The 225,710-nt window shown below is 70.8% G+C and carries 214 protein-coding genes, 2 tRNA genes, 2 pseudogenes and 1 riboswitch (1 of these 219 cut by a window edge); of the genes and pseudogenes, 117 read left to right on the forward strand and 101 right to left on the reverse strand.

The genetic code is table 11. The features are described 5' to 3' along the window. Window positions 1–5 precede the first annotated feature (5 nt). Entirely contained in the window at window positions 6–356 is a 351-nt protein-coding gene (locus ACPPVT_RS10740; RefSeq protein WP_426566976.1) for an RNA polymerase-binding protein RbpA, read from the forward strand. A gap of 10 nt (window positions 357–366) precedes the next feature. Here the strand turns inward: ACPPVT_RS10740 and pgl are convergent, their stop codons facing one another. The 6 genes from pgl to tkt all read right to left on the reverse strand — a co-directional run bounded on the left by pgl (window position 367) and on the right by tkt (window position 8,824). Further along, window positions 367–1,158 carry a 6-phosphogluconolactonase gene (gene pgl / locus ACPPVT_RS10745; RefSeq protein ID WP_426566977.1) on the reverse strand — a complete coding sequence of 264 codons (792 nt, stop codon included), beginning with the start codon at window positions 1,156–1,158 and terminating at the stop codon, window positions 367–369. After that, a complete protein-coding gene (opcA, locus tag ACPPVT_RS10750; RefSeq protein WP_426566978.1) occupies window positions 1,155–2,267 on the reverse strand; it encodes a glucose-6-phosphate dehydrogenase assembly protein OpcA in 1,113 nt (370 codons plus the stop codon). The genes pgl and opcA overlap by 4 nt, the downstream gene beginning before the upstream one ends. Further along, window positions 2,264–3,805, reverse strand: coding sequence for a glucose-6-phosphate dehydrogenase (gene zwf, locus ACPPVT_RS10755; RefSeq protein WP_426566979.1), 1,542 nt, complete (start codon window positions 3,803–3,805; stop codon window positions 2,264–2,266). Before zwf ends, opcA begins: the two co-directional genes overlap by 4 nt. Further along, complete coding sequence (locus ACPPVT_RS10760) at window positions 3,802–5,442, reverse strand: glucose-6-phosphate isomerase (RefSeq protein WP_426567121.1); 1,641 nt, start codon at window positions 5,440–5,442, stop codon at window positions 3,802–3,804. The genes zwf and ACPPVT_RS10760 overlap by 4 nt, the downstream gene beginning before the upstream one ends. A gap of 77 nt (window positions 5,443–5,519) precedes the next feature. Beyond that, complete coding sequence (gene tal, locus ACPPVT_RS10765; protein ID WP_426566980.1) at window positions 5,520–6,653, reverse strand: transaldolase; 1,134 nt, start codon at window positions 6,651–6,653, stop codon at window positions 5,520–5,522. Window positions 6,654–6,688: 35 nt separating this feature from the next. Then, window positions 6,689–8,824, reverse strand: coding sequence for a transketolase (tkt, locus tag ACPPVT_RS10770; RefSeq protein ID WP_426566981.1), 2,136 nt, complete (start codon window positions 8,822–8,824; stop codon window positions 6,689–6,691). 207 nt (window positions 8,825–9,031) lie between these two features. Between tkt and ACPPVT_RS10775 the strand changes: the two genes are divergently transcribed. Then, entirely contained in the window at window positions 9,032–9,970 is a 939-nt protein-coding gene (locus ACPPVT_RS10775; RefSeq protein ID WP_426566982.1) for a heme o synthase, read from the forward strand. 266 nt (window positions 9,971–10,236) lie between these two features. On the opposite strand, the gene ACPPVT_RS10780 is transcribed toward ACPPVT_RS10775, so the two are convergent. From ACPPVT_RS10780 to ACPPVT_RS10795, 4 genes are read right to left on the reverse strand one after another with little or no spacing between them, the layout of a single operon-like run. Then, entirely contained in the window at window positions 10,237–11,187 is a 951-nt protein-coding gene (locus ACPPVT_RS10780; protein WP_426566983.1) for a COX15/CtaA family protein, read from the reverse strand. Beyond that, entirely contained in the window at window positions 11,184–11,609 is a 426-nt protein-coding gene (locus ACPPVT_RS10785) for a hypothetical protein (protein WP_426566984.1), read from the reverse strand. The genes ACPPVT_RS10780 and ACPPVT_RS10785 overlap by 4 nt, the downstream gene beginning before the upstream one ends. Continuing rightward, window positions 11,600–12,370, reverse strand: a complete 771-nt coding sequence (locus ACPPVT_RS10790) for an ABC transporter permease (protein WP_426566985.1) — start codon at window positions 12,368–12,370, stop codon at window positions 11,600–11,602. The genes ACPPVT_RS10785 and ACPPVT_RS10790 overlap by 10 nt, the downstream gene beginning before the upstream one ends. Then, window positions 12,367–13,296 (reverse strand): ABC transporter ATP-binding protein, encoded by a 930-nt coding sequence (locus ACPPVT_RS10795; RefSeq protein WP_426566986.1) that lies wholly within the window; start codon window positions 13,294–13,296, stop codon window positions 12,367–12,369. Before ACPPVT_RS10795 ends, ACPPVT_RS10790 begins: the two co-directional genes overlap by 4 nt. Window positions 13,297–13,470: 174 nt before the next feature. On the opposite strand from ACPPVT_RS10795, the gene ACPPVT_RS10800 reads away from it, so the two are divergent. The 15 genes from ACPPVT_RS10800 (at window position 13,471) to ACPPVT_RS10870 (ending at window position 25,248) form a co-directional block, all read left to right on the forward strand. Next, on the forward strand, window positions 13,471–14,163 hold the full coding sequence (locus tag ACPPVT_RS10800; RefSeq protein WP_426566987.1) for a helix-turn-helix transcriptional regulator: 693 nt from the start codon (window positions 13,471–13,473) through the stop codon (window positions 14,161–14,163). Further along, window positions 14,160–15,614: a Fe-S cluster assembly protein SufB gene (gene sufB / locus ACPPVT_RS10805; RefSeq protein WP_426566988.1), complete on the forward strand. Its 1,455-nt coding sequence runs from the start codon at window positions 14,160–14,162 to the stop codon at window positions 15,612–15,614. The genes ACPPVT_RS10800 and sufB overlap by 4 nt, the downstream gene beginning before the upstream one ends. Window positions 15,615–15,669: 55 nt before the next feature. After that, window positions 15,670–16,920, forward strand: coding sequence for a Fe-S cluster assembly protein SufD (sufD, locus tag ACPPVT_RS10810; RefSeq protein WP_426566989.1), 1,251 nt, complete (start codon window positions 15,670–15,672; stop codon window positions 16,918–16,920). After that, window positions 16,917–17,285 carry a non-heme iron oxygenase ferredoxin subunit gene (locus ACPPVT_RS10815; RefSeq protein ID WP_426566990.1) on the forward strand — a complete coding sequence of 123 codons (369 nt, stop codon included), beginning with the start codon at window positions 16,917–16,919 and terminating at the stop codon, window positions 17,283–17,285. Before sufD ends, ACPPVT_RS10815 begins: the two co-directional genes overlap by 4 nt. A 3-nt stretch (window positions 17,286–17,288) precedes the next feature. After that, window positions 17,289–18,047: a Fe-S cluster assembly ATPase SufC gene (sufC, locus tag ACPPVT_RS10820; RefSeq protein ID WP_426566991.1), complete on the forward strand. Its 759-nt coding sequence runs from the start codon at window positions 17,289–17,291 to the stop codon at window positions 18,045–18,047. A gap of 35 nt (window positions 18,048–18,082) precedes the next feature. Then, window positions 18,083–19,384, forward strand: coding sequence for a SufS family cysteine desulfurase (locus ACPPVT_RS10825; RefSeq protein ID WP_426567122.1), 1,302 nt, complete (start codon window positions 18,083–18,085; stop codon window positions 19,382–19,384). Further along, on the forward strand, window positions 19,385–19,885 hold the full coding sequence (sufU, locus tag ACPPVT_RS10830) for a Fe-S cluster assembly sulfur transfer protein SufU (protein ID WP_426566992.1): 501 nt from the start codon (window positions 19,385–19,387) through the stop codon (window positions 19,883–19,885). It abuts the gene before it with no gap. Beyond that, window positions 19,882–20,229, forward strand: a complete 348-nt coding sequence (locus tag ACPPVT_RS10835; RefSeq protein ID WP_426566993.1) for a metal-sulfur cluster assembly factor — start codon at window positions 19,882–19,884, stop codon at window positions 20,227–20,229. Before sufU ends, ACPPVT_RS10835 begins: the two co-directional genes overlap by 4 nt. Before the next feature lie 35 nt (window positions 20,230–20,264). Continuing rightward, the gene (locus ACPPVT_RS10840) at window positions 20,265–20,885 is read left to right on the forward strand and encodes an acVLRF1 family peptidyl-tRNA hydrolase (RefSeq protein WP_426566994.1); all 621 of its coding nucleotides are present in this window, start codon (window positions 20,265–20,267) and stop codon (window positions 20,883–20,885) included. Between the two features lie 22 nt (window positions 20,886–20,907). Next, window positions 20,908–21,420 (forward strand): nitroreductase family deazaflavin-dependent oxidoreductase, encoded by a 513-nt coding sequence (locus ACPPVT_RS10845; protein WP_426566995.1) that lies wholly within the window; start codon window positions 20,908–20,910, stop codon window positions 21,418–21,420. Window positions 21,421–21,481: 61 nt separating this feature from the next. Further along, a complete protein-coding gene (locus ACPPVT_RS10850) occupies window positions 21,482–21,931 on the forward strand; it encodes a DUF6325 family protein (protein WP_426566996.1) in 450 nt (149 codons plus the stop codon). A gap of 1 nt (window position 21,932) precedes the next feature. Continuing rightward, on the forward strand, window positions 21,933–22,286 hold the full coding sequence (locus tag ACPPVT_RS10855) for an SHOCT domain-containing protein (RefSeq protein WP_426566997.1): 354 nt from the start codon (window positions 21,933–21,935) through the stop codon (window positions 22,284–22,286). 58 nt (window positions 22,287–22,344) lie between these two features. Then, on the forward strand, window positions 22,345–23,496 hold the full coding sequence (locus ACPPVT_RS10860) for a LolA family protein (protein WP_426566998.1): 1,152 nt from the start codon (window positions 22,345–22,347) through the stop codon (window positions 23,494–23,496). Then, entirely contained in the window at window positions 23,469–24,422 is a 954-nt protein-coding gene (locus ACPPVT_RS10865; RefSeq protein WP_426567123.1) for an ABC transporter ATP-binding protein, read from the forward strand. Before ACPPVT_RS10860 ends, ACPPVT_RS10865 begins: the two co-directional genes overlap by 28 nt. Further along, entirely contained in the window at window positions 24,409–25,248 is an 840-nt protein-coding gene (locus ACPPVT_RS10870; protein ID WP_426566999.1) for an ABC transporter permease, read from the forward strand. The genes ACPPVT_RS10865 and ACPPVT_RS10870 overlap by 14 nt, the downstream gene beginning before the upstream one ends. An 8-nt stretch (window positions 25,249–25,256) precedes the next feature. Here the strand turns inward: ACPPVT_RS10870 and ACPPVT_RS10875 are convergent, their stop codons facing one another. Genes ACPPVT_RS10875 through ACPPVT_RS10895 form a run of 5 tightly spaced genes read right to left on the reverse strand, consistent with a single transcriptional unit; the run spans window position 25,257 to window position 29,496 of the window. After that, window positions 25,257–25,853 (reverse strand): energy-coupling factor transporter transmembrane component T family protein, encoded by a 597-nt coding sequence (locus ACPPVT_RS10875; RefSeq protein ID WP_426567000.1) that lies wholly within the window; start codon window positions 25,851–25,853, stop codon window positions 25,257–25,259. Then, window positions 25,850–26,557: an energy-coupling factor ABC transporter ATP-binding protein gene (locus tag ACPPVT_RS10880; RefSeq protein ID WP_426567001.1), complete on the reverse strand. Its 708-nt coding sequence runs from the start codon at window positions 26,555–26,557 to the stop codon at window positions 25,850–25,852. The genes ACPPVT_RS10875 and ACPPVT_RS10880 overlap by 4 nt, the downstream gene beginning before the upstream one ends. Further along, entirely contained in the window at window positions 26,554–27,750 is a 1,197-nt protein-coding gene (locus tag ACPPVT_RS10885; RefSeq protein WP_426567002.1) for a thiolase family protein, read from the reverse strand. The genes ACPPVT_RS10880 and ACPPVT_RS10885 overlap by 4 nt, the downstream gene beginning before the upstream one ends. Window positions 27,751–27,756: 6 nt before the next feature. After that, a complete protein-coding gene (locus tag ACPPVT_RS10890) occupies window positions 27,757–28,875 on the reverse strand; it encodes an AMP-binding protein (protein ID WP_426567003.1) in 1,119 nt (372 codons plus the stop codon). A 21-nt stretch (window positions 28,876–28,896) separates the two neighbouring features. Continuing rightward, entirely contained in the window at window positions 28,897–29,496 is a 600-nt protein-coding gene (locus tag ACPPVT_RS10895) for a biotin transporter BioY (protein WP_426567004.1), read from the reverse strand. Between the two features lie 269 nt (window positions 29,497–29,765). On the opposite strand from ACPPVT_RS10895, the gene ACPPVT_RS10900 reads away from it, so the two are divergent. Genes ACPPVT_RS10900 through ACPPVT_RS10910 form a run of 3 tightly spaced genes read left to right on the forward strand, consistent with a single transcriptional unit; the run spans window position 29,766 to window position 33,634 of the window. Further along, on the forward strand, window positions 29,766–30,431 hold the full coding sequence (locus tag ACPPVT_RS10900) for an RNA polymerase sigma factor (RefSeq protein ID WP_426567005.1): 666 nt from the start codon (window positions 29,766–29,768) through the stop codon (window positions 30,429–30,431). Next, complete coding sequence (locus ACPPVT_RS10905; RefSeq protein WP_426567006.1) at window positions 30,431–30,877, forward strand: hypothetical protein; 447 nt, start codon at window positions 30,431–30,433, stop codon at window positions 30,875–30,877. The genes ACPPVT_RS10900 and ACPPVT_RS10905 overlap by 1 nt, the downstream gene beginning before the upstream one ends. 27 nt (window positions 30,878–30,904) lie before the next feature. Further along, window positions 30,905–33,634 (forward strand): CHAT domain-containing protein, encoded by a 2,730-nt coding sequence (locus ACPPVT_RS10910; RefSeq protein ID WP_426567007.1) that lies wholly within the window; start codon window positions 30,905–30,907, stop codon window positions 33,632–33,634. A 31-nt stretch (window positions 33,635–33,665) separates the two neighbouring features. On the opposite strand, the gene ACPPVT_RS10915 is transcribed toward ACPPVT_RS10910, so the two are convergent. Continuing rightward, window positions 33,666–34,895 carry a S8 family serine peptidase gene (locus tag ACPPVT_RS10915; protein WP_426567008.1) on the reverse strand — a complete coding sequence of 410 codons (1,230 nt, stop codon included), beginning with the start codon at window positions 34,893–34,895 and terminating at the stop codon, window positions 33,666–33,668. A 413-nt stretch (window positions 34,896–35,308) separates the two neighbouring features. Between ACPPVT_RS10915 and ACPPVT_RS10920 the strand changes: the two genes are divergently transcribed. From ACPPVT_RS10920 to ACPPVT_RS10940, 5 genes are all read left to right on the forward strand, one after another. Then, window positions 35,309–36,892, forward strand: coding sequence for a pentapeptide repeat-containing protein (locus ACPPVT_RS10920; RefSeq protein WP_426567009.1), 1,584 nt, complete (start codon window positions 35,309–35,311; stop codon window positions 36,890–36,892). A 146-nt stretch (window positions 36,893–37,038) separates the two neighbouring features. Continuing rightward, window positions 37,039–38,637: an ABC-F family ATP-binding cassette domain-containing protein gene (locus ACPPVT_RS10925; RefSeq protein WP_426567010.1), complete on the forward strand. Its 1,599-nt coding sequence runs from the start codon at window positions 37,039–37,041 to the stop codon at window positions 38,635–38,637. 65 nt (window positions 38,638–38,702) lie between these two features. Further along, window positions 38,703–38,912 (forward strand): helix-turn-helix domain-containing protein, encoded by a 210-nt coding sequence (locus ACPPVT_RS10930; protein WP_426567011.1) that lies wholly within the window; start codon window positions 38,703–38,705, stop codon window positions 38,910–38,912. Between the two features lie 48 nt (window positions 38,913–38,960). Then, window positions 38,961–39,770 (forward strand): enoyl-CoA hydratase/isomerase family protein, encoded by an 810-nt coding sequence (locus ACPPVT_RS10935; RefSeq protein WP_426567012.1) that lies wholly within the window; start codon window positions 38,961–38,963, stop codon window positions 39,768–39,770. A gap of 126 nt (window positions 39,771–39,896) precedes the next feature. After that, window positions 39,897–41,867: an ABC transporter ATP-binding protein gene (locus ACPPVT_RS10940; RefSeq protein WP_426567124.1), complete on the forward strand. Its 1,971-nt coding sequence runs from the start codon at window positions 39,897–39,899 to the stop codon at window positions 41,865–41,867. Between the two features lie 12 nt (window positions 41,868–41,879). Here the strand turns inward: ACPPVT_RS10940 and ACPPVT_RS10945 are convergent, their stop codons facing one another. Together ACPPVT_RS10945 and ACPPVT_RS10950 are read right to left on the reverse strand one after the other, a co-directional pair. Further along, the gene (locus ACPPVT_RS10945; protein ID WP_426567013.1) at window positions 41,880–42,641 is read right to left on the reverse strand and encodes an SDR family oxidoreductase; all 762 of its coding nucleotides are present in this window, start codon (window positions 42,639–42,641) and stop codon (window positions 41,880–41,882) included. Window positions 42,642–42,671: 30 nt separating this feature from the next. Beyond that, window positions 42,672–43,571, reverse strand: coding sequence for an SURF1 family protein (locus tag ACPPVT_RS10950; protein ID WP_426567014.1), 900 nt, complete (start codon window positions 43,569–43,571; stop codon window positions 42,672–42,674). Window positions 43,572–43,629: 58 nt separating this feature from the next. Here ACPPVT_RS10950 and moaA point away from each other — a divergent pair, with 58 nt between their 5' ends. Continuing rightward, window positions 43,630–44,649: a GTP 3',8-cyclase MoaA gene (gene moaA / locus ACPPVT_RS10955; RefSeq protein ID WP_426567015.1), complete on the forward strand. Its 1,020-nt coding sequence runs from the start codon at window positions 43,630–43,632 to the stop codon at window positions 44,647–44,649. Between the two features lie 4 nt (window positions 44,650–44,653). Here the strand turns inward: moaA and ACPPVT_RS10960 are convergent, their stop codons facing one another. The 4 genes from ACPPVT_RS10960 to ACPPVT_RS10975 all read right to left on the reverse strand — a co-directional run bounded on the left by ACPPVT_RS10960 (window position 44,654) and on the right by ACPPVT_RS10975 (window position 48,142). Further along, on the reverse strand, window positions 44,654–44,839 hold the full coding sequence (locus tag ACPPVT_RS10960; protein ID WP_426567125.1) for a hypothetical protein: 186 nt from the start codon (window positions 44,837–44,839) through the stop codon (window positions 44,654–44,656). Window positions 44,840–44,886: 47 nt separating this feature from the next. Next, window positions 44,887–45,192 carry a DUF3099 domain-containing protein gene (locus ACPPVT_RS10965; RefSeq protein ID WP_426567016.1) on the reverse strand — a complete coding sequence of 102 codons (306 nt, stop codon included), beginning with the start codon at window positions 45,190–45,192 and terminating at the stop codon, window positions 44,887–44,889. A gap of 68 nt (window positions 45,193–45,260) precedes the next feature. After that, complete coding sequence (locus ACPPVT_RS10970; protein WP_426567017.1) at window positions 45,261–46,634, reverse strand: metallopeptidase TldD-related protein; 1,374 nt, start codon at window positions 46,632–46,634, stop codon at window positions 45,261–45,263. After that, window positions 46,631–48,142: a TldD/PmbA family protein gene (locus ACPPVT_RS10975; protein WP_426567018.1), complete on the reverse strand. Its 1,512-nt coding sequence runs from the start codon at window positions 48,140–48,142 to the stop codon at window positions 46,631–46,633. Before ACPPVT_RS10975 ends, ACPPVT_RS10970 begins: the two co-directional genes overlap by 4 nt. Window positions 48,143–48,218: 76 nt before the next feature. Between ACPPVT_RS10975 and fabG the strand changes: the two genes are divergently transcribed. After that, window positions 48,219–48,971: a 3-oxoacyl-[acyl-carrier-protein] reductase gene (gene fabG / locus ACPPVT_RS10980; RefSeq protein WP_426567019.1), complete on the forward strand. Its 753-nt coding sequence runs from the start codon at window positions 48,219–48,221 to the stop codon at window positions 48,969–48,971. Here fabG and ACPPVT_RS10985 read toward each other — a convergent pair. Continuing rightward, complete coding sequence (locus tag ACPPVT_RS10985) at window positions 48,968–52,558, reverse strand: ATP-binding protein (RefSeq protein WP_426567020.1); 3,591 nt, start codon at window positions 52,556–52,558, stop codon at window positions 48,968–48,970. The two genes, fabG and ACPPVT_RS10985, sit on opposite strands and share 4 nt — an antisense overlap. Before the next feature lie 125 nt (window positions 52,559–52,683). On the opposite strand from ACPPVT_RS10985, the gene ACPPVT_RS10990 reads away from it, so the two are divergent. Together ACPPVT_RS10990 and ACPPVT_RS10995 are read left to right on the forward strand one after the other, a co-directional pair. Further along, window positions 52,684–53,709 (forward strand): cyclic nucleotide-binding domain-containing protein, encoded by a 1,026-nt coding sequence (locus ACPPVT_RS10990; protein ID WP_426567021.1) that lies wholly within the window; start codon window positions 52,684–52,686, stop codon window positions 53,707–53,709. 9 nt (window positions 53,710–53,718) lie between these two features. Then, window positions 53,719–55,950: a tetratricopeptide repeat protein gene (locus ACPPVT_RS10995; RefSeq protein WP_426567022.1), complete on the forward strand. Its 2,232-nt coding sequence runs from the start codon at window positions 53,719–53,721 to the stop codon at window positions 55,948–55,950. On the opposite strand, the gene cphA is transcribed toward ACPPVT_RS10995, so the two are convergent. Both cphA and ACPPVT_RS11005 read right to left on the reverse strand, forming a co-directional pair. Continuing rightward, the gene (gene cphA / locus ACPPVT_RS11000) at window positions 55,947–58,733 is read right to left on the reverse strand and encodes a cyanophycin synthetase (RefSeq protein WP_426560159.1); all 2,787 of its coding nucleotides are present in this window, start codon (window positions 58,731–58,733) and stop codon (window positions 55,947–55,949) included. The two genes, ACPPVT_RS10995 and cphA, sit on opposite strands and share 4 nt — an antisense overlap. Before the next feature lie 51 nt (window positions 58,734–58,784). Beyond that, window positions 58,785–59,645 (reverse strand): cyanophycinase, encoded by an 861-nt coding sequence (locus tag ACPPVT_RS11005; protein ID WP_426560161.1) that lies wholly within the window; start codon window positions 59,643–59,645, stop codon window positions 58,785–58,787. A gap of 162 nt (window positions 59,646–59,807) precedes the next feature. On the opposite strand from ACPPVT_RS11005, the gene ACPPVT_RS11010 reads away from it, so the two are divergent. Next, entirely contained in the window at window positions 59,808–60,320 is a 513-nt protein-coding gene (locus ACPPVT_RS11010; protein WP_426560163.1) for a SixA phosphatase family protein, read from the forward strand. Here the strand turns inward: ACPPVT_RS11010 and serB are convergent. From serB to glgC, 3 genes are read right to left on the reverse strand one after another with little or no spacing between them, the layout of a single operon-like run. Next, window positions 60,317–61,534, reverse strand: a complete 1,218-nt coding sequence (gene serB / locus ACPPVT_RS11015; RefSeq protein WP_426560165.1) for a phosphoserine phosphatase SerB — start codon at window positions 61,532–61,534, stop codon at window positions 60,317–60,319. The two genes, ACPPVT_RS11010 and serB, sit on opposite strands and share 4 nt — an antisense overlap. A gap of 28 nt (window positions 61,535–61,562) precedes the next feature. Then, the gene (locus ACPPVT_RS11020) at window positions 61,563–62,372 is read right to left on the reverse strand and encodes an LLM class F420-dependent oxidoreductase (RefSeq protein WP_426560167.1); all 810 of its coding nucleotides are present in this window, start codon (window positions 62,370–62,372) and stop codon (window positions 61,563–61,565) included. Continuing rightward, entirely contained in the window at window positions 62,369–63,622 is a 1,254-nt protein-coding gene (gene glgC, locus ACPPVT_RS11025) for a glucose-1-phosphate adenylyltransferase (RefSeq protein ID WP_426560169.1), read from the reverse strand. Before glgC ends, ACPPVT_RS11020 begins: the two co-directional genes overlap by 4 nt. A gap of 73 nt (window positions 63,623–63,695) precedes the next feature. On the opposite strand from glgC, the gene glgA reads away from it, so the two are divergent. From glgA to ACPPVT_RS11040, 3 genes are read left to right on the forward strand one after another with little or no spacing between them, the layout of a single operon-like run. Beyond that, the gene (glgA, locus tag ACPPVT_RS11030; protein WP_426560171.1) at window positions 63,696–64,892 is read left to right on the forward strand and encodes a glycogen synthase; all 1,197 of its coding nucleotides are present in this window, start codon (window positions 63,696–63,698) and stop codon (window positions 64,890–64,892) included. After that, entirely contained in the window at window positions 64,889–65,824 is a 936-nt protein-coding gene (locus ACPPVT_RS11035) for an ATP-binding cassette domain-containing protein (protein WP_426560173.1), read from the forward strand. Before glgA ends, ACPPVT_RS11035 begins: the two co-directional genes overlap by 4 nt. Next, window positions 65,824–66,633 carry an ABC transporter permease gene (locus ACPPVT_RS11040; RefSeq protein ID WP_426560175.1) on the forward strand — a complete coding sequence of 270 codons (810 nt, stop codon included), beginning with the start codon at window positions 65,824–65,826 and terminating at the stop codon, window positions 66,631–66,633. Before ACPPVT_RS11035 ends, ACPPVT_RS11040 begins: the two co-directional genes overlap by 1 nt. 19 nt (window positions 66,634–66,652) lie before the next feature. Here ACPPVT_RS11040 and ACPPVT_RS11045 read toward each other — a convergent pair whose 3' ends face one another. Continuing rightward, window positions 66,653–67,435, reverse strand: a complete 783-nt coding sequence (locus tag ACPPVT_RS11045) for a hypothetical protein (RefSeq protein ID WP_426560177.1) — start codon at window positions 67,433–67,435, stop codon at window positions 66,653–66,655. Window positions 67,436–67,503: 68 nt separating this feature from the next. Here ACPPVT_RS11045 and ACPPVT_RS11050 point away from each other — a divergent pair, with 68 nt between their 5' ends. Together ACPPVT_RS11050 and ACPPVT_RS11055 are read left to right on the forward strand one after the other, a co-directional pair. After that, entirely contained in the window at window positions 67,504–68,286 is a 783-nt protein-coding gene (locus ACPPVT_RS11050; RefSeq protein WP_426560179.1) for an ABC transporter ATP-binding protein, read from the forward strand. Between the two features lie 40 nt (window positions 68,287–68,326). Then, window positions 68,327–69,217 (forward strand): GTP-binding protein LepA, encoded by an 891-nt coding sequence (locus ACPPVT_RS11055; RefSeq protein WP_426560181.1) that lies wholly within the window; start codon window positions 68,327–68,329, stop codon window positions 69,215–69,217. Between the two features lie 13 nt (window positions 69,218–69,230). Here the strand turns inward: ACPPVT_RS11055 and ACPPVT_RS11060 are convergent, their stop codons facing one another. Beyond that, complete coding sequence (locus ACPPVT_RS11060) at window positions 69,231–70,328, reverse strand: lytic murein transglycosylase (protein WP_426560183.1); 1,098 nt, start codon at window positions 70,326–70,328, stop codon at window positions 69,231–69,233. A 138-nt stretch (window positions 70,329–70,466) separates the two neighbouring features. Here ACPPVT_RS11060 and ACPPVT_RS11065 point away from each other — a divergent pair, with 138 nt between their 5' ends. Genes ACPPVT_RS11065 through ACPPVT_RS11080 form a run of 4 tightly spaced genes read left to right on the forward strand, consistent with a single transcriptional unit; the run spans window position 70,467 to window position 73,756 of the window. Continuing rightward, window positions 70,467–70,940: an NfeD family protein gene (locus ACPPVT_RS11065; protein ID WP_426560185.1), complete on the forward strand. Its 474-nt coding sequence runs from the start codon at window positions 70,467–70,469 to the stop codon at window positions 70,938–70,940. Next, window positions 70,937–72,142 (forward strand): SPFH domain-containing protein, encoded by a 1,206-nt coding sequence (locus tag ACPPVT_RS11070; RefSeq protein ID WP_426560187.1) that lies wholly within the window; start codon window positions 70,937–70,939, stop codon window positions 72,140–72,142. The genes ACPPVT_RS11065 and ACPPVT_RS11070 overlap by 4 nt, the downstream gene beginning before the upstream one ends. A 40-nt stretch (window positions 72,143–72,182) precedes the next feature. Beyond that, window positions 72,183–72,944 carry a sulfite exporter TauE/SafE family protein gene (locus tag ACPPVT_RS11075; protein WP_426567126.1) on the forward strand — a complete coding sequence of 254 codons (762 nt, stop codon included), beginning with the start codon at window positions 72,183–72,185 and terminating at the stop codon, window positions 72,942–72,944. Then, window positions 72,941–73,756 (forward strand): TrmH family RNA methyltransferase, encoded by an 816-nt coding sequence (locus tag ACPPVT_RS11080; protein ID WP_426560189.1) that lies wholly within the window; start codon window positions 72,941–72,943, stop codon window positions 73,754–73,756. The genes ACPPVT_RS11075 and ACPPVT_RS11080 overlap by 4 nt, the downstream gene beginning before the upstream one ends. On the opposite strand, the gene ACPPVT_RS11085 is transcribed toward ACPPVT_RS11080, so the two are convergent. Then, complete coding sequence (locus ACPPVT_RS11085; RefSeq protein ID WP_426560191.1) at window positions 73,753–74,289, reverse strand: YbaK/EbsC family protein; 537 nt, start codon at window positions 74,287–74,289, stop codon at window positions 73,753–73,755. The genes ACPPVT_RS11080 and ACPPVT_RS11085 overlap by 4 nt on opposite strands. 116 nt (window positions 74,290–74,405) lie before the next feature. Here ACPPVT_RS11085 and ACPPVT_RS11090 point away from each other — a divergent pair, with 116 nt between their 5' ends. Genes ACPPVT_RS11090 through ACPPVT_RS11100 form a run of 3 tightly spaced genes read left to right on the forward strand, consistent with a single transcriptional unit; the run spans window position 74,406 to window position 80,103 of the window. Further along, window positions 74,406–76,655, forward strand: coding sequence for a HelD family protein (locus ACPPVT_RS11090; RefSeq protein WP_426560193.1), 2,250 nt, complete (start codon window positions 74,406–74,408; stop codon window positions 76,653–76,655). Window positions 76,656–76,695: 40 nt separating this feature from the next. Further along, complete coding sequence (locus ACPPVT_RS11095; protein WP_426560195.1) at window positions 76,696–78,105, forward strand: sigma 54-interacting transcriptional regulator; 1,410 nt, start codon at window positions 76,696–76,698, stop codon at window positions 78,103–78,105. A gap of 6 nt (window positions 78,106–78,111) precedes the next feature. Then, window positions 78,112–80,103 (forward strand): vWA domain-containing protein, encoded by a 1,992-nt coding sequence (locus ACPPVT_RS11100; RefSeq protein WP_426560197.1) that lies wholly within the window; start codon window positions 78,112–78,114, stop codon window positions 80,101–80,103. Here the strand turns inward: ACPPVT_RS11100 and ACPPVT_RS11105 are convergent. The 6 genes and pseudogenes from ACPPVT_RS11105 to ACPPVT_RS11130 all read right to left on the reverse strand — a co-directional run bounded on the left by ACPPVT_RS11105 (window position 80,021) and on the right by ACPPVT_RS11130 (window position 86,334). Continuing rightward, window positions 80,021–80,884 (reverse strand): NAD-dependent protein deacetylase, encoded by an 864-nt coding sequence (locus tag ACPPVT_RS11105; protein ID WP_426560199.1) that lies wholly within the window; start codon window positions 80,882–80,884, stop codon window positions 80,021–80,023. The genes ACPPVT_RS11100 and ACPPVT_RS11105 overlap by 83 nt on opposite strands. Before the next feature lie 9 nt (window positions 80,885–80,893). Then, window positions 80,894–81,286: a VOC family protein gene (locus tag ACPPVT_RS11110; RefSeq protein WP_426560200.1), complete on the reverse strand. Its 393-nt coding sequence runs from the start codon at window positions 81,284–81,286 to the stop codon at window positions 80,894–80,896. A gap of 204 nt (window positions 81,287–81,490) precedes the next feature. After that, entirely contained in the window at window positions 81,491–83,011 is a 1,521-nt protein-coding gene (locus ACPPVT_RS11115; protein WP_426560202.1) for an MFS transporter, read from the reverse strand. Window positions 83,012–83,061: 50 nt separating this feature from the next. Beyond that, the gene (locus tag ACPPVT_RS11120; RefSeq protein WP_426560204.1) at window positions 83,062–84,306 is read right to left on the reverse strand and encodes an acetyl-CoA hydrolase/transferase family protein; all 1,245 of its coding nucleotides are present in this window, start codon (window positions 84,304–84,306) and stop codon (window positions 83,062–83,064) included. 250 nt (window positions 84,307–84,556) lie between these two features. Further along, entirely contained in the window at window positions 84,557–85,249 is a 693-nt protein-coding gene (locus tag ACPPVT_RS11125; RefSeq protein ID WP_426560206.1) for a DUF5995 family protein, read from the reverse strand. Between the two features lie 74 nt (window positions 85,250–85,323). Continuing rightward, window positions 85,324–86,334, reverse strand: a pseudogene (locus ACPPVT_RS11130) (YhjD/YihY/BrkB family envelope integrity protein). A 127-nt stretch (window positions 86,335–86,461) separates the two neighbouring features. Between ACPPVT_RS11130 and ACPPVT_RS11135 the strand changes: the two are divergent. After that, entirely contained in the window at window positions 86,462–87,208 is a 747-nt protein-coding gene (locus tag ACPPVT_RS11135; RefSeq protein ID WP_426560208.1) for a 3-keto-5-aminohexanoate cleavage protein, read from the forward strand. 130 nt (window positions 87,209–87,338) lie between these two features. Beyond that, complete coding sequence (locus ACPPVT_RS11140; protein WP_426560210.1) at window positions 87,339–87,779, forward strand: ANTAR domain-containing protein; 441 nt, start codon at window positions 87,339–87,341, stop codon at window positions 87,777–87,779. Window positions 87,780–88,016: 237 nt separating this feature from the next. Here the strand turns inward: ACPPVT_RS11140 and ACPPVT_RS11145 are convergent, their stop codons facing one another. The 3 genes from ACPPVT_RS11145 to ACPPVT_RS11155 all read right to left on the reverse strand — a co-directional run bounded on the left by ACPPVT_RS11145 (window position 88,017) and on the right by ACPPVT_RS11155 (window position 88,715). Beyond that, a complete protein-coding gene (locus ACPPVT_RS11145) occupies window positions 88,017–88,187 on the reverse strand; it encodes a CsbD family protein (RefSeq protein WP_426560212.1) in 171 nt (56 codons plus the stop codon). A 77-nt stretch (window positions 88,188–88,264) separates the two neighbouring features. Further along, a complete protein-coding gene (locus ACPPVT_RS11150; protein ID WP_426560214.1) occupies window positions 88,265–88,420 on the reverse strand; it encodes a hypothetical protein in 156 nt (51 codons plus the stop codon). A gap of 166 nt (window positions 88,421–88,586) precedes the next feature. Next, window positions 88,587–88,715 carry a hypothetical protein gene (locus ACPPVT_RS11155; protein ID WP_426560216.1) on the reverse strand — a complete coding sequence of 43 codons (129 nt, stop codon included), beginning with the start codon at window positions 88,713–88,715 and terminating at the stop codon, window positions 88,587–88,589. Between the two features lie 228 nt (window positions 88,716–88,943). Here ACPPVT_RS11155 and ACPPVT_RS11160 point away from each other — a divergent pair, with 228 nt between their 5' ends. The 5 genes from ACPPVT_RS11160 to ACPPVT_RS11180 all read left to right on the forward strand — a co-directional run bounded on the left by ACPPVT_RS11160 (window position 88,944) and on the right by ACPPVT_RS11180 (window position 93,331). After that, window positions 88,944–90,032 (forward strand): YihY/virulence factor BrkB family protein, encoded by a 1,089-nt coding sequence (locus ACPPVT_RS11160; protein WP_426560218.1) that lies wholly within the window; start codon window positions 88,944–88,946, stop codon window positions 90,030–90,032. Between the two features lie 83 nt (window positions 90,033–90,115). Continuing rightward, complete coding sequence (locus ACPPVT_RS11165; RefSeq protein ID WP_426560220.1) at window positions 90,116–90,961, forward strand: hypothetical protein; 846 nt, start codon at window positions 90,116–90,118, stop codon at window positions 90,959–90,961. Between the two features lie 35 nt (window positions 90,962–90,996). Then, window positions 90,997–91,404: a phage holin family protein gene (locus ACPPVT_RS11170; protein ID WP_426567127.1), complete on the forward strand. Its 408-nt coding sequence runs from the start codon at window positions 90,997–90,999 to the stop codon at window positions 91,402–91,404. Then, the gene (locus ACPPVT_RS11175; protein WP_426560222.1) at window positions 91,401–92,033 is read left to right on the forward strand and encodes a DUF3618 domain-containing protein; all 633 of its coding nucleotides are present in this window, start codon (window positions 91,401–91,403) and stop codon (window positions 92,031–92,033) included. Before ACPPVT_RS11170 ends, ACPPVT_RS11175 begins: the two co-directional genes overlap by 4 nt. Before the next feature lie 116 nt (window positions 92,034–92,149). Beyond that, window positions 92,150–93,331, forward strand: coding sequence for a zinc-dependent alcohol dehydrogenase (locus tag ACPPVT_RS11180; protein ID WP_426560224.1), 1,182 nt, complete (start codon window positions 92,150–92,152; stop codon window positions 93,329–93,331). A 10-nt stretch (window positions 93,332–93,341) separates the two neighbouring features. Here ACPPVT_RS11180 and ACPPVT_RS11185 read toward each other — a convergent pair whose 3' ends face one another. Continuing rightward, the gene (locus ACPPVT_RS11185) at window positions 93,342–93,653 is read right to left on the reverse strand and encodes a hypothetical protein (protein ID WP_426560226.1); all 312 of its coding nucleotides are present in this window, start codon (window positions 93,651–93,653) and stop codon (window positions 93,342–93,344) included. 318 nt (window positions 93,654–93,971) lie between these two features. Here ACPPVT_RS11185 and ACPPVT_RS11190 point away from each other — a divergent pair, with 318 nt between their 5' ends. From ACPPVT_RS11190 to ACPPVT_RS11200, 3 genes are all read left to right on the forward strand, one after another. After that, complete coding sequence (locus ACPPVT_RS11190; protein ID WP_426560228.1) at window positions 93,972–96,089, forward strand: catalase; 2,118 nt, start codon at window positions 93,972–93,974, stop codon at window positions 96,087–96,089. A gap of 34 nt (window positions 96,090–96,123) precedes the next feature. Beyond that, window positions 96,124–96,624 (forward strand): hemerythrin domain-containing protein, encoded by a 501-nt coding sequence (locus ACPPVT_RS11195; RefSeq protein WP_426560230.1) that lies wholly within the window; start codon window positions 96,124–96,126, stop codon window positions 96,622–96,624. A 668-nt stretch (window positions 96,625–97,292) separates the two neighbouring features. Continuing rightward, complete coding sequence (locus ACPPVT_RS11200; RefSeq protein ID WP_426560232.1) at window positions 97,293–100,184, forward strand: hypothetical protein; 2,892 nt, start codon at window positions 97,293–97,295, stop codon at window positions 100,182–100,184. 155 nt (window positions 100,185–100,339) lie between these two features. Here the strand turns inward: ACPPVT_RS11200 and ACPPVT_RS11205 are convergent. Next, window positions 100,340–100,422, reverse strand: a tRNA-Leu gene (locus tag ACPPVT_RS11205). A 123-nt stretch (window positions 100,423–100,545) separates the two neighbouring features. Between ACPPVT_RS11205 and ACPPVT_RS11210 the strand changes: the two genes are divergently transcribed. Further along, window positions 100,546–101,904: a M20/M25/M40 family metallo-hydrolase gene (locus ACPPVT_RS11210; protein ID WP_426560234.1), complete on the forward strand. Its 1,359-nt coding sequence runs from the start codon at window positions 100,546–100,548 to the stop codon at window positions 101,902–101,904. 31 nt (window positions 101,905–101,935) lie between these two features. Here ACPPVT_RS11210 and ACPPVT_RS11215 read toward each other — a convergent pair whose 3' ends face one another. Continuing rightward, window positions 101,936–103,453: an amino acid permease gene (locus ACPPVT_RS11215; protein WP_426560236.1), complete on the reverse strand. Its 1,518-nt coding sequence runs from the start codon at window positions 103,451–103,453 to the stop codon at window positions 101,936–101,938. 99 nt (window positions 103,454–103,552) lie between these two features. Continuing rightward, window positions 103,553–103,738, reverse strand: a complete 186-nt coding sequence (locus ACPPVT_RS11220) for a DUF5703 family protein (RefSeq protein WP_426560238.1) — start codon at window positions 103,736–103,738, stop codon at window positions 103,553–103,555. Window positions 103,739–103,828: 90 nt separating this feature from the next. Here ACPPVT_RS11220 and ACPPVT_RS11225 point away from each other — a divergent pair, with 90 nt between their 5' ends. Beyond that, window positions 103,829–104,149 (forward strand): hypothetical protein, encoded by a 321-nt coding sequence (locus tag ACPPVT_RS11225; RefSeq protein ID WP_426560240.1) that lies wholly within the window; start codon window positions 103,829–103,831, stop codon window positions 104,147–104,149. Here ACPPVT_RS11225 and ACPPVT_RS11230 read toward each other — a convergent pair. After that, window positions 104,146–105,087, reverse strand: coding sequence for an aldo/keto reductase (locus ACPPVT_RS11230; RefSeq protein ID WP_426560242.1), 942 nt, complete (start codon window positions 105,085–105,087; stop codon window positions 104,146–104,148). The genes ACPPVT_RS11225 and ACPPVT_RS11230 overlap by 4 nt on opposite strands. A 143-nt stretch (window positions 105,088–105,230) precedes the next feature. Between ACPPVT_RS11230 and ACPPVT_RS11235 the strand changes: the two genes are divergently transcribed. Genes ACPPVT_RS11235 through ACPPVT_RS11245 form a run of 3 tightly spaced genes read left to right on the forward strand, consistent with a single transcriptional unit; the run spans window position 105,231 to window position 107,570 of the window. Beyond that, the gene (locus ACPPVT_RS11235; protein WP_426567128.1) at window positions 105,231–106,298 is read left to right on the forward strand and encodes an LLM class F420-dependent oxidoreductase; all 1,068 of its coding nucleotides are present in this window, start codon (window positions 105,231–105,233) and stop codon (window positions 106,296–106,298) included. Window positions 106,299–106,303: 5 nt separating this feature from the next. Further along, window positions 106,304–107,140 (forward strand): undecaprenyl-diphosphate phosphatase, encoded by an 837-nt coding sequence (locus tag ACPPVT_RS11240; RefSeq protein WP_426560244.1) that lies wholly within the window; start codon window positions 106,304–106,306, stop codon window positions 107,138–107,140. Window positions 107,141–107,150: 10 nt separating this feature from the next. After that, window positions 107,151–107,570, forward strand: a complete 420-nt coding sequence (locus tag ACPPVT_RS11245; protein ID WP_426560246.1) for a GNAT family N-acetyltransferase — start codon at window positions 107,151–107,153, stop codon at window positions 107,568–107,570. A 22-nt stretch (window positions 107,571–107,592) separates the two neighbouring features. Here ACPPVT_RS11245 and ACPPVT_RS11250 read toward each other — a convergent pair whose 3' ends face one another. Continuing rightward, complete coding sequence (locus tag ACPPVT_RS11250; RefSeq protein WP_426560248.1) at window positions 107,593–108,624, reverse strand: magnesium and cobalt transport protein CorA; 1,032 nt, start codon at window positions 108,622–108,624, stop codon at window positions 107,593–107,595. A gap of 29 nt (window positions 108,625–108,653) precedes the next feature. Here ACPPVT_RS11250 and ACPPVT_RS11255 point away from each other — a divergent pair, with 29 nt between their 5' ends. The 4 genes from ACPPVT_RS11255 (at window position 108,654) to mshC (ending at window position 112,121) form a co-directional block, all read left to right on the forward strand. After that, window positions 108,654–109,394: a histidine phosphatase family protein gene (locus ACPPVT_RS11255; RefSeq protein WP_426560249.1), complete on the forward strand. Its 741-nt coding sequence runs from the start codon at window positions 108,654–108,656 to the stop codon at window positions 109,392–109,394. Between the two features lie 27 nt (window positions 109,395–109,421). After that, window positions 109,422–109,970 (forward strand): DUF3090 domain-containing protein, encoded by a 549-nt coding sequence (locus tag ACPPVT_RS11260; RefSeq protein WP_426560251.1) that lies wholly within the window; start codon window positions 109,422–109,424, stop codon window positions 109,968–109,970. Between the two features lie 95 nt (window positions 109,971–110,065). Next, window positions 110,066–110,800: an SCO1664 family protein gene (locus ACPPVT_RS11265; protein ID WP_426567129.1), complete on the forward strand. Its 735-nt coding sequence runs from the start codon at window positions 110,066–110,068 to the stop codon at window positions 110,798–110,800. Window positions 110,801–110,858: 58 nt separating this feature from the next. Beyond that, window positions 110,859–112,121 (forward strand): cysteine--1-D-myo-inosityl 2-amino-2-deoxy-alpha-D-glucopyranoside ligase, encoded by a 1,263-nt coding sequence (mshC, locus tag ACPPVT_RS11270; RefSeq protein WP_426560253.1) that lies wholly within the window; start codon window positions 110,859–110,861, stop codon window positions 112,119–112,121. Between the two features lie 114 nt (window positions 112,122–112,235). Here mshC and ACPPVT_RS11275 read toward each other — a convergent pair whose 3' ends face one another. Continuing rightward, window positions 112,236–113,093, reverse strand: a complete 858-nt coding sequence (locus ACPPVT_RS11275; protein ID WP_426560255.1) for a PAC2 family protein — start codon at window positions 113,091–113,093, stop codon at window positions 112,236–112,238. Window positions 113,094–113,269: 176 nt separating this feature from the next. Between ACPPVT_RS11275 and metH the strand changes: the two genes are divergently transcribed. The 3 genes from metH to ACPPVT_RS11290 all read left to right on the forward strand — a co-directional run bounded on the left by metH (window position 113,270) and on the right by ACPPVT_RS11290 (window position 118,824). After that, window positions 113,270–116,809, forward strand: coding sequence for a methionine synthase (metH, locus tag ACPPVT_RS11280; protein ID WP_426560257.1), 3,540 nt, complete (start codon window positions 113,270–113,272; stop codon window positions 116,807–116,809). 123 nt (window positions 116,810–116,932) lie between these two features. Beyond that, window positions 116,933–117,802: an alpha/beta fold hydrolase gene (locus tag ACPPVT_RS11285; protein WP_426560258.1), complete on the forward strand. Its 870-nt coding sequence runs from the start codon at window positions 116,933–116,935 to the stop codon at window positions 117,800–117,802. A gap of 377 nt (window positions 117,803–118,179) precedes the next feature. Further along, window positions 118,180–118,824, forward strand: coding sequence for an HAD family hydrolase (locus tag ACPPVT_RS11290; protein ID WP_426560260.1), 645 nt, complete (start codon window positions 118,180–118,182; stop codon window positions 118,822–118,824). Window positions 118,825–118,869: 45 nt separating this feature from the next. Here ACPPVT_RS11290 and ACPPVT_RS11295 read toward each other — a convergent pair whose 3' ends face one another. From ACPPVT_RS11295 to ACPPVT_RS11305, 3 genes are all read right to left on the reverse strand, one after another. Then, a complete protein-coding gene (locus ACPPVT_RS11295) occupies window positions 118,870–121,401 on the reverse strand; it encodes an ABC transporter permease (protein ID WP_426560262.1) in 2,532 nt (843 codons plus the stop codon). Next, window positions 121,401–122,174 carry an ABC transporter ATP-binding protein gene (locus tag ACPPVT_RS11300; RefSeq protein ID WP_426567130.1) on the reverse strand — a complete coding sequence of 258 codons (774 nt, stop codon included), beginning with the start codon at window positions 122,172–122,174 and terminating at the stop codon, window positions 121,401–121,403. The genes ACPPVT_RS11295 and ACPPVT_RS11300 overlap by 1 nt, the downstream gene beginning before the upstream one ends. A gap of 194 nt (window positions 122,175–122,368) precedes the next feature. Next, window positions 122,369–123,250 (reverse strand): RecB family exonuclease, encoded by an 882-nt coding sequence (locus tag ACPPVT_RS11305; protein ID WP_426560265.1) that lies wholly within the window; start codon window positions 123,248–123,250, stop codon window positions 122,369–122,371. 88 nt (window positions 123,251–123,338) lie between these two features. Here ACPPVT_RS11305 and ACPPVT_RS11310 point away from each other — a divergent pair, with 88 nt between their 5' ends. The 5 genes from ACPPVT_RS11310 to ACPPVT_RS11330 all read left to right on the forward strand — a co-directional run bounded on the left by ACPPVT_RS11310 (window position 123,339) and on the right by ACPPVT_RS11330 (window position 128,458). Next, window positions 123,339–124,445, forward strand: coding sequence for a site-2 protease family protein (locus tag ACPPVT_RS11310; protein ID WP_426560267.1), 1,107 nt, complete (start codon window positions 123,339–123,341; stop codon window positions 124,443–124,445). Between the two features lie 11 nt (window positions 124,446–124,456). Then, window positions 124,457–125,440, forward strand: a complete 984-nt coding sequence (locus ACPPVT_RS11315; protein ID WP_426560269.1) for a tRNA (adenine-N1)-methyltransferase — start codon at window positions 124,457–124,459, stop codon at window positions 125,438–125,440. A 36-nt stretch (window positions 125,441–125,476) separates the two neighbouring features. After that, on the forward strand, window positions 125,477–127,219 hold the full coding sequence (gene arc / locus ACPPVT_RS11320) for a proteasome ATPase (RefSeq protein WP_426560271.1): 1,743 nt from the start codon (window positions 125,477–125,479) through the stop codon (window positions 127,217–127,219). 70 nt (window positions 127,220–127,289) lie between these two features. After that, window positions 127,290–128,069: an SDR family NAD(P)-dependent oxidoreductase gene (locus ACPPVT_RS11325; RefSeq protein ID WP_426560273.1), complete on the forward strand. Its 780-nt coding sequence runs from the start codon at window positions 127,290–127,292 to the stop codon at window positions 128,067–128,069. Further along, window positions 128,066–128,458 (forward strand): RidA family protein, encoded by a 393-nt coding sequence (locus ACPPVT_RS11330; RefSeq protein ID WP_426560275.1) that lies wholly within the window; start codon window positions 128,066–128,068, stop codon window positions 128,456–128,458. The genes ACPPVT_RS11325 and ACPPVT_RS11330 overlap by 4 nt, the downstream gene beginning before the upstream one ends. Before the next feature lie 17 nt (window positions 128,459–128,475). On the opposite strand, the gene ACPPVT_RS11335 is transcribed toward ACPPVT_RS11330, so the two are convergent. Next, window positions 128,476–129,330: a PaaX family transcriptional regulator gene (locus ACPPVT_RS11335; RefSeq protein WP_426560277.1), complete on the reverse strand. Its 855-nt coding sequence runs from the start codon at window positions 129,328–129,330 to the stop codon at window positions 128,476–128,478. 85 nt (window positions 129,331–129,415) lie between these two features. Between ACPPVT_RS11335 and ACPPVT_RS11340 the strand changes: the two genes are divergently transcribed. Next, entirely contained in the window at window positions 129,416–131,068 is a 1,653-nt protein-coding gene (locus tag ACPPVT_RS11340) for an AMP-binding protein (protein WP_426560279.1), read from the forward strand. 11 nt (window positions 131,069–131,079) lie between these two features. Here ACPPVT_RS11340 and ACPPVT_RS11345 read toward each other — a convergent pair whose 3' ends face one another. After that, window positions 131,080–132,252 (reverse strand): acyl-CoA dehydrogenase family protein, encoded by a 1,173-nt coding sequence (locus ACPPVT_RS11345; RefSeq protein ID WP_426560280.1) that lies wholly within the window; start codon window positions 132,250–132,252, stop codon window positions 131,080–131,082. Between the two features lie 3 nt (window positions 132,253–132,255). After that, complete coding sequence (locus ACPPVT_RS11350; RefSeq protein WP_426560282.1) at window positions 132,256–133,083, reverse strand: enoyl-CoA hydratase family protein; 828 nt, start codon at window positions 133,081–133,083, stop codon at window positions 132,256–132,258. Window positions 133,084–133,178: 95 nt separating this feature from the next. On the opposite strand from ACPPVT_RS11350, the gene ACPPVT_RS11355 reads away from it, so the two are divergent. Continuing rightward, window positions 133,179–135,545: a bifunctional salicylyl-CoA 5-hydroxylase/oxidoreductase gene (locus tag ACPPVT_RS11355; protein ID WP_426567131.1), complete on the forward strand. Its 2,367-nt coding sequence runs from the start codon at window positions 133,179–133,181 to the stop codon at window positions 135,543–135,545. Here ACPPVT_RS11355 and ACPPVT_RS11360 read toward each other — a convergent pair. Genes ACPPVT_RS11360 through ACPPVT_RS11375 form a run of 4 tightly spaced genes read right to left on the reverse strand, consistent with a single transcriptional unit; the run spans window position 135,536 to window position 138,349 of the window. Next, window positions 135,536–136,498 (reverse strand): GNAT family N-acetyltransferase, encoded by a 963-nt coding sequence (locus ACPPVT_RS11360; protein WP_426560284.1) that lies wholly within the window; start codon window positions 136,496–136,498, stop codon window positions 135,536–135,538. The two genes, ACPPVT_RS11355 and ACPPVT_RS11360, sit on opposite strands and share 10 nt — an antisense overlap. Continuing rightward, window positions 136,495–136,854 (reverse strand): DUF3054 domain-containing protein, encoded by a 360-nt coding sequence (locus tag ACPPVT_RS11365; protein WP_426560285.1) that lies wholly within the window; start codon window positions 136,852–136,854, stop codon window positions 136,495–136,497. Before ACPPVT_RS11365 ends, ACPPVT_RS11360 begins: the two co-directional genes overlap by 4 nt. Beyond that, window positions 136,851–137,795, reverse strand: a complete 945-nt coding sequence (locus tag ACPPVT_RS11370; RefSeq protein WP_426560287.1) for an alpha/beta hydrolase — start codon at window positions 137,793–137,795, stop codon at window positions 136,851–136,853. Before ACPPVT_RS11370 ends, ACPPVT_RS11365 begins: the two co-directional genes overlap by 4 nt. After that, a complete protein-coding gene (locus ACPPVT_RS11375) occupies window positions 137,792–138,349 on the reverse strand; it encodes an NUDIX hydrolase (protein WP_426560289.1) in 558 nt (185 codons plus the stop codon). Before ACPPVT_RS11375 ends, ACPPVT_RS11370 begins: the two co-directional genes overlap by 4 nt. Before the next feature lie 60 nt (window positions 138,350–138,409). Between ACPPVT_RS11375 and dop the strand changes: the two genes are divergently transcribed. Continuing rightward, window positions 138,410–139,927 carry a depupylase/deamidase Dop gene (gene dop, locus ACPPVT_RS11380; protein ID WP_426560291.1) on the forward strand — a complete coding sequence of 506 codons (1,518 nt, stop codon included), beginning with the start codon at window positions 138,410–138,412 and terminating at the stop codon, window positions 139,925–139,927. On the opposite strand, the gene ACPPVT_RS11385 is transcribed toward dop, so the two are convergent. Continuing rightward, a complete protein-coding gene (locus ACPPVT_RS11385) occupies window positions 139,902–141,128 on the reverse strand; it encodes an MFS transporter (protein WP_426560293.1) in 1,227 nt (408 codons plus the stop codon). The two genes, dop and ACPPVT_RS11385, sit on opposite strands and share 26 nt — an antisense overlap. A gap of 163 nt (window positions 141,129–141,291) precedes the next feature. Here ACPPVT_RS11385 and ACPPVT_RS11390 point away from each other — a divergent pair, with 163 nt between their 5' ends. From ACPPVT_RS11390 to prcA, 4 genes are all read left to right on the forward strand, one after another. Beyond that, entirely contained in the window at window positions 141,292–141,489 is a 198-nt protein-coding gene (locus ACPPVT_RS11390; protein WP_426560295.1) for a ubiquitin-like protein Pup, read from the forward strand. Between the two features lie 400 nt (window positions 141,490–141,889). After that, window positions 141,890–142,045, forward strand: coding sequence for an endonuclease domain-containing protein (locus tag ACPPVT_RS11395; protein WP_426560297.1), 156 nt, complete (start codon window positions 141,890–141,892; stop codon window positions 142,043–142,045). A gap of 10 nt (window positions 142,046–142,055) precedes the next feature. Next, on the forward strand, window positions 142,056–142,943 hold the full coding sequence (gene prcB, locus ACPPVT_RS11400; protein WP_426560299.1) for a proteasome subunit beta: 888 nt from the start codon (window positions 142,056–142,058) through the stop codon (window positions 142,941–142,943). Then, window positions 142,940–143,695, forward strand: a complete 756-nt coding sequence (gene prcA, locus ACPPVT_RS11405; protein ID WP_426560301.1) for a proteasome subunit alpha — start codon at window positions 142,940–142,942, stop codon at window positions 143,693–143,695. Before prcB ends, prcA begins: the two co-directional genes overlap by 4 nt. Before the next feature lie 53 nt (window positions 143,696–143,748). Here prcA and ACPPVT_RS11410 read toward each other — a convergent pair whose 3' ends face one another. Further along, window positions 143,749–144,744: an NAD-dependent epimerase/dehydratase family protein gene (locus ACPPVT_RS11410; protein ID WP_426560302.1), complete on the reverse strand. Its 996-nt coding sequence runs from the start codon at window positions 144,742–144,744 to the stop codon at window positions 143,749–143,751. A 222-nt stretch (window positions 144,745–144,966) separates the two neighbouring features. Here ACPPVT_RS11410 and pafA point away from each other — a divergent pair, with 222 nt between their 5' ends. The 3 genes from pafA (at window position 144,967) to ACPPVT_RS11425 (ending at window position 147,800) form a co-directional block, all read left to right on the forward strand. Beyond that, window positions 144,967–146,328 carry a Pup--protein ligase gene (pafA, locus tag ACPPVT_RS11415; RefSeq protein WP_426560303.1) on the forward strand — a complete coding sequence of 454 codons (1,362 nt, stop codon included), beginning with the start codon at window positions 144,967–144,969 and terminating at the stop codon, window positions 146,326–146,328. Between the two features lie 98 nt (window positions 146,329–146,426). Beyond that, a complete protein-coding gene (locus ACPPVT_RS11420) occupies window positions 146,427–147,398 on the forward strand; it encodes an FKBP-type peptidyl-prolyl cis-trans isomerase (protein ID WP_426560305.1) in 972 nt (323 codons plus the stop codon). Between the two features lie 21 nt (window positions 147,399–147,419). After that, a complete protein-coding gene (locus tag ACPPVT_RS11425; RefSeq protein ID WP_426560307.1) occupies window positions 147,420–147,800 on the forward strand; it encodes an FKBP-type peptidyl-prolyl cis-trans isomerase in 381 nt (126 codons plus the stop codon). On the opposite strand, the gene ACPPVT_RS11430 is transcribed toward ACPPVT_RS11425, so the two are convergent. Then, window positions 147,801–148,907, reverse strand: a complete 1,107-nt coding sequence (locus tag ACPPVT_RS11430; protein ID WP_426567132.1) for a DUF3866 family protein — start codon at window positions 148,905–148,907, stop codon at window positions 147,801–147,803. It lies immediately after the preceding gene. A 64-nt stretch (window positions 148,908–148,971) separates the two neighbouring features. Here ACPPVT_RS11430 and ACPPVT_RS11435 point away from each other — a divergent pair, with 64 nt between their 5' ends. The 8 genes from ACPPVT_RS11435 to ACPPVT_RS11470 all read left to right on the forward strand — a co-directional run bounded on the left by ACPPVT_RS11435 (window position 148,972) and on the right by ACPPVT_RS11470 (window position 156,542). Then, complete coding sequence (locus ACPPVT_RS11435; protein ID WP_426560308.1) at window positions 148,972–149,937, forward strand: helix-turn-helix transcriptional regulator; 966 nt, start codon at window positions 148,972–148,974, stop codon at window positions 149,935–149,937. Continuing rightward, on the forward strand, window positions 149,934–150,902 hold the full coding sequence (locus ACPPVT_RS11440; RefSeq protein WP_426560311.1) for a helix-turn-helix transcriptional regulator: 969 nt from the start codon (window positions 149,934–149,936) through the stop codon (window positions 150,900–150,902). Before ACPPVT_RS11435 ends, ACPPVT_RS11440 begins: the two co-directional genes overlap by 4 nt. Before the next feature lie 122 nt (window positions 150,903–151,024). Beyond that, window positions 151,025–151,378, forward strand: a complete 354-nt coding sequence (locus tag ACPPVT_RS11445; RefSeq protein ID WP_426560312.1) for a hypothetical protein — start codon at window positions 151,025–151,027, stop codon at window positions 151,376–151,378. Between the two features lie 47 nt (window positions 151,379–151,425). Next, complete coding sequence (locus tag ACPPVT_RS11450) at window positions 151,426–151,683, forward strand: hypothetical protein (RefSeq protein ID WP_426560314.1); 258 nt, start codon at window positions 151,426–151,428, stop codon at window positions 151,681–151,683. Between the two features lie 42 nt (window positions 151,684–151,725). Further along, window positions 151,726–151,995 carry a Sec-independent protein translocase subunit TatA gene (tatA, locus tag ACPPVT_RS11455; RefSeq protein WP_426560316.1) on the forward strand — a complete coding sequence of 90 codons (270 nt, stop codon included), beginning with the start codon at window positions 151,726–151,728 and terminating at the stop codon, window positions 151,993–151,995. Between the two features lie 21 nt (window positions 151,996–152,016). Beyond that, window positions 152,017–152,847: a twin-arginine translocase subunit TatC gene (gene tatC, locus ACPPVT_RS11460; protein WP_426560318.1), complete on the forward strand. Its 831-nt coding sequence runs from the start codon at window positions 152,017–152,019 to the stop codon at window positions 152,845–152,847. After that, the gene (locus ACPPVT_RS11465; protein ID WP_426560320.1) at window positions 152,844–153,782 is read left to right on the forward strand and encodes a diacylglycerol/lipid kinase family protein; all 939 of its coding nucleotides are present in this window, start codon (window positions 152,844–152,846) and stop codon (window positions 153,780–153,782) included. Before tatC ends, ACPPVT_RS11465 begins: the two co-directional genes overlap by 4 nt. 9 nt (window positions 153,783–153,791) lie before the next feature. Further along, window positions 153,792–156,542, forward strand: coding sequence for a DEAD/DEAH box helicase (locus ACPPVT_RS11470; protein WP_426560322.1), 2,751 nt, complete (start codon window positions 153,792–153,794; stop codon window positions 156,540–156,542). Between the two features lie 3 nt (window positions 156,543–156,545). On the opposite strand, the gene ACPPVT_RS11475 is transcribed toward ACPPVT_RS11470, so the two are convergent. Beyond that, window positions 156,546–157,511: a 5'-3' exonuclease gene (locus ACPPVT_RS11475; protein ID WP_426560324.1), complete on the reverse strand. Its 966-nt coding sequence runs from the start codon at window positions 157,509–157,511 to the stop codon at window positions 156,546–156,548. A gap of 156 nt (window positions 157,512–157,667) precedes the next feature. On the opposite strand from ACPPVT_RS11475, the gene ACPPVT_RS11480 reads away from it, so the two are divergent. Together ACPPVT_RS11480 and ACPPVT_RS11485 are read left to right on the forward strand one after the other, a co-directional pair. Further along, entirely contained in the window at window positions 157,668–158,822 is a 1,155-nt protein-coding gene (locus ACPPVT_RS11480; RefSeq protein ID WP_426560326.1) for an acyl-CoA dehydrogenase family protein, read from the forward strand. A gap of 31 nt (window positions 158,823–158,853) precedes the next feature. Beyond that, window positions 158,854–159,294, forward strand: a complete 441-nt coding sequence (locus tag ACPPVT_RS11485) for an Lrp/AsnC family transcriptional regulator (RefSeq protein ID WP_426560327.1) — start codon at window positions 158,854–158,856, stop codon at window positions 159,292–159,294. Between the two features lie 98 nt (window positions 159,295–159,392). On the opposite strand, the gene ACPPVT_RS11490 is transcribed toward ACPPVT_RS11485, so the two are convergent. Further along, window positions 159,393–160,877 (reverse strand): KamA family radical SAM protein, encoded by a 1,485-nt coding sequence (locus ACPPVT_RS11490; protein ID WP_426560328.1) that lies wholly within the window; start codon window positions 160,875–160,877, stop codon window positions 159,393–159,395. 97 nt (window positions 160,878–160,974) lie between these two features. On the opposite strand from ACPPVT_RS11490, the gene ACPPVT_RS11495 reads away from it, so the two are divergent. Both ACPPVT_RS11495 and ACPPVT_RS11500 read left to right on the forward strand, forming a co-directional pair. Then, window positions 160,975–162,054 (forward strand): L-erythro-3,5-diaminohexanoate dehydrogenase, encoded by a 1,080-nt coding sequence (locus ACPPVT_RS11495; protein WP_426567133.1) that lies wholly within the window; start codon window positions 160,975–160,977, stop codon window positions 162,052–162,054. Beyond that, complete coding sequence (locus ACPPVT_RS11500) at window positions 162,051–163,697, forward strand: amidohydrolase (RefSeq protein ID WP_426567134.1); 1,647 nt, start codon at window positions 162,051–162,053, stop codon at window positions 163,695–163,697. The genes ACPPVT_RS11495 and ACPPVT_RS11500 overlap by 4 nt, the downstream gene beginning before the upstream one ends. Window positions 163,698–163,704: 7 nt before the next feature. Here the strand turns inward: ACPPVT_RS11500 and ACPPVT_RS11505 are convergent, their stop codons facing one another. After that, window positions 163,705–164,127, reverse strand: a complete 423-nt coding sequence (locus ACPPVT_RS11505; protein ID WP_426560330.1) for a hypothetical protein — start codon at window positions 164,125–164,127, stop codon at window positions 163,705–163,707. A gap of 126 nt (window positions 164,128–164,253) precedes the next feature. On the opposite strand from ACPPVT_RS11505, the gene ACPPVT_RS11510 reads away from it, so the two are divergent. From ACPPVT_RS11510 to ACPPVT_RS11535, 6 genes are all read left to right on the forward strand, one after another. Further along, window positions 164,254–165,831, forward strand: coding sequence for a lysine 5,6-aminomutase subunit alpha (locus tag ACPPVT_RS11510; RefSeq protein WP_426560331.1), 1,578 nt, complete (start codon window positions 164,254–164,256; stop codon window positions 165,829–165,831). Continuing rightward, window positions 165,828–166,595 (forward strand): OAM dimerization domain-containing protein, encoded by a 768-nt coding sequence (locus ACPPVT_RS11515; RefSeq protein WP_426560333.1) that lies wholly within the window; start codon window positions 165,828–165,830, stop codon window positions 166,593–166,595. The genes ACPPVT_RS11510 and ACPPVT_RS11515 overlap by 4 nt, the downstream gene beginning before the upstream one ends. Continuing rightward, window positions 166,592–166,990, forward strand: a complete 399-nt coding sequence (locus ACPPVT_RS11520; protein WP_426560335.1) for a hotdog domain-containing protein — start codon at window positions 166,592–166,594, stop codon at window positions 166,988–166,990. Before ACPPVT_RS11515 ends, ACPPVT_RS11520 begins: the two co-directional genes overlap by 4 nt. 497 nt (window positions 166,991–167,487) lie before the next feature. Next, a complete protein-coding gene (gene lnt / locus ACPPVT_RS11525; protein WP_426560337.1) occupies window positions 167,488–169,116 on the forward strand; it encodes an apolipoprotein N-acyltransferase in 1,629 nt (542 codons plus the stop codon). Continuing rightward, entirely contained in the window at window positions 169,113–169,883 is a 771-nt protein-coding gene (locus ACPPVT_RS11530; protein WP_426560339.1) for a polyprenol monophosphomannose synthase, read from the forward strand. Before lnt ends, ACPPVT_RS11530 begins: the two co-directional genes overlap by 4 nt. Then, a complete protein-coding gene (locus tag ACPPVT_RS11535) occupies window positions 169,880–170,518 on the forward strand; it encodes an FxsA family protein (RefSeq protein ID WP_426560341.1) in 639 nt (212 codons plus the stop codon). The genes ACPPVT_RS11530 and ACPPVT_RS11535 overlap by 4 nt, the downstream gene beginning before the upstream one ends. A gap of 91 nt (window positions 170,519–170,609) precedes the next feature. Here ACPPVT_RS11535 and ACPPVT_RS11540 read toward each other — a convergent pair whose 3' ends face one another. The 4 genes from ACPPVT_RS11540 to ACPPVT_RS11555 all read right to left on the reverse strand — a co-directional run bounded on the left by ACPPVT_RS11540 (window position 170,610) and on the right by ACPPVT_RS11555 (window position 174,755). Continuing rightward, window positions 170,610–170,966 carry an RNA polymerase-binding protein RbpA gene (locus tag ACPPVT_RS11540; protein ID WP_426560343.1) on the reverse strand — a complete coding sequence of 119 codons (357 nt, stop codon included), beginning with the start codon at window positions 170,964–170,966 and terminating at the stop codon, window positions 170,610–170,612. 146 nt (window positions 170,967–171,112) lie between these two features. Then, window positions 171,113–172,498, reverse strand: a complete 1,386-nt coding sequence (locus ACPPVT_RS11545; RefSeq protein ID WP_426560345.1) for an MFS transporter — start codon at window positions 172,496–172,498, stop codon at window positions 171,113–171,115. A gap of 7 nt (window positions 172,499–172,505) precedes the next feature. Continuing rightward, a complete protein-coding gene (locus tag ACPPVT_RS11550) occupies window positions 172,506–173,246 on the reverse strand; it encodes a glycerophosphodiester phosphodiesterase (protein WP_426567135.1) in 741 nt (246 codons plus the stop codon). Window positions 173,247–173,315: 69 nt separating this feature from the next. Then, on the reverse strand, window positions 173,316–174,755 hold the full coding sequence (locus ACPPVT_RS11555; RefSeq protein ID WP_426560347.1) for a M15 family metallopeptidase: 1,440 nt from the start codon (window positions 174,753–174,755) through the stop codon (window positions 173,316–173,318). 204 nt (window positions 174,756–174,959) lie between these two features. On the opposite strand from ACPPVT_RS11555, the gene ACPPVT_RS11560 reads away from it, so the two are divergent. From ACPPVT_RS11560 to ACPPVT_RS11570, 3 genes are all read left to right on the forward strand, one after another. Further along, window positions 174,960–175,496 (forward strand): fluoride efflux transporter FluC, encoded by a 537-nt coding sequence (locus ACPPVT_RS11560; protein WP_426560349.1) that lies wholly within the window; start codon window positions 174,960–174,962, stop codon window positions 175,494–175,496. Continuing rightward, the gene (crcB, locus tag ACPPVT_RS11565; protein WP_426560351.1) at window positions 175,493–175,870 is read left to right on the forward strand and encodes a fluoride efflux transporter CrcB; all 378 of its coding nucleotides are present in this window, start codon (window positions 175,493–175,495) and stop codon (window positions 175,868–175,870) included. Before ACPPVT_RS11560 ends, crcB begins: the two co-directional genes overlap by 4 nt. Before the next feature lie 101 nt (window positions 175,871–175,971). Beyond that, complete coding sequence (locus tag ACPPVT_RS11570; protein ID WP_426560353.1) at window positions 175,972–176,973, forward strand: IS481 family transposase; 1,002 nt, start codon at window positions 175,972–175,974, stop codon at window positions 176,971–176,973. 1 nt (window position 176,974) lies between these two features. On the opposite strand, the gene ACPPVT_RS11575 is transcribed toward ACPPVT_RS11570, so the two are convergent. The 4 genes from ACPPVT_RS11575 to ACPPVT_RS11590 all read right to left on the reverse strand — a co-directional run bounded on the left by ACPPVT_RS11575 (window position 176,975) and on the right by ACPPVT_RS11590 (window position 179,984). Next, entirely contained in the window at window positions 176,975–177,958 is a 984-nt protein-coding gene (locus tag ACPPVT_RS11575; protein ID WP_426560355.1) for a pirin family protein, read from the reverse strand. A gap of 125 nt (window positions 177,959–178,083) precedes the next feature. After that, window positions 178,084–178,563 carry an N-acetyltransferase family protein gene (locus tag ACPPVT_RS11580; protein WP_426560357.1) on the reverse strand — a complete coding sequence of 160 codons (480 nt, stop codon included), beginning with the start codon at window positions 178,561–178,563 and terminating at the stop codon, window positions 178,084–178,086. Further along, window positions 178,553–179,587, reverse strand: coding sequence for a PHP domain-containing protein (locus ACPPVT_RS11585; RefSeq protein ID WP_426560359.1), 1,035 nt, complete (start codon window positions 179,585–179,587; stop codon window positions 178,553–178,555). The genes ACPPVT_RS11580 and ACPPVT_RS11585 overlap by 11 nt, the downstream gene beginning before the upstream one ends. Window positions 179,588–179,594: 7 nt before the next feature. Beyond that, entirely contained in the window at window positions 179,595–179,984 is a 390-nt protein-coding gene (locus ACPPVT_RS11590; protein ID WP_426560361.1) for a VOC family protein, read from the reverse strand. A gap of 38 nt (window positions 179,985–180,022) precedes the next feature. Between ACPPVT_RS11590 and ACPPVT_RS11595 the strand changes: the two genes are divergently transcribed. Genes ACPPVT_RS11595 through ACPPVT_RS11605 form a run of 3 tightly spaced genes read left to right on the forward strand, consistent with a single transcriptional unit; the run spans window position 180,023 to window position 183,257 of the window. Further along, the gene (locus tag ACPPVT_RS11595; RefSeq protein WP_426560363.1) at window positions 180,023–180,472 is read left to right on the forward strand and encodes a helix-turn-helix transcriptional regulator; all 450 of its coding nucleotides are present in this window, start codon (window positions 180,023–180,025) and stop codon (window positions 180,470–180,472) included. 5 nt (window positions 180,473–180,477) lie between these two features. Beyond that, entirely contained in the window at window positions 180,478–180,888 is a 411-nt protein-coding gene (locus ACPPVT_RS11600) for a VOC family protein (RefSeq protein WP_426560365.1), read from the forward strand. 41 nt (window positions 180,889–180,929) lie between these two features. After that, the gene (locus ACPPVT_RS11605; RefSeq protein WP_426567136.1) at window positions 180,930–183,257 is read left to right on the forward strand and encodes an ATP-binding cassette domain-containing protein; all 2,328 of its coding nucleotides are present in this window, start codon (window positions 180,930–180,932) and stop codon (window positions 183,255–183,257) included. A 79-nt stretch (window positions 183,258–183,336) separates the two neighbouring features. Here ACPPVT_RS11605 and ACPPVT_RS11610 read toward each other — a convergent pair whose 3' ends face one another. The 4 genes from ACPPVT_RS11610 to ACPPVT_RS11625 form a co-directional block, all read right to left on the reverse strand. Further along, window positions 183,337–183,780: an SRPBCC family protein gene (locus tag ACPPVT_RS11610; RefSeq protein ID WP_426560367.1), complete on the reverse strand. Its 444-nt coding sequence runs from the start codon at window positions 183,778–183,780 to the stop codon at window positions 183,337–183,339. A 15-nt stretch (window positions 183,781–183,795) separates the two neighbouring features. Continuing rightward, a complete protein-coding gene (locus tag ACPPVT_RS11615) occupies window positions 183,796–184,149 on the reverse strand; it encodes an ArsR/SmtB family transcription factor (RefSeq protein WP_426560369.1) in 354 nt (117 codons plus the stop codon). Next, window positions 184,146–184,610: an SRPBCC domain-containing protein gene (locus ACPPVT_RS11620; protein ID WP_426560371.1), complete on the reverse strand. Its 465-nt coding sequence runs from the start codon at window positions 184,608–184,610 to the stop codon at window positions 184,146–184,148. Before ACPPVT_RS11620 ends, ACPPVT_RS11615 begins: the two co-directional genes overlap by 4 nt. 117 nt (window positions 184,611–184,727) lie before the next feature. Further along, the gene (locus tag ACPPVT_RS11625) at window positions 184,728–186,905 is read right to left on the reverse strand and encodes an MMPL family transporter (RefSeq protein WP_426560374.1); all 2,178 of its coding nucleotides are present in this window, start codon (window positions 186,903–186,905) and stop codon (window positions 184,728–184,730) included. A gap of 75 nt (window positions 186,906–186,980) precedes the next feature. On the opposite strand from ACPPVT_RS11625, the gene ACPPVT_RS11630 reads away from it, so the two are divergent. Further along, a complete protein-coding gene (locus tag ACPPVT_RS11630; RefSeq protein WP_426560376.1) occupies window positions 186,981–187,655 on the forward strand; it encodes a DNA alkylation repair protein in 675 nt (224 codons plus the stop codon). Here ACPPVT_RS11630 and ACPPVT_RS11635 read toward each other — a convergent pair. Both ACPPVT_RS11635 and ACPPVT_RS11640 read right to left on the reverse strand, forming a co-directional pair. Further along, window positions 187,615–188,229, reverse strand: a complete 615-nt coding sequence (locus tag ACPPVT_RS11635; RefSeq protein WP_426560378.1) for a GNAT family N-acetyltransferase — start codon at window positions 188,227–188,229, stop codon at window positions 187,615–187,617. The genes ACPPVT_RS11630 and ACPPVT_RS11635 overlap by 41 nt on opposite strands. Continuing rightward, window positions 188,226–189,125, reverse strand: coding sequence for an SMP-30/gluconolactonase/LRE family protein (locus tag ACPPVT_RS11640; RefSeq protein ID WP_426560380.1), 900 nt, complete (start codon window positions 189,123–189,125; stop codon window positions 188,226–188,228). Before ACPPVT_RS11640 ends, ACPPVT_RS11635 begins: the two co-directional genes overlap by 4 nt. A gap of 146 nt (window positions 189,126–189,271) precedes the next feature. On the opposite strand from ACPPVT_RS11640, the gene ACPPVT_RS11645 reads away from it, so the two are divergent. Then, window positions 189,272–189,877 carry a histidine phosphatase family protein gene (locus tag ACPPVT_RS11645; RefSeq protein WP_426560382.1) on the forward strand — a complete coding sequence of 202 codons (606 nt, stop codon included), beginning with the start codon at window positions 189,272–189,274 and terminating at the stop codon, window positions 189,875–189,877. 87 nt (window positions 189,878–189,964) lie between these two features. Continuing rightward, a complete protein-coding gene (locus tag ACPPVT_RS11650) occupies window positions 189,965–191,173 on the forward strand; it encodes a hypothetical protein (protein WP_426560384.1) in 1,209 nt (402 codons plus the stop codon). Window positions 191,174–191,194: 21 nt separating this feature from the next. Here the strand turns inward: ACPPVT_RS11650 and ACPPVT_RS11655 are convergent, their stop codons facing one another. From ACPPVT_RS11655 to ACPPVT_RS11665, 3 genes are all read right to left on the reverse strand, one after another. After that, the gene (locus ACPPVT_RS11655; RefSeq protein WP_426560386.1) at window positions 191,195–191,854 is read right to left on the reverse strand and encodes an RES domain-containing protein; all 660 of its coding nucleotides are present in this window, start codon (window positions 191,852–191,854) and stop codon (window positions 191,195–191,197) included. Beyond that, window positions 191,851–192,417 (reverse strand): hypothetical protein, encoded by a 567-nt coding sequence (locus ACPPVT_RS11660; RefSeq protein WP_426560388.1) that lies wholly within the window; start codon window positions 192,415–192,417, stop codon window positions 191,851–191,853. Before ACPPVT_RS11660 ends, ACPPVT_RS11655 begins: the two co-directional genes overlap by 4 nt. A gap of 98 nt (window positions 192,418–192,515) precedes the next feature. Continuing rightward, on the reverse strand, window positions 192,516–194,006 hold the full coding sequence (locus tag ACPPVT_RS11665; protein ID WP_426560389.1) for a glutamate--cysteine ligase: 1,491 nt from the start codon (window positions 194,004–194,006) through the stop codon (window positions 192,516–192,518). A 109-nt stretch (window positions 194,007–194,115) separates the two neighbouring features. Here ACPPVT_RS11665 and ACPPVT_RS11670 point away from each other — a divergent pair, with 109 nt between their 5' ends. The 9 genes and pseudogenes from ACPPVT_RS11670 to ACPPVT_RS11710 form a co-directional block, all read left to right on the forward strand. Beyond that, window positions 194,116–195,294 carry an exonuclease SbcCD subunit D gene (locus ACPPVT_RS11670; protein WP_426560391.1) on the forward strand — a complete coding sequence of 393 codons (1,179 nt, stop codon included), beginning with the start codon at window positions 194,116–194,118 and terminating at the stop codon, window positions 195,292–195,294. Continuing rightward, on the forward strand, window positions 195,291–198,299 hold the full coding sequence (locus tag ACPPVT_RS11675; protein ID WP_426560393.1) for an AAA family ATPase: 3,009 nt from the start codon (window positions 195,291–195,293) through the stop codon (window positions 198,297–198,299). The genes ACPPVT_RS11670 and ACPPVT_RS11675 overlap by 4 nt, the downstream gene beginning before the upstream one ends. Window positions 198,300–198,328: 29 nt before the next feature. Beyond that, window positions 198,329–198,613, forward strand: coding sequence for a snapalysin family zinc-dependent metalloprotease (locus tag ACPPVT_RS11680; protein WP_426560395.1), 285 nt, complete (start codon window positions 198,329–198,331; stop codon window positions 198,611–198,613). 567 nt (window positions 198,614–199,180) lie between these two features. Continuing rightward, window positions 199,181–199,783 carry a hypothetical protein gene (locus ACPPVT_RS11685; protein WP_426560397.1) on the forward strand — a complete coding sequence of 201 codons (603 nt, stop codon included), beginning with the start codon at window positions 199,181–199,183 and terminating at the stop codon, window positions 199,781–199,783. Continuing rightward, on the forward strand, window positions 199,719–200,300 hold the full coding sequence (locus ACPPVT_RS11690) for a hypothetical protein (RefSeq protein WP_426560399.1): 582 nt from the start codon (window positions 199,719–199,721) through the stop codon (window positions 200,298–200,300). The genes ACPPVT_RS11685 and ACPPVT_RS11690 overlap by 65 nt, the downstream gene beginning before the upstream one ends. A gap of 181 nt (window positions 200,301–200,481) precedes the next feature. Then, on the forward strand, window positions 200,482–200,871 hold the full coding sequence (locus ACPPVT_RS11695; RefSeq protein WP_426560401.1) for a helix-turn-helix domain-containing protein: 390 nt from the start codon (window positions 200,482–200,484) through the stop codon (window positions 200,869–200,871). Further along, the gene (locus tag ACPPVT_RS11700; RefSeq protein WP_426560403.1) at window positions 200,868–201,830 is read left to right on the forward strand and encodes an ImmA/IrrE family metallo-endopeptidase; all 963 of its coding nucleotides are present in this window, start codon (window positions 200,868–200,870) and stop codon (window positions 201,828–201,830) included. Before ACPPVT_RS11695 ends, ACPPVT_RS11700 begins: the two co-directional genes overlap by 4 nt. Next, complete coding sequence (locus tag ACPPVT_RS11705) at window positions 201,827–202,411, forward strand: hypothetical protein (RefSeq protein ID WP_426560405.1); 585 nt, start codon at window positions 201,827–201,829, stop codon at window positions 202,409–202,411. The genes ACPPVT_RS11700 and ACPPVT_RS11705 overlap by 4 nt, the downstream gene beginning before the upstream one ends. A gap of 515 nt (window positions 202,412–202,926) precedes the next feature. Next, a pseudogene (locus ACPPVT_RS11710) lies at window positions 202,927–203,234 on the forward strand (snapalysin family zinc-dependent metalloprotease); the annotation flags it as partial. Window positions 203,235–203,338: 104 nt separating this feature from the next. On the opposite strand, the gene gcvP reads toward ACPPVT_RS11710, so the two are convergent. The 10 genes from gcvP to ACPPVT_RS11760 all read right to left on the reverse strand — a co-directional run bounded on the left by gcvP (window position 203,339) and on the right by ACPPVT_RS11760 (window position 212,456). Then, window positions 203,339–206,227 (reverse strand): aminomethyl-transferring glycine dehydrogenase, encoded by a 2,889-nt coding sequence (gene gcvP, locus ACPPVT_RS11715; RefSeq protein WP_426560407.1) that lies wholly within the window; start codon window positions 206,225–206,227, stop codon window positions 203,339–203,341. Window positions 206,228–206,316: 89 nt separating this feature from the next. After that, window positions 206,317–206,413, reverse strand: a riboswitch (glycine riboswitch). A 109-nt stretch (window positions 206,414–206,522) separates the two neighbouring features. Then, window positions 206,523–207,113, reverse strand: coding sequence for a MerR family transcriptional regulator (locus ACPPVT_RS11720; RefSeq protein WP_426560409.1), 591 nt, complete (start codon window positions 207,111–207,113; stop codon window positions 206,523–206,525). Between the two features lie 218 nt (window positions 207,114–207,331). Continuing rightward, window positions 207,332–207,829 (reverse strand): bifunctional nuclease family protein, encoded by a 498-nt coding sequence (locus tag ACPPVT_RS11725; protein ID WP_426567137.1) that lies wholly within the window; start codon window positions 207,827–207,829, stop codon window positions 207,332–207,334. 82 nt (window positions 207,830–207,911) lie between these two features. Next, a complete protein-coding gene (locus ACPPVT_RS11730) occupies window positions 207,912–208,655 on the reverse strand; it encodes a MerR family transcriptional regulator (protein ID WP_426560411.1) in 744 nt (247 codons plus the stop codon). Further along, entirely contained in the window at window positions 208,652–209,131 is a 480-nt protein-coding gene (locus tag ACPPVT_RS11735) for an FHA domain-containing protein (RefSeq protein WP_426560413.1), read from the reverse strand. The genes ACPPVT_RS11730 and ACPPVT_RS11735 overlap by 4 nt, the downstream gene beginning before the upstream one ends. 151 nt (window positions 209,132–209,282) lie before the next feature. Beyond that, the gene (gene gcvH, locus ACPPVT_RS11740) at window positions 209,283–209,672 is read right to left on the reverse strand and encodes a glycine cleavage system protein GcvH (RefSeq protein ID WP_426560415.1); all 390 of its coding nucleotides are present in this window, start codon (window positions 209,670–209,672) and stop codon (window positions 209,283–209,285) included. 33 nt (window positions 209,673–209,705) lie between these two features. After that, window positions 209,706–210,533, reverse strand: a complete 828-nt coding sequence (locus ACPPVT_RS11745; protein ID WP_426560417.1) for a DUF881 domain-containing protein — start codon at window positions 210,531–210,533, stop codon at window positions 209,706–209,708. Beyond that, window positions 210,530–210,862 carry a small basic family protein gene (locus ACPPVT_RS11750; protein ID WP_426560419.1) on the reverse strand — a complete coding sequence of 111 codons (333 nt, stop codon included), beginning with the start codon at window positions 210,860–210,862 and terminating at the stop codon, window positions 210,530–210,532. Before ACPPVT_RS11750 ends, ACPPVT_RS11745 begins: the two co-directional genes overlap by 4 nt. Continuing rightward, entirely contained in the window at window positions 210,859–211,839 is a 981-nt protein-coding gene (locus ACPPVT_RS11755; RefSeq protein ID WP_426560420.1) for a DUF881 domain-containing protein, read from the reverse strand. Before ACPPVT_RS11755 ends, ACPPVT_RS11750 begins: the two co-directional genes overlap by 4 nt. Then, complete coding sequence (locus tag ACPPVT_RS11760; protein WP_426560422.1) at window positions 211,836–212,456, reverse strand: CDP-alcohol phosphatidyltransferase family protein; 621 nt, start codon at window positions 212,454–212,456, stop codon at window positions 211,836–211,838. Before ACPPVT_RS11760 ends, ACPPVT_RS11755 begins: the two co-directional genes overlap by 4 nt. A gap of 122 nt (window positions 212,457–212,578) precedes the next feature. Here ACPPVT_RS11760 and ACPPVT_RS11765 point away from each other — a divergent pair. Further along, window positions 212,579–212,652, forward strand: a tRNA-Pro gene (locus ACPPVT_RS11765). Between the two features lie 61 nt (window positions 212,653–212,713). Here ACPPVT_RS11765 and ACPPVT_RS11770 read toward each other — a convergent pair. Next, window positions 212,714–213,943 (reverse strand): IS481 family transposase, encoded by a 1,230-nt coding sequence (locus ACPPVT_RS11770; RefSeq protein ID WP_426560424.1) that lies wholly within the window; start codon window positions 213,941–213,943, stop codon window positions 212,714–212,716. A 365-nt stretch (window positions 213,944–214,308) separates the two neighbouring features. Here ACPPVT_RS11770 and ACPPVT_RS11775 point away from each other — a divergent pair, with 365 nt between their 5' ends. Then, window positions 214,309–215,325 (forward strand): terpene synthase family protein, encoded by a 1,017-nt coding sequence (locus ACPPVT_RS11775; RefSeq protein WP_426560426.1) that lies wholly within the window; start codon window positions 214,309–214,311, stop codon window positions 215,323–215,325. Window positions 215,326–215,376: 51 nt separating this feature from the next. Here the strand turns inward: ACPPVT_RS11775 and ispG are convergent, their stop codons facing one another. From ispG to ACPPVT_RS11825, 10 genes are all read right to left on the reverse strand, one after another. Next, window positions 215,377–216,540: a flavodoxin-dependent (E)-4-hydroxy-3-methylbut-2-enyl-diphosphate synthase gene (gene ispG / locus ACPPVT_RS11780; protein ID WP_426567138.1), complete on the reverse strand. Its 1,164-nt coding sequence runs from the start codon at window positions 216,538–216,540 to the stop codon at window positions 215,377–215,379. Window positions 216,541–216,604: 64 nt separating this feature from the next. Beyond that, on the reverse strand, window positions 216,605–218,521 hold the full coding sequence (locus tag ACPPVT_RS11785; protein ID WP_426560428.1) for a 1-deoxy-D-xylulose-5-phosphate synthase: 1,917 nt from the start codon (window positions 218,519–218,521) through the stop codon (window positions 216,605–216,607). Further along, window positions 218,518–219,480 (reverse strand): 4-hydroxy-3-methylbut-2-enyl diphosphate reductase, encoded by a 963-nt coding sequence (gene ispH / locus ACPPVT_RS11790; RefSeq protein WP_426560430.1) that lies wholly within the window; start codon window positions 219,478–219,480, stop codon window positions 218,518–218,520. Before ispH ends, ACPPVT_RS11785 begins: the two co-directional genes overlap by 4 nt. Next, window positions 219,480–220,508 (reverse strand): polyprenyl synthetase family protein, encoded by a 1,029-nt coding sequence (locus ACPPVT_RS11795; protein WP_426560432.1) that lies wholly within the window; start codon window positions 220,506–220,508, stop codon window positions 219,480–219,482. The genes ispH and ACPPVT_RS11795 overlap by 1 nt, the downstream gene beginning before the upstream one ends. A 180-nt stretch (window positions 220,509–220,688) precedes the next feature. Continuing rightward, window positions 220,689–222,170, reverse strand: coding sequence for a ribosome biogenesis GTPase Der (der, locus tag ACPPVT_RS11800; RefSeq protein WP_426560434.1), 1,482 nt, complete (start codon window positions 222,168–222,170; stop codon window positions 220,689–220,691). Next, window positions 222,167–222,886, reverse strand: a complete 720-nt coding sequence (locus ACPPVT_RS11805) for a lysophospholipid acyltransferase family protein (RefSeq protein WP_426560436.1) — start codon at window positions 222,884–222,886, stop codon at window positions 222,167–222,169. The genes der and ACPPVT_RS11805 overlap by 4 nt, the downstream gene beginning before the upstream one ends. Then, a complete protein-coding gene (cmk, locus tag ACPPVT_RS11810) occupies window positions 222,883–223,611 on the reverse strand; it encodes a (d)CMP kinase (RefSeq protein ID WP_426560438.1) in 729 nt (242 codons plus the stop codon). Before cmk ends, ACPPVT_RS11805 begins: the two co-directional genes overlap by 4 nt. Window positions 223,612–223,642: 31 nt before the next feature. Continuing rightward, window positions 223,643–224,737, reverse strand: a complete 1,095-nt coding sequence (locus ACPPVT_RS11815; RefSeq protein WP_426560440.1) for a prephenate dehydrogenase — start codon at window positions 224,735–224,737, stop codon at window positions 223,643–223,645. Continuing rightward, window positions 224,734–225,096: a chorismate mutase gene (gene aroH, locus ACPPVT_RS11820; RefSeq protein WP_426560442.1), complete on the reverse strand. Its 363-nt coding sequence runs from the start codon at window positions 225,094–225,096 to the stop codon at window positions 224,734–224,736. The genes ACPPVT_RS11815 and aroH overlap by 4 nt, the downstream gene beginning before the upstream one ends. Before the next feature lie 2 nt (window positions 225,097–225,098). Next, window positions 225,099–225,710, reverse strand: partial view of a pseudouridine synthase gene (locus tag ACPPVT_RS11825; RefSeq protein WP_426560444.1) — the 3' portion only. The gene runs 399 nt beyond the window's last position; the window shows 612 of its 1,011 coding nt (coding positions 400–1,011); its start codon lies beyond the right edge, outside the window; it ends in the stop codon at window positions 225,099–225,101.

Raw genomic sequence — 225,710 nt, forward strand, 5'->3', positions numbered from 1 at the left:
CGTGCATGGCAGGCGGTAACGCAATCCGGGGCAGCCGGGTAGGCGCAGGTCCGATGGGTGAGGCGGAGCGTGGCGACGCGGCCCCCCGGATCGTCCAGTCGTACTGGTGCGCCAACGGGCACGAGACTCGCCCGAGCTTCGCGGACGAGCAGGGCGTGTCCGCTCCGGAGACCTGGGACTGCCCGCGCTGCGGCTTCCCTGCCGGTCAGGACCAGGCGAACCCGCCGGCCCCGCCGAAGGTCGAGCCGTACAAGACGCACCTGGCCTACGTGAAGGAGCGCCGAAGCGACACCGACGGGCAGGCGATCCTGGACGAGGCTCTGCAGCAGCTGCGCGACCGGGGTCTCATCCGCTGAGCCCCGGCCCTTAGGGGCTGGAGACGCGGATCAATGCCGGCGGCACCCGCGTCGCAGCCGGCCGATCCAACAGCCAGACGGTGGCGCGTTGACCGCTCACCGCACCGGCCGGTGCCTGGACCGGTCCCGCTCCGCTGAGGGCGAGGCCGATGGCGGTGGCCTTCTCTTCGCCGGCTGCCACCAACCAGACCTCCTGCGCGCGGTTGATCGCCGGCAGGGTCAACGAGACACGCTGCGGCGGGGGCTTCGGGGAGCCGTGCACCCCGACGACGGTGCGGTCCGTCTCGTACACCCCAGCCATCTCGGGGAACAGCGACGCGATGTGCGCGTCCGGCCCGACCCCCAGCAGCAGGACGTCGAACGCCGGGACCGCGTCGCGGCCCGTGCCCTCCGCCCGTGCCACCCGGGCGAGCTCGTCCGCGTAGCGTTCGGCCGCCGCGTCGACGTCCGAGCCGGCCGGGTCATCGCTGGCGGCCATCGGGTGCACGTTGTCCGACGGCAGCGGCAGCGAGTCGAGCAGCACCTGCCGCGCCTGGGTCTCGTTCCGGTCGGGGTCGCCCGCCGGGAGGTACCGTTCGTCGCCCCACCACACGTGCACGTGCGGCCAGGAGACCGCGTCGCGCGCCGGCGACTGAGCCAGCGCGGCCAGCACGGCAGTGCCCACCGTGCCGCCGGTGAGCACGACGTGCGCCGTCCCGTGGGCCGCCTGCGCGTCCACCAGCCGGGTGACCAGCCGGGCGGCGACCGACGCGGCCAGCACCTGCGCGTCGCGGTGCACCACCACGAGCGGGGAGACGCTCACGACCTGTCCTGCACAGTGCTCTCCTTCGCCGCCGGGCGCTTCGCCGCGGCCTTCTTGCTGCTGGGCGACGCCTCGCGGATCGCCTTGGCCGTCGCGGCCTCGCGACGCTCTGCCCGGTCGGAGCGGCGCTTGGCGGCTGCGGGAGACATCGCCTCGCCGTCGGCCGCCGCCTGGGACGCCGTGACGGACCGGCCCGCCTCGAGGCGGGTCAGGCCACGCTGCAGGGTGGCGGCGTAGACCTCGTCCTGGTCCAGTCGGCGAAGCTCCTCCGCCAGGCACTCCGCGAGCTCTCGGCGGGGCAGCGCGATCCGCCGGTCCGGCTGACCGGGCTGGGTCAGCGTCGCGATCGCGCCGTCCGCCCGGACCAGGTCGACCGGCCCACTGCGCCGCTCCATCCGCACGCTGGACATTCCGGTGCCGGCCTTGGTGCGTGCACGCGTCACGGTGCAGCGCAGGGCCTCCGCCAGCCACGCGGCGAGCAGGTCGGTGCTCGGGCTGTCCGAGGCACCGCTGACCGTGACGTGCTCAACCGACTGGTACGGCGGCTGGTCGAGGGCCGCGGCCAGCAGCCCGCGCCACTTGGTGACCCGGGTCCAGGCCAGGTCGGTGTCGCCCACCGCGAACGTGTCCCGGCGGCGCAGCAGCTCCCTGTGCGGGTTGGCCGACGCCGCTGAGTCGGTGATCCGGCGGTGGGCCATCCGGCCGATCGGGTCCTTGGATGGTTCCTTGGGAGCCTGGCCGGGCCACCAGGCCACCAGCGGCGAGTCCGGCAGCAGCAGGGGAGTGACCACGCTGTCGGGGTGCGCAGTGAGCTGCCCGTACAGCCGCAGCACGATGACCTCGCTGGCGCCGGCGTCCCCGCCGACCCGGACCTGAGCGTCCATCCGCTCCGCGCCGCGCTTGTTGCTCTGCACGATGACGATGACCCGGCAGGGGTGCTCGCGGCTCGCGTCGTTCGCGGCCGCGATGGTCTCCTCGGACTCGGCCTCGTCCGTCACGATCACCAGGGTCAGCACGCGACCCAGCGCGATGGCGCCACCGGAGTCACGCAGGTCGACGAGCTTGCGGTTCACCGCTGCGGTCGTGGTGCTGGGTAGGTCGATGATCACGGGAGCCTCCACACCCGGCCGTCGCGGGCCATCATGTCGTCCGCCGTCTGGGGGCCCCAGGTACCCGACGGGTAGGAGTCGGGCTGGGCGGACTTCGCCCAGTGCCGCTCGATCGGGTCAAGGATCTTCCAGGACAGCTCGACCTCTTCATGCCGCGGGAACAGTGGAGGCTCGCCGAGCAGCACGTCCAGGATCAGCCGCTCGTAGGCCTCCGGCGAGGACTCGGTGAAGGCGTGGCCGTAGCCGAAGTCCATCGTGACGTCGCGGACCTCCATGGCCGTGCCCGGCACCTTGGAGCCGAACCGCAGCGTGACGCCCTCGTCCGGCTGGACCCGGATGACCAGGGCGTTGTGGCCGAGCTCCTCGGTCGCCGTCGTCTCGAACGGCAGGTGCGGTGCCTGCTTGAACACGACCGCGATCTCGCTGACCCGTCGGCCCAGCCGCTTGCCGGTGCGCAGGTAGAACGGGACACCCGCCCACCGTCTGGTGTCGATCTCGAGCTTGATGGCCGCGTACGTCTCCGTCGTGGAGCGACGGCTGATGCCGTCCTCCTCGAGGTAGCCGATGACCTTCTGGCCACCCTGCCAGCCCGCCGCGTACTGCCCGCGCGCCGTTGAGGACCCGAGGTCCTTCGGCAGGCGGACGGCGGACAGGACCTTCTCCTTCTCGGCGCGCAGGTCCTGCGCCTCGAACGAGACAGGCTCCTCCATCGCGGTGAGCGCGAGCAGCTGCAGCAGATGGTTCTGGATGACGTCCCGTGCCGCGCCGATGCCGTCGTAATAGCCGGCCCGGCCGCCGATACCGATGTCCTCGGCCATGGTGATCTGCACGTGGTCGACGTAGTGCGCGTTCCAGATCGGCTCGAACAGCTGGTTGGCGAACCGCAGCGCCAGGATGTTCTGGACCGTCTCCTTGCCCAGGTAGTGGTCGATCCGGAACACCGCGTCCGCGGGGAACACCTGGGAGACAACGTGGTTGAGTTCGCGCGCCGACGCCAGGTCGTGGCCGAACGGCTTCTCGATGACCACCCGGCGCCAGGTGTCCCGCTCGGGGGTCGAGAGACCGGAGCGGGCCAGCTGCTCGCAGACCTGGGAGAAGAACTTGGGCGGGATCGAGAGGTAGAAGGCGTGGTTGCCGCCGGTGCCCCGCTCGGTGTCCAGCGCGGCCACGACCTCGGCCAGGTGGTCGAACGCCTTGGCGTCGTCGAAGTCACCCGGTACGAACCGGAAACCCTCGGCCAGATGCTTCCAGACGTTCTCCCGGAACGGCGTCCGGGCGTGCTGCTTGACCGCCTCGTAGACGATCTGGCCGAAGTCCTGGTCCGCCCAGTCCCGGCGGGCGAAGCCGACCAGCGAGAAGCCCGGCGGCAGCAGGCCACGGTTGGCCAGGTCGTACACGGCGGGCATCAGCTTCTTGCGGGCCAGGTCGCCGGTGACCCCGAAGATCACCAGGCTGCACGGCCCGGCGATCTTCTGCAGCCGCTTGTCCCGAGGGTCGCGAAGCGGGTTCTGTCCAGGCCCCACCCGGGCTGGGCTCACTGCAGGACCTCCAGGAGTCGGGCCACGCCGGCGGCCCGGTCGGTGAGATGGACGCGGAGCACGGGCCGGCCGTGGTCGGCGAGCACCTGTGCGTCGCCGGCGGCCTGCGCTGCGATGAGACCGCCGAAGGTGAACGGCTGACCGGGTACGTCCAGGTCGGCCGCAGGATCGCCCGTGACCTGCAGGTACACACCGGTGGCCGGGCCACCCTTGTGGTACTGCCCGGTCGAGTGCAGGAACCGGGGGCCCCAGCCGAAGGTCGTCGGCCGCTCGGTACGCAGCGCGAGCGGTGCTCGGACCCCGGCCAGCGAGGCCTGTGCCGATCGGTCGAGGTAGGCCATCACCGCGAGGTAGCCACGTCCCGGCTCGAGCCGAGCGAGCAGCGCAGCAACGGCGCCGGGCAGGTCGTTGACGCCGTCCAACAGCCCTGGGGTGCCTCGCAGCTCGATGCCGGCGTCGACCAGGTCCGGCGCGGTTGCGACCGGTGCTCCCTCGAGCATCCCGCGCGCCGCCTTCTTGGCGCTCTCCACGTCCGGCTGGTCGAACGGGTTGATGCTGAGCAACCGCCCGGCCACCGCGGTCGCGGCCTCCCACAGCAGCATCAGGGCGCCCAGCGAGCCACCGACGCTGACGCCGGTCTGCGCGCCCGCCCCGCCCTCGCCCTCACCGGGCTCCGCGTCGGGCTCGCCGCCGGCTGCGACCAGCAGCAGCGGCAGCACGTCGGACGCCGGCCAGCGCACCTCCGGTGCCTGCGGACCCTCCACCACCACGGGTAGCAGGCCGGTTCCCTGCTTGCCGGTGCTCTCCGCCACCAGCTGCTCGGCCCAGTCCGCGAAACCCACCACTGAGGTGCCATCCGCGGCCAGCGCGAGCTTGTCCCGGCGTCCCGCCTGGTCGGCCGGCGCGAGGCCGGCCAGGGCGGCGCCGAGCACCAGCGCAGGGTTGCCTTCGCCGTCCTCGGCGAGCAGGTCGGTGACCGCCTGCGCCTCGTCCAGCAACGCGCCGACGTCCACGCCCGCGAGCGCGCTGGGCACCAGACCGAAGGCGGTCAGCGCCGAGTACCGTCCGCCGACGTTCGGGTCGGCCAGGACGACGTGGTGACCGTCCGCGCGGGCACTGGCCTCCAGCGGCGAACCCGGGTCGGTGACCACCACGATGCGGCCCGCCGGGTCGATCCCGGCAGCGGTGAACGCGGCACTGTAGGCACGCCGCTGGCTGTCGGTCTCGACGGTCCCGCCGGACTTGCTGGAGACCACCACGACGGTGCGCTCGAGCCGGTCGGCCAGGGCAGCGCGCACGTAGTCGGGGTCGCTCGAGTCAAGCACGGTCAGTGGCACCCCGGCCGTGGCGCAGATGACCTCCGGCGCAAGTGACGAGCCGCCCATGCCGGCGAGTACGACGTGGTCCACCTCGGCGGGCAACGCCGCCCGGATCGCGGCCACCTCGTCGACCAGCGGGCGCGAGCTCGTCGCCAGACCGACCCACGAGAGCCGGATCGCCGACTCGGCCTCGGCCTCCGGGCCCCACAGCGTGGCGTCCTGGGCGAACAGCCGTGAGGCGAACCGCTCGTCGACCAGCCCGGGCACGCGGACCCGGACGGCGTCCGCCGCGGCGCCGGTGGCGGTGACCTCGACCAGGCCGCCGCCCTCGCCCCTGGCCCAGGCCAGGACGGCCCCGGCGGAGCCGACGTCGGATGCCCCGCCGTCGTCCGAGGTCACTGGCCGCCCTCCTCGCCGGCGCCGGTGGGCTGGTGGGCCAGCTCGTCGCGCACGGTTCGCTGCAGCTCGTCCCAGCTCTTCTCGAACTTCTCCACACCTTCGCGCTCAAGCACCGCGGTGACGTCGCCGTAGGAGATGCCCAGTCGCTCCAACGCGTCCAGCACCTTGCGGGCGTCCTCGTACTGCCCGCGCACGGTGTCGCCGTGCACCTCGCCGTGGTCGGCGACGGCGTCCATGGTCGCGCTCGGCATCGTGTTGACCGTGCCGTCGGTGACCAGCTCGGTGACGTACAGCGTGTCCGGGTAGGCCTGGTTCTTCACCCCGGTGGAGGCCCACAGCGGGCGTTGGGGGTGGGCGCCGTCCTCGGCCAGCACCTGCCAGCGCGGCGTGGAGAAGACCTCCTCGAATGCCTGGAAGGCCAGCCGCGCGTTGGCGAGCGCAGCCTTGCCGCGCAGGGCCTTGGCCTCGTCCGAGCCGATCGCGTCCAGCCGCGGATCCACCTCGGTGTCCACCCGCGAGACGAAGAACGAGGCGACGGAACGGATCGTGGACAGGTCGATGCCGGCCTCGCGGGCCTGCTCGAGACCCGTCAGGAAGGCCTGCATGACGCCGCGGTAGCGGTCCAGCGCGAAGATCAGCGTCACGTTGACGCTGATCCCGGCGGCGATGGTCTGCGAGATGGCCGGCAACCCCTCGACCGTCGCCGGGATCTTGATCAGCGCGTTGGGCCGGTCCACTGCCGCCCAGAGCCTCTTGGCCATCTCCACCGTCGCGGCGGTGTCGTGCGCCATGCTGGGATCGACCTCGATCGAGACCCGGCCGTCCTGCCCGCCGGTGGCGTCGTACACGGGGCGCATCACGTCGCAGGCGCGCCGCACGTCGTCCGTGGTCGCCTCGAACAGCGCGGCCTGCACGTCCTTGCCCGCGGCGGCGAGCGCCCGCAGCTGTTCGTCGTAGGCGTCGCCCTTGGACAGTGCGGCGGCGAAGATCGTCGGGTTCGTTGTCACCCCGACGACGTGCTTGTCCTGGATGAGCCGCTCGAGGCTCCCGTCGTTCAACAGCTCGCGCGAGAGGTCGTCGAGCCAGACGGAGACGCCCGCCTCGGAGAGCGTGGCGAGTGCGTCGGTCATGGGGTCCTCCTGGAGGTGGTGGTGCGGGGTGGGTCCTAGGACGCTGCGGCGATGCTCTCGCGTGCGGCGGCGGCGACGTTCTCGGCGGTGATGCCGAACTCGCGGAAGATGGTCTGGTAGTCGGCCGAGGCACCGAAGTGCTCCAGCGAGATGATGCGGCCGGCGTCACCGACGACCTCGCGCCAGCCCTGGGCGACCGCGGCCTCGACACTGACCCGCGCGCGCAGGGCCGGCGGCAGCACCTCGTCGCGGTACGCCTGGGGCTGGGCGTCGAACCACTCGCGGCAGGGCATGGAGACCACCCGGGTCGGAGTGCCCTCGGCCTGCAGCTGCTCGCGGGCCGCGACGGCCAGCTGGACCTCGGAGCCGGTGGCTACCAGGACGACGCCGGCCGGGCCGTCCTCGGCCTCGGCCAGCACGTAGCCGCCGCGGGCCACCCCCTCGGCGGAGCCGAAGGCGCCTTCGCCGCGCTCCACCACGGGCAGGTTCTGCCGGCTGAGCACCAGGCCGGCCGGGCGGTCGGTGTGCTCCAGGATGGTCCGCCAAGCCCAGACCGTCTCGTTGGCGTCAGCCGGCCGGACGACGTCCAGTCCGGGGATCGCGCGCAGCGCCGCCAGATGCTCGACGGGCTGATGGGTCGGGCCGTCCTCGCCGAGGCCGATGGAGTCGTGCGTCCAGACATAGGTCACCGGCAGCTTCATCAGCGCGGCCAGGCGAACCGCCGGGCGCATGTAGTCGCTGAACACCAGGAAGGTGCCGCCGTAGGGGCGGGTCAGGCTCTGCAGCGCCATGCCGTTCAGGATCGAACCCATGGCGTGCTCGCGGATGCCGAAGTGCAGCGTTCGCCCGTAGGGGCCGCCCTGCCAGTCCTTCGTCTGCCGGTTCGCCGGGATGAACGAGGGCTGGCCGCCCATGGTGGTGTTGTTGCTCTCCGCCAGGTCGGCGGAGCCACCCCACAGCTCGGGCAGGACGTCGGCCAGCGCGGTCAGCACCTTGCCCGAGGCGGCGCGAGTGGCGATGCCCTTGGGATCGGGGTCGAACGTCGGGAGCTGGTCGGTCCAGCCGTCGGGCAGCCGCTCCGCGCTGAGCCGGTCGAGCAAGGCCGCGTTGTCGGCGTTGGCAGCGCGCCAGGACTCGTATCCGCCCTGCCACTTCTCGTGCGCAGCCCGGCCGCGGTCGCCGACCCGGCGGGCGTGCGCGAGGACGTCGTCGTCCACCTGGAAGGTCCGCTCGGGGTCGAAGCCGAGCAGCTCCTTGGTGGCGGCGACCTCGGCGTCGCCGAGCGCGGAGCCGTGGGCCTTGCCGGTGTTCTGCTTGGTCGGCGCCGGCCAGCCGATAATGGTGCGCAGCGAGATGAAGGACGGGCGGTTGGTCTCTGCCTTTGCTGCCTCGATGGCGGCCAGCAGGGCGTCGACGTCCTCGACGTAGGCGCCGCCGCTGCTCCAGTCCACCGACTGGACGTGCCAGCCGTAGGCCTCGTAGCGCGCCGCGACGTCCTCGCTGAACGAGACGTCGGTGTCGTCCTCGATCGAGATGTGGTTCTTGTCGTAGATGACGACGAGGTTGCCGAGCTCTTGGTGGCCGGCCAGCGAGCTCGCCTCGCTGGTCACCCCCTCCATGATGTCGCCGTCGGAGCAGAGCACGAAGATGTGGTGGTCGAAGGGGGACTCCCCGGGCGCGGCGTCGGGGTCGAGCAAGCCGCGCTCACGGCGTGCCGCCATCGCCATGCCGACCGCACCGGCCAGCCCCTGGCCGAGCGGACCCGTGGTGATCTCGACACCTCGGGTGTGCCGGTGCTCGGGGTGGCCGGGCGTCTGCGAACCCCAGGTGCGCAGCGCCTGCAGGTCGGACAGCTGCAGGCCGTAGCCGGACAGGTACAGCTGGATGTACAGGGTCAGGCTGGAGTGGCCGCAGGACAGCACGAAGCGGTCCCGGCCTAGCCAGTGGTCGTCCGCCGGGTCGTGCCGCATGACCTTCTGGAACAGCAGGTACGCGACCGGTGCGAGGCTCATTGCCGTACCGGGGTGGCCGTTGCCGACCTTCTGCACAGCGTCCGCGGCCAGCACGCGCACCGTGTCCACCGCGCGCAGGTCGGCGTCGGTCCAGCCTGCCCGCGAGGCAGTCGGCGGGGCGAGCTCGCTCGATCGCCCTGGCGTGGTCAGCTCGCTCACGTGAGGTTCCTCTCCTGGCGGGGTGGACGCGCCTGGTGAGCGCCCGCTCCGAGCCTAGACCCGGCTCGCCGCGCCGCATCCGCTGCCCTGGGCACGCTGACGCGGCGGTACGATGGACGACGTCGAGCGCGCCGTCCGGGCTCGTCGAAGCCTTGCTGTCCAGCGCATTCCGAGGACCTCGTGACCGCGACCGACCCCAGTGCACCGATGCGACCTGCGTCGGCGTTGGCGCCACCGACCGGCGCGCCGGGTCGGCGTTCGGTCGGGCGGACGGTCCGGGCGTACGTCGCGCTGACCAAGCCGCGGATCATCGAGACCCTGCTCGTCACGACGGTGCCGACGATGTTCCTGGCCGCGCAGGGGCTCCCTCCAGCCTGGCTCGTCCTGGCCACCCTGGTCGGCGGCACGCTCGCGGCGGGCAGCGCGAACACCCTCAACTGCTACCTGGACCGCGACATCGACCAGCTGATGCACCGCACCCGGCAGCGGCCGCTGGCGACCGGGGAGGTCTCCCCGCGGGAGGCCCTCGTCTTCGGGGTGCTGCTCGGGATCGTGTCCGTGCTGTGGCTCGGCCTGGTGGTGAACTGGTTGGCCGCCGGGCTCGCACTGACCGCCAACCTGTTCTACGTCTTCGTGTACACGATGCTGCTCAAACGCCGCACGCCGCAGAACATCGTCTGGGGTGGTGCGGCTGGCTGCATGCAGGTGCTGATCGGCTGGGCCGCGGTCACCGGTTCGCTGGCCTGGGCGCCGTTCGTGCTTTTCGGCGTGATCTTCCTCTGGACGCCGCCGCACTACTGGCCGCTGTCCATGCGCTTCGAAGACGACTACGCGAACGCCGGCGTGCCGATGCTGCCGGTCGTCGCCTCGGAGCTCACCGTGGCCCGCCAGGTCGTCGCCTACTCCTGGGCGATGGTCCTCTGCTCCCTGCTGCTGGTGCCCGTCGCACCGACCGGCTGGTTCTACGCAGTGGCTGCCGTCGTCCTCGGTGCGGTCTTCCTGGTCGAGGCGCACCGCCTGCTCGGGCGCGCCAAGCGCGGCGTCGTCGGTGCCGCGCTCAAGCCGATGCGGCTGTTCCACTACTCGATCACGTACATCAGCCTGCTCTTCGTGGCGGTCGCGGTCGACCCCTTCCTGCGGTTCTGACCCTCCCCCTCCGCCTGACCTCGCCGTCCCTCGTCGCGGCGCAACGCCACTACGAACCTATTGGAGTAGCGGCACGCCGTGACGGGTAAGGGGGCGGGCGAGGCGGCACCAGGGTTCGTTGCGGCGCAACGCCACTACGAACCTATTGGAGTGGCGGCACGCCGTGACGGCTGGTGGTGGGCGAGTAGCGCACGGCGTGACGGCTGGTGGCGGCGGGTGTGCAGGGCTGGCTCGGGTGCACATGTACGGGACGGCGGCGCAGCGGGTCAGGTGCGGATGACGGATCGCTCACGAAGGCTGAGCAGCAGCCGCGTCACCGCGACCACCAGCAGGCTGGCCCCGAGCATGTGCAGCCCGACCGCGACGACGGGCAGCCCCGTCAGGTACTGCACGTAGCCGATCACTCCCTGGGCCGCACCGACGGTCAGCGTCACCCAAGCCTCGCGCCGCGGACGCGCCCCGGCCGCGGTGAGCCGCAAAGCGATGATCAGCATGCCGAGCACGCCGAACCAGACCAGCACCGCGTCCGAGTGCAGCCAGCTCACCGATCGCGGATCCAGCCCGAACCTCGCCGGTGCGTCAGCGTCGCCGGAGTGCGGCCCCGAACCGGTCACCACGGTGCCCAGCACCAGCACGAGGACGGTGACCGCCGCCAGCGCCCGAGCCAGCCACACCAGCTCGGAGCGGACGACGGGCTCGGCCGGTCCGTCCGGCTCACCCACCCGCCACAGCAGGTACGTCGAGACGCAGACGAGCCCCATCGAGACCAGGAAGTGCGCGGCCACCGTGGCCGGGTTGAGGTGGGTCAGCACGGTGATCCCGCCGAGCACAGCCTGGACGACGACGCCGACCAGAGGCAGCGACGCGATCGCGACGAGGGACCGGGGACGACCGCGGCGGCGCACTTCGAGCAGTACGCCGATGAACGCGGCCAGCGCCACCACGCCGACCACCGAGGTGAGCGTCCGGTTGCCGAACTCGATGTACTTGTGCACGCCCTGGGGCTGGTGCACGACCGGTGTGTACGAGCCGGGCACGCACTCGGGCCAGCTGGGGCAGCCGAGTCCGGAGCCGGTCAGCCGGACGAGCCCGCCGGTGACCACGATGCCGATCTGGACGACCACGTTGATCACCAGAACCACGTGTACCCAGCGGGTCAGCGGGTCGGCGCGGTGCTCAGTGGCCGTCGCGGCGGCGGGAGTGGTGGCAGCGCTCACGGGGACCAGGGTAGGTGGCCGCTGAGCCCGGCTACGGCGAGGGCAGCCACCGCGGCGGCTACCACGATCACCAGCAGCAGGTAGCGCCAGGTCCGCCGGGACTGCAGCCGCTGGGCCCGCTTCTGGGATCGGGACGGCGCGTCGTTGGTCCCGGCCGAAGCCGGCGGCGGATCGACCAGGACCCCGGGTCGCCCGCCCGTGGCGATGGTGGCGCACCAGATCACCAGCCCGGGTGCCGCGACGCCCCAGGGCGGGCCCTCACCGATGAACCAGAAGACCGTCGCCGTGACGACGGCGAGCCCGGCGGTCCACAGCACCGGCAGGCTCCACCGTCCGGTTCGACGTCGGTCGGAGACCACCAGGACGAGGACGCCCGAGACGGTCAGCAGGCCCGCAGAGACCGAGCCGGCGCTCAGCTCCATCGGAACAGCCTGCGCGACGCGGCTGCGGCTGCGACGGTCCAGACGCACAGCACAGCGAGGCTGCGCAGGTCGAGCGAGCCGTCGACCAGGGCTGCTCGCAAGCCCTCACCCAGGGCACCGCTGGGCAGCCAGCCGGCGACGTGCTCCAGGCCGGCGGGCAGGGTCGAGGCCGGCACGAGCACCGCGCCGCCCGCCACCAGCAGCAACCAGAGGAGGTTCGCGAAGGCCAGCACGGCCTCGGCGCGAAGCGTTCCGGCGACGAGCATGGCCAGCGCGACGAAGGACGCGGTGCCGACCAGCCCGACCAGGATCGCGGCCGGCACGCCGCTCCAGGCGGGTGACCAGCCCAGGGCGAGCCCGAGGCCGCCGAGCGCCCCGACCTGGACGACGAGGATGGCCAGCACGCCGACCGACTTGCCGGCCAGCAGACCACCGCGCCCTAGTGGTGTGGTGCCGAGCATCCGCAGTACCCCGTAGCGACGGTCGAAGCCGGTCTGGATCGCCTGGCCCGTGAACGCGGAGGAGATCACCGCCAGGGCGAGCACGCCGGGCACCACGATGTCGATCCGCGGTCCGGCGCCCAGGTCCGGGACGGAGGCCTTGGTCAGTCCGACCAGCGCAAGGGCCGGCAGTACCAGCGACACCAGCAGCTGCTCGCCGTTGCGCAGCAGGATCCCGGCCTCGAACCGGGCCTGGGCCACGACCCGCCGCGCCGGTGCGGCCGGGGTCGGCTGCGGGTTCTCGTCGCTGAGCAGGGTCATCGCAGCTGCCTGCCGGTCAGCTCCAGGAAGACGTCCTCGAGGGAGCGGCGGCCGACGGTCAGGCCGTCCGGCATCACCCCTTGCGACACGCACCACGAGGTGAGGGTGGCCAGAACCTGGGGGCCGATCTTGCCCTCGAGCAGGTACTGGCCGGGCTGGTGCTCGACCACGCTGACGGCGGGGTCGAGGGCGCGGCGCAGGGTGTCCAGGTCGAGCGCCGGTCGTGCGCTGAAACGGGCCACGTCGGCAGAGGTCCCGGAGGTGAGCTCGGCGGGGGAGCCGTGCGCGACGACCCGTCCGCCGTCCACCACGAAGACGACGTCGGCGAGCCGCTCGGCCTCCTCCATGTAGTGCGTGGTTAGGACGACGGCGGTGCCAGCGGAACGGACGTCGGCCAGCACCGACCAGACGGCCTGCCGGGCCTGCGGGTCGAGGCCGGCGCTCGGTTCGTCCAGGAACAGGACCTCCGGGCGGCCGACGAGCGCGCAAGCCAGGGCCAGACGCTGGCGCTGGCCGCCGGAGAGCCGGCGGACCGTCGTCCGGGCGAAGGCGTCGATGCCCAGCTCGGCGCACAGGGTGGCGGGGTCGACCGGGTGGGCGTGCATCCGTGACACGTGGCGCACCAGGCCAGCCGCGTGCGCGCCGGTCGGCAGGCCGCCGTCCTGCAGCATCACCCCGACCCGGGCCCGGTGCCCCGGACCCGCCAGGTGCGGGTCGGCCCCGAGCACCCGGACCGTGCCGGAGTCCGCTCGGCGCAGGCCCTCGCAGCACTCCAACGTGGTCGTCTTCCCGGCTCCGTTCGGGCCGAGCACCGCCGTGACCTCGCCGCGTCGGGCGAGAAGGTCGAGCCCGTCCACGGCGCGAACCGGCCCGTAGCTGCGGACCAATCCGCGCACGACGACGGCGTCGTCGTCAGGTCCAGGCATGCTGCGGAGTCTAGGTCTGTGACCGATGTGGCGCGGCGCACACCCCCTGGGTTTGAGCCGCGGCGCTAATTAGGTCACAATGGTCTTGTGCAATTCGCTCAGACTGGTTCGACGCAGCCCCGCGTCAGCGACAGCGGGTCGACCGAACACACCCGGGACCGGGTCGCTCGGGCGGTGCTTGAGCACGGTCCGGTGACTGCGGCGGACATCGCGTGCACCCTGGGCCTGACTCCCGCCGCAGTGCGCCGCCACCTGGACGCGCTCGAGGACGCCGGTCTGGTGCGCACCCGCGAGCCGCTGCGCACCGCCGGCCGCGGGCCCGGCCGCCCGGCCAGGGCCTACGTGCTGACCGACGCCGGACACGCCTCCATGACCACGGCGTACGACGACCTCGCGGCGTCCGCGATGGCCTACCTCGCCGAGCAGCTCGGCCCGGGCGCGATCGAGGGTTTCGCGGCCCGTCGGGTCGCCGACCTCGAGCAGCGGTACGCCCCTCTGGTGGAAGCGGTCGGCGACGACCTCGGCCAGCGCACCCAGGCGTTGGCCGGCGCACTCGCGCAGGACGGCTACGCGGCCAGCGCGCGGCCGGTGACCACCCCCGCCGGGGACATCGGCATCCAGCTGTGCCAGGGTCATTGCCCGGTGCAGCACGTAGCCGAGCGCTACCCGCAGCTCTGCGAGGCGGAGACCGAGGTCTTCTCGCGGCTGCTCGGCGTGCATGTGCAGCGGCTGGCCACGCTGGCCGGTGGCGCCCACGTGTGCACCACGCACGTCCCGTCGACGAAGCAGTCCGTCGCGGCCAAGAACCCGATCGACCTCACCCTGACCCAGACCCCAGCAGCTGCCGAGGGAAGGACCACTCGATGACCACCACCCCGACTACAGGCCCGTCGACCGGATCGGCGGTACCCGAGGCGACCCAGCGCGAGATCGATGGTCTCGGTCGGTACGCGTTCGGCTGGGCGGACTCCGACTCCGCCGGCGCGACCGCGAAGCGCGGCCTGTCCGAGGAGGTCGTCCGCGACATCTCCGGCCGCAAGAACGAGCCCGAGTGGATGCTCAAGCTTCGCTTGAAGGGCCTGCGCCTGTTCGACAAGAAGCCCATGCCGAACTGGGGCAGCGACCTGTCCGGCATCGATTTCGACAACATCAAGTACTTCGTGAAGTCGACGGAGAAGCAGGCGACGAGCTGGGACGAGCTGCCCGAGGACATCAAGAACACCTACGACCGGCTCGGTATCCCCGAGGCCGAGAAGCAGCGCCTGGTCGCCGGCGTCGCGGCTCAGTACGAGTCGGAGGTCGTCTACCACCAGATCCGTGAGGACCTGGAGGAGAAGGGCGTCATCTTCGTCGACACCGACACCGGCCTGCGCGAGCACGAGGACCTGTTCCGCGAGTACTTCGGCTCGGTCATCCCGGTGGGCGACAACAAGTTCGCGTCCCTGAACACCTCGGTGTGGTCGGGCGGATCGTTCATCTACGTGCCGCCGGGTGTGCAGGTCGACATCCCGCTGCAGGCCTACTTCCGGATCAACACCGAGAACATGGGCCAGTTCGAGCGCACGCTGATCATCGCTGACGAGGGCTCGTACGTGCACTACGTCGAGGGATGCACGGCGCCGATCTACTCCAGCGACTCGCTGCACAGCGCAGTCGTCGAGATCATCGTGAAGAAGAACGCCCGGGTCCGGTACACGACGATCCAGAACTGGTCGAACAACGTGTACAACCTGGTCACCAAGCGGGCCACCGCCGCCGAGGGCGCCACCATGGAGTGGGTCGACGGCAACATCGGCTCGAAGGTCACCATGAAGTACCCGGCGATCTACCTGATGGGCGAGCACGCCAAGGGCGAGACGCTGTCCATCGCGTTCTCCGGTGAGGGCCAGCACCAGGACGCCGGCGCCAAGATGGTGCACGCCGCCCCGTACACGTCGTCCTCGATCATCAGCAAGTCGGTCGCCCGCGGCGGCGGCCGGACGTCGTACCGCGGGCTCGTGCAGGTGCTGGAAGGCGCGCACCACAGCGCGTCCACCGTGCGCTGCGACGCGCTGCTCGTCGACACGATCAGCCGGTCGGACACCTACCCGTACGTCGACGTCCGCGAGGACGACGTGTCGATGGGCCACGAGGCCACCGTGTCCAAGGTCAGCGAGGACCAGCTCTTCTACCTGATGTCCCGCGGCATGGCCGAGGACGAGGCGATGGCGATGATCGTCCGCGGCTTCGTCGAGCCGATCGCCCGCGAGCTGCCGATGGAGTACGCGCTGGAGCTGAACCGGCTCATCGAGCTGCAGATGGAGGGCGCGGTCGGCTGATGCCGCACCCCGCCCCGACCGGACCCGAACGAAGAAGCGGAGCACGAGCACTCGTATGACCGATACCACCCAGCAGACGAGCGTCCCGGCGCCGGTGCTGCTCGACCCGTCCGCACCCGCCCAGCACGGGCTGAAGGCCCACTCGCACGGCGGCGGTCCCGGCGTGCCCGAGCAGTCCCGCGCCGAGCGCCGTCGCTCGTTCCAGGTGGCCGACTTCCCGATGCCGACCGGCCGCGAGGAGGAGTGGCGGTTCACGCCGATGGACCTGCTGCGCGGGGTCCTCGAGGAGCGCCCGAGCCAGGACGGCGCGGCCACCTGGGCCGTGCAGGCGCCGGCCGAGGTCTCCGTGGCGAACCTCGAGCCCGGCCAGTCGCCTCGGGGCAGGGCTCTCGTACCGGCGGACCGTGCGGCCGTCATCGCCTCCGCCGGCACGCCGGAGTCGCTGTACGTGAAGGTGCCGGCCGAGGCCGAGCTGCACGAGCCGATCCGCGTCGCGCTCACTGGCGCGGCGGACCTGCGCAGCAACGGGCACACCGTCATCGAGGCCGGCCGGTTCAGCAAGGCCACCGTGGTGATCGACCACATCGGGTCCGGCCAGCACACCGGCAACGTCGAGATCGTGGTCGGCGACGGCGCGGAGCTGACTGTCGTCAGCCTGCAGCGCTGGGACGACGACGCGATCCACCTGGGCCAGCACGACGCGCGGGTCGGGCGGGACGCGCGCTTCAAGCACGTCGCGGTGTCTCTCGGCGGCAAGGTCGTCCGGATCAACGCCAACGTCGAGTTCGCCGGCCCCGGCGGTGACGCCAAGTTGTTCGGGATCTACTTCGCGGACGCCGGGCAGCACCTCGAGCACCGTTCCTTCGTGGACCACAGCGCGCCGCACTGCTCGAGCCACGTGACCTACAAGGGCGCGCTGCAGGGCGAGGGGGCGCACACCGTGTGGGTCGGGGACGTGCTGATCCGCGCCAGTGCGCAGGGCACCGATACCTACGAGCTGAACCGCAACCTCGTGCTGACCGACGGCGCCCGCGCCGACTCGGTGCCGAACCTCGAGATCGAGACCGGTGAGATCACCGGTGCGGGCCACGCCAGCGCGACCGGCCGCTTCGACGACGAGCAGCTCTTCTACCTGCAGGCCCGCGGGATCACCGAGGCCGAGGCCCGCCGCCTCGTCGTGCGCGGGTTCTTCGCCGACATCCTCGCCCAGATCGGCGTGCCGGACATCCAGCAGCTGCTCAAGGACGCGCTCGAGACCGAGCTCGAGGGTTCGATGCCGCACGCCCCGGCACAGGTGAGCGGATGACCTTCCAGCCCGCAGTCCACCTGGACGACTTGCCCGACGTGGGCGCGGTCCAGGTACTGCTCGACGGCCAGCGCGTCGCGGTCGTCCGCGCCGAGGACGGCAGCCTGCACGCGGTGGACGACACCTGCTCGCACGCTGAGGTCTCGCTGTCCGAGGGTGAGATCGACGACTGCACGATCGAGTGCTGGCTGCACGGGTCGCGCTTCGACCTGCGCACCGGCGCCCCGACCGGCCTGCCCGCCACCCGCCCGATCGACGTCTACCCGGTCACCGTCCAGGACGACGTCGTCCTGGTCGACGTGGCCGCCCCCAACACTTCCGGCGCCGGCACCTCCGGCCCGATCACCAGCAGCAAGGAGCACTGACGCATGGCCATCCTCGAGATCCGCGACCTGCACGTGAGCGTCGACACCGAGCAGGGCACCAAGGAGATCCTGCGCGGGGTCGACCTGACCGTCCGGTCCGGCGAGACCCACGCGCTCATGGGCCCGAACGGCTCCGGCAAGTCGACCCTGGCGTACTCCATCGCCGGTCACCCGAAGTACAAGGTGACCGGCGGCACGGTGACCCTGGACGGCGAGGATGTCCTGGCGATGACGGTCGACCAGCGCGCCCGCGCCGGGATGTTCCTGGCCATGCAGTACCCGGTCGAGGTTCCCGGCGTCACGGTGTCGAACTTCCTGCGCACCGCCAAGACCGCGATCGACGGCCAGGCGCCCGCGCTGCGCACCTGGACGAAGGACGTCAAGGCGGCCATGGCCGACCTGCGGATGGACCCGACCTTCGCTGAGCGCAACGTCAACGAGGGCTTCTCCGGCGGCGAGAAGAAGCGCCACGAGATCCTCCAGATGGAGCTGCTCAACCCCACCATCGCAGTGCTCGACGAGACCGACTCCGGCTTGGACGTCGACGCGCTCAAGGTGGTCAGCGAGGGCGTCAACCGGGTACGCGAGGGTGGCGAGGTCGGCGTGCTGCTGATCACCCACTACACGCGGATCCTGCGCTACATCAAGCCCGACTTCGTGCACGTCTTCGTCGACGGCCGGATCGCCGAGGAGGGCGGCTCCGAGCTGGCCGACCGCCTCGAGAACGAGGGCTACGACCGGTACGTCACGGCCAAGGCCTGACCGTGAGCACCGTCGCCGACCGGGACGCCGCCTCCGTGGCGACGGCGCTCCCGTTCGGCGACGCCGAGCTCGCCGCCCTGCGCGCCGACTTCCCGATCCTGGGTCGCACGGTTCGCGACGGTCGCCAGCTGGTCTACCTCGACTCGGGTGCCACCTCGCAGAAGCCGCGCCAGGTGATGGACGCCGAGCGGGCGTTCTACGAGCAGCACAACGCGGCAGTGCACCGAGGCGCACACCAGCTCGCAGAAGAGGCGACCGACGACTTCGAGGCCGCTCGCGCCTCGGTCGCGGACTTCGTCGGCGTCGCGGCCGACGAGGTGGTGTTCACCAAGAACGCCACCGAGGGCATCAACCTGGTCGCCTACGCGATGAGCAACGCCGCGACCGCCGGGCTCGAGGCCGCGCGCTTCGTGCTCGGCCCCGGCGACGAGATCGTGGTCACCGAGATGGAGCACCACGCCAACCTGGTGCCTTGGCAGGAGCTGTGCCGCCGCACCGGCGCCAGCCTGCGCTGGCTCGAGGTGGACGACGACGGCCGGCTCGACCTGGCCGGGCTGGACACCGTGGTCGGCGAGCGCACCAAGGTGGTCGCCTTCACGCACTCCTCGAACGTGCTGGGCACGATGCCGCCCGTGGCGCCGATCGTGGCCCGGGCGCATGCGGTCGGCGCTCTCGTGCTGCTCGACGCGTGCCAGTCGGTACCGCACCTGCCCGTCGACCTGACGGCGCTCGGCGTGGACTTCGCGGTCTTCTCCGGGCACAAGATGCTCGGTCCCTCGGGCGTCGGCGTTCTGTGGGGCCGCCGTGAGCTGCTCGCGGCGATGCCGCCGTTCCTGACCGGCGGCTCGATGATCGAGGTCGTCCGGATGGAGGGCTCGACGTACGCGGCCCCGCCACAGCGCTTCGAGGCCGGCGTCCCGATGGCCGCCCAGGCCGTCGGCCTGCACGCCGCCACGGACTACCTGCGTGCACTGGCTCCGGACGGCGCGGGCATGGCCCGCGTGCAGGCGCACGAGCGGATGCTCACCGGCGCTCTGCTTGACGCCCTCGCCGAGCGGGCCTGGGTGCGGGTGATCGGGCCCACGAGCACCGAGCAGCGCGGGGGAGCGGTGTCCTTCGTGGTGGACGACGTGCACTCGCACGACGTCGGTCAGGTGCTGGACGACCTGGGCGTCGCCGTCCGGGTCGGCCACCACTGCGCGTGGCCGCTGCACCGCAGGTTCGGCATCACCGCCACCACCCGCGCATCCTTCGGCCCGTACAACGGGCTGGACGACGTCCGCACGCTGGTCGCCGGGCTGGACCGGGTGTGCGACGTGTTCGGTGTGGGGGCCTGAGTGGATCTCTACAAGGAGCTCATCCTCGAGCACTCGAAGTCCCCGCATGGGGCGGGCCTGCGCGACCCGTTCGCGGCGCAGGTGCACCACGTCAACACCACCTGCGGCGACGAGGTGACGCTGCGGGTGAGGCTGGCCGAGGCCGATGGTGAGACCGTGCTGCAGGACGTCTCGTACGAGGCGATCGGTTGCGCGATCAGCATGGCCTCCACCTCGATGCTGCACGACCTGGTCAGCGGCCGGCCACTCGACGAGGCCCAGGACGCGTTCGAGTCGATGCGTGCGATGCTCACCAGCCGCGGCGACGACGTCGGCGACGAGGACACCCTCGGCGACGGCGTGGCGCTGAGCGGCGTCTCGCGCTACCCGGCGCGCGTGAAGTGCGCGTTGCTGGGATGGATGGCCCTGCAGGACGCGTTGACCCAGGCGGTCGACGCCCAGAACGACGGCGACCGCCACGAAACCGGCGACCGCCACGAAACCAAGGAGAATGCTCGATGACCGACACCACGACCGACAGTCCGGCAGGCGCGACGCCGCCGACGGTGGCGGACGTCGAGGAGGCCCTGCACGACGTCGTCGACCCCGAGCTCGGCATCAACGTCGTTGACCTCGGCCTGGTCTACGGGGTGACCGTCGACCAGCATGCGAACGCGATCATCGACATGACGCTGACCAGCGCCGCGTGCCCACTGACTGACGTGATCGAGGACCAGACCGCCCAGGCGCTGGAGGGTCTCACCACCGGCCACCGGATCAACTGGGTCTGGATGCCGCCGTGGGGCCCGGACAAGATCACCGACGACGGTCGCGAGCAGCTGCGCGCGCTGGGGTTCAACCTCTGAGCCAGCACCCGCCGACCGGTGACCGTCTCGTCGAGGTGTCGCCGGCCCGTCTGGCCAGGTGGATCGCGGGCTTCGAGGAGAGCCACGGTCACGCGTCGTTCTCCGTCGTGGACGGAGCACTCGACCTGCTCGGTATGGACGGCTCCACGGCCCGGTGCACGCCGCTGGTGCCGTTCGCGGCGACGTCCGGCGAGCTGCCGGGCAGCTTCGTCGAGCATGCGCTGCCTGACCGCACCGTGGTCCTGCTACTGCTGCGCCGCGGCGGGTACGGCGTCGGGGTGCTGCAGGGTGGCGCCCTGACCGCCTCCAAGGTCGGGACCCGCTACGTGCAGTCGCGCACGGCTGCCGGCGGCTGGTCCCAGCACCGGTTCGCTCGCCGGCGGGACAACCAGGCAGCGGGTCTGATCGACACCGCCGCCGCGACGGCAGTGCGGGTGGTGCTCGGCGAGGACGGCCGTGAGCCGCCCGCCGGCGCCCTGCTGGTGACCGGCGGTGACCGCGTCATGGTCGACCGGTTGCTTGAGGACCGCAGGTTGGCCCAGCTCAGTGCTCTGCCGCGGCCGCGGCACCTCGACGTCCCGGACCCCCGCGACGACGTGTTGCGCCAGGCCGCGCACCGGGCTGTGGCGGTACAGATCCAGGTGCACAACGCCTGAGGCCTGCTGACACACTCGAGGCGTGCAGGACTACCGCCACACGTCGCCGTTCTACCGGGTCACCCGGCGCATCGCGGCTCTCGCGCCGCTGAGCTGGGTGCTCGCCCGCACGATCCACCACGTCGACCCGCACGTCGGGCGGCTGACCCGTGGCCGGCACACGCTGACCAGCCTGGTCACCGGCATGGACGTCGCCGAGCTGACCACCCGGGGGGCGCGTAGCGGACTACCGCGGACGGTTCCGCTGTGCGGCTTCCCCACGCCCGAAGGCTTCGTCGTGGTGGCCTCGAACTTCGCCCAGCACTCCCATCCCTCCTGGTACCACAACCTCCTCGCCCACCCGCAGGCCGAGCTCGAGGTGGGCGGGCAGACCCGTCCGGTCCTCGCACGTCTCACCACGGGGCCCGAGCGGGCTCTGCTGTGGGACCAGGCCGTGTCGATCTACCCCGGTTGGACGCACTACGAGCGTCGCGCCGCCCACCGAGAGATCGGCGTCTTCGTCCTCGAGGAAACCAGCATCACCCGTCACGGGTGATGCCGCGCAGGCGGCGGACGGCGCAAGGTCTTGGCATCACCCGGATCGACGGAGGAAGCCCATGCCAACCACCCTGGACGTGACCAAGATCGGTCCGGTCGACGTCGCCGTCATTGCCTTCGAGACCGACCAGCTGAACGGCCAGGTCGGACCCGCCCTCGCCGAGCTGCAGGCCAACGGGACGGTGCGGATCATCGACCTGGCCTTCGTGGTCAAGGACGAGAACGGCAGCATCGCGATCATCGAGATCGAGGACTCCGAGGTGAACGAGGCCTTCGGCCAGATCGCCCAGGACGAGCACTTCGACCTGCTCGGCGAGGACGAGATCCGAGAGATCGCCGACGCGTTGACGCCAGGTCAAGGCGCCCTGGTGGTCGTCTGGGAGAACACCTGGGCGGCCAAGCTGTCGACCGCGATCCGCGACTCCGGCGGGTTCGTCGTGGCGATGGAGCGAGTACCCCTGGTGGACGTGCTGCGAGCGATCGCGGCCCTGGAAGCGGAAGAGGTCTGAGATGCGACGACGTGGTGGACGACCCGGGCTGATGGGTATGGCGGCTCGAACGGCTGTGGTCGCGGGCACCGCGACCGCCGTCTCCGGAAACGTGCAGCGCCGTCAGGCGGGGCGGGCGCAGAGCAAGGAGCAGGAGGCGGCCGACCAGCAGCAGATGCTGGTCGACCAGGCCGCTGCCCAGGCGGCCGCGCAGGTGCAGGCCCAGCAGCCGGTCGCGCCGGCGCCGGCGGCTGCGGCTGCCCCGGCGGAGGAGGACCCGATGGTCAAGCTGCGCCAGCTCGGCGAGCTGCACGCGCAGGGTCTGCTGACCGACGAGGAGTTCAGCGCGACCAAGGCCAAGCTGCTCGGGATCTAGACACGACCTTCACCTCAGCCTGGTTGTCATCCGTCGTTCCCTGACAGAGAGTGGTCAGATGAACGTCGCCCGTTCCCGCTGGTTGCGCTGGGCCGTGCCCGCTGCGGCCGTCGGCCTGGTGGTCGGTGGTGCCCAGTTGACCGCGTGGGCCGCCACCTCCCCGGGCGACCTGCCGACCATCACCGCTCGCGATCTGCTGGTGAAGGCCCAGCAGGCGCGGGTCGACCAACTGTCCGGCACGGTCCGCTCGACGACGAGTCTCGGACTGCCCGCGCTGCCCAGCGGGCGCGGCGCGAACTGGTCCTCGCTCGTCGCGGGCACCCAGACCCTTCGGGTGTTCGCCGACGGGCCGCAGCGCCAGCGGGTCGACCTAATGGGCGACCTCGCGCAGGCGAGCGTCGTGCACGATGCCGGCACGGTGTGGACGTGGTCGAGCGAGACCCGCGAGGTCACCAAGGCCACGTTGCCGGCCAAGAACGGCACGCCCAACGGCAGCAAGCACCCGCTCGACCGGACGTCGGCCACGCCCCTGACCCCTCAGGAGGCGGCCGACCAGGCGTTGTCCGCGATCTCGCCCACCACGGACGTCTCGGTCGGGCGCAACGCCAAAGTCGCCGGCCGCGCCGCGTACGACCTGCGGCTGGTCCCGCGGGATGCCGCGACGCTGGTCGGCTCGGTCGACCTGTACGTCGACGCGAAGACCGGCATCGCACTTCGTGCGGTGGTCGTCCCCCGGGGCAGCCGAGAGGCGGCCGTCGATGTCGGGTTCACCTCCCTGCGGCTGAGCGCACCGGCCGCGTCGACCTTCCACTTCACCGCTCCGCCCGGGTCCACGGTCCGGGACGTCACGGTGCCGAACGCCGCGGATCGGGTCTCGCCGGCGCCCACGGGCAAGGCGCCCGACGTCCAGCAGGTCGGCAGCGGCTGGAGCTCGGTGCTCGTGGCCGCCGGGGTTCAGGGCGATGACCTGACCCAGCAGCTGTCTGGTGCGGCGGCTGGCTCCGGGGCTCGGGGCGACACCGGGCCGGGCATCGGGCCGGCGCTGCTGCAGGCGGCTCGACCGGTGCACGGGGCGTTCGGCTCCGGCCGCGTGCTGCGCACCCGACTGGCCAGCGTCCTTCTCACGGACGACGGCCGGGTGCTGGTGGGCGCCGTCACCCCTGCCGAGCTCGTCCGAGTCGCATCGCTGCCGGCCGCGCAGGCGCGTTGAGCGCGATCCGCACCCGTGCGTTGACCAAGCGCTTCCGGGGTGGACAGGTCGCCGTCGACCAGCTGGACCTCGACGTCCCCGACGGCACCGTCTACGGCTTCCTCGGGCCGAACGGGTCGGGCAAGACCACCACGATCCGGATGGTGCTCGGACTGGCCCAGCCGACGTCCGGGGCGGTCGAGCTGTTCGGCGAGACCATGCCGGCGGCCTCGCCATCCGCGCTGCCGCGGGTGGGCGCGCTGATCGAGGGCCCGGCCTGCTACCCGTTTCTGACCGGCCAGGAGAACCTCGCCCGGATCGACGCCGCCGATCCGACTGCCCCGCGAGCAACCCGGGACGCCCGGATCGACCTGGCCCTGGAGCGGGTGGGTCTGGCCGCCGCACGCGGCAAGCGCTACAAGGCCTACTCGCTCGGGATGCGTCAGCGGCTGGGCATCGCCGCCGCGCTGCTGCGCCCGCGGGACCTGCTGGTGCTGGACGAGCCGACGAACGGTCTCGACCCACAGGGAACCCGCGAGGTGCGGGCCCTGGTCCGTGAGCTGGCCACCGAAGGCACCACGGTGTTCGTGTCCAGCCACCTGCTGGCCGAGGTCGAGCAGATCTGCACGCATGCGGCGGTGCTGTCCCGTGGACGGCTGGTCGCGGACGGTGAGGTCTCCGCGCTGCGCTCGTCGGTCAGCAGCCGCCTCGTCGTCACCACCCCGGACATCGCGACCGCAGCGGCGACGTTGGCCGGGCTGGGGCTGACAGACGTCCTCCAGGACGCGCACGCGGTCAGCGCGCCGGTGGGCACCATGCAGCCGGACGTCGCGTGCGCCGCGCTGGTCCGCGACGGAGTCCGGGTGCAGGGCCTGACGGTCGAGCGCCCCTCCCTCGAGGAGGCCTTCGTGGCGTTGACCGGGGAGGGCTTCGATGTCGCCGGCTGACGTGCCGGGCCGGGCCACCCTGCGGCTGCTGAACAGCGAGCTCGGCCTGCTGCTCGGCCGGATGCGGATCCGGGCCGGGCTCGCGGTGCTGGCCGCCGTCCCGGTGCTGATCGCGGTGGTGGTGCGCACCTTCGGCGGCCCAAGCAACCCCGGCGAGGGACCGCCCTTCCTGAGCGACGTCACGCAGAACGGGCTGTTCATCGCGTTCACCGCGCTGACCGTCGAGCTGCCGCTCTTCCTGCCGCTCGCGGTCGGCGTGGTCGCGGGGGACAGCATCGCCGGCGAGGCCCAGATGGGCACGCTGCGCTACCTGCTGGTCGCGCCGGCGGGTCGCACCCGGCTGGCCGTCGTCAAGCTGGCGTCCGCGATCCTGTTCTGCCTGGTAGCCACCTTCGTGGTCGCGGTCGCCGGGTGGTTGGTGGGTGCGGCGCTGTTCCCGCTGCACGACGTGGCGCTGCTGTCCGGCGGCACGATCAGTGCCGGCGACGCGATCGTGCGCGGCGCCGCCGTCGCCGGCTACGTCGGGCTGTCGTTGGCCGGCCTCAGCGCCGTGGGGGTGTTCGTCTCGACGCTGACCGACGTGCCCATCGCCGCCATGGCCACCACGGTCGGGCTAGCCATCACCAGCCAGATCCTCGACGTGATCCCGCAGGTTTCGGCCATCCACCCCTGGCTGCCGACGCACTACTGGCTGGCCTTCGGCGACCTGCTGCGTCAGCCGGTGGACACTTCGATGATGGTGCACGGACTGCTGCTGCAGCTGGGTTACGTGCTGGTCTTCGGTGCCGCGGCCTGGGCCCGGTTCACCACTCGGGACGTGCTGTAGCGGCGCGGTCAGTCGTCGACGCCGCGGGCCGCCAGCGCCTCGCCGAGCTGGTCCGCGTGCCGCATGGTGCGCAGCACGAGCGGCACCAGCAGCGCCCGCGGGCTGCGCTCCAGGCCGCGAGCCCGCCGCGCGTCCCGGGCCTGACCGTAGGTGCCGGCCAGCACCGGGACGGCGCGCACCGTGAGGGCGAGCACGAGCGCCACCCGGTCGGGCTCCACGCCGAAGCGCTGGAACGGTCCCAGCACGGCGACTGCGACGTCGAGCATGGCGGTGACCCGGGTCGACAGGGTGACCAGGCCGGCAGCGGCGACCGCGACCAGCATCGTGCCCACCACGACGACGACGGCCGACCAGCCACCGGACCACCACTGGAACGGCACCAGGAACAGCAGGAACCAGCGCAGCGGCCACACCTGGGCACCGACCACCAGCGGACCCCAGCCCGCCAGGGCGTACCCCAGCAGCACCAACGCCGCGCCCACGGCCACCGCGGTCGGGGACCTGACCGCAACCAGGACCGCCGTCCCGACCAGCAGCAAGGCCAGCTTCAACCCGGCCGGGCAGCGGTGCAGAAGCGAGGTTCCGGGGCGGTACAGCCCGATCACGACGCACCCACCGGAGGCTCGCCGGACGCCCGCATCAGCCGCTGGTAGTGCTCGACCGCCTCGCCTCCCGGCCCGTCGAACACCACCCGGCCCTCATCGACCACGAGCACCCGCTGGTAGCCCAGCACCAGGTCGAGCTGGTGGGTGACCAGCACGACCTGCTGCGCGAGCGCGTCCAGCATCGCGGCGATCCGGCCGGTGTTGCGCAGGTCCAGCAGGGTGGTCGGCTCGTCGCAGACGAGCACCGCAGGCTCGGTCACCATCACGGCGGCTAGTGCGAGCAGCTGCTTCTGACCGCCGGACAGCAGGTGGGCGGGCCGGTCCGACAAGCCGGTGAGCCCGAAGCGCTGCAGGGTGTCCTCGACCATTCGTGCCCGGTCGACGGGAGACAGGTCCTTGCGGCGGCGCAGGGAGAACGCGACGTCCTCACCGACCGTTGGCATCACGATCTGGGCGTCCGGGTCGGTGAACACGAAACCGACCCGGCGCCGGACTGCGGCGCCGTCCCGCCGGGTGTCCAGGCCGTCGACCGTGACCCGGCCGCGGGTGGGGAGCACGAGCCCGTTGAGAAGGCGGGCCAAGGTGGACTTGCCGGACCCGTTGGCACCGATCACGGCGATCCGTCGCTCGCCCAGCTCGAGGTCGACGTCAACCAGCACCGGTTGGTCGCCGAAGCTGTGACTGACCCCCTCGAGCCGGATCATCCGACCCGCTCCACGAGCAGGGCGACGCCCTGGCCGCCACCGACCGCGCACGCGGCGACCCCGAACCGCGGGCCCTGCTCACGCACCATCCGGCTGAACAGCCGCACCATCAGCAGGGCTCCGCTGGCACCCCAGGGGTGGCCGAGCGCGATGGCGCCGCCCTGCGCGCAGACCCGGTCGCCGTCCGCGCCGAGCGGGTCGAGCCCCCAGGCGTCCGTGCAGGCGAGCACCTGCGCCGCGAACGCCTCGGTCAGCTCCACCGCGCCCACGTCCGCCCAGCCCAGTCCAGCTGCCGACAGCACCGACTGCACGGCGGGCACCGGGCCGAGTCCGGGAAGGCGCGGGTGGACGCCGGCGCTGGCGACCGCTCGGATCGCCAGTCCGGGCAGCCCCAGGTCGCGTCGGGTGGCCTCGTCGAGCAGCGCCACCGCCGCGCAGCCGTCGCTGATCCCGCAGGAGTTACCCGCCGTCGCCGTGCCGTCGGGGGTGAACGCCGGCCGGAACCGGCCGAGCGTCGCGACGTCCAGACCGGCACGTGGCCGCTCGTCGCGGTCGACGCCGCCGACCGGCACCAGCTCGGCGCGGTAGCGGCCGGCGTCCGCGTTCGCCACGGCGAGCGCGTGCGAGCGGACGGCGTACTCGTCCTGCCGTAGCCGGCTGATCGCCCGCTCACGGGCCAGGTCGTCCGCGGCCTCGCCCATGCCGGGGTCGCCGATCTCGTCGGGGGAGAACCGGGCTCGGTCGTAGGCCACCCGAGCGCCGTCCGGTGCGAGGGCGAGCCGGGTCGGTGCCGTGCTGGCGCTCTCCACCCCGCCGGCCAGCACGAGCCGGTCACCGCAGAGCACGCGCAGCGCGCCGACGTTCACGGCCTCAAGGCCGCTGCCGCACTGGCGGTCCACGGTCAGCCCGGGGACGGCAAGTCCGAGCCCGGCGGCCAGCGCGGCCACCCGCGCCGGGTCCCCGCCCGGTCCCATGCAGTTGCCGAGGATGACCTCGTCGACCGTGTCGGGGCGCTGCGCCACCGGCCCCACATCGTCGACCAGCGCCCGCAGGACCGGGGTTGCCAGCGCCACCACGTCCAGGCCGGCCAGCGCCCGACCGGCCGTGCCGATCGGCGTACGGCGTGCGGCAACCACCACCGGGGTGCGCGGATCGGCGGTTTCGGGCGTGAGCAGACGGACCGTGGAGGGCATCGGCTGTCAGGGTAGAGGTGGCAGGTCCTGAGCCTGCCGGGCGACCTGGTCGCGGCGGATCTTGCCGGACGACGTCCGAGGCACGGACTGTGCACGCAGCCAACGGCGCGGTCTGGCTGCTGCGGGCAGCCCGCGGACCACCTGCTCGAGATCGCGGCGCCGGACGACGTCCTGGGTCACCACGACGGCGGCGACCACCTGGCCAAGGTCCGGGTGGGGGAGACCGAGCACGGCGACGTCCAGCACTCCCGGCACCGAGGCCAGCACGCCCTCGACCTCCTCGACCAGCACGGTGTGCCCCCCGGTGCTCACCGCGGTGGATCCGCGCCCGAGGACCTCCCAGCCGGAGCCGGCCCTTCGTGCCCGGTCGCCCACGCTGGCCCAGTGACCCTGCCGTTGCAGCGCGCCACCCCCGTCGTCGGCCAGGTATCCACGGCACACGTACGGCGAACGGACCCACAGCACACCGGCGTCGTCCAGCCTGGTCTGTGCGCCAGGAAAGTCCGTCATCGGTCCCGACCCGCTGCGGAAGCCGACGAAGGAGAGCTCGGCGGCGCCGTAGTACTCGACGACTTGCCAGCCGAAACGCTCGGCCCGGAACCGCAGCCCAGGCGCCAGGGGGGCGCCCGCCACCACGACGACCCGCAGGCTGGTCGGTTCGCCGCGGTCCACCTGGTCGCACGCCCGCTCGAGCGCGGTCGGCACCAGGTGCGCGGCGGTGGCGGTGGCCGGCAGTGCCGGACCGCGGTGGGTGCGTGCCCCGACGGCTCGGGCGTGCAGGCCGCCGTACAGGGACAGGGTCGAGGTCAACGGCAGCGGTAGCCACACCTCGTCGTCCCGGCCGAGGCCGGTCAGCGAGGTCAACGGGTCGAGGCTGGCCCGCCAGGACTCGACGGTTCGGACCACCGCGCGGGCGCGTCCGGTCGCCCCTGAGGTGAACAGTACGAGGTCCCCGGCGCTCAGCGAGCCGGCCTGCTCGGCTCGCTCCAGCTCTGCCTGCGCCGCGGCGCGGATCGGCGGCGGCCAGAGCGGGTCGAGCACAGCCAGCGGACCCGGCCCGGCGACCTCCAGGCGCGACGCGAGGCGGTCGAGCACCTGGTCAGGCCGGGGCAGCTCGACCGGCATGACGACGTTGGGGTCAGCGGCTCAGGACGCCGAGGTCGCGCTCTCGCGGTCGACCTTGTGGCCCGAAGCGTGCGTCGGGTAGCCGCGATGCACGGCAGCTGCGACGAACGTCGCGATGATCGCCTTCGCGAGGTCACCCGGCAGGTAGATCAGCGCGCTGATCGCGGTGGCCACGATGGTCTTCGTGCCGAGCACCTGCGCCTGCACGGGGATCCCGATCAGGTAGATCACGCCGATACCACCGACGACGTTGGCGGTCAGCCCCCACCACACCGGGTAGGCCGGCAGCCGGCGCTCGACCATCCAGCCGATCACGAACGCGCCGATCGGCCAGCCGATCAGGTAGCCGGCGCTGGGGCCGGCGAACACCGCGAGCCCGCCACGGCCACCGGCCAGCAGCGGCAGCCCCGCCGCCACCAGGGCGAGGAACACGACCATCGACAGGAAGCCGCGCCTGGCCCCCAGGATCGATCCGGCGAGCATGACCCCGAGCGTCTGCAGCGTGACCGGCACTGCGTTGCCGAACAGGGTGATCGAGCCGGGCAGGCCGAGCACGGCCATCAGGGCTGCGAAGGAGGCGATCAGTGCGAGGTCACGGGCGGAGGAGCGGTGTGCGGTCATGTCAGCCTCTGGTCGGTGGCGGGCAGGACGATCGGCGAGCGTCCCCGGCGCCCGCAGGCTAGCGGGTGGCGATCTGTCCGCTTCGTGACGGTCCAGATGTCAAGATCAGGTTCGTCGTGACCCACGGTAGTCCGTGCTTGGTGTATCAGGATCGCGCCCGGTTGCTCTTACTGGACATGAGGGCGCACTTCGCGTGTGGGGACGGCGGGCTTGTCGCGCTGGTCAATGGGCGACCAGAATGGGCAGCCCGCCGTCCTTGGGAGAGTTCCATGAGTGCCGGCATCGCGTCGGGCGGTCACGCAACGTCCAAGCCGTCGGCTGTCACCAACGATCCTGTTGGTGAGGCCAGCGTCGGCGACCTGCTCGCGCGCGCAGCCGCAGGCGCTCAGTCCGCCTGGGACGAGATCGTGCGCCGCTACGAGCGGCTGGTCTGGTCGGTGGCGCGTTCGCACCGGCTGAACTCGGCGGACTCGGCCGACGCCGTGCAGACGACCTGGCTGCGGCTGGTCGAGCACATGTCCGCCATCCAGGAGCCTGACCGGCTAGGCGCCTGGCTGGCGACCACCGCCCGCCGGGAGTCGCTGCGGATCGTCACCCGTCGCCAGCGCGAACGCCGCGACGGGGCGGACGACGAGCTGCAGTCGATGCCGGACAGCGGGATCGGGGTCGAGGAGTCGCTGCTCAGCAGCGAACGCGACGCCACCCTGCTCCGGGCCGTCCGCGAGCTCGACGACCGCTGCCAACGACTACTCAGAGTGCTCTCGGCCTCACCGCCGCCGCGCTACGACGCGGTGTCAGAGGCCTTCGGAATGCCGATCGGGAGTATCGGCCCCACGCGGGGCCGGTGCCTGCAAAGACTCAAGGACGTGCTGCTGGACATGGGTTTCAACCCGAACAGCAGCAACGACGACGACACGAACGGAGGGGACAGCTGATGGCCTTCATCACGCCCCCGGACCCGGACGAGCGCCTGCTCAGCCGGCTGGGCTCCATGTACGACGAGCTCGACCCTGTGCCCGACGTCGTCAGCGAGGCCGCTCGTGCGGCCTTCATCCTGCGCGACCTGGACGCCGAGCTGATCCCGCTGGTCGAGTCGCTGGCCACCACCTTCGTGCGCGGTGAGTCCGACAACTGGCTGTCCTTCGCCCTGGAGGACCTCGAGATCGACCTCGGCTCGCGCCGCGAGCGCTCCGGCTGGCAGATCGTCGGCCAGATCACCGGTGCGGTCCAGGAGATGACCGTGCACACCCTGGCCGGGTCCGAGCCGGTGGCGGTCGACGAGATGGGTCGGTTCCGCGCCGAGGTGAGCGCTCGCACGCTCAGCCTGCGGCTGACCACCCCCGACGGACGTCGGCTTCGTACCGAATGGGTTTCCTTGTAACGGTCCGGCTGTAGGACACTGCTCGTGGTGACCCAGACTGAGCGTGTGCCCACGATGACCGTCCCGAGGCAGACGGTCGTTGCCGCGCGCTCGATGCGCGACGACCGCGTCCAAGAGCTCGCCGCCGAGGCGATGGAGCTGGTCGGCACCGACCCGTCCGCCGCGATTGCCCAGGCCGAGTTCGCGCTGGCGTCGGCCCGCGGCCGCAAGGACGCCGCCGCGCGCACGCTTGCCTGGCGCGCCCTGGGTCTCGGCGCCCGCGCCAAGGGCGACCTCGCCACCGCGGACGGCGCGCTGCTGCGCGCGGTGCGCTCTGCCACCCAGGCCGGTGACCCGCAGGGTGCGGCCGAGGCGCGGATGACCCGCTCGTTCGTGCTGCTCGACCTCGGCAAGACCTCGCAGGCGCTGCGGCAGTCCGGGACGGCGGCAGACGTGCTGGACGGGCTGCCGAAGGCCCGTTTGGAGGCGCAGCGCGCGCTGATCCTGCAGCGCTGCGGCAGGTTCGGTGAGGCGCTGGAGGTCTATGACCGCGTGGTGCCGGTGTTCGTCGCAAGCGGTGACGAGGTCTGGGAGTCGCGGGCCCGCGGAAACCGAGGGATCCTGCACGCGTTCCGCGGTGAGATCGCCGAGGCGGAGCAGGACCTGGATCGCACCCGCGAGCTCTTCCTCGCTGCCGGACGAGAGCTGGACGCCGCCGGGGCGATGTGGAACCTGGGCTGCCTGGCTCGTGAGCGCAGCGACGTCGTCCTCGCGCTGGAGCGGTTCGACGAGGCCGATCCGATCTGCGATCGCCACGGGTACATCGTCGGACTGCGGCTGCTGGATCGCGCCTCACTGATGCTCGCGTGCGGTGTGGTCACGGAGGCCCGCCAGCTCGCCGAACGTGCCCTGCAGGCGCTGGCGGAGGCCAACCAGGGCGCGGACCTGATGGAGTGCCAGGCACTGCTTGCGCGGATCACCCTGCTGGATGCCGACCCGGTCAGCGCTGTCGAGTACGCGCGCTCGGCCCGCCAGCTCGCAGCGAGGCAGGGCCGCAAGGGATGGGTGCTGCAGGCACGACTCCTCGAGCTCCTCGCGCTCGAGGAGCAGGGCGAGCCGGGTCTGGACCGCAGAGCCCGCGCCCTGGTCTCCGCGCTCGACGAGGCCCGGTGGGCCGATGCCGCCACCGAAGCGCGCCTGGCAGCGGCACGTGCCGCCTCGGCGTCCGGACGGCACGGCCAGGCAGACGTGCTGCTGAGTGAGGCCAAGGACGCCACGGTCGGCGCATCCACTGTCACCCGGATCCGTTACTGGCACGCGGCGGCATTGCTGAGGCAGCGCCGCGGCGACGCGCAAGGTGCGGCCAGTGCAGTGCGGGCAGGCATGACCGTCCTGTCGCGCCACCGGGCGGGACTGGGGGCGAGCGACCTGCAGGCCCACGTCCCGGCGCTGGCCCAGGATCTGGCGCGGGTCGGCATCCGGGTCGCGTTGGACAGTGGCTCAGCCGACCGCCTGTTGCGCGAGGTTGAGCGATGGCGTGGGCAGGACCTGCGGTCCCGCCCGGTCAGGCCGCCTCGCGACCCCGAGCTGTCTCAGGCGATCGAGCGTCTGCGGCGAGCGTCGACCGAGGCACAGGAGGCCGGGGTCGGCGCGTCGGGCGATCGATCCGCCGCGCTGACTCTGGCTGCTCGCGAACGGGACGTGGTCCGGCTCAGTCGTCGAGCAGAGCCAGGAGCCTGGAGCCCCCCACTGCCGCCAGCCTCGGCAGTCGAGCTCGTCCGCGGTTTGGCTGGTCGCAGCTTCGTCGAGTACGTCGTGACCGAAGGCGACCTGTTGGCCCTCACCCTGGCCGGCACCGGATCGGCCAGGGTCCGGCTGCACCACCTCGGCAGGGTTCGTGAGGTCGAGGATCGCCTGGCCCACCTGCAGTTCGCGTTGGCCCGGCTGGCGACCGGAAGAGGCAGCCCGGGGGCACTCGCCGCCGCGCTCGCCGGTGCCCAGGAGTCTGCCTCGCAGCTCGACCAGCTGTTGGTGACACCGCTGCATGAGGCGCTGCAGCTGGCGGGTGCCGAGGGTCTTCCAGGCGTCGTGGTAGCACCGACCGAGGCGCTTCACGCCGTTCCTTGGGCCCTGCTGCCCAGCCTGCAGGGATGCCCGACCCATCTCGTGCGGTCCGGCACGGCCTGGCTGGCCGCCCGCTCGAACAGGTCGATGCGCGCACCCAAGAGCGTCGACCGGCCGGAAGTGTTCGTCACGGGCCCGGGTGTCACCCTCGCACCGACCATGCCCGAGCACCGAGCCCGGTTCGCGACCGTGCAGTTCGGTGCGGCCGCGACGGTGGCCACCACGCTTGAGCTGCTGGACGGGGCGTCCGTCGCCCACGTCGCGGCGCACGGCAGGTTCCGCTCGGACAACCCGCTCCTGTCGTCGCTGAGGCTGGCCGACGGCGACCTGACCGTCTACGACCTCGAGGGACTGCGGCGCCCGCCGGAGCTGGTCGTCCTCGCCGCGTGCCACTCCGCGGCTGCGCAGGTCCTGCCCGGGAACCAGCTGCTGGGGGTGGCGCACGCCCTGCTCACGATGGGATCGGCAGGGGTCATCGCGACCACCCTGCCGACGCCGGACGAGGAGACCGCGGTCCTGATGGACGCGCTGCACAGGAACTTGGCTGACGGCCTGGACGCGGGTGCGGCGCTCCTCGCGGCGCGCCGCACCCTCGACCTGGGCTCACCGGCCGGCTACGCGACCAGTGCCGGTTTCGACCTCTACGGCTGCTGAGTCACCGCGTCCTGAGTCACCGCGTCCTGAGTCACGCCGTCGTTGCGGCCGGCAGCCGCACGTCGGTCGCCGGCGCGTATCGCCGTCCATAGCCGTCCTCTGGGAGGTCCCCGAGCTCCTCGAGGAACTCGTCGGCGACCTCGCGAGCTGTGCGGTTCGACGTCGCGGTACGACGCGCGATCTCCGCTGCCACCAGCGGGGCCGCGAAGGAGGTCCCGCTCCAGGTCGCCCATCCGCTGAACTGGGGATCGTCCGTCACGCCGTCCCGGACCCCGTCGACGTACGAGCTGTGCAGATCGACCCCGGGAGCGCAGACGTCGACCCAGGGCCCGTAGTTGCTGAACGAGGCCGTCCGCCCGTTGGCGCTGTCGTAGGCAGCCACCGCGATGACCTCGCGGAAGGCGGCCGGCCAGAAGCGGCGGCTGTGCCCGTTGTTGCCCGCGGCGGCGACCACCACGCGTGAGGGGTCCAAGGCCGACAAAGCCGCCCGCAGGGCGCGAGGCCGTCGGTTGTCGCGGGTGTAGCCACCCAGAGACAGGTTGATCACGGGTGCCGTCGTCTCCGCAACCCCCAGAGCGACAGTGAGGTCATCACCGAAACCGTTGGACGTCAGCACCTTTCGCTGCTCGAGCGCGAGGTTCGGGGCGACGCGCTGCGCCAGGCCGCAGATGAACGTGCCGTGGCCGGCCTCGGTGTCGAGGAACCTGTCTCCGTCCTCGTTGAGCCGATCGATGTCGTCGGCCATCTCGTCCAGCAGGGCTGGCGCGAACAGCGCGTGGGCCGGGTCGGTGACTCCCGTGTCGAGAACGGCCAGGTCGGGGTCGTCGGAAAGCAAGTTGAACGACGCCGGGATCGTCAGGCCGGTAGCGATGGACGGCTCGCTGGCAGGCCCACCGAAGTACACCCACTCGCCGGCGAAGACGTGGTTGAGGGCCACGTGCGAGCCAACTGCCTCGACACGAGGCGCCAGCGTGCGCTGCAGCGCGGTGAGTCGGACGTCCGAAGGGATCTGCCAGGCCTGCAGGTCGACCCCGCGGCCCTCGAAGCGGGCGTTCAGCTCCTCGTCCGGCCGCACGCGGGAGGACTGGGTCTCGCTGCGCAGCTCGTCGACCGCGCCGCGCCCGAGCAGCAGCTGGCCGGGTCGGAAGAGGTAGCCCTCATCTGCGTCGACCTGTGCCACCCCGCCCTGGTGGGGCTCGCGGGCGAGTGCGCGAGCAAGTGCGTCAGCGCGCCGGCGCTGCCAGTCCTGGGATGCGTTCATGACCGTCCTTCGTCGAGGTCGTCTCGGGTCAGCTCACCCGTGGTGGCCGGGCTCGACCACCTCAAGACATGCGTCGTGGGGGTCGGAAGCAGTCTGCCCCCGACCCCCACGTCTCAGCCAGTACTTCCAGGCTGCGGCGGCTCTGGATCCCAGGACCATCGCGGCCCGCCGGACGGTGGTTGGTACCCCACAGCCTCGGCCCGCGCACGTCGCCTGGCGATGATGATCCGCGCACGGGCTCGTGCAACGTTCGCCCGGCGGGCTCGTACCACTCGCTCGCTCTGCACCATCGATCGCTCCCCTCCGTCGGAGACGCACGCGACGTCGTCTGCCGTCACGACCTGACAGAGCGGGGCGAGCGGACCCTGATACGGCTTGGGCGAAAATAGTTCTGGTCGGGCTACCTTTGCCTCATGTCCGAGGTCCAGGGCGTGGACGACGGGGCGCCTCGCCGCAGGCATCGCCCCGCCAGGCGCTTCCTGGCCTGGGTCCGGCCACAACACGCAGCGCCAGGTGAGACCCCGCGGATGTGGCGGGTCTGGATCTCCGCGCCTCTCGTCGTGGCTGCCGCTGGTGGAGTGGCGTATCTGATCTACCTGCAGCTGCGCGATGCCGCGCCGCCGGTGGTGGTTCCCGGACAGCCCCCGGCAGTGAACACGTTGGAGGTCGTCAAGACGACCATCTCCGTCGCAGCCTTCATCGGAGCCGTGCTGGCCGGTCTGTACGCCTATCGCAAGCAGCGGCTCACCGAAGCCGACTCACTGCGCGCGGACGCCGTCCAGCTGGCCCAGCGGTACACCACAGCGGCGGAGCAGCTCGGCCACGTTCAACCAGCCGTGCGACTGGCCGGCGTGTACGCGATGGCCAGGCTGGCCGACGACTGGGAGGAACAACGCCAGAGCTGCATCGACGTCCTCTGTGCCTACCTTCGGATGTCCGCGCGAACGCATCAACAGGTCGGCCCCGACGATGCCGGCGAGCTTGAGGTCCGCGACACCATCCAGCGACGGATCGCCGAGCACCTCAGGCCCAGCAAGGGCGCGGTGGACTGGACGGACCACGAGTTCGACCTGGACAACACGACGCTGCACGAGCTGGCCTTCGATTCCATTGTCTGCCACCGGCGCATGTCGTTCAGCGGCGCCACTTTCACCGGGGACGCCAGGTTCGACCACGCGACGTTCTGCGTGGACGCGAGGTTCGACGGGGCGAAGTTCGACGGGGAGATCAGATTCGACGAGGCGAACTTCCTGGGGGCGACCAGGTTCGACAACGCGACCCTGAAGGGGGGCGCCAGGTTCGATCACGCGAGGTTGACCGGCGACGTCCGGTTCGACGGCGCGACGTTCGGCGCCAGCGAGAGGTTCGACCACGCGACCTTTGGCGGGGGCGTCAGGTTCGACCACGTGACGTTCGGTGGGGCCGCCAGGTTCGACCACGCGACCTTTGGCGGGCTCGCCAGGTTCGACCCCGCGACGTTCACCGCCGATGCCGGGTTCGAGGACGCAACCTTCGCCAAGGACTGCGGGTTCGAGGGTGCGACCTTCCAGGACGCGTGGTTCGACGGTGCGAAGTTCTGCGGAGACGCCAGATTCGGCAACGCCACGTTCCAGAACGCGAGGTTCGATGACGCGACCTTCACTCGGTTCGCCGGGTTTCGCAGCGGTGCCGTCTCGGGGTCCGTCGGGTTCATCGGCACCGCGTTCGTCGGGGACGCAGAGTTCGCTGGCGGGACCTTCGTGGATGCCCGGTTCGGCAACGCCACCTTCGCCAGGAACGCGCGATTCGACAGCGTGACGTTCGGTGACGCCAGATTCTCGAGGGCGACGTTCGCGGTTGTCCCCACCGTCTACGGCATGAAGAACACGAAGCGGAGCGAACTCAGCGGCACACCGTTCCACACGTGGCCTGACGTCCGCGGTCCGGCGACCCTCGCTGGCAGTCCGGGGGTCGGTGCCGCGGGGGATTCGTCGGCAGTGGACGACGGCTCGACCTGACCCCCGGACTACAACCTTGGCCGCCCTGCTGGGCGCGCGGGGGCCGGCTGACACTCGCGTAGACTGCTCGGGAGTTCGGCCGCACGCCTTGGGCGACGACGAGAGCAGCCGTCCCACCCATCCTTCTGCGTGAGAGGCCCATCACCGTGATCACCGCCACCGCACTCGAGGTGCGCGCCGGCGCGCGTGTGCTGCTCGAGGCCGCCTCGTTCCGGGTCGCCAGCGGCGACCGGATCGGCCTGGTCGGTCGCAACGGCGCGGGCAAGACCACGCTGACGAAGATCCTGGCCGCCCAGGGGCAACCCGCGGCCGGCACGGTGACCAGCTCGGGCGAGGTCGGCTACCTGCCGCAGGACCCACGCACCGGGGACCTCGAGGTGCTGGCCCGGGACCGCATCCTGTCCGCCCGCGGGCTGGATGTCGTCATCCGCGACCTGCGCGAGACCGAGGCCCGGATGGCCAGCGCCGACGACGAGACACGCGACAAGGCGATGGCCCGCTACAGCCGCCTGGATGCCGAGTTCCAGTCCCGGGGCGGCTACTCGGCCGAGAGCGAGGCAGCCAGCATCGCCAGCAGCCTGGCCCTGCCCGAGCGGGTGCTCGGCCAGCCGCTGCACACCCTGTCCGGTGGTCAGCGGCGCCGGGTCGAGCTGGCCCGCATCCTGTTCAGCGGCGCCCAGACGCTGCTGCTCGACGAGCCGACCAACCACCTGGACGCCGACTCGATCAGCTGGCTGCGCGACTACCTGAAGGCGTTCCGTGGTGGCCTGGTGATCATCAGCCACGACGTGGGGCTGCTGGACGTGGTGGTCAACCGTGTCTTCCACCTGGACGCCAACCGGGCCGAGCTCGACCTGTACAACGTCGGCTGGAAGCTCTACCTCACCCAGCGCGAGACCGACGAGCGACGCCGCAAGCGCGAGCGGGCGAACGCCGAGAAGAAGGCCGCCACCCTGCTGTCGCAGGCCGACAAGATGCGCGCGAAGGCGAGCAAAGCCGTTGCCGCACAGAACATGGCGCGCCGGGCCGAGCGGCTGCTGGCAGGGCTCGAGGACCAGCGGGTCAGCGACAAGGTCGCGAAGCTGCGGTTCCCCGAACCGGCTCCCTGTGGTCGCACCCCACTGACCGCAGCGGGGCTGTCACGGTCCTACGGCTCGCTCGAGGTGTTCACCGACGTCGACCTGGCCATCGACCGGGGCAGCAAGGTCGTCGTCCTGGGGCTGAACGGTGCGGGCAAGACCACGCTGCTGCGGATGCTGGCCGGCATCGACCCGCCGGACACCGGCGACGTCAACCCCGGCCACGGCCTCAAGCTCGGCTACTACGCGCAGGAGCACGAGACGCTGGACACCGAGCGCACGGTGCTGGAGAACATGCGCACGGCCGCTCCGGACCTCGGTGACACGGACGTGCGCAAGGTGCTCGGCTCCTTCCTGTTCAGCGGGGACGACGCCGAGAAGCCGGTGCGCGTGCTGTCCGGCGGCGAGAAGACGCGTCTCGCGCTGGCCACCCTGGTGGTCTCCAGCGCCAACGTGCTGCTGCTCGACGAGCCGACGAACAACCTCGACCCCGCCAGCCGGGACGAGGTGCTCGGCGCGCTGCGCACCTACAAGGGCGCCGTCGTCCTGGTCACCCACGACGAGGGCGCGGTGCACGCGCTCGAGCCCGAGCGAGTGCTGCTCCTACCGGACGGCGACGAGGACCTCTGGAGCGCCGACTACGCCGACCTGGTCGCACTCGCCTGATCATCTCGAGTGGCGCGGAACCCCGACATCTCGGACCATGAAAGCCCGAGAGTAGAGGAGCCCACATGACCACCGTCAAGAAGGGCGCGCGGCTGACTGGGGACGACAGGGCCAAGATGACCAAGAAGGTCACATCCCTGTACCGCGAGGGAAAGAGCATCCGCGACATCTCCCACGAGACGGGCCGATCGTACGGCTTCGTCCACCGGGTGCTGTCCGAGAGCGACCTGGTGCTACGCGGTCGTGGAGGGGCGACGCGACGGCGGAGCGGCTGAACCGACTGCCTGCCCGCGAGCCTCGGCCGGCTGGCTAGGCTCGCGGACATGTCGCAATCGCAGCTGGACGTCGACCCTGACCTGCTGGCCGGCGGTCACCTCCGCGCCGACGTCGAGGGTGCGGTGCTCACGGTCACCCTCGACCGTCCGCAGGCGCGGAACGCGCAGACCCCCAGCACGTGGCGTGCCCTGGCCGCGATCGGCGACGCCCTGGACGACTCGGTCCGCGTTGTGGTGCTGCGTGCCGAGGGGGAGTCCTTCAGCGCCGGGCTGGACCGTGCCATGTTCGGTGCCGGCCTGCCGGGAGAGCCCGGATTGATGGATCTCGCCCGGATGACGGGCGACGACCTCGACGCCACGATCGCCTCCTTCCAGCGGGGCTTCAGCTGGCTGTGCGACGACCGGGTGATCAGCGTCGCCGTCGTGCAGGGACACGCGGTCGGCGCCGGGTTCCAGCTCGCTCTGGCCTGTGACCTGCGGATCGTGGCGGAGGACGCACAGCTGGCGATGCGCGAGACCAGCCTCGGTCTGGTCCCGGACCTGACCGGCACGTCCCCGCTGGTGCGCGCCATCGGGTACAGCCGCGCGTTGGAAGTCTGCGTCACCGGCCGCTGGATCGGTGCGGAGGAGGCGGTTCGGATCGGGCTCGCATCCCTTCGCGTCGAGCGCGCCCACCTCGGTGCCGCGGTGGACGACCTGCTGGGCGCGCTGACCGCCGCTGACGTCGGCGCGGTCCGCGAGACGAAGGCTCTGCTGCGCGGAGCTCAGGACCGCACCGACCTCGAGCAGCACGCCGCGGAGAGGGCCGCGCAGGGTAGACGGCTCGCCGCACTGGCGGCGGCGATGCAGCCCGGCTGACACCGCGTCGTCGGGTGGTGCGTCAGGTCGCCGCGGGAAGCACCGTGGTGTGACGGGTGTTGCACAGCTGACGACGAAAGAGCCCGCGGCCGTGCCCGATGGGCACGAAGGAGACGCTGCATGTCGATGGGTGGGATGGGTCGCGCGAGCGGTTCCTTCATGAGCTCTGTACGCCGGGACCAGTCGGTCAAGCAGGCGGCGCTGAGCCCCGGGGTCGCTCGGCGCATCATGGGGTTCGCGAGGCCGTTCCGCGGCCGGATCGCGGCCTTCCTGGTGCTGGTCGTGATCTCGTCGGTCCTGGTGGTGGCCACGCCGCTGCTGCTGAAGCGGATCATCGACCAGGGTGTCGTCCCGGGCGACAAGTCCGTGGTCGTGAGCTCCGCGCTGCTGGTCGCGGCGATCGCGGTCTTGGACGCGCTGCTCGGCCTGGTCGAGCGGTTCCTCTCCTCGAGCATCGGCGAGGGGCTCATCTACTCGTTGCGCGTGAAGGTGTTCGCGCACGTGCAGCGGATGCCGATCGCGTTCTTCACCCGGACCCAGACCGGCTCGCTGGTGACCCGGCTGAACAGCGACGTGATCGGTGCTCAGCAGGCGTTCACCTCGACGTTGTCATCGGTGGTCTCGAACGTCGTGACCCTCGTCGTCGTGCTGATCACCATGCTGGCGCTGTCCTGGCAGATCACCCTGGTCGCGCTGGTCATGCTGCCGCTGTTCGTCATTCCGGCGCAGCTGCTCGGCCGACGGCTGGCCAAGATCAGCCGGGAGGCGATGCAGCTGAACGCCGAGCTCGGCCAGACGATGACCGAACGCTTCAACGTCGCCGGCGCGATGCTCGTCAAGATCTTCGGACACCTGCCGCGCGAGGAGGAGGAGTTCTCCAGCAAGGCTTTGCGGGTGCGTGACATCGGCATCCGCTCGGCGATGTTCGGGCGGTTCCTCTACACCGCACTGGTCCTGGTGGCCGCGCTGGCCACGGCATTGGTCTACGGCGCGGGCGGGATCTTCGTGATCGACGGCAAGCTCGAGGTCGGTGCGCTGGTCGCGATGGCTGCGCTGCTCGGGCGGTTGTACGGACCGCTGACCGCGCTGTCCAACGTGCAGGTCGACGTGATGACGGCTTTGGTCAGCTTCGACCGGGTCTTCGAGGTCCTCGACCTCGAGCCGCTGGTCCGCGACCGCGAGGACGCGGTCGAGCTACCGGCGGATTCGTCGTCCGTCTCCTTCGACCATGTCGCGTTCAGCTACCCGGCCGCCTCCGAGGTCTCGCTGGCGTCGCTGGAGTCGGTCGCGGTGCTCGACCAGAGCGAGCCGCAGCCGGTGCTGCGGGACATCAGCTTCGACGTCCAGCCCGGTCAGGTGGTGGCCCTGGTGGGGCCCTCAGGCGCCGGCAAGTCGACCATCACGCACTTGGTCTCGCGGCTGTACGACGTCCGGTCCGGTGCCGTGCGGATCGGCGGGCACGACGTCCGCGAGGTGACCCTGGAGTCCTTGCACCGCACCGTCGGTGTGGTCAGCCAGGACGCGCACATGTTCCACGACACCATCCGCGGGAACCTGCTGCTGGCCCGGCCCGAAGCGACCCACGACGACCTCGTGACCGCCTGCCGGGACGCCCAGATCTGGGGTCTGGTCAGCTCACTGCCCGAGGGGCTCGACACGGTGGTCGGCGACCGCGGCTACCGACTGTCCGGCGGTGAGAAGCAGCGGCTGGCGCTGGCCCGGCTGCTGCTGAAGGCCCCCTCCATCGTGGTGCTGGACGAGGCGACCGCGCATCTGGACTCGGAGAGCGAGGTGGCGGTGCAGCGGGCGCTGGCGACCGCGTTGCAGGGACGCACCGCCATCGTCATCGCGCACCGGCTGTCCACGATCCGCGACGCCGACCAGATCCTGGTGGTGGACGACGGGGCGATCGTCGAGCGCGGCACGCACCTGAGCCTGCTGGCCGGCGGCGGCCTGTACGCCGACCTGTACCGGACCCAGTTCGCCCAGCAGGACTCACCGTCGCCGATGCTGCTGGACAGCGACACCCTTGCTCAGCCCGACCCGCTGCGCGAGCGCTCTCAAGCGGGTCTGGGTGAGCAGACCGGGCTGGGGTGAGCAAGCGGGGGATCAGAGGGAGCGGGTGGCTCCGCCGTCGACCGGGATGGCTGTGCCGGTGAGGTAGGACCCGGCGGGGGACAGCACGAAGGTCGCGACCCGGGCGAACTCGTCGGGGCGTCCGTAGCGACGCAGCGGGATGCTGGCCTCGGCCTCGCGACGGGCCATGTCGGCGTTGCCGCTGAGCTCGTCGAGGTGACGTACCCGGTCGGTGTCGATCCGGCCCGGCAGCAGGGCGTTGACCCGGACGGCGCGGTGCCCGTTCTCGTCCGCCATGGTCTTGGCCAGCATGGCCAGGCCCGGGCGAAGCCCGTTCGACGTCGCCAGGTGCGGGATCGGCGACTTCACCGACGTGGACAGTACGAAGGCGATCGAGCATCCCTCGACGGACGCCGCATCCGCCACTGCCCGCGCCAGCCGAACCGGGCCGAGGAAGACGGTCTCGAACGCCGCGCGCCACTGGTCGTCGGTGATCTCGTCGGTCGTGCCAGCCGGTGGGCCGCCGACGCTGATCAGCGCCCCGTCCAGGCGGCCGAACCGGGCGACGGCTGCGGCGACCAGGCGCTCCGGCAGCTCGGGATCGGCGAGGTCCCCCGGCAGCACGAGCACGTTGCCGGGCTCGGCGGAGGCGGCTAGCTCCTCGAGCTGCTGGGGGTCGCGGCTGCAGACGAGCAGCCGCGCTCCCTCGGCCAGCAGCTGGTCAGCGGTCGCCCGGCCGAGGCCGGTCGAGGCGCCGGTGACGATGTAGGCGCGGTCGGTCAGTCCGAGGTCCATAGCGCACAGTGTGGCACTCGTTGCGCGGCGTCACTCATCCTCGTCGTCCCAGATGCGCCGTCGGCGGTTCGGCACGGCGACGGACGGACGTTGCGCGGTGCTCGGCGACCGACCTGTCGACGCGCCCGCGGAGCCGCGGCCGGACGCCTGCTCGGCCTGTGCCGCGGCGGCTTCGCGACGTCCTCGCCGGACGTACCAGAACGGAAATCCGAGGGCCAGGGCGGCGAACAGCAGCCACTGCACCGCGTACGAGGCGTTGATCCCCTCGCCGCCGTCCAGCTCCGGTGCGCCCAGCACGGCGGGTGCGCTCGAGGGCGCCGGACTCTCGCTGACCAGGGCGCCGTAGGCGGAGTACAGCTGGTGGCCGGTGCTGGCCTCGACCGTGCTCAGGTCGATGCTCGCGACCTGACCGGCGGGCACCTGCTGGCCGTGCTTCGGTTCGCCCTGCCGCAGCCTGGCCACTACCTGCACGGGGCCGGCCGGGGCGGCGGGGACGGCGTCCGGCTCCTGCCCGGGGTGCGAGCCGGTGGTGCCGTTCGGCAGCCAGCCACGGTCGACCAGCAGGGCGCTGCCGTCGTCCAGCACCAGCGGCACGAGCACCTCGTACCCGTACGTCGGGCCGGTGTCGTCGATGTCGCGCGGCCGGTTGCGCACCAGGGTGGTGGCGGCCGTGTCGTACTGTCCGCTCACCTGCACCTGGCGCCACTCGTCGTCGCGGTCGAACGGCGCGTCGGCGTTCGGGACCAGCCGGTTGAGCGGGACGGGCGTCGCGTCGTAGTTTCGCTGCACCAGCTGCTTGGCCGCGTGCTTGTGCTGGTAGCGGTGGTACTGCCAGCGGCTGAGACCGACGCAGCCGAGCGCGACGACGATCGCCATCAGGACCAGAGCGATGATCTGCTGATGGCGTCGCCAGAGGTCGAGGCCGGGCACGCAATGACGGTAACCGCAGCGTGGCGCGGACAGGCCCGCGGGGACGTACGCTGACCCCGTGTCCGCCCTTCATCAGGACGAGCCAGCACCGCGCCGGCTCGTCGACGCCTTCGGTCGGGTGGCGAGCGACCTGCGGGTCTCCGTCACCGACCGCTGCAACCTGCGGTGCAGCTACTGCATGCCCGCCGAGGGTCTGGAGTGGTTGCCCAAGCCGGAGCTGCTCACCTTCGAGGAGCTGACCCGGGTCATCTCGGTGGCCGTCGGGCTGGGGGTCAGGTCCGTCCGGCTGACCGGCGGCGAGCCGTTGCTGCGCCGCGGCCTGCCCGAGCTGGTCCGGCAGATCGCTGAGCTCGAACCTCGGCCGTCAATCGCAATGACGACAAACGGGCTGGGGCTCGACCGGCTGGCCGGCCCGCTGCGCGAGGCCGGGCTGGACCGGGTCAACGTCTCTTTGGACACGATCGACCGGGACGTCTTCACGCGGCTGACCCGCCGGGACCGCCTGGACGACGTGGTGGCCGGTCTGGCTGCTGCCGCGGACGCCGGCCTCACCCCGGTCAAGGTGAACGCGGTGGCCATGCGCCAGGTGAACGACGAAGGCGTCGCGGACCTGCTGCAGTGGTGCCTGGACCGCGGCTACCAGCTGCGCTTCATCGAGCAGATGCCGCTGGACGCGCAGCACGCCTGGCAGCGCTCCAACATGGTCACCCAGACCGAGATCCTGGACCGGCTGGCCGAGCGCTTCACGCTCAGCCCGACGGCGCAGGACCGAGGCAGCTCGCCGGCCCAGACCTGGCTGGTGGACGGCGGACCGGCCACGGTGGGGGTCATCGCGAGCGTCAGCCAGCCCTTCTGCGGGGCCTGCGACCGGCTGCGGCTCACCGCCGACGGACAGCTGCGCTCGTGCCTGTTCGCGCGCACCGAGGACGACCTGCGAACCCCGTTGCGGTCCGGCGCGAGCGACGACGACCTGGCCGAGCACATGCTCGCGCTAGTGGCTTCGAAGAAGGCCGGTCACGGCATCGACGACCCGACATTCCTTCAGCCGGCCCGGCCGATGTCCGCGATCGGCGGCTGAGCGGCTAACGCAGGGAGCTGGCGGGCTCGGTCTCGCGCAGGAACCCGCGCACGGTGAGGAACTCGCCCAGAGTCTCCCGGTGGGCGTCGCAGGCCAGCCACGTCTTGCGTCGCTCCGGCGGGTGCAGCTTGGGGTTGTTCCAGCGCAGCACCCAGGTGGCGTGCGCGCCACAGCCCTTGGAGCTGCACATCAGGTCAGGGACCACCTCGGCGGAGTCCCGACCACCCAGTGGCCCGATCACGGCGCCAGCCTGCCACGTCGTCCGTCGTCAACGGCGTCCGGCTCGGGCGTGTACACCTGGTGACCCGGCGCGCGCCGGGGGCCGGCGTTGGCCATCACCACGGCGACGTACGGCAGGACGATGGCGGCGGCCAGGAAGACCCAGCGCAGCGGGCCCTCGAACAGGACGCACAGCACGAAGCAGACCGTGCGCACGGACATCGAGACGAGGTACTTGCGCATCCGCAGGCCCATGTCGTCGTGCTGGGACGCCTGGGCCGAGGTGATGGTGTGCACCTCTGCCGGACGCTGGTGCCGTGTCACGTCTCGACGGTACGCGCGCCGTCCGGCAATCGCTATATCAGGGCCTGCCACAACGGGCCCCGACCGGATCAGGACGCCTGGCTCACGCTCGAGCAGTTGAAGCCGCGCACCCGCAGCGCCGGCATCGCGACCCGCGGCAGGTAGTCGCCGAACTCGCGACCGAGCGTGCGAACCGTCGACCCGGCCGCCTCGATCCGGTCCAGCAGGTCCACCGGGGACTCGTTGAACCGGTAGTTGGTGACGGCGCCGACCACCTCGCCGTTCTCGACCTTGTAGACGCCGTCCCGGGTGAGCCCGGTCAGCAACAGGGTCTGCGGGTCGACCTCGCGGATGTACCACAGGCAGGTCATCAGCAGTCCGTCCTCGAGACCGGCGACCAGGTCCAGCGAGCTGCCCTGACCACCCTCGACCTCCATCAGCAGGTTGTCGGTGAGCTGGGTGTCCGGGATGCCGGCCAGGGCGGCGGTGTGCCGCGTGGTGGGCAGGGCCGCCAGCGTGCCGTCCTGGATCCAGCTCTGCGCGGTAACCGGTAGGCCGTTGTCGAACACCGACGCGAAGGGGGAGCTGCCCCCGGTCAGTACCAGCGGAGCGGACTCCAGGCCCGGGGCGTGCGGGTCGCTGAACAGCCGCACCTTGCGACCGGACAGCCGGTCGCCCAGCCGCGTGCCACCGCCCTTGCGGCCGAACACCGAGCGTCCCTCGTGCGCGGAGCGCGCATCCGAGGACCAGCAGGCGTAGGTCATCAGGTCGGCGACGGCGGACGGCGGCAGCACCGTGTCGTAGCGCCCGGCGTCGAGCTCGACGCGGCGCGCCTGCCAGGCCAGCCGCTCGCTCACCTCGTCTGCGAGCGCGGCGACGTCGACCTCGGCCAGTGCTCGGGCCGCGGCACCGGCCCAGGCGGACCGGCTGCGCTGGTGCGACTTGCCGTTGAGCTGAACGGCGGCCGACGGCTGGGCGTGCCGGGCGCGCAGCCCGGTGCTGGAGGCCAGGTACGTGGTGTGCACGGTCTGCTCGGCGTACCCGAACAGCTCGCGCTCGCCGTCGCGGGCGTCCTGCATCGCCGCGCCGAGTCGTTCGGCCAGGGCGGCCAGGTCGGCTGCCCCGATCTCGGCCGGGAGGTCGCCGAACGAGTCGTCGGCGCCGCCTTGCACGAGCTCGGAGGCGTCCTCGGCCGGCGAGGAGGCCCGCGCGGCCGCCTCGGCTTCGGCGACCAGACCCACCACCGACGTCGCGTCGACGCCGCTGCGGCTGACGATGGCGACCCGGTCGCCGCCGTGCACCGAGATGATGGTGACGTCCTGCCCGCTGGTGATCCCGTTGGTGGTCAACGTGTTCGCGGCCCAGCGCAGGTTGGCCTGGGCGCTGCTGCCGACCAGGACCAGGCAGGGGTTGGTGGCTGCGGCGAGGGCCCGCTCCGCCAGCTCTGCCGGGTGCGCGCTCATGCCTGGCCCTCCTCGTTGGTGTTGAGTACTCGCACGCCGGAGAACAGCGCACTGGGGCAGCCGTGGCTGACCGCCGCCACCTGCCCGGGCTGCCCCTTGCCGCAGTTGAACGCCCCACCCATCACCCACGTCTGCGGGCCGCCGACGACCGACATCGAACCCCAGAAGTCGGTGGTGGTGGCCTGGTAGGCGAGGTCCTTGACCATGCCGGCCAGCCGGCCGTTCTCGATCCGGTAGAAGCGCTGGCCGGTGAACTGGAAATTGTACCGTTGCATGTCGATCGACCAGGAGCGGTCGCCGATCACGTAGATGCCACGCTCGACGCCGGCGATGATCTCTTCGGTGGAAGGGCCGTCCGGGGCCGGTTGCAGGCTCACGTTGGCCATCCGCTGGATCGGCACGTGCGTGAACGAGTCGGCGAACGCGCACCCGTTGGACCGCTCGGCGCCGGTCAGCCGCGCGATCCGCCGGTCGAGCTGGTAGCCGACCAGCGTGCCGTCCTTGACGATGTCCCACGAGCCGGTGGCCACACCCTCGTCGTCCCAGCCGACCGTGGACAGGCCGTGCTCGACGTCGCGGTCACCGGTGACGTTCATCAGCGGCGTGCCGTACCTGAGGGTGCCGAGCTTGTCCGGTGTGGCGAACGACATACCGGCGTAGGCGGCCTCGTAGCCCAGGGCGCGGTCCAGCTCGGTGGCGTGCCCGATGGACTCGTGGATGGTCAGCCACAGGTTGCTCGGGTCGATGACCAGGTCGTAGCGGCCCGCCTCGACGGAGGGGGCCTTGAGCTTCTCGATGGCCAGCCCGGGCAGCGCCTCGAGCTCCTCCGCCCAGGCCCAGGCGCCGTCCGCCGCGGTGCCGACCACGTACTCCCAACCCCGGCCGACCGGGGGAGCCAGCGTGCGCATGGTCTCCATGCCCTCGCTGGTGACGACCACGCCGGTCAGCTGCGGCTGTAGCCGGACCCGTTGCTGGGTGGTCGCCGTACCGTTGAGGTCGGCGTAGAACTTCTGCTCCTTCACTGCGTCGAAGGAGGCGTCCACGTGGTTCAGGCCGGCGTCCAGCAGCTGGTGGGACCACTGCGTGAAGACCTCGGCCTTGTCGGCCTCCGGCACGTCGAACGGGTCGAGCGCGTACGAGGAGACCCACTCGCCGACGTGTGCCGGCTCAGGTGCCAGCTCGACCCGCTCGGTCGCCAGCGGCCGGGAGACCCGGGCCAGCTCGACGGCCCGCTCGGCCGCCTGCGCGGCGGCTGCGGGGGTGAGGTCGGCGGCGGCCGAGAAGCCCCACGTACCGTCGACCACGACCCGCACGGCCAACCCGCTGTCGGTGCTGTCGCCACCGCCGGAGCGTTGCGCGTCGTGCAGCCGCAGGCTCGCGCTGCGCACCCGCTCGACCCGAAGGTCGGCGTGCTCGGCACCGAGCTCACGGGCGCGCTGCAGCGCAGCATCGGCCAGGCCGCTCAGCGGCAGGTCACGGAAGTCGTCGTCCACTCGATCGCGGGTCACCCGGCGACCCTACCCAGGCGCACCGACGGACGGGCACAGATATCCGGGCGTGCCGCGACGCGATAGCGTCCCCCGCATGAGTTCGCAGACCACAGACCAGGGCGCCCCGAGCGGGCGAAGCGTGCTGGTGACCGGCGGCAACCGCGGCATCGGGCTGGCCATCGCGCGGGCGTTGGCGTCGGCCGGAGACCGGGTGGCGATCACCAGCCGGTCCGGCGAGGTCCCTACCGAGCTGGCCGACCTGGGCGTGATCGCGGTCCGCTGCGACATCACCGACACCGAAGCAGTTGACGCCGCGTTCACCGAGGTCGAGGCGACGAACGGTCCGGTGGAGGTGCTGATCGCCAACGCTGGCATCACCAAGGACACGCTCCTGATGCGGATGAGCGACGACGACTTCACCCAGGTGCTGGACACCAACCTGACCGGCGCCTTCCGTTGCGTGCGCCGGGCCAGCAAGGGGATGATCCGGCTGCGTCGGGGGCGGATCGTGCTGGTCTCCAGCGTGGTCGGGCTGTACGGCTCGCCGGGGCAGGTCAACTACGCGTCGAGCAAAGCCGGACTCGTCGGGCTGGCCCGGTCGGTCACGCGTGAGCTGGGCGGCCGCGGCATCACCGCCAACGTCGTCGCGCCGGGTTTCGTGCAGACCGACATGACGGCGGCGCTGCCTGAGGCCCAGCAGCAGGCCTACCTGTCCGCCATCCCGGCCGGCCGGTTCGCGACCGCGGACGAGATCGCCGGGGTCGTCCGGTTCGTGGCCTCGGACGAGGCCGGCTACATCAGCGGCGCCGTAGTGCCGGTCGACGGCGGCCTGGGTATGGGCCACTAGTCACCGGCGAGCAGTCCCCGGTTCGCTGACGTCGCGAGGAACTGCGCGGCCAGCTGTTCGTCCCCGATCGCCGCCGCGCGGTCGGCGACGTAGCGTGCGGCTCGCTCGCGGACGTCGTCCGCCCGCCCGTCGTGCAAGGCAACGAGGACCTCACAGCAGGTCTGCAGCACGGCCGTAGGGCGCGCACTCCCTGTCAGGCCGGGGACGTCGAGGTGAGGCAGCAACTGCTCGACCACGGCGAGCGACTCATCCAAGCGTCCGCGACGCAGCGCGACCCAGGCCGAGCCAGCCAAGCACTCACGCCGTGCCGCGGCCATCTCGAGCCCGGCGTAGACCTGCGCTCCAGCGTCGAACGCAGCTGCCGACTCGTCCAGGTCGCCCTGCAGCCGTGCCAGGTAGCCCTGGGCCGCGTCGGCGTGCCCGGTCTCCAGCGAAGATGCCGCCTGCCCCGCCGCCTCCCGCGCGGCACGCAGCAGCTCAGCAGCCTCCTCCAGACGTCCTTCCTCCATCGCCACGTACCCGAGGCGAACCAGAGAGTCCGCCTGGATCGGCCACGACTCGAGGTGCACGCCGATGTCCAGCGCCTGGTTCAGCTGGTCCACGGCCTCGGCCCAACGCCCCAGTGCCATGGCGATCTGTCCGAGAAGGTTGAGGTTCGTCGCCGAGGACTCCTGGTCCTCGATCTGCAACGACAGTGCCACCGACTGCTGGCACCAGTCGCGGGCGGCCGCCAGCTCTCCCTGCTCGAAGGAGATGCTCGCGAGATTGCCGAGCGCGATCGCCTCTCGGTACCGATGTCCCGAGGCACGAAAGATCGGCAACGTCTCCTCGAGGCAGGCCCTGGCTTCCGCGTAGCGACCCTGCAGGAAGTAGGTCGTGGCGAAGTGCGCCAGGGTGACGCTCTGCGCGTCGGCGTCGCCGTCCTGGCGTTGCACGGCGAGGGCATCCTCGGCCAGTCGTTCGGCCGCGGCGTAGTCGCCCTCGTTGTTCGCCAGCAGGGACAGGTAACGCAGGGTCTCGCCCTCGAGTCGGCGCGCGCCAAGATCTCGACTGGCTGCCAGCGCACGGGCCAGGACGGTGTAGGACCCGGCGTTGTCTCCTTCCCAGGCGAGCGCCTTGCCCCACCAGAGCAGCGCGTCCGCCTCATCTGCGGCGAGGCCGGCCGCTGCCGCACGCTCGGTCGCCGTTCGAGCCCAGGAGACGGCCTGCCCGTAGTCGCTGCGCGCGAAGGCCCACGCCGATCGCGCCAGGAGCCAGCGGACCTCGCGGCCGATGTCGTCCGACGGGATGCTCTCGCCCATGGCCGTGAGGTCCGCCAGCTGCTGTTCGCGGGCGCCTTGGCGGTCGTGCACCTGCTGACGGAGTGCCAGCAGGTCGAAGCGCGGCGCTGACTGGCCCTCGCGTACGGTCTGCAGCCCGCGGCTCAACAGTCGGGTCGCTTCGGCGAGGGCGTGCACGGACGAGGCCTGTGCGCCCGCGCGCAGGTACCACTGAGTGCAGGCCGGGTCGCCGGCCTGGTCGTAATGCTCGGCCACGAGGGCCGCGAACTCGTCTGCGCGCTGGTTGCGCTCGCACACGTCGACCAGCCAGCGGGCGACGAGTCCGTGGTAGGCGGCTCGCTGTGATCGCAGCACGCTGTCATAGGCCACGTCCCGAAACAGCGCGTGCTTGAAGAGGAACTCGTGGGTCCGGTCGAACGCGGACAGCTCGCGCTCGAAAACGAGCTCTCGTCGGCGCAGTCGCTCCAGGTTCTGCGCGGTGTCGGCCTCAGAGACGGAGTTGTCCGGCCCGCCACCGAGCCGACGAACCGCGTCGTCCCAGAAGACCCGCCCGATCACGGAGGCCCGCTGCAGCACCCGGCGTTCCGGGCCGGAAAGGGCGTCCAACCGTGACTGCAGGACGCCCTTCAACGTCGACGGGACGGCCAGCGACCCGATCCGTTCGGCGGCTGCGCTCCAGCGATCCGGGCCGGGCACGATCACGCGGGCGTCGATCAGCCAGGTGACCAGCTCCTCGATGTAGAAGGGGTTGCCTTCGGCTGAGTCGACGACCAGCCGGACCACCTCCTCCGGAACCTCGTCCACCTTCTGCAGGAGCTCGCCCACCAGCTGTCGGCTGTGTCGACGGGACAACGGCTCCAACCCAATCCTGCTGTGCTGGTCCAGACCTTCGCCCCAGTGCGGCCGCACCTCCAGGAGCGATGGGCGCGCCGTCGCGACCACCAGGACAGGGGCAGCGCGCAACCGGACGTCGGCGGCGTCGAGCCAACGCAGCGAGCCGTCGTCCGCCCAGTGCAGGTCTTCGAGAAGGATGATCACCGGGGCTGTGGTGGCGAGCCGGGCGAAGTACTCGGCGAGCAGGTTGGTTCCCTGCTCGCGCAGGGACTGCGGATCCCTGGGCAACGCACTGTCGCCGCCCAGCTCGAACCCCAGCCATGCCGCGACCACCTCGGCAGCGCGCCGGGCATCCTCACCATCGCCGAACGCGACCGCGGCGCCGCGCTGGCACTTGTCCCGAACGACCTGCGGCGGATCCGACTCCTGGATGCCCAGCCGGGTGGCCATCAGGTCGCGCAGCAGGGCGCCCGGCACGTTCTCGGTGGACGGCGTGGCGCGACCGCGGAACCACCACACGTTGTCAGAGCGCTGGCCGAGCCAGTGGTCGAAGTCGAGCAGCAGGCGGCTCTTGCCGACCCCGGCGTCCCCGACGATGGTGACGACCTGCCAACGCTGGTCCTCGACGACGTCCAGCAGCCGCTCCTGCAGGTCGCGCAGCTCGGGCTCTCGCCCGACCGTCGCGCTGTCGACTCCTTCGATGCCACCGGCCCGGTCCAGCTGGAAGCCGTGCGGCCGTTCGGCCAGCACGTGGTAGCCGTCAACGGGCGACTCGATGCCCTTGAGCCGGAGTCCGGGCGCGGGCTCGAAGGTGAACCAGCCCCGCACCTGCCGATACGTCTCGACGGACAGCAGGATCCCGTCGACCGCGGCGGCTCCCTGCAGGCGGCTGGCTCGGTTGACGGTCGGGCCCACCGCCACGAACTCGTGTCCGGGCCGTTCCTCGAGGGTGCTCACCACGACGTCGCCGGTGTCGATCCCCACGCGCATCCTCAGCCGGAGCCCGTGTCGGGCCTCGAGCTGCTCGTTGAGCTGGGCCAGCGCCCGACGCACCGCCAGCGTGCAGCGCACAGCCTGTCGGGCGTCGTCCTCCCGGGACCGGTACAGGCCGAAGACAGCCATGACGGCATCGCCGATGTACTTCTCGACTGTTCCGCCGGCCGCTGCGATGGCCTCGCGCCAGCGGGCGAAGTAGGCACCAAGCACCTCGCGGGTGTCCTCGGGATCGAGGACGCCGGACAGCACGGTGAAGTCGACCAGGTCGGCGAAGACGACGGTGACGAGCTTGCGCTGCTCGACGCCGCCCCGGACGAGCGCGGCCTCGCGCTTGGCAACCAGCGGCTGCAGCGCGGTGTCCACGACGTCGTCGCCGAGCAGGGCTCGTTGAGCCTGCAGAGCGGCGATGGCGCGGTCGACCGACGCCAGTGCCTCGGGGTCGGCCGCGGCGGTCTCGCCGGCACCCGGGGTCGTCATGGCGCCCACCGTAGGACCGATCGCACGCTCGCGAGGGTGGAATTCGTCGACGCGAACTTGCCCGTTCGTCAGCGGCTCCGCGCGCTGTGGTCTTCAATGACTCGTGCCGGTCCAGGGAGGCGAGCATGCGCGTCGAAGCGACCGCGACCACCGTGTCGTGGATTCCGTCCGAGTCCGTGTCCGGGCCGTTGCGCCGCAGCTTCGACATCGGGCTCTCCCACTACGATCCGCCGCCGCCAGAGCTGTTGTCCGGCGCGGCTGCGGTTCATGAGCTCCGTCGTGCTGATCGCCTGCGGTTCGCGAACGTGCTGTCGGTGTGGGCTGACCTTGAGGATGGTGCGGTGCTGGGTGCGGGCGTGGATCCCGCTGCCGGGCTCGTGATGGGTTCGACGACCATGAGGATGGCGGGGATCGGCGCGACGTTCCGAGCCGTCCGCCTGCCGGTGCTGCGGGCCGAGCCCGAACTGGTCGAGGACGGCGTCCGCTTCGTGCAGACCGTCGGCGGCCGTACGGCCGCGCCGCTGCCGAGGCCGGTGCCCCACCCGCCGTTCGTGCGCTGGACTGCCCCCCTCGTGTGGACGACCCTGGCCATCACCGTCCATCGGGACGGGAGCCATGTGATCGAGCTGGCCGGCGCGAGTGCCTTTCCCCGGCACTGGCTGTACGGCGACGACGGGCGGCTCGCGGGCAAGAGTGGGCTCACGGACATGAACGAGTGGGCCAAGCACTCCTTCGGCACCCGCACCCCCTGGGGTGAGCAGGACTCCCGGGCCCTGGTCGCCGCCGCCGAGAGCGACCTGGAGCGGCAGATGTCCGGCGAGATCATGCGTGCCGGCCAGCGACCCCGGGTCCGCCGACTGCGCGCGGGAGAAGTGCTCACCAGGCAGGGCGAGCTTGGCGACGAGCTGTACCTGCTGCTGGACGGGGTGTTGTCCGTGGACGTCGACGGCCGGGCGGTCGCCGAGGTAGGGCCGGGAGCGGTGCTGGGCGAGCGTGCCCTGCTGGAGCAAGGCAGGCGGACGTCGACCCTGACCGCGGTCACCCCCGTGCGCGTCGCCGTCGCGCCGGGCGAGGCCGTCGACGTGCAGCGGTTGACCGACCTGGCTCGATCGCACCGACGCGAGGAGTCAGTGCCCGATCCGGGCCACTAGAGTCCGGGCATGAGCGAGCCCGACGCCGGAGGCGCCCCAGGCGCCAGGCAGCCGATGGCCACGCTGGCGGAGTTGCGCGTGCTCGACGGCCCGAACCTCTACTTCCCGCGCGCGGCCATCAAGCTCACCCTGGACGTCAGCGGGCTCAGCGATGCCACCTCCGAGACCGTGACCCAGTGGGCAGAGGACCTCGGCTTGACCCGGACCCGCCCGGGCCGGGCCGGCAGCGCCCAGCGCCAGCGGCTGGCCGTGCGGGTCGTCGCGCGAGTCGTGCGGCTGATCGCGGCCGCGTCCGGCACCTCGCGCCTGGGACTGCGGGTCCGTCCGGGCACCGGGCTGCACGAGGTGGTGGTCGCCTACCCCTGGCTGCGCCACGACCGGGCAGTCGAGCTTGGCCACCAGGTCGAGACGTGTCTGCTGCGCTGGGGCGAGGTCGACGTGATGGAGCTGGTAGCCGCTGCCGGGGCCGCGGTGCGGTCGACTCCGAACGGACGTCGCCCGAGCGCGATCACGCCCACCGTGCCGGTCGCCTCGGTGACCGGCACGAACGGCAAGACCACCACGACCCGGCTGCTTGCGCACCTGTCGATGACGGCCGGCCTGCGCACCGCGTGGTCCAGCACGGACGGCGTGGTGGTCCAGGGCGACGTCGTGGAGCCTGGGGACTACTCGGGGCCCGCCGGGGCCCGCGCGGTGCTGACCACGCTCGGCGTCCAGCTGGGAGTGCTGGAGACCGCTCGCGGCGGGCTGCTGCTGCGTGGGATGGGGGTCACCCGCAACGACGTCTCGGTGGTCACCAACGTCAGCGCCGACCACCTCGGGCTGCAGGGGATCGAGACCGTCGACCAGCTCGCCGAGGTGAAGGCCGTCGTCACCCGAGTGACCTCACGCACCGGGTGGTGCGTGCTGAACGGCGAGGACCCTCGGGTGCTGGCGATGATGCGCCGCGGCACCGGTCGTCCCTGGGTCTTCGCCCTCGACCCGGACGCGCCAGGGCTGCGCGCCGCCCTGGACTCCGGCGGACGCGCCATCACGGTGCTGGACGGCCACCTGACTGTGCTCAGACCGGACGCCGACCCGGACCCGCTGGTCGCGGTGCTGGACGTCCCGGTGACGCTCTCCGGGCTGTCCCGGCACAACGTCGCCAACGCCCTGGCGGCGGCGGCGGCCGGACTCGGCCTGGGGCTGGACCGCGACGCCGTCGTCACCGGGCTGCGCACCTTCCTGCCGGACATCCGGCTCAACCCGGGCCGGATGAACGTCTGGTCCATCCCGACGGCTGCTGGTGTCGTCACCGTCGTGGTCGACCTTGCGCACAACGAGGCCGGGCTCGAGGCACTGCTCGACGTCTGCGAGGGGTTGCGCACACCGGGCGCGCAGCTGCACCTCGGGCTCGGTACCGCGGGTGATCGGACCGAGCAGCTGCTCGAGGGACTGGGCGAGATCGCCGGGCGCCGCGCCGACGACGTGGCGATCGTGCACAAGGAGCGCTACCTGCGAGGCCGCACCCGCGAGGACCTGGAGACGCCGTTGCGGGCCGGGCTCGCCGCCGTCGGCATCGCGTCCGTGCCGTCCTTCCCCGACGAGCTCAGCGGGTTGCAGGGCCTGCTGGGGCGCGCCGTGGACGGCGACGTGGTCGCGATGATGTGCCACGCGGACCGCCCGCTGCTCGACGAGTGGCTGCTAGCCGAGGGCGCCACGCCGGACGGCCCGGACGACATCCGCGCCAAGGTGGTGGCGGCCCGCGGCGAGCACCCGCAGGAGGAGCAGATCGCCGCGCTCTGGGCACACGCCGACCCGACCGACCGGCAGCGGCTGCTGCTGTCGATGCTGGACGCCGACCCGGACGACCCGCGGCTGATGTTCGAGTGGGCCAGCGCGCTGGACGCCGCCGGGCACGAGGCGGAGGCCGTGCCGGCCTACCGCGCTGCGCTGCGGGACGGTCTGCGCGAACCGCACCGGCACCGCGCCATGCTGCAGCTGGGGTCGTCGCTGACCGTGCTCGGCCGGGTAGAGGAGGCGCTCGAGATCCTCGCGAAGGTCCGCGAGCAGCGGCCCACGAGCGCTGCGGCACAGGGGTTCTACGCACTGGCCCTGCGGGCCGGCTCGCGCGGCGACCGCGCGCTGGCGGTGCTGATGGAGGCGCTGCTCGCGCACGCCGCCGAGCCCGACGACCAGGACTACCGGGATGCTCTGCTGCGCTACGTCGGTGCCAGCCCTGCGCTGCGCCCGCCCGGTTAGCTGTCCGCCTCGACCGCCTCGAGCTCCGCCGGGTCGACGTCCGGGTCTCCGACCCGGCCCTCCGGGTGAGCGCCCGCCTGCGCCTGCTGCCCGAGCAGCTCGAGCTCGGCCAGCACTCCCGCGTGCTGGTCGGCGCAGAGCACGACAAGGTCGCCCCGGTTGGCGCGGGCCATGCAGTGCCGTACGGCGTCGAGCTCGTCGGTGACCACCTCGACCTGCTTGCAGCGGGCTCCCTTCGCCATCTGCGCCTGCACGCCCTGGGCCACCAGCGCTGCGGCCTCGCCCTTGGCCCGCCGACGCAGGTTGGCGTCCTCGCGGACCACCACGACGTCGAAGAACTCGGCTGCCACCTCGCCGAGCTCGCGTACGTCCTCGTCGCGGCGGTCGCCCGCCGCGCCGATCATGGCGATCCGGGACGGCCTGGCCAGGTCCGTCTTGACCTCACGCCGCGCCGAGTACCGGTCCACGAAGTCGCCCAGCGCACGCATGCCCGCCGGGTTGTGGCAGTAGTCGACGACGACGTCGGTGCCGCGCACCTCGATCAGGTTCAGCCTTCCGGGAGACAGGTAGTACGAGGTGCTGAACGTGCGCAGGCCCTGCCGGATGTCGTGCAGCGGGGCGCCGGCCGCGAAGGCCGCCCCGGCGGCGGCCATCGCATTGGCCACGTTCATCAGGGCCGAGCCGCCGAACGTCGAGGGCAGTAGGTGCGTCCAGGCCAGGTGCATGGCCCGGCGTCCGTGCCGGATGACGATCATGTCGCCCTTCTCGGACGGCTCGAGGACGACGGCCTTGCCACCCCGGCGGCAGTGCTCGTCGATCAGGTCGCGCTCGAACGAGCCCGGCGGCCGCAGCGAGAACCACACCACCTCGCCGGAGCAGCGCCGGCGCATCTCGCGGACCAGCGGGTCGTCCGCGTTCAGCACTGCGGCACCGTCGCGCGGGACCGCCTCGACCACGACCGCCTTGACCTGCGCGAGCTGCTCGAGGGTGTCGATGCCACGCATCCCCAGGTGGTCGGGAGCCACGTTGGTGACCACCGCGACGTCGTTGCGGTCGTAGCCCAGGCCCTCGCGCAGGATGCCACCGCGGGCCACCTCGAACACGGCGAGGTCCACCCGCGGGTTCTGCAGGACCATCCGGGCGGACTTCGGGCCGGAGGCGTCGGCCCGGATCACGAGGCGCTCGTCGATCACCACACCGTCGGTGGAGGTCATCCCGACCTTGCGGCCCAGACCCTTGAACACGTGCGCGATCATCCGCGACGTGGTGGTCTTACCGTTCGTGCCGGTCACCGCGATGATCGGCACCCGGCTCGGCGCGCCGGGCGGGAAAAGCAGGTCGACGACGGGCTTGGCGATGAACTGCGCCTCGCCGACGGTGGGGTGGGTGTGCATCCGGAAGCCGGGTGCGGCGTTGACCTCGCAGATGGCCCCGCCCGTCTCGCGCACCGGCAGCGCGATGTCCGGGCAGATGAAGTCGATGCCGGCGACGTCCAGCCCGATCACCCGGGCCGCCTCCTCGGCGATCTCGACGTTGTCCGGGTGCGCCTCGAACGTGCGGTCCACCGAGATCCCGCCGGTCGACATGTTGCCGGTGAGCGCCAGCTTGACCATCTCGCCGGACGGCGGGACGTCGTCCATGCCGAAGCCCTGCGCCCGGACGAGCGCGACTGCGGCGTCGTCCACCGCGATCCGGGTGAGCACCTTCTCGTGGCCTACGCCGCGGCGCGGGTCCGCGTTGGTCTCGGTGACCAGCTGCTGCACGGTGCTCTTGCCGTCACCTACGACATGCGCCGGCACCCGCTCGGCGATCGCCTGCATCCGGCCACCGACGATCAGGCAGCGGTAGTCCTTGCCGGTGACCATCGACTCGACGACCACCCAGCCGCGCCGCGACTGGTCCTGGGCCGTCGGGAAGGCGGCGCGGACGGCGTCCGCGTCCTTGAGGTCCAGACACACGCCGCGGCCGTGGTTGCCGTCCAGCGGCTTGATGACCACCGGGTAGCCGATGCCATCGGCGACGCTGACGGCCCCGTCGGCGCTGCGCACGCTCTCGGTGCCCGGGGTGGGTAGCCCGGCGGACGCGAGCAGCTTTCCGGTCAGCTCCTTGTCGCCGGCGATGTCCACCGCCAGCGCGCTGGTCTGTGAGGTCATGGTGGCCCGGATGCGCTGCTGGTGGACGCCCTGACCGAGCTGCACCAGCGAGTGCTCGTTCAGCCGGATCCACGGGATGTCCCGGCTCACCGCCTCTTCCAGGATGGCCGCGGTGCTCGGGCCGAACGCCGTCCGCTCCGCTTGGCGCAGGAACGTGTCGAGCAGGTCCGTGAAGTCGAACTCGGGCTCGGGCTGCACCAGGTGGTTGACCAGCCTGACGGCGAGCCGGATCGACGACTGCGCGACGCGCTCGTCGACGTAACCGAAGACGATGTTGTACCGGCCCGGCTCGCCGGGCACACCGCGCGTCTTGCCGCGGCGGATGTCGTGGCCGGCCTCCTTCTGCAGCTGCAGCGCGACGTGCTCGGCGACGTGCCCCAGCCAGGTGCCTTCGCGCAACCGTTCGACGAAGCCACCGCGATGCCCGCGCGAGCACGTGTGCTCCTCCAGACCGGGCAGCAGCTCCAGCAGCCTGTCGGTGAACCCGGGCAGCTTGTCGGTCGGGAACTGCTCCAGCACGCCGAGGTCCACCACGACGTGCAGGGCCTTGTCGTACGACCAGATGTTCGGCCCGCGGTAGACCCGCACCTGCACGATCGTCAGGTCCGGGGACGGTCGGTCGTCGCTCATCGGCGCTCCATGGTTGCTTCGGCACGCTGTGATCTGCCGATCATGCCCTGATCAGCGCCGTCGCGCGCCTCCCGGGAGGGCGGCAACCGCCGGATCGACCCGTCGCGGGGTGAACTTCTCCAGCGCCCGCTCCTTCAGGTCGAAGCGCGCGCCCGTCGGCAGGGTGTGCACGGTGGCTCCGGAGACCAGTACCGGAGCGCCTTCGGGCGCGTCGGCGGCGTTGGTGACGGCGCGGGCCGCATCGACCACGAAGACGGCCCCTGCGCCGATGACCTCCACCCGTCGCCCGTCGGTGACCAGGGCGGCGGTGTTCTCGTCGATCCCCATGCCGATCAGGTGCGGTGAGAGGGCGACCATCGACAGCAGGCGCCCGTAGCGCGCGCGCTGGTCGAAGTGCTGGTCGACGATGACGCCGGGCAGCAGGCCGAGACCCGCCGACAGCTGGCTGGCGCGTTGGCGGGGCGTGATGCCCTCCTCGCCCAGCGCGATCATGTACGCGCTCATGATGCTGGCGCCCGCGGACGTCCCAGCCACCACGACACCGCGCTGGTGGGCTTCGACGATCGCGTCACCGAGAGCGGTGCCGACGACCAGCTGGGCCAGCTTGAGCTGGTTGCCGCCCGTCATGAAGATCCCGGTCGCCGCGACGACCTGCCGGACGAGCGCGTCGCTGTTCGCATCGGCGCGAGAGGTCGGCTGCACCGCGGTGACGTCGGCGACACCGATGCGTTCGAAGGCGGCCCGGTAGGTCTGGACCATCTCGTCCTCGACCATGGAGGCGGTGGGCAGCACCACGATGCGGGCCTGCGGGCCACCGGCCAGACGCACGAAGCGGCGCAGGACGCGGGCCGGCCCCACCTTGTCCTCGGCACCGCCGATGACCAGGAGCCGCGTGCGGGCAGGCCCTTGCATCCGTCCACCCTAGGCTTTCCGCCCCGCACGCTTGCTCCCGCCACGCTGCATTGCTCCACCCGACCCGGCCACAGCGCGCTGCGGAGCGGTCCCGGGGGAGCAATGCGGGTCGGGGGGAGCAATGCGGGGGCTGGGGGAGCGCGCAGGGGGCAGAATGCCGGGATGGACAGCTCGCGCACGCTGCTGGTGATCCGGCACGCCAAGTCCGACCAGCACGCGGGGGTCGCCGACCACGAACGGCCCCTGAACGATCGCGGACGTCGCGACGCCCCCGCGCTCGGCCGCTGGCTCGCTGCCGACGGCCCGCAGATCGGCCTCGTGCTGTGCTCCAGCGCCGTCCGCGCTCAGCAGACCTGGGATCTGGCCGCCGCACAGCTGCAGGCCCGCCCACCCCTTGATGTGACGGACGCGCTCTACGACGCCTCGCCGCGCGAAGTGCTGGAGCTGCTGCACGAGGTGGACGACGACGTCCAGGTGGTGGCGGTGGTCGGTCATGAGCCGACCCAGTCCGGCGTCGTGGGACTGCTCGCCGGCACCGGTGACCCGGCCGCAGAGGCAGCACTGCGGGAGGGGTTCGCGACCAGCGCCGTCGCGGTGCTGGACCTGTCGAGCGGTTGGTCCGAGCTGGCAGAGGGATCGGCTTACCTGTCGGGGCTGCAGGCCCCGCGCGGCTAGTGCGGGGTGTCGAGGTCGTCAGCCCGGTCGGCCTCCTCGATCTCCTCACGTGGGATTCCGAGCAGGTACAGGACGGCGTCCAGGAAGGGCACGTTCACGGTCGCGTCAGCCCGCTCGCGGACGAGCGGCTTGGCGTTGAACGCGATCCCCAGCCCTGCGCTGCTCAGCATGTCCAGGTCGTTGGCGCCGTCCCCGATCGCGATCGTGCGGGACAGCGGCAGACCCTCGGACTCCGCGAACCGTCGTAGTGCGGCCGCCTTGCCGGCTCGGTCGAGGACGTCCCCGCGGACCCGGCCGGTCAGGACGCCGTCCACGACCTCGAGGCGGTTGGCCTCGACGTGCTCGATGCCGAGGGTGCGGGCGAGCGGCGCGATGACTTCCTGGAACCCCCCGGAGACCAGGGCAACCGTGAAGCCGAGCCGCTGGAGGGTACGGACCAGCGTCCGGGCACCTGGGGTGAGCTGGATGGCGTCGCCGACCTCGGCCAGCACCGACTCCGGCAGCCCGGCCAGCTCGGCGACCCGTTCGTGCAGGCTCTGGGCGAAGTCCAGCTCGCCGCGCATGGCTCGCTCGGTGACCGCGGCGACCTCGGCAGCCCGCCCGCTGTGCCCGGCGAGCATCTCGATCACCTCGCCCTGGATGAGTGTGGAGTCGACGTCCATCACGACCAGGCGCCGGCCGCGGCGGGCCAGGCCGGCCGGCGAGACCGCGGCGTCGATGCCGTGCGCCGCAGCGGTCACCGAGATCTCCCGCCGCATCGACGGCACGTCGCCGCCCGAGACGTCGATCTCCACCGTGGTCACCGGCCAGCGGGAGATCCGCCGGATCCGGTCGATGTTGGCGTCCTGCTCGGCCAGCTTCTCGGCAACCGCGGCGATCGCGGCCGGCAGTAGCGGAGCGGCCAGCAGCGTCACGTGCAACCGGCCCTCACGCCGATGTGCCGCGTCACCCGTGCCGCGCTTGCAGCGCACCTTCATGTCGAGCTCTTCGGCGACGTCCAGCGCCGCGGCCCGCACGGACTCGCTGCCACCGGTCGTCAGCAGTACCGCCAGGGTGAGCTGCCCGCGCACCACGACCTGCTCGACGTCCAGCACGGTGGCCGGGGTCTGCGCGAGAGCGCTGAAGAGTGCCGAGGTGACGCCGGGACGGTCCTCGCCGGTGAGGGTCACCAGCAACGTCGGTTCGTCGACCTCGCGTGGGGGGACTTCGGTCACGCGCCGAGGCTACCCAGGTGGGACGCGCTCAGCCGTCGGACGGTGCCGCAGCGTTGACGTCGTCTCGCCATGCGAGCCAGTCGCGCAGCTGGCCCAGGTCATAGTGCGGCCCGCCGAGGCTGACGGTGAAGAGCCGGACGCCGAGCTCGCGCAGGCGTGGCCCGGTGGCGGTGGGGTCACCCGACACCCCCACGGATCGCTCGATCTGCGCGGGGTCGCGTCCCTCGCTCGCGCACCACTCGTCGAGGATGCCCACCTTGCGCTCGACCACCTCGGCGTCACCGAAGCTGTGCCAGATGTCGGCGTGCTTGGCGACCATGCGCAGCGTCTTCTTCTCGCCGCCACCACCGATCAGCACCGGGACCTTTCGGGTCGGCGCCGGGTTGAGCTTGGCCAGCCGCTTCTCGATCCGCGGCAGCGCCTGCGCCAGATCCGCCAAGCGGTAGCCGGCCGTGCCGAACTCGTAGCCGTACTCGTCGTAGTCCTTCTCGAACCAGCCGGCGCCGATCCCGAGGATCAGCCTGCCTCCGCTGATGTGGTCCACCGTCCGGGCCATGTCGGCCAGCAGCTCTGGGTTGCGATAGGAGTTGCAGGTCACCAGCGCGCCGATCTCGACCCGCGAGGTCGCCTCGGCCCAGGCGCCCAGCACCGTCCAGCACTCGAAGTGCTTGCCTTCCGGCTCGCCATAGAGCGGGTAGAAGTGGTCCCAGGTGAACGCCACGTCGACGCCGTGCTCCTCGGCCTCGACCACGGCGCGTCGCAGCTCGGCCCAGTCCGCGTGTTGCGGCTGCAGCTGGACGCCGACCCGGACCTTGCGGTGGCTCTGGTGATCGCTCATGCGGTGACCTTCTGCCCCTTGCCGATCACGACGAGGCCGGACTCGGTGACCGTCAGCCCGCGGGCGCGGTCCTCCTCGGGGTCCATGCCGATCCGGGCCCCTTCGGGGATCACCACGTTCTTGTCGATGATCGCCCGGCGCACGACCGCGTGCCGGCCGATCTCGACGTTGTCCAGCAGCACGCTGTCGCTGACGCTGGACCACGAGTGGATGTAGCAGTTCGGCGACAGCACCGAGTTCTCGATGGTCGCTCCGGAGACCACGGTGCCAGGGGAGACCGACGAGTTGACCGCGTGCCCGATCCGACCGTGCCAGCCGTGCACGAACTTCGCCGGCGGCAGCGACCCGTAGTCGCTGTAGATCGGCCAGTCGTAGTTGTAGAGGTTGAACACCGGGAAGACCGAGATCAGGTCCATGTGTGCGTCGTAGTAGGCGTCAAGCAGTCCGACGTCCCGCCAGTAGTCGCGGTCGCGGTCCGTCGAGCCCGGCACGTCGTTGTTCTTGAAGTCGTAGACGCCGGCCTCACCGCGCTCCACGAAGTCCGGGATGATGTCGCCGCCCATGTCGTGCTGGGTGTCCTCGCCCGCGCTGTCCCGGGTGACCGAGTCGACCAGCGCCCGGGTGTCGAACACGTAGTTGCCCATCGAGGCCAGCACCTCGTCGGGGGAGTCCGGCAGTCCCACCGGGTCCTTCGGCTTCTCCAGGAACGCGCGGATCCGGCGCGGGTCGTCCGGGTGGATGTCGATCACCCCGAACTGGTCGGCCAGCTCGATCGGCTGCCGGATGGCGGCCACCGTCGCGGAGGCGCCGGTGTCGATGTGCTGCTCCACCATCTGCCGGAAGTCCATCCGGTACACGTGGTCCGCACCGACGACCACGGTGATGTCCGGCAGCTCGTCGTGCACCAGGTTCAGGCTCTGGAAGATGGCGTCGGCACTGCCCAGGTACCACCGCTTGCCTACCCGCTGCTGCGCGGGCACGGGCGTGATGTAGTTGCCGAGCATGGTGCTCATCCGCCAGGTCTTGCTGATGTGCCGGTCCAGGCTGTGCGACTTGTACTGGGTCAGCACGACGACCTTGAGGTAGCCGGAGTTCACGATGTTGGACAGCGCGAAGTCGATCAGCCGGTAGATGCCGCCGTACGGCACTGCCGGCTTGGCCCGGTCGGCGGTCAGCGGCATCAGCCGCTTGCCCTCGCCGCCCGCCAGCACGATCGCCAGGACCTTCGGGTTGCGCGCACGAGTCGCCATGTCGCGAACCTAGTCTCCGCGCCGCCCCGCCGCGAGGGGTGCCGACCGGCGGGCACCCCACTACGGTGGGCGGGTGCGTATCGACGTGCTGTCCCGCGAGTACCCACCGGACGTCTACGGCGGCGCCGGCGTCCACGTTGCCGAACTGGTCCGAGCGCTGCGGTCCGACCCCGGCCGCGACGTCCGGGTCCGTTGCTTCGGCGGCCCCCGCGACGAGGCGGGCACCACCGGCTATCCGGAGCCGGCCGAGCTGTCCGGCGCCAACGCCGCACTGCGCACCATGGGCGTCGAGCTGCCGATGGCCCAGGACTGCGAGGGAGCGGACGTCGTCCACTCGCACACCTGGTACGCCAACCTCGGTGGTCACCTGGCGTCGCTGCTGCACGGCGTCCCGCACGTGGTGACCGCGCACAGCCTGGAACCGTTGCGGCCGTGGAAGTCCGAGCAGCTCGGTGGCGGCTACGCGCTGTCGTCCTGGGTGGAGCGCACGGCCTACGAGGCCGCTGCCGCAGTCATCGCGGTCAGCGCGGGGATGCGAGCCGACGTGCTGCGCAGCTACCCGGACGTCGACCCGGCCAGGGTGCACGTGGTGCACAACGGGATCGACCCGGTCGACTGGTCCCGTCGGGAGCGGCCCGACGCGGTCCGGGCGCTCGGTGTGGACCCCGGCGCGCCCAGCGTGGTGTTCGTCGGCCGGATCACCCGGCAGAAGGGGCTGCCGTACTTCTTGCGCGCGTGCGCGCAGCTGCCGCCGGAGGTCCAGCTCGTGCTGTGCGCCGGCGCCCCGGACACCGCCGAGATCATGGCCGAGGTCGAGGAGCTGGTGCGCGGGCTGCGGCAGAGCCGCGAGGGCGTGGTCTGGATCGACCGCATGCTGGACCGTGAGGACGTCGTCGCCCTGCTGTCCAGCGGGACCGTCTTCGCCTGCCCGTCGATCTACGAGCCACTCGGAATCGTCAACCTCGAGGCGATGGCCTGCGAGCTGGCCGTGGTCGCCACCGCGACCGGGGGTATCCCCGAGGTCGTGGTGGACGGCGAGACCGGTTGGCTGGTGCCGATCGAGCAGGTGGACGACGGGTCCGGCACGCCCGTCGACCCGGACCGCTTCGTCGCCGACCTCGCCGCGGCGCTGGTCGACGCGGTCTCGGACCCGGCGCGCGCCCGGCGCCGCGGCGCGGCGGGCCGGCTGCGCGCCGAGCAGGAGTTCGGCTGGACGGCGGTCGCCGAACGCACCCTGGACGTCTATCGGAGCGTTGGAGGAGATCGATGATCGAGGCCCGCAGCCTCACCAAGCACTACGGCAGCACCGTCGCCGTCAACGACCTCAGCTTCACCGTCCCGCCAGGTGTCGTGACCGGGTTCCTCGGCCCCAACGGGGCGGGCAAGTCCACGACCATGCGGATGATCCTCGGGCTGGACCACCCGACCAGCGGGACGGCCCTGGTCAACGGCGTGCGGTACGGCCAGCTGAAGGGCCCGCTGCACCACGTCGGCGCGCTGCTCGACGCGAAGGACGTGCATCCCGGCCGTACTGCGCAGGCCCATCTGACCGCTCTCGCAGTGAGCAACGGGATCCCGACCAGCCGGGTCAAGCAGGTGCTCGAGCTGACCGGCATGTCCTCGGTCGCCAAGCGGCGGATCAAGGGGTTCTCGCTCGGCATGTCACAGCGCCTCGGCATCGCCGCCACGATGCTCGGTGACCCCGAGGTGCTGATGTTCGACGAGCCGGTGAACGGGCTGGACCCGGAGGGCATCCTGTGGATCCGCACATTCATGCGCGGGCTGGCCGCCGAGGGTCGGACGGTGTTCGTGTCCAGCCACCTGATGAGCGAGATGTCGCTGACCGCGGACCACCTGATCGTGATCGGCCGCGGCAAGCTGCTGGCGGACGTCGCCACCAAGGCGTTCATCGACGCGAGCTCGTCGAACAGCGTGCGGGTCCGCTCACCGCAGCAGGACGCGCTGGCCGCGCTGCTGCAGGAGCGCGAGGTACCGGTGCAGCGGGTCGACGGCTACCTGCAGGTGGACGGGCTCACCACCGACCAGGTCGGGGACCTGGCCGCCGCGAACGCGCTCACGGTGCACGAGCTGTTCGCCGAGCGCGCGTCCCTGGAGGCGGCCTTCATGGAGATGACCGCGGACAGCGTCGAGTACCACGCCGACGTCCCGGGTTCTCAGGCACCGACGAACGGAGGTCAGTGATGACCACGACCGTGCCAGCACCCCGGTCCAGCCTGGTGCCGCCCTCGACCACCCGGTTCGACCGGCTGGTGCGCTCCGAGGCCATCAAGATGTTCTCGTTGCGCTCCACCGGGGTGACCCTGCTCGCGCTGATCGCGGTGACGGTCGGCATCTCGATCCTGGCCTGCTGGGGGACGATGCAGGCGCCCGCGGACCAGCTCACCGACATCGACCCGGTGTCGCTGACGTTGTCCGGCCTGGCGTTCGGGCAGCTGGCCATCGCCGTCCTCGGCGCGATGACGATCGCCAGCGAGTACAGCACCGGGGGGATCCGCTCCACGCTCACCGCCGTGCCCGGCCGGCTGCACCTGCTCGGCGCCAAGGCGGTCGTGTTCCTGGTGGTCTCGTTCGTCGTCGGCGCGGTGACCTGTGTGATCGCCTTCGTCGTCGGCAACCTGTTCCTGCACGAGCAGTACCGCTCGGGGTTCGGCGACCCGCACGTGCTGCGTGCGCTGTTCGGTGGTGCGCTCTACGTGGCCGGCAGCGGGATGTACGGTTTCGCGCTCGGGGCGCTGATCCGGCAGACCGCCGGCGCCATCACCGCGGCCGTTGCCCTGCTGTTCGTGCTGCCGCCGCTCAGCAACCTGCTGCCCGGCGACTGGGGCGACACCATCACCCGGCACTTCACGTCCAACGCGGGGCAGCAGGTGATGAGCACGATCCCGCCAGGCGACAACCTCGGGGTCTGGGACGGCTTCTTCTGGTTCACGCTGGAATGGGTGGTGATCCTCGCCGCTGCGGCTGTGCTGATGCGCAAGCGAGACGCGTGAGGCAGCAGGGACGGCGCCGTCAGTCAGGTACGTGGATCGGCGAGTTGACCGCGGCGACGAGGGCACGACGGCTCACGTCGTCGAGCTGACGGAGCTCCTCGTCGCGGCGGGTGGCCTCCCACCCGTTCACCGCGGCGCCGTCGTCCTCCCGGGCCAGCTCGACGATCGAGCGCACCCGCCACGCGAGGTCCAGGACGCGCACCGCCCGCGGCGGCGTGGACGACGGCCAGGGCACGTCGGCTCCCTGGCGCAGGTCGTCGATCCGGTCAGACGCGTCCGGACGCCAGCGCGCCAGGTCCAGGTCGTGCAGCGCGTCCGTCGCACGCAGCAGCGCCTCCCGCAGCTCGCGCTCGGCCTCGCCGACAGTCGTGGTCAGCGGGGCCACCGGCGGCGAGCAGTCGACGACCTGCCAGATCACCTGGTGGCCGACCTCGTAGACCGACCCGAACTCGTACACCTCGGGGATGAGCGCTATCGGCGGGCCGCCTACGGTCACCAGGCACTCACCGGCTTCGATCGCGGCCTCGTTGACGGACGCCGGCCCGGGCAGCGCGGACGGGTCGCCGGGGACCGGTAGGACCAGCCGAAGCGCACGCACGTGCTGGTCGCGCAGCCCCGCCAGCAGCTCACCGAGCCGTCCCGGCAGAGCGAGCGGCTCGAGCTGGCTGGCGTCCGCGGTCGCCACCTCGTGCCGCTCGTCGTCACCCTGGACGGCACGCAGCAGCGCACCGGCGTTGGCCCGGCCGGACAGCACCGGCCCGGCCCACAACGCCAGCACGGCGGCGCGGGGCAACGGGTTCATGGGATGAGGCTACGTCCGTGCCATAGTCTCGCCATCATGGTTTCCAGGACGTTGCGCGGTGATGGCGCATGAGCGACGTCCTGGCGATGGCCGGGGTCACCGTCGTCCGCGGCGGTTCGACCCTGCTGGAAGACGTGACCTGGGAGGTCAGCGAGGGGGAGCGCTGGGTCGTGCTCGGCCCGAACGGGGCCGGCAAGACCACGCTGCTGCAGATCGCGGCCGCCCGGATGCATCCCACCCACGGCGTCGCCGGCGTGCTCGGCGAGGTGCTCGGCGCGGTCGACGTGTTCGAGCTGCGCCCGCGGGTCGGCCTGGCCAGCTCGTCGCTGTCCGAACGGATCCCGGGCGGCGAGCGGGTCGGCGACGTGGTGGTCACCGCGTCGTACAGCGTGACCGGTCGGTGGATCGAGCAGTACGACGCACTGGACCACGGCCGCGCCGCGCAGCTGCTGGACACCCTTGGTGTCGGTCACCTCGCGGACCGCACCTTCGGCACGCTGAGCGAGGGCGAGCGCAAGCGGGTGCAGATCGCCCGGGCGCTGATGACCGACCCCGAGCTGATGCTGCTCGACGAGCCTGCGGCCGGGCTCGACCTCGGCGGGCGCGAGGACCTCGTGCGCCGGCTGGGCGTGATCGCCGAGGACATCTACGCGCCGGCTCTTGTGCTGGTCACCCACCACGTCGAGGAGATCCCGCCGAACTTCACCGACGTGCTGCTGCTGCGCGGTGGACGGGTCGTGGCCGCCGGCCCGCTGGAGGTCACTCTGACCCAGGAGAACCTCGAGCAGACGTTCGGGCTGGCGCTGGTGCTGGAGCGGCACGGCGACCGCTGGACGGCGCGGGCCCGCTAGCCGCGGCAATCCGCGCTGTCCGCGGCCACGAACCCCGGGCATGAGCAACCCGAAGGTCTCCGCCAGCAGGATTCGCGAGCACGTGCAGCGGCTCGGCGAGAAGTACCCGCCGATCCCTCTGGACTCGGCGGACTTCACCGTGCGCGATCCGCGGGGGGTCCGCGAGCGCTTCGCCGATGTGCTGTCCTACATGGCGCGGGTCGAGATGGAGGTCGAGCGCAACGTGCTCGAGCTGGCCGTCATGCTGCCCGGCTCGCCGGAGACCGACCTGGTGTTCGCCAACGACGTCTGGGGGCCGCAGGAGGAGCACCACGGTGCGCTGCTCGACGAGCTGAGCCAGCAGATCGGGCTGGCGCCCACGCAGGCCGACCTGGACACGATCAGCCCGAAGGTGCGGCTGCTCGGCGCTCTGGCGCACCTGCGGCCGATGCACGAGATCATCCGGCTGCTCTACTACTTCACCGGCGCAGCCACCGAGCGCTCGGCGACCATCGCCTACCAGGCGCTCAGCCAGGGCCTGGCCACGATGGGCGAGGACGCCGTCAAGCGCACCGTGATCGACGCGATCAAGGCGCAGGAGCCGGGTCACTTCGCCTTCTACCGGATGAGCGCGACGCACCTCGTGCAGTCCGGTGCGCTGGCACCCTGGCAGCTGCAGCTCACCCGCTTCCTGCGCTCACGCACCTTCGGGCTGGTCGGCGCCGGGACCATCGAGCAGCAGGCGGACTACGGCGCGCTGATCGTCGAGATGGACCTGGAGCAGCAGATCGAGCACCACGTGCGGGACATCGCTCGGGTCGAGGCGCACCTGCTGTGGGCGAACGACCAGGGGATGTCGGTGCCCGGTTACGCGCTCAAGGCTTTTCGGGACGCCGCCCACCTCTATCGCGAGCGCGCGGCCCGGGACACGAATCTCGTCACCGCGGCCTGACCACGACCTCAGGTCAGAGGTAGTCGAGCCGGATCTGCTGCTGGACGGACAGCACCAGCTCCACGTACCAGTCCGCGTGGTTGTACCGGTACAAGGCGGCGCGCACCCCGGACGGCGACCCGGCCCCACCGCTGCACAGGTAGTGCGCAGCGGTGAAGACCGCGTCGGCGGGGGAGTAGGGGTCGAGCCGGCCGTCGTGGTCGCCGTCCACCGAGTAGGCGTCGAAGGTGGCCGGCATGAACTGCATCGGCCCCACCGCGCCCGCCGAGCTGACCCCGGCGTTGCGGCCGTGCCCGCTCTCCACCTGCCCCACCGCCGCCAGCAGCGTCCAGTCCATCCCGGTGCAGGTCGCAGCGGCGGCCCGGTAGAGCCGGAAGTACTCCGCGGGCGGCGCCTGGGCCCTGGCCGCGCCGATGGCTGCGTCCTGTCCCATGCGGGCCGCGGCGCGGGCGGCGGCGAGCGCCCGCGACGCCTGCTCGGCCTCGGTCATCGACCGAGCCGTCGCGCTGAGCGCGTCCAGCGTGTGCTGCGCCTGATCCAGCAGCTCCTGCACCTGTCCCGCCTGACGGGTGAGGTCGGCCGCGGTGACCACGGCGGCGTCCGCCGCGCGGCCCTGAGCGTCGGCGACGTCGGCGAGGTGGTCAGCGCTCTGCTGCGCCTCGTCGGCCAGTGCCGAGGTGGAGGACAGCACGCGGTCCACGCTGATCAACCTGGTCGCCAGGTCCGCCATGCTGTGCGACTCGAACACGGAGTTCAGCAGCCCGGCCTGGCCACCGCTGAGGTAGAGCGCCCGGGCCGAGGCCCCGGCTCGGTCCTGCGCCGCGTCGGCCTCGGCCTGGGCATCGGCGCGCTCGCCGTCCGCGGTCAGGTACTCGCTGACCTGGCCCCCGACCCCGCTCAGGGCGTCCTCGTAGGCGCGGCGGGCCACCGCCAGCCTCAGCTCGATGCTTTGCACCTGGGCGGCCGCGTCCCTTGCCTGCCGACGGGCACCGGCGGCGTCCTCTGCGTGCGCGGGTACTGCCGACGTCCAGTTCAGCGCGACGCACGCGCACGAGGCGGCCACCCGCCAGGTCCACCTGGCGGCACGAGCAGGTCGTCCGCCGGTGTCCACGGCGCACTATCGGCCAGGACGCTGGTCGACTTGATCGTCGCGTGGGAGGGTGAGCCGCCCGGCGGAACCAAGGCACGCAGCCGGACGTCAAGACTGCGGGGGACGGGTGCACTCGTCCGCTCGGGAGAGGGTGGAGGCATGGACTGGCTGACCGAGTACCCGGCGCTGAGCTGGGTCGGCCTGGCACTCCTGCTGGGCGCCATCGAGGTCGCCACGCTGGACCTGATCTTCATCATGCTCGCGCTGGGTGCGCTGGGTGCCGCGGTCGCTGCGGCTCTGGGTGCGGGCTTCGCGGTCCAGGTCATCGTCTTCGCGGTCGTCGCGATGCTGCTGCTCGGCGTGCTGCGTCCGATGGCGCTGCGCCGGCTGCGGGCCGGCGACCCGATCCTGACCGGTGCGGCGGCCATGGTCGGCCGACACGCGCTGGTCGTCGAGACCGTCACCGAGACCGGGGGGCGGATCAAGCTGCACGGCGAGATCTGGTCAGCCCGCACCAAGCGCAAGGGGCCGCCCGAGGCGATCCTGCCCGGTGTGGACGTCACCGTGCTCGAGATCCAAGGGGCGACCGCGATCGTGGCCGCCGAGGAACCAGAATCGGAGAGCCCCTCGTGAATACCGGGCAGATCGTCGTCTTGGTGGTCCTGGCACTGCTGCTGCTGTTCGTGGTCATCGTGATCGCGCGGACCATCCGGGTGGTCTCGCAGGCCACCGCGATCATCATCGAGCGGCTGGGCCGGTACTCACGCACCCTGGAGGCGGGGCTGCACCTGCTGATCCCCTTCATCGACAAGCCTCGGGCGAACGTGGACCTGCGCGAGCAGGTCGTGTCCTTCCCCCCGCAGCCGGTGATCACCTCGGACAACCTCGTGGTCAGCATCGACACGGTCATCTACTTCCAGGTCACCGACCCGAAGTCCGCGGTGTACGAGATCGCCAACTACATCCAGGGCATCGAGCAGCTCACCGTCACCACGCTGCGCAACGTGATCGGCTCGCTCGACCTCGAGCAGACGCTGACCAGCCGCGACCAGATCAACGGCCAGCTGCGTGGCGTCCTGGACGAGGCGACCGGCAAGTGGGGGATCCGGGTCAACCGGGTCGAGCTCAAGGCGATCGACCCGCCGGCTTCGGTGCAGGACTCGATGGAGAAGCAGATGCGCGCCGAGCGCGACCGGCGCGCCACGATCCTGACCGCCGAGGGTGTCAAGCAGGCGCAGATCCTGACGGCCGAGGGGGAGAAGCAGTCCAACATCCTGCGCGCCGAAGGCACTGCGCAGGCCGCGATCCTGAACGCGGCGGGTGAGTCTCGAGCGATCCAGCAGGTGTTCGACGCGATCCACCGCGGGAACCCGGACCAGAAGCTGCTGGCCTACCAGTACCTGCAGATGCTGCCGCAGATCGCACGGGGCGACTCGAACAAGCTCTGGATCGTGCCGAGCGAGCTCGGCGAGGCGCTCAAGGGCATCGGCGGGATCCTGGGACGGCTCCAGCCGGAGCCGGACGGCCCGGGGACGCCGTCCGGAACCGCGACGACCGAGCCGCCTCCGCCGGCCGACCTGCCGTTCGAGACCCCGGTGCTGCAGGATCCCAACGAGGCGCTGGCCCAGGCCAGGCGCGAGGCGGCCGGCGCCAGCGCGGAGGCGGAGGGCGCCGCGACGGCGGGCATCCAGCCCGGTCCGATGCCGAGCCGGTCGGCTTCCCAGCCGGGGCTCCTCGGCGACGTCGAGGACATGCCGGAGCCGACCATCCCACCTGCGCCGCCGGCCAGACCGCAGCCCGGACCGGACGACGAGCAGACCCCTCCGCGCGGCTGACCGCCCGCTCGCCTAGGGTCGGGCGGTGCCCTGGTACGAGATGCTCGCGATCTTCGCCGCGGGCGTGGCGGCAGGCACGATCAACACGATCGTCGGCTCCGGCAGCCTGATCACGTTCCCGACCCTGCTCGCGTTCGGCTTCCCACCGGTCACCGCGAACGTGTCGAACAACATCGGGCTGGTGCCCGGTGGGGTGTCGGGCACCTGGGGCTACCGGCGCGAGCTGTCCGGGCAGGGCCGACTGGTGAGGGCGCTGGCCCCGATGTCGCTGCTCGGCTCGGTGGCCGGGGCTTTGCTGCTGCTGCGGCTGCCGGCGGCGGCGTTCAAGGCGATCGTCCCGGTGCTGCTGGCCATCGCCATCGTGCTCGTGCTGCTGCAGCCACGCATGCAGGCCCGGGTCGCAGCCCGGCATGCGGATCCCGAACGCTCGCAGCCGTGGTGGAACCGGGCCTTGCTGATGGGGGGCACGTTCGGCGCGGGCGCCTACGGCGGCTACTTCGGCGCTGCGCAAGGGGTGCTGCTGATGGGCCTGCTCGGCTCGCTGGTGCCGGAGGACCTGCAGCGGCTGAACGCGGTGAAGAACCTGCTGGCGCTGATCGTGAACACGGTCGCCGCGGTGACGTTCCTGCTGGTGGCTCGTGAGCACATCGACGTGGCGATCGTGCTGCTGATCGCTGCGGGCTCGCTGCTGGGCGGGGTGCTGGGTTCGCGCTACGGACGTCGGCTGCCGCCGCGTGCGTTGCGCGCGGTGATCGTGGGGGTCGGCGTCGTGGCCATCGTGAAGGTGGTGACGACCGGGTGAGCGTGCACCGGATCGAGGACCCGACCGACCCTCGGGTGAGCGACTACACCAGCCTGACGGACGTCGCGCTCCGCCGGCTTCGTGAGCCGGAGCAGGGGCTGTACCTGGCCGAGAGCGAGAAGGTCATCCGGCGGGCGCTGGCCGCGGGGCACCGGCCGCGGTCGTACCTGATGGCGCCGCGCTGGCTCGACGACCTGGCCGACCTCGTCGACGCGGCCGACCGGGACGGCGTCCCGGTCTACGTCGGCGAGCCCGCGGTGCTGGAGGCGCTCACCGGCTTCCACCTGCACCGCGGCGCGATCGCCGCCATGCATCGACCCGTCCTGCCCGACGTCCAGGACGTCGTGCGCGGTGCGCGACGGGTCGCGGTCCTCGAGGACGTGGTCGACCACACGAACGTCGGGGCCATGTTCCGTTCGGCCGCGGCCCTCGGCGTCGACGCGGTCCTGGTCACGCCGAGGTGCGCCGACCCGCTCTACCGGCGCAGTGTGCGCGTCTCGATGGGCACGGTTTTCCAGGTGCCGTGGACCAGGCTCCCGCAGTGGCCGGAGGGCATCCAGACCCTGCGGGACAACGGGTTCACGGTGGCAGCGCTGGCGCTGCAGGACGACTCCGTCCCGCTCGACGAGCTGGCCGCCGACCCGCCGCAACGACTGGCCCTGGTGCTCGGCACCGAAGGTCACGGTCTGGCGGCCGCGACGGTGGCGGCGTCCGACGTGGTGGTGCGGATCCCGATGGGCGGCGCGGTGGACTCGCTCAACGTCGCAGCGGCCAGCGCGGTGGCCTTCTGGGCCTTGCGCATCCCCGGCTAGCGGGCGAGTCCGTCGACGACGCTGGCGCCGGGCAGCAGAGCCAGGTCGCTGCCGGGCAGCTGGATCTTGCTGCGCCGCAGCCCGGAGCCGACCACCACCTCGCCCGCTACGGTGACGGCCGCGTCGACCAGCAGCAGCCAGCCGGCCGGCAGCCCGATCGGCGTGATGCCGCCGTACTCCATCGAGGTCAGCTCGACCGCCCGCTCCATCGGCAGGAATGAGGCCTTGCGCACGTCCAGGGCACGCCGGACGACGCCGTTCACGTCGGCCCGGGTGGTGGCCAGCACGACGCAGGCCGCGATGCGCTCGACGCCGTCGCGCCGGCCGCCGACCACGACGCAGTTCGCGGACCGCTCCAGCGGCACGCCGTACGCCTCGACGAACGCTGCGGTGTCGGCCAGGTCGGGGTCGATCGGTGCCACCGCAACCCCACCGGCGTGCTCCCAGCCGTGCAGCGCGTCGGCTACCGGGGTGGCCAGCAGGTCGGAGCGCGAAAGCGCAGGGCGGTGCAGGTCGAGGGCAGCGGAGGTCATGGCGGCACGCTAGCGCCGTGCGGGACTTTGCGTAGTGGCGATGGATGTCGGTGCCGTGACATAGCATTGATGCCCGCGCCAGCCACCGCTGTCACGTGACCGGGGAGGACCACCGAGTGAGCGACCTGAGCGGGGATCGGGCTGCCGAGCAGTCCCACCTCGACGTCGTCTACGCACGCCTGGACGAGATCATCGAGGCGGCCCAGTTCCAGCTCACGGCGATCCGCCGGACGGGCTCGGTCGGCACGCCGCAGGCCAGGTCGGAGCGGGACGCGATGTCCACCACGCTGGAGTACCGCATCGCCCAGCTGCGCGCGGTTCAGGACCGATTGTGCTTCGGCCGGCTGGACCTGCGGGGCGGCGAGCGGCACCACATCGGCCGGATCGGGCTCAGCGACGACCGGCAGGACAAGCTCCTGGTGGACTGGCGAGCCCCGGTCGCTGCGCCGTTCTACCAGGCCACTCCGGCTGCACCGGGGGACGTCGTCCGACGACGGCACCTGACCACGTCCGGGCGCGAGGTCGTCCACCTGGACGACGAGGTGCTCGACCTGTCGGCCATCGACGAGGGCGAGCGGGCCACGCTGCAGGGCGAGGGCGCGCTGATGGCCGCGGTCCGGGCCCCCCGCACCGGTCGGATGGGCGACATCGTCGCGACGATCCAGGCCGAGCAGGACCAGATCGTCCGGGACGAGCTGGCCGGCGTCCTCGTCGTCCAGGGCGGGCCGGGAACCGGCAAGACCGCGGTCGCGCTGCACCGCGCGGCCTACCTGCTGTTCACCTACCGCCAGCGGCTCGAGCGTTCGGGCGTACTGGTGGTCGGCCCGGGGCCGCTGTTCCTGCGGTACATCGAGCAGGTGCTGCCCTCGCTGGGCGAGTCCGGTGTCGTGATGGCCACGCCCGGCTCGCTCTTCCCGGGGGTGGAGGCCAGCAGGGACGACGACGACGCGGTCAGCAGAGTCAAGGGCGACCTGCGCATGGTGGACGTGCTCGCCAACGCCGTGCGGGACCGCCAGCGCCTTCCTGACGAGGACGTGCAGCTCTCCGTCGGCTCGCACCGGATCCTGTTGACCCGGTCCGCCGTGGCGACGGCCCGTACCCGAGCCCGCTCGACCGGGGCACCGCACAACGCGGCCCGGGTCACCTTCGTCAAGGACATGCTGCGGCACCTGGCCGGCCAGCTCGCCCAGCAGATGGGTCAGACCCTCAGCGACGACCTGCGTCAGGAGCTGGACGCCGATCTCCGGGACTCCCGCGACGTCCGGGTCAACCTGAACCTGTTGTGGATGCCGCTGACCCCGCAACGGTTCCTGCAGGACCTGTTCGCCACGCCGGTCCGGCTGGCGTCTGCGGCCACCAACCTGACCGACCGCGAGCGCGAGCTGCTCGAACGCGATCGCGAGCAGCCGTTCACGTTGTCCGACGTCCCGCTCCTGGACGAGGTCGCCGAGCTCGTCGGGGACGACGGCGAGGCCGCCCGGGCGCAGGACCGGCTGCGGTCCGTCGAGCGTGCCGCCGAGCTCGAGTACGCCAAGGACGTCCTGGGCATGACCGGACTGGTCTCGCCGGACCTACCCGGGTTCGGCGCTGAGATGCTGGCTGACCAGTTCGCTGCGCTGGGTCCGGCGATGAGCGTGGCCGAGCGGGCCGAGTCGGACCGGTCCTGGGTGTACGGCCACCTCGTGGTCGACGAGGCGCAGGAGCTCAGCCCGATGATGTGGCGGCTGCTGGCGCGGCGCTGCCCGGCACGGTCCTGGACCGTGGTGGGCGATCTCGCACAGCGCGGCTCCGCTGCGGGTGCGGCGTCCTGGCGCGAGGCGCTGGACCCAGTCGTGTACGGCCGCTGGCGTGAGCGCCAGCTCAGCGTGAGCTACCGGACGCCGGGTCGGGTGCTGGCCGTCGCGGACGCCATGGCCCGGGCCAACGACCTGCCGGTGACGGTGGTGCAGTCGGTCCGTGAGGGCGAGGTCGACCCCGCCGTGCGCCAGCGCGAGCCGGGTGACGCCCGGGCCGTCGCCGACGTGGTGGCTTCGCTGCTGACCGCGTCGGAGGAGGGCACGATCGCCGTGGTCGCCCCGGCCGGTGAGGTCGCCGACCTGGGGGCGGCGCTGGAGGCGCGCTGGCCGGGCCAGGTCGGCAACGCCTCGCGTGCCGCGCTCTCGGTCAGGGTGAGCGTGCTGGCACCCGAGCAGGTCAAAGGTCTGGAGTTCGACGACGTCGTGGTCGTCGAGCCGGCGGCCGTGGTGGCGCAGTCCCGGCGCGGGCTAAGCGACCTGTACGTCGCGCTGTCCCGGCCCACCCGACGGCTGGTCGTGGTGCACAGCGAGCCGCTGCCCGCGGGCATGGACGGGCTCGTCCGCTGGTAACCCCTGTGCGTGCCGTCGGCCCGCGACGTAGCGTGAGGCTGTGACAGCCCTTCCCGGTGATGGTCCGGACCGCCCGCGCACGCTCGGCGAGCTGCGCGCGAGCGGTCACCAGCTGCGTTCGGTCAAGGAGGAGATCCGACACAACCTGCTGGCCCTGATGCGCGAGGACGCCCCTCGCTTCGAGGGCATCGTCGGCTTCGACCTCACGGTCCTGCCCGAGCTGGAACGGGCGCTGCTGGCCGGCCACGATCTGGTGCTGCTGGGCGAGCGCGGCCAGGGCAAGACCCGGCTGATCCGCTCGCTGGTGGCGCTGCTCGACGAGTGGACGCCGGTGATCGAGGGGGCCGAGCTCGGCGAGCACCCGTACGACCCGATCACTCCGGCGTCCCGGCGGCGGGCCGCCGAGCTGGGTGACGACCTGCCGGTCGCGTGGCGGCACCGGTCGCTGCGCTACAGCGAGAAGCTGGCCACCCCGGACACCAGCGTCGGCGACCTGATCGGCGACGTCGACCCGGTGCGCGTCGCGCAGGGTCGGACCCTCGGCGACCCGGAGACGATCCACTACGGCCTGGTGCCACGCACGCACCGCGGCATCTTCGCGGTCAACGAGCTGCCCGACCTCGCCGAGCGGATCCAGGTCTCGCTGCTGAACGTGCTCGAGGAGCGCGACGTGCAGGTCCGCGGCTACCAGCTGCGGCTAACGCTGGACCTGCTGCTGGTGGCCAGCGCCAACCCGGAGGACTACACCAACCGCGGCCGCATCATCACTCCGTTGAAGGACCGCTTCGGCGCCGAGATCCGCACCCACTACCCGCTCGACCTGGACGACGAGATCGCCCTGGTCCGGCAGGAGGCCAAGCTCGTCGCGGAGCTGCCCGAGCACGTCCTGGAGGTGATCGGCCGCTTCACCCGGGACGTTCGCGAGTCCCCGTCGGTGGACGCCCGGTCCGGGGTGTCGGCGCGCTTCGCCGTCGCCGGCGCCGAGACGGTGTCAGCGGCCGCACTGCGGCGCGGCGCGCTGCGCGGCGAGGTGGACCCGGTGGCCCGGGTCGGCGACGCCGAGTCGATCGTGGGCACCTTGCGCGGAAAGGTGGAGTTCGAGAGCGGCGAGGAGGGCCGCGAGGTCGAGGTCCTGGCCCACCTGCTGCGGCTGGCGGTCGCCGAGACGTTCCGCGCCCGGACGGCCGGGCTGGACCTGTCCGGCTTCGTCGCGCTGGTGGAGGACGGCGAGAGCATCGAGACCGGTGAGCTGGTGACGTCCGCCGAGGTGCTCCAGCAGGTCGGCACCGTGCCGGGGCTCGCCAAGGTGCTGGACCGGCTGGGCCTGGACGGCGCACCGAGTGCCGGCCAGGCCGCGTCCGCGGTCGAGCTCGTGCTCGAGGGGCTGCACCTGACCAGACGGCTGGCGAAGACCACCCTGGACGACGGCCGCACGGTGTACGGGGGCTGAGGGCACGTGCCGCGACAGTCCGGACGGCGCAGCCGGTACGGCGCGTGGGAGGGCGGGCCGGACCCGCTCGCCCCGCCGTACGACGTCCGGGCAGCGGTGGACGCCCTGGGCGAGGAGGTGCTGGCCGGGGCCAGTCTGCGGGATGCGTTGCGCGACCTGCTCCGTCGCGGTCCGGCGGGCCAGCGCGGGCAGGGCTTGGACGACCTGCACGAGCGTGCCCGCCGGCAGCGCCGGGACGCGCTGCGCCGCGGGCGGCTGGACGGCACCATCACCCGCGCGCAGGCGCTGCTGGACCAGGCGCTGGCGGCCGAGCGAGAGGCCCTGGCGGGACGCGACGACGAGGACGCGCGGTTCGCCGAGGCCCAGCTGGACGCGCTGCCCCGCTCGACGGCGCGTGCCGTGCAGGAGCTCTCCGACTACGACTGGACCAGCGACGAAGCGCGGGCGGACTACCAGAGGATCCTGGACGAGCTGCGCGAGGACGTCCTGGGACAGCGCTTCGAGGGGATGCGCCAGGCGCTGCAGGGTGCCGACCCGGGGAACGACCCGCAGGCAGCTGCAGCGCTGCGCGCGATGCTCACGGACCTCAACGAGCTGCTCGGTCAGCACGCGCGGGGCGAGGACACGACGGACAGCTTCGCCGAGTTCATGAGCCAGCACGGCGAGTTCTTCCCCGAGCAGCCCCAGGACGTCGACGAGCTGGTCGACCTGCTGGCCCGCCGGGCGGCGGCGGGGGAGCGGTTGATGCGTTCGCTGAGCCCGGCCCAGCGCGCGGAGCTCGCCGGCCTGATGGAGCAGGCGCTTGGTCAGGCTGGGGTGGCCGAGCAGATGGCCGCACTGTCGGAGAACCTGCGCGCGCTGCGACCGGACCTTTCCTGGGGCCGGGGTGAGCGGGGTCGCGGTGAGCAGCCGCTCGGCTACGGCGAGGCCACCGGTGCGCTGGCCGAGGTGGCCGAGCTGGACGAGCTGCTGGACCAGCTCGGGCAGGAGCACCCGGGCGCGACGCTGGACGACGTGGACGTCGAGGCGGTCGAGCGCCAGCTGGGTCGGGGGGCCGCCGACGACGTGCGCCGGCTACGCGAGCTCGAGCGCGAACTGCGTCGTCAGGGCTGGCTGACCGGGAGCGCGGCCGAGACGGTACTCAGCCCGAAGGCGTTGCGGCGCCTGGGGTCGACCGCGCTGGGGCGCGTCTTCGACCGGTTGGACTCCGCCTCCCGCGGACGGCACGACCTGCGGTCGGCGGGTGCGTCCGGCGAGGCGACCGGTGCCTCCAGGGCCTGGGAGTTCGGCGACGAGCAACCACTGGACGTCGTGCGCACCGTGTCGAACGCGGTCCGCCGCAGCGCGAGCCTCGGCGGCGGCCCGATCAGCCTGGACGTGCAGGACTTCGAGGTGGTGGAGACGGAGCGCCGCGCGGGCGCCGCGGTCGCGCTGTGCGTCGACATGTCGTTCTCGATGGTCGCCGAGGGCCGCTGGGGGCCGATGAAGCAGACCGCGCTGGCGCTGTCCCACCTGGTGGCCACCCGGTTCCCGCAGGACGCGCTGCAGATCATCGGGTTCGGCCGGTACGCGCTGCCGTTGACCTCGGGTGAGCTCGCCGCCGCCGAGCCGGACTTCGTGCAGGGCACCAACCTCCAGCACGCCCTGCAGCTGGCGCGTCGACACCTGCGCAAGCACAGCGACGGCGACCCGGTGGTGCTGGTCGTGACCGACGGCGAGCCGACCGCCCACCTGCTGGCGGACGGCGAGGCGGCCTTCGCCTGGCCGCCGCGTCCCGAGACGCTTCGGGCGACGATCGCTGAGATCGACCTGCTGACCCGCTACGGCGCGGTGCTGAACGTGTTCATGCTCGGCGAGGACCTCGGGCTACGCCGGTTCGTGGACGCGATGGCTCGACGCAGCGGCGGGCGGGTGTTCACGCCGTCCGCGCACGATCTGGGTCAGTACGTGGTGAGCGACTACCTTCGAGCCCGCAGAGGGCGGCGCTCAGCCGGCTGAGCGTCGGGGAGCACCCGGCGTCCACCTTGACCGTGACCAGGTCGTCGCCCCGAGTCGGACCACGGTTCACCAGGACGACCGGGATGGCCTCACGTGCGGCCCGGCGGACGAACCGCAGCCCCGACTGCACGGTCAGCGAGGTTCCGGCGACCAGCAGCACGTCCGCGCCCTCCACCATCGCGTAGCTGCGCTCGACCCGGTCCTTGGGCACGTTGGCGCCGAAGAACACCACGTGCGGCATCAGGGCGCCGCGACAGACCAGGCACGAGGCCAGCCGGAAGTGCTCGACGTCCAGCACCTCGGCATCACCGTCCGGTGCGATGCGGGCGTCGACGCCGGCCCCGAAACCGGGGTTGTGCTCGGTCAGTCGCTCGTGCAGCGTGGCCCGCGAGGTGATCTCGTCGCAGCGCAGGCACACCACCTCGTCGATCCGGCCGTGCAGGTCGATGACGGTGCGGCTGCCGGCGGCTCCGTGCAGGCCGTCCACGTTCTGGGTGATCAGCCCAGCCACCGCGCCTGAGCGCTCCAGCCGAGCCAGCGCCAGGTGGCCCTCGTTCGGCTGCGCCTGCCGCATGCGTGCCCAGCCGACGTGGCTGCGCGCCCAGTAGCGCTGCTGAGCGGCCGGCCCGGACACGAACTCCTGGTGGGTCATCGGCTGACGCGGCACTGCGGACGGCCCGCGGTAGTCGGGGATGCCGGAGTCGGTCGACAGGCCCGCCCCGGTCAGGACGACTACCCGTCGACCGGCTAGCAGGTCGAACGCAGCTCGCAGGTCGTGCACCCGAGCAGCCTACGTGGCGGCGGCGTCCCGCTCGGCCTGGCTGCGCTCCACGCAGAACTCGTTGCCCTCGGGGTCGGCGAGCACGACCCAGCCCGACCCGTCCGGACGGCGATGGTCCGCCACCAGGGTCGCGCCGGCGTCCAGCGTGAGCTGCACCTGCTCGTCCCGGGTGGAGTCGGTCGGCACCACGTCCAGGTGCACCCGGTTCTTCACCGTCTTGGCCTCGGGTACGGGGATGAAGAGCAGCTGGAGCCCGGTCGGCGAGCGCAGGGCACCCATCGGGTCGCCGGGGTTGTTGGGGTTGTCCGGGTCCTGCGCGAAGTCGGAGATCGCGGCCCAGAACTCGACCAGGGGCTCCCAGCGCTGACAGTCGAACGTGATGCTGTGCACCTGAACGGTCATGAGGCCCATCCTGCCCGCGCGCGGGCACGCCGCGCCTCCCGATATCGGGCGACGTGATCCGACCACATCCTGAAACCGTTGGGACTCGTGTGCCACCTGTGGCGTTTCGCACCGAGGTTCGGGTCGGATCCTGCTGCCTCCTTGGCCGCTGACTCCACGCCGAGGCTGCCACAGTGGCGGTTGGGTCGACACTCGCCCGGTCCGTCAACGACCTGGAGGGCCGCTGAGCGAGGGGCGCTGTCCCAGCGGGGGAGCGTCCACCCCGCAGTGGTACCGCTGGGCCGGGCGGTCGGGTGGTTCCGCTTCCAGCCCTTCAGGTTCCGGCGTCACCCCAGCCGGACCGATCAGCAGCGCGGACATCAGACCGCCCAGGGCCAGCAGCGCGGCGCAGCCGATCAGCGCGCGCTCGTACCCGGCGTCGAACTGGGCGGGCTCCAGGTAGCTGGTCTCGCTGATGCCGGCGGCGAGCGGCAGCACAGCCACAGCGAGCAGGCCCGCGGTCCGGGCGACCGCGTTGTTGACCCCGGACGCGACACCCGAGTGCCGTTGCGGTGCCGAGGTCAGGACCGCGATGGTCAGCGGGGACACGGTGATCGTCAGTCCGACGCCGAACACCGCCACCGCTGGCAGGACGTCGAGCCAGTAGCTCGAGCCGGCGCCGACCTGGCGCAGCATCAGCATCGCGGCGGCGCACACGAGGGGACCGACCGTCATGAACGGCCGCGGACCGTATCGCTGGGCGAGCCGACCGACGCGGGCCGAACCGACCAGCATCAGCGCCGTGACGGGGAGGAGCGCCGCACCCGCCGAGATGGGTGAGAAGCCGCAGACGATCTGCAGCTGCAGGGACAGCATGAAGAACACCCCCGCCAGCGCGGCGTACATCACCAGCGTGACGAGGTTGGCTGCCGTGAACCGGGTGGAACGGAAGATGTCCAGCGGCACCATCGGGTGCGAGCTGCGGCGCTCGACCACCACGAAGCCGACACCTGCCAGCACTGCCAGCACCAGCGACGCCGCCACCAGGGGGCTCATTCCGTCCGCACCCCAGCGGATCAGCCCGAAGGTCAGCAGGGCCAGGGTCGCGACGCAGGTCAGGGCGCCGGCGACGTCCGTCTTGCGCGGTGCGGTCTCATCACGGCTCTCCGGCACGTGCCGCTGCGCGACGACCACGACGAACAGCGCGAGCGGCAGGTTGATCAGGAAGATCCAACGCCACGACAGGTGCTGGATCAGGTAGCCGCCCACGAACGGTCCGGCCGCCGCGGTCACGCCACTGAACCCCGACCAGGCCCCGATCGCAGCCGCTCGGTCCTCGACACAGAACGATGCGGCGATGATCGCCAGTGAACCCGGGGTCAGCAGCGCGCCCGCGATGCCCTGGAGAACCCGGGCGCCAACCAGCACCTCCACACTGGGTGCCACCGCGCACAGCAGGGACGTCGCGGCGAAGGCGAGGGTGCCGAGCTGGAAGATGCGGCGCCGCCCCCAGACGTCGCCGAGCGAGCCGCCGAGCAGGATGAACGCGGCCAGTGTGAGCGTGTAGCCGTTCAGCGTCCACTGCAGGCCGGCCAGACTGGCACCCAGGTCCCGCCCGATGGTGGGCAAGGCGATGTTCACGACAGTCGCGTCCAGCGAGGCGATACCGCTGCCCAGCACGGTGGCGAGCAGCACCCATCGACCGCGTGCCGTGCCTGTGCGGATCGAACCGGCGGCCTGGGCCATCGCACCTCCTGCCACCGATCATGCCGTCATCGTCGGCGGCCCGCGCCCGGTCAGGCCAGGCCCAGGTGGTGCGCCTCCTCGGCGAGCTCGTCCCGCACGTCCGGGTGCGCGGCCTGCTCGATGATGGCTCGCGCCTGCTCCTGCTCGGTGCGGCCGAGCAGCTGCGCCACCCCTTGCTCGGTGACGATGGCGCTGGGCTGGAACGAGGTGACCGGTTCGTCGAGCAGGGCGACCACGCAAGAGACGTCGGCTCTGGGGTGCCAGGACCGCAAGGCGACGAACGCCTGTCCGTCGGATGCGTGCAGCGCGCCGACCAGGAAGTCGGTGGCGCCACCGAACCCGGAGTGGATCCGGTTGTTCAGCCGGGAGGCGTTGGCCTGGCCGAACAGGTCCACCTCCAGCGCGGAGTTGATCGACGTCATCGCCGGTTGGCGGCTGATCTGCGCGGGGTCGTTGGCGCGTTCGGTTCTGGCCATCCGGACCCTCGGGTTCTGGTCGACCCAGGCGTACAGCTCGTCGGAGCCGAACATGAAGGACGCGACGACCTCCGCCTCGGCGTCGAGCGCACCGGCCTGTGCCAGGCGCAGTACGCCGTCGCCGACCATCTCCGACCAGATGCGTAGCCCTCGACGCCCGGTCAGGCCGTCCAGCGCGGCGTCCGGGATGGCGCCGATACCGAGCTGCAGCGTCGACCGGTCGCCGATCCGGTCCGCGACGAGCCGACCGATCTCGGCCGAGTCGTCGTCCACGCTGCGACCGCCCGGACTGGGCAGCGGAACCGCCGCCTCGATGGCCAGGTCGACCAGGTCGGTGTCCAGCTCGCCGTCCCCGAAGGTGTACGGCATGTGCGGGTTCAGCTGCGCCAGAACCAGGCCGCCGGACACCCGGGCCGACTCCACCGCTGCGGGCAGGACGTTGACCTCGATGCCCAGCGAGACCTTGCCCTGGCGGGGGACCGAGCAGTGCAGCAGCACGACGTCCGGCTTCATCACCGAACCCAGCAGCGTGGGGAGCAGGGACAGCCGGGCCGGCACGTACGCCAGCGACGGCAGCCCACGCACTCCTGGCCCGACGAACGACGTCTCGTGCACGACGCCGGCCCGGACCGGGACCCCGGGATGGGCGTTCAGCACGTTCAGCCGGTAACCCGGCAGGCCCTCGTCGACGGCCGCCAGCAGGTCGTGCGGCGTGGCGAAGTTCCCGCTCGCGACCACCCGGGGAAGGCCCGAACCGGTTCGGACGGCTGCGTGCCGGCGGACCGCGGCCGTCAGCTGCGCGGGCGTGGCGACCTTCACGGCACCGGGCCGGCGAAGAGAGTTCCCATGCCTGGAGTGTGTCGGGCGACACCGGCACTGGCTACCGTGCGGCCCTTCTGCATCGCTGGGCGTTCGTCGCCGACTACAATGGTGCTCGCCGGTTGTACACCCCCGGGCTCCATCTTCAGCCGCTCCGAGCGGCCACACGCCGAGAGGCGGTCGACCGGCGCACAGAGCGAGAGCCCAGCTACGTTCGTAGCTGGGCTCTCGTGCGTCCGCTGTCCGGACGTCAGGCCGCCAGCACCGAGGTGAGCAGGCAACGTGAGGCCATGCCGACCGTCCGGGCCAGCGCGACCTCGTAACGCCCGGCCAACGGTCCCAGGCCGCGGATCGCCCACATCGCCTCGGCGTTGACCCAGGCGACGTCCCGCGCCCGATCGATGTTCCATGAGTCGATCAGGTGCACGACCGGGCTGAGGTGCTGGTCGACGGCCTGCTCGGCCTCGTTGAGGAACGAGCGACGGATCTCGTTCTCGCAGGCGGCCAGCAGGTCGTTGACCTTCTCGTAGTCCGCGCGGACCGTGGCGTCGTCCGGCGACTTGCGCAGTTGCCGGCAGGTCGCGTTGAGCGCGACGGGAAGGTCGTGCGCGATGTGCGCGTTCATCCCGGCCAGCGCGAACTGGATCGGCAGCAGCGAGGTCTCGTGGCGACGCTCGAACAGCGGCGCCCACGCCTTCGGTATGGTCGGGGCCGAGGAGTCGTAGGCGGCGAGCCACAGGCCAGCGAACGTCACGTCCAGCTCGGCCATGAAGATCGGGTCGTGGAAGACCTGCTCGGCGGCCAGGGCGGCCACGACCTTTTCGGTCACGGTCAGGTACATGCGGTTGAACACCGCGGCCCCGTCATCGGGCTTCAGCTCGTCCTCGATCCGCTGCATCCGCTCGATGACGTCCTGCACCGACACGACGGGCGTGGCTGCCATGTGCCGACCGTAGCGGTACCCCGGCCTCACGTCGTGACCGGCGACGCCTGCCCGTCAGGTCGCAAGCCCGGCCGTCAGTCTGGGCGTTGGGTTCGGCGACCGGCCGAGTCGTGGTCGTCGTCGTTGAAGGTGACGTCGATGGACTCGAAGCCCTTGGCCTTCTGCGCGGTCGCGGCGTCGGTGTACGCGCGGGCATCACCGGCGGTCAGGTCAATGTCGTCGGTGAACGGGGTGAGCAGGGCGCGTGGGTAGAACTGCTTGACCCGGACGACGTTGATCTCGACGCACAGGACCAGCGAGACGGTGCTCAGGTAGATCCAGGCGATCATGCCCAGCACGATGGCGAAGACCCCGTTCGTCTCGCTGGCTCCGTGGACCACATGCGCGATGTACCCCGCACCGAACGATTGGAGCAGCAGCCATGCCAGGGCGCCGCAGATGGCGCCGGGGGCGACCTGTCGAACGCTGAGCGGGCGGGCGGTGGCGATCCGGAAGACCACGACCAGGAGCGCGGCGTTCACGACGACGGACAGGACGACGCTGAGGACCTGTGCGGCCAGGCCGAGGTGGATGCCGGCGATCTGGGAGCGGGTGCCGAGGGCGGTCAGCAGAGTGGTGGTCACGATGGCGAGGCCGCCGATGGCGAGCAGCCCCAGGCTGAGGAGCCGACCGAGGAAAGGGTTCGGGCGCTCGTTGCGGGCGACGGACCACGCCGTGTTCATCGCGTTCTGCAGTGCCTGCGCGACGCCGATGCCGCCGTACAGGCACGCGACCACGCCGACGACTACGGCGGTGACGCTGCCGTGCAGGCCTTCGGGACTGGACAGCTGGGAGCCGATGACGGGGAACTGGCTCAACGTCGAGTCGACCACCCGCTGCTGCAGGTCAGGGTCGCGGCCGAGGGCGAAGCCGAGCACGGAGCTGAGCAGCAGCAGGAGTGGGAAGAAGGCCAGGAAGCCGTAGTAGGTGATGAGCGCAGCCAGATAGCCACCCTGGTCGTCGACGAACTTTTAGACCACGGCCAGCGGAAAGCTGAGCGCTGGCACGCGCCGCTGTAGCGCGTCAAGCCGCGCGGTCACAGACACGTTGCAAGTCCCGACACCAGCCCATGATGAGGGCGGCGAACCAAACCTGCCTGGCGGCGCTCGTCCCTGCTGGTGCAGCCCAGCCGCATCGTCGCCAGGAGCCGGCCCACCCCCTAGCGTGTGCGTCATGCTGCAGGTGACGCCGACCGGGCCGTGGGGTAAGGACGTGCATCCCCACATGCCCGTCTCCCTGGGTGAGCTCACGGACGATCTACGAGCCTGCTTCCGAGCCGGTGCGGATGGCGTGCACCTGCATGTCAGAGATGCCTCTGGCTCGGAGAGCCTCGACCCCGCCGTGGTGAACGACACCTGTCGCAAGGTGCGCGAGGTCGCCGCCGATATCGGCGTCGAGGTTGAGGTCGGGTTGACGACCGGCGAGTGGATCGTGCCCGACCTGGCCGACCGGATCGCGATGATTCGGGGGTGGGAAGGCGTTGACTGCGCGACGGTGAACCTGTCTGAACGGGGCTTCGAAACCGTCATGACGGCCTTGCTCGAAGTCGGGGTCGGGATCGATGTGGGCCTGTGGGCGCCGGCCGAGATGGACCAACTGCTGGGCTCGGGACTGTTGCCGCGCGCGCAGCGGGTCAGCATCGAGCTGGGCCCAGGTGAGCCGTACTTCCTGACCGGTGAGCCGGCGTTGCTGGCGCAGCAGGTGAACGACGCCCTGGACCTGGCTGGGTCCACGTGTCCTCGCCTCACGCACGGGATGTACGACTGGACGTGGCCGCTGGTGGAGGATGCGTTCCGTCGAGGGCATGACACTCGCGTCGGTTTCGAAGACTCCGTGCTGCTACCGGACGGCACCCAGGCCGAGAGCAACGCCCAGCTGGTCGTGGCGGCAACCCTGCTCCAGCGTCGGAGTCGTTCCTAGCACGAGGTCAAGCAGTGTGCGCTGGGGACTTGATGACACCGCAATCTCGGCCTAATCTGCTGCCGTCGTTTCGGGTGTGGCCCCCTCGGGGGGCCCCGCCTTCGCGCTGGCAACGTGAGACGGAGACGGAATGATGGACGAGTTCTCAGAGGGCGGCCACGAGCCTGACCGCGAGTGGATGGACCTGGCCGAAGAGGCAGGCCAGCTCAGGGAGGCGATGGCGACCCGGGCGCCGATCGAGCAGGCAAAGGGCATCCTGATGACGTTGCGCGGCTTCGATTCGGAGACCGCCTGGGCCGAGCTGAAGCGGGCGTCCACAGAGGAGAACGTCAAGCTTCGGGACCTGGCGTTCGCCTTGGTCTCGTTCACCGGTGGGCGGTCAGTACGCCCAGGGCAGGGCGCCCCGGCATCTCTGACCGCAGCGGCTGTCGTGAAGCGGCGGTGGGCTGTGACCGTGCGGGCCTCCCGCGCGCGGGCCGCCGGCTCAGTCCCCAGGAAGGCCCCGGTGGCGGGCGACGTGACAGCAGCCGATTCGTCGTCGAGCGACATGGGGGCCGAGACCGGTCTTTGAGTTCCGGGGCGCGGCGTCTGTTCAGCCTTCGACGCCGGTCGAGGTCTACGCGGGGGTTCGGTTCCAGAAGTCGGCCGAGGTCACGTACCCGAGCAGCTCATCGGGGTCTCGAGCTGGCGCAGCTGGGTCTCGTCATGCGCGGCGCGGCCGGCGATGGACTGGGCCAGCCAGGAGCCGAAGAAAGATGGCGCGGGGCGGCGCCCCACACGACGGTGTGGGGCGCCGCGGCTGTGCGGCCTACTTGAAGGCGTCCTTGACCTTCTCGCCGGCTTGCTTGATGTCGGCCTTGGCCTGGTCGCCCTTGCCTTCGGCTTCCATCTGGTCGTTGTCGGTGGCCTTGCCGAGGGCTTCCTTGCCCTGGCCTTTCAGTTCGTCGACCTTGTTCTCGGCCTTGTCCTCGGTACCCATGTTGCCTCCTGTGCGTAGACATCAGCGGACCTTGCCCGCCCGCTGCGGTTGCTTCGCAGCGGGACGTCTGTGTTGGCTCAGCTGCCCAGGCCGGTCTTGTCGACGTTGCGGTGGAAGCGCATCCCGGCGAGCCCACCGAGCACCGCGCCGACGAGCGCGGCGACGAGCGCGGCGACGACGGCGACGACGGCGACGACGATGGCGACGACGATGGCGATGACGACGCCCCACACCCAGACGGCGATGCCTTGCGGGTGTCGGGTTTCGTGGTCGTCTGGACGGCGGCGTTGGACCTGGTCGCGTCACCAGGCCCGTCGCGAGTTCCGTCGAGGGCCGACGGGTCGCGGTCCGGCTCGGTGCTGGGTCGATCTCCGGGAGGCTGGCTGCCGGAGCTGGTGCTCATCGCCGCGAGCCCTCGTTTGTACCGAACAGCCCAGTCTTGACGGTGATCCAGGACGGGTCTCCGGTGGTGTCGTCGAGGTACACGGTGGCGTTCGGAACCTGGTCGAGCTGGTCGGTGCTAGTCATCGGCGGCCCTTCGTACTCGCGTGCCTGCGAGGCGATGTGGCGGCGACCGAGCTGCTCCAGCCGAGATAACCCCACCATCGCCCTGAGATGCGAGGCCCGCAAACGCAACGCTGCCCGTTCGCGCCGTGGAACAAGATCGACGAGCGGGAGCGGAGGAACGGGTCCATGCTCGGGCCAGGTCAAGCCGGTGGCCCCGCCCCGAAACCCGTTCTACGGCAGGAGCTGGCAATGACCTCCACCGAGAACACCCGCGCTGCTGCTGCACGCGATGCGGCTGATGCTGGTACCACTGTCGACGACGAGCCTGACCCGGACGACGCGCGTAAGCCGGACTCACCGACGGACCTGCACCGTCGCGCCTGGTGGCTGGCGGTCAAGCGTGCGTTCCACGAGTTCACCGACGACCAGTGCACCGACCTGGCGGCGGCGCTGACCTACTACGCGGTGCTGGCCATCTTCCCGGCAGCCATCGCCCTGGTCTCATTGGTCGGGGTGTTCGGCAAGGGCAAGGAGACCGTCGACACCCTCCTGCAGGTGATGAACGACGTGGGTGCCGGTTCGGCGACCGAGACCTTGCGCGGCCCGTTGGAGCAGCTGGCGTCCTCCCAGCGCGCCGGGCTGGCGCTCGTCCTCGGCCTGGCGACCGCGCTCTGGTCAGCGTCGGGGTACATCGGGGCGTTCGGCCGGGCGATGAACCGGGTGTACGAGATCGACGAGGGACGCCCGTTCTGGAAGCTGCGTCCGCTGCAGATCCTCATCACGCTGGTGGCGGTCATCATGGCGGCGCTGGTCGCACTCGCTCTCGTCGTCACCGGGCCGGTGGCCACCGCCATCGGCGACGCCACCGGCCTCGGGCACAGCGTGGTCACCGTGTGGGACATCGCCAAGTGGCCGGTCATCGCCCTGGTCGTCGTCCTGGTCATCGCGGTCCTGTACTACGCGACCCCGAACGTGCAGCAGCCCAAGTTCAAGTGGCTCAGTGTCGGCGCGATGGTCGCGTTCGTCACCTGGGTCATCGCCTCCCTGCTCTTCGGCCTCTACGTGTCGATGTTCTCCAGCTACGACAAGACCTATGGCGCCCTGGCCGGGGTCGTCGTCTTCCTGCTGTGGCTGTGGATCACCAACCTTGCCTTGCTGTTCGGTGCCGAGCTGGACTCCGAGCTCGAACGCAGCCGCCAGCTCCAGGCCGGCATGGCGGCTGAGACCGAACTGCAGCTCCCCCCGCGCGACGACAAAGGCATCCGTAAGAACGAAGAACGCGAAGCCGACCAGGTCGAGGAAGCCGCAGAGCTGCGCACCGACAACCGCCGGGCCTGACATCAGCCAAGTTCCCAACCCACGTTCAGCCAAGTGTTCACCAAGGAGCTCACCGTGAGCGCCGAGCAAGCGAAAGGCCCATCATGACCGACACACCTCGAGACGGGTCGCCCCTCACACCCGACCTGACCACGCCACAGGGCTCGACCGACAACCCTGGCTACAGCACCGGCATTACCAGCACGGCCGCCGTCCCTGCCGCACCGACATCGTCGACGGACTTCTCGGCCGGGTCGTCGCAGTCGTCATCCGACTCGTCGTCGACGGCTGACGTGGCCAAGGACAAGGCCGGCGAGGTGAAGGACTCGGCAAAGGACGCCGCGGTGAGCGTGGCCGGCACCGCCAAGGAGCAGGCTGGTCAGGTCGCCGGTGAACCCAAGACGCAGGCGCGGGACCTGCTCAGCCAGGGCCGGACCGAGCTGAACGACCAGGCGCGCACGCAGCAGAAACGAGCAGCCGGCAGTCTGCACGCCCTGTCTGGCCAGCTGCACGAGATGTCCGCGCGGGCGTCCGAGCCCGGGCTGGCGCAGGACCTGACCGATCAGGTGGCCGGGCATGCCGCGACGCTCGCGTCGTGGCTAGAGGACCGCGAGCCCGGCGCCGTGCTGGACGAGGTCAGGGAGTACGCGCGGCGCCGCCCTGGCACGTTCCTCGTCCTGTGCGCAGGGGCCGGTGTCCTGGCCGGACGTCTGGGACGCGGACTACAGGCCGACGCCTCCAGCTCCTCGGAGCCCGGCGACTCCGGCGATTCCAGGGGCTTCGCGGAGGCGCGCATGAACACCGAGCCGACCGAGACCCCCGACCTGAGCTCGGGCAACGGCACCACGGGCGGCTTGGGTGAGGACGTGGTATCGGCCGGGCACGAGTACTCGACCCCGAGTACCGGTGCGGCGGACGCGGACTGGGCCCGCACGGGCAGCCGGCCGTGAGCGCCACCACGTCCGGGAGTCAGGGCGCACACGCAATCCCTGCCGGTGGCTCGAGCGACGGGCGGCCGTCTATCGGGGAGCTCCTCGGCGACGTCAGCCGGGACCTGTCCGAGCTGGTCCGGCAGGAGCTGGAGCTGGCCAAGGCCGAGGCCCGCGAGTCCGCGACCAAGGCGGGCAAGGGTGCCAGCATGCTCGCCGGTGCCGCCACGGCCGGCCACTTCGTTCTCCTGTTCCTCTCCATCGCAGCGTGGTGGGCGATCGGCAACGCGACCGGACGCGGGTGGTCCGCGCTCATCGTGACGGCCGTCTGGGCGGTCATCGCCGCCGTGCTCGCCCTGATGGGCAGGAAGGAGCTGAAGACCATCCGCGGCCTGGACCGCACCGCGGAGACAGTCAAGAAGATCCCCCCAGCGGTCAAAGGACATGAGGAGCAGAACCGATGAGCAGCAACGACCCGGAGCAGATCCGCGAGAACATCGAACGCACCCGCGCCGACCTGAGCGCCAACGTCGACCGACTGACGGATGAGGTCAACCCGAAGAACGTCGCTCGCCGCCAGGTCGAGAAGGTCACCGTCCGCGCGTCCAGCATCAAGGACACCGTCATGGGCACGGTGAGCGAAGGGGCGTCGTCGGCCGGCGATGGTGTCAGCTCAGCCGGTAGCGTAGTGGCAGGAGCCGCCAGCGACGCACCTGCGGCGGTGAGGTCCCGAACTCGGGGCAACCCGCTGGCTGCCGGGCTCATCGCGTTCGGTCTCGGCGCGCTCATCGCGTCCCTGGCACCCGCGACCGATGTCGAGGCGCAGGTCGCCGCGAAGGCGAAGGACAAGGCTGAGCCGCTCAAGGATGAGGCCACCGCGGTCGCCAAGGACGCCGCGCAGAACCTGAAGGAGCCTGCGCAGCAGGCGGCGCAGAGCGTCAAGAACACCGCGACCGACGCGGCCCAGACTGTCAAGGCCGAAGGAACCTCCGCCGCACAGGACGTCCGCAGCGACGCCCAGGACGCAGCCCGAGACGTGAAGGAGCAGCAGCAGACCGAGCGCGGCGGCGACGTCGAACGTGGCGAGGTCTAGCGAGGTGACGGCAGCACCGACGAGGAGCTCGACCGTGCCGCGTGCACTCAGGAAGGCGGCGGCATGAACGTCCCGCCGCCCGGCGGTGTACCTCATCTTGAGACTCGGAGGTTGATGTGCGAGCAGTGACGTGGCAAGGCAAGCGTTCGGTCAGTGTCGAAGAGGTCCCCGACCCGCAGATCCAGGATCCGACCGACGCCATCATCAAGATCACCAGCACGAACATCTGCGGCTCGGACCTGCACCTGTATGAGACGCTCGGCGCGTTCATGGACGCCGGAGACGTGATGGGCCACGAACCCATGGGCATCGTCGAGGAGGTCGGCTCCGACGCCGGCGACCTCAAGGTGGGGGACAGGGTGGTTATCCCGTTCCAGATCTCGTGCGGGCGCTGCTTCATGTGCGACCAGGCGCTGTACACCCAGTGCGAGACCACCCAGGTGCGCGACCAGGGCATGGGCGCGGCCCTGTTCGGCTTCTCCAAGCTGTACGGCCAGGTGCCGGGCGGGCAAGCCGAGTACCTGCGCGTGCCACAGGCGCAGTTCACCCACATCAAGGTCCCCGACGGACCTCCGGACGAACGGTTTGTGTACCTGTCCGACGTGCTGCCCACCGCCTGGCAATCGGTGCGATACGCCGACGTGCCAAAGGACGGGTCGGTAACCGTGCTCGGCCTCGGACCCATCGGCGACATGGCCGCCCGCATCGCCCAGCACGACGGCAACCGCGTCGTCGCCGTCGACCTCGTACCAGAACGGCTCGAGCGAGCCCGCGCCCGCGGCATCGAGGTCGTGGACCTCAGCGAGAACGACGACGACCTCGGAGGCGCCATTCGCGACCTGACGGATGGCCGGGGCACGGATGCGGTCATCGACGCGGTCGGCATGGAAGCGCATGGCTCACCCGGGGCTCGGGCGATGCTCCAGGTCGCCTCAAGGCTCCCCGACGCGATTGCTGCCCCGGTCGCCAAGGCCGCCGGCGTCGACCAGCTCGCTGCTTTGGCCTCGGCCATCGACATCGTGCGTCGCGGCGGCACCGTCTCGGTCATCGGGGTGTACGCCGGCGCCGCCGACCCGATGGACCTGGCCACCATGTTCGACAAGCAGATCCAGCTACGGATGGGCCAGGCCAACGTGAAGAAGTGGGTGCCGGACATCATGCCGCTGCTGACCGACGACGACCCGCTCGACGTCGAGTCCTTCGCCACCCACCGCCTCCCGCTCGCCGAGGCCGCGCACGCCTACGAGATCTTCCAGAAGAAGGAGGACGGGGCCATCAAGGTCGTCCTGCGCCCCTAGGCCGCCGCGGTCAGCCCAGGTACAGGGCCGGGTCCGGCGTCAGAGCGGTTCGGGGCTGCCCGTTCGGCATGTCCCGCAGATCGATGGTCACCGCTGTGGCGGCCAGTTCAGTGCCGTGCCGCGTCTCGAGCCGGTCGATGAGCCGGGAGTTCTCGTGCAGCGCCTTCTCGCTGGCGGCGCTGCGAAGGAGCGACAGGCGTTGCGCGTAGGCGCTGGCAAGGAGCTGCTGGGTGCTGCGGGGAGGGCGTGCGACGCGATTGAGGTGCGCGGCTACGGCATCGGCCAATCCGGCGGGCATTGTGCGGACGTCGAAAGCGGTCACGGGCTACTCCAGCCACTCAAACCAACGTTGGTGGCGCCATGGCTGGACCACTGTGCACGGGTGTAACGCCGTGAGGAACCCAGTCCATTCCCTCGTGCCGGAGCCAGTATTGGTGGTGGTGCTGGCTACCGGGTGTCGTTTCGAGGTAGCTGCTGGTGGATGCCTTCGGTGGGTTGGCTCAAGAAGCCATTGGACTCACCCGGAGCGCCAGGTCCGTTGCGCTCCAACGGGCGCAGCCTTCCACGGCGCGTTACCGTCGACACCGGAGCAAGGTGGTGTCAAGCATGCGGCGCCCCACCGAATGACTGAGGAGCCGCAATGGCAAAACCCGTCCGCCCCCAGCCCGACCAGCAGAGCCCGGCTCCTGTTGGCCCCACGGGATGCCCCGTGAGCCCTGAGTCCAACTACCGGTCCCAGTCCGGGACGTTCTTGACCTCGGCGCAGGGCGTCCGGCTGCCCGACACGGAGCACTCGCTGACCGCGGGCGCCCGTGGGCCTCTGCTGATGGAGGACTTCCACTTCCGCGAGAAGATGACCCACTTCGACCACGAGCGCATCCCGGAGCGCGTCGTGCACGCTCGTGGGTCCGCGGCGCACGGTGTCTTCGAGGGCTACGGCGCGGCGTCGGCGCTGACCAAGGCGGCGTTCTTGGCCGAGGGCGTCCAGACACCGGTCTTCGTCCGGTTCTCCACGGTGCTGGGCTCACGTGGCTCGGCCGACACGGTCCGTGACGTGCGCGGCTTCGCGACGAAGTTCTACACCGAGCAGGGCACTTTCGACCTGGTCGGCAACAACATGCCGGTGTTCTTCATCCAGGACGCCATCAAGTTCCCCGACGTCATTCACGCCGCCAAGCCGCATCCGGACCGGGAGATTCCGCAGGCGCAGACGGCGCACGACACGTTCTGGGACTTCGTGTCGCTGCACACCGAAGCGACGCACCACGTGATGTGGGCGATGTCGGACCGCGGCATCCCGCGCTCCTACCGGACCATGGAGGGCTTCGGCGTCCACACCTTTCGGCTCGTGGCCGCCGACGACTCGACCTCCCTGGTGAAGTTCCACTGGAAGCCCGTGCTGGGCGTCCACTCGCTGGTCTGGGAGGAGGCGCAGATCGCGGCCGGGGCGGACCCGGACTTCCACCGACGCGACCTGGCGGACGCCATCGAGGCCGGCGCCTTCCCGCAGTGGGAGCTAGGCGTGCAGGTGTTCCCGGACACCGAGGATGAGACGTTCGAGGGCATCGACCTGCTCGACCCGACCAAGATCGTGCCCGAGGAGCTCGCGCCGGTGCAGCCCATCGGGCGGCTGACGTTGAACGCCAACCCGACGAGCTTCTTCGCCGAGACTGAACAGGTCGCCTTCCACACCGGGCACCTGGTCGCCGGTATCGAGGTCACCGACGACCCGCTGCTGCAGGGGCGGATGTTCTCCTACCTGGACACCCAGCTCACCCGTCTCGGCGGACCCAACTTCGGGCAGATCCCCATCAACCGCCCGCATGCTGGCGTCAACGACAACCTGCGCGACGGCATGCACCAGACCGCGGTGCACGAGGGCGTGGCGCCCTACCTGCCCAACTCCCTCGGCGGAGAGCCCGAGGTCGCGGCCGCCAGCAGCGGCGGCTACGTCCAGATCGCCCGGCCCGTGGTCGGCAACGTCGTCCGGCAGACCGGGGTGTCCGACATTGCTCCCGTCTCGTTCGACGACCACTTCAGCCAGGCGACGCTGTTCTGGGCGAGCATGAGCGACGTCGAGAAGACCCACATCGTCGAGGCGTTCACCTTCGAGCTCGGCAAGGTCTACGAGCAGGCCATCAAGGAGCGCGAGCTCGCCGTCCTGGCCAACATCGACGCGCAGCTGTGCGCCGCCGTCGCCGCCGGGCTGGGCCTCCCGGTCCCGGCCGCGACACGAGAGCCGGGCGACGTGACGGCGTCGCCCGCCCTGTCCCAGATGGTCACCAGGCCTGGCCCGGTCGACGGGCGCAAGGTGGGCGTCATCGTCGCGGACGGCGCAGACCTGGCGGGTGTCGCGAAACTGCACGCCGCCCTGGATGCGGCCGGGGTCACGCTGCTGGTCATCGCCCCGCACGGCGGCCAGGTCACCAAGGGCAAGACGGCGCTGACCGTCGACCGGACCTTCCTGACCGTCCGCTCTATCGAGCTGGACGCGGTGCTCGTCGCAGACCGGACCACCGGCACAGACGACATCAAGGTCCGGATTCTGCTGCACGAGATGTTCCGGCACTGCAAAGCCATCGGTGCCTGGGGTGACGGCGCCGACGCCCTAACCGCCGCCGGCGTCGAGCTGGACCGCCCGGGCGTCCTGGTTGCCGAGCGCACCACTGCGGCCCACCGCAAGGACCTGCTGACCGCACTGGGCCTGCACCGGGCCTGGGACAGGTTCCCCGAATTCACCCTGCCCGCGCAGCCGTAGTACGCCGACCGCCACTACCTCTGGAGTATGCGACATGTCCAAAGACGCAATCGTTCTGCTTCGCGATGACCACAAGGCCATGCGCAAGCTGTTCCGCCAGTTCGAGGCGGCCGGCGATGACGCCACGAAGACCAAGGACCGTCTGGCCAAGCAAATCATCGAGGGTCTGACCGTGCACACCTACATCGAGAACGAGTGCATGTACCCGCAGGTCCGCGCCCTGCTGCCGGACCTGGAGGACGACATCCTGGAGTCCTACGAGGAGCACCACGTCGCCGACGTCCTGGTGTTCGAACTGTCCGGCATGAGCGCCGACGCCGAGCGTTTCGACGCCAAGATGACCGTGCTCATCGAGAACGTCGAGCACCACATGGACGAGGAGGAGATCGACTGGTTCCCCAAGGTTCGTGCAGGGCTCGGCCGCAAGCAGTTGCAAGAGCTGGGTGCCCAGATGCTCGAGCTCAAGGGCAAGGCGCCCCGGTCACCGGCTCAGCCCAGCGCCCTGAAGAAGGCCGTCGACGCCGTCATCGCGTAACGGTGGCAGCTGTTCGGGCCCCGAGCTTCGTGGCGAGTTCGGTCGCTGCAGTCAGTAGCAGGCGAGTTGGCTGGAGCAGGAAGCTTCCGTACCTCGCGAGGAATCATCGGGACGTCGGGATTGAAGGCGGCGCTGCTGCTCGATCCAGTTCTCCACGTCTGCTCGGGCGAAACCGCAGACCTCGACCCAGGCGGTAGTTCGGCAGCAGATGGACGTTGTTGCTGCGATCGAGTCTGGCGCGTTGCCTGCTCGAACTGCTCTTCGCCGAGATGGTGAATCGGACTGGTGGAGGCCTTCGGGTTCATCGCGGGTTGGGCCTTGCAGCATGGCTCTTGCTCGGTGCATCTTGGAATCAGCTAGGCCAGGCATCGTGAAGATTCGCGCGAGGGTATCCCAGTTCCATGGCTTGCCCTCGTCCTAGCGCTGGGGAGGGCGGATAGGCGATGCAGCCAACATCACGTCGCCGACTGGCCCTCGTCGGCGCGGCGCTGCTCTTGCCGGTTGCCACCGCCGCAGTCGATGTCGCCCAGGCGGTCCAGGCCGAGTCCTGGAACACGTTGGTTGCGGCGGACTCTGCTCCGTGGGTGCGCCCACCGCCTGTGCGTAAAACGCCTCAGCAGTTCGCGGACTGGCGATCGGTGGCCGATAAGGGTCCGGGCTGTTTCCCGGTGAGGATCTCCGTGACACAGGTTTCAGCATCGCTTTTTTCCGCCGATGTCGCGGTCGGATTACCGGTGGGTCACCCCTTGGCCCTGGCTGCTCTGAGAGGTGACGCTCGGAACTATCCCGATTCCCTTGCGGACACGATATTCGGCTTCCTGGATTTCGAACGCCCCAGTGATGACCCCTCGCAACCTCAGAAGACGTCGTTCGACCGGACTGGAGGTGCCCTCCAATGGGAACCGCCGACGGTTGAGGAAGGGGCGATTGAGGGCACGGACGCCGTTGACGGCAGGGCCGTGCCGAACGAGTGCCCTCGGCGCGCGGGGAAGCTCTCGTGGATCCTTCAGATGAGGGGCAACTTCTCGAAAGTTCCGACAAGAGCAGTGTCGCTGGTGTTGTACCCGCCGGCCGAATTCTGCGACGCCCCCTGCTTTCGCCCAGTCATCACGCTAAGCGCCGAGGCGACGTCCCGTGGTGTGCAGGCGGTGCGACTGTTTCATCACGGTCCCCAGGGTCGGCGGTTGAGCCCACTACGCGCTGACGTCGTCTCCAGCACCGCTCGGCAGGCGGTCGTGCTGAGAGTCCCCGCCGCCACGGGCGACGGCTCGCTTCCCGACGACATCGAGGTGGTGTATTCGGCCGAGCCTGGCTCTGCCACAGTCCAGACCCGCTTTCAGCGCAGCGGATGGCTTCGCACGACTGGGCCACCCTGGGCGGAGCTTCGGGATCTGTGGTTGGGGCTGGTGAGTGCGCTCTCGCTTCTCGTTGCTGCCGCTCTGATCGCTGTTCGGCCGCACGCCAGCCAAACGGGGCGGGATGATTTGCTGCTGGGGCTATCACCAGTCGTGGCCCGACTGGCGACCTATCTGAGTCGAGTTCTCCTGGTCCTGGCCGGGTTGACGCTCTTTATCCGCTATAGCAGTGCTGTCTCGACGGCCGAGAACGACATGCTCTCGTATCTGTTGAGCAGGACTTCCACCTTTAGGCAAGCCGCCTACCCGAAGCTCTCGGGATCATTGGTGATCCTGGTCGCCGGGCTTGCGACCGTGTGGCCAGTAGTAGCGCACGCGGCCGCGCAGGAAGGCCTGGAAGGTAGAGACGCAATCTCAGGGCACAAGGTCACGTCGGCGATCGCGAGATTCTCGGCTGTGGGCGTTCTCGCAGCATTCCTCGTGTTGGTCACCGCCTCTCTTGTGGCAGCGACCCCGGCGTGGCGCCGTTGGCCAAGCCTGGATGACTTCGGTCAGGCAGGCGAACTGATCCGGTGGACGGGTGTGGCAGTTCTGGCCGCATTCCTGGCTGCCGCCTGTGTTGCCATCACCCTGGGCCGTCGGGCATTTCCCCTGTTCACCGGTACACTTGCCGCTGTCGTGGTTGGTACGTTGACGACCCTCGCGCCGCTGAACAGCGGCCCGCGCGGTTGGCTCGCTGTGATGGTCCACCTTGTCCCTGTCATCACGGCAGCCATCTCATTGACCGCGTTCGTCCTGCTCCTGCGAAGCGTCTTCAAACACACCGAGAACTCGCTCGTACGGCCCAGCGTTGGTTCCGTCATGCGAGCCGATGCGAGGCTGGTGGTGCCGGCGATCGGGCTTGTGGTCATCCTGCTGGCCTTGGGTTGGAAGGTCAGCTCGTTCGATGGGAGCGCGGCCGAGCCGAGTCTGTACGACTTCTATGGTTTAGCCACTTCCCTTGGCACCCTGTGCCTCACCGGAGCATTGTTCGTTCTCGTAGTCGGCATCGATCGGGCCGGACGCCAAGACACCACGGACGGGAAGCAGGAATTTCGAAAGCGGAGCGGGACGGCGTTCCGTGCGCGCCTGACTTGGCACCGTAGGGCCTCAATCGCGTTCGCGCTGTTGATTGCGGCACCGAGCACGCTGCAACTCTTCGGACCGCTGCCGGCAGCTTTCCTTGCATTTTGGAGTGTTGTCGCACTTGGACTGTTCCCGCGCGATGCGATCGAGCGGCTCGTCGCGCACGGCGGTGGATATCAGTCTCGCCGCCAGCAGGACGAACGTGTTGCCGCCCTGGTGAATTCGCTCACCGTCTCGGCGCCCGCTGAGTCTCGGAGTCCTTCGGAGAACGGGACGAATCGACCAGAGTCCGCCTCGACGACTCGACACTCGTGGCACCGGGGACTACTCACCCGCGTCACCGGCCTGACGCCTGCCTCCTCACGACGTGCCTCGGGCACGACGCCGTCGAATCCGGTCATGACCGGCCCGAATGTCAGCAGACCACGTCAAGGTAACGGTCCAGCGTCGATGGCCTTGAGCGGGCCGAGGACTGGTTGGGTCGGTGGCCGGGTCGGGGCTCTGGCAGGCGCGCTGCTTGGTTTGCCATGGGTGGCGTTGGGGGCAGCGCAATTGCCACATCCATCTCTTACCCTGGACCCCGGAGCTCTCCTCGTGCTGTGCGTCCAGTGGTCGCTCGCCTTGGCTCACTGGCCGCTCGTGGGCTTCTTGTTTGGCTACAGCTTCGCCTTCCTGCGTGGACATACAGGACTGCAGAAGGGGCTGACGCTGCTCATCACGCTGGCTGTAGTCCCTGTCTTGTCATTGGTCACAGGCAGCTTCACCTTCTCAGCGGCTGCAGTCTCCGTGGCCCAGATCACCGCGGTCTGTCTACCACTGGGCCTCGCGGCGGACTGGTACACCTTGAGTCGAGCGGGTTACGGGTGGGCCCAGCTGCAGACTCTGTATCGCCTGCGCTTCTTGGCAGGCTGGGGCACCGCAGTCGCGGCTGCTGTCGCCGCGACGCTGACAGTGGCAACCACGGCCACCCTCACTCAGCTCGGGCACGAGCTGTTCACACCTCCTCAAGTGACCAAGCCGCTGCCGCTGCCGACGCCAACCGCGTCGACCACCGATACGCCGCGGCCCAGCACGCCATGACCAGCACGCAAGTGTCCAGTCAGGTGAGCGAAGCATCTGCTTGTGACGGTGGACGACCTCGATCGTGACCGACATCCTGTGGGGATCGACCCCCGGCACCCATCGACGTACCGCGCCGACGAAGGAAATCCGCAGTTCAGAGCATCAGAACTCGGTGTCCGGAGGGGGACTTGAACCCCCACGCCCCTAAGGGCACTAGCACCTCAAGCTAGCGCGTCTGCCATTCCGCCACCCGGACGAGGTGGATCACCGGGCCTGCACGAGGCTCAGCGATGCGACGTAGAGACTAACACGCGGGGCACCTCGTCCCTGACCACCCCGAAGGCTCCCGAGCGGCTTGTCCGCGCACTACGGTGACCGGGTGAGTGACTCCTCCGAAGCGACCACCGACACTATCGGCGACGACGCGGTGGCCGGGGTCACCGAGCTGTGCCAGGACCTGCTGCGCATCGACACCAGCAACTACGGGGACGGCTCCGGACCGGGGGAGCGGGCCGCCGCCGAGCACGTCATGGGCCTGCTCACCGAGGTCGGTCTCCAGCCCGAGCTGGTCGAGAGCGAGGCCACCCGCGCCACCGTGGTGGTGCGGGTCGAGGGCGACCCGGAGGGCACCCGCGACCGCGGGGCTCTGCTGGTGCACGGACACCTGGACGTCGTCCCGGCCGACGCGGCGGACTGGCGGGTCGACCCGTTCGCCGGCGAGGTGCAGGACGGCAGTCTGTGGGGTCGCGGCGCGGTCGACATGAAGGACATGGACGCGATGATGCTGGCCGTGCTCCGCGACCTGGCTCGTACGGGGCGCCGACCCCCGCGCGACCTGGTGTTCGCGTTCTTCGCCGACGAGGAGGCCGGCGGCGTGCTGGGCAGCCACTGGCTGGTGCAGAACCGTCGCGACCTGCTGGACGGCGTCACCGAGGCGATCAGCGAGGTCGGAGGCTACTCGGTCACGGTCGACGGCAAGGACGGCGACCCGGTGCGGCTCTATCTGCTGCAGACCGCCGAGAAGGGCATCACCTGGTTGCGCCTGGTGGCCAACGGGCGGGCCGGGCACGGTTCCCAGATCGCCACCGACAACGCGGTGACCCGCCTGGGTGCCGCCGTCGGGCGGATCGGCGCGCACGAGTGGCCGCTGGAGATCACCCCGACCGTCCGCGAGTTCCTGGGCGGCGTCACCGAGATCACCGGCGTCGAGCTGGACCCGAACGATCCCTCCGAGCTGCTCGGCAGGCTCGGCACCGTCGCCCGCTTCGTCGGGGCCACCCTGCGGGACACCGCCAACCCGACGATGCTGAAGGCGGGCTACAAGCACAACGTCATCCCGCAGACGGCGGAGGCCTTCGTCGACTGTCGCTTCCTGCCGGGCCACGAGGAGTCCCTGCTGGCGACGGTCCGAGAGCTTGCCGGCGAGCACGTCGACGTCCACGTGCACCATCGGGACACCTCGCTGGAGACGTCGTTCGACGGCCGACTGGTCGACCGGATGGTGGCCGCGATCCAGGCCGAGGACCCCGGTGCCCCCGTGCTGCCCTACTGCCTGTCCGGCGGCACCGACAACAAGGCGCTCAGCACCATCGGCATCCGAGGCTTCGGCTTCGCGCCGTTGCAGCTGCCGGCCGAGCTGGACTTCCCGGCCATGTTCCACGGCGTCGACGAGCGGGTTCCGATCGACGCCCTGGCCTTCGGCACCCGCGTCCTGGACAGGCTCTTACGCACCTGTTGAGCGGGCGGCTGCAGAGCCGGTCGAGCACCGCTCAGTCGTTGTCCTCCAACGACTTTCGCCGGTCGGCAGCCACGCTCTCCGCCGTCGCCTCACCTTCGCCACTGGCCGCTCGCATGCCCACCCGGCTGTGCGAGGCCCCGTAGACGAAGTAGATGACGAAGCCGATCACCATCCACACGATGAAGCGCAGCCAGGTCTCCACCGGCAGGTTCAACATCAGCCACACGCAGGCCAGGATCGCCAGGATCGGCAGCCACGGGACACCCGGCGTCTTGAACGAGCGCTCCAGGTCCGGCCTGGTCCGGCGCAGGATGATCACCCCGGCGGAGACCACCACGAACGCGAACAGCGTGCCGATGCTGACCATCTCGGACAGCTTCTCAAGGTCCACGAACGCGGCCAGGGCCGCGATGCACGCCGCCGTGATGATCGTGATCACGTACGGCGTCCCGAAGGTGGGGTGCACCTTGGCCAGACCGCGAGGGAGCAGCCCGTCGCGCGCCATGGCGAACAGCACCCGGCTCTGACCGAGCATCAGGACGAGGATGACGGTGGTGATGCCGCAGACGGCTCCGAGCGAGATCAGCTTGGACGCCCAGGTCACGCCGTTCAGCTTGAACGCCTCAGCCAGCGGTGCGGCCGAGTTCAGCTTGTCGTACTTCACCATGCCGGTGATGACCAGGCTGACCAGGACGTAGAGCACGGTGCAGATCACCAGGGAACCGATGATCCCGCGGGGCATGTCCCGCTTCGGGTTCTTCGTCTCCTCGGCCGCCGTGGCGACGATGTCGAAGCCGATGTAGGCGAAGAACACCACGGAGGCGGCGGCGACCACGCCGAAGATGCCGAACGACGTCGGCTCGAGTCCGAACAGCGCCTGGATCAGCGGCTGGGTGAGCCCGCTCACCTCTTCGGACTTGGGCTTGGACGGCGGGATGAACGGGTGGTAGTTCGCCGTCTTGATGTAGAACGCGCCGACCACGATGACCAGCAGCACCACCGCGATCTTGATGACCACCAGGACACCGGTGACCCGCCCCGACAGCTTGGCACCCACGATCGCTACGACCGCCAGCAAGGCGACGATGAAGATGGCGCCGAAGTCCGGGATCGCTTCGTCGCCCGCGAGCCAGGTCGGCAGGTCGAACAGGTTCTGCAGGTAGGCCGACCAGCCGCGAGCCACCACCGCCGCGCCGAGGCCGAGCTCGAGCACCAGGTCCCAGCCGATGATCCACGCGACCAGCTCACCGAGGGTCGCGTAGGAGAACGTGTAGGCGCTTCCGGCCACCGGTACGGTGCTGGAGAACTCTGCGTAGCACATGGCCGCGAGCCCACAGGCGATCGCGGCCAGGATGAACGACAGGACCACACCCGGCCCGGCGTTCAGCGCGGCCTGCTTGCCGGTCAGCACGAAGATGCCCGTGCCGATGATCACGCCGACCCCGAACACCGTCAGGTCCCAGGCGGACAGGCTCTTCTTGAGCTTGTGCTCCGGCTCGTCGGTCTCCTTGATCGACTGCTCGACCGACTTCGTCCGCGTCAGCTGCATCTCGGACTCCCCGCTCCGCCTGCAGACGCCTCCCTGACGCCTCAGCCGAACGTAGTCCCGGCGCGCAGATCACGCATTTCGCTCGGACCGGACAGGACCTCAGGCCGTGCGACGCACGCGGATGATCCGCCGGCGCAGCCACACCGTGCGCGCACCCCCGCGAAGCAGCCGGACACGCGCCAGCTCCCACCGCCCGTACTCGGCGTGCTCGACGAGCATCGCCTTGGCGTCAGCTCGGGTGACCTGGGGCGGCACACGAATCACCCGGTACTCGTACTCGATCATCGTTGCCCATTCTGCACGCGTCGGGCCGATCCGCCAGAACGGAACGCAATGCTGGTGCCACACAGGCCTGCCGAGGGCTACCGTCGAACCATGACGACAGACCCGCGCGCCGCGCTGAACGCTCTGGTGGCTGCCCTCGAGCGCCACCTCGAGGCTGCTGCCGGCAGGCGGGGTGAGAACGACCCCGTCGTGGTCAACGCCTACCGGGCGCTCGCCGAGGCCTTCGAGGACTACGACGACGCGCTGATGGACGCGTTCGACGAGGTCACTCCGCTGGAGGTCTACCGCGGGGAGGAAGACGACGACGAGTTCGACGAGCCGGACGACGTCGAGGGCGGCGGCAGCTACACCGGCCTGGACGACGAGGACTACGACGAGGTCGACGACAACGAGCCGGCGCGTTCGTCCTAGACGGAGACCTCGTCCAGCGCGTCGCGGATCTGCGGCGGCAGCTCGACGTCCTCGCTGGTGAGCGTGCCGCGCAGCTGCGCGGCCGTCCGGGCGCCGACGACCGGTGCGACGACCCCGGGCTGGTCCCGCACCCAGGCCAGGGCGATCTCCGCGGGGGAGCAGCCCAGCCCGTCCGCCGCGGTGACCACGGCGTCGACGATGCGCCGGGCGCGCTCATCCAGGAACCGTTCGACGAACGCCGCGAAGTGCGGTGAGGCGGCCCGGGAGTCGGCCGGCGTCCCGGCCCGGTACTTGCCGGTCAGCACGCCACGGCCGAGCGGCGACCAGGCCATCACCCCCATCCCGAGCGCGCGGGCGGACGGCACGACCTCGTCCTCCACGTCCCGGTCGAGCAGGGAGTACTCGACCTGGTTCGTGACCAGCGCGCCGGCCGCGTGCAGCTCGGCCAGCGTGGCCGCGCGCGCACTCTGCCAGCCCGCGTAGTTCGATACCCCGACGTAGCGCGCCCGGCCGCTGCTCACCGCGAGCTCGAGGGCCGAGAGCGTCTCCTCCAGCGGGACGTCGTCGCTCCACGCGTGCGCCAGCCACAGGTCGACGTGGTCGGTACCCAACCTGGCCAGCGAGCCGTCCAGCGACGCCAGCATGGCTCGGCGTGAGGTGTCGACCACTCTGGTGCCGCTCCGGCGGGAGATCCCGGCCTTGGTGCAGATGACCACGTCCTCACGCGAGGACATCTCCGGTAGCAGCGCACCGAGCAGCTCCTCGGCAGCGCCGTCCCCGTACCCGGCGGCGGTGTCCACGAAGGTGCCGCCCGCCTCGAGGAACGCGGCCAGCTGGTCTCGCGACTCGTGCTCGTCCGTGTCCCGGCCCCAGGTCATCGTGCCCAACGCGAGCCGGGAGACCCGCAGACCCGACGCCCCGACGTACCGCTGCTCCATGGAGCGACACGCTACCGGCGGTGTGGGCCACGCCACGCACGCCGCTCCGTCCAGGCTCGCCAGGGGCCGTTATCGTCTCCCGCATGGCTGAGCCCCGACCCGCTGACGCGCCCAGGACCAGAGCCGTGCACACCCCGGGACGCCTGCGGCTGGGGCTCAACCTCGGCTACTGGGGGCTGGGGAACGACGCCGACAACCTCGCCCTCGCCCGTGAGGCCGACAGGCTCGGCTACGACGTCGCCTGGGTGGCGGAGGCCTACGGTTCGGATGCCGCGACGGTGCTGACCTGGGTGGCCGCGCAGACCGACCGGATCGACGTCGGCAGCGCGGTCTTCCAGATCCCGGCGCGCACGCCCGCGATGACCGCCATGACCGCGGCGACACTGGACACCTTGAGCCACGGACGTTTCCGGCTCGGTCTCGGTGTCTCCGGCCCGCAGGTCTCGGAGGGCTGGCACGGCGTCCGCTTCGACAAGCCCCTTGGCCGCACCCGCGAGTACGCCGAGATCGTCCGGCAGGCACTGCGCCGCGAGACCCTGCGCTACGAGGGCGAGCACTTCACCCTGCCGCTGCCGGACGGACCGGGCAAGGCCATCAAGCTCACCGTGCACCCGGTGCGTGCGGAGATCCCGCTCTACCTGGCAGCGGTCGGCCCCAAGAACCTCGAGCTGACCGGGGAGGTCGCCGACGGCTGGTTGGGCATCTTCTTCAGCCCCGAGCAGGCGGACGTGTCGATGGCACCACTGCGCGCCGGCCGGGTCCGGGGGGGACGGGCCGCGAACGCCGAGGACGTCATGGTCGGGTTCGACGTCGTACCCACCGTCCCCGTCGTGTTCGGCGACGACCTCGAGGCCTGCGCGGCGCCCGTGCGCGGCTACACCGCGCTCTACCTGGGCGGCATGGGCAGCCGGGACAAGAACTTCTACAACCAGCTCGCCGTGCGGATGGGCTATGACGAGGCGGCCGCCGAGGTGCAGAACCTGTTCCTGGACCGCAAGCACCGAGAGGCCGCCGCCGCCGTTCCGCTGGAGCTCATCGACTCGACCGCGCTGATCGGGCCGCCGGACCGGGTGCGCGACCGCCTGGCCGCGTACGCCGAGGCCGGGGTCACCACCCTGACGGTCTCTGCGTTCGACGCAACCCTCGAGCAACGTCTGCACACGATCCGCACGATGGCGCAGGTCCTGGAAGCCTCCGGTCTGGCAGCCTGACACCCGTGAGCGACCTGACCTACGCCCAGTCCGTGCTGCTCGGAGTCGTCGAGGGACTCAGCGAGTTCCTCCCTATCTCGAGCACCGGCCACCTGACCATCACCGAGGGCCTGATGGGCCTGGACGTGGACTCGGCGGCGATCACGTCGTTCACGGCCGTGATCCAGCTCGGTGCCATCGCGGCGACCCTGCTGTACTTCGGCCGGGAGATCATCAGGCTTGTCGTGGCCTGGGTGCGCGGCCTGCGGGACAAGAGCCTTCGGGACGAGCAGGACTACCGGCTCGCGTGGTACGTGATCGCCGGGTCGCTGCCGATCGCGGTGGTCGGCTTCCTGGCCCGGGACTTCATCACCGGCCCGCTGCGCAACCTCTGGGTCGTCGTCGTCGCACTGATCGGCTGGAGCGTCGTGATGTGGTGGGCCGAGGCCAAGGCCACCCAGCGCCGCGGTGAGCAGGACCTGCGCATGCGAGACGCGCTGGTGATCGGGTTCGTGCAGTGCATCGCGCTGATCCCGGGCGTCTCGCGGTCCGGTGCCACGATCTCGGCCGGCCTGCTGCGCGGACTGGACCGGGTCACCGCCACCCGGCTGTCCTTCTTCCTGGCCATCCCGGCGCTGACCGCCGCCGGCCTCTTCGAGCTCAAGGACGTCGACACCGCCGTCGTCGGCTGGGGCCAGATCCTGGTCGGCACGATCGTGTCGTTCGTCGTCGCGCTGGCCTCGATCGCCTGGCTGCTGCGGTTCGTCGTGAAGCACCCGATCACCGTCTTCATCTGGTACCGCGTGGCCCTGGCGCTCGCCACCGCCATCCTGCTCGTCACCGGGGTGCTGTCCGCAACCTAGGCTGCCTGAGGTGAACGAACTGACCGACCGCTACCTGATCGAGCCCGGCGCCCCGGACGTCGAGACCTTCCGTCGGCTGCGGGTCGACTGCGGGCTGAGCCCCAAGACGGCCCAGGCCGCGGCGTTGGGCCTGCCGAACACCTGGTACGGGGTCGTCGTCCGGTACAGATCGGAGACGGTCGGCATGGGTCGGGTGATCGGCGACGGCGGGTGCCACTTCCAGATCGTCGACGTCTGCGTGCTGCCGCAGCACCAGGGTCGCGGTCTCGGCAAGCGGATCCTGGCCGAGCTCACCGACGAGCTGGCCAGGCGGGCGCCGCACAGCGCCTACGTCTCGCTGATCGCGGACGGCGACGCTCGGCACCTGTACGCGCAGTTCGGCTTCACCGAGACCGCGCCGGCGTCGGTCGCGATGGCGCGCCGGTTCTAGCCGACCTCACAGCTCGCCGAACTCACAGCCATCCGGACTTCTTGAACTGCCGGTAGAGCACGGTGGAGACGACCAGCATCAGCCCGATCGCCATCGGGTAGCCGAACGTCCAGGCCAGCTCGGGCATGTGCCGGAAGTTCATCCCGTAGACCCCGGCGATCAGAGTCACCGCGACCCCGATCGCGGCCCAGGCCGAGATTCGTCGCATGTCGTCGTTCTGCTGCACCGATACCCGAGTCAGGTGAGCGGACAGGATGTCGGACAGCAGCCGGTCGTAGGACTCGATGTGGTCGATCACCCGCAGCAGGTGGTCCGCGACGTCGCGGAAGAACGGCCGCGCCTCGTCCGGCACGTTCGGGGTCGGGTGCTGGTGCAGCCGCAACATCGCGTCCTTGAGCGGCACGGCCGCCCGACGGAACTCCAGCACCTCGCGCTTGAGCAGGTAGATCCTCCGGGCCTCTTCGCCGCCGCGGCGACGATGTGGGACGGGCGGCGGCGCATCACCGAGCGCGGACGCCTCGACCTCGACCTCGCCCGCGAAGACGCTCTCCTCCATCTGCTCGAGGTCGTGCGCGATCTCGTCGTCGATCGCCACGTAGCGGTCGACCACGTCGTCCATCACCGCGTGCAGCACGGCAGCCGGGCCATACGCCAGGTGCTCGGAGTTCGCCTCGAGGCGACGTCGGACCTCGGCGAGCGGGTTCGCCTCACCGCGGCGCACCGTGACCACGAAGTGCTCGCCGACGAACAGCATCACCTCGCCGGTCTCGACCTGGGAGCTCTCCTCGATGTAGCGCAACGGTTTCAGCACCACGAACAGCGAGCCGTCGTAGACCTCCATCTTGGCCCGTTGGTTGCCATTGACGGCATCCTCGATAGCCAGCGGGTGCAGCCCGAGCTCGCCCTTGACGAGGTCGAACTCTGCGTCCGTGGGGTCCTTCAGACCGATCCACAGGAAGCCGTCGGGGACGTCGGCGAGCTTGGCCAGCTCGTCGGACAGATCCGCGCACGGCTGGCGTCTGCCGTCTCGGTACACGGCCTGGTCGACGATCACCCTGCCATCCTGCCCCGTACAGTGTTGACGTGCCTACGGTCCTACTGATCCGCCACGGACGGACCGCTGCGAACGCCTCGGGCGTGCTGGCCGGCTGGACTCCCGGGGTCGAGCTCGACGACCAGGGTCGCAAGCAGGCCGCTGCACTGGCCGAACGGCTGTCCGTGCTACCGCTGGCCGCGATCGTGGCGAGCCCGCTCGAGCGCTGCCAGCAGACCGCGGCCGCCATCACGGCTGTTCCGGGCCCGAAGCAACCCAACCGTCCTGAGGTCGTGTCCGACGAACGCATCGGCGAGTGCCACTACGGCGACTGGACCGGACGCGAGCTCAAGACGCTGGTCAAGGACCCGCTGTGGAACGTCGTCCAACAGCATCCAAGTGCTGTCGTCTTCCCGGGCGCAGACGGCGAGTCGATGCGTGCGATGCAGACCCGGGCGCTGGACGCCGTCCGGGAGTGGGACGCGCGAGTGGCCGCCGAGCACGGGAACGACGCGGTCTGGGTGGCGGTCTCGCACGGCGACGTGATCAAGGCCGTGCTGGCCGACGCGCTCGGCGCGCACCTCGACCAGTTCCAACGCATCCTGGTGTCGCCGTGCTCGATCTCTGCCGTGCACTACTCGCCGACCCGTCCGTTCGTGATCAGCAGCAACGACGTCGGCGGTGACCTGTCCGGCATGCTGCCGCCGCCGCGCAAGCGACGGTCCAGGGCGTCCGACAAGATCGCCGCCGCCGCGTCCAGCAGCGACGCGGTGGTGGGCGGAGGCGCGTAGCCGGTTCGGCGTCGTAGGGTCGTCCTCATGCCCGTCATCGACTACGACGACCCGGAGCGCTTCGTCGCCGGTACCGTCGGCGAGCCCGGCCAGCGCACCTTCTTCCTGCAGGCGTCGGCTGGCACCCGGGTGACCAGCGTGTCGTTGGAGAAGCAGCAGGTCGCCGTGCTGGCCGAGCGGGTCGACGAGCTCCTCGACGAGGTGGTCCGCCGCACGGGTGGGCAGGCGCCGGTACCGGCGATGACTCCGGTGGGGATGGGTGACAGCGCCCCGTTGACCACACCGGTCGAGGAGGACTTCCGGGTCGGCACGATGAGCCTGACCTGGGACGCCGAGGCCGAGCGGGTCGTGATCGAGTGCCTGGAGGTCGGTGAGGACGTCGGCGAGGAGGGCGAGCTCGAGCCCTCGCCGGAGGCGATGGTCATGCGGGTCAGCCTGACCGGCGCAGCCGCCAGGGCGTTCGCCAAGCGTGCAGTCGCCGTGGTCGAGGCCGGCCGGCCGCCGTGTCCGTTCTGCGGGAACCCGCTGGACCCGGAGGGCCACATCTGCCCGCGGGCCAACGGCCACCGACGGTGAACCGGGCGGCGTCCCCGCAGCAGGGGGCGGGTGCGCCGTCGCACGAGCGAGCGCTCGAGCTGTTGCGGGAGGGCGACCTCGTCGTCGAGGGGCGGATGACCGCGGCCTCGAACGCGACCCTGTACGCCGCGATCACGTTCGACGGCTCCGAGGCGCACTGCATCTACAAGCCGGTCGCGGGGGAGCGGCCGCTGCGAGACTTTCCGCACGACACCCTCGGTCGGCGGGAGGTGGCGGCCTACCTGGTGTCCGTCGCGTCGGGCTGGGACCTCGTCCCGCCGACGGTCTGGCGCGAGGGTCCGTTCGGGCCGGGCAGCGTGCAGCTGTGGATCGACACCGACGACGCACAGGAGATGGTGGACGTCGTCCCGCTCGGCGGCGTCGCGGCCGGTTGGCTGTCGGTGCTCAACGCGCAGGACGGCGAGGGCAGCGACGTCGTCCTCGTGCACCGCGACGACGAGCGGCTGGCCCGGATGGCGGTCTTCGACGCGGTCATCGACAACGCGGACCGCAAGGGTGGCCATGTCCTGGTCGACCGCGACGGCCACCTGTGGGGTGTCGACCACGGGCTGAGCTTCAACATCGAGGACAAGCTGCGCAGCGTGCTGTGGGGCTGGCAGGGACGCCGACTGCCGCCGGACACGCACAAGGTGCTGGTCGCCCTGGCCGCGCAGCTGCGACCCAGCGGTCAGCTGGCCGAAGACCTGTCGGACCTGCTTGCGCCGGCGGAGGTGCGCCGCACCCGGCAGCGGGTCGACGCGCTGGTCCGTGCCGGACGCTTCCCCGAACCGGACCTGTACGGCCCGATCATCCCCTGGCCGCCGTTCTGAGCCGACGTCGGCGGGGACGGGTGCAGGGCCCGGCCCAGCCGATCGATAGGCTGCCTACGTGATGTCTTGGCCCTCCCCTTCGGTCCCCGCCGTTCCAGGGCCACCGATTCCGTTGCGGATCCACGACACGGCCTCAGGTGAGCTGCGGCCGACAAGCCCAGGGCCCACGGCGTCGCTGTACGTGTGTGGCATCACGCCCTACGACGCCACTCATCTCGGGCACGCGGCGACCTACGTCACCTTCGACCTCGTGCAGCGGGTCTGGCGGGACAACGGCCACCGCGTGCACTACGTGCAGAACGTCACCGACATCGACGACCCCTTGCTCGAGCGGGCCGAGCGGGACGGGCTGGACTGGCGAGACCTGGCCAAGCGGGAGATCGCGCTGTTCCACGAAGACATGACCGCGCTGGCCGTGCTGCCGCCGGACGACTACGTCAGCGTGGTCGACTCCGTCGACGACATCGCGGCCGACGTCCGTGCGCTGGTGGCCGGTGGTGCGGCGTACGGCGTCCACGTGCCGGCCGGCGAGGGCGCCGATGGGGCGCTCCAGGACGTCTACTACGACGTGGCCAGCCAGGCCAGGTTCGGCGCGGTGTCCAGCTGGAGCCGCGAGCAGATGCTCGAGGTGTACGCGGAGCGCGGCGGCGACCCGGACCGAGCCGGCAAGCGCGACGCGCTGGACGCCCTGCTCTGGCGCGCGGCGCGGCCGGGGGAGCCCAGCTGGGACGGCGGCACGCTGGGGCCGGGACGGCCGGGTTGGCACATCGAGTGCTCCACCATCGCCGTTCGGCAGCTGGGCATGGCCTTCGACGTGCAGGGCGGTGGCACCGACCTGGTGTTCCCGCACCACGAGATGAGTGCGGCGCACGCCGCGTCGCTGTCCGGGCAGTGGCCGTTCGCGCGGTCGTACGTGCACCAGGCGATGGTCGGTCTGGACGGGCACAAGATGAGCAAGTCCCGGGGCAACCTGGTGCTGGTCTCGCAGCTGCGCCGGGACGGGGTCGACCCGACGGCGATCCGGCTCGCCCTGCTCGCGCACCACTACCGCACCGACTGGTACTACACGGACGACACCCTGCGTGCCGCGCAGAAGCGGTTGGAGCGCTGGCGCGCGGCTCTGTCCCGGGAGGGTGGGCCGTCGGCCAGCGAGACCGTGCAGCACCTGCGCGAGTGCCTGGCCGACGACCTGCGCACCGCAAACGCGCTGGCCGCGGTGGACCGCTGGGCCGACCAGCAACTGACCCGCGGTGGCGACGAGCCCGGCGCGCCCGGCGTCCTCGCGCGAGCGCTGGACGCCCTGCTCGGCGTCCGCATCTGAGCCTGCCCCCCTCCGTTGTTGATCACGTTATGTGTGCGGAGCCCTGCTTGACGTGGGCTAGAACCCTCGAGAAGCGGGTCTGCACCCACTTAACGTGATCAACAATGCGACGGGTCAGCGCTTGGGGGGTTCGTCGTCCCGGCGTCGCAGGTAGCGCTCGAACTCCAGCGCGATCGCCTCGCCGGACGCCTCGGGCAACTCGCTGGTGTCCTTGGCCTCCTCCAGGGCCCGCACGTACTCGCCGACCTCGCTGTCGCCCTCGGCCAGCTCGTCCACCCCGTGCTCCCACGCGTACGCCTGGTCCGGCAGGTCCTCCAGATCCAGCGTGACGTCGAGCAGCTCCTCGATGCGACGCAGCAGCGCGAGCGTCGCCTTGGGCGACGGCCCGCCACCCGCGTAGTGCGGCACGGCGGCCCACAGCGACAGCGCCGGCAGCTGGGCCTGCGCCGCGGCGTCGCTCAGCACCCCGACGATGCCGGTCGGACCCTCGTAGTGGGAGCGCTCCACACCGTCGCGGCTGAGCATCAGCTCGTCGTCGCTGGTGCCGGTGATCGGGATCGGCCGGGTGTGCGGGACGTCGGCGAGCAGGGCCCCCACGGTGACCAGGGCCTGTGCGCCAAGCCGGTCGGCGGCCTCGAGCAGTTCGACGACGTAGGACCGCCAGCGCATGGACGGCTCGATCCCGTCGACCAGGATCACGTCTCGACCGAGCGCGGGCACGTGCGCGGCCAGCAGCCGGGTGGTCGGCCAGGTGACCCGGCGCAGACCGTCCGGCTCGCGGGCGACGCTGGGACGGTTCACCTGGAAGTCGTAGTAGTCCTCCGGGTCCAGTGCGGCGAACGGCTCCGCCCCCCAGATCCGCGCCAGGTGCTCCAGGGCGGACGTGGCCGCCTCACCGGCGTCGTTCCACCCCTCGAAGGCGGCGATCATCACCGGGTCGGTCAGCTCGGGCCACTGCGCGAGCTCGATCACCCATGCCTCCCCACGACGTACGACAGCGGCGGCGCGTGGTGCGCCACCACCCCCCAGCCTAGATCCTTCGTCGTGCTCAGACGGTCAGCATGCGGGCACCTGTCGGGACGGCGTGGCGCTCGGCCTAGACTTCTGCCTGCCTCACCCGCCCCCTGTTTCCGGCACGAAGGTCCCTCATGAGCAGCCGCTCCGACCTGTTCCGCTCGCTACTGCACTCACGAGTGCTCGTCGCCGACGGCGCGATGGGCACGATGCTCCAGGCAGCCGACCCGACCATGGAGGACTTCCAGGGTCACGAGGGCTGCAACGAGGTGCTCAACGTGACCCGGCCGGACGTCGTCCGGTCCGTGCATGACGAGTACTTCGGGGTCGGGGTCGACGCGGTCGAGACGAACACGTTCGGTACGAACTTCGCCGCTCTCGGCGAGTACGACATCAGTGACCGGATCCACGAGCTCGCGCTGGCCGGCACGCAAGTGGCCCGCGCCAGCGCCGACGCGTGGACGACGGCTGACCAGCAGCGCTTCGTGATCGGCTCGGTGGGGCCTGGCACGAAGCTGCCCTCGCTCGGCCACGCCCCGTACGCCGTGCTCCGTGACGGGTACCAGGTGCAGGGCGCCGCGATGATCGAGGGGGGCGCCGACGCGCTGCTGGTCGAGACCGCGCAGGACCTGCTGCAGGCCAAAGCTGCCGTGGTCGGCCTCAAGCGAGCGCTGCGGGACGCCGGCGAGGACCTTCCGGTGATGGTCCAGGTGACCGTCGAGACCACCGGCACGATGCTGCTCGGCAGCGAGATCGGCGCCGCTCTGACCTCGCTGGAGGCGCTCGGCGTCGACGCGATCGGGCTGAACTGCGCCACCGGGCCGGCGGAGATGAGCGAGCACCTGCGGCACCTGTCCAAGCACGCCCGGATCCCGGTCACCGCGATGCCGAACGCCGGCCTGCCGCAGCTGTCCCGGGACGGCGCGTTCTACCCGCTGACGCCCGAGCAGCTGGCGGCGGCGCACTCCCAGTTCACCGAGGAGTTCGGGCTCGCCCTGGTCGGCGGCTGCTGCGGCACCACGCCCGAACACCTGCGGCTCGTCGTCGAGGCGGTCCGCGGCCGCCCGCTAACCGCCCGTCGGCCGCGCCCGGAGCCGGGCGTGTCGAGCCTGTACGCCCCTGTGCCGTTCCGGCAGGACACCGCCTACCTCTCGATCGGTGAGCGGACCAACGCGAACGGCTCCAAGGCATTCCGCGATGCGATGCTGGCCCAGAAGTGGGACGAGTGCCTGGAGATCGCCCGCTCGCAGACCCGTGACGGCGCGCACCTGCTGGACGTCTGCATCGACTACGTCGGACGCGACGGCGCGCAAGACATGAAGGCGCTGCTCAGTCGCCTGGCCACCAGCTCGACGCTGCCGATCATGCTCGACTCCACCGAGCCCGCCGTGATCGAGGCCGGCCTCGAGCTGCTCGGTGGCCGGGCAGTGGTCAACTCGGTCAACTACGAGGACGGCGACGGGCCGGAGAGCCGCTTCGCCCGGGTCATGCCGGTGATCCGCGAGCACGGTGCCGCCGTGGTCGTGATGTGCATCGACGAGGAGGGCCAGGCGCGCACGGCCGAACGCAAGGTCGCCGTCGCCTCCCGGACCATCGACGCGCTGGTCGAGCAGTGGGGGATGCAGACGTCGGACATCATGGTCGACGCGCTCACCTTCCCGATCGCGACCGGTCAGGAGGAGACCCGCAAGGACGGCCTGGAGACGATCAACGCGATCGCCGAGATCAAGCGCCGCTACCCGGACGTGCAGACCACCCTGGGGCTGTCCAACATCTCGTTCGGGCTCAACCCGGCCGCGCGCGTGGTGCTCAACTCGGTCTTCCTGCACGAGTGCCTGAAGGCCGGTCTGGACTCGGCCATCGTGCACGCGGCCAAGATCCTGCCGATGACCAAGATCGAGGACGAGCAGCGCCGGGTCGCGCTCGACATGGTCTACGACCGGCGGCGCTGGGTTGACGACGACCGCTCCAGCGGACAGGTCGAGTACGACCCGCTGCAGCGCTACCTGGAGCTCTTCGAGGGAGTGGACGCGGCCGCGGTCAAGGCCGGCCGCGCCGAGGAGCTCGCGGCACTGCCGCTGGCCCAGCGGCTCGCTCGGCGCATCGTGGACGGCGAGCGCAAGGGACTGGAAGGCGACCTCGACGAGGCGCTCGGCACCGGGCAGTCCGCGCTGGACATCATCAACGAGAACCTGCTCGACGGCATGCGAGTGGTGGGCGAGCTGTTCGGACGCGGTGAGATGCAGCTGCCGTTCGTGCTGCAGTCGGCCGAGGTGATGAAGACCGCTGTGGCCTACCTCGAGCCGCACATCGAAGGCAGTGAGGACGGCTCGGTCCGCGAGAGCAAGGCCACGATCGTGCTCGCTACCGTCAAGGGCGACGTGCACGACATCGGTAAGAACCTGGTCGACATCATCCTGTCCAACAACGGGTACGACGTCGTCAACATCGGGATCAAGCAGCCGGTCGGCGAGATCCTGCGCGCCGCCGAGGAGCACCGTGCCGACGCCATCGGGATGAGCGGCCTGCTGGTCAAGTCGACGGTCGTGATGAAGGAGAACCTCCAGGAGATCAACTCACGGGGGATCGCCGCGGACCTGCCGGTGCTGCTGGGTGGTGCGGCGCTGACTCGCGCGTACGTCGAGGACGACCTGGCCGAGATCTACCAGGGGCAGGTCCGCTACGCGCGTGACGCCTTCGAGGGTCTGCGGCTGATGGACGCGATCGCCAAGGCCAAGGCTGATCCGGGCACCAGCGTCGCCGATACCCTTCCCGCACTGCGCAAGCGGCGGGTCCGACAGGTGGCCCAGGTCTCGGAACCGGACGCCGGCCCGGACACCCGACGCTCGGATGTCGCGGTCGACGTCGACGTCCCGAAGCCGCCGTTCTGGGGGACCCGGGTAGTCAAGGGCGTCGCCCTCGCCGACTACGCGTCGTACCTGGACGAACGCGCGACCTTCCTGGGGCAGTGGGGCCTGAAGAGCGCCCGTGGCGACGGTCCGTCGTACGACGAGCTGGTCGAGACCGAGGGACGTCCCCGACTGCGGATGTGGATGGACAGGGTGCACACCGAGGGCCTGATGGAGGCCGCCGTCGTGTACGGCTACTTCCCGTGCGTCAGCGAGGGCAACGACCTCGTCATCCTGCACCACGAAGGTCCGCAGGCCGGCGAGGAGCGGGTGCGCTGGACCTTCCCACGCCAGCGCCGTGACCGCCGGCTCTGCCTCGCAGACTTCTTCCGGTCCCGCGACTCGGGCGACACCGACGTGATCGCGCTGCAGCTGGTCACCATGGGCAGCACCGTGTCCGCTCGCGCTGCGGATCTCTACGCGGCCAACGCCTACCGCGACTACCTCGAGCTGCACGGACTGTCGGTGCAGCTGACCGAGGCCCTCGCGGAGATGTGGCACGCACGGGTCCGTGAGGAGCTCGGCCACGGCCCGCAGGACAGCGACGACCTGGGGGAGATCCTGCGCCAGGGGTACCGCGGCTCGCGCTACTCGTTCGGCTACCCGGCCTGTCCCGAGCTCGAGGACCGACGTGCTCTGGTCGAGCTGCTGGACCCCTCGCGGATCGGCGTGGAGCTGTCCGAGGAGCTTCAGCTGCATCCCGAGCAGTCCACCGACGCGATCGTCGTCCACCACCCGGAGGCCAAGTACTTCAATGCGACCTGAGCTCCCCGCCGGCGACCATGAGCGTTGAACCGCGGAGACGGAGACGTCGGGTGGAAGATCAACCCATCCACGGGTGACCGCGGATCGTTGCTCGCTCGGACCCATCGGTCGTAGCCTCCGAGCATGCTCTCGACGTTGACCCTGGCGGATGGGCGAACGCTCGAGCACCTGGACGCTGGTACCCCGGACGGCATCCCGTTGATCTTCTTTCATGGGACGCCCTCCACCGGAGGCCAAGGGGCAGTGGTGGCCGAGGCGGCGAGGTCTCACGGTGTGCGGTTGATCGCCCCTAGCCGTCCCGGTTACGGCGTCTCCACGATGAGCCCACCTGGGCTTGCGCGCACGGCCGACGACACGCTGGAGCTGGCAGACCGCCTTGGAATAGGCCGGTTCGCGCTGCTGGGTAGTTCGGGCGGCGGGCCGTTTGCCCTCGCGATGGCTGCCGCAGTGCCCGACCGGATAAGCGCCATCACTGTGCTCGCCTCCCCGGGCAACTACGCCGAGGTGAAGCCTGAGGTGCTCGGTGATGACGATCGCCGCGCCCTTGACCTCGCCGCAGCTGGCCGGTTCGAGGATGCGTTGGAGGTCATGAACACGGTCGCCGATGCCGACCTGCAGGGTCTGCGGGGGGTGTCTGCGGAGGAGTTCTCCGGGGCGATGGCGAAGATGGGTCCGCCCGGTGGAGGCTGGCTGAATCGTCACCCCGAACTGCTGAAGTTGTTCGAGGACGACTTCCGGAGAGCTATCACGACCTCGGACGGCATGTCGCGCGACAACCTGTCCTGGCTGCGCGAGTGGGACTTCGACCCGGCGTCGGTTTCCATCCGGGTGCAGCTCGTGTACGGCGAGTCCGATCGGATGGCGGAGGTGGCCCATGGTGAGTGGCTCCGCGACCACCTCCCCGATAGCGAACTGCGTGTCATCCCTGGAGATCATGGGGCGGTCGCCTTCGGCGCCGCGGAGCCATTCTTCGCAACACTCGCTACGAGCTAGATCCCGCGGCAGATCCCAACGCGGACAGCGATGTGAGTGCGATGCCAGGAGGGACCTGCAGTGGCGGATCCATCAGGTGGTGGACGTCGCTTAGGCCACGCTGCTTGCTTCGAGATAGGCCGGAAGTCCGCGGGCGCCTCGCAACGACCCGGCAAGAGGCTGGATGCGCGGGGTCGGCAGGGGGCGCCTCAGGGCGGCCGGTGATGCGGAACGGACGCAATCTAGGGTGGATAGCCACATGGATGGTCACATCAGGACCCATCTGGGACGTTTCGGAGGACACTCTGAGCACCGCCGGATCGAGTGAACTTGCAGGTCAGCAGGCAGATGGCGAGGTTTCACGCCGGCTCGACTCGTTAGCGGCCGTCCTGTGGGACATGGACGGCACCCTGGTTGACACCGAGCCGTACTGGATCGCCGAGGAGCACGACCTCGTCGAGAAGTACGGCGGTACCTGGACAGCGGAGCACGCGAAGGCGTTGGTGGGCAACGACCTGCGGGTGTCCGCCCGGTACATCCAGGAGCACGGGGACGTGCCGATCGGCGAGGACGAGATCGTCGACGTGCTGCTCGGCGGGGTGGTGCGTCGCATGCGTGAGCACGTGCCGTGGCGACCAGGCGCCCTCGAGCTGCTCGCGGCTCTGCGTGAGCAAGGCGTGCCCTGCGCCTTGGTCACGATGTCCTGGACGGCCCTGGCCGACACGTTCCTGGCCAGTGCACCCGCGGACACCTTCGCGGTGGTCGTCACCGGGGACCGAGTCGAACGCGGCAAGCCGCACGCCGACCCCTACCTGCGCGCCGCCGAGCTGCTCGGCGTGCCGGTCGCAAACTGCGTAGCCATTGAGGACTCGGTCACGGGCGTGACGTCTGCCGAGGCCGCCGGAGTACCCACCCTCGCGGTGCCGCACATCGTACCGGTCGCTGCGGCGCCTGGCCGCTCCCGGGCGCACTCGCTGGTCGAGCTGACCGTGCGCGACCTGGCTCGGATCGCCGCCGGAGAGACGATCGACCTGCTGCTCTGAAGGGCAGCAGGTCGACCAGCGTCCTCGGCTATTCGGTCCGGACGGCTACTCGGTCGTGACCGCCCGGATGATGTCCAGCTTGGACGCCCGCCAGGCCGGCCACAGCGCCGCCAGCAGGCCGACGATCCCGGCCAGCACGAACGTCGCGACCACCTCGCCCCAGGGCAGCGCCAACGTGTCCAGTCCCTGGTCGGCGAGCACCCGCTGCAGCAGGACCCCGAGCGTGAGCCCCAGCGCCGTGCCCATCACGGCACCGAACAGCGCGGTCAGGACGGCCTCGTTGCCGATCGTCCGGCGCAGCTGACGACGCGTCATCCCGACGGCGCGCAGCAGGCCGATCTCACGGGTCCGTTCGAACACCGACAGGGCCAGCGTGTTGATGATGCCCAGTGCGGCGATTACCACGGAGAGTCCCAGCAGCCCGTAGAGGATCCCGAGCAGCTGGTTGACCTGGGCCCGGTTGGCGGCCTTGAACTCGTCCCGGTCCTGCACGGAGATGACGAGCTGGGGCTTGACCAGCGCGGTCAGCTCAGAACGCACCTGCTCGCTGTCCGCGCCGGGCTCGGTCTTGACGAAGGCCGCATAGGAGACCTGGCTGGCCACCGGCACGGATTTCTCGTACAGCTCGCGGGGGATGAGCACCTGCGACCCGATGGCCTGCGTGTCGGCGTAGACCGCACCGACCCGCAGCTGCTGGTCGGTGCTCACTCCGACGGTGGCGTTCACGGTGTCCCCGACCGACAGGTGGTGATCGGTCGCGAACGTGTGCGAGATCGCCATCTGCCCCTGGTCCAGGGAGGTGATGTCACCGGCCTGGACGTCCAGCTGCACGGTCTGCGCCAGCCCCGAACCCGAGACGCCGGCCCCGGTCGTCGTCGTGTCGCCAATCTTCACCGGCACCAGCCCCTGGTCGACCACGGCTGCGACGCCGTCGAGCTGGGCGGCCTGGTCGGCGACCGCGTTGGGGAAGGGGGTGTTTCCACCGCTCAGCACGAAGTCAGCCTTGACCTGGTCGTCCACCAGCTTGTCGATGGACGCGTTGGTCGTTGCCGCGATCACCGCGAAGGCCGACACCAGTGCCAGTCCGATCATCAGCGAGATCGCCGTGGTCGCGGTGCGTCGAGGGTTGCGCAGGGTGTTGTCCCGGGCCAGCTTGCCGACGGTCCGGGACAGCTTCGCCCCCGGTGCCCCGATGACTCTCAGCACAGGGCGCGAGATCAGTGGCGCGGCGACGATCATGCCGATGAACGTCAGGAACGCGCCGAGGCCGAGCACCTTCGCCGCGTCGTTCCCCTCGAGTGCGGTGACGCCGTACGTCATCACACCCACGCCCACAGCCAGCGAGACGGCCCCGATGAGGCCGCGACGACGCAGGCTCTTCTCCGGCAGTGCGACCTCGTCGCGCATCGCGGCGACCGGCGAGATCCGCCCGGCGCGCCAGGCCGGCAACACCGCGCTGGCCACCGTGACGACGACCCCGATCGCGAAGCTCCAGACCACGGTCCGGGTGTGCACCGGCAGGCCGCTGTTGATCTCCAGGCCGAAGCTGCCGACGAGCAGCTGCAAGCCCTTGGCGAGCGCGATCCCGGCCAACAGTCCCAGCGCGCCGCCGGCGAGCCCGATGACCGACGCCTCGCCCAGGACCACTCGCATCACCTGGGCGCGGCGGGCACCGACGGCCCGCAACAACGCGAGCTCTCGGGTCCGCTGGGCCACCAGCATCGAGAAGGTGTTGAAGATGATGAACACACCGACCAGCAGGCTGATGAAGGCGAAGACCAGCAGGAACGTGTTGATGAAGCTGAGGCCCTCGGCGAAGGAGGACTTGGTCTCGGCCGCGAACTGAGCGCCCGTGATCGCCTCCTCGCCCTGCGGTAGCGTCGCCGCCACCCGGTCACGCAGCGTCTGCTGACTGACCCCTTCGTCCGCCCGTAACGTGATCGACTGGACCGTGCCGTCGGGTGCGAACCACTTCATGGCCGACGCCTCGTCGACCGTGACGATCGTCTGACCGGCCGAACCGCCGACGAACTCCTGCACCCCGACGATCTTGACCGGCTGCACCGTTCCGGCGACGACCAGCTTCGTCGAGTCACCGAGCTTGAGGCCGGCCTTCTCGAGCGTGGTCGCCTCGACCGCCACCTCGTCCGAGCTCGTCGGTCCGCGCCCCTCCTTCATCAGCAAGGACTCGTCGTCGGCGCGGAAGGCGAAGCCGAAGCTCGGCGCGCCACCGTTGCGCACGGCCGTGCCGTCCTTGCCAACCAGGACGGCGGTCCCGCCCAGGTCAGGCGTGGCGTCCCGCGCGCCGTCGACCTTCGCGAGCTCGTGGGCCTGCGACGCCTGCAGCGGCGTCCGCAGATCGCTGGAGTCGGCGACCCCCGAGTTCACCTTGGCGCCGCGCACGACGACGTCGGTGCCGGCGGTGGCGCCGTCCGAGATGCGGTCGAACGTGGACTTGAGGCTGTCACTGAGCACGAACGTGCCGGCCACGAACGCGACCCCGAGCATCACCGACAACGTGGTGAGCACGAACCGCAGCAGGTGGCCGCGCACTCCCTTGAGGGTCACTCGCAGCATCAGGACCGCCGCCCCGCGGCGTCGAAGCCCTTCATGCGGTCGAGCACGGCGTCGGCCGTCGGCTCGTGCATCTCGTCGACGATCTTGCCGTCAGCCAGGAACAGCGCGCGGTCTGCGTACCCGGCAGCGACCGGGTCGTGCGTGACGATCACGATCGACTGGCCGAACTCGTCCACCGAGCGCCGCAGGAAGCCGAGGATCTCGGCGCCGGCCCGCGAGTCCAGGTTTCCGGTCGGCTCGTCGGCGAACACGATCGCCGGGCGGCTCGCCAGCGCCCGGGCGCACGCCACCCGCTGCTGTTGGCCACCGGAGAGCTCGTTCGGCCTGTGATGCAGCCGGTCGCGCAGGCCGACGGTGTCGACCACGGTGTCGAACCAGGTCTGGTCGACCTTGGTGCCGGCGATGTCCATCGGCAGGGTGATGTTCTCGCGCGCGCTCAGCGTCGGCACCAGGTTGTACGACTGGAAGACGAAGCCGACCCGCTGACGACGCAGCTCGGTCAGGGCCTTGTCCTTCAGGCCAGCAACCTCCACCCCGTCGATGGTCACGCTCCCCTGCGTGGGGGTGTCCAGCGCCGCCATGCAGTGCATCAGCGTGGACTTGCCCGAGCCGGACGGCCCGAGGATCGCGGTGAACCGACCACGACCGAAGTCGACGTCCACCCCGTCCAGTGCGTGCACCTCGGCCTCGCCTCGCCCGTAGATCTTCACCAGACCACGCGCACTCGCGACCGCGTCGGTCGTCGTCTCCGCTACTGCCGGCACCTGCTCCACCTCAAGCCCCTCGTCCTTGGCGTTCACTTCGATGGCGACGTCGTCTTCGCGCGCCTGGTTCGTGCTCACGTTGGGAACCCCCGCTCCAGACCGCCCGACCGCCTCGCCGAGCAGCGAAACCCATCCTCGGCCACGACGCAGTCCTGGCGCGAGGGGGTATCACCCTGGCTCGACCCTGAGCCGGACCCTGACGCCTAGTCGCTGGCGGCGGCGTCCTGCCCGGTGAAGCGTGGGTCCAACGCGCGCTCGAGGGAGTGCTCGGGCAGCGGCGGGGGAGTGCCACCCCAGGCGGGACAGATCGCCTGGTGGTCGCACCAGTCGCAAAGCCGGCCCCGGTTGGGGCGCCAGTCGCCCGTCGCCGCTGCACGCTCGATGGCCGCCCAGAGCGCCTTGACCTTGCGCTCGGTGGCGAGCAGATCGGCCTCGTCAGGTTCGTAGCGCAGGATCTGACCGTCGCCGAGGTACACCAGCTGGAGCAGCCTGGGCACAACGCCGCGGGTGCGCCACAGCACGAGGGCGTAGAAGCGCATCTGGAACAGCGCCTTGATCTCGAAGTGCTCCGAGGGGGAGCGACCGGTCTTGTAGTCCACCACCCGCAGCGCTCCGGTCGGTGCGACGTCCAACCGGTCGACGTAGCCGCGCAGCACCAGGCCGTCGTCCAGCGTGGTCTCGACGTACAGCTCGCGCTCCGCCGGCTCGAGGCGGGTCGGGTCCTCCAGGTCGAACCAGCGCGCGACCAGCTCGTCCGCGGAGCCCAGCCACTCCGCCAGCGCGGCGCCGTCGTCGTCCGGGAACAGCGTGGCGAGCTCGGGGTTCGCCTCGACCAGCCCCTCCCACTGCGGGCGAAGCAGCCCCCGGGCTGCCTCTACGGTGCGCTCACCGGCAGGCAGGTCGAACAACCGCTCGAGCACGGAGTGCACAACGGTGCCCCGGACCGCCGCCGGCGAGGGCGCCTCGGCCAAGCGGTCCACGACGCGGAAACGGTAGAGCAGCGGGCAGTGCATGAAGTCCGCAGCGCGGCTCGGAGACAGCGCGGCGCGCAGCGCGGTCGGCGCATCAGCAGCGGTCTCGGTCATGAGCGTGACTCTAGGCGGCGGGTCCGACAACCGTCCGCGCGACAGGCGGGCGGCCCACGGTTCCAGCGCGGGCACCTACCATCGGGGCGTGAACAACCGTCCCGGGCTCCAGCTGGCGCGGGTCGCTGGATTCCCGGTCTACCTCGCGCCCTCCTGGTTCGTCATCGCCGCGCTGGTCGTCGTCCTGTTCGCACCGCAGGTCGAGGTATCGGCGGGACTGCGGCCACCGCAGACGTATCTGGTCGCGGCCGCCTACGCGCTCCTGCTGCTCGCCTCGGTCCTGGTGCACGAGCTGGCGCACGCCTTCACCGCCCGTGCCGTCGGGCTGCCGGTCGAGCAGGTGGTCGCGGACCTGTGGGGCGGGCACACCCAGTTCAGCCAGGAGGCGCCCGACCCCGGACGCAGCGCCCTGGTCGCGGTCGCCGGTCCACTCAGCAACGCGGTGCTCGCCGGTATCGGGGTGCTGGTTCTGCCCGGCACAGACGGCGAGGTCACCCGGCTGCTGGTCGTGGCCGGCATCTACGCCAACGCGTTCGTCGCGGCGTTCAACCTGGCTCCCGGCCTGCCGCTGGACGGCGGGCGGCTGGTCGAAGCGGCCGTCTGGGCCGTCAGCCGACGCCGCTGGGCCGGCACCCTGGTCGCCGGCTGGTGCGGCCGCGTGGTCGCGGCCGGGGTCGTGCTCTGGCTGGTGCTGCTGCCGTTGCTGGACAACCGCCGGCCGACCGCGTTCGGCGTGGTGTGGGCCGTACTCGTGGCCGGGCTGCTCTGGCGCGGAGCCTCCGGTGCGGTCGAGCTGGGTCAGGTGCTGCGTTCGGCGCAGCGGCTGGACCTGGGCAGCTACCTGGAACCGGCCCGCGCGCTACCGCTGGCGAGCACGGGCTGGCGTCCGGCCCCGTCCGGCGGCCACGTGGTCGCACTGGACGAGCACGGTCGTCCGGTCGGCATCCTGCGAATGCAGGACGCGATGCGGCACGTCGGCGGCCAGCAAGCACCCGGACCCCAGACACCGCTGTCCGCCGTGATGACCGTGCTGCCCTCCGTCGTCGTGGTGCCCGCCGACCTGTCCGGGGAGGGCGTCTTGCGCACGCTGGCCACGAACGGCGCCCACGTACTGGTCGCGGTGGACCCCACGGGGCACGTCGTCGGGGTCGCGGACGCGCAGCGGTTGGCGCACGCCCTCACCGGTCGCCCGTAGACTCGCCCGCCATGACCACCGCCACTGGCGCCAGCCGGCGCCGAGGCCCCTTCGCGTTCGGCGACCGGGTCCAGCTCACCGACCCGAAGGGGCGGCTGCACACCATCACGCTGCTGCCGGGCCGCCAGTTCCACACGCACGCCGGCTGGTTCGCGCACGAGGCGGTGGTCGGGCAGCCGGAGGGCAGCGTCGTGGTCAACACGGCCGGCGTGCAGTACCTCGCGCTGCGCCCACTGCTCGCCGACTACGTGCTGTCGATGCCTCGCGGCGCGGCGGTCGTCTACCCCAAGGACGCGGGGCAGATCGTGGCCATGGCGGACGTCTTCCCGGGCGCGACGGTGGTGGAGGCCGGGGTCGGCTCGGGAGCCCTGACCATGTCGCTGCTGCGAGCCGTCGGCGACACCGGGCGGCTGATCAGCATCGAGCGGCGGGCCGACTTCGCGGACATCGCGCGCGGCAACGTCGAGGAGTTCTTCGGCGGCCCGCACCCCGCCTGGCAGCTCGAGCGCGGCAGCTTCCAGGAAGCGCTCGGCGAGCTGACCGAGCCGAGCTCGGTGGACCGCGTCGTGCTCGACATGCTCTCGCCCTGGGAGTGCCTGGACGCGGCCGCGGAAGCGCTCGTGCCTGGCGGCGTGCTGGTCTGCTACGTCGCCACCGTCACCCAGCTGTCCAGGGTCACCGAGGCGGCCAGGGAGCACGGCTGCTTCACCGAGCCGTCCGCGTGGGAGTCGCTGGTCCGCGGCTGGCACCTCGAGGGGCTCGCCGTGCGTCCCCAGCACCGGATGGTCGGTCACACTGGGTTCCTCGTCACTGCCCGCCGGCTGGCCGACGGGGTCGCCCCGCCCGAGCGCCGTAGGCGCCCCGCGAAGGGCACGTCGGACGACGAGTGGACCGCGGAGGACCTGGGCGAGCGGCCGATCTCCGACAAGAAGGTCCGACGAGTACGACGTGACATCGGCGTTTCTGGGTCGGTCGAGGACACCTCCTCGGGTTAGGGTCAAGTCGTGGGTCCCTAGTGGGGGAGGTGCGACATGACGGACAACGACTCCGGCGGACGCTCGCCGGCCGACCTGCTGCGGCAGGTTCACGCGCTCGAGGACGAGATCGCTGTGCTGCGTCGCAGGGTGGCCACGTCGCCGGACCGGGTGCACGCACTCGAGGCGCGGCTGTCGCAGCTGCAGACGTCTCTGGAGACGACGACGTCGCAGAACGAGCGGCTCGTGCGCACCTTGAAAGAGGCGCGCGACCAGATCATCACACTGAAGTCCGAGGTCGACCGACTGGCGCAGCCGCCGTCCGGTTTCGGAACCATCGTCGAGGTCGGCCCCGAGGGGACGGTCGACGTGCTCACCGGCGGGCGCAAGATGCGTGTCGCGGTGAGCCCGACGGTTGACGAGCTCGACCTGGTCCCAGGTCGCGAGGTTCTGCTCAACGAGGCGCTGAACGTCGTCCAGGCCCGCGGGTTCGAGCGGGTCGGCGAGGTCGTGCAGCTCAAGGAGATCCTCGGTGAGGACCGCGTCCTGGTGGTCGGCCACGCCGACGAGGAGCGTGTCGCCCGGGTGGCGGACGCGCTGCGCGAGCACAAGATGCGGATCGGTGACGGTCTGCTGATCGACGCGCGTGCCGGGTTCGTGTACGAGCGGATCCCCAAGGCCGAGGTCGAGGAGCTCGTCCTGGAGGAGGTCCCGGACATCGCCTACGAGGACATCGGTGGGCTGGGGAACCAGATCGACCAGATCCGGGACGCCGTCGAGCTGCCGTACCTGCACCCCGAGCTGTTCCGCGAGCACCACCTGCGCCCACCCAAGGGCGTCCTGCTGTACGGACCGCCCGGCTGCGGCAAGACGCTGATCGCGAAGGCGGTCGCCTCGTCGTTGGCCCGCAAGGTCGCCGAGCTCACCGGCCAGCCGTTGGGAAAGTCGTACTTCCTGAACATCAAAGGCCCGGAGCTGCTCAACAAGTATGTCGGCGAGACCGAGCGGCACATCCGGCTGATCTTCCAGCGGGCCCGGGAGAAGGCCTCGGACGGAACGCCCGTCGTGGTGTTCTTCGACGAGATGGACTCGCTGTTCCGCACCCGTGGCTCGGGGGTCAGCTCGGACGTCGAGACCACCATCGTTCCTCAGCTGCTGTCCGAGATCGATGGTGTCGAGCGGCTCGAGAACGTCATCGTGATCGGGGCATCGAACCGCGAGGACATGATCGACCCGGCCATCCTGCGCCCAGGACGGCTGGACGTGAAGATCAAGATCGAGCGCCCTGACGCCGAGGCGTCGCGGGACATCTTCACCAAGTACCTGACGGCCGACCTGCCGCTGCACGAGCGTGACCTCGCCGAGAACGGCGGCTCCCCGCAGGCGACGGTCGAGGCGATGATCCAGCGGACCGTCGAGCGGATGTACTCCGAGATCGACGAGAACCGCTTCCTGGAGGTCACGTACGCCAACGGCGACAAGGAGATCCTGTTCTTCAAGGACTTCAACTCCGGCGCCATGGTGCAGAACATCGTGGACCGCGCGAAGAAGTCGGCCATCAAGGACTTCCTGACCACGCAGCAGCGCGGCATCCGGGTCGAGCACCTGCTGGACGCGTGCATCGACGAGTTCAAGGAGAACGAGGACCTGCCGAACACCACCAACCCGGACGACTGGGCCCGCATCTCCGGCAAGAAGGGCGAGCGAATCGTCTACATCCGTACGCTGATCACCGGCAAGCAGGGCACCGAGCCGGGCCGGGCGATCGACACGGTGGCCAACACCGGCCAGTACCTGTGAGCCCGCACACCTGAGCTGACACGCCCTCCACCTGCTTGCTGGGACCGGGCCCACGTGCCACGGTGACCCGGTGCCTCCGTCCGGATCAGCAGCCCCCACGTCCCGCGTCGCACTAGTGACCGGGGCCGGTCGGGGTATCGGACGCGCCGTCGCGCTCCGGCTGAGCGAGGCCGGGGTGCCTGTCGCACTCACTGCGCGCAGCACCGCTGAGCTCGAGGAGACGGCCCATGCGTGCGCCGGGCCAACGCTGGTGATCCCGGCCGACCTCACCGCGGACGGTGCGGTCGAGGAACTCTTCGGCCGGGTCGAGTCCGACTGGGCCGCGGTGACGGACCTGGTGCTCAACGCCGGCGCCGGCGTCTCGGCCCGGGTCGAGAAGACCAGTGACGAGGACTGGCAACGCATGCTCGACCTGAACCTGACAGCACCCTTTCGCTGCCTTCGGCGCGCGCTGCCTGCCATGCGGGCCGGCGGGTACGGGCGCGTCGTGGCGGTGGCCTCGATCGCCGGCCGGGTCGGTGAGCCGTACATCTCCGCCTACACGGCGAGCAAGCACGGACTGATCGGTCTGGTGCGTTCGGCGGCCGCCGAGGTCGCCCGGGACGGAGTCACCGTGAACGCGGTCTGCCCCGGCTACGTGGACACCCCGATGACCGACGCGACGATTCGCGGCATCGTCGAGGCAACCGGCCGCACCCTGGAGCAGGCCCGAGAGGCGTTGGCACGCAAGCAACCCACCGGCCGGCTGGTCACCCCGCAGGAGGTGGCGGACGTCGTCCTGCTCTGCCTCGGCAATGCGTCCATCACCGGTCAGGCCATCAACGTGGACGGAGGGGCGGTCCAGTCATGACGCTCGAACGAGTCAACCCGCCGTCCCTGGCGGCGCCGAGTGGGTTCTCGCACGCCGTGGTCGGCACGGGCAAGGTCGTGGTGCTGGCCGGTCAGACCGCCTTGGACGCCGACGGGCGGGTGGTCGGGACGGATGTCGTCCAGCAGTTCGAGCAGTCGCTGGCCAACCTCCTGGCTGCGCTCGAGGCGGCTGGTGGGCGTCCGGACCAGCTCGCCGGTCTGACCATCTACAGCGTCGACCTGGCCGACTACCGGGAGCACGCCCGCGACATCGGCCGGGTCTGGCGCCGGCTGGTCGGCACCGACTACCCGGCGAGCGCCGGGATCGGGATCTCCCGGCTGTGGGACGAGGAGGCGCTGGTCGAGCTGCAGGGCATCGCGATCATCTGACGCCTGGCTGCCCGGGGTCAGCGACCGTTGGCCCGCAGCACGGCGCCGAGGTGGCGGTGGGCAGGGTCCGCCAGCCTGGCCTGCAGATCCTCGAACAGCTGACCGGCACGTGCGCCGGGCCACCTGTCCGGCAGCACCGCGAGCGGAAGTCCTGGGTCCAGGTACGGCAGGCGACGCCACGCGGTGAGCGCGGTGACGTAGTCGGCGAACGCCTCGCAGTCGTTGATGATGCGCCGTCGCTGCCAGCGTCGCAGCACGGGGGAGAAGGCAGCAGTGAACTCCTCGTACATGCCGGACAGGCCGTCCAGCTCCCACCACTTGGCGACCTCGGCGCGCAGGTCCCCGAAGGCGACGTGGTCGGCGCGGAACAGGTCGACGTACTCGGTCAGCTCGTGCCGGGCCAGGACGTCGCGGGTCTCAGCGGCCAAGTGCGACGGCGCGATCCAGACCCCGGCTGAGACCGTGCCGAAGCCGAGCCAGGTCAGGCGCGAACGGAGCTGGTGGCGGCGCCGGCGCTCGGACTCGGGGACGCTGAACACCGCGAGCACCCACCCGTCGTCGTGGCCGGCCCGGACCCGACGGAAGATCCGCTGGTCGCCTTCGGCGAGGATGCTGCGCCCGGTGGCGGAGAGCTCGTAGCCGGCCACGCCCGCACGACTGTTCGCGATCAGCACCCCACGCCGCTTGAGCCGTGAGATCGCGGACCGGACGGCGGGCTCCTCGACGCCGACCCCCTCCAGCAGCCGTACCAGGGTGGAGACGGCCAGCCAGCCGGAGGTCTCGCGCGCGTACAGCCCGTAGACGGTCACGATGAGGGCGCGAGGCTGTTGGGCCGGCAGTCGAGTCGCTCTCGCGTGGCCGTCGGTCGTCACGGGAGCACGATAGCGGTGACCTCGCGGGTCGGCGCGTCGTGTCGTGGTCTCTTGATTGTCGTCACGTTGTAGTCATACTGGGCAGGTGACGCCACAGGGTCCGACCGCTGCCGGCACGGCGGCCTCGCACACGGCTGGGCTCGCGCCGTCCGCCCACGTGGACACCTTCTGCCGCGACCACCTGCCTGCAACCCAGCAGTGGCCGGAGCTCATCTTCGACCTCCCGGACGTGCAGTACCCGGCAAGGTTGAACTGTGCGGTCGAGCTGCTCGACCGGACGATCGCCGAGTACGGTACCGACCGGGCGTGCCTCGTGGCACCCGACGGCACCCGGTGGAGCTACGGCGAGCTGGCCGACCAGGTGCGCCGGGTTTCGCGGGTGCTGGTGGACGAGCTGGCCGTCGTCCCGGGCCAGCGGGTGCTGCTGCGCGGACCCAACAACCCGTGGCTGGTGGCGTGCTGGTTCGCGGTGCTGCGTTGCGGTGCGGTGGCGGTCACCACGATGCCGCTGCTGCGGGCCGGGGAGCTGTCCACGATCCACGAGATCGCCCAGCTCGACCTCGCCCTGTGCGACGACCGCTTCACCGACGACCTGCGCGCGGCGAACCTCGACGTGCCGGTGGTCACCTTCGGCGGGACGGACCCACAGGACCTGGTCCAGCGCGCGCAACGACACGTCGGCGAGCACACGGCGGTGGACACGGCGGGGGACGACGTCGCCCTGCTGGCGTTCACCTCCGGCACCACTGGGCGCCCGAAGGCCACCATGCACTTCCACCGCGACGTCCTGGCCAACGCCGACACCTTCGCCAAGCACTTGCTCAAGCCGACGCCCGAGGACGTGTTCACCGGGACGCCACCGCTCGCCTTCACCTTCGGCCTGGGCGGTCTGGTGGTGTTCCCGTTGCGGGTCGGCGCCAGCACCCTGTTGATCGAGAAGGCGTCGCCGGACCAGCTGGCCGACCTCGTCGAGTCGCACGGCGTCACCGTCTGCTTCACCGCCCCGACGGCGTACCGGGCCATGCTCACCGCGGGTCGCCTGGACCGGCTGTCATCGCTGCGTCGCTGCGTCTCGGCGGGCGAGCACCTGCCTGCGGCCACCTGGCAGGCCTTCTACGACGCCACCGGGATCAAGATCATCGACGGGCTCGGCGCGACCGAGATGCTGCACATCTTCGTCTCGGCCGCGGACGACGACATCCGGCCCGGGTCCACCGGCCGCGCCGTCCCCGGATACCAGGTCACCGTGCTCGACGCCGACGGCAACGAGCTGCCGGCCGGGCAGGTCGGACGGCTCGCCGTACGCGGTCCGACCGGGTGCCGGTACCTGTCCGACGACCGCCAGGCCGTGTACGTGCAGAACGGGTGGAACATCACCGGCGACACCTACCTGCGCGACGAGGACGGCTACTTCTGGTACCAGGCGCGCAGCGACGACATGATCATCTCGGCCGGGTACAACATCGCCGCCCCGGAGGTCGAGGAGGCGCTGATGAGCCACCCGGACGTCGCCGAGGTGGCCGTCATCGGCATGCCGGACGTCGACCGCGGCCAGCTCGTCACAGCCTTCGTCGTGCTCAACGAGGACGTCGTCGCCGATCCCGCTCTGGTGCACGCGCTGCAGGACCACGTCAAGGCGGTGATCGCGCCGTACAAGTACCCGCGTCGGATCGAGTTCGTCTCCGAGCTGCCCCGCACCAGCACGGGCAAGCTGCAGCGGTTCCGGCTGCGGCGCTAGATCGCAGCCGGTCAGTCGCCCTCGCGCAGCAGCTCGCGCGCGATGATGCCGAGCTGAACCTCGGAGGCGCCCTCGTAGATCCGCGGCGCCCGCACCTCGCGGTAGAGGTGCTCGAGCAGGTGACCGCGTTCGAGAGCTCGGGCGCCGTGGATCTGCACGGCGGAGTCCACCACCCACTGCGCGGTTTCGGTGGCGGCCAGCTTGGCCATCGCGGCCCGGGTGCTGACCCCGATGCGACCAGCGTCGTAGGCCGCAGCGGCCTGGTAGACGAGCAGCCGGGCGGACTGCGTCCTGGTGGCCATCTCGGCCAGCCGGTGCGCGACCGACTGCTGCTGAGCCAGTGGCAGCCCGAACGCGACCCTGCCCCGGGCGTGCCGCACGCTCGCGTCCAGCGCGGCCTGGGCCATCCCTACCGCGAACGCCCCGACGCTCGGGCGGAACAGGTCGAGCGTGCGCATCGCCACCGCGAACCCGCGGTCCGGTTCGCCCAGCAGCTCGTCGGCCGAGACCCGCACGCCGTCCAGCTCCAGCCGCCCGATGGGGTGTGGTGAGAGCAGGTCCAGCGACTGGCCACTGACTCCGGCCCGGTCGCCTGGGACGACGAACCCGCTGACGCCGCGCGCCCCGGCGCCGGGCGTGGTCCGGGCGAACACCGTGTAGACGTCCGCCTGCGGCGCGTTCGAGATCCACATCTTGGTGCCGGTCAGTCGCCAGCCGTCCCCGTCCCGCTCCGCCCGCAGGCTCAGGGCCGCGGCATCGGAGCCGGCCTCGGGCTCGGTCAGCGCGAAGGCGGCGACCGCCTCGCCGCTGGCCACCCTTGGCAGCCACGTGCGGACCTGGGTCTCGGTCCCGCTCTGCAGCACCGGGTAGGCCCCTAGGCCCTGCAGCGCGAGCGCGGTCTCGGCCTCAGTGCTCTCCCTGGCCAACGCTTCGCGCAGCAGGCACAGGTCGAAGGCTGCGGCCTCCCGGCTGAGCACTCCATCGTCCGAGCTCTTCGGTGCCGCCGGGCCGAAGCCGGGAAAGAGCCGAGCCAGCAGGCCGAGGTCGCCCATGGCGCGCAGCAGCGGCCGGTTGACGACGCCGGGCTCACCCGCCTCGACCAGGGGCAGCAGATCCTGCGCCGCACGCTCGCGGGCCCACTCGGCCAGCGCGCGCTGGTCTGGCTCCAAGTCCCAGGCAACCACCGGTCAGCGCCCCATCCACTGCGGGTCGCGACCCTGGCTGAACGCCTCGTAGAACTCGCGGTAGTCCTCGCCGGTCATCAGCAGGGCCTGCGTGACGGCCTCCAGCTCGACGGCCGCGGACAGGCTCATGTCCAGCTCGCGGGACAGCAGCGCCTTGGTCTGGGCATAGGCGTGGGTGGGGCCGTCAGCGAGCCGCCGGGCCAGTTGCGCCGCGACCTCGCCGGCCGTGCCGTCCTCGACCAGCCGGGTCACCAGACCCCACCGCTCCGCCTGCTCGGCGGGCAGGGTGTCGCCCAGCAGCAGCAGCTCGCTGGCCCGACCGAGGCCTACCAGCCGGGGGAGCAGATAGGCGGCGCCCATGTCGGCGCCGGCCAGTCCCACCTTGGTGAACAGGAAAGCGAAGCGGGCCGACTGCTCGACCACCCGCAGGTCGCTGGCCAGTGCGAGTACCGACCCGGCGCCCGCCGCGACCCCGTGCACCGCGGCGATCACCGGCACCGGGCACTCACGCAGCAGCCGGACGACCTCGCCGGTCATCCGGGTGAAGGCCAGCAGCTCGGCGTGGCCCATCTCCAGCGTGCGTCCGATGATCTCGTGCACGTCGCCGCCGGAGCAGAACGCCCGGCCCTCGCCACGCAGCACGAGCACCCGGGTGTCGCCGCGGTGCGGGAGCTCGGTCAGCAGGTCACGCAGGTCGGCGTAGACCTCGAAGGTCAAGGCGTTCAGCCGGTCCGGCCGGTCGAAGGCGATCGTGCAGACCCCTTCGTCCCAGCTCACCCGGAAGTGCTTCCAGTCCGAGGTGAGCGGGGCCGAGCCACGAAACGCACTCACGGGCAGTCCTCCTCGACACGGTGATGCGAGATAGCGTATCCATGACTAGCGTCAAGATGGCGCAATAGGGGCGAGGATTGTCGGTGGAGGACAGCATGCGCATCGCGGTCGTCGGTGGCGGGCCAGGCGGGCTGTACCTCGCCGCGCTGGTCAAGCAGCTCCGGCCGGACCACCAGGTGACCGTCTGGGAGCGCAACGCGCCCGACGACACCTTCGGGTTCGGCGTCGTCTTCTCCGACCAGACTCTCGGCGGCATCGAGCAGGCCGACCCGGTGGTGCACGCGGCGATGGAGCGCGAGTTCGCCCGCTGGGACGACATCGACATCCACGTCAAGGGCGAGGTGATCACCAGCGGGGGACACGGCTTCGCCGCGATGAGCCGACTGCGGCTGCTCCAGATCCTGCAGGCGCGCTGCCGGGAGCTCGGCGTCGAGCTGCTCACCAGCACCCTGGCACCGGACGTCGAGGACCTGTCGGCCACCCACGACCTCGTCGTCGCGGCGGACGGCGTCAACTCCGCCACCCGCACCCGTTGGGCCGACGAGTTCGGTGCGAGCACCGAGACGCGCCAGTGCCGATACATGTGGCTGGGCACCGATCGGGTGCTGGACGCCTTCACCTTCGTCGTGCGCGAGACCCCGCACGGCGTCATGCAGGTGCATGCCTACCCCTACGACGACAGCGGCAGCACCTTCATCGTGGAGATGCGCGACGAGGTCTGGCGCGCGGCCGGTTTCGACCGCGACGTGAGCGGGCTCGCGGTCGGCCAGTCCGACGAGGAGTCGATCGCGGCCGTCCGTGAGCTGTTCGGCGACCTGCTGGACGGTTACCGGGTCAAGGGCAACAACTCGCGCTGGGTCAGCTTCGGCACCGTGCGGACCAGCACCTGGCGGCGCGGCAACGTCGTCCTGCTCGGCGACGCCGCGCACACCGCGCACTTCTCGATCGGGTCCGGCACGAAGCTGGCGATGGAGGACGCGCTGGCGCTGGCCGCGTGCCTGCACGAGCAGCCGAACGTCGAGGCGGCGCTGGAGGCGTACGAGACCGAGCGCCGTCCGGTGGTGCTGTCCACCCAGCGCGCCGCGCAGGCCAGCCTGGAGTGGTTCGAGAACCTCGGCCAGTACCTGGACCAGGACCCGGTGCAGCTCGCGTTCAACATCCTGACCCGCAGCCGTCGGGTCACCTACGACGAGCTGCGGCTGCGCGACCCGGAGTTCGTCGCCGCGGCAGACGCCTGGTTCGCCGGTGCCACCAAGCAGGCCGGGCACGGTGACGGCGAGGTCCGGCCGCCGATGTTCCAACCGCTGCGGCTGCGCGGGCTCGAGCTCGCCAACCGCGTCGTCGTCTCGCCGATGGACATGTACGTCGCCCAGGACGGCGTGCCGGGGGACTTCCATCTCGCCCATCTGGGCGGCAAGGCCCTCGGTGGGGCGGGGCTGGTGATGACCGAGATGGTCTGCGTCTCGCCGCGAGGCCGCATCTCGCCCGGCTGCTGCGGACTGTGGGACGACGAGCAGCAGCAGGCGTTCAGCCGCATCACGGCGTTCGTGCACGAGCACTCCGATGCGGCGATCGGGTTGCAGCTGGGGCACTCTGGGCGCAAGGGGTCCACCCGGCTGATGTGGGAGGGGATCGACGAGCCGCTGCCCGAGGGCAACTGGCCCGTCGTGGCGCCGTCCGCGCTGCCGTACCGCCAGGGCGTCAACCAGGTGCCGGCCGAGCTCACCCACGCCGAGATGGACGACATCAAGGCTGAGTTCGTCGCCGCGGCCCGCCGCGGGGTCGCCGCCGGGTTCGACCTGCTCGAGCTGCACTGTGCCCACGGCTACCTGTTGTCCAGCTTCATCTCACCGCTGACCAACTTGCGCCAGGACGAGTACGGCGGCGACCTGGCGGCGCGGCTGCGCTACCCGCTGGAGGTCTTCGCGGCCGTCCGAGCGGTCTGGCCGGACGACCGTCCGGTCACCGTCCGGATCTCGGCGACCGACTGGGTGGACGGTGGCACCGACGTCGAGGACGCGGTGCTGGTCGCGCAGGCGTTCGCCGAGGCCGGCGCGGACGCAGTGGACGTCTCGACCGGCCAGGTGACTGCGACGGAGCGGCCGGCCTTCGGGCGCTCGTACCAGACCCCCTTCGCCGACGCGGTGCGCAACCGCTCGCAGATCGCCACCGTCGCGGTGGGGGTCATCTCGTCCTTCGACGACGTGAACTCGATCCTGCTGGCCGGGCGGGCCGACCTGTGCGCGCTCGGCCGAGCCCACCTGTACGACCCCAGCTGGACGCTGCACGCGGCCGCCGAGCAGGGGTACGCGGGGGACGGCGCCCGCTGGCCGTTGCCCTGGCAGGCCGGCAACCGCCGTCCGCAGACGGGGCGGACCGACGGGCCACCGCCGCGACTCGCGCTGGTCCGGTCCGGGGAGACGGGCACCCGGCACCGCCGCTGGCGGCCGGTTCAGTCGTGACGAGGGTGGTCGTCCAGCCACTCGCCGTCGACGAGGTGGCGGCGCAGGGCTCCGGCCAGCCAGGGCAACGCATCCGCCGGCAGGGCTGACGGGTCGAACCAGCCGACCTCGGAGCACTCGCTCACCGGTCGCGGCTCGCCCTGCCATGTTCTGGTCAGGAAGAAGAAGTCCGTGCCGCGATGCGGTCCGTCCACGTAGCGGGTGACTCCGATGGGTCGCAACCGGGCCACGTCCACCTGGACGCCGACCTCCTCGAGCAGCTCTCGCGCTGCTGCTGCGGGCAGCGACTCGTGGTCCTGCACGTGCCCGCCGGGCAGGCCCCATCGACCGCTGGCATAGGAGACGCCGTCTCTGCGAGCGAGCAGGATCCGGCCATCCGCTCGGTGCAGCACGGTCCAGGACACCAGGTGGTTCTCCAGCGGCGCCTCGCCGCTGCCGGACAGGCGCACGGACATGAACACCTTGTCCCAGCGCTGGTCTTGGACCGCGACGAAGCCCGGCAGGCGACCGTAGGTGGCGAATCCCGCTGACTCGTACAGCGCGATCGCAGCCGTGTTGTCGCCGCGGACGTCGAGCGTGAGCACCTCCACCCCCGCGGCGGTCGCGGACGTCACCAGCTCGCGCAGCAGGCGACGTCCGAGGCCACGGCCGCGGTGGTCGGTGCGCACCACGACGCGCTCCAGATCGGCGTGCGGCCGGTGCGTCGGTCGGGCGTATCGGCGCCAGTAGCCGAAGCCGACCAGCTGGTCGCCGGCCCACTGCAGGGCCACGCCGGCGTCGCCTTTCTCGACGTCGACCAGTACCAGACCCAGCAGGGATTCGACCTCGGCCTGCTCCGGTGGGTCGACCCAACCGAGCGCCGCGCCACCAGCCACCGCCGCACGCAGCAACGTACCCACCGCCAGGCGGGTGGCTGGGTCACTCAGCTCAGCAGCCGACGAGAGCGCGCTCATCGGCGTGCTCGCAGCACCAGGGCGGCCACCAGCCGCCAGCCCAGCAGCAGCACCGCGAGGACGACAGTGGCGACCAGCACGAACGAGGCAGCCGTTCCGGCACCGGTGGCCCGCCGCAGCAGCATCCCGAGCACGACGGCGCCGAGCCAGACCGCGACGCCCACCGGCCACACGACTGTCGGGCGGCGCCAGGCGCGAGACATGCCCCACCCGGCCAGGACGCCGACCAGGAACGGCCAGGCGACCTCGAGCACACCGGTCAGCGCGGTGCCCTCGTCGTGGCTGCGGCGGCCGACCGCAGCGAACACCAGCACGGCCACCAGGTCGAGCGCGAGGAGCCCCGGCGTCGCTCTCACAGCATTTTCCGCAGGAACTGGGCGATCTCCGCGATCGGTGCGTCGCCGCTGGCCGCGGCCCCGGGAAAGGACAGGAAACCGTGCGGGACGTCGTGGTACTCGGTGTACCGGACGGCGACCCCGGCCTCGCGCAACGTGTGCGCGTACCGGCGTCCGTCGTCCACCAGCGGGTCGTGGTCCGCGGTCTGGATGAGCGCCGCCGGGAGGCCGTCCAGGGCCGCCGCATGCAGCGGCGAGAACCGTGGGTCGCGGCGGTCACCGGCTGGGTTGTACCGCGCGACGTAGTCCAGCACCTTGCGCTTGGTCAGGATCGGCGCATGCGCGAACGTGTCGAGGGAGGGCGAGGAGAGGGTGCCGTCGAGCCCGGGGTAGACCAGCACCTGCGCGGTGATCGTCGGTCCGCGGTCGCGGGCGAGCAGGCAGACCACGGCGGCGAGGCCGCCCCCGGCGCTGTCGCCCGCGACGGCCACCCGTTCCGGGTCGACCCCCCAGCGCGCCGCCTGCTGCACCGCCCACCGGGTCGCCTCGTCGCAGTCCTCGACGGCTGCCGGGAACGGGTGCTCCGGCGCGAGCCGGTAGTCGACCGAGACCACCACCGCCGAGACCCGCGAGGCGATCTGGCCGCAGACCGCGTCGAAGCCTGGCACGGACCCGGTGACCCAGCCGCCGCCGTGGAAGTAGAGCACCAACGGCCGACCTGCGGCCGAGCCGGCCGGGGAGTAGACGCGCACCCGCAGGCTCCCGGCAGGGGTGGTTGCCTGCTCGTCGTGCCAGGTCACGTCGCGCGGCACGCGGCCGAAGATCAGGCTGAGCGGGAACCAGTGCGGGGGCCGGAGCAGCCGGGCCCGCTCGATCTGGCGCAGCGACTTCTCGGACAGCGGGGAGCCGCTGAGCCGGTCGACGACGGCGCAGAACGCCCTGGTGCGCCAGGGCAGGCTCATCGGCCGCCCTCGGCGGTTCCCCGGGCAGCGCGCTCGGTCAGGTACCGCTCGAGGGCGGCACGACCGTCCGGGATCATCGGCCGCCCGGGGTCGGCCATCAGGTCGCGGACGGCGGTGAGGGTCAGCCACTCGCCGCGCGCCACCTCCTCGGGCTGGTGCACGATCGGCCCGTGGCGCTCGGGACCCTCCCAGCGGGCCACGAAGGCCACGGCCAGCTCGTGGATCCGGTCGTCGCGGAACCACGCGGTGAACAGCGGCTCGAGGCTGATGTCGTGCACCCCGAGCTCCTCGGTCAGCTCTCGCGCAGCGGCTTCGTTGGGGTCCTCACCAGCTCGGACGACGCCACCGGCCCACGCGTCCCAGGTGCCCGGGTAGACGTCCTTGGTGTCCGTTCGCTGGTGCACGTAGATCCGACCGTGCGCGTCCGTGAGCAGGACGGCGGTGGCTGCGTGCGGCAGGTTGCGCGCACGCACCTGGGACCGCGGGGCGGACCCCACCACTCGGCCGTCGTCGTCGTCCGGGTCGTAGATCGCGACCAGCTCGTCGGCGCTCACCTTGGTGACCCTATGCGAGCCCTGCGCGGACGCCGACGGCGCGGACCGTAGGCTCGCGGTGTGAGCGTGCGACGGGTGATGGGGATCGAGACCGAGTACGGCGTCTCCGAACCCGGTGCGCCGGACGCGAACCCGATGCTGATGTCCGGACAGGTCGTCAACGCTTACGCGCAGCCGCTGGGCAACCGCGCCGGTCGCGCCAGGTGGGACTACGAGGACGAGGCGCCGCTGCGCGACGCGCGCGGCTTCGAGATGAGCAGGGCGCTGGCCGATGCCTCCCAGCTCACCGACGAGGAGGACCCGACCCTCGCCAACGTGATCCTGACCAACGGTGCACGGCTCTACGTCGACCACGCGCACCCCGAGTACAGCTCGCCCGAGGTGATGAGCCCGCGGGACGCGATCCGCTGGGACAAGGCCGGCGAGCGGATCATGGACGCCGCGGTGCGCTCCATCGCGGCGTCGCCGGGCCTGAGCCCGGTGAACCTGTACAAGAACAACACCGACGGCAAGGGCTCGTCGTACGGCACGCACGAGAACTACCTGATGAGCAGGGCCACGCCGTTCGCCGACATCGTGCGGCACCTGGTGCCGTTCTTCGTGTCCCGGCAGGTCTTCTGCGGGCAGGGCCGGGTGGGCATCGGGCAGCAGAGCGAGTCCGCCGGCTACCAGCTCACCCAGCGTGCCGACTTCTTCGAGGTCGAGGTGGGTCTGGAGACGACGCTCAAGCGGCCGATCGTGAACACCCGCGACGAGCCGCACGCGAGCGCGGACAAGTACCGGCGGCTGCACGTCATCATCGGGGACGCGAACCTCGCCGAGGTCGCCACGCTGCTCAAGATGGGCACCACCTCGCTGGTGCTGAGCATGGTCGAGGACCGTGCGCTGCACCGCGACCTCACAGTGGACCGGCCGGTGCAAGCGCTGCGCGCCGTGTCGCACGACCCGTCGCTGAAGGGGTTGGTCACGCTGCGGGACGGGACCAAGCTGACCGCCGTCCAGCTGCAGTGGGCCTACCTCGAGCAGGCCAGGGCGTACGTGGACGACCGGTTCGGCCAGGACGCGGACGCCGACACCGTCGAGGTGCTGGACCGTTGGGAGTCCGTGCTCACCCGGCTGGAGCGCGACCCGATGCTCTGCGTGCGAGAGCTGGACTGGGTGGCCAAGCTCAGTCTGCTGCAAGGTTTTCGGGACCGTGAGGGCCTGGAGTGGGACCACCCGCGGCTGGGCCTGATCGACGTCCAGTACACGGACGTCCGGCCCGAGAAGGGGCTGTACCACCGACTGGTCGCCCGCGACCGCGTCGAGCGGCTGATCGGCGACGACGCGGTCGCGTCGGCGGTGGAGGACCCGCCCGAGGACACCAGGGCGTACTTCCGTGGGCGCTGCCTGGCCAAGTACGGCAAGGACGTCGCGGCCGCCTCGTGGGACTCGGTGATCTTCGACATCCCGGGCCGGGACTCGTTGCAGCGCATCCCGATGCTGGAGCCGGCCCGCGGTGGCCGCGACGTCGTCGGCGCCCTGATCGATGCCAGCGACACCGCCGAGGAGCTCATGGCCGCGCTGGCGGCCCGCTGACGCCGACGGGTTCACGTTCGGCGGCGCGTAGCCGGTGGGCCTCGGCGGCGACCGGCGTGACCACGATCGCGGCGAGCGGGAACAGTGCTACGGCACCGAAGCCGACGGCGTAGCCGCTGGCCCCGACCAGCGCGCCGAGCAGCGGCGGCGCGGCCGACGCGACCACGTTCTGCGCGGTGTTCTGGATGCCCAGGGCGCGTCCGGCCCACTGCGACCCGGCGATCTCGGCCGTCGCGGTGAAGGCCAGCCCGTTGTCGGCGACGGTGACGACGGCGCCGACGGCCAGCCCCGCGACCGCGAGCCAACTCGACCACTGGTCGCCGGCCGCGACCACGAGCATGACGGCAGCACTGGCCACGGCGAGCTGTCGCATCGGCCGCAGCCGACTGCCGACGCGGTCGGACCAGACGCCGGTGCCGATCCGTCCAACGGCACCGCAGACCTGGAGCACCGCGACGAACCCGCCCGCGGCGGCCACCGGCCAGTCCTGCCGGCGGACCAGGTACTCGACGGAGAAGGCTGCGATCGCGAACTGGGGGAGGACCAGCAGTGCGCTGGCAGTGTGCAGCCGCCACAGCACCGGCTCGCGGTAGGGCGAAAGCGGCTTGGCCGCGGTCGGGTCGAGCGGGGTCCGGGCCGGGTCGGCGGCGAGGGTCACGACGAGCACCGCCGCCAGCGCGCACAGCGACGCGGGGAACAGCAGCGACCGGCTCACCCCGACGTCCTTCGCGAGGGTGGGAAGGGCGGCTGCGGCGATCGCGACGCCCAGGGGCTGAGCCGTCTGCCGGATGCCCATGGCCAGCCCGCGCTGGTCGCGGGGGAACCAGCCCATGACGAGGCGGCCGCTGGCCGCGTTCACGCTGGCGCCGCCGACACCGGCCACGAAGAGGCCGACAGCGCTGCCGCGCACACCGAGGTCGGCCAGGCCGACGACGCTGCTGGACACCACGGCGACGACGAGCCCGCTGGCCATCACGACCCGCTCGCCGTACCGGTCGGCCAACGCACCCCAGGCGATCAGCGAGACAAGCAGCCCGGCGATCGGGGCAGAGACCAGCAGGCCGGCTCGGGCCAGCGACAGCCCCTCCTGGTCACGCAGCGCGGGCACCAGGAAGGGCATGCCGTAGACCAGGCTGGACGCCGCCGTCTGGGCGAACAGCCCGACCGCGAGGACCAGCCAGCGCTGCCTGGTGGGTGCCACGGCCGTCCATTCACTGAGATTCGATTCTTAGCATCTGGACTCTAGCCCGGATCCGGAGGCCGGCGCAGGGCCGGTTCGCCACGTGAGATGTCAATGGCTACGCCACCTGTGTCGGCCCTCGCGACTAGGGTGGAACTCGGAGCACAGACCACAGGAGGACGCCATGCCCGGTCAGGAGCAGCATCGCCCGCAGAAGCGGGATGACGAGCCCGACGAGGCCCCGGCGCCCATCCCGGCCGGCGCTGCCACCAAGGAAGGGCTGGACGACGACATCGACTCGGTTCTGGACGAGATCGACGAAGTTCTCGAGTCCAACGCCGAAGACTTCGTCAGATCGTTCGTTCAGAAAGGCGGGGAGTAGACGCTCTGTGGCGGCCGCAAACGACTCTGATCCTTCCACAAAGGTCTGCCCGGGTTGCAAGAAGGCGAAGCCGACTAGCGCTTTTGGACGCAACGGCGCACGCAACGATGGGCTGGCCTACTACTGCAAGGCTTGCTTCGGCTTGGTGAATGCCAGGTCGTATCGAAAGCGTCGACGCGCCGAGGGGCGTGACGTCCGGGAACATCGTGAGCCGCCACCCGGTCAGAGGTGGTGCCCAGACTGCGGGGACTTCGTCGTACTGGCGCAGTTCGGTCTGAACGCCAGCTCAGCCAGCGGACTCGCTGGCTACTGCCTCACTCACCAAGCTCGTCGGTCCGACGAGAGTCGCGACCGCGTTCACGGGTCGAGAAGGGGTTATCGCCTCAAGCGGCGGTACGGGGTGACCGAGACACAGGTCGACGACATGCTCGAGCGGCAGGCAGGGTTGTGCCCGATCTGCCGACGCGGGCTCGGCGACAAGCCGCACGTGGACCACGACCACGAGACCGGCGAGGTCCGCGGCGAGACCGCTGAGGACGTCAGGGCGGACGGGTAGGGTCGCCATCGTGAGCCCAGAGCACCACGACCCGGCCGGACGACTGCCCCGTGCGTTCACCGCCCCCGGCACGTCGTCCTTCACGGACTTCCTGTCCGCGCACTCGCCGGCGCTGCTGCCGGCGGGCCGAAGCCTGCCACCGGGCACCATCCCCGACGTCCCGCACGGCACCACGATCGTCGCGGTGGAGTTCGACGGCGGCGTCGTGATGGGCGGCGACCGACGAGCCACCATGGGCAGCATGATCGCCAACCGCGAGATCGAGAAGGTCTTCGGCGCCGACGAGTACTCCTGCGTCGGCATCGCCGGCAGCGCCGGGCTGGCGATCGAGCTGGTCAAGCTGTTCCAGGTCGAGCTCGAGCACTACGAGAAGATCGAGGGCACGCTGCTGTCCACCGAGGGCAAGGCCAACCGGCTCGCCACGATGCTGCGCAACAACCTCGGGCTGGCAATGCAGGGCCTGGCCGTCGTGCCGCTCTTCGCCGGCTACGACGCGGACGACCGCCAGGGCCGGATCTACAGCTACGACGTCACCGGCGGGTGCTACCGCGAGCACCACCACCACTCCGTCGGCTCGGGCTCGCTGTTCGCCCGCGGAGCGCTGAAGAAGATGTGGCGTCCCGGGCTGGTGTCCGACGAGGCCGTCCGGTTCGCCGTCGAGGCGCTCTACGACGCCGCGGACGACGACTCGGCCACCGGTGGGCCCGACCTCAACCGCCGGATCTGGCCGGTGGTCAGCGTGGTGGACGTCGAGGGCTACCGCCGGGTGGACGACGACGCCCTGGCCGACGTGGTGGAGCGGGTCGTCGAGGGCCGCCGGGGTGATCCGGGCGGCGCACAACGGCGTGGCCAGGACGGCACCGACCGGTCCAGCGCGGGGGAGGGGACCCAGCCATGAGCATGCCGTTCTACGTCTCGCCCGAGCAGCTGATGAAGGACCGCGCGGACTACGCACGCAAGGGAATCGCGCGGGGCCGCTCGGCCGTCGTCCTCGGGTACGACGGTGGCATCGCGTTCGTGGCCGAGAACACCTCCCGCGCGCTGCACAAGATCAGCGAGATCTACGACCGGGTCGCCTTCGCCGCCGTAGGCAAGTACAACGAGTTCGAGAACCTGCGCGTCGCCGGCGTCCGGTACGCCGACCTGCGCGGCTACTCCTACGACCGCAGCGACGTCTCAGCGCGAGGCCTCGCGAACGCCTACGCCCAGACCCTCGGCACCGTCTTCACCCAGGAGTCCAAGCCGTACGAGGTCGAGATCGTCGTCGCCGAGGTCGCTCGACGACCCGAGGACGACCAGATCTACCGGATCACCTACGACGGGTCGGTCGCCGACGAGCAGGGCTTCGTCGCGATGGGTGGCCAGCCCGAGGCCATCAACACCGGTCTCGAGGAGCGTTGGCGCGCCGACCTCACCCTGGGCGAGGCCCTGTCGCTGGCCGTCGAGCTGCTCGGCATCGACCCGGCCGGCGGCGATCCCCGGGTGCTCGGTCCCGAGCTGATCGAGGCCGCCGTGCTGGACCGGCACCGCGAACGACGACTGTTCCGCCGGATCAATGGCGACCTGTTGGAGCGCTTGCTCAGCCCGAGCGACCCGACCAGCGACGTGCCGCACACCGACGAGCGACCAGCGCCGGGCGACCTCGACTGACTGGCGGCACCCTGCGCCGATGCACCCTGCCGGTCCTTCGGCGCCTCGCCGGCTCAGCCCAGCACGGCCAGCAGCTCACGCTCCTCGTCTGGGGTCAGACCCGCCCGGCGGTCCCGGTCCAGCCCCAGCTCGCGCTCCCAGCGCAACGACTGCTCCACCAGGTCAGTCAGCGGTCGGTGGCTCAGCCCAGCGGCGACGGCGGCCGAGCCGGCTCGCGCGCTGAAGCCCTGCCACTCAGGGTCACCGATCCACAGCGGGATCGAGCGCGGCCCCATGTACTCCTCGACCTCGTGCTCGGTCAGCCACCCGGGCGAGACCAGCTGCTGCGCCCCGTCGTAGCCGGTCACCGCGCGACACTCGGCCAGCACCTCACCGAACGAGTGGCGTGCGCCCAATGCGTTGAACACCCCGACCGTCCGCTGCTCACCGCAGCGCACCAACCACTGCGCGAGGTCCCGCACGTCGCACGTCTGGGTCGGACCCGCTCCGATGTCGGGCACCAGCACGGGCACCGCACCGTCGACGGCCCGGGCGAAACGCCCGGGCCAGTAGCCGAAACGGTCGCTCGGATCGCCGTACCCACCGATGAGTCCAGACCGGGCCACCAACAACCGGTCGCCGAGCGCGTCCTGGCACAGCCGCTCGCACGCCACCTTGGCCTCGCCGTACTGCTCGCGGGACGCTTCGTCGGCGTCCAGCGCGGGCAGCAGGTCGGCCGACTCGTCGGCGTCCACGACGTCGTGGCGGGCGTACACCGAGCACGAGGACACGTAACCCCAGTGCCCAGCACGGTCCGACAGCGCGACCAGGGCCGATCGCACCATGCCCGGCTGCCACGAGACGTCCACCACGGCGTCCCAGTCCTGTCCGTTCACCTCGTCGTACGCGTCGGACTCGGTCCGGTCGGCGGCAACCCACCGGACGCCGTCCGCGGCACGACCAGACTCACCCCGGGCCAGGCACGTCACGTCCTGCCCGCGTGCCAGCCCCGCCTTCGCTACCTCACGGCCGAGCCAGGCGGTGCCGCCGAGTACCAGGAGCGTCGTCATGGCGCACAGCAGAGCAGCCCCCGACAACTGCTGTCACGGGTGGTTCGCCCGAAGCGCAACCGTTGCCCCAGGGAGGACCCCGCTGCCGCACGGTCGGTCGGATCGTGGTCGCACTCGACCACCCTGCAGGTCATGAGGGCGAGGTCATGAAGGCCGAGGTCCCGACGGCGGAGCCGAACCGGACGTAGGGTGGAACCAGGGCCGACTGCAGGTGGGAGCACCATGGACCGACGCATCTTCGGGATCGAGAACGAGTACGGCGTCACGTGCTCGTTCGAGGGTCAACGGCGCCTCAGCCCGGACGAGGTGGCGCGGTACCTGTTCCGACGCGTGGTCTCCTGGGGGCGCTCCAGCAACGTCTTCCTGCGAAACGGCGCCCGCCTCTACCTGGACGTCGGCTCGCACCCGGAGTACGCCACCCCCGAGTGCGACGACCTGCGGCAGGCGGTCGTGCACGACAAGGCCGGCGAGCGCATCCTCGAGGGCCTGGTCGCGGACGCGCAGGGCAGGCTCAAGGACGAGGGCATCGCCGGCGAGGTGTACCTGTTCAAGAACAACACGGACTCGGCCGGCAACAGCTACGGCTGCCACGAGAACTACCTGGTGTCGCGGCACGGCGACTTCCAGCGCCTGTCCGACGTGCTGATTCCCTTCCTGGTCAGCCGGCAGGTCATCTGCGGCGCCGGCAAGGTGCTGCAGACCCCGCGAGGCGCCATCTTCTGCGTCAGCCAGCGCGCGGACCACATCTGGGAGGGCGTGTCGAGCGCCACCACCCGGTCACGGCCGATCATCAACACCCGTGACGAGCCGCATGCGGACGCCGAGCACCACCGCCGCCTGCACGTGATCGTCGGTGACTCGAACATGAGCGAGACCACCACGCTGCTCAAGCTGGGCTCGGCGGACATCGTGCTGCAGATGATCGAAGCAGGGGTGGTGATGCGCGACCTGACGCTGGAGAACCCGATCCGGGCGATCCGCGAGATCAGCCACGACATCACCGGCGTCAAGAAGGTCCGGCTGGCCAACGGTCGCGAGCTGTCCGCGCTGGAGATCCAGACCGAGTACCTGGATCGCGCGCAGGACTTCGTGGACCGTCGCGGCCCGACAAGCCCCTCGCACAAGGCGGTGCTCGAGCTGTGGCGGCGGACCCTGACTGCGGTGCAGACCGGCGATCTCACGCTCATCGAGCGCGAGATCGACTGGGCGATCAAGTACCGGCTGATCGAGCGCTACCGGGCCAAGCACGGGCTCGACCTGTCCCACCCGCGCGTCGCTCAGCTGGACCTCGCGTACCACGACATCCACCGGCGACGCGGGCTGTACTACCTGCTCGAGCGAGCCGGCCGCGTCGAGCGGGTCGCGGGGGACGTGGAGATCTTCGAGGCCAAGTCGGTGCCGCCACAGACCACCCGAGCAAAGCTGCGCGGTGACTTCGTGCGGCGGGCCCAGGAACAGAGGCGCGACTTCACCGTCGACTGGGTGCACCTGAAGCTCAACGACCAGGCGCAGCGCACGGTCCTGTGCAAGGACCCGTTCGCCAGCTCGGACGAGCGGGTGGACCGCCTCATCGCCAGCATGTGAGGCCCCGTTCTCCACGTTTCGAGCACAACGCTCCGAGGGAACTCCCAGGTTCGCGGGTTATTGTGTTCCGACATCCCCCGACCAAAGGTTCATTCCCCGTGCGCTCAGCCCTGCCCCGAATCGTCGTCGCTCTCGCGCTGCCGGCCGTGCTCCTGGCCGGATGCGCCAGCGCCGACAAGCCCGCCGCCGACACCTCGACCATCGCGGCGGCGGACATCCCCGCGGCACTCAAGGCGGTCACGGTGACCGGCGACGTGGGGAAGAAGCCCGCCGTCAAGCTCGGCCAGACGCCGACGATCCTGGCCCGCAGCGGCGTGATCGTGGTCAAGCCCGGTTCGGGCGACACGATCAAGACGGGGGAGCGGGTGTCCGTCGACTACGTGCTGATCAACGCCACCAGCGGCAAGGAGGCCGACACCTCCTTCGGTCGGCAGCCGGCCAGCTTCGTGGCCGACCCGGCGAAGCTGATGCCGGGCCTGGCCAACAGCCTGATCGGCCAGAAGGTGGGCTCGCGCGTGCTCGCCGGGGTCGCGCCGCGTGACGGGTTCGGCGTCGACGGCAACAGCGAGCTGGGCTTCACCAAGGACGACGGCCTGATCTTCGTGCTCGACGTGAAGTCGGCCAGCACGCCGCTGACGAAGGCCACCGGCGACACGGTGGCCCCGGCCGCGGGCCTGCCGACCATCAAGGACGGCGACTCCGGCCCGACGATCACCATGGTCGCCGGCGCCAAGGCTCCGACCACGACCGTCACCCAGGTGCTGATCAAGGGCAAGGGCCCGGTGGTCAAGTCCGGCCAGACGGTCTCGGTGAACTACGTCGGCCAGATCTTCGGTACCAACACCGTGTTCGACTCCTCGTACAAGCGCGGCGCAGCCGCTGACTTCGCGGTCGGCACCGGCCAGACCATCGCCGGCTTCGACAAGGGCTTGGTCGGCCAGACCGTCGGCAGCCGGGTGCTGCTGGTCATCCCGCCGGCCGAGGGCTACGGCAAGGCGGGCAACTCCCAGGCGGGGATCAAGGGCACCGACACCCTGGTCTTCGTGATCGACATCCTCGACGCCTACTGAGCCACACGGAGGGTTCCGGACATGACGTTCGACCGCACCAAGCCCGAGATCGACTTCCCCGGCGACGCACCACCCGCCGAGCTGGTCATCGAGGACCAGATCGTCGGTGACGGCACCGAGGCGGTGGCCGGCAGCACCGTGCTGGCGCACTACGTCGGGGTCGCGCACTCCACCGGCGAGGAGTTCGACGCGTCCTGGAACCGCGGCGAGCCGCTGCGCTTCCAGCTCGGCGTCGGCCAAGTCATCCAGGGCTGGGACCAGGGGCTGCAGGGCATGAAGGTCGGCGGCCGCCGCACGATCACCATCCCCCCGCACCTTGGCTACGGCGACCGGGGCGCCGCTGGCGCCATCAAGGGCGGTGAGACGCTGATCTTCGTCGTCGACCTCGTCGACGTGAGCTGATCAGCTGAGCAAGGCGGCCGCGTGCACTCCGGCCGCGGCCGACGCGAGGAAGCTGGCCGTGTCGTCGTCCAGTCCGCGTCCCATCGTGGACAGCCGCACGGGGCACGCGCGAAGGGCGTCGACGAGCCCGGTGCAGTCCACCTCGACCAGCCGGTGCCGGCCCACGGGCGGCGCCAGCAGCGCTGCCTGCGCACGCACCCGCTCGCCGAGCTCCCCGTGCAGGCGAGGCACGACCACGTCGGACGGCGCCAGGGCGACCCGGCCGTAAGCGGTCAGGCTGTGGTGCGAGACGCCGAGGTGGCGTTCGCGCTCGTCCGCCTCGGACACCCGCAGGCTGGCGACCGGTCGGCCACCGAGCACCGTGGTCGCGTTGAGCGCCTCCCCGGCGGCGACCCCGGAGAACCCCCAGCGGGTACCCGTGCCCAGGTTGCCTGGCCCTTGCGCGACGACTGCGACGTCGGCACCGAGGACGAGTCGCGCCGCCAGCAGCCCGGTGTGCACGGTCACCGCCTCCAGGTCGCCACCGAAGGCCTGGCCGACCGAGACGCAGCCGCGGATCCACCCCGCGGCTCGCAGCTCGTCGACGGTGCGAGAGAACCAGGCCGGCAGGGCACCGCCGTCAGTCATCACGTAGGCGACCGCAGCGTCCGGCGCCACCGTGCGCAGCCCCGCCACGATCGCGGGCAGTGCCGAGTGCAGGTCGGCGACCACCACCGGCATCCCGGCCAGGTCGTCGGCCTCCCGCAGCAGCTCGTGGTGCGGTGACCCCTGCTCGTCGGCGCCGAGCACCATCGCCTGCAGCGGCGTGTACCGGGCCTTGACCAGATGCCCGCCGTCGGCGCGCGGCTGGTCGGGCAGCCGACCGGGCAGAGCGGCGACCATCGCGTAGCCGCCGGTGCCCAACCCACGCTCGAGGGCACCAGTGGTCAGCAGTACCTCGTCGTCGACCGCCGGTTCGCCGACGAGCTCGGGGAAGGCCAGCGCGCGCACCGGCGTTACCTGCTGGTCCGCGGCCGCCCCGTCCGCGCCGACCGCCACCAGCAGCTCGACCGTGCCGCCCCACCGGCGCGACACCGAAAGGACCGTCCCGCGCCGCCAGCGCACCATCGTCACGTGCCGAGCGTAGCCAGCCGCCCGGCGTCCGGTAGCGTCCGCACCCGGGAAGGAGACCATGTCCAGCATCAAGACCGAGCGGCTGCTCAACCTCGTCATCTGCCTGCTGAGCACCGGCCGCCCGTTGACGAAGGCGCAGATCCGCCAGGCAGTGCCGCAGTACGCCGACAACACGTCCACCGAGGCGTTCGAGCGGATGTTCGAACGTGACAAGGACGAGCTGCGCGAGCTCGGCATCCCGCTGGTCACCTCCAACGCCGACGCCCTGTTCGAGGACGAGATCGGCTACCGGGTGGACCGCGAGGCCTACGCCCTACCGCAGGTCACGTTCGAGCCGGACGAGCTGGCGGTGCTCGGCTTGGCCTCCCGGGTCTGGCAGCAGGCCAGCCTGGCGGCTCCGGCGACCCGTGCGCTGACCAAGCTGACCGCCCTCGGGGCGCCGCAGGACGACGGCTCGCTGATCGGGCTGGAGCCACGGATCCGCACCGCCGAGCCCGCGTTCGACCCGTTGTGGGCGGCGCTGCGCGACCGCGTGCCGGTCCGGTTCACCTATCGCACGGCGAGCACCGGCGAGGTCGCCGAGCGGTTCGTCGAGCCGTGGGGCGTGACCAGCCGCAACGGCCGCTGGTACCTGACCGGCTTCGACCGCGGCCGCGGTGCCGCGCGGGTGTACCGGCTCTCCCGGGTCGAGGGTGACGTAGTGCGTTCGGGCCGGGCCGGCGAGTACGAGGTGCCGGCGGACCACGTCCCGCGGGTGATGGTCGGCGAGAGCGTGCAGGACCGCGCACCGCAGACGGCTCACGTGCACGCTCGACCGGGCGCGGCTCAGTCGCTGCGCCGCCGAGCGACCTCGGTGGCCGCCGGACCGGACGGCTGGGACCAGCTGGACGTCGAGTTCGGGGACGTCGAGGCCCTGGCCGAGGAGATGGCCGGCCTCGGGGCAGCGGTGCTGGCCTTGGCACCACAGGAACTTCGCGACTCAGTCGTCCGGCGGCTGCGCGCCGTGGCGGAGGTGAGCCGGTGAGCGAGTCGGCGACCGAGCGCCTGTCTCGACTGCTGGCCATGGTCCCGTGGCTGCTGTCGCACCAGGGCGTACCGCTCGACGAGGCCGCGACGGAGTTCGGGGTCGACGAGCGCCAGCTCGTCAAAGACCTCGAGCTGCTGTTCGTGTGCGGCCTGCCCGGGCACCTGCCGGACGACCTGATCGAGGCGGACTGGGAGGAAGGCCTGGTCTACCTGGGCAACGCCGACGCGATCTCCCGGCCCCTGAAGCTGGGGGTCGACGAGGCGTTGGCGCTCATCGTCGGCCTGCGGACGCTGATGGACATCCCCGGGGTCGGCGACCGCGAGGCGGTCAGCCGCGCACTGGCCAAGCTGGAGGCGGCAGCGGGATCGGCGGGGGAGCCGGCCGGAACCGTCCAGGTCAGCCTCGGCCGCATCGTCGACGCTGACGTGCTGACCACCGCCGAGCAGGCGCTGCGCACCCGCCGCCGGCTGCACCTGGGGTACCTCGTCCCGCACCGGGACGAGACGACCGAGCGGGACGTCGACCCGATGCGGGTTCTGCACGTGGACGGCCGCTGGTACCTGGAGGGCTGGTGCCACCGCGCCGAGGGTGTGCGCCTGTTCCGGCTGGACCGGGTGGTCAGCGCCGCCGTCCTGGACGTCGACGGCACGCCACCACCGGCCGCCCGCGGCCGCGACCTGGACGCCGGGATGTTCGAGCCGGGGCCGCAGGACCACGTCGTGACGCTGGAGCTGCGCCCGTCGGCCCGCTGGGTCGTCGACTACTACCCGGTCGACCGGGTCGTCGAGGACGGCGCCGGCGGGCTCGTCGTGACGTTGCGGACCGGCGACCTGGCCTGGTTGCGCCAGCTGGCACTCCGGCTCGGTGGCAGCGGCCGCGTCATCGACCCGCCACAGCTCGCCGAGCACGTGCGCGAGGTCGCCCTGGAGGCACTCGCGGGGTACGGCGAAGCAGACGGTTAAGTTCTCAGCGAACGCTGCCGATCCACCTGATGTAGACGCGAAGGGGCCCTTGACAGGGACCACCAGCGACAGCACCCGGCGGGATGCAGGCCATCCCGTCGTCCCTGTGAAGGAGGCGGACGATGGCGACGATCAAGGCGTCCTGCCCCAGCTGTGGCGACGTGGAGCTCACGGCCGCCCAGGTGCGGCTCGTGGTGTGCACGGTGGCGGACTGGTCCTACTACTCCTTCACGTGCGACCAGTGCAGTGACGAGGTCCGCAAGCCGGCCGGCACCGAGGTGGTCAGCCTGCTGCGCACCGGCGGCGTCAAGGTCGAGCGCTGGACGGTCCCGGCCGAGGCGCTGGAGGAGCACGACGGTGCTCCGATCGGCTACGACGACGTGCTGGACTTCGCGCTCTGGCTGGAGCGGGCCAACGACCCGGTGGCCGCGCTGACGGTGCTGCGTCCCGGCGCGGCTCGCGTCGTCCGGCACTGACCTGCGGCTCGCTGCGCGCGGGCCGCGGCACCACCTAAGGTGGAGCCGTGTGGTGGTGGATCCTGATCTGGACGCTTCTCCTGCTCGGCGCTGCCGCCGTGCTCGCCCTGGTGACCTGGAAGGCCGTCGTCAGGCCCGGAATCGCGCTGGGACGTCAGCTCGCTGATACCAGCGAGCTGGTCGCGCAGGCGCTGGAACCGGTGACCGAGGCGTACCGGCCAACCCCTTCTGTGCTGGTCGACCCATCCGGCGGGCCCGACGCGCCGAACCCCAGATCAGCCAGCCGGGGTCGACGTCGCCGCTGACGACGTAGACTGCGTCCAACTGCTACGTCGGAGGACCGCCGCATGAGGAACTTGTTCGAACACCCGCTGTTCATCGTCGTGCTGCTCGCGCTGGTCGCGGTGCTGTTCGGCGGCAAGCGGCTGCCCGACGCCGCGCGCGGGCTGGGTCGTTCGATGCGCATCTTCAAGTCCGAGATCAAGCAGATGCACGACGAGGACGACGAGCGCGCCCAGTCGAAGCAGCCGGTCGAGGGCCGAGTGGTGGAGGGGCCGACAGCCACCACCCACCAGGACGCGCCTGACGCCGCTGAGCAGCGAGACCAGCGCGCGTAGTCCCATCGACACCCGACCGAGATGAGCACCACCGTGCGCGGTATGTCGCGTGCGTCGCGACGCGACCCCGAAGGGCGCATGGCTCTGCGCGACCACCTGCGCGAGCTTCGCGGCCGTCTGGTCAAGAGCGCCATCGCCATCGTCATCGGATCCATCGTCGGCTGGTTCCTGTCCGCCCAGTTCTACGCCGCCCTGATGAAGCCGATCCTGGACAGCGCCAAGGTCAACGGCGTGCCGACCTCGATCAACTACGCCGATCCCTTCTCGGCGTTCAACCAGAGGCTCTACGTCAGCGCAGTGCTGGGGTTCCTGCTTGCCTCACCGGTGTGGCTCTACCAGTTCTGGGCCTTCATCACCCCGGGGCTGACCCGCAAAGAGAAGCGTTACTCCTTCGGCTTCGTGGGCGCGGCGCTGCCGCTGTTCCTGGCCGGAGCGACGCTGGCCTGGTTCGTGCTGCCGAAGGCGCTGGAGTTCCTGAACTCCTTCGTCCCCGAGGGTGGCTCGCAGTTCATCTCGTCCAACCTGTACTTCTCGTTCGTCATCCGAGTCACCCTCGCGTTCGGGATCGCGTTCGTGATCCCGGTGGTGCTGGTGGCGCTCAACATGGCGCACCTGCTGTCCGGCCGCACCATGTTGAAGCAGTGGCGGATCACCGTGTTCATCTGCTTCCTGTTCGCCGCTGTGGCCACGCCGACCCCTGAGATCACGTCCATGCTCGCCCTGGCGCTGTCCATGTGCGCGCTGTTCGCCCTGGCTATCGCGCTCTGCCTGCTGATGGACCGCCGCCGCGCGCGCAACCACATCGAGCCGGACTACGAGTCCATCCCCGACGACGAGGCAAGCAGCCTGTGACCGCACAGACTCCCGGCGCGCGTGGCCGCGTCGCGATCGCAGTCAACCCGACCGCCGGCAAGGGACGGGCCCGCGCCCTCGGCGTCCGGACTGGTGAACTGCTGCTCGCAGCCGGCTTCGACGTCCTGGACGTGACCAGCGAGTCGGCCGCCGAGGCGGCGGACCGCTCGGCGAGCGCGGTGGCCTCCGGCATCGAGGCGCTGGTGGTGGTTGGTGGTGACGGCATGGTGAACCTCGGCGTCAACGCGTGCGCAGGCACCGACACCCCTCTCGGCATCGTGGCTGCAGGCACCGGCAACGACATCGCCGGGTCGCTGGGCCTGCCGGTGCACGACATCCCGGCCGCGGTTGCGGTGATCGCCGGCGGTACCGTGCGGCCGATCGACGCGGCCCGACGGGTGGACCCAGCCGGCCAGCTCGGCCCGGGCGACGGCCCGCAGTGGTTCGCGGGGGTTCTCTGCGGCGGGTTCGACGCGGTAGTCAACGAGCGGGCGAACGGGTGGGCGTGGCCGCGAGGCAAGATGCGTTACAACCTGGCCATCGCCCGCGAGCTGCCGCTGTTCAAGCCGTTGAAGTACGAGATCGAGCTCGACGGCGAGCTGTGGATCACCGAGGCCATGCTGGTCGCCCTGGGCAACGGTCCCAGCTACGGCGGCGGCATGCACATCACCCCGGACGCTGACTACGACGACGGGCTGCTCGACGTCCTGGTGGTCGGGCCGATCTCGGTGTTCGCCCTGCTCAAGGTGTTCCCGAAGGTGTTCAAGGGCGCGCACACCAGCCACCCCGCAGTGACCATCAAGCGGGCCCGTCGGGTCAGGCTGAACACCGACGGCATCGTCGCGTACGCGGACGGCGAGCGGTTCGGTCCGCTGCCGATGGAGCTCGAGGTCGTTCCACGCAGCCTGCGGGTGCTCGTCCCGGCAGACGCGTAGCCTGGCCGAGTGCCCACACCCGCCGAGCAGTACGCGGCTGCCCGGTTGCGTCAGGCCGACGAGCGCAGCGAGCTCGCAACCTTCCGTGACCGGCTCGGTTTCGAGCTCGACGACTTCCAGCTCCGCGCCTGCCGCGCGCTCGAGGCCGGTCGCGGCGTCCTGGTCGCGGCGCCGACCGGTGCCGGCAAGACGGTCATCGGCGAGTTCGCCGTCCACCTCGCGCTGGCCGGCGGCCGGAAGGCCTTCTACACGACGCCGATCAAGGCTCTGTCCAACCAGAAGTACGCCGAGCTGGTGGCGGTGCACGGCAGCGAGCGGGTCGGGCTGCTGACCGGGGACACCACGGTCAACGGCGAGGCCGACGTGGTCGTGATGACGACCGAGGTGCTGCGCAACATGCTCTACGCGGGTTCGACGACCCTGGCCGGTCTCGGCTTCGTCGTGATGGACGAGGTGCACTACCTCGCGGACCGGTTCCGCGGCGCAGTCTGGGAGGAGGTCATCATCCACCTGCCGGACGAGGTGCGGCTGGTCTCGCTGTCGGCCACGGTCAGCAACGCCGAGGAGTTCGGCGCCTGGCTGGACACGGTTCGTGGCGACACCGAGGTCGTGGTCGAGGAGCACCGTCCCGTGCCGCTGTACCAGCACGTCCTGGTGGGCAACCGGATGCACGACCTGTTCGTGGACGGCCGCGACGCCCCCGCGGTGAACCCCGACCTGCTGCAGCTCGCCCGCAACGAGCAGCGCTACGAGCGCTCCACGCCTTCCGGCCGCGGCGGCCGCGGCCGCTCAGCCGAGCGGCACCAGCCGCGCCAGCACATCGGCCGGCACGGCGTTCCCCGTCGTTCGGACGTGGTCAGTCAGCTCGAGCGCGCCGGACTGCTGCCGGCGATCACCTTCATCTTCAGCCGGGCCGGCTGCGACGCCGCCGTCAAGCAGTGCCTGGACGCCGGCATCCGGCTGACCACCCCCGAGGAGTCGGATCGGATCCGCGACCTCGCCGAGGAGCACACCGCGGACATCCCGGCTGCCGACCTGGACGTACTCGGCTACTGGGAGTGGCTGGACGGTCTGACCCGTGGCGTGGCAGCGCACCATGCCGGCCTGCTGCCCAGCTTCAAGGAGGTCGTCGAGCAGCTGTTCGCCGCTGGCCTGGTGCGCTGCGTCTTCGCGACCGAGACCCTGGCCCTGGGCATCAACATGCCCGCCCGGACGGTGGTCCTGGAGAAGCTGGTCAAGTGGAACGGTGAGACGCACGCCGACATCACGCCGGGGGAGTTCACCCAGCTGACCGGCAGGGCCGGGCGGCGCGGCATCGACGTCGAGGGGCACGCCGTCGTCCTGTGGCACCCGAACCTGGACCCCCGCTCCGTGGCTGGTCTCGCGTCGACGCGCACCTACCCGCTGCGGTCGAGCTTCAGCCCGACCTACAACATGGCAGTCAATCTGGTGGCCCAGGTGGGTCAGCAGCGGGCCCGTGAGGTGCTCGAGACGTCGTTCGCGCAGTTCCAGGCCGACCGCGCCGTCGTCGGTCTGGCCCGTCAGGTGCGCACGCACGAGGAGGCGCTGGACGGCTACGCGACGGCGATGACGTGCCACCTCGGCGACTTCGCCGAGTACGCGGCCCTGCGACGAGGCATCAAGGACCGCGAGGCACAGCTGTCCCGGGATCGGCAGAACGGGGAGCGGGCGCTGACCGCCCAGAGCCTGGAACGCGTGCGGATCGGTGACGTGCTGCGCATCCCGGGCGGCCGTCGAGCCGGGTACGTCGTCGTGGTCGAGCCGGACCGGTCGCCGGGGCTCGACGGGCCCAAGCCGTTCGTGCTCGGTCAGGACCGCCAGATCCGCCGCCTCACGCTGGCCGAGCTGACCTCGCCGGTCGAGGAGGTCACGAAGGTCCGGCTACCGAAGGGTTTCAACGCGCGCAGCCCGCAGTCACGCCGAGACCTGGCGTCCACCCTGCGCACCGCGGTCCCTCACGACCCGCCCCGCAGTCGACGCACCCGGTCCGCCGGCACGGACCCGGGGGAGGACGCACAGCTCGTCGAGCTACGTCGGCGGATGCGCGCGCACCCTTGTCACCAGTGCCCCCAGCGTGAGGACCACGCGCGCTGGGGGGAGCGCTGGGCGCGGCTGCGCAACGAGACCGACGGCCTGCAGAAGCGGATCGAAGGGCGCACCAGCTCGGTGGCCCGCACCTTCGACCGGGTCTGCGCGGTGCTGTCCCAGCTGGGCTACCTGGACGAGCACTCCCGGGTCACGGCGGACGGCGAGCGGCTGCGCCGGCTGTACACCGAGCACGACCTGCTGGTCGCGGAGTGCCTGCGCAGCGGTGCTTGGCGCGGTCTGGACGGTCCGGGGCTGGCCGCAGTGCTGTCGGCCCTGGTGTACGAGGCGCGACGCGAGGACGCCCGGCTGCCGCAGCCGCCGTCCGGGGCAGTCGGCGATGCGCTGGACGCCATGTGGCGCGAGTGGACGCGGCTCGAAGCCGTCGAGCACGAGCACCGGCTCTCGACGATGCGCCAGCCGGACCCCGGTCTCGCCCCCGCGATGTTGCGCTGGGCGCGCGGCCAGAGCCTGGACGCCGTCCTGCGCGACGGCGACCTGGCGGCCGGGGACTTCGTCCGGCGGTGCAAGCAGCTGGTGGACCTGCTCGGCCAGCTGCTCGGTGCCTCCGACGCCCCTGGGACCCGCAAGGCCGCCCGGCAGGCGGTGGACGGCGTGCTGCGAGGCGTCGTCGCCCACTCGATCCCGGGTTAGCACTCACTCCCCGGTGTAGCCCAACGCATGCAGCACGCGCTCGACGCTGCTGGACAGACCCCAGCGGTTCGCCAGGTCGAGCAAACCCTCGGGGTCGGCCGGGTCGCGGGGGAGCGCGTAGTCGCCCTCCGGGATCGGGATGTCGCGGACGACGTCCACCACCCGCGCGGCGACGGCCAGGTAGTCGCTCGCGGCGAGCAGCTTCGTGCGGCTGTTGCCGAGGACGTCGACGTCGTCCGTGTTGAGCGCGCGCATCAGCCCGTCGTAGTCGCCGGCGCGGCCGAGCAGCGCCGCGGCCGTCTTCTCCCCAATGCCCGGCACACCAGGCAGTCCGTCGCTCGGGTCGCCACGCAGCGCGGCCATCCCGGCGTAGGCCCGGCCGCCGCGGATCCCGTACTTCTCGAACAACCGGGCCTCGTTGACGACGTCGAGGTTCCGGACGCCACCCTTGGCCGTGTAGAGCACGCGAACCTGGCGGGCGTCGTCCACGAGCTGGAAGAGGTCGCGGTCGCCGGTGACGACGTCCACGGCCATCCCTGCGGCGGCGCCGCGCTCGCTGAGGGTGCCGATCACGTCGTCCGCCTCGTACCCCGCCGCGCCGACCCGAGCGATGCCGAAGGCGGCGAGCACGTCCACGATCACCGGCACCTGAGCGTCCAGCAGGTCCGGCGTCTCCTCGATGTCGGGCGTGCCCTTCGGACGCGGTGCGGCGACCCGGTGGGCCTTGTACGAGGGGATCGCGTCGACCCGGAACTGCGGCCGCCAGTCGTCGTCCCAGCAGGCCACCAGGTGCGTCGGCTGCTGGCCGGAGACGAGCATCGCGATCGAGTCGAGGAACCCGCGCACGGCGTTGACCGGCTTCCCGTCCGGTGACGTCACCGAGTCGGGCACGCCGAAGAATGCCCGGAAGTACAGGGACGCGGAGTCCATCAAAAGCAGCTTCTGGGGCCGAGTGTTGTCGAGCGGCATGACGGGAGCCTAAGGCAGCGGCCGTGTCGAATCGTCGTCGAAACCGGCCGGACTCGACGCGTCGGCACTGCATCCTGTCGTCGTGAGGCGACACGCTAGAATTAGTCGGACGTCCTAGTAACTGGCGTGCGAACGCCTGAGCGACCGGAGCCCCTGGTGACCACCGTCGAGCGTGACCTGCCCACCGACGAGGCGCACGACCTGCTGGCCCTCGTCCGCGAGATCGGCGAGCAGCGACTGGCGCCGCAGGTGGACGAGTTCGAGGAGAAGGGCGCCTTCCCGCGCGAGATGTTCCGGGAGATCGGCGCCGCGGGGTTGCTGTCCCTGCCCTACCCGGAGGAGTTCGGCGGCGGCGCTCAGCCGTACACCGTGTACCTGCAGGTGCTCGAGGAGCTCTCGGCGTCCTGGGGTGCGGTCGGTCTCGGGGCCAGCGTGCACACGCTCTCGTGCTACCCGGTGGCCCAGTTCGGCTCGCCGGAACAACGTGAGCGCTGGCTTCCCGGCATGCTCTCCGGTGACCTGCTCGGGGCCTACTGCCTCAGTGAGCCGACATCCGGGTCCGACGCGGCCGCGCTGCGCACCAAGGCAGTGCTGTCGCAGGACGGCGCGCAGTACTCGGTGACCGGTACGAAGGCATGGATCACCCACGGTGGCGCGGCCGACTTCTACAACCTCATGGTGCGCACCGCCGACACCGGGCCGCACGGCATCTCCTGCCTGCTCGCCGACGCGGACACCCCGGGTATGTCGGCCGGCACGCCCGAGCGCAAGATGGGCTACCGCTCATCGCAGACCTCGCAGGTCCTGCTGGACGGCGCGCAGGTCGACGTCGACCGCCGGATCGGCGCCGAGGGGCAGGGTTTCACCATCGCGCTGTCCGCACTCGACTCCGGTCGGCTCGGCATCGCGGCGTGCGCAGTCGGTATCGCGCAGGCCGCGTTCGAGGCCGCCACCGCCTACGCCAAGGAGCGCCGGCAGTTCGGCCAGCGGATCATCGACTTCCAGGGCCTGTCGTTCATGTTGGCCGACATGACCACCCAGATCTCCGCGGCGCGCGAACTCTACCTGGCCGCGGCCCGTCGCCGGGACGCCGGCCAGTCCTTCAGCGTGCAGGCGGCGATGGCGAAGCTGTTCGCCACTGACACCTGCATGAAGGTCACCACGGACGCCGTCCAGGTGCTCGGCGGGGCCGGCTACGTGCGGGACTTCCCCCTGGAGCGCTGGTTCCGCGAGGCCAAGGTGCTGCAGATCGTCGAAGGCACGAACCAGGTCCAGCGACTGGTGATCGGACGCCACCTCGCGAAGCACTGAATCGCCCAGGACGACCGATAGGCTCCGGCGCGTGGAGGACACCGACCGGGAGATCGTCCGGCTGCTAGCGCAGGACGGACGGATGAGCTACACCGACCTGGCTAAGGCGACTGGCCTGTCGACCTCGGCTGTGCACCAGCGGGTGCGGCGGCTGGAACAGCGCGGCGTGATCATGGGCTACACGGCCCAGATCTCGGCGGACGCGGTCGGGCTCCCGCTGACCGCGTTCATCTCGGTGACCCCGCTGGACCCGGCCGCACCGGACGACGCCCCGCAACGCCTCGCCGACCTGCACGAGATCGAGGCCTGCCACTCGGTCGCGGGGGAGGAGTCCTACATCCTCAAGGTGCGGGTCGGGAGCCCCGGTGACCTGGAGGACGTGCTGGCCCGGATCCGGTCAGCAGCGAACGTGCGGACCCGCACGACGGTGGTGCTGTCCACCCCGTACGAGGCCCGGCCGCCGGCCGTCTGAGCCCAGGCGCGGCAAGGCTTGCTCAGCTCAGACCGCTCTCGCGGGGCGGAACAGCGGTCTGAATTGAGCAATGCGGGCGGGGGGGAGCAAGCTTTGGGTTAGGCGTGGATGGCGTGGCTGGCGACCTCTTCGTGCTGGGCGGCAGCCGCCACCCGGCTGGCTTCGGCGGCGGCCACCGCGTCCGCGTGGGCGGAGTCGCTGTCACCGTGCTCGCGCCACCAGGCCTGGCCGCCCTCGGGCAGGGTGTAGATCGGGTCGTAGTAGACGTACTCGCGGCTGAGCGCCTCGACGTCGTCCGACTCGATCGACGTCCGGTAGTTCTTCGTCCAGTACGAGATCCCGCGCTCGGTGTCGTAGGTGTGCACCTGGTGCACCCAGCGCTTGCCGACGAACGGGACGTCGCAGACGATGCGCGGCGTCGCGAAGCCCGGCAGGTAGCCCATCAACGAGTGCTGCAGGTGCTGGGCCTCGCCCAGGGACATCCGCCAGTGCTCGCTGAACGGGATCATGTCGCACATGTAGAAGTAGTACGGCGTGATGCTCGCCTCGTCCTGCAGCGCGAAGCACAGGTCGAGCAGCTGGGAGGTCGTGTCGTTGATCCCGCGCATCAGCACGCCCTGGTTGCGGACGTCGCGCACACCGGCATCCAGCATCGCCCGGGACGCCGCCGCCACCGCCGGGGTGACCGACTGCGCGTTGTTCACGTGGGTGTGGATCGCCAAGCTGACGCCGCGCTCCCGGGCGACGGCCGCGACCCGCCCCACACCCTCGACGACGTCGTCCGCGAGCCAGTGCTGCGGCAGACCCATCAGTGCCTTGGTGGCCAGCCGGATGTCGCGGATGTTGTCGATCTCGAGCAAGCGCATGAGGTACGCCTCGAGGTTCTTCCATGGCATGTTGGCCACGTCGCCACCGCTGACCACCACGTCGCGTACGGCCGGCGTACGGCGCAGGTAGTCGATCATCGCGTCGTAGCGGTCCACCGGCTTCAGGTCGAACTTCAGCTTGGGCACCACCGGGGTGGAGTTGCCGACCAGGTCCATCCGGGTGCAGTGCCCGCAGTACTGCGGGCAGGTCGGCAGCAGCTCAGCGAGCACCTTCGTCGGGTAGCGGTGGGTGAGCCCTTCGGCGACCCACATGTCGTGCTCGTGCAGGGAGTCGCGGGTGGCGAACGGATGCGAGGGCCAGTCGGTGCGCCGGTCGCTGAACACCGGCAGCATGTAGCTGCGCACCGGGTCGGCGTAGAACGCGTCGGTGAACGCCGCACCCGCGCTCGGCATCACGCCGTCGTCGAACACCCCGGTGGCCGGCACCATCGTGTTCATCATCTGCGGGGGCACCAGCATCGACATCGTCGCGCGCTCGGCCTGGTCACGCTCGAGATCGGCGTAGAACCGGTCCTCCAGCAGGTCGCCCATCAGGGCGCGCAGCTGCTTGACGTTCTTGACGCAGTTGGCGCGCTGCCACTGGGCGCTGGCCCACTGCTCTGCGGTGACCTCGCGCCAGCCCGGCAAGCGGGTCCAGTCGGGCTCGACGAGCTCGCGGCGGCGGTAGGCATAGGGCTGCTCGATCTTCTGGCTCACACCTGGCAGAGTACGGGAAGATATTCTGAGAATCGAACACTTGGCCGTAACTTCTTGCGCCGAGCCTTGTCCTCACGAGGAGACCAGCGTGACTGCCCTGCCATCCACCGCTTCCTCGCCCGTCGGCCTGCACCGCGTGCTCGAGCCTGCGGGCGTGCTTCCGCAGGGTGCCCGGCGGCTGGACGCGCGCCGCGACCTGTGGCCGGACGAGGTCCGGATCAGCCTGCGCACGCTGAACCTGGACGCCGCGTCGTACCGCCAGCTGGCCGGCGCGCATACCCGCGCCGACGGCACGGTGGACGGCGCCGGCGTGCGCGACGAGGTGCTCGCGATCATCGCCGAGCGAGGGAAGATGCAGAACCCGGTGACCGGGTCCGGTGGAATGCTGATCGGCACCGTGGACGAGGTCGGCCCGCACAGCCCGCTGGGGCTGCGCGTCGGCGACGAGGTGGCCACGCTGGTCTCCCTGTCGCTGACCCCGCTGCAGGTGGACGACGAGCTCTTCGGGTGGGACGGCCTCAGCGAGCAGGTGCCGGCGTCCGGTCACGCGATCCTGTTCGGCCGGTCCATAGCGGCCACGCTGCCGAGCGACCTCGACCCCAACCTCGCGCTGATGGTGATGGATGTGTGCGGGGCGCCCGCACTGGTCGCCCGCGTCGTCGACCAGTACGTGGCCCGGGGGAGCGCCCCGACCGTCGCCGTGATCGGCGGGGCCGGCAAGTCCGGCTCGCTCGCACTGGCCGCCGCCCGCGATCGTGGTGCTGCTGCCAGCGTCGGGGTGGTACCCCTGAACCGCGAGCAGCTCGCCCTGCAGTCCAGCGGTCTCGCGGACCACGTGGCCCTCGCCGATGCCCGCGACCCGGTGGCGCTGAGCGAGGCCGTCCAGGCTGCTCTGGGCGCCGCGGCTGACATCACCGTGGTGTGCGTCGACGTCCCCGGTTGCGAGCACGGCGCCATCCTGGCCACGGCCGAAGGCGGGACGGTCATCTTCTTCTCGATGGCCACCTCTTTCAGCGCCGCCGCCCTCGGCGCCGAGGGGCTGGCCGCCGACGTGACGATGCTGGTCGGCAACGGCTACGTGCCCGGCCACGCCGCGTACGCGCTCGACCTGCTCCGGCGGGACGAGGCGGTGCGCACGCTGTTCGAGGACAGGCTGTCCGCCGAGCACCAGCACTGACCCGCCAGACTGTGCCGGTGAGCAACCCCCGCACCGTCCTGTTCCGTGGCGGCGACATCTACACGCCCGCCGACCCTTTCGCGACCGCCATGCTCGTCGTCGACGACACCGTCGCGTGGGTCGGCTCGAACGACGCGGCCGCCGGTCACGCGCCGTCCGCCGACGAGGTCGTCGAGCTGGACGGCGCGCTGGTCACCCCGTCGTTCGTCGACGCGCACACCCACGTCACCGAGACCGGGCTCGCCCTGGCCGGACTGGACCTGCACGACGCCACCTCGCTGGCCGACGTGCTGCGCCGGGTTGAGGACGCCGCCCGGCGCGGCGGGGGGCGCCCGATCCTCGGCACGGGCTGGGACGAGCGCGGCTGGCCGGAGGGCCGCGCGCCAACCCGCGAGGAGGTGGACCGGGCCTCGTACGGCGGCTCGGTGTACCTGTCCAGGGTGGACGTGCACTCCGCCGTCGTGTCGAGCAGCCTCGCCGCGGCGTCGGGCCTGCGTGACCTCGACGGCTGGGACGACTCCGGCCGGGTCGAACGCGAGGCGCACCACGTCGCCCGGGACGCGACGCGGGCCAGCCTGACCCCAGGGCAGCGCGAGGACCTGCAGCGTGCGGCCCTGCAGGCGGCTGCCGCGGCAGGCATCGGCTCCGTGCACGAGATGTCCGCGCCGCACATCGGCACCGACGACGACCTGCGCGCACTGGTCGCACTGGCCGAGGGCGGCGACCTGCCGCAGGCGCTGGCCTACCGAGGTGAGCTGGTCGCCGACGAGGGGCAGGCACGCGACGTCGTGGCCCGGCTCGGTCTGCCCGGCGGTGTGCTGCGCGGCCTGGCCGGCGACCTGTGCGCAGACGGCTCGATGGGCTCACGGACGGCGAGTCTTCGCGAGCCGTACACCGACGCGGCAGGACACCTCGGGCACGGCTACCTCGACGCCGAGCAGATCCGCGACCACGTCGTGGCCTGCACCCGGGCCGGGCTGCAGGCGGGCTTCCACGTCATCGGCGACGCCGCCATGGACGCGGTCCTGGCCGGGCTGCAGTCGGCCGAGCTCGCGGTCGGCGCGGCCGCCATGCGCCGGGCGCGGCACCGTCTGGAGCACGTCGAGATGCCGGACACCGGTCACATCGCCGCCCTGTCGGCCATGGGAGTGCATGCCAGCGTGCAGCCAGTGTTCGACGCCTGGTGGGGTGGCGCAGAGGGTATGTACGCCGATCGTGTGGGCCGCGCTCGCGCCCGCGCTATGAACCCGTTCGCGCGGTTCGCCGCGGCCGGGGTGCCGCTAGCGCTGGGGTCGGACTCCCCGGTCACTCCGTTCGATCCGTGGGGTGCGGTTCGGGCCTGCGCCTTCCACCAGGAGCCTGAGCAGCGGATCAGCGCTCGCGCTGCCTTCCTGGCGCACACCCGAGGTGCCTGGCGCGCCGCAGGCGTGGACGACCACGGCGTGCTCACGCCGGGTTATTCGGCCAGCTTCGCGATCTGGTCGGCGAGCGAGCTCGTCGTCCAGGCTCCGGACGACCGGATCCAGGCCTGGAGCACCGACCCCCGATCCGGCACCCAGGGCCTGCCCGACCTGACTCCAGGCCTGGAGCTACCCACCTGCCTGCGCACGGTCGTGCGCGGCCGGACCGTCTTCGCCCGCTGACCGCTGCTCACTGGGGCACGGACTCGATGAGGTCGTCCGGCGCGAACACCCGCACCTGGCCTGCGGTGCCGAGATGGACCGGCCAGCGACTCGCCAGGGCCGTGCTGTCGTACAGGAAGCGGGCCCACTCGCGATCAGCCTCACTCATTCCCCCGCCACCAGGACGGGTCAACAGCACCGCCACGGAGTCCACGTCAGTCGTCGCCCGAAGCTCGGCCGCGATGTGGTCCAGGCTCTGCCCGAGCTCGGGCACCGGGCGCTCGGGAATGTCGTCGATCGGCACCAGGGTCGGCACGGGGACGGCGCCGGCGTCGAAGAAGGCCAGCCAGAGGCTGCGGCGGCCGAAGCCGTCCGGGCCCATCAGGGACTGCCAGTGCTCGCGGAGGTCGTCGTCGGTTCGGACTCGGCGGTCGAACGGTGAGGTCGTCATGGCCCAATTCTGGCGAAACGCGGCGCTCCGGCCGAGAAGTTATCCACAGGCCATGGTTCCGGCCGTTCTTACTGCACATGGGGGCTGAGACCGAAGAATCGGCGTGCAGACTGCTAATCTCGCGGAGTGTCTTCACGCTCTCATCCGGTCCTCGATCTCGACCCGCAGGTTGTCAGAACGGCCCGGCGCCTGGCCAAGAAGGCTGGCGCACCGGTCGTCAAGCTCGCCCGGACCCACACCACAGTGTCCGTCGAGCGCGCGCTGCTGCGGATGGCCGGGCTGGCCGGCGCGGACGCCGAGCGGGTCCCTTGGGTCAACCACCTGGTCGACGCGGTGCGCAGCGACGTCGGGATCGAGCACGGCGTGGCCGTGCCGGTCTGGGACGCACTGCTGCGCTCCGAGGCCCCGGACCTGCTCACCCTCGCCCAGAAGGCCAGCAGCGGTGCCGTCCGGTTCAGGCTCCCCGAGGGCCGCGACGGCCAGCGGGCCGCCACCGCCGCCCGCCGGGCCGCGGCCGGTGGCATCCGCACCATCGACCGGCGTCGCACGGAGCGCGACCGCCTGATCAAGCGGCTCGGCGACGCGCCTCGCCGTCCGTGGATCTACCTGATCGTCGCCACCGGCGACATCTACGAGGACATCCCGCAGGCGCAGGCCGCAGCCCGCGAGGGTGCCGACGTCATCGCGGTCATCCGGTCCACCGGGCAGAGCCTGCTGGACTACGTGCCGGAGGGTGCGACCCGCGAGGGGTACGCCGGCACCTACGCCACGCAGGAGAACTTCCGGCTGATGCGCGCGGCGCTGGACGACGTCGGCAAGGAGCTCGGGCGCTACGTGCGACTGACCAACTACGCCTCCGGTCTCTGCATGCCGGAGATCGCCACCCTGGCCGGTCTCGAGCGGCTGGACATGATGCTGAACGACTCGATGTACGGGATCCTGTTCCGCGACATCAACCCGATCCGCACGTTCGTCGACCAGCGCTTCAGCCGCCAGGTGCATGCGCGGGCGGGGATCATCATCAACACCGGTGAGGACAACTACCTCACCACGGCGGATGCCGTCGAGGCCGCGCACACGGTCACCGTGAGCCAGCTGATGAACGAGTTCTTCGCCAAGGAGGCCGGGCTCGAGGACTGGCAGCTCGGGCTGGGTCACGCGTTCGAGATCAACCCCGAGATCCCGGACTCCTTCCGGCTCGAGCTGGCGCACGCCCTGCTGGCCCGCACGCTGTTCCCGCAGGCGCCGCTGAAGTGGATGCCGCCGACCAAACACATGACCGGGGACGTGTTCCGCGGCTACCTGCTCGACGGGTTCTTCAACCTGGTCGGTGCGATGACCGGGCAGGGCATCCTGCTGGTCGGCATGATGACCGAGGCTGTGGTGACCCCGTTCCTGTCGGACCGTGACCTCGCCCTGCAGAACGTCCGATACGTGCTGGACGCTGCCGGCGGGCTCGCCGAGGACTTCCACCCACCGCACGACGGCTTCATCCAGACCCGCGCCCGTCAGGTCCTGTCCGAAGCCGTGGAGCTGCTCGACCGGATCGTCGACGACACCATGCTGGAGGCCATCGCAGACGGCACCTTCGGCCTGATGAAGCGCCCGGCGGACGCGGGCAAGGGGCTGGACGGCGTGGCGAAGCGGGACGCAGGCTACGTGAACCCGGCGATCGACCTGCTCGAGGAAGGTGCCACCCGATGAGCGTGCGCAGCGTTGCGCCGAAGATCGTGCGCCCCTACGGCGACACCACTGGCGACGGCATGGTGCAGATGTCGTTCACCTTGCCGTTGCCGCACGACAAACGCGCCGAGGGCGCCGCGCTGCAGCTCGCCGCCAAGATGGGCATGGAGCCGGCGCTCCTGGTGCACGCCAAGGCGATGGGCCCTGACTTCACCTTCTTCGTGGTGTACGGCTCGGTGAACCACCTGGTCGACGTGTCGGCCGTGCGGGTGCTCGAGCGCGAGTACCCGCTGCTGAGCGCCAAGGAGGTCAACGCAGCCATCAAGTCACGGCTGCGTCGTCGCCTCGTCGTGGTCGGCGCGTGCATCGGCACCGACGCGCACACCGTCGGCATCGACGCGATCCTGAACATCAAGGGCTTCGCGGGGGAGAAGGGCCTGGAGTACTACCGGGAGATCACGGTGGTGAACCTCGGTGCCCAGGTCCTGGTGCCGGACCTGGTCGAGCGCGCGCGGGCCGAGCGGGCCGATGCCGTCCTGGTGTCCCAGGTCGTCACCCAGCGGGACGCCCACCTGCACAACACCGCTGAGATGTCCGCCGCCTTCCGCGAGGCCTACCCGGCGGGCAAGGGTCCGCTGCTCGTCGTCGGCGGGCCGCGGTTCGACGAGCACGCCACCAAGCAGCTCGGGGTGGACCGGGTCTTCGGCAAGGGGACCACTCCCGGCGAGGTGGCCTCCTACCTGGTGCACGCCCTGATCCCTCCGCGCGAGAGGAAGACCGCATGAGCACCGACCACACCGGCCTGGTGGTCACGCACCGTCGGTACGTGCCGTACTCGCACGCCCACTACGCCGGCAACCTGGTGGACGGCGCCTACTCGCTGGCCGCGTTCGGCGACGTGGCGACCGAGGTGTGCATCCGGATCGACGGCGACGAGGGGCTGTTCGCGTCCTACTCTGACGTGCAGTTCCATGCCCCGGTGCGCGCCGGCGACGTCCTCGAGATCGAGGCGCGCGTCGTCCGGGTCGGACGTCGTAGCCGCGAGATCGCCTTCGAGGTACGGGTGCTCTGCCGCGGCCGAGCGGACCTGGGGGAGTCGGCGGCCGAGGTGCTGGAACCGCCGCTCGTGGCCACCACGGCCACCGGCACGGTGGTGGTCCCACCGCGCGGCGACGGCTGACGACGAGGCCGCCGACGGCCTTCTCGGCGTGTCGCGCCAGACACGCCGAGGGCTGGGAAGATTCCTGATGAACGCGCGGTGTCGGCTGAAAGCCGTTGACCTGCAACGACACTCAGTCTTCGCAGGTCACGGGGCGGTTGACAGCAACGCCAGCGCGAGTACGTTCGTGACCGTCGTTCATCGCGGCGACATCGACTCGGCTAACCAGGACTCCTAGCTCGAGACCGGCGGCGCAGCTCACGCCACCAGGAGGGGGAACGACCCGAGGCCAAGAGGCGGAGGACACCGCCCTCGACGAACCAGGCACTCGACAGCCTCACCCTCAAAGACCGGGGTGGACGCGGACGGGTCCGCAGCGCTCAGTAGACAACACCGATCGACCTCGCACCCAGCGAGGAGATGGTGGCACCAACGGCGCGGCGGGCCCGACCCACGTCCGCACCCGCCCAGGACCCGGAAGGTAACGTGGCCTGGTGCATCCCGGACGTCGAGCGCCCGTGCCGCTCGTCGTGGCGGTGCCGCTGGTCGTCGTGTCCGGCTACCTGACCCGACTGGCCTTCCCGGACCCGGGCTGGTGGCCCTGCGCCGTCCTCGGGGTCGCCGGTCTGACGCTCGCGCTCGCCTCGCGCCGAACCGCCCCGGCTGCCGGTCTCGGGCTGCTCTACGGCCTGGCCTACTTCGTGCCCCTGCTGCACTGGAGCGGGGTCTACGTCGGTGCGATGCCGTGGTTGGCGCTCAGTGGCCTGCAGGCCGCGTACCTTGCCCTGATGGCGATCCCGATCGCCTGGGTCACCTGTCGACCCGGGTGGGGGGCCGGCCGTTCGATTGCCTCGACCGTGGTGATCGCCGGGTTGTGGACCGCGCAGGAGGCCCTGCGCGACCGCACGCCGTTCGGCGGCTTCCCCTGGGGCCGGCTGGCTTTCAGCCAGTCCGACTCACCGATGGTCCGGCTGGCCGCACTGGGCGGCGCTCCGCTGGTCACCTTCGCGGTCGCCTGGAGCGGGGCTGCGCTGGCCACCTGCGCCCTGTTGCTGCTCGCCCGCCGCCGGGGTGTCGAGGCCGCAGCCCGCAGGTCCGGAGCTGTCGCGGCGCTCACCCTGGCGCTCGGGGCGGCGGTCGTTCTGGTGGGTCTGCTCGTGCCGTTGCCCACCAACGGGACTCCGGTGCGGGTGGCCGGCATCCAGGGTGATGTGCCCGAGGCCGGGCTGGACTTCAACGCGGAGCGGCGAGCTGTGCTGGACAACCACGCGCGAGTCACCAACGAGCTCGCCACCCAGGTCGCCGCCGGTCAGGCCCCGCAACCGGACGTGGTGATCTGGCCGGAGAACGCGTCCGACCTCGATCCCTACCAGCAGGCGGACGCCCGGCAGGTGATCGACGAGGCCGTCGACCGGATCGGAGCCCCCACGCTCGTCGGGGCCGTGCTGGAGCGTCCAGCCGGGTTCCTGACCAACGCCTCGATCGTCTGGGAGCCGGGGACCGGGCCGACACAGCTGTACGTCAAGCGGCACCCGGTCCCGTTCGGCGAGTACATCCCGCACCGCGCCTTCTTCCGCAAGTTCAGCACGAAGGTCGACCTGGTACGGGAGGACTTCGTCGCCGGTCATGTCCCCGGGCTGCTACAGCTGGGCCCGACCCGGGCCGGCGTCGCCATCTGCTTCGAGGTGGCCTACGACAACCTGCTCCGGGACAGCGTGCGCGGCGGCGCGGACCTGCTGGTGGTGCAGACCAACAACGCCACGTTCGGCTACACCGACGAGGCCGTGCAGCAGCTGGCGATGTCCCGGCTCCGGGCGATCGAGCACGGCCGTTCGGTGGCGCACATCTCGACGGTCGGTGAGAGCGCGCTGATCGAGCCCGATGGCCGGATGGTCGCGCACTCCGACCTGTTCACGCCGGCGATGCTGCAGGCCACGCTGCCACGGCGGACGGCGACCACGATCGCGGACCGGCTGGGCGTGTGGGCCGAGCTGGCGCTCGTGATGGTGGGGCTGTTGGGAGCAGCCGCCCTGGTCCTGGGCTCGCGCGGGAGTCGGCCGGAGCGACAGATAGGCTCTGCGCCCGGCGCCGGAACGAGCCCGGCGCTGTCAGACGAGGCTCCTACAGAACGTGCGGAGGCAGGGTGAGCGGGTCCAACTCGGGACTGTCCCAGGTCCTGGTGGTCATCCCGACCTACGACGAGCGGGAGAACATCGAGGAGATCGTCGCCCGGGTGCGCGCGGCCGTTCCGTCGGTCGAGATCCTGGTCGCGGACGACAACTCACCGGACGGCACCGGGGATCTGGCCGACGTCCTCTGCGCGGCCGACCCGCAGGTGCACGTGCTGCACCGCGAGCGTAAGCAGGGGCTCGGCCCCGCCTATCTGGCCGGGTTCGCGTGGGGCATGGAGCGCGGCTTCGAGGTGCTGGTCGAGATGGACGCAGACGGCTCGCACCAGCCCGAGCAGCTGCCCCGGTTGCTTGCTGCGCTGGCCGACGCCGACCTCGTGCTGGGCTCGCGTTGGGTCCCGGGCGGCAAGGTGGTCAACTGGCCGCTGCGCCGCAAGCTCATCTCCCGGGCGGGCACCACGTACGCCCGGTTCGCGCTGGGCGTCCCCATCCACGACGTCACCGGCGGCTACCGCGCCTTCCGGGCCAGCGCGCTGTCCAGTCTCGGGCTGGACGACGTGGCCTCGCAGGGCTACTGCTTCCAGATCGACCTGGCCTGGCGGGCGGTCCAGCGGGGACTGCGGGTGGTCGAGGTCCCGATCACTTTCGTCGAGCGCGTACGCGGTGAGAGCAAGATGAACGGGTCGATCGTGCGCGAGTCGCTGGTACGCGTGAGCGTGTGGGGCCTGTCGCACCGCACCCGGCAGGTCAGCCAGGCCCTGGGCAGGAGCAAGGCCGTTACGTGACGCAGCCACCGACCGCTTCGAGCCGGCGCCGCGCTGGGCGCGTCCGGGCGCTGCTGCTGCTCCTGCTGCTAGCCGAGATCGTCGTGGTGCTCGCGCTGGCCAGGAGCATCGGTGCCGGGCCGACCGTGCTGCTACTGCTCGCGACCTCGGTGCTGGGCGGGTGGATCGTACGCAAGGAAGGCTCACGCGCGTGGCAGGCGCTGGCGTCGGCCGTGGCCTCGGGTCGGGTGCCGGACGACCGTGTCGGGGACTCCGCCATCGTCCTGGCGGGCGGGATCCTGCTGTTCGTCCCGGGTTTCATCACCGACCTGGTCGGGCTGGTCTTCGTGCTGCCGTTCACCAGGCGCCCGGCCCGCCGGGTGCTCGGGCGGGCGATCCAGCGCCGCATGGTGACGCTGCCGTCCGGGGTGTTCCTGCGCGGGTTTCCCGGCGCGCCCGACGGCCGCGGTGGGCCGAACCTGGCCCGCGGTGACGTCATCCAGGGTGAGGTCGTCGAGGGCCCGGTCGTCGAGGGCCCGGTCGTCGAGGGCCAGGTCGTCGAGGGCCAGGTCGTCGACGAGTCCGACCCGCCCGGTGGCGGTCGGGACGAGGGGGGCACTGAGAGCGGGGACGACGGAGCCGGCCGCACCAGCTAGGGGGAGGTGCGGCCGGCTCCATCTGGCCTCGGCAGGAGGGGGGATCCGTCCGAAGCCGCACCGGGCGGCGGGCTAGCTCTTGCGAGTCAGCTCAGGCGCTGCGCCGGTGGGTCGTGGCGCGCTTGGCGGCGCGCAGCAGCTGGAGGCGCTCGTCGAGCAGCACCTCGAGATCAGCGATAGAGCGGCGCTCGAGCAGCATGTCCCAGTGCGTGCGGGCGGGCTTGGTGGCCTTCGGCTCAGGTCGCTCGGAGTCCACCAGCAGCGCCTCGGTGCCGCAGCGGCACTCCCAGAGCGCGGGAATCTCGGCCTCGACGGAGAAGGGGATGCGGATCACGTGCCCCCGCGGGCAGTGGTACTCGGAGATGATCCGGGCGGCCGGCTCGACGCCCTCGTCGCTCTCCATGCTCTGCGCCCCAAGGCGGGTACCGCGCAGGCTCTTGTCGCTCATGTCTGTGCCCTCCTCGGACGGGTCGGTGTGGTCCCGTCACCCTGAAGAACGCATCAGGTGGCCGCACGTGTTCCGGCGGGCGTGTGGAGATGCAGTGAAGGCGGTCACATTCACAGAAACCGCAGGTCAGCGGGGGTGCGCGCGGCTCAGACCACGACCGGCTCGACGTTGCCTGCGTCACGGATCCCCGCCCGTACGTCCACCGTGCGCAGGATCAGCCCGCCGAGCACGAAGAAGACCAGCAGGGCCAGGATCGCTGGCCGGTAGGAGTCGGTGATCTGGTGCACCAGACCGAACAGCAGCGTGCCGAACCAGCTGGTCCCGCGTTCGCACGCCTGGTACAGGCTGAAGTACTCCGCCTCCCGGCCGCGTGGGACAAGCTGGCTGTAGAGCGACCGGGACAGCGCCTGGCTGCCGCCGAGCACGACACCGATAAGCACGGCCAGGCCCAACCACAGAGTGAACTGCCCGTGCGGCAGGAAGAACCCGATCGCCACCACCGCCGCCCACAGCACCAGGCTGGACAGCACGACGTCCCGGGCGCCGTAGCTCCGCGCCAGGCGGCCGAACAGCAGCGCGCCGCCGAACGCCACGAGCTGCACGAGCAGGATCGTCTCGATCAGCTGGTTGGTGCTGAAGCCCAGCTGCTCGGCGCCGTACACGCTCGAGACCCCGATCACCGTCTGGATGCCGTCGTTGAAGAACAGGTACGCCAGCAGGAACCTGAGCGTGTTCGGGAAGCCCCGCAGGTGCCGGAAGGTGTTGGCCAGCTGACCGAACGCCTCACGGACGAGCGAGCCGTGGACCGGTGCCACGTTCACCGGCGGTCGGTCCCGCAGCCCGAGGTAGGGGATCAACGTGAACCCCGCCCACCACAGGCCCGCCGTGAGCAGGCTCCAGCGGACCGCCTCGCTCTTGGTCAGGCCCAGGCTGTCGTGCAGCGTGACCATGGCCAGGTTGATGGCGAGCAGGACGAAGCCGCCGAGATAGCCCAACGCCCAGCCGCGGCTGGACACCCGGTCGCGTTCGTCCGGGCCGGCGATCTGGCACAGGATCGCGTCGTAGACGACCAGTGAGCAGCCCAGGCTCAGGCTGGCGACCAGCAACAGGACGACGCCGAGCTGCCAGTTGCTGCCCGACACGAAGTACATGGCTGAGGCGGCGGCCGAGCCGAGCCAGGCGAAACCAGCCAGGATGCGTCGTTGGTGCGGGGACCGGTCCGCCATCGCCCCGACCACGGGCAGGACCAGCGCCGACAGGATCGTGGCGAACGTGACCGCATAGAACGCCAGCGAACCGGGACTGATCGGGATACCCAGGACGTGCAGGTTCGTCGAGCAGGACAGGTCCGAGTCCTGGCCGGGACACCCGGCGGCCTTGGCGACCACGGTCAGGTAGGGGGCGAAGAGCACCGTGGCGGTGGTCGTGACGTAGGCGGAGTTCGCCCAGTCGTAGAAGTACCAGGCGCGCTGCTCGCGCACCCGCTCGCGCGGGTCGACGGCACCTTGTCCCGCAAGATCGGAGTCGCTCACGGACGCATCATGCCCGCCCGGCGGCTCGCTCGCGCAGCACTTCGCGCAGCGTGTCCGAACGGTCGGTGATCAGGCCGTCCACGCCCAGGTCGAGCAGCTCGTGCATCCGGCTCGCGTCGTTGACCGTCCACACGTGCACCTGCAGTCCCAGCTGGTGCGCGACGTCCAGGCTGCGCCGGGTCACCACGCGCAGCGGACCCGCCGTGGCCGGTACCTGGAAGGCGACCGCACTGCGGTCGCGGACCCGGCTGAGCCGAACAGCACCTGGGCCGGGCAGCCAGCTGGCGAAGCGCCAGCGCGCCACGCCGCGCCGTCCCGGCGACGTGGCGACCTGCGGGCCCAGCAACCTGCGTACGGCTGCGGTCCGCCGGTCGTCGAACGACGTCACGCAGACCCGGTGCTGGGCAGCGGTCCGCTGGACGACGTCGACGAGCCCGGCGATCGCGGCCCAGTCCTTGACGTCGACGTTCACCCGCAGGTCCGGCCAGCTGTCGAGCAGCTCCTCCAGCCGCGGCACCACCTCGGACCCGCCCACCCGCACGGACCTCAGCTCGTCCCAGGTCAGCTCGGCGATGGCTCCGTGCCCGTCGCTGACGCGGTCCAGGACGGCGTCGTGGAAGGCGACCACCACGCCGTCCCGGGTCGCGTGCACGTCGGTCTCGACATGGGTCATGCCGAGCGAGACGGCCGCCGCGAAGGCGGTCATGGTGTTCTCCAAGCCGTCCAGCGAGAACCCTCGGTGGGCCATGGCGACCGGGCCCTCGACGTCGAGGTAGGGGTGGACGGCGGGCGGCACGCCGACACGGTACTGCCCGGGTCAGCCGGCGAACTCCCAGTGCCACGGCTCGGGGCGCGAGCCCGCAGGGCCAGCCCAGGAGGGATGGAACCAGCCGTACAGCGGAGCGTGGGCCAGCATCCAGGCGTGCTCAGCGGTGCCGAAGGACTCGATCCCGCCGCACAGGTCGGCTGCCGTACCCCAGCCGTGGTTGCTCGTCCCGGGCCGGGCCGCCAGACCGGGCTTGGTCGCGAAGACCTGGATCTGCTCGGCCAGCGTCCGGTAGGTGTCAGTGACGCAGAGCGGACGAGAGAACTCGGCACCGAACGCCTTCGACAGCTTGGCGAAGCCCGCGGCCGCGTCCGCCCGGAGCAGCTTGCCCGGCGCACCCCAGACCGGGCAGAGCGCGGCAGCCGGGATCGTGCCGTTCGGGTAGCTGAGCGTCGACAGGCCCTGGCACTGGCCCTTGGGGACCACCTTGCCGCCCAAGGAGGCCACGACGGCCTCGGCGGCGGTGAGGTTGGCCCGCTGCTTGGCGGTCAACGAGGCGGCGCCGGTCAGCCTCGCCTGCTGGACCTGCAGCTGCGCCGCGGCCAGCCTCGCCTGATCCATCAGCCCCTTGAGGTCGATGACCGCCTTGGCGGCACGGGCCTTGGCCGCAGCGGCCTGGGCACTGGCCAGCGCGGCCTGACGGGTCGCCTCGGCCTGGACGTCGACCGAGGACTGCAGCCGCTGGAGCTGCAGGCTGCTGGAGATGCCGATCTCCTCGAGCACGGCGAGGTTGTGCGCGACGTCCGCGCCGCTGTCGGCCTGCAGCGCCAGCAACCAACCCTCGTAGGCGCCCATCGGGCCGCCGGTCGCGTAGGTGTCGCGGGCCCACTGCCCGAGGGCGTCCCGCTGCACCGTCATCTCGCCACGAGCTCGGGTCAGCAGCTGCGCGTTGATCTGCTGCACCTGCTGCGCCTGGCTCTGCGCGATGCGTGCCTGGGCCAGGGTGTCGAGTGCCGCGGAGACCTTGAGCCCGATCGCCTGCAGCTGCTCGAGGGCTGCCTGCAGCCCGGCGTCGATCGCGGTGCGTTGCGCGGCCAGGGCAGCTGCCTGAGCGAGCTGCGCCTGCACCTGGGCCTGGGTCAACGGGCCTTCGTCGTCACTCTTCGGCGCCGGCGGGAGGGCCGGGGCCGTCGTGGTGCTGGACGGCATCGCCGTGCCCGGGCTGCCGGTGAGAGGAGTGGCCGTGCCGGTCGGAGTGCTGGTGGGGGTGGCCGTCGGCGTCGACGTGGGCGTCGACGTGGGGGAGTCGGTGGCGGTGGCCGTGGCAGTGGGGGAGTCGGTCGCGACCGGGGCGTCCTGGGTACCGGGGGCCGATGGCTCGGCTCCTGCGGGCGACGCTGCGAGAAGTCCCAGCAGGACCGCGGCAAGGGCCGTCGACGCCGTGGCGCCGACGATCGCCCGCAGTCGGCGGGAACCTTCCGCTCGTCGCATCAAGACACCGTGCTCCCGGGGGATCGGGGACCCGCGGGCGACCCCGGCCCGCCGTTCGACAGTACCCCCGGGATTCGACGCCGGCAGAGGCTTGGCCAGGATTTGCCAGACTGTTCGACGGGAGTGTGAAACGGTTGGTGCGGTTGTGACAGATGAGACGAGAAGGAGCCAGCCCGCGATGTGGATGCCCGTGGCTCGGCGCCGATGAACGAGCGTGCCGAGCGCGCCCGGCACGCGTGGACTCCTGCCCGCCTCCCGGTCGACCCGGACGCTGCGGTCCAGCGACCGCGGCACGTGCTGCACCCACGACACTGGGACGTGCTGGCCGTGATCGCGGTCGGCGGGGGCCTGGGCAGCATGGCTCGCTGGGGCCTGTCGCAGGCATTCGTGACCGGGCCGGGACAGGTGCCCTGGGGGACTCTGCTCGAGAACGCGTCCGGGTCGGCGCTGCTCGGGCTGCTGATGGTGTTCGTCGTGACCGTCTGGCGGCCGAACCGGTACGTGCGCCCGTTCCTGGGCATCGGTGTCCTCGGCGGCTACACCACCTTCTCGACGTACGCGCTGGAGACCCGCGACCTGATGGCCTCCGGTGACGTCCCGCTGGCGCTCGCCTACCTGCTCGGCTCGGTGCTAGCCGGACTCGTCTGCGTGGGGGTCGGCGTGCTGCTCGGCCGCTCGCTGGCCGGGGTCCTGCACCATCGTCGCGGCCGGCGCAGGCGACCTGGGCGGGGACCGCGATGAACCTCGCTCTGGTGCTGGCCGGCGGCGCCGTGGGCGCCGTGCTGCGCTACGTGGTCGACCAGCTGGTCAGCGCACGCCGCCGCGGACCGTTCCCGTGGGGGACCTTCACGGTGAACGCCGTGGGCTGTCTCGTCCTGGGGACGGTGGCGGGCGCGGTGCGGGGCACCGAGACCGGGGACTGGCTGCTGCCGTTGGTCGGCACCGGGCTGTGCGGCGGGCTGACGACGTTCTCCACCTTCAGCTTCGAGACGTTCCGGCTGGCCGAGGACGACCAGTGGTGGCGGGCCGGCGCGAACGTGCTGGCCAGCCTGGCGGTCGGCTCGGCGGCCACCGCGGTCGGGTACGCGGTGGCCACCGGCCTGTGGCGCTCCTAGGTGTAGTTCCCCGACAGGTTGTGAACGCGTAGGCGTAGACGGATAGCGAGGACCTCCAGTACGGAGGGGGTTACGACACCAACCCTCGACTGGAGGTCCTCGTGACTCACGCTAATGCCCCGCTGACGCCTGAGGGGCGTCGACGCCTGGCGGTCCTGATCGTCGAGCAGGGGTGGACGGTCCGTCGTGCTGCGGAGCGGTTGCAGGTCTCGCCCGCGACAGCGGCCAAGTGGGCCCGGCGCTACCGTGATGGCGAGCCGATGACGGACTGCTCGTCTCGTCCAGCGCGGTCGCCGCGGCGCTGCCCGCGCCGCCTTGAACGGCGCATCGTGAAGCTGCGGTACTGCCGGCGTTGGGGTCCGCACCGGATCGGCTATCACCTCGGGGTTCCGCGATCGACGGTTGGTCGCGTCCTGGCGCGTTATCGGATGCCGCTGCTGGTCCACCTCGACCAGGCCACCGGCCTGCCGGTCCGCAAGCCATCGCCGATCCGCTACGAGGCGGCGGCCCCGGGCGACCTGGTCCATGTGGACATCAAGAAGCTGGGCCGGATCCCGGACGGTGGTGGCTGGCGGGCCTTTGGTCGCGACTCCGAACAGCACCGACGCGCCCATGCCAGGACCGAGCGGGCCGGTCATGGTGGCGCGCCGACGTCGCGTGGCTACGTCTTCTTGCACCACGCGGTGGACGATCATTCCCGGCTGGCCTACTCCGAGCCGCTGCCTGACGAGCGCAAGGAGACCGCCGCGGCCTTCTGGGGCCGCGCCAACGCGTTCTTCGCCCAAGCCGGGATCACCGTCCGCGCAGTCATGACCGACAACGGCTCCTGCTACCGCTCACGCGACTTCGCCAACGCCCTCGGGCCCGCCATCAAACACCGACGGACCCGCCCCTACCGACCCCAGACCAACGGGAAGGTCGAGCGGTTCAACCGGACCCTGATCGTCGAATGGGCCTACGCCCAGGTCTATCTCTCCGACCAAGCCCGCGCAGCGACCTACCCCGACTGGCTCCACTCCTACAATCATCACCGACCCCACACCGGCATCGGAGGCCTCGTCCCCGCAGCCCGCGTTCACAACCTGTCGGGGAACTACACCTAGGTCAGGACTCGGTGAGCGTGGTCGGCGCACCGTGCACCGACGGGATCGTGCCGAGCTTGCCCGCCTGGAAGTCCTCGAAGGCCTGGATGACCTCGGCCCTGGTGTTCATCACGAACGGACCCGCCCAGGCCACCGGCTCCCGGATCGGCTGGCCGCCCAGCACGAGGACGTCCAGGTTCGGCTCGGCCAGCGGCTGGCTGGCCGCCGCGTCGATCCGAAGGTGGTCGCCGGCACCCAGGACGACCAGCTGGCCCTTGCGGACCGGACGGCGTTCGCTGCCCATCGTGCCCTGCCCGGCCAGCACGTAGACCAGGGCGTTGAAGTCCTGCCGCCACGGCAGGGCAAGCTGGGCGCCGGGGGCCAGGGTGGCGTGCGCCAGGGCGATCGGGGTGTGCGTGGTGCCAGGGCCACGGTGCCCTGCGACGTCGCCGGCGATCACCCGGAGCAGCGTCCCGCCGTCCGGGCTGCTGAGCAGGCCGACGTCCCCGCCGCGAAGGTCCTGGTAGCGCGGCTGCGCCCACTTGTCGGCTCGGGGCAGGTTCACCCAGAGCTGGATGCCGTGGAAGAGGCCACCGCTGACCACCAGCGACTCCGGTGGGGCCTCGATGTGCAGCAGGCCGCTGCCGGCCGTCATCCACTGGGTGTCGCCGTCGGTGATCCGACCGCCGCCGCCGTGGGAGTCCTGGTGGTCGAAGATGCCGTCCATGATGTAGGTGACGGTCTCGAAGCCGCGGTGCGGGTGCCAGTCGGTGCCCTTGGGCTCGCCCGGCGCGTACTCGACCTCGCCCATCTGGTCCATGTGGATGAAGGGGTCCAGGTCGCCGAGGTCGACGCCGGCGAACGCGCGGCGCACCGGGAAGCCCTCACCCTCGAAGCCACTCGGCGCGCTGGTCAGGCTCTTGATCGGACGCTCCGTGCTGGTCTGCGGGTCCACGACTGCAATCCGCGGCAGGACCGTGATGTCGGGAACGGTGACGGCGGGCACTGTTGCCTCCTGGCTAGTTAGTTGCGCCTTCAACTATCGCACTCCACAACTGATCCGGGCAACATTCCATTCCTGGAACACGGCGCACGCTCGACGGTAGGCCGGGGGTGGGCGCTGGACAACGCTCACCGCAGGCTGCGCTTCATGCCCTCGTGCGAGGCGACGAAACCGAGGCGTTCGTAGAACCGGCGAGCCTCGACACGTCGCTTGTCCGTGGTCAGCTGGATCAGGGCCGCCCCACGGTCCCGGGCGTAGCCCTCGATCCAGCTCATCAACCGGCCGCCGGCGCCCTGACCGCGCAGCGCTGCGTCGACCCGCACCGACTCGACCTGGGCCCGCGTCCCACCGCGCCGCGACAGGTGGTGCAGCAGCGTCACCTGCGCGCAAGCCACCACACGTCCGTCCAGCTCCCCGACGACCAGCAGGTCGTCCGGGTTGGCGGCGATCTGCTGGAACGCGGCAAGGTAGGCCGCGTCGACGTCCGCACCGGGCACGGACTCCCGCGCGGCAGCGATGTCGTCGTCGTAGATCAGCGCGACGACCGCGGGGACGTCGCGCTGGGTGGCCGCACGGATGACGAGCCCAGCCAGGCCCTCAGCGGGCACGGCGGGTCCACTCCAGCAACCGGTCGGCGTCCCAGGTGGTGACGATCCGGTCCGCCGGGACGCCGCAGGCCACCGCCCGCTCGACCCCGTACGGACGCCAGTCCAGCTGGCCGGGCGCGTGCGCGTCCGTGTCGATGCTGAACAGGCACCCGGCCTCGACGGCGAGCCGAAGCAGCTCCAGCGGCGGGTCCAACCGCTCCGGGCGGGAGTTGATCTCGACGGCCACGTCGAACTGCTTGCAGGCGGCGAACACGATCTCCGCGTCGAACTCCGACGGTGGCCGCGGCTTGCCCGTGCGGGTGTTGTTGGTGACGTAGCGACCGGTGCAGTGGCCAAGGACGTCGGTGTGCGGGTTGGCGATCGCGGCGACCATCCGCCGGGTCATCGGCGCGCTGTCCATCCGCAGCTTGGAGTGCACGGACGCGACCACGACGTCCAGCTCCTCGAGCAGCTCGGGCTCCTGGTCGAGTGCTCCGGACTCCAGGATGTCCACCTCGATGCCCTTGAGCAGCCGGAACGGACCTAGGTCGGCGTTCACCTCGTCGACAACCTCCAGCTGTCGGCGCAGGCGCGTCGGGTTGAGCCCGTTCGCGACGGTCAGCCGGGGGGAGTGGTCCGTCAGCGCCAGGTACTCGTGGCCCAGCTGCGCTGCGGTGCGGGCCATCTCGTCGATCGGGCTGCCGCCGTCGCTCCAGTCGGAGTGGCTGTGCAGGTCGCCGCGAAGCTGGGCCAGCAGCCGGTCGCCGACCGTGTCCAGCGCCGGCAGCGGGCTGGGCTTACCGCGAACGTCCTCCAGATAGGCGGGAGTGCGACCGTCCAGCGCCTGCCCGATCACGGTCGCTGTGCGGTCGCCGATCCCGGGGAGCTCGGTGAGCGTGCCCTTGCGGTGCCGGTCGGCGAGCTCGGCCGGATCCGTCGTGGCCACCACGCCTGCCGCCGTGCGGAAGGCTTGCACGCGGTAGGTCGACTCCAGCGCGCGCTCGAGGCGGAAAGCTATCTCGCGCAGGGCTTCCAGCGGGTCCATCGGCGGGTCAGGCCGGGCTGGTCAGCTGGATCAGGTTGCCGCAGGTGTCGTCGAGCACGGCCACCACGACCGGCCCCGCCGGCGTCGGTTCCTGGGTGAACCTGGCCCCCCGCGCGGTCAGCTCCCGGTGCACGGACGTCACGTCGTCGACCGCGAACGAGGTGTAGGGAATCCCGTCAGCGACGAGGGCCTGCTTGAAGGCCTTGGCCGCCGGGTGCACATCGGGCTCGAGCAGGAGCTCGACGCCGTCCGGCTCGTTCGCGCCGACGACCGTGAGCCAGCGGTAGTCGCCGACCGGCACGTCCGTCTTCGCCACGAAGCCCAGCACATCGGTATAGAAGGCCAGCGCCTTGGCCTGGTCGTCCACCAGCACGCTCGTCACGTTGATCCTCGGCATGGCACCTCATCGTAGGGGGCCGACGTACGATCAGGCAGGTGACCAGCAGACCGGCCCCGGACCAGCACCTGCGAGACCTGGCCCTGCTGCGCCGGGTCCGCGACCGGATGGATCGGGAGTACGCCCGGCCACTGGACGTCGAGGCGCTCGCTCGCGGCGTCAACATGTCGGCCGGGCACCTCAGCCGCCAGTTCCGGATCGCCTACGGCGAGTCGCCCTACAGCTACCTGATGACCCGGCGCATCGAACGGGCGATGTCCCTGCTGCGACGCGGCGACCTGAGCGTCACCGACGTCTGCTTCGCCGTCGGCTGCTCGTCCCTGGGCACGTTCAGCACCCGCTTCACCGAGCTCGTCGGCGTGCCGCCGAGCACCTACCGCCGGGACGGCGCGCGTGGCACGTCGGGCATGCCGCCATGCGTGGCCAAGCAGGTCACCAGGCCGATCAGGAATCGAGAAGCAACGCCCGCGCAGCCACAACTAGCCTGACCGCCATGGACATCACCATTCACGCCAGTTTCCTGCCGCACGACGACCCGGAGGCGGCTCTGGCCTTCTACCGGGACATCCTGGGTTTCGAGCTCCGGCTGGACGTGGGCTACGAGGGGATGCGCTGGCTCACGGTCGGTCCCGCCGACCAGCCGGGCACGTCCATCGTCCTGCACCCGCCGGCCGTCGACCCCGGGATCACCGACGACGAACGGCAGACGATCACCGAGATGATGGCCAAGGGCACCTACGGGAGCATCCTGCTGGCCACCAAGGACCTGGACACGACCTTCGAGAAGCTCGACGCCGGCGGCGCGGACATCGTCCAGGAACCGACCGAGCAGCCCTACGGCGTCCGCGACTGCGCGGTCCGGGACCCCGCGGGCAACATGGTGCGCATCCAGGAGGTGAGGTGAAGGAGGCGGCGTCGGGGTCGCACTCCGCCGACACCCACGACATGATCCGCGTCACCGGCGCACGGGTGAACAACCTCAAGGACGTCAGCGTCGAGATCCCCAAGCGCCGGTTGACCGCGTTCACCGGCGTCTCGGGCTCGGGGAAGAGCTCGCTGGTGTTCGGCACGATCGCCGCGGAGTCCCAGCGACTGATCAACGAGACGTACAGCGCGTTCGTCCAGGGGTTCATGCCGACGCTTGGGCGGCCAGAGGTCGACGTGCTGGACGGGCTGACGACCGCGATCATCGTCGACCAGGAGCGCATGGGTGCCAACCCACGCTCCACCGTGGGCACCGCCACCGACGCCAACGCGATGTTGCGCATCCTGTTCAGCCGGGTCGGAGAGCCGCACATCGGACCGCCGACCGCCTTCTCGTTCAACGTCCCCACGCGAACGGCGAGCGGGGTGATGAGCACCGACAAGGGTGGCCGCGTCGAGCGGAACGTGGTGCGCCAGGCCGTCTACCTCGGCGGCATGTGCCCGCGCTGCGAGGGGCACGGCTCGGTCAGTGACTTCGATCTGTCCGCGCTGTACGACGACAGCAAGTCGCTCGCAGAAGGCGCGCTGACGGTGCCGGGCTACAGCATGGACGGGTGGTACGGACGCATCTTCAGCGGCGCGGGGCTTCCGATGGACAAGCCGATCGCCAAGTTCACCAAGAAGGAGCTCGACCAGCTGCTCTACGGCGAGCCGACGAAAATCAAGGTCGAGGGCGTCAACCTGACCTACGAGGGCGTGATCCCCAAGATCCAGAAGTCGATTCTCTCCAAGGACGTTGACGCCATGCAGCCGCACGTCCGCGCGTTCGTGGAGCGGGCGATCACCTTCCAGACCTGTCCCGACTGCGACGGGACGCGGCTGACCCAGCAGGCGCTGTCCTCGAAGATCGAGGGCAAGAGCATCGCCGACCTGTGCGCCATGCAGATCAGCGATCTGGCCGATTGGGTCCGCGACCTCGACATAGCCTCCGTGGCGCCGCTGCTGAGAGGCCTGCAGCACCTGCTCGACTCGTTCGCGGAGATCGGACTGGGGTACCTCTCACTCGACCGGCCGGCAGGCACGTTGTCCGGGGGAGAGGCGCAGCGGACCAAGATGATCCGCCACCTCGGATCGGCGCTCACCGACGTCACCTACGTGTTCGACGAGCCCACGATCGGGTTGCACCCGCATGACATCGAGCGGATGAACGACCTTCTGCTGCAGCTGCGTGACAAGGGCAACACGGTCCTGGTGGTCGAGCACAAGCCAGAGGCGATCTCGATCGCCGACCACGTCATCGACCTCGGGCCGGGAGCGGGGACGAAAGGCGGCACCGTCTGCTTCGAGGGCACGGTGGACGCGCTGCGGGCCAGTGACACCGTCACCGGTCGCCATCTCGACGACCGCGCCACCCTCAAGAAGTCCGTCCGAGCGCCGGCGGACACGATGGAGGTCCGTGGCGCGTCCATGCACAACCTCCAGGACGTGGACGTCGACATCCCGCTCGGAGTGCTCTGCGTCGTCACCGGCGTCGCAGGGTCCGGAAAGAGCTCGCTGGTCCATGGCTCCCTGGCCGACCGCGAAGGTGTCGTGGTGATCGACCAGGGCTCGATCCGCGGCTCGCGGCGCAGCAACCCGGCGACCTACACCGGACTGCTGGACCCGATCCGCAAAGCGTTCGCCAAGGCCAACGGCGTGAAGCCGGCGTTGTTCAGCTCCAACTCGGAGGGCGCCTGCCCGACGTGCAACGGCGCCGGGGTCATCTACACCGAGCTGGGCGTGATGGCGACCGTCGAGTCGCCCTGCGAGGAGTGCGAGGGCAAGCGGTTCCAGGCGGCGGTGCTCGAGTACACCCTGGGCGGCAGGAACATCGCCGCGGTGCTCGCGATGTCGGTGGAGGAGGCCGAGCAGTTCTTTGAGGACGGCGAGGCGAAGATCCCGGCCGCGCACACGATCCTCGAGCGGCTCGCCGACGTCGGCCTCGGCTACCTCACCCTCGGCCAGCCGCTGACCACACTGTCCGGTGGTGAGCGTCAGCGGATCAAGCTGGCGACCCATCTGGGTGAGAAGGGCGGTGTGTACGTCCTGGACGAACCCACCACCGGTCTGCACCTGGCCGACGTCCAGAACCTGCTCGGTCTGCTGGACCGGCTGGTCGACTCCGGCAAGTCGGTCGTAGTCATCGAGCACCACCAGGCGGTCATGGCGCATGCCGACTGGATCATCGACCTCGGGCCGGGTGCCGGCCACGACGGCGGCCGCGTCGTGTTCGAAGGAAGACCCGGTGCTCTCGTCGATGGTCGATCCACGCTCACCGGGGAGCACCTGGCCGCCTACGTCGCCACCTGACCGCCGCAGCGGGCGAGGTTGGACTCAACGCCGATAATGCACATTATGTCATTACGCCTGAACTATGCCCTCTCCCGGCTCAGTGCCAGTCGCTGATCCAGACGTCGCGTGGGTCCGGCGCACCCTCCCCGGTCTCGATCAGCTGCTTGAGGCTCATCAGGTAAGTGGCCCACTTGGTGCTGCAGTGGTGCATGAACTCGACCGGCTCACGCCAACCCTCGTGCTTGAACATGACGATCGTGTAGTCACCTTCCTGTCGCAGGTCCCGGGACACGGTCGTGCCGATCCACTCCTGCGGTCCGCCCACGACCTCCCAGCGAACCAGCCGGCCCGGCTCGAGATCGACGACCAACATGTCGAACCCACCGGGGCCGAACCGGAACTCGAGCACGCCGCCGGGGTCGACGTCCCCGGTCGTCTGCTCCGTCCACCAGCCGGACAAGCCGTCCAACGTGGTGATCGCGTCGTACACCTGCTCCGGCGACGACTGCTGGACGCCGATGCGGTGAAGGATGTCTGACATCTCGATCGCTCCTGTCTACTTCTTGGTCTCGGTGGCGTTCTTCTTGGTCTGGATCGTCTCCGCGATGCGCTTGATGCGCTGCAGGCGGGAGTCCCAGGCGGCGCCGACGTCGGCCAGCTGGGCCACGGCGCGCCCCAGCTGGTTCTGGTCGACGCGGTACTGCCGCTCGCGTCCGGCGGTGGTGGCGTGCACCAGCCCCGCCCGGCCCAGGACGACGAGGTGCTTGGCCACTGCCTGACGGGTCACCGGCAGGTGGTCGCTCAGGCTGGTCGCCGTCCCGCTGCCCTGGTTCAGCAGCAGGTCCAGCAGCCGGCGCCGAGTCGGGTCGCCGACCGCCGACCAGAGGTCGTCGTCCACGATGACGCTCATCCGCCAGCGCCCACCGTGGCCAGGTACGCCGGCAGCCGCGGCAGGAAGTGGTCCCAACCGCTCACGTGGTCGGCGTACGTCGCGGCGACCGTCGCCTCGTCCCAGCCGCGCTCGCGGAAGCCGGTCTCGGTCATCCGCAGGCGGGTGCCGTCCCCGACCGGCTCGAGGTCGAACACGACCAGGAACGAGTTGCCCTCCGCCGCTGACTCCCCCTCCTCGTGGGTCCACCGGAAGGAGAACAGCCGCGGCGGTTCCGCGTCGACGACGGCGAACCGAACCCACGTCCCAGTCCCCTGGCTGAAGTCGCCGAATCCGATGCGTCCCTCTCCCCCGGACTGCACCGGGTAGTCCGCCTCGTCCGGCCACCACTGGCGCACGTGCTCCGGGCTGCTCACCACGTCGAAGACCACCTCGGGTGAGGCGTCGACGTGAATCTCTCGCTGGATGGTTTCGTGTTCCATGCTCGCCACCTTCTGCAACGTTTGGTTGCATGTCACTCTAGGGCGCTCCGCTTCAAAGCGCAACCATAGGTTGCACCAATAGCGGCACCGGGACGTGGCCACCGTGGTCCCCTGCGCTCAGCTCGGGTCGGTCGCCGGGACCGCAGGCTGGTGCACGGCCAGTCGGGCATCGTGCTCAGCCGGCGTCTCGTCACCGTGACCAGGCCACCAGGCGGCGTGCCCGATCAGTGCGGTCAGCGACGGCGTGAAGAACATCGCCATCACGAACGCCGAGACGAGGATGCCGAACGAGATCGCGAAGCCCAGCGAGGTCAGCAGCGCGTTGCCGCCGAGCATCAGTGACGCGAACGTGCCGCTCAGGATCAGCCCGGCAGCAGCCACGGTCGGCCCGGCGTGCTGCACCGCGGCAGCAGCCGCCGCTCTGGTGTCGCGACCTGCGCGAGCCTCCTCGCGCAGCCGGGCGATCATCAGGATGTTGTAGTCCGTGCCCAGCGCGACGACGAACAGGTAGATGTAGATGGGCAGCAGGAAGATCAGGCCGCTGCGGCCGCCGAGGTGCTGGAACACGATCACCGCGGCGCCGAGGGTGGCGCCGAACCCCAGGACCACGGACAGCATCAGGTACACCGGCGCGACCAGGCTGCGCAGCAGCAAAGCCAGGATGAGCATGATGACCAGCGCCGCCACCGGGAAGACGATCGAGTAGTCGCGGTTCATCGCGGCCTTGAGGTCGACGTAGACGGACGTCGTCCCGCCGACCAGCGCCTCGGTCCCCTCCGGCGCCGCCTCGTGGGCAGCAGTCCGGATCGGACCCCGGACGTAGGCCAGCGCCTGGTCGGACGACGGGTCGTTGCTGAGCACGGCGGTGAACAGCGCGGTCGTGCCGTCCTTCGACACCGTCCCAGTCTGCGTCGACGGCACCGGCCCCACGGACGCGACGCCGTCGGCTGCGGCCAGCGTCGCGGAGAACGCTGACAGCTCGTCCGCGGTGAGCTGCGAGCCGTCCGTCGACCGCAGCATCACCACGGTCGGGTCCGTCGCCCCGGGCGGGAGCCCCTTCTGCAGGGTCTGCGTCGCCACGGACGACTCGGCGGTCTTCGGCACCCCGGTGTCAGACAGGTCGAACGTCGGCGAGAAGCCCAGCGCGAACAGGGTCAGCACTGCCAGCAGACCGCCGGACAGCAGCGCGTAGCGCCCGGGGTGGCGCCCCAAAGACCGGCCGATCGCACCGAACCGAGGAGCGGCCGGCGGCTTCTGCCAGGCCTTCGACGGCCACAGAACCTTGGTGCCCAGCAGCGACACGATGGCCGGCACCAGGGTGAGCGCCGCCAGGACGGTCACCGCGACGGCGATCGCCAACGCCGGCCCGATGGAACGGAAGATGCTGAGCGAGGAGAGCACCAGCGCCATGAACGCGACGATGACCGCGCCGCCGGCGGACGCGATGGCCTCGCCGGCCCGCTCGACGGCGTGTGCCACTGCGCTCTTGCTCTGCTCCCCCTCCCGCAGCCGCTCGCGGTACCGGAACAGGAAGAACAGGATGTAGTCGGTGCCGATGCCGTACAGCACGACGATCAGGATCACCTGGATCGACGCGTCCGCCTTGAGGTCGAAGGCTTTGTTCGCGAACGCGATCAGCCCGGTGGCGACCTGCGAGACGATGCCGATCACGATGATCGGCATCAGCGCGATGATCGGGCTGCGGAAGATGACGAGCAGCAGCAGCAGGATCAGCAGGACGGTCGAGATCCCGACGATCGCCTCCGCGTTGGCGGACGCCTCCTGCGAGTCGAGGCTCTGCGCGGCCGGGCCCGTGACGCCGACCCGGAGGTCTGTGCCACCGGTCAGGTGCTTCAGGTCCGAGCGGAGCGCCTTGACTGCATCCATGGCCGGCTGGTCGTACCCGTTGGCGCCCTTGGCCAGGCCCACGACCGCCAGCTGGACGACCTTGTTCTCCGACGGCGGTTGCGCGACCACGCCCTGGAACGGCTTGTTGAGCTCGGCGCCGAGGCGCGTCGCGACGTCCTGGACGGCCGCCGAGTCGGCGGCCGTCAGGGGCCGGCCGTCCGCGCGGTCGAACACGATGATGGCGGCGGTCTGGTTCTGGCTGGGGAAGGCCTTGGCCTGCAGGTTGATCGCCTGGATCGACTCGTAGTGGCTCGGCAGGAACTCCGACTCGTCGGTCGTGGACGACAGCTTCGGTGCGATGGCGATGATCGCGACAGCCGCGACCACCCAGGCCAGCACCACGAACCACGGACGACGGGACACCAGGCGGCCTAGCGCAGCGAACATGGGACCAACGCTACCCAGACAGCCAGGACGACCCGGTTGCGACCCGGTTGTGACCCGCCGTGCCACGCTGGACTCGTGACGGCGGCGCACCTGGTGGACCGGATCCGGTGGCAGCTGCGTGCGGCGGCCGAACCCGAGCGCGCCGCCGGCATGCAGCGGTACATGAAGTCGGCGATGCCTTACCTGGGCGTCCGGATGCCTGCCGTGCGGGCCGTCGTCCGGGACCTGACCAAGGCCGAACCGCCTGCGCTGCAGGTGATCCACGACGCGGCGGCGACCTTGTGGCGCGAGGCCGGGCACCGCGAGGAGCGGTACGCGGCAACGGCGCTGACCGGGTTGCCGGCGGCGCGGGCCGAGCTTTCGCTGCTCCCCCTGCACACCGAGATGATTGTCACCGGAGCCTGGTGGGACCACGTCGACGGCGTGTCCGGGCGCATCGGCGACACCCTGGCCGTCCACCCGACCGCGGTGCGGCCGCTGGTCATCTCGTGGACGACGGACGCCGACCTGTGGCTGCGACGCACCAGCATCATCTGCCAGCTCGGCGCGAAAGGGTCCACCGACCTCGAGCTGCTCAGCAGCGCCATCGACGCGAACCTCGACGACCGGGAGTTCTTCATCCGCAAGGCGATCGGCTGGGCGCTGCGCCAGTACGCCCGCACCGACCCCGACTGGGTGTGGCGGTTCGTGACCGACCGGGCCGAGCGGATCAGCCCGCTGTCGCGGCGGGAGGCTCTGAAGCACCTGTGACCGCGGCGTGCCACTCGTCCTCGAGCATCGCGAAGACCAGCAGGTCGCCCCACTCCCCCTTGAAGATCTCGAACTCGCGAAGATGGGCTTCCTGTCGCATGCCCAACCCGCGCATCAGAGCGGACGACGCGTCGTTGGCCGGGTCGCACTGGCCGATCATCCGGTGCAGGCCTAACCAGTCGAAGCCCAGCCCCAACACGGCCTTCGCCGCCTCGGACCCGAAGCCCTGCCGTTGCTGGCTGCGCCGCATCATGAAGCCGAACTCGCCCTGACGGTTGGCCACGCTGTGCAGGAACAGGGTCAGCTCGCCGACGAACTCACCGTCGTCCAAGCGCTCGGCGACCAGGCGCAGCACCTGCTCGTCCGCGTCCATCGGCGGGGAGGCGAGCCGCTGGTCCAGCGCGTCCCGGACCTCCTCGAGCCGGCGCGGCCCGAACGGCACGTAGCGGACCAGCCCCGGGTCGGACTGGATCTCGAAGAGCATGTCCAGGTCCCGCTCCTCGAACAGGCGCAGCCGCAGCCGCGGCGTGGTCACCGGGAACTTCGATGTCAGGGCCGCCGGTTGCCCGCTCACTGTTCGACCTCGAACCACGCCACCGACATCGCCTCCAGACCGCCCATCCAGACCCTTCCCGACTGCTCACGGACTCCGGTGCACATGGAGAAGCCGGGCACCGACCCCTGGAAGTCGTGCACCAGCGTGCACGACTCGTCGAACGCCATCACCCACGCCATCCGGGGCGGGGCCGGCTGCAAGCGCTGAGGTACCGACCACACCGCGTGACGCACCCGCGGGTTGCCGCTGTGCAGCCGGTCGAGCAGGGGGTTTCGGGAGCCGGCCATCGCGACCCAGACCAACCCGTCGCTGCCGGTCGAGATGTTGTCCGGGAAGCCCGGCAGGTCGACGAAGCGCTCGCGGCCGCGCGTGCCGGAGACGTCGACCCGCTCCAACGTGTACCCGCCGGTCTGTGCGACGGCGACCCACGACTCGTCCGCGGACAGCGCCACCCCGTTGGCGAACTCGAGCCCGTCGCAGAGCACGTCCAGCGACCCGTCCGGCGAGCGGCGCAGCAGTCGGCCGTCACCGGCGTGCTCCAGGATCGCTCCGCGCCAGGTGGCGATGCCGAAGCGACGGGAGGAGTCGGTGAAGTAGATCGTCCCATCGGCCGCGACCGCGGCGTTGTTGCAGAACGCGAACCGCTCGCCGTCCAGCGAGTCGGCCAGTACCTCCAGACGTCCGGTGGCGATCTCGAGCGCCAGCAGACCACGGGCTCCGTCGCAGACCAGGACCCGTCCGTCCGGGAGCCACTCCAGCCCCAGCGGACGGCCGCCGGTCTGCGCGAGCTCGCGCACGGTCCCGGAGGGCGTGACCGAGAGCAGCCGCCCGTCCGCCAGTCCGGTGAGCACGTCGCCGTCCGGAGTGCACAGCACGTCCTCGGGTCCCTTCCCGGGCAGGGGCAGCACGTTCACCGCGGGCAGGGATCTCTGGCTGACGCCGGACCGTGCCCGCTCCGACCATGGCGGCGGCGTCCAGCGAACCGGCGCCAGACGCGGCTGTCTCCCCGGGATTCGCACGCTCGCAGCCTGCCACAGCAGCGCTGCGGCAGACTGCGAGCATGACCGGACGTCTGTTGCTCGTCAGGCACGGCCAGACCGAGTGGGCGCAGGCCGGCCGACACACCGGCCGGACCGACGTCCCGTTGACCGAGCTCGGGGAGCAGCAGGCCCGCGAGCTGGAACCGTGGGCGACCGCGCTCGGCCCGGTTCCCGTGCTGTGCAGCCCACTGCAACGAGCCCGCCGGACCGCGCAGCTCGCCGGGTTCGCCCGGCCCGCCGAGCCGGACGACGATCTGCTGGAGTGGGACTACGGGGGCTACGAGGGCCTCACGACGGCACAGATCCGGCAGCAGACCGGACAGCCCGACTGGCAGGTGTTCACCGGCGGCGTCGTCCCCGGCGACACGCCTGGCGAGACGCTGGCGCAGGTGGCGACCAGGGCGGGGCGGGTGATCGACCGCGTCGAGGTCATGCTCACTCAGGGTGACGTCGTGTTGGTCGCCCATGCGCATGTGCTGCGGGTCTTGGCTGCGTGTTGGCTGCAGGCGGAGCCCGAGTTCGGCCAGCACCTGCTGCTGGATCCGGCCAGCGTCAGCGCGCTCGGCGTCGAACGCAACGTCAGGGTCGTCCACGAATGGAACCTCCGGTTCACCCGACCTGAGTAGCGCCGAGGGGTCGAATTCTCCGGCAGCGCGAAGTGCGCCTATGGTGGGACCAATCCCGACCGCGCCGAATGCCGTGGAGATGAATCTGTGAGTGTCCTTGACCACCTCAGTGCCGCGCCTGGCGTCTACTGGGGTGAAGGGCAGGGGCCCGGCGGCAGCCGATTCGTCGCCCGAGTCGCGCTCCAGCAGCAGCCTGACAGCACGCTGACCTTTGACTACGAGGCCTGGTCCGCGAGCGGCGGGCTGCAGCACGCAGAGTCCGCCCGGCTGGCCCGTACCGGCGACGTCGTCACTCTCGCCGCGACGTCCAACGGTGGCGACGACATCATGCTCTTCCGAGAGGGCGACACCGGCGTGTTCGGCAGCGTCGGCGCGCAGCGGGTCGGGCTGGTGATCAGCAACGATGAGCAACAGCTGACCTTCTCCTGGTGGTGGACCGGCCGCGACGGCGAGCTGCGCGAGCAGTCCCGTGCGGTAGTCGCCCCGATGCGCCAGATCGTGCCCGCTCCCCCAGTGCCCGGCGCCGACCCCGGCCCACCGCCGGAGCCTGTCGTGTTCGACGAGCAGGCAGCGGCTCAGCCCGCCGTCGAGGAGACGGCTGAGGCGACCGAAGGTGTGGACACGCCAGCAGACGACGACGGCCAGGACCGGCGTCCGGCATCGGCGGCACTTGCGGCGCTCGCGGCCCTGGCCGAGCTGGAGGCCGACGAGCACGCCGAGGACGCCGCTTCCATCGGGCCCGCCGACCTGGACGGCGTCGAGGCCGGCCCCAGCCGCGCCGACGCTTCGCCTGGCGATGACGACGTGCCCAGCGACGCACCGATCGACGCACCGGTCGACGAGCCGATCGACGCACCGGTCGATGAGCCGCGCGCCGACAGCCCGGCCAAGCCCGTCGTGGACCTCACCGGGAGTACGGATCAGGCCGTGCCCGGCACCGTTCCCTGGCCGGGCATCCTCGTGCTGCACGGGTCCGGGACGGGTCTGGTCGCACAGCGTCTGGCGGCTCGGCTGACCCGCGCGGCCGTCGTCCGCACGGACCTGTTCGACCGGGCGGTCCGCGGGACCGCCGGTCGCCCCGACCCCCAGCTACGCCAGCGGATCGCCGTGTCCGTCGTCCAGGGTTACGCGGCCACGGGTCACCCCGTGATCCTGCACGGAGCCAGCACCCGCAGCGAGCACGAGGACCTGGTCGCCGCGATCTCCGGCTCCGGCCTGTCACCGGTGCAGCTGGTGGAGATCGCCGAGGGCGAGGACTACGGCGAGGTCGCCCGACGGCTCATCGAGAGCGACTGAGCAAGCGAGTCTCGCCGCTCGCTACCGGGGCCGTCCGCGCCGCGGTGGCTCGATGACGGACAGGTCGCCGCGGCGAGGGATCCTGACCAGCGTCGGCGACCTCGTCAGGGACGCCGCCGGCAGCGGATCAGGGTCGACCGGCCGGCTGCGATCCTCACCGGCGAAGCCGAACAGGGCCACCGCGCTGGCACCGCCGGGGCTGAACCGCGGCCCGTAACGGATCCCGTCCAGTCCGAGGCCGTGGAAGGCGCGCGCCCACGCTCTGGGCACGTCGTAGGGCGTCATCGACTCGAGCTCGCGGGTCACCGCGAACAACGCGGCCCGCGAGCTGCGCAGGTTGGCCAGCCGCGCCCCGGTGCCGCCGCCGGCGCCGGCGTCGGCGCCCACCCGAAGCCTGGAGACCACAACCCCGTCGAGCACGGTCGCCGGCAGGGTCGCTCGACGGGCCAGCACCGGACCGAGCCGCTCGCGCACGGCGGCGATCGCGGACGTCGCGAGGTAGCAGGTACCACGCGGCCGGTCCAGGTCGAACCGGCCACCCTGGCTGCCGAACCACCACGGACCGTTCGCGGCCAGGTGCGCCCGGTGCACGGTGGTATCCGCACCCAGTCGATGGGTCGGGAAACCCTCCAGGTCTGCGGGTGGTCCCTGCTGCGCGGGCTCTTCGCGGGACTGGCTCACGCTGCCCACGTGGCCGCGTCGGACTCGGCCTGACGCACCACCAGGGCTATCGCCGCCGACGACGACCTGTGGATCACCAGGTGGTCCACGACGCTGTCCCCATCGAACGAGGGTGACGGCGTCACGAACCAGACCGCTGCAGTCCAGCCGTCTACCCCGTGGCGGGCAAAGACCGAGAGCGCATCGACGATCCCGGCTCGCACCGAGCCGTCCCGGGCGAACTGGAACGACGGGTAGAGCAGGTGACCGTCCGCGGTGCGGCAGGCGAGCAGGGTGCCGCGCCGCACCCGGTCGGCCAGGGCCTGGCGGCTGACTCCCCACCAACCGGCCAGCCCGGTCGTGTCGTAGAAGGGGCCGAGCTCGACGTCCAACGGGTGGGCCGCGCTCGGCAGGGCCGACAGCATCCGGCCGACGAGCTCGCGAGGGTCGCCGAGGTCGTCCGGTGCGCCCCCTCGGCTCTCGACCTCGCGTAACCGCTGGGCCATCGCAGCGTCCACGGCAGCCACCACCTCACGCCGGTACGCCTGCGCGGACCGACCGGTCACCTGGGCTGAGGAAGTCATGCGTCCATCATCCGCCAACCCGGGAGGCTGCGTCAAGGGCGTCAAGGGCACCGATCGCTTGCTGACCTCTGTCAACTCGGCCCATCAGGGTGAGTCGCCTACTCCCCCGGCACTTCCCAGGTGTGCACGGGCTCGTTCCCGTGCATGCCCTGCGCGTAGTACTTGAGCATCTCGCGCAGTGCATCGAGCCGGTTCAGGCCCCGCTCCTCCAGCGCCCGGACCGTGGCCACCTGCCATTCCGCGCCGTTGCGCCCGCTCTTGCACCGAGCCTCGATCACGCCCAGGTAGCGATCGCGTACCTGCTGCGAGACGCCCCACCGCTCGAGCCCTTCGTGCGCCAGTGGCAGCAGGTGGCGCAGCACGAGCTCCTCCGCCGGCAGGTCACCGAAGCCTGGCCAGTAGACGTTGGCCTCCATGCCGCGGCGCGCGCACTCGGTGAAGTTGGCCTCGGCGGTGGCAAAGCTCAGCTTTGTCCAGACCGGTCGGTCCTGCTCGGAGAGCATCCGCATCGCGCCGTAGTAGAAGGCCGAGTTGGCCAGCACGTCGACCACGGTGGGACCGGCCGGCAGCACGCGGTTCTCCACGCGTAGGTGTGGCCGTCCCTCGACGATGTCGTAGATCGGCCTGTTCCAGCGGTAGATGGTGCCGTTGTGCAGCCTGAGCTCCTGCATCCTCGGCGCCTCGCCACGCTCCAGCATCGCCACCGGGTCCTCGTCGCTGACCTCCGGTAGGAGTGCCGGGAAGTAGCGGACGTTCTCTTCGAACAGGTCGAAGATCGAGGTCACCCAACGTTCACCGAAGAACACCCGCGGCCGCACGCCCTGGTTCTTCAGCTCGATCGAGCGGGTGTCGGTGGCCTGCAGGAACAGCTCGGTCCGGGTCTCGGCCCACAGGTGCTTGCCGAACAGGTACGGCGAGTTGGCCCCGATCGCGACCTGCGGACCGAGCAGCGTCTGGGCGGCGTTCCAGTTCGCCGCGAAGTCCTGCGGGCTGACCTGCAGGTGCAGCTGCACCGAGGTGCAGGCGGACTCCGGCGCAATGGTGTCCGCGTAGGCGGACACCCGGTCCGCAGCGGTCGGCGAGGCGATGTCGAGCACCAGGTCCTCGCCGCGGGCGGCGAAGACGGACTCGTTGAGGGCCGCGTAGCGTGCGTTGGCGCTCATCCACTCGGTGTGGAAGTGCTCTGGCATCAGGGTCGGCAGGATCCCGATCATCACGATGTGCGCACCGGCCGCGTTGGCCCGCTCCTCGGCCATGTTCAGGCTGCGCCGCAGCGCCTCCTCAAGCTCGAGCGCGGAGTCCCCCGGCAGCGGACGCGGGCTGACGTTGAGCTCGATGTTGAACTGACCGAGCTCGGTCTGGTAGTCCGGGTCGGCGATGCTCTCCAGCACTGCGGCGTTGGCCATCGTCGGCGAGAAGTCCTTGTCGACCAGGTTGAGCTCGATCTCCAGGCCGGTGAGCGGTCGTTCGAACTCGAAGCTGTGCTGGGACAGCATCCGCTCGAACACGTCGAGGCACTGGCGCACCTTCTCGCGGTACCGCTGGCGCTGTTCGCGGGTGTAACCGACGCCGGACACCTCGTCGCCCATGAACGCACCCAACCATGCTCGCGCCCGGACGGCCACTGTTGCGGGGAACCTGGTGGCTCGACCGTCGCGCCTGCCGCCAACTGTCGGCGCGCCGAAATACAGTCCAAGCGTGCGCCTGCTCCACACCTCCGACTGGCACCTCGGTCGCAGCTTCCACCGCGTCGGGATGCTCGAGCACCAGGCGGTCTTCATCGACCACCTGGTCGATACCGTGCGCGCTGAGCACGTCGACATGGTGGTGGTGTCCGGTGACGTGTACGACCGCGCCCTGCCCTCGGTCGACACGGTGCGGCTGCTCAACGACGCGGTGGAGCGCATCGTGGACGCCGGCGCGCAGCTGCTGGTGACCAGCGGCAACCACGACTCCGCGGACCGCCTCGGCTTCGGCGCACGCGTCCTGGAGCGCGGCGGGGTGCACCTGCGGACCAGGCTCGAGGACCTCGCGCGTCCGGTGCTGCTGGAGGACGCTCACGGGCCGGTGGCACTGTACGGTCTGCCGTACCTCGAGCCCGCGCTGGTCGCCGACGCGCTGGACGCCGAGCGTTCGCACCTGTCGGTGCTGACCAGCGCCACCGCTCGGGTGGCAGCCGACCTCGCCGCCCGCTCGGGCGGCACCCGATCCGTGTTGGCGGCGCACGCCTTCGTCGTGGGCGGTCAGGTCAGCGACTCCGAGCGCGACATCAGCGTCGGCGGCGTGGGCTCGGTTCCCGCCCAGGTGTTCTCGGGCCTGGACTACGTCGCGCTGGGGCACCTGCACGGGCGGCAGCAGATCCACGAGAGGGTGCGGTACAGCGGGTCGCCGCTGGCCTACTCCTTCGGCGAGGCCCGGCAGGCCAAGGGTTCGTGGCTCGTCGACCTCGGCGCCGACGGCGCAAGCACCATCGAGCCGGTCGACGCACCGGTGCCCCGCCGCCTGGAGATCCTGCGAGGCGAGCTGGACGACTTGCTCGCCGACCCGCGGTACGCGCCGGCCGAGACCGCCTGGTGCCAGGTCACACTGACCGACCCCACTCGGCCGCGGGCCGCGATGGAGCGGTTGCGCGCACGCTTCCCGCACACCCTCGTACTGTCGTTCGAACCGTCCGGCACCGATCAGGGCGACCTCAGCTACGCGCAGCGCGTGCGTGGTCGAAGCAACCTGGACGTGTGCTGCGACTTCGTGGAGCACGTGCGGGCGGCCGGGCCGGCCTCGCCGGGCGACCGCGCCCTGCTCTGCGAGGCCCTCGAGGGTGGGCGTGCGGCCGCGGACGAGGCTGACCAGCGGGGCCGTCGGGCTGGTGCCGCATGAGGCTGCACCGCCTGCGGATGGAGGCCTTCGGCCCTTTCGCCGGGACGGAGGAGGTCGACTTCGACGAGCTGGCCGGACTCTTCCTGCTGCACGGTCCGACCGGGGCCGGCAAGTCCAGCGTGCTGGACGCCGTGTGCTTCGCGCTGTATGGCCAGCTGCCCGGGGCCAGGGCCGCGGGTCGTCCACACCTGCGCAGCGACCACGCACCCGCCGACGCTGCGCCGAAGGTCGTCCTCGAGGTCACCATCGGTGGCCGGCGGCTGGAGGTGACGCGCTCGCCGGAGTGGCAGCGCCCGAAGAAGCGTGGCTCCGGCACCACGAAGCAACCTGCCGCGACGGACGTCCGCGAGCTGGTGGACGGTCAGTGGCAGGTCCTGGTCGGGCGCCGCAACGACGAGGCGGGGCTGCTGCTGAAGGACCTGCTCGGCATGGGCCTGGACCAGTTCACCAAGGTGGTGCTGCTCCCCCAAGGCGAGTTCGCGGCGTTCCTGCGCTCCAGCGCCGAACAACGCGGCGACGTGCTGCGCCGGCTGTTCGACATCGACCGCTACAGCGACGCCGAGACCTGGCTGCGCGACGAGCGCGGACGGCTGTTCCGTCAGGTCGACGAGGCGGACGCCGAGCGGGACCGGCTGGTCGCCCGAGCGCACCAAGCCGCTTCCGCGCTCACCGGCGCGGTCGCAGAGGCCGTCGACGAGCTGGCCATGGCGGATCCGCCCGGCACGCAGGTGGTGCAGGCACTCGCTTCGGTCGCCGCGCGGACGGCCAGCGAGGCGCAGGTCGGCGTTGCCACCGCAAGGGTCGCCGCCGACAGCTCCGCGGTCGAGCTCGCGCAGGCCCTCGACCTGTCCCGACGCCAGCTCCGGCTCGCCGAGCTGACCGGGCGACTGGCCGAGGTGCAGGCTCGAGGTAAGGCGCACGCGGACGACGTCCGGCGCCTCGCCCGCGCGCGCAGCGCCGAGCAGCTGCGGTTGCTCGTGCGACGGCTCGACGACACCCGCGCCCGAGCGGCCCGCACGACGGCAGCGGTGCAGTCGAGCGGGGACGCGGTCCGGCTGGCCCTGGGCTGGGCCCCCGTCGACGGCGACCCCCGCCGCGATCCGGAGCGGGTGCTGCAGGACTGTTCCGCGCAGCTGGCCAGGACCGCCGGCGTCCGTGCCCAGGAGCGCGACCTCACCCACGCGCAGCAGCGGCTGCGCCAGACCACCCGCGAGCTCGAGGACTGCGAGCGGGCGCTGGCCGGCGACGAGCGAGAGCTCGATGACGCCGAGCGCCTGCACCGCGAAGCCACCGCCAGGCTGGCCGAGCACCAGGGGCTGGCAGGGCGGATCGCAGAGCACGAGCAGCTCATGATCGAGGCGCAGTCGATCTGGGCGGCGGCCCAGGCGCTGCGCGGCTGCGACCTCGAGGTCAGCCAGCTCGAGGACGCGTGCCGGCAGTCGCGAGACGCAGAGCTCCAGGCCCGGTCCGCCTGGCTCGACGCCCGCGAGCTGCGGATCGCGGGCATGGCCGCGGAACTGGCCTCTGGGCTCGAGCCACACGTTCCGTGCGTCGTCTGCGGGAGCCCGGACCACCCGCATCCGGCCGCGGCGAGCGACGACCACGTCGACGCCAAGGCCGAACGGGCGCTCGCGAAACGCCACGAGCTCGCCGTCCGCTCCTTGCAGACCTGCGAGCAGGAGCTCGCGGCAGCCAACACCCGTCGGGCCGAGGTCCGCGCGGCGAGCCGCGGCGTCGAGGCGGAGGCGGCGAAGGCGGAGGTCCAGCGACTCACGATGGAGCTGGAGCGTGCCAGGGCGGCGTCCGAGGTCGTGCTGGTCGCCGAGCGCGCCCTCGATGGCGCCGAGGCGGCTCGCGTCGCCCTGCTGTCCAGGCGGGAGTCCAACCAGCACCGGCGGACGGCAGCCGCGTCGCGGATCGCCGAGCTCGAGCCCCGGGTGACTGAGCTGGCACAGGCCCTGAGCGCTGCGCTCGGCGACGCCGACGACGTCGCCTCGCTGGAGGCTCGGCTGCGCGAACAGGTTCGCGCGTTGACCGCACACCGCGACGCACGCGACGGTGCCGCCATCGCGCACTCGGAACGTCAGGCGCTGGACGACGACCTTGCGCAGGCGTTGGTGGCGCTTGGTTTCACTGACCTGGACGACGTCCGGACGGCCCTGCTCGACGAGCCCGCGCTGACCGCGCTGCAGACGGCGGTGGACGAGCACAAACGCATCCTCGCTCAGGTGCAGGGGTCGCTGTCCGACCCCGAGCTGCGCGACCTCGACGATGCACCGGCGCCGGAGCTGGCGGTCCTGCAGGCCGCCAGCCAGGAGCACGGCCGCGCCCTGGCCGAGTGCACCGAGCGGCACACGATCGCCGCACAGGCAGCGCAGGCGCTGAACCGGCTGGTCGAGCAGCTGACCGTCCACGAACAGGTGCACCACGACCTGCGTCGTCGAGCCGCCCACGTCGAGGAGCTCTCCCGCTGCGTGGACGGCACCGGTGGCGGCAACTCGCTGCGGATGCGCCTGAGTTCGTTCGTGCTGGCCGCCCGCCTCGAGGACGTGGCCGCAGCCGCCACCGAGCGACTGGCCGTGATGTCCGACGGCCGGTACACCCTGGCGCACACCGACGAGCTCGCGAAGTCCGGTGCCCGCAGCGGCCTCGGCCTGCACGTGATGGACTCCTGGACGGGCGTGGCGCGCGAGACCAGCACGCTGTCCGGCGGCGAGACGTTCCTGGCCTCGCTCGCCCTGGCACTTGGTCTGGCCGACGTCGTCCAGGCCGAGGCGGGCGGCACGACCATCGAGACCCTGTTCGTCGACGAGGGCTTCGGCACCCTGGACGAGGACACTCTGGAAGAGGTCATGGGGGTGCTGGACGGGTTGCGCGACGGTGGACGCGCGGTGGGTCTGGTCAGTCACGTCCGCGAGCTCCGTGGTCGCATCCCGTCCCAGCTCGAGGTCCGCCGCCAACGCAACGGGTCCTCGATCCAGCAGCACTCCGGGCTGGCAGGCTGAGCTGCTCGACGGCTCGTCGCCAAGCCCTGGTGGGCCGCACCTCCCAGACGAACATCTATGACCGTCCGCACCTCGGCTCACGCAAGGGTCCTCACTGCCGCGATCGGCGTCGTCGCGCAATTCACCACGGCGCAGGGCTAAACACCTACGACGCCTCGAACGCGCCGTCCTTTGCCTCGGAGATCTCCCAGGCCGCCTCGATCTGGAACTCGAGCGCGACCAACGTCCGGCTGCAGCCCGGGTCGCCGGCGAACTGGGCCTTTGGAACGATCACGTCCCGGTCGTCGTCTGCCTTCTCGTCATACCGCTGGTAGAGGACCTGCCCGGGTCGCAGCTGGCTGAGCTGCTTGATGGTGAAGCTGACGTGCACGGAGGCCCACTGGTTCGTGTGCGACCCGCCGTACGAGATGTACTCGATGCCCGGATGAGACGGCTCAACGGCTCGGCCAGGCTCACCCGGCCGCAATCCTTGATCGGAGTCGTGGACCGCAGGTCTGCGATGGTTCGGGTCCCCTCGTCGACGTAGACCGTCAGGCCATCGACGAAGCCCTCGCACAGTTGCACGACCGCCACGGGATGGCCATCTGCGTCGACTGACATCCCGGTCCGCCCGCTGAAGACGACGGTTTCGCACGCGCTGATGGACAGGATGGCTGCGAGCGCGCAGACCAGAACCGCGAGCCTGCCGACGCGACCGCGTCGAACACGGGGAGGCCAACGCCGATGGCTGCTGCCGTCCGCCGGCGGCGTCGAGGGGCCTGCCATGGACGCGAGCGTGCGCCAGGCCAAGCCGTTGACAACTGAGTCGCCGCGCCGTCAAGGCCGAACGGATGAACCGGCAATGCCCCGGGACTGTCGGTGGGCGCCCGTAGCCTGGCCACATGCTGGAGCGTGCGAGGGACCACGACGACCACGAGAAGGCGCCCGTCGTCGTTGAGTCCCGGCTGCGCTTGGATCTCACACGCGCCGATCTGGGTCATCCCGACCACCCCGGGCTGTGGACCGAGCTGCACAACAAGTGCCGTGTAGGTGTCCTCGCTTGTGAGGCCTGCGCCCCGGACTCGCCGCGCCGGTACCTGTACCTGCGTGAGCGGCACGGCCGCCGGGAGGTCGTCGAGTACTCGCGCGAGGACGTCGAGGCCGCCGGCTTGGGCGAGAGCGTCGAGCACCGCACGCTCAAGGACAAGATCACCCAGCTCTCGCAGCGGCAGGGGCTTGTCGCTGAGCAGGAGTCCGGGAACTCGCGCCGCACCCGTCGCACCGATGTCGTCGTCAGCGGTGGTGCGGTTCGTGTGGGCTGGGAGGTGCAGCTGTCGGGGCTGAAGCCCGACAAGTTGCGGCGAAGGATCACGACGGCCGCGGCGGATGGGCTCGCGCCGTCCTGGCTGACCATGGCTGGCACCCCCCGGGTTTACGGCGGTGATCGACCGGGCACCAGCGTGCACGACGAAGGCGCTACAGCCGCTGGAGATCGCCACGGCTGACGATCTGCTGATCTCCCAGGGCGTCAAGCGCCTGGAGATCGTGCGCTGTACCCGTCAGCGCACGGAGGGCTGGCACCGCGCCTTGCAGTGCACCGGCTACCACGCCCAGCCGGTGGGCCTCGACCCGACGAGGCACCCAACGCTGGCAGACATGATCAAGCTCAGCTCGGCCGGCGACGTCGTGACGCTGGAGTGGCCACGTAAGATCAAGCTCGGCTACAACCGCCCATGGATCTGGGTGTCGAAGGCCGACGCGCAGGCGTTCTACGAGGCCGAGCGTCCGTTGCTGGTCAGGAACGGCCTTCCGGGTGCCGTACTGTCCCCAAGTGACGCCATGCCATGGGCGCCTGGCCATCACGCCGGTCCCACAGCCGGGAGCAACCTGATGGGCTGGCGCGACGGACCTACCGGCTTGGCGGCGATACTTGGGGACCAGTGCCCTCAGTGCGGCTGGACCCGCAATCAGCATTACGCCACCTGCTCCCGCAGGCTGACGTCGCTGCCTGTCGGCCCGTAGCCGCGGTTCCGCCACCCGGGGCACGGCCGCCATGGGCCGGTGCCGCGATCAGCGCTGCTGTCCGACCCGGCCCCAGCCTCGTCGATCCCGCGACTGGTGAAGCTGCTCCTAACCGGCGTGGCGTCGCTTGCGCACAGAGGACCACGCTGGCACACTGAATAGTCGAAGGAGGATTATTCAGATGAGCGAGTATGTGCAGGCACTGGCTACGCAGGTGAAGCATGCCCGCGAGGCGGCTGGCGTGTCCCAGGAGGACGTGGCGCTGGCTATCGGGGTGTCCCAGCCGACCTATTCGCGCATCGAGCAGGGCTCGCGCCCGCTCAAGGGCGACGAACTGATCCTTCTCGCCGATCGCCTGGGTGTGCGGGTGGCCGCGATCACTGGCGTGCTCCGCGTGCGCGAGCAGGCCCGCTTCGCCGCTCGCACCGATGGCACATCCTCGGCGATGGCGGCCATGCGCGAGCGGCTGTACGCCTACCTCGAGCTGGACGACTACCTGCGAGGCATTGGCTTGCTGCCTGCCCAGGGGCCTGCGCGGACTGCCGTACTGACCCCGCAGCCCGTCGGGTGAATAGCCCGGCCAAACCGAATCCCCAGCCGCTGCCGCGACTGACCGGCAACGAGGCCGCGGGGGCGGAGCTTGCGAGGGCGTTCCGGGCCAAGTTCGACCTTGGGCACGCCCCGATCAAGGACGTCTTCGAGCTGGTTCACACCGCCCTGGGTGTCGACGTCATGAGCATGGACACCAGCCCAGATGAGCACGGGCTGAGCATGATCAACTCGACAAACGACGCACTAGTGATCGCCGTGGCCACCACGCCGCACCCGATGCGGCTACGGTCCACGGTGGCACACGAGGTCGGACACGTGGTCGCCGGGGATCTGTTCACCGGAGTGGGCCTCGTGCCTGGGGAGCGATCCCCGGAAGAGATCCGCGCCGACGCGTTCTCTCGCCATCTTCTGATCCCGTTCGACGGGTTGCTCGCCCGACTGGAGCTCGCCGAACGGCGAAGCAGCGGCCAAGAGCCTTCGGTCGTCACCGAGGCTGACCTGTCAGCGCTGGTGCAGGAGTTCGAGGTGTCGCCGGCCATCGCGGCTGTGCAGCTGAAGATGCTCCGCCTGATCGGTGAGCATGAGTGCCAGGTGTGGAGGTCGGTCAGCGCCAAGACGCTGGCCGTCCGCTACGGCTGGCTCAGCCAGTACCAGAGCCTGGTGCGCGATGCCCAGCAACCGCGGGGCCCGCAGACGTTGCTGGCGGTCTCGGTCGAGGCCATTCGGGGTGACAGCCTGGGTCTGACCGAGGTGGCGCGCTGGTACGAAGAGGACGTGTCCGTGCTGCGCGAGCAGCTGGCCGACGCCGGCATCGACGACTATGCGGGCACGACGATCGCTACCGCTGCCACACGGAGGGATGGGACCTCGTCCGAGGCGCCCACTGACGACGTCCCAGCCCCCGACGACGGCTGGGACGACGACGCGCCGCTGTTCCCGCCCAGCAGCCCTGCCGCCGAGCCGGACGCCGGTTCGTGAGCATCCTGCTTGATGCCGGCCCGGCGTTGAACTTCCTGGCCGTCGGGCAGGAGAACGTCCTGATCCAGACCGCGGCCAGCCATCGCCTGCAACTTGCCACAGCAGCACGGGTCGACAACGAGGTCACCGGCATGGCCAAGGACGCCCGCTTCTACCGGACCGCCGTCAAGCGGACCTGGCAGACCCTGAAGAGCACCGGCCGCCTCGAAGTGCTGGTCGACGACACCACCGACCGAGCGTTCGGCGAGGCCATCGAGCGGCTCAGCGGGGTTCCGGCCGAGGTACGCGTACGCACCCGCAAGAGCCTCGGGGAGATCATGGTGCTGGCTCACGCCTCCGTGCTCGCTCAGGCCGGCGCTGATGCCTTCGTTCTCATTGACGACGGAGATGCCCGCAAACGCGCCCGAACCGAGGCCGACTGGCTGGTCGCAGACGGCACTACAGGAGTGCTGCGGGTTTGGAGCACCAGGCAGGTGCTCTCCCAGGCCGACCCCGCGTGGATCACGGACAAGCAGACCTGGCAGCGCGTCTACACGGCCATGCGAGCCTTCGACGACGGGCTGGCAGCGCTTCCCGCGTGACGGGTGCGCTCGTCGGGCCCCGATCGTCATCGGGCGTGGGTCGGTGTTGCCTGCACCGGCGTCCCCTCGGACAACTCGGGGCGTGGCATCACGCCGGCCTAGGTGGGCCGTGGGTGCACAGCACTCTGCGACGGGCATCGGCGCGATGTGCAAAGCATCAGCTCCGGCTTGGGGCGCCTCACGGCTCCCGGTCCAGCTTGGGACAATGGGGCGAAGCCGGCAGCCAGCGAGTGGATCTTGAACGGGACGGCGCCTGGCTTAGCGGGACGCGTGCCAGTTCGCGCGGATCGCTGCAGGTCAGGCCCTGCTGTATGTACCCCGTTCAGACCCGCACCTTCCGCGTGGGTCCGATGCCGTCATCGAGCCAAGCTGGAACCTGCCATGGGGTTACGGGACGTGTGCCCTGCGAGGGCGGAGGTCCTGCGCGGCTGCACCTCGCAGCCGCTGGGCATGGGTCAGGTCCGGAAGACGTCGTGCCACCTAGCGGGGTGGCTCATCGACAGGAGGTCCTGACGCACTACGAAGGCAGCGACCCGCAGGGGCTCCTACTACAGCGGTGACGGCCACGCGAACGGGTACATCCTGATCGACTACGACCAGGCGACCCAGTACGACCCGCTGCGCATCGTCGCGCACGAGACCGGCCACGACCTCGGCCTGCCGGACCACTACGGCGGACCGTGCAGCGAGCTGATGTCAGGCGGCGGCGCCGGTCCGTCGTGCACCAAACCCGTACCCGAACGGCACAGAGTCGTCCCAGGTGGATGCCCTGTGGGCCAACGGCTTCGCAGCAGCCTTCAGCCAGGCCGCCTTCACCCCATAGGCCTGACCCGACCGAGCGTCGGACCCGGAGGTCCGCAGGTGCGTGTCAGAGCGACCCTGCGAGCAGCGCACCGGAGGACCTGCGCGGCTGACGCGTCCCCCACCTCAGTCGGCGAAGGCTTCTGGGGGCGGACAGGAACAGACGAGGTTGCGGTCGCCGTACGCCCCGTCGATGCGGCGGACCGGAGCCCAGTACTTGCCGCGCGGGTCGACGCCGTGGGGGTAGGCCGCGTCCTCGCGGGTGTACGGGTGGTCCCATTTGCGGGCGATCGACACCGCGGTGTGCGGGGCCCCGCGCAGCGGGTTGTCGTCGGCGGGCCAGAACCCCTCGGCCACCTGCGAGATCTCCTGCCGGATGGCGATCATGGCGTCGCAGAAGCGGTCCAGCTCGGCCAGGTCCTCACTCTCGGTGGGCTCGACCATGAGCGTGCCGGCCACCGGGAACGACATCGTCGGGGCGTGGAAGCCGTAGTCGACAAGCCGCTTGGCGACATCGTCCACGCTGACGCCCGTCGTCCGGGTGATCTCGCGCAGGTCGAGGATGCACTCGTGCGCGACCAGCCCGCCGTGCCCGCTGAACAGCACCGGGTAATGCTCGCGCAGCCGGGCGGCAACGTAGTTGGCCGAGAGCACCGCGACCCGGGTCGCGTGGGCCAGGCCCTCACCGCCCATCAGCCGGATGTACGCCCACGAGATGGGCAGGATCGCGGCCGAGCCGTACGGCGCCGCCGAGACCGGGCCGATGCCGCCCACCGGACCTGCGTCCGCGACGAGCGGGTGGTTGGGCAGGTGCGGGGCCAGGTGCGAGCGGACGGCGACGGGGCCGACACCCGGGCCACCTCCGCCGTGCGGGATGCAGAACGTCTTGTGCAGGTTCAGGTGCGAGACGTCCGCACCGAACCGGCCCGGCTTGGCCAGCCCGACCAGCGCGTTCAGGTTGGCGCCGTCCACGTACACCTGGCCACCGGCGTCGTGCACCAGCGCGCACAGCTCGGTGATCGTGTCCTCGAACACGCCGTGGGTCGAGGGGTAGGTGACCATGATCGCGGCCAGGTCGTCGCGGTGCGCCGCGATCTGGGCCCGCAGGTCGTCCAGGTCGATGTCGCCCTCGACAGCCGTCTTCACGACGACGACCTTGAGCCCGGCCATCACGGCGCTCGCCGCGTTGGTGCCGTGCGCGCTCGCCGGGATCAGGACGACCTTGCGCTCGCCGTGGCCCTGGGCGCGGTGGTAGGCCCGGATGGCCAGCAGTCCGGCGAGCTCACCCTGCGAGCCGGCGTTCGGCTGCAAGGACACCGCGTCATACCCGGTCACCTCGACCAGCCAGTCCTCGAGCTGCCGGACCAGCTGCACGCTGCCCGCGACCTGGTCGGCCGGCGCGAACGGGTGCAGGTCCGCGAACTCGGGCCAGGTGATCGGCTCCATCTCGGTGGTGCCGTTCAGCTTCATGGTGCACGAGCCGAGCGGGATCATGCCGCGGTCGAGCGCGTAGTCCTGGTCGGCCAGACTGCGCAGGTAGCGCATCATCGCGGTCTCGCTGCGGTGGCGGTGGAACACCGGGTGGGTGAGGAACTGCGACGTCCGGACCAGGACGGCGGGGACGTCGTCCGCCTCGGCAGGCTGCACGGGCATGCTCGAGCCGCCGAACGCGGCGACGACGGCACCCAGCTGGGCGTCCGTCGTGGTCTCGTCGCAGCTGGCGCTGACGTGGTCGTCGTCCACGAGCCAGAGGTTGACGCCGGAGTCGGCCGCCGCCCGCACCACGTCGCGTGCTCGACCCGGCACCCGGGCCAGGACCGTGTCGAAGAACTGCTCGTGCACGACCTGGACCTCGTCCAGCTGGTCGAGTGCGCGAGCCAGGGCGACCGCTCGGCGGTGCACGCCGCGCGCGATCGCGGTCAGGCCCTCCGGGCCGTGGTAGACGGCGTACATGGAGGCCATCACGGCCAGCAGGACCTGCGCGGTGCAGATGTTGCTGGTCGCCTTCTCGCGGCGGATGTGCTGTTCGCGGGTCTGCAGGGCGAGCCGGTACGCCGGGTCGCCGTCAGCGTCCACCGAGACGCCGACGAGCCGGCCGGGCAGCCCGCGCTCGAGGCCGGCGCGGACCGCCATGTAGCCGGCGTGCGGACCGCCGAAGCCCATCGGGACGCCGAAGCGCTGGCTGGTGCCCACTGCGACGTCGGCGCCCTGCTCCCCCGGTGAGCGGAGCAGCGTCAGCGCGAGCAGGTCGGCGGCCACTGTGAGCAGCCCACCGCGACCGTGCACGGCCTCCGCGACAGAGCTGACGTCGACCAGACGCCCGCTCGCCGCCGGGTACTGGACGACGACACCGAAGGTGGAGCGATCGCCGAGCACGCGGTCCAGCTCGGCGGCCACGTCGTCGGCCCCGCCGGACAGCTGCGCGGTGACGACCTCGATGCCCAGCGGCTCAGCGCGGGTCTCGATGACTGCACGGGTCTGCACGAACAGGTCGGCGTCGACCACCAGCACCGCGTCCTGCGGCAGCCGGCTGGAACGACGCATCAGGGTCATGGCCTCAGCCGCGGCGGTGGCCTCGTCGAGCAACGAAGAGTTCGCGGTCGCCAGGCCGGTCAGGTCGCAGACGGTGGTCTGGAAGTTGAGCAGCGCCTCCAGCCGGCCCTGCGAGATCTCGGGCTGGTAGGGCGTGTACGCCGTGTACCAGGCGGGGTTCTCCAGCACGTTTCGCTTGACCACCGCGGGGACGTGGGTGCCGTAGTACCCCTGGCCGATCATCGAGCTCAGCACGCGGTTGCGGCCGGCCAGTGCTCGTAGCTCGGCGATCACCTCGGGCTCGCTGAGCCCGCGGTCCAGACCGAGCGCCTCACCCAGCCGGATGGACTCCGGGACGGCTCGCTCCACCAGCGTCTCGGTGTCCGCGATGCCTAGCACGGCGAGCATGGTCGCCTCGTCGTCGGACGAGGGTCCGACGTGACGGTCGACGAAGGGTGCTGCAGCGAGTGGCTCGTTGGCCATCTGGAGGCTCCTGACGTGGGCCGGCGCACGTGCACCGGGGATGACGCGGGACCTCCCCCTCTGTCACGCTTTGGGCGCTCCAGAGCTGCCTCGTCCGCGTGGTCCTGGTCGCCTGAGAGGTTCCGGGGAGAATTGCCCCTTCGGCGCCCCGGTCGCGATCACCGGGGACTCTCCCACGCAGGGTCGAAAGCCCTCACAGGATATACGACAACTGCGGGCGCCAGAGCCGCCGGAGGTTTCGATCGGCGCGTCGGGTGCAGCGGCAGGGTGCAGCGGCAGGGTGCAGCGGGCTCGGTCAGCCGGCCCGGTGCCGACGACGCGCGGACAGCTCGTCCGACGGGTGCTCGGCGATAACCGCACCGGTCTCGTCCGGACGCTCGCTGGGCAGGTGAGCCAGGTCGCCCTCGACCTCGCGCCAGACCCGGCCGACCGCGATCCCGAAGACTCCCTGGCCGCCCTGCACGAGGTCGATGACCTCGTCTGCGGAGGTGCACTCATACACGCTCGCGCCGTCGCTCATCAAGGTGATCTGGGCCAGGTCGTCCACGCCGCTGTCGCGCAGGTGCTCGACCGCCGTGCGGATCTGCTGCAGGGAGACCCCGGTGTCCAGCAGGCGCTTGACGATCTTGAGCACCAGGATGTCGCGGAAGCTGTACAGCCGCTGGCTGCCGGATCCACTGGCCCCGCGCACGGACGGCTCGACCAGTCCGGTCCGCGCCCAGTAGTCCAGCTGGCGGTAGGTGATGCCGGCCGCGCCGCAGGCGGTGGGTCCGCGGTAGCCCGCGTCCGGAGCCAACTGGGGCAGGTCGTCCGTGAACAGCAGGCCCTGGGCCTGCTCAGGCACCCGACGGGCCGGCTGGTGCGTGGCGTCGCCAGAGCCGTTCACGTGGACCTCCTCGATCGATGCCCCGAGGGGGAAGCAGGTCCACCAGCGACCCGCGAGCGGGACGACAGCGATGGAACTACAAACGGGGCGTTCGACCTCTGACGTTAGGTGGCCCACTGCTCGGCGTCAACGACAGGTAGAGGTTCACGCTCACCGGCGTGTCGTGATCATGGTCGGCGTAACCATCAACCTGAGGTCGAGGGTTACGTCTGGTCCGTTCAGGGCTGCTCGGACTCCGTCGGGCTCTCCGGACCACCCTCGAAGTCGTCCGCCGAGATCTGGTCGAGGAACTCACGGAACTTCTCGACCTCGTCCTCCTGCTCGTCGGGCACCGGGACGCCCTCGTCGTCGAGCACCTCGTCCGCACCGACGATTCGGGTGCCGGTGCGCAGCGCGAGCGCGATCGCGTCCGACGACCGCGAGCTGACCTCGACCCCGCCGTCGAACACCAGCGAGGCGTAGAAGACGCCATCCCGTACCGCGACGATGCGCACCTCCTCGAGCTGGCGGCCCAGCGCCTCCAGCACATCCTTGAAGAGGTCGTGGGTCAGCGGACGTGGCGGGACCACGCCCTGCTGGGCGTACGCGATCGCGGTGGCCTCCGCAGCGCCGATCCAGATCGGCAGGTAGAGGTCCCCTCCGCTCTCTCGCAGCAGCACGATGGGCTGGTTGTTGGGCAGCTCCACCCGGACTCCGACGACCTCGAGCTCTCGCACCTGCTCACCGTACCCCGGGCCCGATCCGGTGGCGCGCAGGATCTTCGGGCCGATCATCAGGTCTGAAGCTCAGGCCTGAGTTTCAGGCCAGGCCCGCCCGCACCAGACCGGCGCGGACCAGCGCCGCGTGCAGCCGTAGCGCCACGGCGGTGATCTCCTGCGCCGTGTCGTCGGCACGTGCCCTGGACGTCGCCGAGCGGCCGCTGCGCAGCGGGCTCACGACCTGCTCAACCAACCCGACCTCGCGATCGGCCGCGGTCCGGAACGCGCGCAGGTGCCGCGCCTCGATGCCGAACCCGGCGAGCTCGGCTGCAGCAGTCGCAATGGCGAGCGCGTTCGCGTCGTACCAGCCCGAGCCGGTCGGCAGGAGCAGACCGAAGCCGACCAGCGCGTCCAGCTCGTCCGGGTCGATCCTGGCCCGGGCGCACAGCTCTGCGGCGGACAGCCGGACCGGACCGCCGCCGCGCAGCGCGTCGACCCGGCTGGCTGCGGCGCTGTCATCGTCCGCCGGCTCGGGGGCGGCACGCAGCCCGCTGGTGCCGTTGACCAGCTCCTCGGCGCCCCGGGAGACGGCGTCCAGGTGGTCCCGGATCTTGCGCAGCGGCCAGAACCGGTCCCGTTGCAACGTCATGGCGTACCGCAGGCGTTCTACGTCCTGGTGGCTGAACTTGCGGTAGCCGGACGGCGTGCGGGCCGGCTCGACCAGGCCCTCGCTCTCCCACAACCGGATCTTGGAGACGCTGACGTCAGGGAAGTCCGGGCTGAGCAGGGCGATGACCTCGCCGATGCTCATGGCCGTGTCGCGGCGGCTGACCGCAGGGCTCACACTCCCTCACCCAGCATCACGATCAGCCGGAACTTGCCCACCTGCACCTCGTCCCCGGTTGCCAGGGGCGAGGAGTCGATCCGCTGACCGTTGACGTAGGTGCCGTTCAAGCTGCCCACGTCACGGACGGAGAACGTCGCCCCCTCGCGCAGGAACTCCGCGTGCCGGCGTGAGACGGTCACGTCGTCCAGGAAGATGTCGCTGGAGGGGTGCCGTCCGACGGTGGTGGAGTCGCCGTCCAGCAGGAACCGGGCGCCTGCATTCGGCCCGCGGTCGACCCGCAGCAGCGCGGTCCCGGCCCGGAGCGCGGCGAGCGTGCCCGGGTCGATCGCGACCGGTCCGTCATCCGTGGACTGCGGCTCGTTGACCTCGGTCGCGCCGATGGCGGACAGGTGCATGGTGGTCGCCGAGGGGTCGTCCCCGCCTTGGCCGACCGAGGCCGGTGCCTGGTCTGGCCGCTCCTGCTCGTCCGTCATGGCGCGTCTCCCTCGGATGAACGACGGGGCTCCCGCCATCGCCGCTGCGACGGGAGCCGACAAGGGACCAGCCTGCCACAGTCCAACCCTCCACCGCAGGGTCAGGTTGTCGGATCACACCCGGGCGGCTGAACGTCCGGGTGCGAGGCGCTCAGCCGAGCTGCGCCCGGTACGCCTCGGCGTTCAGCAGCGAGCCCAGCGCGCTGTCGTCGGCGACGCTGAGCTCGAACATCCACCCCTCGCCGTAAGGGTCCGAGTTGACCAGCTCGGGCGCCGCGTCGAGGGCGTCGTTGCGGCCCGTGACCGTGCCGGCGACCGGCGGGTAGATGTCGCTGACGCTCTTCGTCGACTCGACCTCGCCGCACGCCTGCCCGGACGCGACCTCGGCGCCGACCTCCGGCAGCGTCACGAACACGACGTCCCCGAGTGCCTCCTGAGCGAACGAGGTGATCCCCACCCGGATGGTGCCGTCGGCACCACGGCGCACCCACTCGTGCTCGGCGGTGTACAGCAGGTCATCCGGGAAGTCGTTGCCGCTCATGGGTTCCTCACGATCACGGGTGCGGTGGACGGGTCACTTGCTGGGGTTGGCGGTCTCGGCGGGCTGAGCGTAACGACGCTCCGGAGCCGGGAGCAACACGGTGATCCGCACGTTGTCCTTCTCGGCCACCGTGCCCTTCGCCTGCTTCGGCAGGCTGGCGATGACGCCACCAGGGATCTCGAGGGCCGTGGACATCGTCTGGCTGTCGCCGATGGCCAGGACTGTGTAGGGAGCCTTCTGCTTGACGCCGCCGACCGCGATCCCACCGTCCACGTCGGTGAAGGCCGTGGAGGCGACGACCCTGGCGTCCCCGACCTGGATGGCCTCCGCGCCCGCGTCCCGCAGCTCCTCGACGAGGTCGAGCACCTGGGCCGCCCGGACCTGGCCCTGGGGGTCGCTGACGAACACCTCGACACCCGTTCCCTCGGCGCCCACGGTGCCGGCCAGGATCCCCAACGTGTCCAGACGCTGCTGTGCGGCGTCGATGGCGGCCTGGGCGCCATTGGCTCCGGAGCTGAGCTGGCGCTGCTCCGCCTCGAGGTCGGACTGCTCGTCGGCGAGCCGGTCGCGGCGGTCGCCGATGTTGTCGAGGATCTGCACGAGCTCGCTCTGCCGCAGCCCGGTCAGCCGCTGGTCGTCGCGTTGGCTGATCTGGGCGACCAGGGCGAAGCCCAGGGCTGCGACCAGGATCGCGGCCAGTGCCTGGCCGCGGGTCGTGCGCGGGTGCAGTGAGGACCGCAGACGGCGCCACCGGTCAGGCGTCGGCCCATCGGACGTCGCCAGGTGGGACGCGGGCTTGTGCGCGGCCGGCTGCTCGTCGACCGGCTCGTCGACGTCGGGGCGGGACTTGTCGGCGGTCATGCGCGGAACAGGTGCCGCCGGATCGCGGCCACGTTGGAGAAGATCCGGATGCCGAGGACGACGACGACGCCGGTGGACAGTTGCGAGCCCACGCCGAGCTGGTCACCGAGGTAGACGATGAACGCCGCCACGAACACGTTGGACAGGAACGAGACGACGAACACCTTGTCGTCGAAGATGCCGTCCAGCAGCGCCCGCAGGCCACCGAACACGGCGTCGAGGGCGGCGACCACGGCGATCGGCAGGTACGGCTGCATCCAGATCGGGACCGTGGGTTGCAGCAGGACACCGAGGGTGACGCCGACGAGGAGTCCGATAGCCGGGATCACGGGGTCTCCTGCGGTCGAGTGGGGGTGGCGCGGCTCTTCCCCGAGGTCGGTGAGGTGCTGGTCGGCGAGGTCGAGACCTTCGGGGACGGCGACAGCGCCTTCGCACGGCGTGTGTCCAGCCCCGCGCTGGCGGGAAGCAGCAGGTTCTTGCTCGCGGCGATCGACGCCTGCACGCCGAAGTTGTCCTTGAGGTACTGCACGTCGCGTCCCCCGGGTCCGTCGCTGAAGCGAGTCTGCAGGGTATCGGGGCTGCCGATGGCAGAGATCGTGTACGGCGGCGACAGTGGGCGGTAGTCCACCAGGATGGCCTCCCCGGCCGACCGGATCGCTGACAGTGCGGTCAGCCGCTGCCCGTTGATCGCGATCGCCTCGGCCCCCGCGTCCCACAGTCCGTTGACCACGAGCTGAAGGTCTTGGTCCAGCACCCGCCCGTCGTCCGACGACTGCTGCGAGCGCGGGTCGCCGTCCCCGCCGGCACTGTTGGCGCTCGAGGCGTCGTCCAGCGTGACCGTGACACCCGGGCCGCGCACGGCTGAGGCTCCGGTGACCATCGCGAGGTCGGCAACCTGGTCGGCGAGCGAGCTCGCCGCGCCGAGCTCGAGCTGGCGGCGCCGCTCCGCCTCGATCTGGCCCAGCAGCTTGGCGTTGCTGCGCTGCAGCGCGCCGGCCGAGGCGTCCTGGCGCGCGATCTCGGCAGCCAGCTGCTCCCGGGCCAGGACCCCGGCCGGCCGGGTGCCGCGGGCCTGCAGCCACGCGGTGCTCAGCAGCACGCCGAGGGCGACCATCGCGACCACCGCGAGCGCCGTCCGCCCGCGAGTGCCACGGCCACTGTCGTCGCCGCGCTCGGCACGTTGACGGGCGGCTTCGGCATAGCTCGGGTCGACCGTGCGCGTCATGACGTCGACCAGCAGGGACATCGAGGCGTCCTTGCGGCGCGGCGCGGCGACCTCGGTGGCCACCGGTCCGGATTCGCTCACGACGCGACCTCGGGGGCCGGCATTCGTGGCAGCCGGGCGGCCTGCACGGCGTAGAGCACGCCGGCGACCCAGTACAGAGCGGTCCCCCACCATGCGAAGCCCCAACCGACTGCCCGCGCCACCTCGGCGAAACCGGAGTCGCCGTCGCCGAGCAGCAGCAACGGGAAGGCGTAGAGCAGGTTGAACGTGGCCGCCTTGCCGACGAAGTGCACTGGCAGGGTCAGGTGGCCGCGGCTGCGCGCCCACAGCAGGACGACGGCCATGAAGAGCTCGCGGCCGAGCAGGAGGGCGACCAGCCACCACGGAATGATCTCGCGCCAGGCCAGGCCGAGCAGCGTGGTCAGGATGTAGAGCCGGTCGGCGATCGGGTCGAGCAGTGCACCGACCTTGGAGACCAGCCCGTACCTCCTGGCGATCTTGCCGTCCAGGTAGTCGGTGACACCGGACAGCATCAGCACCACGAGCGCCCAGCCGTCGTGCTCCGACAGGATCAGCCAGAGGAACACCGGGACACCCACCAGCCGCAGCGTGGACAGCACGTTGGGTACGGTCAGGATGCGGTCACTGGCCGTCTCGTCCTGCGCCGCGCGGTGCGCCTGGGTCCCTTCCGATGTCACGCATTGAGGGTAGTTGGTTCGGCGGCCGTTTCGTGCCAACGTCCCGGCCGATGGCAGTGGGCGGCGGTCTGGACGAGCGCGCCGTTGCGATAACATGTGCGTCGTCCGCTTGGCGGATGATCCGGGACGTGGCGCAGCTTGGTAGCGCACTTGACTGGGGGTCAAGGGGTCGCAGGTTCAAATCCTGTCGTCCCGACGTTGTGATGTCTCAGGACATCGGCGACACCCGGACCTGCGAATGCAGGTCCGGGTGTCGTTCATTTCGGGGGTCGTCGGGCAGGGCCTTTGGGTGTTTCGGTGGGCTGGTAGTCGCGGTTGGGGTCGAGGATCAGCTCGCGAAGCAGTTCTCCGGTGGCGGCGTTGACGACCCTGATCTGGAGGTCCTGGACGAGCAGGATGACGTAGGTTCCGGCGTGGGTTCGGCCGATGCCGAGGTGGTGCAGGCGGCTGTTGTGCCGCAGCGTCACCGAGCCGGCTTTGTCGACGCGGTCGTGGCGGATCCGTTCGTGGGTCTCGGGGTCGGTGGCCGGGCCCGGCAGTGCCTTGGGCATCGAGTCGTAGAGCGTCGCTGGCGTCGCCCGATGGGGCAGCGAGCGGTGCGGTCGCCGGTGGTTGTACTCGTCGACGAAGAGGTCCAAGTGTGCCTGGAGCTCGACGATCGTGCTCGGCTGAACCGGCTGGGCACGCAGCCACTTCTTCATCGTCTGCTGGAACCGCTCCGCCTTCCCACAGGTGGTGGGGTGACCCGGTCGGGAGTTCTTCTGCACGATGTGGCGGCGGGATAGCTCGGCCTCGAAGGAGTTCTTGCCTCCCCGGCGACCGTGGCCGGCCAGTCTGACGGTGTAGACCATCCCGTTGTCGGTGAGCGTGGAGGCGGGAATCCCGTGCCGGGCAAGGGCTCCGCGGAAGGTCGTGACCACGATCGGGGTGGTGATCCGCGGATGTGCAGACACGTGCAGGGCGTAGCGGGTGCAGTCGTCGAGCCAGCTGATGATTTCCACGTCGACGCCCGGCCGCCCGTCGGGGCGGGTGAGCCGGTAGTGGGTGAAGTCGGACTGCCAGGTCTCGTTCGGCATGGATGCCTGGAACCGGACGTAGGACGACTTCGGCCGCTTCTTGGGTTCGGGGGTGACCAGCCCGGCCGCGGTGAGGTGACGGCTGATGGTCGATCGCGAGACCTGGTGTCCGTGGTGGTGCTGGAGATGCCAGGCGATGGTCTCCGGCCCGGCGTCCAGTCCCGCGTCGGTCAGTTCCTTACGGACGCGCACGATGAGGTCGACCACCACGGCCGATAGGGCGGCCGGGGAGGTCCTGGGGCGGCGGGAGCGGGGCTCCAGCGCCGTCTCGCCCTCGGCCTCGAAGCGGGCCTTGAGCTTGTAGACCCAGGCGCGGTGCACGCCGTAGCGGGCGGCGACCTCGGCGGGTGTCTGGTGGTCGACGAAGAGGGCCGTGATGACCAGGCGGGCCTTCGAGCTGGGCTGCGGCATGAACGAGCATCGAGCCCCGAGAGGCTGTCGCCGATGACCCGAGACAGGTGTCGCCTATGTCTTGAGACATCTGTCGCCGATGTCCTGACCCAGCACACTGTCGTCCCGACGTTGTGATCTCTTAAGAGATCGGCAAGGCCCGAACCTACGAATCGTGGGTTCGGGCCTTTGTCATGTGCGGAGTTCGGGCGTGGGTTCGCCCGCTACCGATGTGGTGGAGTTTGCCGGCGTGCCGAGCTCCAGACCCTCAGCGCTTGAACCCCGTCGAAGGATCAGCCGTCATACATCACCTCAGCGGACTTGACCCGACGACAGAGGTGTGGACGAACATGAGCGCGTGTCGAGGATCCGGTGACACAGCAGCGATGATGGCATTGACCGGACTTGACACCTTGGAGTCCGCCCGCAGTTGCTTGGCGGTCGATGCGAACGGGCACACTCGGCACTGGGTTCGACAACGTGGCCTGGTCAGCTCCGCGCAGGCCAAGAGGCGCTTCGACACGACCCGGGTCGGAGATCTCGCGACCCGGGTGTACGCCAGCGCCGTCAGCGAGTCCCGGCTTGAGACGGCGACGGACTTCCTGAGCTGGCTATTTCTGCTCGACGACCAGCTCGATGAGGGTCCGGTAGGGCGGAATCCGGAGGCCGTGCAGGATCACCTGATGCATTTGACCAGGGTGCTGAGCGCGTCCGAGCCGATCGGCCAGGTAGCGCCAACGCCGCTGGCCGCAGCGTTAGCCGACCTCTGGCTGCGAGTCGGAACCGCGATGCCGGTGCTGTGGCGGGAGAGGTTGATCCAGCATGTCATCGACTATTTCCGCGGGTGTGAATGGGAAGCCCGAAACCGCGCCGATTGCCATATTCCGGATGTCGATGAGTTCGTCCCAGCTCGCCGGGAAGCGGGCGCCGTCTTTCCATCAATCGATTTCGTCGAATTTGTAGCCGACATCGTCGTGCCGGCATCGGTGTATGACACGCCTGCCTTCACCGAACTACGTCAATCAGCCGGGGATGTCATCTGCTGGACCGACGATGTGCTGGGGGTGAGCAAGGAGCGTGCTCACGGCGACGTGCACAATCTCGTGCTGGTACTTGAGCACGCGAAAGGCCTCACCCCAGAGGCCGCCGTCGCAGAGGCTGTGGTCTCAATACGAACAAGGATCGCCGACTTCGAGCGCCACGCAGAGAGCTTGCCGCAACTGTTGACCGACCTGGGCGCAGACACGCAAACCCGTGATGCGACGGCACAGTATGTCAAGGGCCTCAAGGACTGGATGCGCGGGTTTGCGGACTGGGCTCTTGAAACCGTCCGGTATCTGGACGTCGACAACGACGCGGTCAAGACGTCTGACGCTTACCTTGAACCGCTTCTCGGTCAGTGATGCCGCCATCGGCCCGAACTTCGTCGCCGGCAACACGTCGTTCAAGGTCCGCTACACCTCGGCTTCGCCAGGCGCGATTCCTGTCTGCACGCGGTTCTCGGCACCGATTTGCTCGGCCAGCCGCAAGGCTTCCTCGATCAGGGTCTCGACGATCTGCGACTCGGGCACAGTCTTGACCACCTGGCCCTGGACGAAGATCTGACCCTTGCCGTTGCCGCTCGCGACGCCCAGGTCGGCTTCTCTGGCCTCGCCGGGACCGTTGACTACGCAGCCCATCACCGCCACCCGCAGCGGGACTGGCAGCCCTTCGAGGCCGGCGGTCACTTGTTCGGCGAGCTTGTACACGTCAACCTGCGCCCGGCCGCACGACGGGCAGGACACGATTTCGAGTTGGCGGGTGCGCATCCCGAGCGAGGCGAGGATCTGGCAGCCAACCTTCACTTCCTCGACCGGCGGAGCGGACAGCGAGACGCGGATGGTGTCGCCGATTCCCTCGGCCAGCAGCGCCCCGAAAGCCGCAGCCGACTTGACGGTGCCCTGCATGGCCGGTCCGGCTTCGGTCACTCCCAGATGCAGCGGGTAGTCACAGGCCGCGGCAAGCTGGCGGTAGGCGTTGACCATCACAACCGGGTCGTGGTGCTTTACCGAGATCTTGAGATCGGTGAAGCCGTGCTCCTCGAACAACGAGCACTCCCACAACGCGGACTCGACCAAGGCTTCAGACGTGGCCCGCCCATACTTCCTCAGCAGTCGCTTGTCGAGGCTGCCGGCGTTGACGCCGATGCGGATGGGCACCCCTGCATCCCCGGCAGCGTTTGCGATCTCTTTCACTCGGTCGTCGAAGGCCTTGATATTGCCGGGATTCACCCGCACCGCCGCGCAACCGGCATCGATCGCAGCGAACACGTACTTCGGCTGGAAGTGGATGTCGGCGATCAGCGGGATCGGAGACTTGCGAGCCAGCACCGGCAACGCGTCGGCATCGTCCTGGCTGGGCACCGCGACCCGCACGATCTGGCAGCCGGCCGCCGTCAGTTCCGCGATCTGTTGCAGGGTCGTGTCGATATCGGCGGTCACGGTGGTCGTCATCGATTGGACCGAGACCGGCGCGTCCCCACCCACCAGCACGCTGCCTACTCGGATCTGGCGGCAGATGCGGCGTTTCGCAAGCGTCGGCGGTGGCGGTACAGGCATTCCCAAGCTAACGGGGGTCAAGGCGGTCTGCCCTTCTGCTCGCGGGTCCACCGGAGCTTCTCGTCGGCCGGTTCGCGGACCGTTATCAGGAGCTTGCTGCCCGAGCTTTTGGGAATCGGGTCTGGCCGATTGCCCCGCGGGGACGTTGTCGTGACGTGAGACAACCTGCCAGTTCTGCCATCACGCGCGGGGCGAGGGCGTCGGCGCTGAGATCGAGCGAGGCGAGCAGGTCGGCTCGCTTCGCGGTTGGCTGAAACCGAGGTGGGATTCCGAACTCACGCACCGGCGTGTCCACTCCGTTTTGCCGCAGGAACTGAGCGATCCCGGCGCCGACGCCGCCGATCGTGTTGTTGTCTTCCACCGTGACGACAACCTCGTGCGCGGCCGCCAGATCCTTCAGGGCGTGGTTCACCGGATACACCCAGCGGGGATCCACGACAGTCGCGGCGACGCCGCGGCGGGCGAGCGCGTCGCCGAGGGCCAAGCAGGTCGCGGCCAGTGCCCCCACCGACACAATGAGGACAACCGGCCGCGGGCGGGCACTGAGAACGTCGACACCGCCGACACTGGCGATCTCGGTCACCGCCGGCCCTACCGCGGACTTGGGGAAGCGGATGACTGTCGGCCCGTCATGGACGTCGACAGCCTCGCGCAGCGCACGGCGCAGGTTCGCCGCGTCCCGCGGCGCCGCGATCTGCACCCCGGGCAACAGCTGCAGCAGCGACAGATCCCACATGCCGTTATGGCTTGGACCGTCGTCGCCGGTTATCCCGGCTCGGTCCAGCACGAACGTCACGCCCAGCCGGTGCAGCGCAACGTCCATCAACGCCTGGTCGAAAGCCCGGTTGAGGAAGGTCGCGTAGATGGCGAGGACCGGATGCATCCCTCCGAGCGCGAGCCCCGCCGCTGAGGTCACGGCGTGCTGCTCGGCGATTCCGACATCGAACACTCGATCTGGAAAGGCCGCAGCGAAGTCGCCCAGTCCGACCGGACGCAGCATCGCCGCCGTGATCGCCACAACGTCGGGCCGGTCGGCGGCGATGCGCACGATTTCCTGCCCGAACACATCGGTCCAGGTCTGCGCCGGGGCGGCGGTGGCCGCGCCCGGGGAACCGGCGGCGATCGCGTGCATCCGATCTGCCTCATGCCGTTCGGCGGGCGGATAGCCTGCGCCCTTGCGGGTGATGCAATGCACGATCACCGGCCGGTGCAACCCCCGCGCCGCCCGTAGCGCGCTTTCGACCGCCGCTTCATCGTGCCCATCGACGGGACCCACATAGGCCAGGCCCAGGTCGGTGAAGATCGACGGCTCGGTGCTGGTTCCCGGTGCACGATCACGCAGGTCGGCCAGGTGCACGGCCAGGCCGCCGATCGTCGGGTCGTAGGAGCGGCCGTTGTCATTGACCACGACGATGACCGGGCGATGCGGCGCTCCACCGATGTTGTTCAACGCCTCCCAGCACATACCGCCGGTCAGCGCACCGTCGCCAACCACCGCGACCACCGCGCGCTCTGCCATGCCGCGCAGGGAAAACGCCTTGGCCAGTCCGTCGGCGTAGGAAAGCGCCGTCGAAGCATGGGAATTCTCGATCACGTCGTGGTCAGACTCGGCCCGGCTCGGGTAGCCGGACAGGCCGTCGCGCTGTCGGAGCCGGTCGAAGGAGGCCCGGCGCCCCGTGAGCAGCTTGTGCACGTAGGCCTGGTGGCCGGTGTCCCACAGGATCACGTCGTGCGGCGAGTCGAACACGCGGTGCAACGCGATGCTCACTTCGACCACCCCGAGGTTGGGCCCGAGATGGCCACCGGTCCGGCAGACCGAGTCGATGAGGAAGCTCCTGATCTGCTCGGCCAACGTGATCACGCCGTGGGCATCAAGGCGCTTCACGTCCTCGGGACCAGTGATGGACTCGAGCAGGTTCGTCAGAGCGACCGGACGGACGGACAAGGTGGCTCCGGCGGTTGCGGCAGTTCCCGCGATGTTCGCCGGCCTTCGCGCTGTCATCTCGATCGCACCTCGCTCGGCAGACCAAAATGGACGTCTTCCTTGGCGACCTCACGCTCAAGGACCTTGACGTCGCCGTAACCACGCAACGCCTCGAGTACGTCTGAGACGAGCACCGGTGACGCCGACGCGCCCGCCGTGAGCCCGATGACCTTGGCATCGCGGACCCACAACGGATCAATAGCGTCGGCGTCGTCGATCAAATAGGCCTTTACGCCCGCGCGGCGAGCTACGTCGACCAGCCTCACGGAATTCGAGGAGTTCCTGGAACCGACGACCAGGATCACGTCCGCATCGGCTGCCACCGCCCGCACCGCATTCTGCCGATTCGTGGTGGCGTAACAGATGTCGTCGCTGTCGGGGCCCCTCAGGTCGGGAAAGCGGGCCTTCAACGCGTCGACTACCGCGGCCGCCTCGTCGACAGCAAGCGTTGTCTGCATCAGATAGGACACCGGGCCGCTCACCGACAGGCGCTGGACGTCCTCGACCGTCTCCACCATGATCGTCTGCTCGGGAGCCTCGCCCAGTGTTCCTTCCGACTCCTCATGGCCGCGGTGCCCGACCAGGATGATGGTGTCGCCGCGACCCGCGAACCGGCGCGCCTCGGCGTGCACCTTCGCCACCAGCGGACACGTCGCGTCCACCACTCGAAGGCCGCGCCGCTCAGCATCCCGCCGCACCGCCGGGGAGACCCCGTGTGCCGAGAAGACGACGGTGGCCCCATCGGGAACCTCGTCCAGTTCCTCGACGAACACCGCGCCCCGCGCCTCCAGACCGCGCACCACGTGCACGTTGTGGACGATCTGCTTGCGGACGAACACCGGCGCACCCTGCCGCTCCAACAAGAGCTCGACGATCTCAATTGCCCGTTCGACCCCCGCGCAAAAGGCCCGCGGACTGGCTTGCAGCACCGTCAACGAACGTGGCGCGGAGTCGCCTACCCCGATTGGCACCGCCATCACCGATCCCGATCTCGGGCGAACCGCGCGATCTCACGGAACTCGTCGTGGATCTGAAGGGGCAAGTTCAACCCGGCAAGGCACCGCTCCGCGGAGCTGACCTCATCCTCGGCCAGCCGTTCGGCCCACCCACGCCCACCCGCGCGTTCCACCAAGACCGCAGCGCGGCGCAGTTCGTCCTCATCTAACGGGCTGGATCGGAAGTACAGCTCGGCCAGCTCGCCCGCCGCCGATCCGGTCGCGCACAACGCGGCGACAACCGGCAATGACTTCTTCCTGGATCTGAGATCAGACAGCACCGGCTTGCCAGTCAGGTCAGGCGTTCCCCAAATCCCAAGCAGGTCATCGACCACCTGGAACGCGGTACCAAGGTGCTCCCCGAATGCCGCCAGGCCATCGACCAAGGCCGGCTCCGCACCCACCAGCACCGCACCGATGGAGGACGCGCAGCTCAGCAGAGCAGACGTCTTGTCACGTGCCATCGCGAGGCATTCCTGCAGCGACACATCGGAACGTTGCTCGAAACCCAGATCCGCAGCCTGCCCACAGACCAGACGCTGGGTAGCCGCCCCGAGGCGCCGGGCCGCCGGACGGGCGCCCGCAACCGGTACGTCCAGCAGCGTCTCCAAGGCCGCGGTCAGCAACGCGTCGCCCGCGAGGATGGCTGACGACGTCCCGAACACCGCCCACGCGGTCGGCCGATGACGCCGTTCAGCATCACCGTCCATGACGTCGTCGTGCAGAAGCGAGAAGTTGTGCACCAGCTCCACCGCGACAGCGGCTGGCACTGCTGCCTCGGCCGCTGCACCCGCGGCTCGGGCCGACAGCAACGCGAGCGCGGGCCGAAGCGCCTTCCCCCCGCTGGCCTGCACCGGCTGACCCGAAGCATCCAGCCAACCCTGGTGATACCCAGCGACCCGCGCCATTCCCGGGCCAAGCCTGCCGACCGCCGCGCGTAGCGCCGGCGCCACCAATTCACGAGCCAACCCGACCGACCCCGGCTGGGAGGTCGTCGAGGCGCTCACCATTTCCATGAACCGGTCATGTGATCAGCCCCGTTTGGTCAAATCCGCTGAGGTGGTGTAAGACGGCTGATCCTTCGATGGGGTTCAGGCGTCGGTCCCGACGGATCGAGATGACGAAGACGGGGCACCGAGGTCGCTCTCGGTGCCCCGTCTTCGTCAGGTCAGCGGGTGACTCGTGCGGTGCTACTTGCGGCGCTTCTCACGCACCCGGACGCTGACCTCGATCGGCGACCCGGCGAACCCGAAGGTCTCGCGCAGACGGCGTTCGATGAACCGACGGTAGCCCGCCTCCAGGAACCCGCTGGCGAACACCACGAACCGCGGCGGCCGGGTCGCTGCCTGGGTGGCGAACAACACCCGCGGCTGCTTGCCGCCGCGCAGCGGGTGCGGGTGAGCCGCGACCAGCTCGCCCATGAACGCGTTCAACCGTCCGGTGGGCACCCGCGTGTCCCAGGACTCCAGCGCCAGGTCGAGGGCGGGCACGAGCTTGTCCAGGTGCCGACCGGTGCGCGCCGAGACGTTGACCCGGGGCGCCCAGGGCACCTGCACGAGGTCCTGCTCGATCTCGCGCTCGAGGTAGTAGCGCCGCTCCTCGTCGACCGTGTCCCACTTGTTGTAGGCGATCACCAGCGCGCGTCCGGCGTCGATCACCTGCTGCACCACCCGGACGTCCTGCTCGGTGATCGGGGTGCCGGCGTCGATCAGCACCACCGCGACCTCGGCCTTCTCCAGCGCGGTCTGGGTGCGCAGCGACGCGTAGAAGTCGGCGCCACGCGTCTGGTGCACCCGACGGCGGATGCCCGCGGTGTCCACGAAGCGCCACGTCCGTCCTGCGAGCTCGACCATCTCGTCCACCGGATCGCGGGTGGTGCCGGCCACCTCGTCGACAACAACGCGCTCGGACCCGATGGCCTTGTTGAGCAGGCTGGACTTGCCCACGTTGGGACGACCGACCAGGGCCACCCGCCGAGGCCCGCCGGGTGGGTACCCGCCACCGACCGCGGAGACCGGCGGCAGGACGGCGAGTGCGGCGTCCAGCAGGTCGCCGCTCCCCCGCCCGTGCAGGGCGGACACCGGAACGGGTTCGCCCAGCCCCAGCGACCACAGCATCGCCGCATCGGCCTCGGTCCGGGCGTCGTCCACCTTGTTGGCGGCGAGCACGACGGGCTTGCCGGAGCGTCGCAGCACCTTCACCACGGCCTCGTCGGTGTCGGTGGCGCCGACGGTGGCGTCCACCACGAAGAGCACGGCGTCCGCGAGCTCGATGGCGATCTCGGCCTGCTCGGCCACGCGCAGGTGGAGCCCCTTGGCGTCGCGCTCCCAGCCGCCGGTGTCGACGAGCACGAAACGGCGGCCGGTCCACTCGGCCTCGTAGGTGACGCGGTCACGGGTGACGCCGGGAACGTCCTCGACCACCGCTTCGCGACGGCCCAGGATGCGGTTGACGAGCGTGGACTTGCCGACATTCGGACGGCCGATGACGGCCAGCACCGGCAGCGGACCCTCGTCGACGTCGGCCGCCAGGTCCTCGTCCGAGCGGCCGAGGAGCGCTACGTCCTCGTCGCTGAGGTCGTAGTCCTCCAAACCGACCCGCAGGCCGGCGGCGACGACGTCCTCGTCCGCGCCCGGTGCGGGCTCGGTGTTCGAACCGTCGGTCTCCGTCATGACACGCCTTCCAGGCCGAGTGTGTGCAGGTCCTCGTACAGGGGGATGCCGGTCAGGTCCGCACTGTCCCGCACGTGATCGGCCAGGGCCACCCGCAGCTGCTCGGTGAGCTGACGGCTCGCCTCGCGTCGGGACAGGTCCGGTGCCGGGACCAGGTGCACCGGCTGGCCGAACACCACGGCGACGCGCCGCCAAGGTCTGGGCGGCTGCCCGACCGACCCGCCCGGACGGCGGGTTCCCAGGCAGGCCACCGGCACCACCGGAGCGCCGCTGACCATGGCCAGGTAGGTGACACCCTCGTGCACCGCGGCGACGTCACCACGACCGCGACTGCCTTCAGGAAAGACCCCGACCACGCCACTGTGACGCAGCACGGCGAGGGCCTGCTGCAGGGCACCGCGGTCGATGGTGTCGCGGCGGATCGGGATCTGGCCGCAGTGGTCGAGGACCCAGCCGGCCGGGCCGTGGAACATCTCGGTCTTGACCAGGAAGTGGGTGGGACGCGGCGCCAGGCCGTAGACCAGCGGGCCGTCCAGGATGCCAGTGTGGTTCGAGGCCAGCAGGACCGGGCCGGTGCTGGGCACCCGCTCGGCGCCGATGATGCGCGAGCGGTAGATCGCGTGGAAGAGCACGTTGCCGACCCGGCGTCCGCCCGCGGCACGCCTGGCCGACGGCGCCGCTTCGTCCCGGCGCACCGCGGCGCGCTGCTCGCTCACGCGGACCCCGCCCTGGGCACCCGTCCGGTGCGCGAGCCGACCAGCTCGGTCAGGGCGTCCACGACCTGCTCGAACGTCATCGACGACGAGTCGATGGTGCGCACACCGTCGGCCGCGGTGACGAACTGCGAGACGGTCGAGTCGTCCCGGTCACGGCGGACCACCTGGTCGCGGGTCGCCGCCACGGCGGACTCCTCTGCGTGACCGTGCAGCTCGAGCGCGCGCCGCTGCAACCGAGTCAGCTCGGTGGCGGTCAGCAGCACCCGGACGTCGGCGTCCGGTGCGACCACGGTGGTGATGTCGCGCCCCTCGGCCACGATGCCCTCGGACGCCTCGTGGATCAGCCTGCGCTGCAGGTCACGCATCCGGGCGCGCACCTGGAGGTTCGTGGCGACCGCGCTGACCTGCTCGCTGACCCGGGTCTGCCGGATCGCCTGGCCGACGTCGACGGACCCGACTCGCACGCTCGGGGCGGCAGGATCGGTACCCATCTCCAAGGGCATGGCGTCCATCGCGTCGACGACGGCCGCCGGGTCGGTGAGGTCGACCCCCTGCTCCAGGCACCACCAGGTCAGCGCGCGGTACATCGCGCCGGTGTCCAGGTAGCGCAGACCGAAGCGGCGGGCCACCGCACGCGACACGCTGGACTTGCCAGAACCGCTGGGCCCGTCGACGGCGACGACGAGGGCAGGCTCGGACGTGGGCACGCAGGTACTCCTTGACATCAGGCTGGGGGGTACTCAGCGTAGTCGAGGTTCAGGCGTGCACGGTCCAGCCGCGCTCACGCAGCGCACCGACCAACGTCTGCGCCGCGGCGGGCAGCACGTCGATCTCGGCCAGGCCCATCGGCCGGCCCTCGCTGTGCTCGATGCGCAGGTCCTCCAGGTTGACTCCCGCGTCCCCCACGTCGCGCAGCAGCCGGGCCAGCTCACCCGGTCGGTCCGGCACGATCACCGGGACTGCGACGTAGACCGTCGGCGCCGAACCGTGCTTGCCCGGGATTCGAGCGTGCCCCTCGTTGCCGGCCGCCACCAACCCGGCGACCGTAGCCCGCGCGCCCAGCGCGTCGTCCGGCTGGGCCCCCAGCGCATCGACGGCGGCCAGCACCGAGTCGAGGTCGTCCCGCAGGGCGTGCAGCGCCCGAGCCACTGCGCCCGCGTTGCCGGCCAGGATCTGGGTCCACAGGTGCGGGTCGCTGGCTGCGATCCGGGTTACGTCGCGCACGCCCTGCCCGGCCAGCGCCACCGCGCTCTCCGGCGCAGAGCGCAGCCGCGCCGCGACCAGGCTGGCCGCGACCTGCGGGACGTGCGAGATGACGGCGACCGCCTCGTCGTGCTCGACGGCGTCCATCACCGAGACCGTCGCACCCAGCGTGCCGGCCATCCACCGCACCATCTGCAGCGCCGGCTCGCTCGTCTCCTCGGTCGGGGTCAGCACCCACGGGCGTCCAGCGAACAGGTCAGCGCGAGCCGCCACCGCACCGGAGCGCTCCCGACCCGCCAGCGGATGGCCGCCGACGTACCGGGACACGTCCACGCCCATCGCGCGCAGCCGTTTCAGCGGAAGGGACTTCACGCTCGCCACGTCGGTCACGACGGCGTCCGGCCGGGCCGCCAGCTCGGCCGCGACGACGTCCGCGACGACGTCCGGTGGGGCGGCGACGACAACCAGGTCGGCCGCTGCGTTCGGCTCGATCCGGCCGGCGCCCAGGTCACGGGCGAGCGCGACCGCGCTCGGCGAGGGGTCGAACAGCGTGACGTCGACCCCCTGGCTGCACAGGGCCAGGCCGACGCTGGTGCCGACCAGCCCGGTGCCCACCACCCGCACCGACCGCGGCTGCCGCGCGGTCACTGGGCGATGTCCAGGCGCAGCGACGTGGCACCGCGAAGGTACACGTGCTGCACCTCGGCACGGGGAACGTCCATCTCTGCGTGCGCCATCAACCGGACCACCCGGGGCAGCGCGCCGGGCACATCGATCTCGACGGTGCAGAGCAGTGGGACCTCGCCCAGGCCCAGCTCGCGGGCCGCGACGGCGGGGAACTCCGAACGGAGGTCGGCGGTGACGGTGAACACGATCGAGATCAGGTCGTCGGCAGTCAGGTAGTTCGCCGACATCACCGCCGCGACGAGCTCGCGGGTCGAGGAGAGCAGGTGCTCGCGCTCGTCAACATCCAGCTGGATCGCACCGCGGATAGCCCGAACCGCCATGCTCACAACCCGACCGAGCTGAACAGCTGACCCACCTCGGACCGCGTGAGCACCCGCCAACGACCCTGCCGCAGGTCGCCCAGGTGGATCGGGCCGACCTGCACGCGAACCAAGCGCTCGACCGGGTAGCCCACGGCCTCCAGCGCTCGCCGCACGATGTGCTTTCGACCCTCGTGCAGGACGACCTCGACCAACGCCTTGCCGGGCTGGGAGTCGATCAACCTGAAGCTGTCCATCCGCACCGGACCGTCCTCGAGCTCGACCCCCTCGCGCAGCCGCTTGCCGACGTCCCGCGCGACCGGACCCGGCACTTCGGCGAGGTACGTCTTCGGGACGCCGAAACCGGGGTGCTGCAACCGGTGGGCGAGCTCGCCGTCGTTCGTCAGCAGGATCAGGCCCTCCGTCTCGGAGTCCAGTCGCCCGACGTGGAACAGCCGCTCCGGTCGCTCGGCCATGAAATCACCCAGCGACACTCGGCCCAGGTCGTCGTGCATCGAGGAGACCACGCCGGCCGGCTTGTTGAAGGCCAGGTAGAGCTTGTCGTCGTCCAGCTGGACGCGGACGCCGTCGACGTGCACCACCTGGCGGCTGGGGTCGATCCGGATGCCCTGCTC

It is taken from the genome of Angustibacter sp. McL0619 (assembly GCF_049994355.1).
In the GTDB taxonomy this organism is placed as follows: Bacteria; Actinomycetota; Actinomycetes; order Actinomycetales; family Angustibacteraceae; genus Angustibacter.

What these genes read in the sequence shown, in the direction of transcription:
- ACPPVT_RS11290 (WP_426560260.1), top strand. Translation starts at nt 118,180, where the DNA reads ATGGACGGCACCCTGGTTGACACCGAGCCGTACTGGATCGCCGAGGAG.
- ACPPVT_RS10930 (WP_426567011.1), top strand. Translation starts at nt 38,703, where the DNA reads ATGACCACCGTCAAGAAGGGCGCGCGGCTGACTGGGGACGACAGGGCC.
- ACPPVT_RS11165 (WP_426560220.1), top strand. Translation starts at nt 90,116, where the DNA reads ATGACCGACACACCTCGAGACGGGTCGCCCCTCACACCCGACCTGACC.
- ACPPVT_RS11425 (WP_426560307.1), top strand. Translation starts at nt 147,420, where the DNA reads ATGACGTTCGACCGCACCAAGCCCGAGATCGACTTCCCCGGCGACGCA.
- ACPPVT_RS11795 (WP_426560432.1), bottom strand. Translation starts at nt 220,508, where the DNA reads ATGGTGAGCGCCTCGACGACCTCCCAGCCGGGGTCGGTCGGGTTGGCT.
- ACPPVT_RS10985 (WP_426567020.1), bottom strand. Translation starts at nt 52,558, where the DNA reads ATGACGACCCCGGGTGCCGGCGAGACCGCCGCGGCCGACCCCGAGGCA.
- ACPPVT_RS10990 (WP_426567021.1), top strand. Translation starts at nt 52,684, where the DNA reads ATGCGCGTCGAAGCGACCGCGACCACCGTGTCGTGGATTCCGTCCGAG.
- ACPPVT_RS11590 (WP_426560361.1), bottom strand. Translation starts at nt 179,984, where the DNA reads ATGCCGAGGATCAACGTGACGAGCGTGCTGGTGGACGACCAGGCCAAG.
- ACPPVT_RS10880 (WP_426567001.1), bottom strand. Translation starts at nt 26,557, where the DNA reads ATGATCCGGCTCGAGGGGGTCAGTCACAGCTTCGGCGACCAACCGGTG.
- ACPPVT_RS11600 (WP_426560365.1), top strand. Translation starts at nt 180,478, where the DNA reads ATGGACATCACCATTCACGCCAGTTTCCTGCCGCACGACGACCCGGAG.
- ACPPVT_RS10850 (WP_426566996.1), top strand. Translation starts at nt 21,482, where the DNA reads ATGCCAACCACCCTGGACGTGACCAAGATCGGTCCGGTCGACGTCGCC.
- ACPPVT_RS11230 (WP_426560242.1), bottom strand. Translation starts at nt 105,087, where the DNA reads ATGGAGCAGCGGTACGTCGGGGCGTCGGGTCTGCGGGTCTCCCGGCTC.
- ACPPVT_RS11775 (WP_426560426.1), top strand. Translation starts at nt 214,309, where the DNA reads ATGATGGCATTGACCGGACTTGACACCTTGGAGTCCGCCCGCAGTTGC.
- ACPPVT_RS11410 (WP_426560302.1), bottom strand. Translation starts at nt 144,744, where the DNA reads ATGACGACGCTCCTGGTACTCGGCGGCACCGCCTGGCTCGGCCGTGAG.
- ACPPVT_RS11155 (WP_426560216.1), bottom strand. Translation starts at nt 88,715, where the DNA reads ATGACTAGCACCGACCAGCTCGACCAGGTTCCGAACGCCACCGTGTAC.
- glgC (WP_426560169.1), bottom strand. Translation starts at nt 63,622, where the DNA reads ATGGCGACTCGTGCGCGCAACCCGAAGGTCCTGGCGATCGTGCTGGCG.
- ACPPVT_RS10945 (WP_426567013.1), bottom strand. Translation starts at nt 42,641, where the DNA reads ATGGACCTCGGACTGACCGACCGCGCCTACATCGTCACCGGCGCCTCG.
- ACPPVT_RS11770 (WP_426560424.1), bottom strand. Translation starts at nt 213,943, where the DNA reads ATGCCGCAGCCCAGCTCGAAGGCCCGCCTGGTCATCACGGCCCTCTTC.
- ACPPVT_RS11695 (WP_426560401.1), top strand. Translation starts at nt 200,482, where the DNA reads ATGAGCGAGTATGTGCAGGCACTGGCTACGCAGGTGAAGCATGCCCGC.
- ACPPVT_RS10785 (WP_426566984.1), bottom strand. Translation starts at nt 11,609, where the DNA reads ATGGAGCTGAGCGCCGGCTCGGTCTCTGCGGGCCTGCTGACCGTCTCG.
- ACPPVT_RS11675 (WP_426560393.1), top strand. Translation starts at nt 195,291, where the DNA reads ATGAGGCTGCACCGCCTGCGGATGGAGGCCTTCGGCCCTTTCGCCGGG.
- ACPPVT_RS11620 (WP_426560371.1), bottom strand. Translation starts at nt 184,610, where the DNA reads ATGGAACACGAAACCATCCAGCGAGAGATTCACGTCGACGCCTCACCC.
- ACPPVT_RS11685 (WP_426560397.1), top strand. Translation starts at nt 199,181, where the DNA reads ATGCTGGAGCGTGCGAGGGACCACGACGACCACGAGAAGGCGCCCGTC.
- metH (WP_426560257.1), top strand. Translation starts at nt 113,270, where the DNA reads ATGAGCAGCCGCTCCGACCTGTTCCGCTCGCTACTGCACTCACGAGTG.
- ACPPVT_RS10995 (WP_426567022.1), top strand. Translation starts at nt 53,719, where the DNA reads ATGAGCGAGCCCGACGCCGGAGGCGCCCCAGGCGCCAGGCAGCCGATG.
- ACPPVT_RS10900 (WP_426567005.1), top strand. Translation starts at nt 29,766, where the DNA reads ATGAGTGCCGGCATCGCGTCGGGCGGTCACGCAACGTCCAAGCCGTCG.
- ACPPVT_RS11560 (WP_426560349.1), top strand. Translation starts at nt 174,960, where the DNA reads ATGAACGAGCGTGCCGAGCGCGCCCGGCACGCGTGGACTCCTGCCCGC.
- ACPPVT_RS10960 (WP_426567125.1), bottom strand. Translation starts at nt 44,839, where the DNA reads ATGTGCAGCTCCAAGGGCTGTGGCGCGCACGCCACCTGGGTGCTGCGC.
- ACPPVT_RS11550 (WP_426567135.1), bottom strand. Translation starts at nt 173,246, where the DNA reads ATGGCCCACCGAGGGTTCTCGCTGGACGGCTTGGAGAACACCATGACC.
- ACPPVT_RS11035 (WP_426560173.1), top strand. Translation starts at nt 64,889, where the DNA reads ATGATCGAGGCCCGCAGCCTCACCAAGCACTACGGCAGCACCGTCGCC.
- ACPPVT_RS11745 (WP_426560417.1), bottom strand. Translation starts at nt 210,533, where the DNA reads ATGACCGCCGACAAGTCCCGCCCCGACGTCGACGAGCCGGTCGACGAG.
- ACPPVT_RS10870 (WP_426566999.1), top strand. Translation starts at nt 24,409, where the DNA reads ATGTCGCCGGCTGACGTGCCGGGCCGGGCCACCCTGCGGCTGCTGAAC.
- ACPPVT_RS10970 (WP_426567017.1), bottom strand. Translation starts at nt 46,634, where the DNA reads ATGAGCGCGCACCCGGCAGAGCTGGCGGAGCGGGCCCTCGCCGCAGCC.
- ACPPVT_RS11005 (WP_426560161.1), bottom strand. Translation starts at nt 59,645, where the DNA reads ATGCAAGGGCCTGCCCGCACGCGGCTCCTGGTCATCGGCGGTGCCGAG.
- ACPPVT_RS11215 (WP_426560236.1), bottom strand. Translation starts at nt 103,453, where the DNA reads ATGCAGCTGACGCGGACGAAGTCGGTCGAGCAGTCGATCAAGGAGACC.
- ACPPVT_RS11625 (WP_426560374.1), bottom strand. Translation starts at nt 186,905, where the DNA reads ATGTTCGCTGCGCTAGGCCGCCTGGTGTCCCGTCGTCCGTGGTTCGTG.
- ACPPVT_RS11330 (WP_426560275.1), top strand. Translation starts at nt 128,066, where the DNA reads ATGACGCTCGAACGAGTCAACCCGCCGTCCCTGGCGGCGCCGAGTGGG.
- ACPPVT_RS11360 (WP_426560284.1), bottom strand. Translation starts at nt 136,498, where the DNA reads ATGAGCGCGCTCTCGTCGGCTGCTGAGCTGAGTGACCCAGCCACCCGC.
- ACPPVT_RS10885 (WP_426567002.1), bottom strand. Translation starts at nt 27,750, where the DNA reads ATGCCCTCCACGGTCCGTCTGCTCACGCCCGAAACCGCCGATCCGCGC.
- tatC (WP_426560318.1), top strand. Translation starts at nt 152,017, where the DNA reads ATGAGCACCACCGTGCGCGGTATGTCGCGTGCGTCGCGACGCGACCCC.
- ACPPVT_RS10835 (WP_426566993.1), top strand. Translation starts at nt 19,882, where the DNA reads ATGACCGACACCACGACCGACAGTCCGGCAGGCGCGACGCCGCCGACG.
- fabG (WP_426567019.1), top strand. Translation starts at nt 48,219, where the DNA reads ATGAGTTCGCAGACCACAGACCAGGGCGCCCCGAGCGGGCGAAGCGTG.
- ACPPVT_RS11085 (WP_426560191.1), bottom strand. Translation starts at nt 74,289, where the DNA reads ATGACCTCCGCTGCCCTCGACCTGCACCGCCCTGCGCTTTCGCGCTCC.
- ACPPVT_RS11125 (WP_426560206.1), bottom strand. Translation starts at nt 85,249, where the DNA reads ATGGCAGCCACGCCCGTCGTGTCGGTGCAGGACGTCATCGAGCGGATG.
- ACPPVT_RS11260 (WP_426560251.1), top strand. Translation starts at nt 109,422, where the DNA reads ATGCCCGTCATCGACTACGACGACCCGGAGCGCTTCGTCGCCGGTACC.
- ACPPVT_RS11645 (WP_426560382.1), top strand. Translation starts at nt 189,272, where the DNA reads ATGACCGGACGTCTGTTGCTCGTCAGGCACGGCCAGACCGAGTGGGCG.
- ACPPVT_RS11515 (WP_426560333.1), top strand. Translation starts at nt 165,828, where the DNA reads ATGAGCGTGCGCAGCGTTGCGCCGAAGATCGTGCGCCCCTACGGCGAC.
- ACPPVT_RS11475 (WP_426560324.1), bottom strand. Translation starts at nt 157,511, where the DNA reads ATGCCGCTCGACAACACTCGGCCCCAGAAGCTGCTTTTGATGGACTCC.
- ACPPVT_RS11660 (WP_426560388.1), bottom strand. Translation starts at nt 192,417, where the DNA reads ATGACTTCCTCAGCCCAGGTGACCGGTCGGTCCGCGCAGGCGTACCGG.
- sufB (WP_426566988.1), top strand. Translation starts at nt 14,160, where the DNA reads ATGACCACCACCCCGACTACAGGCCCGTCGACCGGATCGGCGGTACCC.
- gcvH (WP_426560415.1), bottom strand. Translation starts at nt 209,672, where the DNA reads ATGAGCGGCAACGACTTCCCGGATGACCTGCTGTACACCGCCGAGCAC.
- ACPPVT_RS11140 (WP_426560210.1), top strand. Translation starts at nt 87,339, where the DNA reads ATGATGGACGAGTTCTCAGAGGGCGGCCACGAGCCTGACCGCGAGTGG.
- ACPPVT_RS11355 (WP_426567131.1), top strand. Translation starts at nt 133,179, where the DNA reads ATGCGCATCGCGGTCGTCGGTGGCGGGCCAGGCGGGCTGTACCTCGCC.
- ACPPVT_RS11110 (WP_426560200.1), bottom strand. Translation starts at nt 81,286, where the DNA reads ATGACCGTTCAGGTGCACAGCATCACGTTCGACTGTCAGCGCTGGGAG.
- ACPPVT_RS11295 (WP_426560262.1), bottom strand. Translation starts at nt 121,401, where the DNA reads ATGCTGCGAGTGACCCTCAAGGGAGTGCGCGGCCACCTGCTGCGGTTC.
- ACPPVT_RS10740 (WP_426566976.1), top strand. Translation starts at nt 6, where the DNA reads ATGGCAGGCGGTAACGCAATCCGGGGCAGCCGGGTAGGCGCAGGTCCG.
- ACPPVT_RS11195 (WP_426560230.1), top strand. Translation starts at nt 96,124, where the DNA reads ATGTCCAAAGACGCAATCGTTCTGCTTCGCGATGACCACAAGGCCATG.
- ACPPVT_RS10775 (WP_426566982.1), top strand. Translation starts at nt 9,032, where the DNA reads ATGCGACCTGCGTCGGCGTTGGCGCCACCGACCGGCGCGCCGGGTCGG.
- ACPPVT_RS10895 (WP_426567004.1), bottom strand. Translation starts at nt 29,496, where the DNA reads ATGACCGCACACCGCTCCTCCGCCCGTGACCTCGCACTGATCGCCTCC.
- prcA (WP_426560301.1), top strand. Translation starts at nt 142,940, where the DNA reads ATGAGCATGCCGTTCTACGTCTCGCCCGAGCAGCTGATGAAGGACCGC.
- ACPPVT_RS11445 (WP_426560312.1), top strand. Translation starts at nt 151,025, where the DNA reads ATGGCGACGATCAAGGCGTCCTGCCCCAGCTGTGGCGACGTGGAGCTC.
- ACPPVT_RS10940 (WP_426567124.1), top strand. Translation starts at nt 39,897, where the DNA reads ATGGGTGGGATGGGTCGCGCGAGCGGTTCCTTCATGAGCTCTGTACGC.
- ACPPVT_RS11665 (WP_426560389.1), bottom strand. Translation starts at nt 194,006, where the DNA reads ATGGGCGACGAGGTGTCCGGCGTCGGTTACACCCGCGAACAGCGCCAG.
- crcB (WP_426560351.1), top strand. Translation starts at nt 175,493, where the DNA reads ATGAACCTCGCTCTGGTGCTGGCCGGCGGCGCCGTGGGCGCCGTGCTG.
- ACPPVT_RS11615 (WP_426560369.1), bottom strand. Translation starts at nt 184,149, where the DNA reads ATGAGCGTCATCGTGGACGACGACCTCTGGTCGGCGGTCGGCGACCCG.
- ACPPVT_RS11145 (WP_426560212.1), bottom strand. Translation starts at nt 88,187, where the DNA reads ATGGGTACCGAGGACAAGGCCGAGAACAAGGTCGACGAACTGAAAGGC.
- ACPPVT_RS11065 (WP_426560185.1), top strand. Translation starts at nt 70,467, where the DNA reads ATGGACTGGCTGACCGAGTACCCGGCGCTGAGCTGGGTCGGCCTGGCA.
- ACPPVT_RS11040 (WP_426560175.1), top strand. Translation starts at nt 65,824, where the DNA reads ATGACCACGACCGTGCCAGCACCCCGGTCCAGCCTGGTGCCGCCCTCG.
- ACPPVT_RS11115 (WP_426560202.1), bottom strand. Translation starts at nt 83,011, where the DNA reads ATGGCCCAGGCCGCCGGTTCGATCCGCACAGGCACGGCACGCGGTCGA.
- ACPPVT_RS10920 (WP_426567009.1), top strand. Translation starts at nt 35,309, where the DNA reads ATGTCCGAGGTCCAGGGCGTGGACGACGGGGCGCCTCGCCGCAGGCAT.
- aroH (WP_426560442.1), bottom strand. Translation starts at nt 225,096, where the DNA reads ATGGCGGTTCGGGCTATCCGCGGTGCGATCCAGCTGGATGTTGACGAG.
- pafA (WP_426560303.1), top strand. Translation starts at nt 144,967, where the DNA reads ATGGACCGACGCATCTTCGGGATCGAGAACGAGTACGGCGTCACGTGC.
- ACPPVT_RS11160 (WP_426560218.1), top strand. Translation starts at nt 88,944, where the DNA reads ATGACCTCCACCGAGAACACCCGCGCTGCTGCTGCACGCGATGCGGCT.
- ACPPVT_RS11045 (WP_426560177.1), bottom strand. Translation starts at nt 67,435, where the DNA reads ATGAACCCGTTGCCCCGCGCCGCCGTGCTGGCGTTGTGGGCCGGGCCG.
- ACPPVT_RS11505 (WP_426560330.1), bottom strand. Translation starts at nt 164,127, where the DNA reads ATGACGACCTCACCGTTCGACCGCCGAGTCCGAACCGACGACGACCTC.
- ACPPVT_RS10815 (WP_426566990.1), top strand. Translation starts at nt 16,917, where the DNA reads ATGACCTTCCAGCCCGCAGTCCACCTGGACGACTTGCCCGACGTGGGC.
- ACPPVT_RS11370 (WP_426560287.1), bottom strand. Translation starts at nt 137,795, where the DNA reads ATGAGCCTGCCCTGGCGCACCAGGGCGTTCTGCGCCGTCGTCGACCGG.
- gcvP (WP_426560407.1), bottom strand. Translation starts at nt 206,227, where the DNA reads ATGGCCAACGAGCCACTCGCTGCAGCACCCTTCGTCGACCGTCACGTC.
- ispH (WP_426560430.1), bottom strand. Translation starts at nt 219,480, where the DNA reads ATGGCGGTGCCAATCGGGGTAGGCGACTCCGCGCCACGTTCGTTGACG.
- ACPPVT_RS10860 (WP_426566998.1), top strand. Translation starts at nt 22,345, where the DNA reads ATGAACGTCGCCCGTTCCCGCTGGTTGCGCTGGGCCGTGCCCGCTGCG.
- ACPPVT_RS11175 (WP_426560222.1), top strand. Translation starts at nt 91,401, where the DNA reads ATGAGCAGCAACGACCCGGAGCAGATCCGCGAGAACATCGAACGCACC.
- tal (WP_426566980.1), bottom strand. Translation starts at nt 6,653, where the DNA reads ATGACCGACGCACTCGCCACGCTCTCCGAGGCGGGCGTCTCCGTCTGG.
- ACPPVT_RS11315 (WP_426560269.1), top strand. Translation starts at nt 124,457, where the DNA reads ATGACCACCGCCACTGGCGCCAGCCGGCGCCGAGGCCCCTTCGCGTTC.
- ACPPVT_RS10890 (WP_426567003.1), bottom strand. Translation starts at nt 28,875, where the DNA reads ATGCCGGTCGAGCTGCCCCGGCCTGACCAGGTGCTCGACCGCCTCGCG.
- ACPPVT_RS10915 (WP_426567008.1), bottom strand. Translation starts at nt 34,895, where the DNA reads ATGAACGCATCCCAGGACTGGCAGCGCCGGCGCGCTGACGCACTTGCT.
- der (WP_426560434.1), bottom strand. Translation starts at nt 222,170, where the DNA reads ATGACGGAGACCGACGGTTCGAACACCGAGCCCGCACCGGGCGCGGAC.
- ACPPVT_RS11055 (WP_426560181.1), top strand. Translation starts at nt 68,327, where the DNA reads ATGAGCAACCCGAAGGTCTCCGCCAGCAGGATTCGCGAGCACGTGCAG.
- arc (WP_426560271.1), top strand. Translation starts at nt 125,477, where the DNA reads ATGACGGACAACGACTCCGGCGGACGCTCGCCGGCCGACCTGCTGCGG.
- ACPPVT_RS11390 (WP_426560295.1), top strand. Translation starts at nt 141,292, where the DNA reads ATGCCCGGTCAGGAGCAGCATCGCCCGCAGAAGCGGGATGACGAGCCC.
- ACPPVT_RS11540 (WP_426560343.1), bottom strand. Translation starts at nt 170,966, where the DNA reads ATGAGCGACAAGAGCCTGCGCGGTACCCGCCTTGGGGCGCAGAGCATG.
- ACPPVT_RS11555 (WP_426560347.1), bottom strand. Translation starts at nt 174,755, where the DNA reads ATGCGACGAGCGGAAGGTTCCCGCCGACTGCGGGCGATCGTCGGCGCC.
- ACPPVT_RS11435 (WP_426560308.1), top strand. Translation starts at nt 148,972, where the DNA reads ATGTCCAGCATCAAGACCGAGCGGCTGCTCAACCTCGTCATCTGCCTG.
- sufD (WP_426566989.1), top strand. Translation starts at nt 15,670, where the DNA reads ATGACCGATACCACCCAGCAGACGAGCGTCCCGGCGCCGGTGCTGCTC.
- ACPPVT_RS11520 (WP_426560335.1), top strand. Translation starts at nt 166,592, where the DNA reads ATGAGCACCGACCACACCGGCCTGGTGGTCACGCACCGTCGGTACGTG.
- cphA (WP_426560159.1), bottom strand. Translation starts at nt 58,733, where the DNA reads ATGAGCGACGACCGACCGTCCCCGGACCTGACGATCGTGCAGGTGCGG.
- sufC (WP_426566991.1), top strand. Translation starts at nt 17,289, where the DNA reads ATGGCCATCCTCGAGATCCGCGACCTGCACGTGAGCGTCGACACCGAG.
- ACPPVT_RS11020 (WP_426560167.1), bottom strand. Translation starts at nt 62,372, where the DNA reads ATGAGCGATCACCAGAGCCACCGCAAGGTCCGGGTCGGCGTCCAGCTG.
- ACPPVT_RS11135 (WP_426560208.1), top strand. Translation starts at nt 86,462, where the DNA reads ATGCTGCAGGTGACGCCGACCGGGCCGTGGGGTAAGGACGTGCATCCC.
- ACPPVT_RS10905 (WP_426567006.1), top strand. Translation starts at nt 30,431, where the DNA reads ATGGCCTTCATCACGCCCCCGGACCCGGACGAGCGCCTGCTCAGCCGG.
- tatA (WP_426560316.1), top strand. Translation starts at nt 151,726, where the DNA reads ATGAGGAACTTGTTCGAACACCCGCTGTTCATCGTCGTGCTGCTCGCG.
- ACPPVT_RS11305 (WP_426560265.1), bottom strand. Translation starts at nt 123,250, where the DNA reads ATGACCGAGACCGCTGCTGATGCGCCGACCGCGCTGCGCGCCGCGCTG.
- ACPPVT_RS10935 (WP_426567012.1), top strand. Translation starts at nt 38,961, where the DNA reads ATGTCGCAATCGCAGCTGGACGTCGACCCTGACCTGCTGGCCGGCGGT.
- ACPPVT_RS11735 (WP_426560413.1), bottom strand. Translation starts at nt 209,131, where the DNA reads ATGACGGACGAGCAGGAGCGGCCAGACCAGGCACCGGCCTCGGTCGGC.
- ACPPVT_RS11010 (WP_426560163.1), top strand. Translation starts at nt 59,808, where the DNA reads ATGGACAGCTCGCGCACGCTGCTGGTGATCCGGCACGCCAAGTCCGAC.
- ACPPVT_RS11605 (WP_426567136.1), top strand. Translation starts at nt 180,930, where the DNA reads ATGATCCGCGTCACCGGCGCACGGGTGAACAACCTCAAGGACGTCAGC.
- ACPPVT_RS11075 (WP_426567126.1), top strand. Translation starts at nt 72,183, where the DNA reads ATGCTCGCGATCTTCGCCGCGGGCGTGGCGGCAGGCACGATCAACACG.
- ACPPVT_RS11265 (WP_426567129.1), top strand. Translation starts at nt 110,066, where the DNA reads ATGACCGCGGCCTCGAACGCGACCCTGTACGCCGCGATCACGTTCGAC.
- ACPPVT_RS11220 (WP_426560238.1), bottom strand. Translation starts at nt 103,738, where the DNA reads ATGATCGAGTACGAGTACCGGGTGATTCGTGTGCCGCCCCAGGTCACC.
- ACPPVT_RS10795 (WP_426566986.1), bottom strand. Translation starts at nt 13,296, where the DNA reads ATGCCTGGACCTGACGACGACGCCGTCGTCGTGCGCGGATTGGTCCGC.
- ACPPVT_RS11050 (WP_426560179.1), top strand. Translation starts at nt 67,504, where the DNA reads ATGAGCGACGTCCTGGCGATGGCCGGGGTCACCGTCGTCCGCGGCGGT.
- ACPPVT_RS11225 (WP_426560240.1), top strand. Translation starts at nt 103,829, where the DNA reads ATGACGACAGACCCGCGCGCCGCGCTGAACGCTCTGGTGGCTGCCCTC.
- ACPPVT_RS11785 (WP_426560428.1), bottom strand. Translation starts at nt 218,521, where the DNA reads ATGACAGCGCGAAGGCCGGCGAACATCGCGGGAACTGCCGCAACCGCC.
- ACPPVT_RS11190 (WP_426560228.1), top strand. Translation starts at nt 93,972, where the DNA reads ATGGCAAAACCCGTCCGCCCCCAGCCCGACCAGCAGAGCCCGGCTCCT.
- ACPPVT_RS11585 (WP_426560359.1), bottom strand. Translation starts at nt 179,587, where the DNA reads ATGGACCCGCTGGAAGCCCTGCGCGAGATAGCTTTCCGCCTCGAGCGC.
- ACPPVT_RS10855 (WP_426566997.1), top strand. Translation starts at nt 21,933, where the DNA reads ATGCGACGACGTGGTGGACGACCCGGGCTGATGGGTATGGCGGCTCGA.
- ACPPVT_RS11285 (WP_426560258.1), top strand. Translation starts at nt 116,933, where the DNA reads ATGCTCTCGACGTTGACCCTGGCGGATGGGCGAACGCTCGAGCACCTG.
- ACPPVT_RS11430 (WP_426567132.1), bottom strand. Translation starts at nt 148,907, where the DNA reads ATGGTGCGCTGGCGGCGCGGGACGGTCCTTTCGGTGTCGCGCCGGTGG.
- ACPPVT_RS10790 (WP_426566985.1), bottom strand. Translation starts at nt 12,370, where the DNA reads ATGACCCTGCTCAGCGACGAGAACCCGCAGCCGACCCCGGCCGCACCG.
- ACPPVT_RS11610 (WP_426560367.1), bottom strand. Translation starts at nt 183,780, where the DNA reads ATGTCAGACATCCTTCACCGCATCGGCGTCCAGCAGTCGTCGCCGGAG.
- cmk (WP_426560438.1), bottom strand. Translation starts at nt 223,611, where the DNA reads ATGTCAAGGAGTACCTGCGTGCCCACGTCCGAGCCTGCCCTCGTCGTC.